A 223871-nucleotide genomic window follows, 5' to 3' on the forward strand; every position below is an offset into this window, starting at 1 on the left:
GACCCTCCTGCGCACTTCCGCACTGCTGCTGGCGCTGGCTGCGGCCCTCGCCGCCTGCTCCCAGGCCCCGCTAACCGTCCCCCTGGATGACTTCAGCATCCAGGTGGACGCGGTCGGGAACACCGCCGGCCAGGTCGTCTACCCCAAGGACGCCGCGCAGTTCTCCAGACCGGTGGTCAACGTGAAGACCATCCAGCTGAAAGGCCAGGTCACCGCGAGCTACACCGCGGTGCAGGCGCCGCTGACCATGACCTTCTACGCGCGCACCAGCGATCCCAATAACGCCGGCTGTACCGACGCGGGGCTTGCCTGGATCTGCGACGCCTCCGGCGAAACCGCGATCAGCGCGAGCTACACCTTCGCCGACGGCGAGACCCAGAGCATTACCTTGGGCGACCCCAACCCCGACGTGCTCGCCGACGGCATCAACCAGGGTCATATCTGGATCGGAGCCGAGGTGACTTCGGGTGCGGCTACGGGGGTCACCTTCGACTTCACCCAGATGGTCGCCCAGGTCACCGTCTTCTGACCCTTCCGCCAACGAAGAACACCCCCGCCGGATTCCCGGCGGGGGTGTTCGTACACGGGCCGTGCAGCTCAGTTGCCGGCCAGCGCCTCGTCGAGGATCTTCTTCCACTCGTCGTAGGGGCGGAAGCCCTCGATGAACTTGCCGTTGACGAAGAAGGAGGGGGTCCCCCCGAGACCGAGCTTGCGGGTCAGCTCCTGGTCGGCGAGCACCAGCGGCCGCTTCTCGTGGCTGCTCAGGCAGGCGTCGAAGCGTGCGGTGTCCAGGCCCAGCTGGCGGGCGTAGTCGGAGAAGTACGCCGGCAGCTCGCTCGTGGGCACCCGTCCCCACTGCCCGGTGGCGCGGAAAAGGAGCTGGTGGTAGTCGAAGTAACGGTCCTGGTCGGCGGCGCAGGCGGCCGCCTCGCCGGCGAGGATGACGTTGTCCTGGCCCGCGAAGGGAAAGTCGCGGAAGATGTAGCGCACCTTGCCGGTCTCCACGTAGTCCGCGAAGATGAGGGGCAGGCTCTTTTCGGAGTGGTCCTTGCAGTGGGGGCAGAGGTAGTTGGAGAACTCCACGACGGTGACCGGGGCGTCGGGGCTGCCGTAAACGAAGTGGGCTCCGGCGGCGGGGTCGGCGTCGGCGCTCGCCTGCTTCGGCGCGCTGCTCAGGTACCATAGGCCGCCGCCGAGCAGCACGGCGATACCCAGGACCATAAGAAAGATGGCTCGTTGCATGTGAGCAGTATACGCATCCCAGATGAAAAAAGGACGCAAAGCCGCGGCCCCCTCCCGCCCGGGTGGATTAGGGTGAGGACATGAACGTCCTGGTACTCAACGCCGGATCGTCGAGCCTGAAGTTCTCGCTGACGGACACCCGCGCCCAGCGCCACCGGCTGCGGGGTCTGGTCGAACGCATCGGGCTTGAGCAGGCGCGGCTGACCCTCGAAGGCCGCACCGAGGCGGTGGCCGCCGCCGACCACGCCGCGGCCCTGCAGGCGGTGCTGCGCCGCCTCGACCTCGACCTGGTCGAGGCCGTCGGCCACCGGGTCGTGCACGGGGGCGACTTCACCGCCTCGAGCCGGATCACCGCCGAGGTGCTCGAGCGCCTCGAGGCCTTCGTCCCGCTGGCGCCCCTGCACAACCCCGCCAACCTGGCCGGCATCCGCGCCGCTTTGACGGCGCTGCCGCATCTTCCCCAGGTGGCCGTCTTCGACACCGCCTTCCACCAGACCCTGCCCGAGCGGGCCTGGCGCTACGCGCTCCCGCGCCGGCTGGCCGACGAGCGGCGGTACCGCCGCTACGGATTTCACGGCACCTCGCACCGCTACGTCTCCGGCAAGCTGGCCCGGGCGCTGGGGCGGCCGCTCGAGGAGCTGCGCCTCGTCGTGCTGCACCTGGGCAACGGGGCCTCGGCCACCGCGGTGCGCTACGGGCGCAGCGTCGATACCAGCATGGGCTTCACCCCGATGGAGGGGCTGGTCATGGGCAGCCGCAGCGGCGACCTCGACCCCGGCCTGGTGCTCGAGCTCGTGCGCCGCCACGGGGTCGAGGCCACGGACCGCCTGCTCAACAAGGAAAGCGGCATGCTGGGGCTGGCGGGGCATTCCGACCTGCGCGACGTCCACCGCCGGATCGCCGAAGGGGACGCCCAGGCGGCCATGGCGCTGCAGGTCTACACCTACCGGATCAAGAAGTACCTGGGCGCGTACGCCGCCGCGATGGGCGGCCTCGACGCGGTGGCCTTCACCGCGGGCGTGGGCGAGAACGACCCGGTGGTGCGGGCGCAGGCGCTCGAGGGGCTGGAGTTCCTGGGCCTCGAGCTGGACCCCGAGGCCAACGCCCGCGGCGGCCCCCGCATCACCCGCGAAGGCAGTCGGGTCTCGGCCTGGGTGATCCCCACCGACGAGGAGCTCGCGATCGCTCTGGATACCGAACGCGTGCTCGCGGGTCAGCCGCCCAGCAGCACCTGAAACGCCACCATGGCGATGCTCGCGAGCACGATGGCGCTGGCCACCGCACCGGCGTCGGCGTCCTCGAGGGCGTCGGGGATCAGCTCGGAGAACGCCATCCAGATCATCGCGCCGGCGGCGAAGCCCAGACCCGCCGGCAGCACCGGCTTGAACCACTCCACGAAGAGGAAGGCCGGGACGGCCATGAGCGGCTGGGGCAGCGAGGAAAAGACGCTCCAGAGCGCCGCCTTCCACCAGGGCACCCCGCGCGGCACCAGGACGAGGCTGATGGCCAGACCCTCGGGGATGTTGTGCACGGCGATGGCGATCGTCACGAAGAGGCCGAAGGCGAGGCCGCCCCCGAAGGAGACGCCGACGCCCACCCCTTCGGCGAAGGAGTGGAGGGTCATGACCCCGACGATCAGAAGCGCCTTGCGGGCGTCCAGGCCGTTCAGGTGGCCGATGCCGACGTCCTCGTACCGCTCCAGGAAGCGGTGGCTCCAGACGATGAAGACGAGGCCCACCAGCGCGCCGATCAAGGTACGCGCCAGGCTGTAGCCGACGCCCTCGTAGATCAGCCCGAAGCTGGCCGCGAGCATGAGGCCCGCGGCGATGGCGTTGCCGATGCCGAGCCACGTACGCGGAAAACTACGTGCGAAGGCAAAGGGGAGCGCCCCCAACCCGGTCGCGATCGCGGTGATGAGGGCGTAGTTGAAGACGGCAAAGGCCTGGCTCTCCATAGGCGCGTTTCTTACTGCAAGTAGTTACTACTTGCAACCTACGGAGGCTAACCGATCTTCTTCGCCAGTTTGTACAGGGTGTCGAGCAGCTCCTTGCCCAGCGGGGTCAGGGTGTACTCGACGCGCGGGGGCACCTCCGGGTACGCCTTGCGCTCAATCAGGCCAAGTTCGGCCAGTTCCTTGAGTCGCTCGGAAAGGGTGCGGGGGCTCACTTTGGTGGCGCGCTCCAAATTGGTGAAGCGAGTGGGGCCCTGCGAAACCGCGTTGATGATGTCCCATCCCGCCTCGTGCGCGATCGCCTTCAGCACTAGTTTGAATTTTCTATAGTCTTCCATACTTCCTGCAGTTTAGCACATTCGTGTCCGTATTAAAACCCTGTAAAAGTACAATACCACTATGGACCCCAAAGAAATCAAGCCCGACTGGAAAGATTTCCTAGCCCTGGTAATCGCAACGTACCAGCTCGTACTTGTTCCCGTCTTGGTCATCGTCGCCCTGGCGGCGCTCGCGATCTGGGGCCTGGGGCTGGTGCTGCGGTAAGCTGAACGCAAATGGCCGAGAACGACCACGCCACCGAAGGCCTCTACGAACGGCTGCCCGAGGATTACCGCGAACGGCTGGGGCGGCCCGGGGCCTACCCCTTCACCCGCGGGGTCTACCCGCGGATGTACCTCGACCGGCTCTGGACGATGCGCCAGTACGCCGGCTTCGGATCGGCCGAGGAGACGAACGCCCGCTTCCGCTACCTGCTCGAGCGCGGTCAGACCGGCCTCTCGGTCGCCTTCGACCTGCCCACCCAGCTGGGCCTCGACCCCGACCACCCGCTGGCCATGGGCGAGGTGGGCCGGGTCGGCGTCTCCATCGCCACGATCGACGACATGCGCCGCCTCTTCGCAGGCATCCCCCTGGACCGGGTCACCACCAGCATGACGATCAACGCCCCAGCGATGATGCTGCTCGCGCTCTACCTGCTCGTCGCCGAGGAACAGGGGGTGAGCTGGGACCGGGTCGGCGGAACGATCCAGAACGACATCCTCAAGGAGTACATCGCCCGCGGTACCTACATCTACCCGCCCCAGCCCTCGATGCGGCTGGTCACCGACGTCTTCGAGTTCGCGAGCCGCGAAGTGCCGCGCTGGAACACGATCTCGATCTCCGGCTACCACATCCGCGAGGCAGGTTCGACGGCGGCGCAGGAGATCGCCTTCACCCTCGCCAACGGCAAGGCCTACGTGCGTGCGGCGCTGGAGCGGGGGCTCGAGCTCGACCGCTTCGCCCCCAGGCTGAGCTTCTTCTTCGCGTCCCACAACGACGTCTTCGAGGAGGCGGCCAAGTTCCGGGCGGCGCGCCGGCTGTGGGCGCGGATCATGAAGGAGGAGTTCGGCGCGGAGAACCCCAAGTCGTGGATGCTGCGCTTCCACACCCAGACCGGAGGGTCCACCCTCACCGCCCAGCAGCCCCTCAACAACGTGGTGCGCGTCGCCTACCAGGCGCTGGCGGCGGTTCTGGGCGGTACCCAGAGCCTGCACACCAACGCCTACGACGAGGCCCTGGGGCTGCCCACCGAAGAGAGCGCCCTGCTGGCCCTGCGCACCCAGCAGATCCTCGCCTACGAGTCGGGCGTCACCCACGCCATCGACCCGGCGGGGGGCTCGTTCTACCTCGAGCACCTGACCGACCGGCTCGAAGCGGAGGCCCAAAGCCTCATCGGCCAGGTCGAGGAACTGGGCGGCAGCGTGCGCGCCATCGAAGCCGGCTTCATCCAGCGCGAGATCGAGGAGTCGGCCTGGCGCTACCAGCGCGAGATCGAAAACGAAGAACGCATCGTCGTGGGGCTGAACCGCTTCACCCTCGAGGAGGAGCCGCCGGTGCCGGTGATGAAGATCGACCCCGAGACCGACCGCCGCCGCGCCGCCGAGGTACGCGCCTTCCGCGAGCGGCGCGACGCCGCGGCGGTGCAAGGCGCCCTGGAGGCGCTCGAGCGGGCCGCCCGCGGACGCGAGAACCTCTTCCCCTTCGTCCTCGAAGCCTTCCGCCGGCGGGCCACGCTGGGCGAGGTGGCGGGGGCGCTGAAGAACGTCTGGGGCGAGTACCAGCCCGCCGGCTAGGCTAGCGCCGCCGCGCCAGCGCCCGCCCCAGCAGCGCCAGCAAGGACAACGCGATCAGCCCCCACTTCAGCGGGGTGGCCACCAGCGCCACCGCCGCCAGCCAGGCGGGCTCGGCCGGGTAGGCGTAGAGGAGCAGCGCGTGCGCCAGGTTCTCCAGGTAGTCGGCGGCGGCCGCCCAGAGCGGCAGCGACCAGAGACGCCCTCCGGGCTCGAGCCGCCACAGCCACGCCCCCAGGAAGAGCGCGTAGACCACGGGGTAGAAGGTATCGGCGACGAGGAAGAGGCCGTAGAGCCGGCGCACCTCGGCCCCGCCCGCGCGCAGCCAGGCGAAGAAGTCGGCCGGCGTCTGCAGCAGCACCACGTCCGGCGGCGGAGCCCCCGAAGCCAGCTCGATCGCCGGCACCAGAACCGCGGCGAAGACCGCCAGGAAAACGACCGTGACGGCGCCGAGCACGAAGAAGACGCCCGGCCGCGCCGCCGCCTGGATCCAGGGTAAGAAGACCCGCATGCCTCAGCTTACAAACTAGAATGGGGACGGAGGACCTCATGGAAAACGCAGCCGACGCGGTATGGAAGACCCTGCACCGCCACCTGGCGGCGATCTACGCGGGCGACTGGGCCACCTACCTGGAGACGACCGCCGAGGACGTCGCCGTCTACGAGTGGTTCGTCACCCCCCACCGCATCGACGGGCTCAGCTTTCACGAGTTCATGATGGAGCACGACTGGATGGGCGTCGGGGCCGACTGGCGCTACGACCTGCTCGACCCGCGGCTGCAGCTCTACGGCACCACCGCGGTGGCGAGCTACACCCTGCTGCTGTCGATCCACCGGGAGGGCGGGATCGAACACAAGACGATCAACGAATCGCGCGTTCTCATCGAGTTTCCGGGCGGCTGGAAGGTCGTCCACGTCCACAAGAGCCCGGCCGGCTGAAGCCGGCGCAGCGACCGGCAGTTGAAATTAATACTCATTTACTTGATGACCTGTTCATATATGTGTCATGAATTACTTTTCATGAGTCATTTGGCCCCTTGGACGCCCCAAAGCGGCTCGTTAAATTGGTCGGTGAAAGGAGACGCCGATGAAAAAGCGTTTGTACGTTTTGGCTCTCGCACTGGCCGGTCTCATCCTCATCGTCTTCGCCGCTGAGAAAACCATGGACATCTACAACGGGTCGCTGGAAGACCGGGTCAACGCCCTGGCCAAGATCCAGCCAGGCTTAGGCACGGTCATGATCGAGTACGGCGACCGCTTCGCCAACACCTACTACGCCGCCAAGGGCGGCAACTGGGGCCTGGCGCAGTACCAGCTCAAGGAAGCCATCGAGATCCAGGAGGTCGGCGAGATCACCCGACCGAAGAACGCGCCGCTACTGGCCTCGTTCGAGCACGCCTACCTGGACCCGCTCGAGAAGGACATCAGCAGCAAGGACTGGACCTCCTTCGAAAAGGACTACCAGGCGGCCGTCGAGGGCTGCAACGGCTGCCACAAGGCGACGGGCCACGGGTATGTCGAGTACAAGCTGCCGGCCCAGCCGGTCGAGGCCTACATCAACTTCAACCTCAAGACCGATCCGGTGGGCAACGTCGAAGCCGGCGAGGAACACGAGGAAAACAAGTAGCCTAACCCTCCTTTCCGCGCGAACGCCGGGGTCCTGCCACCCCGGCGTTCATTCCGTTGCGCCGCCCGTCCCGCGCAACCGCCGGGCGATCTCCCCCACCGCGGCGCGGGCGTGCTCGCGGCCGTTTTCGATGAAGACGCTGCGGGTCTCCTCGCCGTAGCCGGCGCTGCCCAGAGCGAAGAGGCCGGGCACGCTGGTTTCGAAACGGTCCGTAAGCACCGGCTTTCCGCCGGCGTAGCGGGCGCCCGCGGCGCGCAGCAGCGCGTCGTCGGCGCGGTAGCCGATGAGCACCACCGCCCGGTCCACCTCCAGCGCCGCTTCCCCATCGGGCCCCTTCACCACCGCCCGGCCCGGCTCGAAGCGCAGCACCCGGGTGGAAAAGAGGGCGCGGATCGCCCCCTCGCGCACGCGGTTCTCGAAGTCGGGCCGCAGCCAGTACTTCACCCCCGGCCCCACGTCGGAGCCGCGGTGGACGAGGGTGACCCGGGCTCCGGCGCGCCACAGGTCCAGCGCGGCCTCCACCGCGCTGTTCGAGCCGCCGACGACGAGGACGCGCTCGCCCCAGTGCTCGAGCGCGTCCCGATAGCCGTGACGGACCCAGGGAAGCTCCTCCCCCGGCACCCCCAGCCGCCGTGGGTTGAAGAAGTAGCCCGTGGCCACCGCCACCGCCCGGCTCCAGACCTCGCCGGGGCCGCGCGGCCCCTCGAAGAGGGCGCGGAAGGCCCCCAGCTCGCCCTCGAGCCCCGTCACCCGGGTGCGGTGGACGAGGGTCAGCCGCAGGCGCTCGGCGATGCGGCGGTAGTAGACCAGCGCCTCCTCCCGCAGCGGCTTCGCCCCCAGCACCGCCACGGGATGCCCGCCGATCTCGATCTTGCGCCCCTCGGAAAAGAAGGGCATGCGGGCGGGGAACCCCTCGATGCTCGCGGCCGGCCGCCGCGCCTCGAAGACCACGCCGCTCAAACCGAGCCGCTCCGCCTCCAGCGCGGCGGCCAGACCCACCGGCCCCGCACCGACGATGACCAGGTCCACGAACGACATGCCCGCATCCTAGCGCCTAGGACGCCTGTCCAACAAACGGGGCGTAGAATCTGGACTGGAGGTCGACGATGGAATACAGGATCGAGAAGGACTCGATGGGCGAGCTGAAGGTTCCCGCCGACGCCTACTACGGCGCCCAGACGGCCCGCGCGGTGGAGAACTTCCCCATCTCCGGCTTGCGTTTCCCCCGCACCTTCATCCAGGCCATGGGGGCGATCAAGCACGCCGCGGCTTCGGTGAACCTAGAGCTGGGCCTGCTCGACGAGGAGCGCGCCCGCGCCATTCTGCAGGCCGCCGAAGAGGTCATCGAAGGCAAGCTCGACGACCAGTTCGTGGTCGATATCTTCCAGACCGGCTCCGGCACCTCGACCAACATGAACACCAACGAGGTGATCGCCGGCCGCGCCAACGAGATCCTGACCGGCCGGCGCGGCGGCAAGGACCCGGTGCACCCCAACGACCACGTCAACTATGGTCAGTCGTCCAACGACACCATCCCCACGGCGATCCACGTCGCGCTCGCCGTCGAGGTGAACGAGAAGCTGCTCCCCGCGCTCAGGCACCTGCACGCGGCGCTCGTGGATAAGGCGGAGCTCTGGGACGACGTGGTCAAGATCGGGCGCACCCACCTGATGGACGCCACCCCCATCCGCATGGGGCAGGAGGCCAGCGGCTGGGCCCGCCAGGTCGAGCTCGCCATCGAGCGCATCGAAAGCACCCTGCCGCGCATCTACGAGCTGGCCCAGGGGGGCACGGCGGTGGGCACCGGGATCAACACCCACCCCGAGTTCGGTCGCCGCGTGGCCGAGAAGCTGGCCGCGCGCTTCGGGCTGCCCTTCCGGGAGGCGGCGAACCACTTCGAAGCTCAGCACTCCAAGGACGCCGCGGTGGAGCTCGCGGGGCAGCTGGCGACGGTGGCCACCAGCCTGATCAAGGTGGCCAACGACATCCGCTGGCTCTCCAGCGGCCCCCGCTGCGGCATCGCCGAGATCAAGCTGCCGGCGGTGCAGCCGGGCTCGTCGATCATGCCGGGGAAGGTCAACCCGGTGATGGCCGAGGCGCTGATGATGGTCTGCACCCAGGTCATCGGCAACGCCACCACCGTGCAGGTGGCCAACACCCACGGCAACCTCGACCTGAACGTGATGATGCCGGTGATCGCGCGCAACCTGCTCGAGTCCATCACCTTCCTGGCCAACGCGGTGCGCGTCTTCACCGACAAGGCCGTGGCGGGCATGGAGGCCGACCGCGAAAAGGCCGCCAGCTACGTGGAGTGGAGCCTGGCCATGGTGACCAGCCTGGCCCCGGTGATCGGCTACGACCGCGCCGCTCAGATCGCCAAGAAGGCGGTGGCCGAGGGCAAGACCGTGCGCGAGGTCTGCCTCGAGGAGCAGGTCCTCCCCGAGGACGAGCTGAACGCCATTCTCGACCCCTGGAAGATGACCGAGCCCGGCATCCCGGGTCGCTAGGGGTTCTTCGGCTGCGCCCGGGACGGCACGCCGTCCCGGGCGTTTGACAATTCCGAGTAAACCGGTGCAGTATGCTAAGGATGCGCCCCCCGCGGGCGGGAAAGAAGGAGGTTGGAATGCCCTACCCGTTTGAACTGCCCGACCTTGGTTACGCGTACGACGCCCTGGAGCCCCACATCGACGCGCGCACGATGGAGATCCACCACACCAAGCACCACGGCGGCTACGTGAACAACCTGAACAAGGCCCTGGAAGGCCACGCCTTCCTGCACGGCGCGAGCGTGGAAGAACTGCTCACCCACCTCTCCGCGCTGCCCGCCGAGATCCAGACCGCGGTGCGCAACAACGGCGGCGGCCACCTCAACCACAGCCTCTTCTGGGAGGTCATCGCCCCCGGAGGCGCCCACGCGCCCAGCGGCGAGCTGGCCCGGGCCATCGAAGCCGCCTTCGGCTCCTTCGACGCCTTCAAGGACGCCTTCGCCAAGGCCGCGGCCACCCGCTTCGGCTCCGGCTGGGCCTGGCTGGCCCTCGACCCCTGGAACCGGCTGCACGTCCTCTCGACCCCCAACCAGGACAACCCGGTGATGCAGGGGCTGACCCCCATCCTCGGCCTCGACGTCTGGGAACACGCCTACTACCTCAAGTACCAGAACCGCCGTCCCGACTACATCGCGGCCTTCTGGAACGTGGTGAACTTCGACGTGGTGGGCGAAAAGTTCGCCGCCGCCCGCCGCTAGCGCGCCGGCGCGCTCCGGGGCCCCCTCGGGGGCCCCTTTTCCTTGCCCGCCCGCGCGGTTCCGCGCGCCTGGACGCGCGTTCTCGTCTTGACGCCTCCGGCGTTTCGGGCTAGAGTGGTGCTTGGCCTTGGGCCGTTAGCTCAATTGGTAGAGCCACCGACTCTTAATCGGTTGGTTGTAGGTTCGAGTCCTACACGGCCCACCAGCCACCGCCCTTCGGGGCGGTTTTTTCTTGGCGCTAGAATAGGGCCATGACGCCCGAGCCGCCGCGCCTGATCCCGCTGCCCGAAGGGCTGACGGGGCCCGATCCGGTCCGCGCCCTGCTCGCCGAGCCCCTTCCCCACGGCGACCCCTGGGGTTGGCTGCTGGCGCGGGCGCTCTTCGGCGCCGAAGCGCTGGCGCGGCGCTTCCTCGACGGCACCCCCGCCGGGCTGCTGCGCCTCGTCGACGAGGACCTGGAGCGCCTGCGCGCGCTGCGCTCCTGGCTGCAGGCGAGCCACGCGCTTTCGGACCTGGGCTGCCGGGAGGCGCTGGCGGCCGAGTGGGCGGCGCTCGAGGTGCTCGACCAGGGCGGCGCGGAACAGCTGGTGGAGCTCTTCCGCACCCACGGCCACGCACCCTTCGCGCTCTACAGCGCCTTCGTCTGGACCGGCGCGCTCGAGCCCGTTCCCCACCCGGACCCGGCCGACGAAGACCGGTTCGTCGGCTACGAACCCCAGCTCGCGCGCCTGCGCGCCAACGTCGAGCGCTTCCTGAGCGGCAAGCCCGCGCTTCCGGTACTGCTCTACGGGGCGCGCGGCACCGGCAAGTCCACCGCGGTGAAGGCGCTGCGCAGCCGCTACGCCGAACGGGGGCTGCGGCTGGTGGAGGTGCTGCCCGAAGGGCTGGAGCGCCTGCCGCAGCTGCTCGAGCGGGTGCGCGGCCTGCCCCAGCGCTTCGTGCTCTACATCGACGACCTGGCCTACGACGCCGCCGACCCCGGCTGGCGCAAGCTGAAGCTGCTCCTCGACGGCGCGGTCTGGGCCGCTCCGGACAACGTCCTCTTCGTCGCCACCTCGAACCGCAAGAACCTGATCCGCGAGCGCTGGAGCGACCGGCCCGACCCCGACGCCGAACCCGCGGCCTGGGACGGCGTCCAGGAGAAGCTGGCCCTGGCCGACCGCTTCGGTCTGCAGCTCACCTTTCCCCCCTTCGACCAGAAGCTCTACCTGCGCGCGGTGGCCCGGCACCTGGGCCGGGAAGAGCTGGACGAGGCCACCCGCAGCGAGGCGCTGCGCTTCGCCCTGGAGGGGCGAGGGTTCTCGGGTCGTACGGCGCGGCAGTTCGCCGACCTGACCGTCTGAGCGCTCAGGCCTCGGGGGCGTCCGCCGCCTCGCCCGCGGCCAGCACCCGGTGCGCCCGTTTGTGCTCCAGAGCGGCGGCGACGAAGGCCGCAAAGGGCGGGCTGGGGCGCATGGGGCGGCTCTTGAACTCGGGGTGCGACTGCAGGGCCAGGAAGAAGGGGTGGCCTGCGAGCTCGATGGCCTCGACCAGGCCGGTACCGCGGCCCTGCATCCCCGGGGTCACGCCGCTGACCACCAGCCCCGCCTGGGTGAGCAGCTCGACGTAGGCGGGGTTGACCTCGTAGCGGTGGCGGTGGCGTTCGTTCACCGTGCGCGCTCCGCCGTAGACGCGCTCGAGCAGCGTACCGGGGCGGATCTGCATCGGCCAGTCGCCCAGGCGCATCGTCCCGCCCATGCCCTCGACCTCGAGCTGCTCGGGCATCAGGTCGATGACCGGGTGAGGGGTGTAGGGGTCGAACTCGGTGGAGTTGGCCGCCTCCAGGCCGGCGACGTGGCGGGCGAACTCGATGGTGGCCACCTGCAGCCCCAGGCAGATGCCCAGGTAGGGAATCTTCTGCTCGCGCGCGTACTGGACCGCCCGGATCTTGCCCTCGATGCCGCGGATGCCGAAGCCGCCGGGGACCAGGATGGCGTCCACCCCCTGGAAGGCCTCGCCCAGGTCACCCTCGATCAGGCCCTCGGCGTCGATCCACTTGACCTCGACGCGCACGCGGTTCTTGATGCCCCCGTGCTTCAGCGCCTCGAGCAGCGACAGGTAGGCGTCGGGCATCTTCACGTACTTGCCCGCCACCCCCACGGTGACGACGTCCTCGGGTTCGCGCAACACCCGCACGGCCTCGGTCCAGATGCCCAGGTTGGGGAAGACGGGCTCGAGGCCCAGCTTCTTCTCCACCAGCTTGCCCAGCCCCTGCTCCTCCAGCACCAGGGGCACCTCGTAGATGTCCTTCACGTCGTAGCTGGAAAACACCGCCTCCGGCCGCACGTTGGTGAACAGCGCCACCTTGCGGCGCACCTCCTCGGGCGGCTCCTTCTCGGAGCGCAGCACGATGGCGTCGGGCTGGATACCGACCCCCCGCAGCGTGGCCACCGAGTGCTGGGTGGGCTTGGTCTTGAACTCCTCCGAAGTCCGCAGGTAGGGGACCAGGGTGAGGTGGATGTAGAGGGTGTTCTCGGCCGGCTCGTCGAACTGGAACTGCCGGATCGCCTCCAGGAAGGGAAGGCTCTCGATGTCGCCCACGGTGCCGCCGATCTCGACGATGGCGATCTCCGCCTCCTGCTCTTCGGCCACCTCGCGGATGCGGCGCTTGATCTCGTCGGTGACGTGAGGAATGACCTGCACGGTCTGGGAGAGGTACTCGCCCTTGCGCTCGCGCTCGATCACGGCCTTGTAGACCTGGCCGGTGGTGATGTTGTTCTTGCGGGATAGGTCGAGGTCCAAGAAGCGCTCGTAGTGGCCGATGTCCAGGTCGGTCTCGGCCCCGTCCGCGGTCACGAAGACCTCGCCGTGTTCGTACGGCCGCATGGTGCCCGCGTCGAGGTTGATGTAGGGGTCGACCTTGATCGCGGTCACGCGGTAGCCGCGGCCCCGAAGGATGGCCCCCAGCGACGAGGTCACGATGCCTTTACCCAGAGAACTCACGACCCCGCCGGTAACGAAAATGTACTTCATCTTCACACCCTCCGGGATTTCAGCCTACCACAGGCCAGAGACCGCGCCGGTTCGGCTGGTAGCGTTTCCATACGCGCCGCGGCGTGCTACAATCTTCCCCAGCAGGAGGGCCCATGAACGTTCTTGGACGCATCACCGAACTTCCCGAGCTGCCCGAGCCGCTGGCCCCCCTCAAGGAGATGGCCTACAACGTCTGGCTCTGGTGGAGCTGGACCCCGGCGGCTCAGGAGCTCTACCGGCGGATCAACCCGGTGCTCTGGGAGGCCTGCCGCCACAACCCGGTCAAGCTCCTGCTCGAGGCCCGGCCCGAACGCCTGGCCGACCTGGCCGCCGACCCCGAGTACACCGCCAGCGTCGAGGCGGTCTACCAGAGCTTCAAGGCCCACCTGGCCTCGCGGCCGAAGCCCACCACCGGGACGGTCGCCTACTTCTCGGCCGAGTTCGGCTTTCACGAGTCGCTGCCCATCTACGCCGGCGGGCTCGGCATCCTGGCCGGCGACCACGTCAAGGCCGCCTCCAACCTGGGGGTCAACCTGGTGGGGGTGGGCCTCTTCTACCACCGCGGCTACTTCCACCAGCACCTCTCCCCCGAGGGCGTCCAGACCGAGTACCACGAGACCCTCCACCCGGAGGAGCTGCCGCTCTTGCCGGTGCGCGACGCCGAGGGGCAGCCCGTCAAGGTGAGCGTCGAGCTCGAAGGACGCAAGGTCTGGATCACCGCCTACCAGGTGCAGGTGGCCACGGTGCCCGTCTACCTGATGAGCACCGACCTGCCCGAGAACGACCCCGCCGACCGCGAGATCACCGCCGAGCTCTACAACGCCGAGCCGGGGATGCGGCTGCGCCAGGAGATCGTCCTCGGCATCGGGGGGGTGCGGCTGCTCCGCGCCCTGGGGCTCGAGCCCGAGGTCTGGCACATGAACGAGGGGCACTCGGCCTTCATCGGCCTCGAGCGCATCCGCGAGCTGACCGAGCAGGGGCTCGACTTCGACGCCGCCCTCGAGTCCGTGGCCGCGAGCGCCCTCTTCACCACCCACACGCCGGTGCCCGCGGGGCACGACGTCTTCGGCTTCGAACAGGTCGCCCACTACCTCCAGGGCTGGTGGGAACGGCTGGGCATCACCCGCGAGCGCTTCTTGAACCTCGCGCGCGAGGAGCGCGAGGACGGCGCGGTCTACTCGATGTCGGTGCTGGCGCTGCGCACGAGCCGGTTCGCGGGCGGCGTCTCCCGGCTGCACGGCGAGGTCTCGCGCAAGATGTTCCACGACCTCTGGCCGGGGCTGGAGCCCGAAGAGGTGCCCATCGGCCACGTCACCAACGGCGTGCACACCTGGACCTGGCTGGCTCCGGTGCTGCGCGACCTCTACGAGCGCTACTTCCCGGAAGGCTGGATGCACGCCCTCAGCCGTCCCGAGCACTGGGCCACCGACGCCCTGCCGGCGGGCGAGCTGTGGGCGGCGCGGCGGGCGCTGCGGGAGCAGCTGATCCGCGACGTGCGCGAACGCCTGGGCGAGCAACGGCTGCGCGCCGGCGAACCGCCGGCGCGGCTGCGGGCGGCGGAGCGCGCCCTCGACCCCGGCACCCTCACCGTCGTCTTCGCGCGCCGCTTCGCCACCTACAAGCGCGCCGACCTGCTCTTCCACGACCCCGAGCGCCTCAAGGCGATCGTGAACGGCCCCTACCCCATCCAGATCGTCTTCGCGGGCAAGGCCCACCCCAAAGACGAACCCGGCAAGGCGATGATCCAGAAGATCGTGCGCCTGGTGCGGGAACTCGAGCTGGAAGACCGCATCCTGGTGCTGGAGGACTACGACATCGCCCTCGCCCGCACCCTCGTCTTCGGCGCCGACCTCTGGCTCAACACCCCACGGCGGCCCATGGAAGCCTCGGGCACCTCGGGGATGAAGTCGGCGCTCAACGGCGGGGTCAACTTCAGCGTCCTCGACGGCTGGTGGGCCGAGGCCTACGACGGCCAGAACGGCTGGGCCATCGGTACCGAGCGCGCCTACGACTCGCTGGCGGCGCAGGACGCCGCCGACGCGGCCAGCCTCTACGACACCCTGGAGCACGAGATCCTGCCGCTCTTCTACGCGCGCGACGCCGAGGGCATCCCCACCGGCTGGCTGGGCCGGGTACGCCGCAGCATCCGCACCGCCGGCGCCGCGTTCTCGGCTGAGCGGATGGTGAACGAGTACCTGAACGCCTACTACAAGCCCGCCGAAGCCCACGGTCAGGTCCTCCGCGAAGGCGGGCACGCGCGGGCGCGCGAGCTGGCCGCCTGGAAGAAGCGCATGGCCGAGCGCTGGCGTCAGGTGCGCCTCGAGGCGCGCGCGCCGGGCGACCTTCGCCTCAACGGCAAGCCGCTCGAGGTGGCCGCGAGCGTGGACCCCGCAGGGATCGATCCCCGCTACCTGCGGCTCGAGCTGCTGTTGCGCCGCGGCGCGACCGGCCCCCTGCAGCGCGTCGCCTTCCCGGAACCCGAGGCGCACGACGGCCGGCTCCACTACCACATCCGTTACCGCCCCGACCTTCCGGGCAGCTACGTCTACGGGGTGCGCCTCGCCGCCCAGCACCCGGACTTCGCCCAGCCCTTCGAGGTGGCCTTCGTCCGCTGGGCCTGAGCCCGTGCTAACCTGAAACCGGCAAGGGACCCGGGATCCCCCCGGCCTTCCCTGGAGGAACCGTGAACGATCTTCGCGTCAAACTCATCACCTACGGCTGCCAGATGAACGAGTACGACACCCATCTGGTGGCCAGCGAACTCGCCTCGATCGGGGCGGGCTTCGTCGATACCGTGGAGGAGGCCAACTTCGTCCTGGTCAACACCTGCGCGGTGCGCGGCAAGCCGGTCGAGAAGGTCAAGAGTCTGCTGGGGCAGCTGCGCAAGGAGAAGGAGCGGCGCAAAGAGCCCTTCCTCATCGGGATGATGGGCTGCCTCGCCAGCCTCGAGGAGGGGCAGGCGATCGCGCGCAGGTTCGGCGTCGACGTGCTGCTGGGCGCGGGGGCCATCCACAAGATCGCCGAGGCGCTGGCGCAGACGGGCGCCTTCTGGGACGTGGGCTTCTACCGCGAAATCGACGAGGTCGTCCCGCCGCCGCCCCGGGGAACGCTCAGCGCCTTCGTGACCCTGATCCGCGGCTGCGACCACCGCTGCACCTACTGCGTGGTCCCGCGCACCCGCGGCCCCGAGGTGAGCCGGCACCCCGACCTGATTCTGCGCGAGGTCGAGCAGCTGCTGGACGCGGGCATCGTCGAGGTCACGCTGCTGGGGCAGAACGTCAACTCCTACGGCAAGGACGACCCCGCCTACCCCGACTTCGCCGACCTGATCCGCCGGGTGGCGGCGCTGGGGGTGCGGCGCCTGCGCTTCGTGACCAGCCACCCCATGAACTTCTCCGACCGCATCATCGAGGCCATCGCCGAGACGCCCGCGGTGGGCCAGTACGTCCACCTGCCGGTGCAGGCGGGTTCGGATCGGGTGCTGCGGCGGATGGCGCGTGAGTACCGCCGCGCCTACTACCTGGAGCGGGTGGCGCGGCTGCGCGAGGCGCTGCCCGAGCTGGTGCTCTCCACCGACATCATCGTCGGCTTCCCGGGCGAGACCGAGGAGGACTTCCAGCAGACGCTCGAACTCTACGACGAGGTCGGCTTCGATGCCGCCTACATGTTCATCTACTCGGCGCGCCCCGGCACGCCCAGCTACGAGCGCTTCGAGGACCTGCCGCGCGAGGTCAAGGTGGAGCGCCTGCAGCGGCTGATCGAGAAGCAGAAGGACTGGAGCCTGCGGCGCAACCAGGCCTGGGTGGGACGCGAGGTCGAGGTGCTGGTACGCGGCCCCGCCAAGGAGGCCCACTGGGTCGAGGGCCACGACCAGAGCAACCACCCCGTGCTGCTGCCCGCCGAGGAGGCGCCGGTCGCGGGGCTCTACCGGGCGACGATCGAACAGGCGACGCCGCACCTGCTCTTCGGCAAGGTAAGGGAGCGCCTGCTCGCGGCCCCCGAACCGCTGGAGGCGGCCTCGTGAGCCCGCTGCTGCTGTGGCTGCTGGTCGTGTCCGGGCTGCCGGTCAGCTACGCCCTGAGCGCGCCCCGCCGCGTCTTCGACCCCATCCAGATCGTCCTCGTCGTTACCGCCTACGTCTTCGGCCTTTCGCTGGCCTGGTTCGCCTCGGGCTCCGGCGCCGTCGCCTGGACGGCCGGGGTGCTGCTGGGGGCGCTGATCGGTCGCTGGAACCGCCGGCTGGTGATCGGCGGCATCGGGCTGGGGGCCGCGGAGCAGCTGGCCTTCAAGCTCGCCTGGCGGCACGGGGGCGCGGTCGAACCCGCCGACCTGATCGCCGCCGGCGTAGACCCCGACACCGCCCGCGCCACCCTGGAGAACCTCGAAGCCCGCGGGCTATGCCGGCGGGACGGCGAGCAGTACCGCTTCGAACGGTAGGCGGCCGTGGAAGCCCTGGTCGTCGGCGCCGGCATCGTGGGGCTGAACGTCGCCCTGGCCCTGCGGGAAGCCGGCTGGGGGGTGACCCTCGTCGACCCGCAGAACCGGCGCGGCCTCGCCGTGGCGATGGTGAACCCGGTCCGCGGACGCCGCGGCAGCGTCGTCGCCGAAGCCGGGGAGGCCCTGCCCCTCGCCGCCGCGGTCTACGGCCGCTTCCTGCCGCTGCACCGGGGCGTGTGGCGGCCGGTGGAACCCGAGCTTCGCGCCAAGTGGCGACGCAAGCTCGCTGCGAGCGCCGTCGCGCACGCCTGGCGCGAGGACGGCGTCTGGCTGCCGGAGGCCTTCTGGGTCGAGGCGCGCACGCTCAGGGCGCGCATGGCCGCCGGCCTGCCCCGGGTCCGCGACCGGGCGGTGGCCTGGGAGGCGACGCGGGTGCGGCTCGCCGGCGGACGCGTATTGCGCGCGGACCGGGTCGTCTGGGCGGCGGGCGCCGAAGGGGCCGCTTTGGCCGGCGTGGGCGGACGCTTCAGCGCCGGCAGCCAGCTCCTCGTCGCCGAGCGCTTTCCGGTGGCGCGCGCCCACGGCGTTTACGCCGCGGGCCACGCGATCGGCGGCTCCTACCTGCCGCACGCCGAGCGGTTTTCGCCCCACGTGACCCGGTACGAAGAGGTCGCCTGGATGCTGGCGCGGGCGCGGGAGTTGCTCGGCTTCACCCCCACGCCCACGGGGGTCTGGGCGGGGGTGCGCTGGCGTACGGAAGGCCGCTACCTCTACCAGCGGGGCGGCGGCTGGGTCATCGGCGGCTTCGGCTCCACCGCCTACCTGCTCGCGCCGCTCTACGCCCGGCGGCTGGCCGAGCGCCTGAGCGGCTAGATGACCTGCGCCTGGCCGTCGGCGCGCGGCTCGCTGGCGGCCCACCAGACGCCGCCCTCGCGCAGCAGGATCTGCCCCTTGCCAAACGGACCCCCCTCGGCGAAGACGCGCACCGCGTGGCCACGGTCGGCCAGCCCCTGGGCCACGTGCTGGGGGACGCCCTGCTCGAGCCAGACCTCGCCCCCCTCGGCCACCTGCCAGCGCGGCGCGTCGAGCGCGCTCTGGGGGTTGAGGTCGTAGAGGCCCAGGTTGAGGGCCAGCTGCAGGTGCCCCTGGGGCTGCATGAAACCGCCCATCAGCCCGAACGGCCCCCAGGGGCGGCCGTCCTTGGCGAAGAATCCGGGAATGATCGTGTGGAAGGGGCGCTTGGCCGGGGCGACGCGGCCCGGGTGTTCGGGGTCGGTGCTGAAGCCGGCGCCGCGGTTCTGCAGCGCCGCGCCGGTTCCGGGCACGGCCACGGCCGCGCCGAACCCCATGTAGTTCGACTGAATGAAGCTGACCGACTGCCCGCCGGCCGCCGCCGCCAGGTAGACCGTCCCTCCGCGGGGCAGCCCGCTGGGCGGCGGCGCCATGGCCTCGCGCCCCACGAGGCGCGCGCGCTGGCGCGCGTAATCCTCGTCGAGCAAGGCCTCGACCGGAAGGCGCATCTCGGCCGGATCGGTCACGTGGGCGGGCACGTCGGCGAAGGCCAGCTTCATGGCCTCGATCTGCAGGTGGTAGGCCTCCAGCGACTCGCGCGGGTGCCCTTCCAGGGGCAGGTGGCGCAGGATCTTGAGGGCGAGCAACGCGGCCACGCCCTGCCCGTTGGGGGGCAGCTCGAGGACTTCGAGCTCGCCCCAGCGGGCGGCGAGCGGCATCACCCACTCGGGCGCGTAGTCGGCGAGGTCGGCGGCGCGCAGGTAGCCCCCGGTCGCGCGGGCAAAGCGCTCGAGCGCCTCGGCGAAACCGCCCCGGTAGAACCAGCCGGACCCCTCCTCGGCGATGCGACGCAGGCTCGCGGCCAGGTCGGGGTTGCGCCAGACCTCCCCGGGGGCGGGGGCGTATCCACCCGGGAAGAAGGTCTCGAGGAAGTAGCCGTGGACCTCGCCCTCGAGGCCGCGGTAAGCGCGGGCGGCGCGCCGCCAGGCCCGCGCCGTCTCCGGCGAGACCGGGAACCCCTCCTCGGCGTAGCGGATGGCCGGAGCCAGCACCTCGCTCCAGGGCAGCCGCCCCCAGCGTTCGTGCAGCGCCTGCCACGCCGCCACCGCGCCGGGCACGGTAACGGACGGCCAGCCCCAGCGCGGCATGGCCGCCGCCCCCAGCCAGCGCTCGGACGGCAGCGCCCGGGGGCTGGGGCCCGAGGCGTTCAGCCCGAAGACCTCTTCCCCGTCGGCGACGATGGCGAAGGCGTCCGAGCCCAGGCCGTTGGAGGTGGGCTCGCAGACGACCAGCGCCGCGGCCATGGCCACGGCGGCGTCGACCGCGCTGCCGCCGCGCTCGAGCATCCCCAGCCCCGCCGAGGTGGCGAGCGGCTGGCTGGTGGCCACCGCGCCGCGGGCGCCGAAGAGGACGTGCTTGCGGGAGGGGTAGGGGTAGCGGATCGGATCCATGCCCCCATCCTAAAGCGACGGGGCCGCCGTCCGCGGACGGCGGCCCCGTCGCGGTCCGCTCAGCGCGCGATCTGCGCCAGCGAGGCCTCGAGGATGCGCGGGCTGATCTCGCCCACGTGCTTGGCGACGAGCCGGCCCCCTGCGTCGAAGAAGTAGGTGGTCGGCAGCCCGGTGGTGGCGAGCTTGCGCTGCAGAACGTTCTGGGGGTCGAGCAACACCCACTCCATGACCAGGCCGGAGTCGTCCAGGAACGAACGCACCAGCGGCGCCGAGCGGCCCTGGTCCTGGCTGGCGAAGACGAAGGCCACGTCGGAGCGGGCCGCGGCGGTGCGGGCCAGCAGCGGCATCTCCCGCCGGCAGGGCGGGCACCAGGTCGCCCAGAGGTTGAGCACGAGGGGACGGCCGAGGAACTGCCTGAGCTCCACCTCGCGCCCCCCCAGGGTGCTGAGGCGGATGTCGGGAACGTCGACGGCGGTCGGACGCTTCCCGGAGCTGCCCGGCGCGAGCAGGTACCAGCCGAGGAGCGCAGCGGCGAAGACCACGACGATCAGGGCGGTGAGGTTGACCTTCTTCATCGCCCCTCCTTAGCGAACGACCGGGTAGTTTCGCTGGAGCCAGGCGAGGATGCCGCCCTGTTCGTTGTAGATGTTGCGGAACCCCTTCTTCTTCAGGAACTCCGCGGCCTGCTGGCTGCGGTTGCCGCTGCGGCAGTACAGGTACACCGGCTTGTCCTTGGGAAGCTCCTTGTACCAGCTCTCGATGGTCTGCAGCGGCCGGTTGACCGCCCCGGCGATGTGGCCCTCGGCGTACTCGGCGGGGGTGCGGACGTCGACGATGAGCACGTCGGGGCGCCCCAGCTGGGCGTAGAGGTCGTCGGCGGTGACGTTCGTGTACGAGCCCTTGGGGGCGCAGGCCGCCAGGACGAGCAGCAGGATGCCCCACAAAACGGTCCACTTGCGCATACCACGTCCTCCTAACCGAAGCGGAGGGGGCCGGGCCCCCTCCGCGAATCTGCTACGCCGTCGCGGCGACGGCTTTCTTGACGGCTTCCAGGAAGGCGGAGACCGGCTGGGCGCCGAGCACCCGCTGCACCCCGCCGTTGATGATGGCGTCGGGGACGCCGCTGATGTTGTGCTTCTGCGAAAGCGCGGGGAACTCCTGGGCCTCCACCATCTCGCCCATGATCTTGGGCGAAGCGTAGGCGAAGCGGTGGGCGGTGCGCACCGCCTGCGGGCAGTAGGGGCAGGTGGGGGTGACGAAGACCTGCATGGTGACCTCCGAGGGGAGGTCGTTCAGCTCCTTGACCACGTCCTCGGGCAGGCCGTGGCCGTCGCGGCCGATCATCTCGATATCCTCGAGCAGGCTGGCGAACTCGTAGCCGGCGGGGATGCCGCGGTAACGTACGTTGACGGCGTCCGTGCCCTGCTCGCGCAGGATGATGGTGGGGGCGTCCTCGACCCGCATCTCCTCGGCCTTGGCCTTGCCCTCGGGGGTCGCGAGGTCGTACACCACCAGGTGCACCTTGTCCGAAAGCGGCGCGATCTCTTCGAGTAACTGCTGCGTCTCCTTGCAGTACATGCAGGGCTCCTTGCCCGGCGCGACGATCGTGGACGTGTCGGTGAAAAGGACGAGTTCCACGTCGCGGGTCAGGTTGCCCAGGCGGTCACGGACGATCTGCTGTTCTTGTTCTCCCAGTAGCGGCATGCTTCCTCCTCGGTCTGTGTCAGGGATATACCCCGGTAGGGGTATCAACACACGTATCAGAGTTTAGCATAAAAAGGCGGGTTTTGTGTGGCCTAGGCTACCCCATACCCGATCGGCGAAGGCGGCCGGGGGTAGGGTACCCTGGGGTATGGACGTTCACTTGGTCGCGGTGCAGGCGCGCGTCGAGCCCCAGGCCTACCGCAGCGCCGCGGCGTTCCGCGAGCGCACCCTCGAGCTCGCCCACCGCGCGGTGGCGGGGCTGCCGCCCCGCGAGGGCCGGGTGGTGGCCTTTCCCGAGGCCTACGCGCTGCCGCTCGTCTTCTGGCTCGACACCCCCGACGCGGTTGCCGCAGCACCCACGGCCCTCGCCGCCGGCCTGCGGCTTTTGGGCAGGGGTCTGCTCGAGGACCCGCGGGCGCTGCTGCGCCGCCCCGCGCCCGACCTGCTCTACCTGAAGCGCATGCCGGCGGTCTGGCCCGTCTACCGCGAGGTCTTTGGCGAGGCGGCGCGGGCGACGGGGAGCTACCTCGTCGCCGGCTCGCTGTTCGGCCCGCTGGTGGACCACGAGCCCGCCCGGGGTCTGCACCTCCAGGGTCCGGCCGCGTACAACTGGCTGGCGCTCTTCTCTCCCGAGGGCCGCGTCCTCGCGCGGATTCCCAAGCTCCGGCTCACCCCCGACGAACGCAAGGCCTTCCTGAGCCGCGGCGGCTTCGGACCGCACGTCGTCCACACCCGCCTGGGGCGGCTGGGCGTGCTCATCTGCCTCGACGCCTTTCACGAAGCACTGGTCGAGCGCGTGGACGCCGCCGGCGCCTGGCTCCTGGTGCAGCCCTCGGCGAACGCCGCGGCCTGGAACGGGCCCTGGAGCGCCGACCCCGCCCGCATCGAGGGCGAGGTCTGGCTGCAGGAGGGGCTCGCGAAACAGCTGCGCGGGCGCGAGAACCTGCGCTACGGACTCAATCCGATGCTGAACGGCGACCTCTACGACCTTCACTTCGAAGGACGCAGCAACGTCGCCGCCGCCGGACGCCACCTGGCCATCGCCGACGACCCGACCGGCGACGCGGTGGTCCGCGCCACGGTGGAACGACCTGCGGGGGCAGGGTAACCTGTGAGGGTATGCGAACGAGCGAAAACGAACGCCTTTTCCAAGCCGCACGGGCGCTGCTGCCGGGCGGGGTCTCCAGTCCGGTGCGCGCCTTCGGCTCGGTCGGCGGCACCCCGCGCTTCCTGGTCAGGGGCCGGGGCAGCCGGGTCTGGGACGCCGACGGCAACGAGTACGTGGACTACGTGGGCAGCTGGGGGCCGCTGATCCTGGGCCACGCCCACCCCGAAGTGGTGCGGGCGGTGCAGGAGACGGCCGCCGCGGGGCTGAGCTTCGGGGCGCCTCATCCGCTCGAGGTCGCCCTGGCCGAGGCGGCGCGCCGGGTCTACCCGGTGCTCGAGCGGCTGCGCTTCGTCAACTCGGGCACCGAGGCGACGATGAGCGCGCTGCGCGTAGCCCGCGGCTTCACCGGGCGCGACCACGTGCTCAAGTTCAGGGGCAACTACCACGGCCACGCCGACGGCCTCCTCGTCGAGGCCGGTTCGGGCGCGCTCACCTTCGGCCGGCCTTCGAGCGCGGGGGTGCCGGAGGCCTACGCCGGGCTCACCCTGGTGGGGAGCTACAACGACCCCGAAGCGCTGGAGGCGATCTTCGCGGAACACGGCGAGCGGATCGCGGCGGTCATCTTCGAGCCGGTCGTCGGCAACGCCGGCGTCATTCCCCCGCGGCCGGACTTCCTCGCCGCGCTCCGGCGGCTTACCCGCGAGTACGGCGCCCTGCTCGTCGCCGACGAGGTCATGACCGGTTTCCGGCTCGCCCCGGGCGGGGCCACCGAGCGCTACGGACTCGAGCCCGATCTGGTCACCCTGGGCAAGATCCTGGGCGGGGGGCTTCCGGCCGCCGCCTACGGCGGCCGCGCCGAGGTGATGGCCCAGGTGGCCCCCGAGGGGCCGGTCTACCAGGCGGGCACCCTCTCCGGCAACCCGCTGGCCATGGCCGCGGGGCTGGCCACCCTGCAGGCCCTGGAGCGCGAGCCGGAGATCTACGACCGTCTGGAGGCCTACGGGGCGCGGCTGCAGGAAGGGCTCGCCGCCGCCCTGACCGCGGCGGGCGTGCCCCACACGATCAACCGGGTGGGCTCGATGCTCACCGTCTTTTTCACCGAAGGCCCGGTCAGCGGCTTCGAAACGGCCTCGAAAACCGACACCGCGGCGTTCCGGCGCTTCTTCCACGCCCTGCTCGAAGGCGGGGTCTACTGGCCCCCCTCGGCCTACGAGGCCGCCTTCGTCTCGGCCGCCCACGGCGACGAAGACCTCGAGCGTACGCTCGCCGCCGCCCGCCGCGCCTTCGCCTAGGGCATGCTCCCCAGCCTGCACGACACCATCGCCGCCGTGGCCACCCCGCCGGGCCCCGGCGGGGTGGGGGTGCTGCGGGTGAGCGGGCCGCAGGCGCTGGAGACGGCCGCCCGCGTCTGGCGCGGGCGCGACCCCCGCACCAGCCCCGGAGGCCGTTTCTGGCACGGCTGGGTGGTGGACCCGGAAACCGGGGAAGCGGTGGACGAGGCCGTTCTGCTCGTCTTCCGAGCTCCGCGGTCCTACACCGGCGAGGACGTCGTCGAGATCCAGACCCACGGCTCGCCCGCCGTATTGGGGCGCGTGCTGCGCCTGCTCCTCGCCGCCGGCGCCCGTCCCGCCGCCCCCGGCGAGTTCACCCTGCGCGCCTACCTGCACGGCCGCATGGACCTGGCGCAGGCGGAGAGCGTACTCGCCCTGGTGGAGGCCGAGAGCGAGACCGCGCGCCGCCAGGCGCTGCGCGGGCTCACCCGCGAACTCTCGCAGAAGATCGACGCCCTCGCAGAGCGGCTGCTGGACCTGCTGGCCCACATCCAGGCGCTGCTCGACTACCCCGAGGAGGGGGTGGAACCGCACGAGGCCGAGCGGGTGATCGCCTCCGTGCTCGCGGAGGTCGAGGCCCTCCTGGCCACCGCGGGCGCGGGGCGCCGGGTGCGCGAGGGGGCCCGGCTGGCCCTGGTGGGGGCGCCGAACGCCGGAAAGTCGAGCCTGCTCAACGCGCTCCTGGGCTTCGAGCGGGCGCTGGTGCACGACCGTCCCGGCACCACCCGCGACTACCTGGAGGCGGCGCTCGAGATCGAAGGGGTTCCGCTCGTCGCCGTGGACACCGCCGGCCTGCGCGCCACCGACGACCCGGTCGAGGCCGCGGGCGTCGAGCGGGCGCTGGCAGTGGCGCGCGAAGCCGACCTCATCCTCTACCTGGCCGACCGCTCGCAGCCGCGGCCCGACCCTCCGAGCCTGCCCTGGGAGCGCACGATCCGGCTGGCGACCAAGGCCGACCTGCCGGCCGCCTGGCACGACCCCGACTTCCTCGAGGTCTCCGCCCACAGCGGACACGGCCTGGGCGCCCTGCGCGCCCGGATCCGCGCCCAGCTCCTGGGCCGGGCGTCCGAGAGCGAGGTCTGGATCACCTCGGAACGCCACCGCGAGGCGCTGGCCGAGGCGCGGGACCACCTGCTCGAGGCCCGCGGCGCTCCCGAGGACCTGATGGGCATGTCGCTCGAAGCGGCGGCGCGCGCTCTGGGCCGCATCACCGGCCGCGAGGCGGGCGAGGAAACGATCGCCCGCATCTTCCAGAACTTCTGCGTGGGCAAGTAGCGCTCAGAAACGCCACTCGACGCCGAGCCGCAGCTCGCCGGTGCGGAGCTTGAGGATCAGGTCGAGGTCGGGGCGGATCGCGTAGAGCATGGAGAAGCGCACCTGGGGCTCGAGCAGCTCGCCGCCGAGCTCGCTCTCCACCCGCAGGCGCAGCCCGTCGATGCGGTACTCGGCGCCGAGCACCTGGCGCCCGCCCAGGTCGAGGCTGTAGCTGACGAAGAGGTCGGGGCTCAGGTACTTACCGACGGTGAACTGGGTGGTGCTGACGTCGCCCCCGGCGAAGACGTCGGTCTGCACGGTGAAGACGTCCAGGCCCAGCGCCTTCGCCAGCTCGTACTCGAGCTGGGAGATGAGCAGGTTCTGGATCGCCAGCGAGGCCACGCCCTCGGCCACGGTCGACTCCCCGCCCAGCGCCAGCAGGCCGAGCAGTTCCTCCTGGGTGTAGGGCAGCAGCCGGCCCCCGGACTGGGCCCAGAGCCGGGGCTCGAGCACCAGCCGCGCGCGGCCGCCTTCGCGCACGAAGCGCCCCTCGCTCTCGAGGTAGAGGTCGATCTCTCCCTCGGCGCTGCGCAGCCGGGTGTGCGCCCGCAGGTAGATGTCGGGGTAGAGGCCGGCCACGGGGCTGAAGCGCGCCCACGCCTGGTCGACGGTGAAGCGGTGGCGCCCCAGCAGGAACTCGCCCCGCAGGCCCACCACCTCGCCGCTCAGGTAGGGGTCGGCGAGCTCGCCCCCGAGAAAGACCTCGCCCTCGGCCTCGCCCTGGGCCAGGGGTTCCTGGATGAGGAGGCCGCCCTTGCTGAAAAAGCGCACCCGGTCGAAACGCAGCGGGTAGCGGTAGCGCTTTTCCTTGAAGGCGACCTCGCGCTTGCCCTCGGGGCGGGAGAGGACGGCCCGCACCACCTCGGTCTCGCCGCTCAGGGTGAAGCCGCCGTCCGCGTAGGTGAGCAGGAGATCGGGGCGGACGGTTCCCGACTGCAGGTAGTACTCGGGGTAGGTCACCGGCAGCTCGCCGGTGAGCCGCAGCACCAGCGGCCGCAGGCGCCCTTCGAGCCGCGCGCTCGGGGTGCGCAGGTCCAGCTCGGTCCCGGGCAGCTTCAGGGTGCCGCGCACCCCTTCGACCTTGCCGATCAGGGGGAGCTCGGCCGAACCTTCGATCTGCAGCGAAAGCGCGTCGGCCCTGCCCTGCCCCGAAACGGTCCAGCGGCCGCTGTAAGGCCGGGCCAACGTGCCCGCTCCCCCCACGCGCAGCCGCTCGCCCTCGCGCTCGATGCGCAGCCAGTCGAAGCGGCCGTCGACCGCGGCGACCCCGACGTCGAAGTCCTCGGCCTCCAGCCAGGCCGACGCCCCCAGCGCCCGCAGCTTGAGGCTGCCGGCCGCCCGGGGACGGTAGGGACGCCACTGCGGCACCACGCCGAGGATTGGGGTCAGCACGGTGTCCTTGACCTCGACGGTCAGGTCCGCGTCGTCGGGGCCCCAATAGCCCCCCCCGTGGATGCGGCCGTCCCCGCTCAGGTCGAGGGCGTCGATGTAGAGCGTGCGGTGCTCGTAGCGCAGCGCCGCCTCCCCGCGCAGGCGCTTGCCCTCCCCCGCGAAGTCGAGCCGTTCCCCCACGAGCACGCCGTAGCCGGAACGGGGGTCGTCGAGGGGGACGCTGGCTTTGACCGCGCCGGTCCAGTAGGCCGTCCCCGGCGGGGGGCCCGCCCAGGCGCCGGTGAGGAAGTGCAGCGGCAGCCGCACGAGCTCGCCGCGCAGGTCCAGCCGCTCCCCCTCGAGGCGGGTCTCGATCCGGCTCTGCCCCAGGGTCAGCTCCAGCGTCTTGAGCCGGTCGCTCCAGTAAAGCGCCGTCTCCATGGGGTAGGTCTCCCCGGCCACGGTGAGCCCCTCGCTCACCAGGCGACCGGCCCAGAGGCCGCGGGTGTAGCTGAGCGTCGCGTCCACCCGCCCCGAGGCGTAGGGCAGCCGGTTCAGCACCTTGGGCAGGCGTTCGATCCGCATGCCCTGGATCACGAAGGCGGCGCTCTCCACCTGCGGCCGCCAGCGCTCCGCGTCGGCCCGCAGGTTGAACGACATCCGCCCCGCGTCGCCCGCGAGCTCGCCCACCAAAGCGGCCCCGCCCGCGGCCCCGGTCCAGTCGAGGTCCAGACCCGCGTCCAGCGGGGGCACCGGCCACTGCGCCAGGTGCAGCCTCCCCCGCCAGCCGTCGCGGTAGCGGACGGTGCCGCCGCCCCAGGGGGTGTCCAGTTCCAGCTTCGCGCTTCGCAGGTCGCCCGTGGCGTCCAGGCGGGCCTCGCCGCCGCGGTAGCGCGCCGTCCAGGCGCCGTCGAGCCCCACGCGCGCCTCCAGGCGGCCCGGTCCCCACGGCAGCCAGTCGCTGGGCGGGTGCAGCCAGCTGAGCTCGAGGGCCCGATTGCGGCCGCGAACGATCACCTCGCCCGGGAGCGACCGGTTCAGGATCAGGGTGCCGGTGAGCCCGACCGCGCCGGGCCGGTAGCCCAGCCAGCCCTCGCCGATCCCCTCCGGACGCAGCCGGGCCCGCCCGTCCGCGAGGTTCACCTCGGCCGCGAGCGCGCCGCCGCCGAGTGGGTAGCGCAGCCTCAGGCTTCCGCCGTCGCCCGTCAGCGTCCAGCCGTCCAGGTGCACCACGCCCGCGGCGGTGCGCCGGGCCAGGTCGAGCTCTAGCCCGCCCAGCCGCAGCTCCGGGTAGGCGAGCCGCACCGCCTCGCCCCGCCACACCCCCTCGAGCCGGGGCCAGGCGCCCGCGCCGTCGGCGGTCAGCTCGCCGTCCGGAACGCGAAGCCGCCCGGACCAGCGCCCCTCCGTCCGCGCGACCCGCCCCTGGGCCCACCCCGCCACGTCGAGCCGCGCCTCGGCGCCCAACCTGCCGCTGAGGCGCAGTCCCAGGGCGCGCAGGTCCAGCTCGGGCGCGCGCCAACCGCCGCGCACCTGCCCGCTCCAGCTTACGCCGGCGAGGCGGAAACCCTCCAGGTCGATTTCGGGGCCCGCGGCCTTCAGGAGGGCGCGCAAACCTTCCGTTCGCAACGCCAGCGCGCCCGCGCGACCCTCGAGTTCGAAGGCGTGCCCCAACACCCGCCACTGCCCCAGCGCCCAGGCGTCGCCGGGCCAGCGCCCCGCGGCGTCCAGGTTGCCCAGGGGTTCGGGCAGGGGCCCCGAATAGGCCCACGACAGCGACCAGGGACGCAGTGAAAGCCGGCCGGCCAGCGGCCCCAGCGGCCCCGTGCCCTTAAGGCGGAACCGCGACCCCTCACCGATCGCCAGCACCCCGCCCCAGCGGGCGCTCTCGAGCCGCAGCCGCCCCACCCAGCCCTCCCCCACCTGCAACAGGTCGGACGACAGCGCCACGCCGCCGCCTTCGAGGCGACCCTCGAGGCGGCCGGGGTTCCAGCCGAGCTCGAGCTTCCCCGCGTACGCGCCGTACCCCTCCAGCCGCGCTGCGGCCTCGGCGGCGTCGAGCCGCCCCCGAACCCCGCCGTCCGCGAGCGCCAGGTCCAGGTCGAACCCCCCGGTCCAGCGCCCCTCGCGGTAGCGCACCTCGCCGGCGACGCGCGGCCGCGGCAGGTCGAGGGCGACGACCGCCCCCTCGCGCCCCCAACCGGCGTCGAGGGTGCCCTCGAGCAGGCGGCCGGAGAGCCGCGCCTCCCCGGTGTGGGGCGTCCACGATCCGCTCAGGTCGAGCCAGGGCCCCACGAAGCGCAGGGGCAAGACCAGCGCCCCCGGCGCCCCCGAGGCGGCGGCGTAGGCGCGTACGGGGAGGCCCAGGAAAGGGTTCAGGTCCAGACCCTCGACGGCCACCTGTGCCCGCTCGGAGGTGAGGTCGACGCACAGGTCGGGACCGCGCGCCGAAAAGCTCCAGCCTCCGTCGTAGTCGAACCTCGAGACGATGCGCGCCCCGCCGTCGCCCGCGACCACCAGGTCGGCCCGCAGCCGCGGCGCGAGGACCCCGCCGCCGGCCGCGGCGGACAGCTCCCAGGACGCCCGGCCCAAACGCCCCGAACCCGTCGCGCTCAGGTCGAGCCGGCCGGCGGCGGTGACGGCGCCGCCGGCGCGGACGCCGAACCCCGCACCGTCGAGGAGGAGCCGGTCGCCCTCACCGGTCAGGCTCAGGTAGGCCCCGGGGTAGGTCCAGTCGGCCGAACCCGAGAACGCGCCTTCTTGGTAGCGCAGGCGCGCGTGCAGCCGGCCGGCGCTCTGGCGCAGGTCGCCCAGCCCGGCCGCGCCCTCCAAACGCCACGACGCCAGGCGCCCGCCGGAACCGGCCAGCTCGAGCTGCAGCGGCGCCGCCCAGAAGACGCGCCAGTCCAGCCCCTCGCCCTCGGCCGAGAGCGGGCCCGCCTGGGGTACGCCACGGTAGACCACGGCGTACCCCGAACCGTTCCACTTCGTCCCCTGACCGGAAAACGCCAGCAGGGCGTCGGCCGTCACGGTCGCGTACCGCAGGCGGCCACGGTAGCGCCCGTTGCGGGTGTCGAGCCGCAGCGCGCCGCTCAACGGCCCGCCGAGCTGCAGCTGGGCGACGCCGGCGTTCCAGTCTCCTTCGAGGGTCCAGCCCCCGGCGCCGGCGCGCAGATGCACCCCCGCGGCGTCGGCGGTCACGCCGAGCTGCACCCCGGCGGCGGTGTAGTCGAGCACGCCCCTTGCCGCGGGTCGCAGCGCCAACCGCCCCTGCACCAGCCCCAGCCCCGCCAGGGCGGCGTCGGGACCCGTGGTCAGGCGCAGCCCGGCGCGGCGTTCCGGGTCATAGAGCGAGAAGGCCCAGTTCGCACCCGCGGGCCGCAGCAGCAACCCCAGACGAACGCCGGCCGCGTTGAGCGTCCCCGCCAGGCTGCCGCCGCGCCCCTCCAGATCCAGGGTTCCGGCCAGCCGGCCTGCGAGGTCCACGCCCAGCGCCCGCCCCAGCGGCGCCAGCTCCCATCCCTCGACGCGGAGGCGTCCCTGCTCGAGCCGGGCCGCGCCCCGCGGGGCGCGCAGCTGTGCGCTCCAGCCGCCGTCGTGCTGCAGCGCCGCCTGGACCCGGTAGTCCTGCACCTCCAGGGCGAAGCTCCCGTCGAACCGCGCCCCCTCGCCCTGGAAGCGCCCCTCCAGCCGGAGAGGGCGGCCCGCCAGGCGCTCGCGCCAGTCCACCGCTCCGCGGTAGCGCAGCCCTTCGCCCTGGAGGCGTACGGGCCCGGCCAAACTCCAGACCCGCCGCGCCAGCGAGGCGCTGAACGTCCAGGCCTGCTCGGGCAGCCCCGGCCAGCGCCACACCCCCTCCCCCACGGCCTCCAAGCCGGACCATGGCCCCTCGACCACCAGTTCGCCGGCCAGGTAGGGGGCGTCGAGCACCGTCCGCGCGAAAAGTTTGGACGCGTTCAGGTAGCCCGAGCTCCGGTACCCCGGACCCGAGCCCTCGAGCTGCAGGGTTCCGAAACCGTGCGCCCGCCAGCGGCCCAAGGGCCCCTGGAAGGTCAGGTCCCCCGACCAGCCCTGGTCGTAGGCCAGGCGGCCGTCCCACACCCCCGAAAGCCCCAAGGCGTCGCTGGTGAAGCTTCGGGCCTCGAGCCGGCCCGCAAGCCCCGACCCCGCGAAACGGAGCCGGCCCTGCTGGAGGGCGCCCTCCCAGCGCAGCTCGCGCCCCCGCCCCTGCAACGCCACGAACCCGTCCAGCTGCGTGAGCCCGGCCCGGACGTCGTAGCTCAGCGCCGGCAGGTCGGCCCGCCCGCCCAGCTCGAGCGCCCCCAGCCGCGGAAGCTCTAGCCGCCCCGCCAGCACCAGCGCCGACCAGGGGCCGCGGGCGCTCGCCTGCCCCCACGGGGTCGCGAGGGTGAGCGAACCCGAGCGCAGGTCGCCCTTGGCGTACAGGCTCCCCTGGTAGCCGTAACCCGTCCAGGGGAGCGCCAGGCTGAAGGGCAGCGCTCCCGCCAGCTCGACGCGCCCGGCGCTGACGCGCAGCCGCGTACCGCGCAGCTCCACGGGCAGGGCCTCGAAGCGGACGTCGCCCAGCGCAGGCAGCCGCAGCACGCCGTCGAGCCGGGGCTCCGGCCAGAGCGAACCCTCGGCCTGCAGGTAGCCGCGCCAGACCGAGTCGAGGGCCTCCCCCCGCCCCCGTAGCCGCACCTCCTCCCTGGGCGAGGTGACGCGGGCCTCGCCGCTCCAGCGCCCCGCTTCGAGGGCCAGCGCGCCCTCGTAGCGCAGGAGCTCCCCCAGCCGCAGCCGGCCGTCGAGCCGGTAGACACCCGGGGCGATCCGGAAGCGGGCCTCGTCCAGGGTTCCGCGCACGCCGGCGGCGTCGGCCGTGCCGGCGATGGGCACCTCGCCGATCGGCGTATCGGCTAGGCCATGAAAGCGCAGCGACGGCCCCTCGAGCTCGGAGGACAGGGAAAGGTAGCGGCCTTGCAGCGACGAGGTGCCACGCCACCCCGCCTCGGGCGACCAGACCACTGCGCCGCTCAGCTTGAGCCCACCCAGGACGTCGATGGGCAGATCGTCGATTTGGGCCTGGAACCGGCCGTCGGCCCAAAGCCCGGCGCCGTAACCGCCGGCGGTAACCCGCCAGCGCGCCCCCTCCTGCACCACCTCGAGCGGCAGCTCCAGGTAGGGCGAGCGGTAGGCCAGCTCGGCGCTGAAAGCTCCGCGCCAGCGACCGCGCCCCTCCAGTCGGCCCACGACCACGGGGACCGGATCGAGTGTCAGGCTCAGATCGTCCCAGCGCCCCGCCAGGGCGAGCGGCCCCAGCCGACCCAACACCTCCATGCCGTCCCCCTCGAGCCCGCCCGATAGGTCGAGGGGGGCTTTGGCCAGCGGCAGCCGCACCCCCGGGCTCTCGGCCCGCAGCCGCCAGCGCGTGGCCTCGCCCGAAAACACCACCTGCGCCGCGCCGTCGAGCGGCCGCGGCCAGACCAGCCGGCCCTGACCCCGGTAGCGCAGCCCCTCCCCGCTCAGCTCGATGCGGCTGCCCTTGTCGTCGGTCACCTCGGCGGCGTAGCCGCCGTCCTGCCAGTCGAAGACGCTGCGCCAGTCGCGCTCGAGGAAGCGGCCCGCGGTCTCGGCGTGCAGGGTAAAGCCGTCCGCGTAGCTGAAGCGCCCGTCGTAGGTGACGGGGCGGTCGAGGAAACGCCCTTCGCCCTGGAAACGGCCCTCAAGGTGAAGCTTTTCCCAACCGCTGCCTTCGATGACGAGCGGACCTTCTCCGGTAGCCGGCAGGTTGACCTTCCACAGCTGCAACAGCGCCTCCAGCCGCGGACGGCCCTCGGCCTTGAACCGGTAGTTGCGGGCGGGGACGTCCACGACGCCGGTGGCGCGGACGGGTCCGTCCAGGCTCCGGCCCTGCAGCTCGGAGGAGATCACGTGGTCCCGGTAGCGCAGCCGCCCCGACACCTCGCGCACCGGGAAGCCGGCGAGCGTCACCCCGGCGTCGCGGACCGCGGCCTCTCCTACCCAGTGCCCCTTCTCGTAGGCGAAGCGTCCCTCGATCCGGCCGTACTGTCCGCCCCGCCACCAGAAGCGACTCAGCCCCAGGTCGCCCGCGAAGCTCGTCGACCATTCGCCGTTCGGGCGCAGCGTCAGCTCGCCCGCCAGCGCGCCGTCGGCCGTCTCCACCTGCCAGGCGAACCGGGGCAGCGCACCCGACAGCTCGGCGCGGTACGACGGCAGCGCGAAGCGCGGCCAGGCGGCGCTCTCGAGCCGTACGTCCTCGAGGACGAGCCGGGTGAGCACCGGCTGCAAGCCGCCGGTGCCCCCTGTGCCCCCCAGCGCGGGAAGCGCGCCCGGATTCAGGCGCACGGTCCCGTCCTTGAGTTCGACCGCGAGCGGGAACTGACCGCTCAGCGCCGCGAAGAGGTTGTAGCCGAGGCGCAACTCGCCCACGCGCGCGTCCAGGCCCGGGGCCTTGATCCGCACCTTCTCGAAGCGCAGGCCGGTGAGCGCGTACCCGCTGACCCGGCCCCACTCCGCCTGAAAGGGCTGGTCCCGGAGCGCCTGCTCGAGCCCCCACTGGATCAGGGGCGGAAAACCCGGCAGCGCCGCGAGCACCGCCAGGAGCAAAAAGAGCCAGCGCTTCCTGAACCGCACGTTCCTATCGTATCCGGCGGTGGCTGGGATAGATGAAGGTTTTCACGTAATCTAGGGCCATGAAGCGCCGCATCGTCGCCCTCGTTTCCGGCCGGGTGCAGGGCGTGGGCTACCGCGCCTTCGCCCGCAAGCACGCCGTGGAGCTGGGCCTGGCCGGCTACGCCGAGAACCTGCCCGACGGACGGGTGGAGGTCGTGGCCGAAGGCCCGGAGGACGCCCTCGAGCACTTCCTGCACTTCCTGCGCCAGGGGCCGCGGCTTTCGCGCGTCGAGAGCGTGGAGGTCCAGTGGAGCGATCCGGTGGGGCTCGAGGGGTTTCACGTGTATTGAACCGGTACGCGGTTCGTAGCGTGCAGGTAACGTGAACGGCCAACTACACCGCCAACGACCAAGAGCGCCCTCCCTTGGGGGAGGGTTGGGGTGGGGGTTGTGGGCGCAGGCAGCATGAATTGCTCGTCCCATCCCACACCGTGCCCTACCCATCTTCCACTGCCTCCGTCATCCCCGACGAGGCGTACAGCGCTGAGATCGGGGATCTTAGCGTTGTTGCGGGTTACGCGTGCACCGACGCACCGCCGTCTCCGTGCTTCGGGCCGCCGACTCCATAACTGCGCGCATTGAGATTGCGGGCCTTTCCCGGCCTTGATCCGGGATCTCGCGGGCCGGTGGCTAACCCTCCAGGGTGTCGGGGAAAGGGGGCGCGTGGTAAATGTTCGAAGGCTCGTTGAGCAGTACGCCGTGTTCGCATCGTCGTCCCAATACGAACGCACGCGACCTAGCGCTTACGTTTCTTGGAATGCCCAAGGCTACTCCCGCATGAACCCGCACATTCTCCTCCTGCATCCCACCAGCAAGAACCCGCCCCTTGCGGGGCGGGCGGGCACATGGAAGAACGTCGGCGTTACTTGATGGGGTAGCCCTCGGCCTCGAGCACCGCGCCGGCGATCCGACGCTCGAGCGCCACCTGGTTCACCGGCTCGTGCTTGGTCAGCCGGCGGGCGGCGGCCATGAGGACGCGCAGGTCGTCGCCCTCCTCCAGGTAGGGCAGCACCGCCTGGGCCAGCTGGGCCGCCTTGTCCTGGGCGCGGGCCAGGTAGTAGCGGGTCATGGCCGCCTCGAGCTCGCCCCCGCGCTTCTGCGTGCGCAACAGCGCGCTCTCGGCGGTGTAGGCGTCGATGAGAACGTCGGCCGTCGCCATGAGCACTTCCTGCTCCTTGACGATCTTCTCGCCGAACTTCTGGCTGGCGATGCCGGCGATCATCAGCGCCAGCTTCTTGAGCCCGGTCACGTAGGCCCACTCGCGGTCCCACTCGTTTTCGTACTCCTCGCCGAACGAGGGCTCGAGCAGCTCCTCCTGCAGCTTCATGGCCGCCTCGACGAGCGGCAGCTCGCCCTTGAGGGCGCGGCGCAGCAGCATGCCGGGGATGAGCAGGCGGTTGATCTCGTTGGTGCCCTCGAAGATGCGGTTGATGCGGCTGTCGCGGTAGGCCCGCTCGACCATGTACTCCTCGATGTAGCCGTAGCCGCCGTGGATCTGCACCCCCTCGTCCACCGCGTAGTCGAGTACTTCGCTGCCCAGCACCTTGATGATCGAGGCCTCGATGGCGTACTCCTCGATGGCGTCCACGATCTGATCCTTGCCGCGGGCCTCGATCTCGTCGTCGATCAGGCCCACGGTGCGGTAGGTGGCCGCCTCGGCGGCGTAGATGAGCGCCGCCATCCGCGCCAGTTTCTGCTTGATGGCCCCGAACTTGGCGATGGGCAGGTTGAACTGCTGGCGCTGCAGGGCGTACCTGGCCGACTCCTTCAGTACCTCCTTGGCCGCACCCACCGCCGCCGCGCCCAGCTTGTAGCGGCCGATGTTGAGCACGTTGAAGGCGATCTTGTGGCCCTTGCCGATCTCGCCCAGCACGTTCTCCACCGGCACCTTGACGTCCTCGAGAATCACCTGGCGGGTGCTCGAGGAGCGGATGCCCATCTTGTGCTCCTCGGGGCCCAGGCTGAGGCCGGGGGTGCCCTTCTCGACGATGAAGCCGGTGAACTTCTCGCCGTCGATCTTGGCGAAGACGATGAAGACGTCGGCGAAGCCGGCGTTGGTGATGAACTGCTTGGTGCCGTTCAGAATGTAGTGCTGGCCGTCTTCGCTCAGGGTCGCGGTGGTCTTGGCCGCCAGCGCGTCGGATCCCGAGCCGGGCTCGGTGAGGCAGTAGGCGCTGATCCACTCGCCGCTGGCCAGCTTAGGCAGGTACTTGGCCTTCTGCTCGGGGGTGCCGAAGTAGACGATCGGCAGGGTACCGATGCCGGTGTGGGCGCTGAAGGTGACCGAAAAGCCGCCGGTGAGGGCGATGTTCTCGGCCACCACGCTGGTGACCACCTTGGGCAGGTCGAGCCCGCCGTACTCCTCGGGCACGTCGGGGCCCAAGAGGCCCTGTTCGCCCGCCTTGCGCATGAGCCGCACCGAGTGCTCGTACATCTTTTCCTTGTCGTGCTCCATCTCGTCGAGCACCGGCAGCACCTCGCGCTCGGCGAAGGTGCGGGTGGTCTCGGCGATCATGCGCACGGTCTCGTCGAAGTCCTCGGGGCTGAGCGCCTGCTCGGGCTTCTCGAGCAACCAGCCGCCGCCCTTCTTCCACAGGGGTTTGTCCGCCATCGTTACGACCTCCTCGTTAAGCTCCGTACACCTCAAAGAGTCCGGCCGCGCCCATGCCGCCGCCGATGCACATCGTCACCAGGCCCTTGCCGCCGCCGCGCCGGCGCAGCTCGTGGATCAGCTGGGTGGTCAGCTTCGCGCCGGTGGCCCCCAGCGGGTGGCCCAGGGCGATGGCGCCGCCGTTGACGTTGACCTTTTCCTCGGGCATCCCCAGCTCGCGGATCACCGCCAGCACCTGCGCCGCGAAGGCCTCGTTGAACTCGATCAGGTCGAGGTCGTCCATCGTCCAGCCGGCCTTCTCGAGCGCCTTCGGCACCGCCTTGGCCGGACCCACGCCCATCACGTCGGGCTCCACGCCGGCCACCTGGAAGGTCACGAACCGGGCCAGAACGGGCAGACCCAGCGCCTCGGCCACGGAGCGCTCCATCACCAGCACGCCGGCGGCGCCGTCGGAGTAGGGGCTGGCGTTGCCCGCGGTCACGGTGCCGCCTTCCTTGAAGGCCGGGCGCAGCTTCGCCAGCGCCTCCAGGCTGGTGTCGGGGCGGATCAGCTCTTCGTAGTCGAAGACCGCCTCCTCGACCTTCTTCTTGCGCCCCTGCCAGCTCACCTTCTGCACCGGCACGGGGATGGTCTCTTCCTTGAACCGACCCTCGGTCTGGGCGGCGTGGGCCCGCTGGTGGCTGCGCAGCGCCCACTTGTCCTGGTCTTCGCGGCTGACGCCCCAGCGCTCGGCCACCCGCTCGGCGGTGAAGCCCATGCCGATGTAGCTCGAGTAGGTCTCGGGGCTCCACGCACTTGGGGTCAGGCTTTCTTCGAGGCGGTAGTGGAAGCCCGACATCGGCACCTGGCTCATCATCTCGACGCCGCCGGCCAGGACCACCTCGTTGATGCCGCTAAGGATGGCCTGGGCGGCCAGGGCCACGGTCTGCAAGCCGCTCGAGCAGAAGCGGTTGATCGTCGCCCCCGGGACGTCCACCGGGAACCCGGCCTTGAGCAAGGCCAGCCGGGCGATGTTCAGCCCCTGGGAGGCCTCGGGCATGGCGCAGCCCCAGAGCACGTCGTCGAGCCTCGCGGGGTCGAGGCCGGCGCGGCCCACGGTCTCCTTCATCACCAGGGCGCTCAGCTCCACTGGGTGGACGCTGGCGAGCGCCCCGTTCTTCTTGCCCTTCGCCACCGGCGTGCGGGCGGCGCTTACGATTACGGCTTCGCGCATCGTCGTCTCCTCCTTTAGTTGCGCAGCGTCTTGCCCGTCTTGAGGGTGTGGGCGATCCGCTCCTGGGTCTTGCGGGTACCGAGCAGCTTGAGGAAGGCCTCACGCTCGAGGTCGAGGATGTCCCACTCGCTCACCTCGCGACGCGGACCGTCGCCGCCCGAGAGCACGTAGGCGAGTTCGCTGGCGATCCTGACCTCGTGGTCGGTGATCTGGCCCGCCTCGCGGAAGCTCCAGACGGCGTACTTGAGGTTGCCGAGCGCCTCCTTGCCCAGCGCGGTGATCTTGCCGCGCGCCGGGCTGACGTAGTCGGGCGCCAGGTCGAGCACCCGCTGCTTGGCGTCGGCGAGGAGGCGGTCCTTGTTCATCGAGATGCGGTCACCCTTCTGCAGGTAGCCGATCTCGAAGGCCTCGAGCGCGCTCGTCGAGGTCTTGGCCATGGCGATGACCTCGAAGGCCCGCTTGACCGCGGCGAAGGGGTCGGCTTCCGCCCCCATGGCGCCGGTGTAGGGGGCCAGGTCCTCGGTGAAGCGGAAGAGCAGCTCCTTGGTGCCGCCGCCCGCGGGGATGAGGCCCACGCCCACCTCGACCAGGCCGATGTAGCTCTCGGCCGCCGCCTGCACCCGGTCGGCGTGCAGCGTCATCTCGCAGCCGCCGCCCAGGGTGAGGCCGAAGGGCGCCACCACCACCGGGAAGGGGGCCTCGCGCAGCCGCATGGTGCTCTTCTGGAAGAGCTTCACGGCCATCTCCAGCTCGTCCCACTCGCCCTCCTGGGCCAGCATCAGGATGAGCGCCAGGTTGGCGCCGGCGGAGAAGGCGCGCTCGTCCTCGCGGCCGATCACCAGGCCGGCGAGGTCGTTTTGCTCGATGTACTTCATGCCGTAGTCGAGCATCTTGAAGATGCCCTCGCCCAGCGCGCCCATCTTGGTGCGGAACTCGAGCAGCAGCACCCCGTCGCCGAGGTCGTAGAGCCCCGCGTCCTTGGACTCCTTGACCACCTTGCCGGCGTCCTTCAGCCCCTGGATCTCGATCACGCCGGGAAGCTCGGGCACCGGCACGTAGCCGCCCTCGAGGGCCAGCATCCGGCGCGCGGCGCCTTCCTTCTTGTAGAAGGTGCCCTCGGCCTTCTCCAGCAGCTCGGGCTTTTCCAGACCGGCGGCGGCGATCAGCTCGGCGGTCTTGTCGAGCCCCACCGCGTCCATCTGCTCGAAGGGGCCCATCCGCCAGCCGAAGCCCCACTTGAGGGCGCGGTCCACGCTGACGAGGTCGTAGGCGATCTCCGGCGTCTTGGCCAGGGTGTAGTGGCTGCCGATGGCGAAGAGGTCGCGCAGGAAGGCGCCGTACTTGCCGGGCAGGTCGAGCACGGCGGCGATGCGCTTCGGCAGCGACAGCTGCCTGGCCTCGTCCACGCCGGGAATCTTGGGCTTCTCGCGCGGCTTGTACTCGAGCGTCTTCCAGTCGAGGGTGTAGATTTCCTTGCCCTCTTTCTTGTAGAAGCCGCACTTGGTCTTGTCGCCCAGGCAGCCGCCCTCGATGATCTTTTCCACCCACGCCGGCAGGGCGAAGTCCTCGCCGGTGGTGCGGGCCAACTCCTCGGCCACCATCTTGAGCACGTCGAGGCCGGTGAGGTCGGCGGTGCGGAAGATGGCGCTCTTGGGACGGCCGATCAGCGGGCCGGTGAGCGCGTCCACCTCGTCGATGGTGAGGTCGTGCTTCTCCATCAGCGCCACGGCCTGGAGCATGCCGTAGACGCCCAGGCGGTTGGCGATGAAGCCGGGCACGTCCTTGGCGCGCACCAGCCCCTTGCCGAGGATGCGGTCGCCGAAGTTCTCGATCGTCTCCAGCACCGCCGGGTCGGTGTGCGGGGTGGGGATGATCTCGAGCAGGTGCAGGTAGCGCGGCGGGTTGAAGAAGTGGGTGCCCAGAAAGCGCTTCTTGAAGGCCTCGCTGCGCCCCTCGAGCAGAGCCTTCATGGGGATGCCCGAGGTGTTGGAGCTCACGATCGCGTGCTCGGGGAGGACCTCTTCCAGGCGCGCGTAGAGCTCCTGCTTGGGCTCGAGCTTCTCGATGATGGCCTCGATGACCCAGTCGGCGTCCGCGAGCAGCTTCAGGTCGTCGCGGGTGTTGCCGATCGTGATCAGCGCGGCGCGGTCTTTCCGCATGAAGGCCGCGGGCCTCGCCTTCTTCGCCCGCTCGAGCCCTCGCTTCACGAACTCGAGCGGGTCGTCCTTGCCGGGTATGTCCAAAAGCACCACCGGCACGCCGGCCGAGGCCAGCAGGGCGGCGATGCCGCTGCCCATGGTCCCTGCGCCGACTACGCCAACTTTCTTGATTCGCATAGCCTCCTCCTTATACCGAGTATAAACTTATACCGACACCACACCCCTTGTCCAGTGCCGCCGCCACGTTTCGCGTCGGGACCATTCTACCCTCTGGGGGCTCCGCCCGCGGCGCCGGGTCTTACGCCCTAGCCGCGGCTGCGGCCAAGCCGTTATATTGACCTCGATGCAATCTTGTACCGGGTCTACCGGCCCACCGCGGAGGCGCGCATGAACGAATCCCTTTGGCGAGAGCACTACGACGACGGCGTCCCCTTCCAGCTCCCCCCGCTCGAACCGCTGCCGACCACGCTCCGGCGCGTCGCCGAACGCCAGCCCCGCAGCATCGCGATCGAGTTCCTGGGTTCGCGGATCCGCTACCGCCGGTTGTGGAACGAGGCGCTGCGCTTCGCGGGCGCGCTCGCCGCCTCCGGGGTGGAACCCGGCGACCGCGTGGCCCTCATGCTGCCCAACAGCCCCCAGTTCGTCGTCGCGTTTTACGGGGCCCTGCTGGCCGGCGCGACGGTGGTCAACGTCAACCCCATGTACACCGCCCGCGAGCTGGCCCACCAGCTCGGCGACTCGGGCGCCCGCGCACTGGTGCTGCTCGACCTGCTCTGGCCCCGCTTCGAGGAGATCCAGGACGAGTTCGCCCTCAAGACCGTGGTGCGAACCGGCCTGCAGGACTACCTGCCCTTTCCCAAGAACCGGCTCTTCCCCCTCAAGGCCCGGCGCGAGGGCAACTGGCCCCAGCGCCTGGGCGGCACCCCCTGGAAGGCCTTCCTGCGCCGCGGCCGCGAAGCCGCGGCCCCGACGCGGGAGCCGCAGCTCGACGACCTGGCGCTGCTGCAGTACACCGGAGGCACGACGGGCACCCCCAAGGGCGCGATGCTGACGCACCGCAACCTGGCCGGCAACGCCCAACAGGTCAAGGCCTGGATCCCCGACTTTCGCGACGGCGGCGAGGTCATCCTCGGGGTCATCCCCTTCTTCCACGTCTACGGCATGACCGTGGCCATGAACCTGGCCGTCGTCGGCGGCGCCCGGCTGGTGCTGCTGCCGCGCTGGGACACCAAGCTGACGCTCGAGACCATCCAGCGCACCCGCCCCACCCTCTTCCCCGGGGTGCCCACGATGTACGTGGCCATCAACACCTCGCCGCTCACGCCGCGCTACCGGCTCGACTCGATCCGGGCGTGCATCTCCGGCTCCGCGCCGCTGCCCGTGGAGGTGGCCCAGACCTTCGAGAAGATCACCGGCGCCAAGCTGGTCGAGGGGTACGGCCTCACCGAGTCTTCTCCCGTCACCCACGCCAACCCCATCTACGGCCGCAGAAAGAAGGGCTCCATCGGCCTGCCGCTGCCGGACGTCGAAGCGAGGATCGCCGACCCCGAAGGCCGTCCCCTCCCCCCGGGCGAGGTGGGCGAGCTGGTGGTCAAGGGGCCCAACGTGATGAAGGGGTACTGGAACCGCCCCGAGGAGACGGCGCAGACCTTGAAGGACGGCTGGCTCTTCACCGGCGACGTGGCGCGGATGGACGCGGAGTGGTACTTCTACATCGTCGACCGCAAGAAGGACATGATCATCGCCGGCGGGTACAACATCTACCCGCGCGAGGTGGAAGAGGTGCTGTACCAGCACCCGGCGGTCAAGGAGGCCGCGGTGGTGGGGGTGCCCGACGCCTACCGGGGTGAGACGGTGAAGGCCTTCGTGGTGCTCAAGGAAGGTTACGCGGACGAGGTGAGCGAGGAGGACCTGCGCGCCTTCGCCAGGGAACGGCTGGCCGCCTACAAGGTGCCCAAGCTGTGGGAGTTCCGCGACGACCTGCCGAAGACGGCGGTGGGGAAGATATTGCGGAGGATGCTGAAGTAACCAGCGGCGCGATCGACCTTTGCGCGCCCGGCCGGTATACTGAAGGCTAAGAAAACTGGAGGCGCAACATGGAACGACCCTGGTACGCCCATTACGACGAAGGGGTGCCGCGCGAAGTGGACTACCCCGAGGTTCCCCTCTACGAGCTGATGCGCAGGACCGCGGAGGCGAACCCCGAGAAGCAAGCCCTCGACTTCATGGGCCGACGAATGAGCTACGGCCGGCTATGGGAGGAAACGCGCCGTTTCGCGCGGGCCCTCCAGGACCTGGGGGTGCAGCCGGGCGACCGCGTGGCCATCATGCTGCCCAACGCCCCCCAGTTCATCATCGCCTTCTACGGCGCGTTGCTGGCCGGCGCCGTGGCCGTGAACACCAACCCGCTCTACACCCCGCGCGAGCTCTCGCACCAGCTGCGCGACTCGGGCGCGGAAACGCTGGTGATCCTCGACCTGCTCTGGCCCCGCTACGCGGAGGTGGCCGACGAGGTCCCGGTGAAGCGCGTGATTACCACCGGCCTGCAGGACTACCTGCCCTTCCCCAAGAACTGGCTCTTCCCGCTCAAGGCCAAGAAGGAAGGCCGCTGGGTCAACCTGCCGCGCGACCCCAAGCGCCACGACTGGAAGCGGCTGCTCCAGGCGCCGCCCAGCCCCAAGGAACACCCGATCCAGACCGACGACCTGGCGCTCCTCCAGTACACCGGCGGCACCACCGGCGTCTCCAAGGGTGCGATGCTGACGCACCGCAACCTGATCAGCAACGTCTACCAGGTCGACGCCTGGGAGCCCGGCCAGGTCTGGAAGAACGGCGTCATGCTCAGCGTGATCCCCTTCTTCCACGTCTACGGCATGACGGTCAGCATGAACTACTCGGTGATGCGCGGGATGAAGATGGTGCTGCTGCCGCGCTTCGAAATCGCCGAGGTGGTGGCGGCGATCGAGAAACACCGGGTGACCCACTTCCCCGGTGTGCCCACGATGTACGTGGCCTTCAACACCTTCCCCGGCATCGAGAACCGCAACATCCGCACCATCAAGGTCTGCCTCTCGGGCGCCGCGCCGCTGCCCGTGGAGGTGGCCACCAAGTTCGAGGAGCTGACCGGAGCCAAACTGGTCGAGGGTTACGGCCTCACCGAGGCCGCGCCGGTGACCCACTGCAACCCGCTCTACGGCGAACGCAAGGTGGGCTCGATCGGGCTGCCCTTCCCCTCGGTGGACGCCTTCTGCGCCGATCCCGAGGGCAAGCCCCTCCCCCCGGGCGAGGTGGGCGAGCTGGTGGTCAAGGGGCCCAACGTGATGAAGGGGTACTGGAACCGCCCCGAGGAGACGGCGCAGACGCTGAAGGACGGCTGGCTCTTCACCGGCGACGTGGCGCGGATGGACGAGGAGGGGTACTTCTACATCGTCGACCGCAAGAAGGACATGATCATCGCCGGCGGGTACAACATCTACCCGCGCGAAGTGGAAGAGGTGCTGTACCAGCACCCGGCGGTCAAGGAGGCCGCGGTGGTGGGGGTGCCCGACGCCTACCGGGGTGAGACGGTGAAGGCCTTCGTGGTGCTCAAGGAAGGTTACGCGGACGAGGTGAGCGAGGAGGACCTGCGCGCCTTCGCCAAGGAGCGGCTGGCCGCCTACAAGGTGCCCAAGCTGTGGGAGTTCCGCGACGACCTGCCGAAGACGGCGGTGGGGAAGATTTTACGGAGGATGCTCAGGAAGGAAGAGGAGGAAAAGCAACGATAGCTGCTATTTCTATTTGATATCATTGCATATGGTTATCGAAGAGCTGAGGATAAAGAATTTTCGTTGTTTCGGCCCTGACGGTGTAAATATACACCTGGGAGACAACCTCACGGCATTCGTCGGAGACAACGGTTCCGGGAAGACCGCAGCATTTCTAGCGCTCTCCCGACTTTTTGGTATCACACCTTCCGATCGAGCGGTTCGAAAGCAGGACTTTCATGTGGGCAAAGATATAAGCGAATTAGAAACAGGCGAACCGTTGTCAATTGAAGTAGTCTTCGGATTCCCCGAACTAAGCGACTCTGACGATATTGAAGCTATCAATGCCGTCCCAGAGTTCTTTTCTCAAATGGCCGCATCTGCACCGGGTGCCCCACTCAAAGCAAGGATGCGTTTAGAGGCAACATGGACTGACGACGGCACACCCGATGGCAGCATAGAAGAGGACCTCCGATGGGTAACAACACTCGACGAAGAATACGACTGGGACAGCTGTACACGCGTACATGCTGTTGAACGCAGCTCGATACAGCTTATCTACATTCCCGCGTCTCGAAACGCCGCTAAGCAGGCAACAGCTTTGTTAAATGGGCGTCTTTGGCGAGCGGCAAGGTGGTCTGATAGCTTCCGAGATAAGATCAAGTCAATCTCGGAAGATGTTCAGCAAGAGTTCAAGCTAGAGACAGCTGTTGACTTCGTTTTGGAACGACTTACCAAGCGCTGGCGACAAGTCCATGCCCAAGATACGTATTCTGAACCAAACCTACGCCTGATAGAAAGTAGATTTGAAGAGCTGGTACGCAAAGTGGAAATCACACTCTCACCCGATGAGGCTGGGTATGAACGTACAATTACAGACCTCAGCGATGGGCAGCATTCGCTTTTTCACATCGCGCTCACTGCTGCAACCCTCGAAATTGAAAGGGACGCCTTAACTAAAGACGCAGATGAAAGCGCATTTGATCATGATAAGCTCCGGCGAGCGAATCTCACCTTCCTTGCGGTTGAAGAGCCGGAGAACAACCTTTCGCCGTTTTATCTTTCGCGTGTAATCAAGCTTGCACGCGAAATTGGCGCACACGAATCGGCGCAGGTTGCTATATCAAGTCATTCACCGGCAATTCTTAGCCGAATTGAGCCGGAAGAAGTGCGCTACTTTCGGCTAGATCAAGAATCTCGGTCAGCAATTGTTCAGGAGATTTCGATGCCAGAAAACGACGAAGAGGCAAGCCGGTACGTACGACTCGCCGTCAGGGCCTACCCTGAACTTTACTTCGCACGCTTTGTCATCCTAGGCGAAGGCGATTCCGAACGCTTAGTGATTCCGCGCGTCGCTGACGCCATGGGCATTCAGCTCGATCCCTCGTTCGTCCCAGTCGTACCGCTTGGTGGTCGGCATGTCTATCACTTCTGGAAACTACTCGATGATCTCGAAATCCCTCATGCAACCCTACTGGACCTCGATCTTGGCCGCAAGCATGGCGGCGCAAACCTTATTAAGTATGTCGTTGAAAAACTTATGGAATTTGGTAATGACATGAGTAATAATCCGCTGGTAGAGTCCGGCACCATTGATCCCACCAATGTAGGTAGCATTGAGGATAAAGATTTGATGGATAGAGGTCTTGACCACCCCTGGCTGCAAGCCTTGAGGGAGGAAAGGATATTCTTTTCATATCCGCTGGACGTCGATTTCGCCATGTTAAAGGCTTTTCCATCCGCTTATCAACACACGAGGCCTGGTGGTACCGGCCCACGCAGCGATAGCGATGAAGAAACGAAGAATAAGAAGAAGTTAACAACGCTTAAGACCGGCGGCATTCCTGAATTGTACGACGAAAGCTACGACGACGAATTTATGTGGTACCCCTACCTTTTCCTTAATAGGAGCAAACCAGAAACCCATATCGCTGCACTTGCACGGATTGACATAGGCGAACTCGCTGCAAACGCACCCACGGAGCTTGATGCACTTATCCAACTCGTGAAGGAGACGCTTGGGCTTGAGGGTGATCGCGAATGAGTGTTGTGCGCCCGGAGGAATGGCAGCCGCAAGGAGTTGGATTCCTCGAGCCGAACGCGCTTAGAGCGCTGCGAGAAACGGAGAGGAGTGTACTTGTGGCAGCCAGCCCCGGTGCAGGGAAGACCGAGTTTCTTGCGCAAAAAGCCGCGTATCTACTCCAAACCGGCCTTTGCCCTGCCCCTAAGCGCATTCTTGCAATTAGTTTTAAGCGTGACGCGGCGAAAAATCTTGCGGATCGTGTAGCGAGACGCTGTTCACCTGAGCAGGCACGGCGTTTCGATTCCTATACGTTTGACGGCTTCGCGAAGAATTTGCTGGATCGTTTTCGCGCTGCTGTTCCAGAACCCTACCGCCCCCCTGCGGATTACCATATTGAATTACCTGATATAAATCATTATCGATACTATCTTAATATACATAATTTACGCACTATAAATGCGGAGCAATTCGCCCGAAAATTAGCTGAAGCACGTCTTCCCCTGAATGATGGCGGCTCGAAGATTATAAAAGCTATCCAAGCCTATTGGAACTCTCAGTATAACGATCATGACCATGTGTTGCTAACGTTTTCAATGATTAACCGACTTGTCGAATTGCTAATTCGGGAGAACCCCTATATACGAAGAGCGCTACACCTCACCTATCCCGTCGTATTCTTAGATGAATATCAAGACACGACCTTCGCTCAATTTGAACTACTGCAAACGATGTTTACTGGCAGCAATACCATCTTCACTGCGGTCGGCGACGACAAGCAGCGAATCATGCTTTGGGCTGGAGCGATGCCCAATGCTTTCGACAAGTTCGAAAATTACTTCGTTGCACGGCGTATATCATTAAACATGAACTGGCGCTCTCACAAAGACCTAGTACAGATTCAGCACTTCATCGCGCGCCGATTGGATCCAGATAGCGTATCACCAGAAGCTCGGGCCGACCGAATGTCGGACGGCGATATAGCCGCGATCTGGGAATTTGCAACCATTGAGGAAGAAAGCGACTACCTTGCGCGATGGATCGCACGCGAGGTGCGAGAAGAAAGTGTCGAACCTCACGATATAGCTATTCTCGTGCGGATGCGCGCAAACAGGGTTGAGGATCGGCTCGCTGCAGCTTTTTCTTCTCACGATCTGGATTTACGCAATGTCGCGCGCAACGTAGGAAATATCTCTATCCAAGATCTTCTAGGAGAGGAGCTAACGAAGATTCTTCTTCGGCTTCTTCGCCTTGGTGCTACTCCCCGTAGCCCTGAAAACTGGAACGCTAGTCTGTCGGATTTACAGCATCTTGAAGCTGTAGATCCTGCAGATGAAGTTGCTCAGCGGCTTCTTCATGAGCGTCTCCAGCTATTTGTGCGCGAATTAAGGCAAACCCTTGATGGCCTTAAACCCAGCCGGAAAAACGCAAAGCAAGTAGCTATTAAAGCACTCGATTTCATAGGCACAAGCGTACTTCAACGGACCTTTCCTAGCTATCACAGGCAGGCAGACTTCAATCGTGTTTGGGAAGGATTTGTACTGCTCCTAGAAAAATCTCTACTGAATACAGATAGCTGGGCAGCAGCCCTAGACAAGTTTGAGGGTATTGGGCAAGTTCCCCTTATGACTATTCATAAGAGTAAAGGGCTTGAGTTCCATACGGTCATATTTTATGGACTAGATAATAAAAGTTGGTGGAGCCTAAGACCCGAACGCCCTGAAGAGCTACACTCTTTCTTTGTGGCTTTTACACGCGCCAAGCAAAGGGCATTCTTTACGTTATGCAATGATAGTGGAGAATCCATACCATGGATTGAGGAACTGCTCACATCCGCAGGCGCTAAAAAGTATAAGCCTTCTCTATAACAACATTGGATTTTCCGCATGAAATGCGGGATATCTAGCTCGCCGCCAGCGCCGCCTGCGCCGCGGCCAGCCGCGCCGTGAGCACCCGGAAGGGCGAGGCCGAGACGTAGTCGAGCCCCACCCGGTGGGCGAAGTGCACCGAGCGGGCCTCGCCGCCGTGTTCGCCGCAGATACCCAGCTTGAGGTCGGGCCGGGCCGCGCGCCCCTCGCGGACGGCGATCTCCAGCAAACGGCCCACGGCCGCTTCGTCCAGGCGCTCGGTGGGGTCGTGGGCGAAGGTGCGGGCGTCCAGGTATCGGGGCAGGAAGTGCCCGGCGTCGTCACGGCTGATGCCGATGGTGAGCTGGGTCAGGTCGTTGGTACCGAAGCTGAAGAAGTCGACCAGGGGCGCTATGGACCCGGCCACCAATGCCGCGCGCGGGGTCTCGATCATCGTGCCCACGGGCAGCTCGAGGTCGAACTCGGCGAAGGCCTCGCGCACCACCGCGAGCGCCTGCTCCACCTCCTCGGGTGTGGACACGAGGGGGATCATCAGCTCCGGGCGGGGGTCCCTCCCCTGCTCCCTCAGCGCCCGAGTGGCGCTGAGCAGCGCGGCCACCTGCATGCGCAGGATCTCGGGCCGCACCAGCAACAGCCGCACCCCGCGGAAGCCGAGCATGGGGTTGACCTCGTGCAGCTGGCGCACCTGGGCCAGCACCTTGGCCTCCCCCGGCGCCAGCTCGCCGGCCGCCTCCTTGCGCTCGAGCTCGACGAGCGGCGGCAGGAACTCGTGCAATGGCGGGTCGAGCAGGCGCACGGTCACCGGCAGGCCGTCCATGGCCTCCAACAGCCCCATGAAGTCGGCCCGCTGGAAGGCGAAGAGCCTCTCCAGCGCCTCGCGCTCCTCCTTCTCGGTCTCGGCTAGGATGAGCGCCCGCACCCAGGGAATGCGTTCGGGGTCGAAGAACATGTGCTCGGTGCGCACCAGCCCGATGCCCTCCGCCCCCAGCTCGCGGGCGCGGCGGGCGTCGGCGGGGGTGTCGGCGTTGGCGCGCACGCCCAGCCGGCGGTGCGGCTCGGCCCATTCCAGCAACCGGTGCAGGTACTCGCCGCTACCCCCTTCGCTGAGGGCCACCTCGCCGGCGAAGACCTTGCCGGTGGTGCCGTCCAGGCTGATCACGTCCCCTTCCTTGAAGCTGCGTTCCCCCAGGCGGAAGCTGCGCTCTTCGAGGTTCAAGGAGAGCGCCGCCACCCCCACGACCGCGGGCACGCCCATCCCCCGGGCCACCACCGCGGCGTGGCTGGTCATACCGCCGCGGGCGGTGAGGATGCCGCGGGCGATGTACATGCCCGAGATGTCCTCGGGGGTGGTCTCGGGACGCACGAGGATCACCGGCAGACCGCGTCCGGCCCAGCTCTCGGCGGTCTCGGCGTCGAGGACCGCGTGCCCCACCGCCGCGCCCGGAGAGGCGGGCAGCCCCTCGGCCGCCGCCTCGGGGGCGCGCTCGGGGTCGATGCGCGCCCGCAGCAGGCTGGGCAGGGTGTTGGCGTCCACGCGTAAAAGCGCCTCCTCGCGCGCGATGGCGCCTTCCTCGGCCATCTCCACCGCGATCCGCACCGCCGCCTCGGGGGTGCGCTTGCCGGCGCGCGTCTGCAGCAGGTACAGGCGGCCGCGCTCGACGGTGAACTCGAAGTCCTGCATGTCGCGGAAGTGGGCCTCGAGCCGCGCCGCCACGTCGGCGATCTCGTCGTAGAGCCCGGGGTCGCTTTCGCGCAGCCGCTCGAGCGGCTGGGGCGTGCGCACGCCCGCGACCACGTCCTCGCCCTGGGCGTTCTTCAGGTACTCGCCGTAGAGGCCCTTCTCCCCGGTGGCGGGGTTGCGCGAAAAGCCCACGCCGGTGCCCGAGTCGTCCCCCAGGTTGCCGAAGACCATGGCCTGGACGTTGACCGCCGTGCCCACGTCGTCGGGGATCTCGTAGAGCCGGCGGTAGGTGCGCGCCCGCGGGTTGTTCCAGCTCTCGAAGACGGCGCGCACCGCCCCCTCGAGCTGCTGCCAGGGGTCGTCGGGGAAGCGGCGGCCCGCCGCCTCGATGAGACGCCGGTACTCCCCCACCAGCCGCTCCAGGTCGGACGCGCTCAGGTCGACGTCGCGCTCCGCTCCGGCCAGCACCTTGGCGCGGTCGAGCAGCCGTTCGAAGCCCTCGGCCTCGATCCCTAACACCACCTCGCCGTACATCTGCACCAGGCGGCGGTAGCTGTCCCAGGCGAACCGCGGCTGGCCCGTGGCCTCGGCCAGCGCCTGCACGCCGTCTGGGGTGAGGCCCAGGTTGAGGATCGTGTCCATCATCCCCGGCATGCTCACCGGCGCCCCCGAGCGCACCGAGACCAGCAGGGGCAGCCCCTCGCCGCCCCCGCCGAACCGCTTCCCGGTCGCCGCCTCCAGCCGCTCGACCTGGGCGCGCACCTCGTCCCACAACCCCTCGGGAAACGCGCCGCGCTCCAGGTAGGCGCGGCAGGCCTCGGTGGTCAGCGTGAAGCCGGGCGGCACCGGAAAGCCCAAGCGCGTCATCTCGGCCAGCGCGAAGCCCTTGCCGCCCAGCAGCTCCTTGCCCAAACCCTCGGTTTCGCTGAACGCGTAGACCCAGCCCATCGTCCCCTCCCGTACCAATGCTCGCCCCTGCCGTGCCTCACGCGCGGGCGTGGTTTCATCTTAACCGCAACGGAGCCGCCGCCCCGCACCGGGGCGGCGGCAATGCGGCCGGAAGGGGCGCTACGAAGCGGTGGCGTGCATCTTGCGCTTGGCTTCGATCAGGCGGCGTTCGTCGATGAGGTGCTGCAGGTTGGTGCCGCCCAGCACCTCGCGGATGGCCAGGTCCACGCGGCGCCAGAGCAGCTCGGTGGAGCACTGCCCCTCGTGCTCGCAGCTGCCCGGGTCCTCGATGCAGCCTACGGGCGAGAGCGAGCCCTCCATCGTCTCGACGACCTCGAGGGCGTTGATCTCTTCCGGGGGCCGCGCCAGCCGGTAACCCCCGCGCGCCCCGCGGACGCTGCGAATGAAGCCGGCGCGCCTGAGCGCCGCCGCGATCTGCTCGAGGTAGTGCTGGCTGATCCCCTGCGCCTCGGCCACCTCTTTGAGCGGCACCGGGTCGGGGCCGCGCAGGCCGATCTCCACCAGCGCGCGCAGCCCGTACTGCGCCTTCGTCGATACCCACATAGGTACAGTTTAATGTCTTGTATTCCTACTGTAAATAGCGGGTTTACGAAGCCCTGCGGAAGAGCAGCGCCGCGGCGGTGAAGACGAAGGCCTGCAGCAGCACCACCGTGGCGCCGCTGGGCAGGTCGTAGCCGTACGAAAGCAGCAGTCCAGCGAAGACGCTGAAGACGCCCACGAAGACCGCCCCCACGACCATCCCCAGAAAGGTGCGGGCCCACTGCCGCGCCGCCGCCGCGGGAATGACCAGGAAGGCCGCGACGAGCAGGAGCCCCACGAGCTTCATGGCCACGACTACGACGAGCGCGACCAGGAAGGCGAGCAGGTAGTCGTCGAGGGCGACGGGCACCCGGTCGGCCGCGGCCAGCTCGCGGTCGAAGGTGGCGTAGGCCCAGCGCCCCCACAGCGGCAGCGTCAGGGCGGTGAGGGCGAGCAGCGCCAGGCTGGCCCAGAGGTCGGCCGGGGCGACCGCGAGGATGGAGCCGAAGAGGTAGGTGAAGGCCTCGGCGGTGTACTCGCGCTTGAGCGAGAGGAAGACGATGCCCAGGGCCATGGAGAAGGCGAAGAAGATGCCCACGGCGGTGTCGCCGCGGATGTGGGTGCGCTCGCGCACCCAGGTGATGCCTAGGGCCACCGCCGCGGTGAAGGGCACGGCCACCCAAAGCGGCTCGAGCCCCAGCAAAAGCCCCAGCGCCACGCCGCCGAAGGCGGCGTGGGCCAGACCCGATCCCAGGAAGCTGAGCCCCCGTTGCACCACGAAGGGCCCGTAGTAACCGGCGAGCAGGGCCATGACCAGACCCGCGAGCAGCGCCCGCTGCATGAAGGGCAGGCTCCACACCTCAAGCACGGCGTTCCCCTCCCAGCGCCAGCGAGAACCCGTGGGCATGCCCCACGTGCCCGAAGGCCTCGCGCAGGCAGCGCTCCGAGAGCGCGCGCTCGGGCGGACCGAAGCCGATCAGCCGGCGATTGAGTACGATCACGTGGGTGGCGTGGTGGTAGGCCGCCTCCCAGTCGTGGGTGATCATCAGCAGGGTGGCCCCGGTTTCCTTCTGGTAATCCTCGAGCAGGCGGTACATGTCGGCCTCGCCCAGCACGTCGATGCCGGTCGCGGGCTCGTCAAGCATCACCAGCTGGGGGCGGCGCACGAAGGCCCGCGCCAGGTAGACGCGCTGCAGCTCGCCGCCGCTGAAGCGGCTCACGGGGCGGCCGATCAGCTGCCCCGCCCCCACCCGCTCCAGCGCGGCGCGCACCCGCGCGCGCTCCCCGGAGGTGAGCCGGCCGGGCCAGGCGCGCCGCAGGCCGCTGGCCACCAGCTCTTCCGCGAGCGCCGGAAAGGTGCGGTCCAGGGTCTTGAACTGGGGTACGTAGCCGATCCGGCGCGGGTCGACCTTGTCGGAGGGGCTGCCCAGAACCCGGACTCGGCCGTGGCTCGGAGGAACGAGCCCCAGGAGCACCTTGAGCAGGGTGGACTTCCCCGCGCCGTTGGGACCGACGATGGCCACGAAGGCCCCCGCGGGAACCGCCAGGGTAACGTCCTCCAGGGCGAGGTGGTCGCCGAAACGCACCGTCAGGTGCTCGACTTCCACGGCCGGTGAGCCATTTTGGGGCGTAGCGTTCATGACGACTCCTGACATTCGGGGCAGAGCCCGTAGACGATCAGCGTGTGGCCGCGGACGCGGAAACGGCTGCGCCGGGCCAGCTCGGCTTCGTAGGCGTGCAGCCCGCACTCCCGCAGCGGCTCGACGCGGCCGCAGCGCTCGCAGACGAGCAGGTGGGCGTGGTCCAGCACCGCGGCGAAGCGCACCTCCCCGTGGGGGGCGGCGAAACGGACGATCAGACCCGCTTCCTCGAGGGCGCGCACCGCGCGGTAGACGGTCGCCTGGCCGATCCCGGACCGCTGCAGACGCGCCGCGGCCTCGCGGATCGTGCTGCCGGGGTGGTCGGCGAAGTCGCTCCACACCGCGACGCGCTGGGGCGTGCGCCGCAGGCCGCGCTCACGAAACCGCCGCTCGAGACCGGGCACCTCCATACCCGATAAATCTTATCACTTCATGGCGCGCGGGTAAAGGCCGCGGCTCACCCTGCGGCGCGCCGCGGGGCTACTTCCCCTTCTTGAGCTGCTCGACCACGCTGCGGTCCTCGAGCGTGGAGATATCGCCCGAGATCTCCTCCTGCCCCGCGGCGATCTGGCGCAGCAGGCGGCGCATGATCTTGCCCGAGCGGGTCTTGGGCAGGGCCGCGGCGAAGCGGATCTCCTCCGGGCGGGCGATGGCGCCGATCACCTTGACCACGTGCGCCTTCAGCTCCTCGGCCAGCGCCTCGCTGGGCTCGGCGTCGCCCACCGGGGTCACGAAGGCGACGATCGCCTCGCCCTTGATGGGGTCGGGCCGGGCCACCACCGCCGCCTCGGCTACGGCCGGGTGGCTGACCAGGGCGCTTTCGACCTCCATCGTCCCCAGGCGGTGGCCGCTGATGTTGATCACGTCGTCCACCCGCCCCAGGATCAGGTAGTAGCCGTCGGCGTCGCGGCGCGCGCCGTCGCCGGTGAAGTACTTGCCCGGGTACTGGCTCCAGTACTGGTGGACGAAGCGCTCCGGGTCGCCCCAGACGGTGCGCAGCATGCTGGGCCAGGGCTTGGTGATCACCAGGTAGCCGCCCTGGTCGGGCTCGGTGATGGGGTTCCCCTCGCCGTCCACGATCTCGGGGGCGACGCCGAAGAAGGGCTTACCCGCGAAGCCGGGCTTCATCCGGTGGGCGCCGGGCAGCGTGGTGATCATGATCCCGCCGGTCTCGGTCTGCCACCAGGTGTCCACGATGGGGCAGCATTCCTTGCCGATGACCCGGTAGTACCACAGCCAGGCCTCGGGGTTGATGGGCTCGCCCACCGTACCCAAGAGCCGCAGCGAGTCGAGGCGGTGCTTCATCGGCCACTGCTCGCCCCACTTCATGAAGGCGCGGATGGCCGTGGGCGCGGTGTAGAGGACGGTGACCCCGTGCTTGTCGACGATCTCCCAGAAGCGGTCGGGCTCGGGGTGGTTGGGCGCGCCCTCGTACATCACCACCGTGGCGCCGTTCAGCAGCGGGCCGTAGACGATGTAGGAGTGGCCGGTGATCCAGCCCACGTCGGCGGTGCACCAGTAGGTGTCGTCGTCCCCCAGGTCGAAGACGGTGCGGGCGGTGTGGAAGGTGTAGGTCATGTAGCCGCCGGTGGTGTGGAGCACCCCCTTGGGCTTGCCGGTGGAGCCGGAGGTGTAGAGGATGAAGAGCGGGTCCTCGCTGTCCATCGGCTCGGGGGCGGCTTCGTCCTCCACCCCCTCGACCAGCTCGTGGTACCAGTGGTCGCGGCCCGGCTCCATGGGCACGTCCTGACCGGTGCGCCGCACCACGACGACGTGCTTGACGATGCCGGTCTCGCGCACGGCCTCGTCGGCGGCCTCCTTGAGCGGCACGATCTGCCCGCGCCGCCAGCCTCCGTCGGCGGTGATGAGCACCTCGCTGCCGGCGTCCTTGATGCGCTCGGCCAGGGCGCTGGCCGAGAAGCCGCCGAAGACGACCGAGTGCACCGCGCCGATGCGGGCCGCGGCCAGCATGGCGATGGCCGCCTCGGGAATCATCGGCATGTAAAGGGTGACGCGGTCGCCCTTCTTCACCCCCAGCCGCCTGAGCACGTTGGCGAAGCGGCTCACCTCGCGGTGCAGCTCGTGGTAGGTGAGCGTGCGGGTGTCGCCCGGCTCGCCCTCCCAGACGATGGCGGCCTTGTTGCGCCGCCAGGTCGTCAGGTGGCGGTCGAGGGCGTTGTAGCTGACGTTGGTCCGGCCGCCCACGAACCACTTGGCGTGGGGCGGGTTCCACTCCAGCACCTTCTGCCAGGGCTCGAACCACTCGAGCTCGCCGGCGATCTCGGCCCAGTAGCCTTCGGGGTCCTCGATCGAGCGCCGATACTCGGCCTCGTACTCCTCTTCGCTCTTCACCCGGGCGGTCAGGCGAAACGCCTCGGGCGGCTCGAAGCTGCGCGTTTCCTTGAGTACGGCTTCAATGCGATCCTTGTCCACCGCTGGCCCCCTTCCCAAACTTGGGTTTTGAGCCAGCATACGGCCGGCCGCGGACCCGCGTCAAGGAAGGCCGAAGCGGCGTTCGAACCAGAAGGCCGCCCCCTCCCGCGCCGCCGCGCCGGCGCGGGGCAGGTAGGCGACGTCGCCCGGCTCGCGCCGCAGCCAGGTGTACTGGCGCTTGATCAGCCGCCAGACCGCGCGGCGGTCGGCCTCGAGCGCCTCCTCGTAACTCCACTCACCCTGCAGGTAGCGCACGACCTCCTTGTAGCCGATGGACTGCAGCGCAGTGGGCATCCGCGGGTAGCGCGCGAGCAGCGCCCGCACCTCGTCGATCAGGCCGTGCTCGAACTGCCAGCGCGCCCGCGCCCAGACCTTGCCTTTGAGCGCCGCCCGCTCGGGCCAGAGCACCAGCTTGCGGCAGCGCAGCCGCGGCGCGCGCGGCGGGAAGTCGGCGGGGGGCCGGCCGGTGCGCCTGAGCACCTCCAGCGCCCGCACCAGCCGCCGCGGGTTCCCGGCCACCCGCGCCGCGTCGGCCGGACTCGCGGCCGCCAGCTCGGCCAGCAGCGCGTCCGCGCCCCCGCCTTCCAGCTCGGCCCGGATCGCCCGCTGCACCTCCGCGTCGGGCGGCGGGGTGGTGGGCCGCCCCTCGCAGAGGCCCCGCAGGTAGTAGACCGTCCCCCCCACCACCAGCGGAATCCGCCCGCGGGCGAACACCTCGGCGATGGCGCGCTCGGCGGCCTCCACCCAGCGCACCACGTCGTAGGCCTCGTCGGGCTCCACCACGTCGACGAGGTGGTGGGGCACCCGGGCCCGCTCGGCCGCGCTCGGCTTGTCCGTCCCCACGTCCAGGCCGCGGTAGACCATGGTGGCGTCGGCGCTCACGATCTCGAGCGGCCAGCGGTCGGCGAGCCACAGCGCCAGCGACGACTTGCCGCTCGCGCTGGGCCCGGTGAGCACGGGTACGGCGCGGTTCACGCCCCCATCCTAACGGCGCTAGACTGGGGAAAGGAGGCGGCCATGGAACTGGAACGAAGCGACCGCTGGGCGGCCATCGAAAAACTGATCGAACTCAAGCGGCGTATCGAAGCGCTGGAGTCGCGCTTCGGGGCGGACGCCCTCGCCGACTGGGCTCCGCCCGTGGACGTCCTCGACGAGGGCGAGGCCTACCGAATCCTGGTGGACGTGCCCGGCGTCAAGCCCGAGGACCTCGAGCTGCAGGAAGAAGGGCGCACGATCACGATCGCAGGCGCGCGCCACGAACCCGAGGCGCGCTACGTCACCCGCACCCGTCCCCACGGCTACTTCCGCCGCGCCTTTACGCTGCCCGAGCCGATCGTCGAGGGCGCGGCCGAGGCCAGCCTGAAGCAGGGCGTGTTGGAGATCCGCATTCCCAAGGCGCGGGGGCGCGCCGTCCCCATCGAACCCAGTTAGTCGCGCAGCACGTGGCAGCCGCGGCAGCGCGGCTCGTAGGCCTCCTTAGCCCCGACGAGGATGACCGGGTCCTCGTAACGCGCCGGCTCCCCGTCGATCAGACGCTGGGTGCGCGTCGCCGAGCGCCCGCAGCGCACGCAGACGGCGCTCAGCTTTTCCACGAACTCGGCCCGCGCCAGCAGCTGGGGCATGGGCCCGAAGGGCTCGCCCCGAAAGTCGAGGTCGAGCCCGGCCACGATCACGCGGACGCCGCGGTCCGCCAGCCGCTCGAGCACCTCCGGGAGCTCGTCGTCGAAGAACTGGGCCTCGTCCACGGCCACGACCTGCAACGGACCGTTCGCCTCCACCTGCGCGAGCAGCTCGGCGGCATCGGCCACCGGCTCCGCCTCGACCCGCTGGCCGTCGTGGCTCACCACGTCGCGCTTGTGGTAGCGGTCGTCGAGCCGCGGTTTGAAAACGCGCACCTTCTGTCCGGCGATCATCACCCGCTTGACGCGGCGGATGAGCTCCTCCGACTTTCCCGAAAACATCGGCCCCGCGATCACTTCGATCCAACCGGTTTGATAGGGCAAGAACGGCACGGCCACCTCCAAAATCCGCCCTCCAGCTTACCCCAGGCTCATCCGGGCTTCGGGTATAACGGAGCATGGCGATTCAGAAGGTGCGCGCGGCGCTCGGCGGCGTCCTCTTCGGCCAGGAAGACGTGGTGGACACGCTGCTCGCCGCCGCGACCAGCGGCGGCCACGTCCTCCTCGAAGGGCTGCCGGGGCTCGGCAAGACGCTGCTCGCCCGCGGCTTCGCCGCGGCCAGCGGCCTCAGCTACCGGCGCATCCAGTTCACCCCCGACCTGCTGCCCGCCGACGTGACCGGCACCGAGGTGTGGCAGGACGGGCGCTTCGCGTTCCGCCCCGGCCCCCTCTTTGCCCAGGTGGTGCTCGCCGACGAGATCAACCGCGCCACCCCCAAGACGCAGTCGGCCCTGCTCGAGGCCATGGAGGAGGGCGCGGTCACCGCCTACGGGGTGCGCCACGAACTGCCCCAGCCCTTCCTGGTGCTGGCCACCCAGAACCCCATCGAGCTCGAGGGCACCTACCCCCTCCCCGAGGCCCAGGTGGACCGCTTCATGGCCAAGATCGAGATCGTCGCGCCGAAGCGCGCCGTCTGGACGCGCATCCTCAGCGAGACGCCGCAGATGCCCGAGGCCGCGGCCGGCCCCGAGGACTTCCTGGAACTGCGCCGCCGCGCGGACGCGGTGCGGGTCGCCTCGACGGGGATGGAGGCCGTGGTCAACCTGGCCCAGCTGGCGTCCGAGGAGCCGCGTCTGCGCTTCGGCATCAGCCCCCGCGGGGCCAAGGCCTGGCTCGCGCTGGCGCGGGGCTTCGCGGTGCTCGCGGGCCGCGCCCACGTGGAGTGGGACGACCTTCGCGCCGCCGCCCGGCCGGCGCTCGTCCACCGCCTCTTCCTGACCGAGGAGGCGCGCTTCGAAGGGGTCGGCGAACTCCAGGTCCTCGAAGACCTGCTCGCCAAGGCCCTGCCCAGGTAGCCGTGTTCCGCTACCGCATCCGCACGACCCTGCGCAGGCCCCTTCCCGGAGGCCGCAAGAGCCGCCGCGCCGGCGAGAGCCTCGACTTCATGGAGCTGCGCGGCTACACCCCGGGGGACGACCCCCGCTTCGTCGACTGGAAGGCCTACGCCCGCACCGGCCGCCTCTACACCCGGGTCTGGGAGGGCGAGGAGCGCGCCCGCTTCACCCTTTGGCTCGACGGTTCGCCCAGCATGGAGCTCCACGGCAAGCGCGCCTACGCCCGCGAGGTGGCGCGGGTGCTGCTGGCCGCGGCGCTCCCCGACGAGACCCACGCACTGACCCCTGGCGGTCTGCGCCGGCTGCGCAGCCCCGGCGAACACGACCGCCTGGAAGCCGATCCCCGCGGACCCATGGCGGCGCTCGGCGAGCTGGTGCGCGCCCGCGGCCAGCTCGTCCTCGTCACCGACGCCCTCGACGAGGGCGACTGGTCCGCCTTCCTGCGCCGTCTCGCCCCCCGACGGCCGCTGCTCGTCCAGGTGCTGGCCCCCGAGGAGCTGGACCCGCCGCGGCGCGAGGCCGAGTGGCGGGACGTCGAAACGGGGCGGCGGCAGCGCGTGGACGCCGCGGGCCTCGCCGCCTGGCGCGCGGCGCTGGAGGCGCACCTGCGCGCCCTGCACCGCCTGGCCGCGGCGCAGGGCGGTTACGCCCACCTGCGGGTGGGCGAGGCGGTCGTGCCCGCGCTCAGGCGGCAGGGGGTGCTGGAGTGGCGCTAGCCTCCCCGGGCGAACCCCAGACCACGTCGTAGACGCTGCGCAGCACGGCGGCCACGATGGGCAGGCCGACGACGGTCGTCAGGAAGCCGCGCAACGCTCCGGCCACGAGCAGACCATAGAACTGCGCCGCCAGCGGCCGGTCCAGGTCCAGCTGCAGGCCCAGCCCGCCCAGCCGGGGAGCCAGCACCAGCCACAGCAGCAGCGGCACCACAGCCGCCCAGAACCCGGGGCGGGTCAGGAGGCGGGCGTAGCCCGGGCTTCCGAGGGCCTCCGCCAACCGCATCAAAGCGCTGCGGAACCCTCCTGCCCGCGCAGCGGCGAACACCATAGCCGGCAGCAGCAGGGCCAGCACCGCCAGCGAGGCGGCTTCCAAGGCCGGGTAAGCGCTGGCCACGCTACGGTGCGGAAGCAGCAGGAGGATCAGGGCCAGCACCATGTTGGCGACCCAGAGCGGCAGGCCGGCCCCCAGCGCGGCGCCCACGGCGGCCACGAAAGCCGGGCGGCGGCCCTCCAACGTCTGCTGCAGCCAGCCCACCACCAGGTAGGCCATCCACGCGGCCGCAACCCAGCCAATGAGCGCACCGGCCCAGTTGAGCGGTGAAGACAGCGGTGCGACCGCCCCTTCCGAAGATACCCACACCCAGGCCGTCGAAGCCGCCAAGGTACGGGCGGCCGCGACGAGCAACCCCGCCAGCAGCAGCCCGAGCGCCACGTGCGCTACGAACGCGAAGGCATAGCGCACCGTCCGTTCGAGAACCTCGCCAACTTGTTTCATGGTTTGATTTTACTACAGGAGGTGGTCCAGAATATGAGTTTCTTCGGTGCCGTTCCAGACGGCGCTTCCGCAGGGACCGCCCCCCGCGCCATGTCGGCCGGGTAGACGAAGAGGCGAACCCCGGTCGCAGGCCGGCGCGAACGCCGCCGCGCCTGCAGGACCGCCACGGGCGCGTGCCGACCTTGGGAAAGCCTTCCGCTACGGGTGGTGTTCCACCAATGCCGGCCGCGAACGCAGCCGGGCGGCCTCAACCGGCCCACTGGTTCTTGTACATCTCCACCACCTCCCGGGTGGTGGTCGCCTCTTCGGGGCTCTTGTCGTCGCGGTAGCGCACGAAGCGGGGAAAGCGCAGCGCCAGGCCGCGGCCCTCCTGAACGGCGCCGAAGGCGCAGGTGTGGTTGGGGCTGAGGGTGATCTCCTGGGCCTCGACCTCGATGACCTGGACGGGCTCGAACCAGACGTCGGGCTCGAGCAGCGACCAGACGCGCGGGTGCCGCTCCTCGCGCCGGTAAGGGTCGAGCCGCCGGGGCAGCACCTCGTTGAGGTCCTCGTCGCTGAACCCCGAGCCCACCTTGGTGAGGGTCACGAAGCGGTCCTCGTCGGGATCGTAGGCCGCGGCCAGCAACGAGCCGTAGGTGCCGGCGCGCCGTCCCCTACCCAGCCAGGCGCCGACGATGACCAGGTCGAGGGTGTCGGAGAGCTTGCCGGCGATGCCGCGCTTGTACTTGACCCACTTGAAGCCGCGCTTGCCGGCCTCGTAGTCGCCGTCGGGCTTCTTGCAGACCAGCCCCTCGCAGCCGGCCTCGATGGACGCGTCGAAGAACCGCACCAGCTCCTCGGTGGTCTTCACGAACCGCTTGGTGGAGAGCTCGAGCCGCTCGTGGGGGCTGAACCAGCGCTCGAGCCGCTCGCGCCGCTCGCGGTAGGGGCGCTCGATCAGGACCTCGCCGTCGGCGTAGAGCAGCTCGAAGACGAACCCCTTGATCGGGTACTTCTCCAACAGCTCGGGGGTCAGGTGCTTGACCTTGCGGTTGAGAACGTTCTGGAAGGGGCGCATCTCGCCGGTCAGCGGGTCGGTGACCACGGCCTCGGCCTCGAGGATGAAGGGCCGCTGCTGCACCTCCCTGAGCGCTTCCAGCAGGTCGGGGTACTGGTGGGTGATGTTCTCGAGCCGACGCGAGTAGACCCAGAAGCGATCGCCGTCGAAGTGCACCTGCACCCGCTCGCCGTCGTACTTGTGCTCGGCGAAGTGGGGGCCCAGCTTCTCCATGATCTGCTCGGGGCCGGGCAGCCGCTCGGCGAGCATCATCCGCACCGGCTTGCCCACCTCCAGCTTCACTGCCCGCAGCGCCGCCTCGCCCTCGAGCACCAACCGCGCCACGTAGGCCAGGTCGGAGGTGAGGTTGTAAGCCCGCTCCAGCAGGGGCTTCTTGCCGCGGTCGCCAAGGTAGGCCAGCGCCAGCGCCTCCAGTACCGTAGCGTCGCCCACGCCCAGGCGCAGCCGGCCGGTGACCGTGCGCAGGATCACCGCCGCCTCCTCGGGGCTGGCCCCGGCGACGAGGCGCGCCAGGCGTTCCCGCTTGCGCGCCTGGGAACCGGGCCCCGCGTCCTCGGCGATGGCGCGCAGTTCGTCGTAGACGTGCCGCAGCGTCAGCCCCCCGGCGCTTCGGGGCAGCGCTTCGAGCGCGTAGGCGCCAATGTCGCCCTTCTCCTTCACGGCCTGAACGATCTCCGCCTCGTCCCGCCCCAGCGCCAGGGCCAGCGCCTTGGCCGCCTCCTTCTCGGCCACGCCGAACTCGAGCCCCTCGAACTCGGGGGCCACCCGGCCCTGGAGGAGCAGCACCGCCAGCGGCACCTCCTCGGGCGGCAGCTCGCGGAAGGCCTCGGCCAGCATCTTCACCATGGCGATCCGCGAGCTCGCCCGTTCCACCTCGAGCAGCGTCGCCACGAACCTCTGGAAGGTCATCTTGCGCCTCCTTACCCTCAGTCTAGCGCGGGGGTACTAAACTGAAGTCCTGTGAACGTCCTGGCCATCGACACCGCCACCCCCTACCTGGTCCTCGGCACCCTCGACGCCGAACGCACGCTGCGGCGGGGGCGCCGCCACGCCGAGACGCTGATCGCCGACCTGGAGGCGTTCCTCGCCGGGGTCGGGCTCGAGCCGGGGCGGCTCGAGCTGATCGTGGTCGGCGAGGGGCCGGGTTCCTACACCGGCATCCGCGTCGCCGTCGCGACGGCGATGGGCCTGGCCCGCGGCCTGGGCGTGCCGGTCGTGGGGGCGTCCTCCCTCGCCGCGGCCGCGGCGCGGGCGCGCGGCCGGGTGCGCGCAGCCTTCGAGGCCCGCAACCGCCAGGTCTACACCGCCCTCTACCGCGTCGACGGCCTCCCCGAGGAACAGGACCCGCCCGCCCGGCTCGCGGCCGGGGCGCTGCCCCGTGAGGACGCCTGCCTGCTGTGGAACGCCCCTCCTTCGGGGCGTGCGCTCGCCCGCCTGGGGCTCGAGCGCTGGAACCGCGGGGACGCCCGCCTCGTGCCCGTCTACTTCTGAGACGAAACCTGGACTGCGGAACCTTTTCTAATCCAGGGAGCTGGTAACCTAGGGCCATGCTGTATAAGAAACCCTACCTTTTCCTATTGGCGCTCGTCTTCGCCCTGCTGCCCGCCACCGCGCAGAGCCTGCCGGCGCTCACGCCCCCCGGCGCGACGGCCGGCTTCTATACCCGCAACCTCGCGATCAAGAAGGCGTTCTTCATCGACTTCCAGACCGAATGGAACCGGCTTGGCTTCTTCGACTCGATCAAGGAGCTGGCCGCCCAGGACGGCGAGGTCAACGCCGACGACCTGCAGCTCGCGAGCGAGATCCTCAACGTCGACCTGGTGGGCCGCGAAGGAATCCTCGTCGTCTACCCCAGCGGCGACTTCTTCGCGCTGGCGCGCCCCTCGGCCAACCGGGTGGACACCCTGATCGCGCTGCTCAACAAGTCGATGAAGAACCCCGAGACCCGTAAGGGCTGGAAGCTGGACCGCAGCGACGAAGGGGGCACCACGGTCTACGCCGGCCACAACGGCGAGCTGATCCTGATCGGATCCGAAGGTGCGGTGGAGCGTTTCCTCGCCGGCGAGCGCGGGCTCAAGCCCCCGGTGGAGGGCGACCTCGCCTTCTGGTTCGACGCCGAGCCGCTCTGGCCGCTGCTCGAAACCCCCGACCTGGGCCTGCCCCCGCAGGTGGTGCGCACCCTCAAGACCTTCGGCGGCTTCTCCTGGGCCCTGGACATCCAGGACGGCGGGATCTTCACCCGTTCGCGGCTTCCCCTCAACCCCGACCAGGACGCCGATCTGGCCGGCCTGCTGCTGCCCGGCGACCCGGCCTGGCCGCTCGACGAGCTGCCGCGCGGGGTCGGGGCCAGCAGCTTCGTGGTCGACCTGGCGGCCCTGGGCGACTACCTCACCGGCTACGCCCAGCAGTTCGGCCAGGACCTGCAGCTCGACCTCTCCGCCTTCGGCAACCACGTCGCCATGGTCGACGCCGGCAGCAGCGACCCCCAGGAGATGCTGCAGAACCCGATGGGGAACCTGCTGATCGTCCTCGAAACCCGGGACACCCTCACCGCCGAGGTGACGCTGCTTAGCTGGATCCAGATGCTCGCGGGCTTCTCGACCCCCGAGGGCAGCGGCGGCTTAACCGTGGAGGCGCTGGAGATCGCGGGGATGCCGGCCAAGAAGATCGGCGTGGGCATGCTGGGCACGCTCTACCTGGTTACCGGTGAGGACCGCCTCTACCTGGCCACCTCCGAGCGCGCCGCGCGCCTGCTCGAAAACCAGGATCGGGTCGGCGACGACGGCACCTACCGCCAGCTCGCCGACACCTACCTGCCCGACCGCTTCCACGGCGTGAGCTACACCAACAACCGCCGCTCGCTCGAGCAGCTGGCGCAGATGCTGCCGATGATGATGATGCAGACGATCGACGACCCCGACGCCCAGGCGCTGGTCTTCGAGCTCACGGACAAGTACGCGCAGTTCCTGAACTTCCTGGCGCAGCGGATCGGCTCGAGCATCGGCTACCAGCAGGTGCAGGGCAACGACGTGGTCGGCTTCGGCTTCACGGAGGTGGCTTGGTAGGCTTCGGCCACCCTTACCTGCTGATCCTCCTGCCCCCGGTCCTGGGCTGGATCTACTGGACCTACGCCCGCCGCCGGCCCCTCGTGGTCCCGGCGGCGGGCGTCTGGCTGCTCGAGCGCTCGCGGGGACGGGGGCGGGCGCGGCGGCGGCTCGACCTGCGGCTGGCGCTGCTGCTCTTGGCGGGGGCGGCGGCGGTGCTGGCGCTGGCCGCGCCGACGTGGCGCGGCGCGAAGCCGGTGCGGCTCGTCGTCGTCCTCGACGCCAGCGCCTCGATGACCGCCACCGGCGCGGACGGTCGTTCCCGGTTCGACCGCGCCCGCGAGCGCGCCGCCGCCTGGCTCGAAGACGCCACCAGGGCGGTGCTGGTGCGCGCCGGGCTGCAGCCCCGGGGCTTCGGCCCCGTGCGCGGGGCCGCTCTGCTGGCGACGCTGGAGTCGCTGCGCGCGGGCGACGCCGGAGCCGACCTGGAACGGGCGGTGGCGCTGGGGCGACGCCTCCTCCCCGACGCCGCGGTGCTGGTGATCGGCGACGCGCCGCCCCCCGCGGAGCTGCGGGTCGCCTTCCTGGACGTCGCCGCGAACGAAGCCAACGCGGGGCTGACCGCGCTGGGGCCGCGTTTCGCCGCGGTCTACAACGCCGGCCCCGGCAGCTGGAACGGCCGCCTCACCAGCTCCGGCCGCAGCTGGGAGCTGCGCCTGCCGCCGGGGCGGTTCGCGGCCCTCGACCTCGAAGAAACCCAGCCGCGCCGCAGCGCCGCGTTGCGCCCCGACGACGCGATGGCGCTGGACCAGGAGGCCTACCTGCTCGAGCGCCCTCCGCGGGTCCGGCTGCAGGTCGGCGCCCCCAGCGTGGCGCGGGCGCTGGCCGCCCTGGGCGCCCGGCGGGCGGGGCCTTCCGGCGCCCAGGCCGAGGTGCGGCCGGGCCCGCCCCCGGAACGCCCCGCACCACGGCCCACCCTCTACCTGGCCGCCGCCGACGCGGCCGCGCCCGAGGTGGTTTACGACGTCGACCCCACCCACCCCTTCACCCGCGGGGTCGAGCTGGTGGGCTACCGGCTGCCCGCGCCCCCGCCGCCGCCGGGGAGCGGCTGGCGCGCCCTGGCCACCCGCGCCGACGGACTGGGGGTGATCTACGCGCGCGGCGACGAGCTCTACCTCCCCCGCCCCGAAGCGCTGCGCGACCTGCCCGCCTTCGTCGTGCTGCTCTACAACTGGCTCGAGCCCGTGGGCGCCTCCTACCGCCCCCTGGGGTGGAACGGCGTCCTGGAGCCGGGAATCCGGGACGGCTTCGCCGTCAACCTCCTCGACTACGCGGAAACCCGGCTGCCGCGCCCTGCGGGGGACCGGCTGGCCCCGCTCAGCCAGCCGCGCCCCTTCGGCGCCTGGCTGGCCCTGCTGGCCGCGCTGCTGCTGGTCCTGCAGGCGCCGCGGCGGCGGCCGGGAGCGGTAGGCTAGGAGCATGCACTTTCGCTTCCTCGAAGAACCCGACTTCGCCGAGCTGCAGGCGCTTGAGCGCCGGGTCTTTCCCGACCGCCCCGACGCCTTCTACCGCACCGCCCCCGCCGCGCTGCGCTTCTACGCCCGCAGCGGACACAGCTTCGTCGCCTCGGGAGGGGACCGGATCCTGGGCTTCGTCCTCGCGCAGGCCGTCTGGCAGGGCGACCGCGCCACCGTGCTGGCCACCCGCATCGCCGCCGAGAGCACCGAGGTCTACGCGGGCCTGCTGCGGGCGCTGGTGAAGTCGGCCTACGACGCGAACGCCTACGAGGTGGCCCTCCTGGCCGAACCCGGCGAACGCCCCGAGCTCGACCGCGCGCTCGCCGAAGTCCAGCTCGCCGACCGCGGCCGCCGCCTCCACACCCGGGTGCTGGGCGGGCGCGGAGCGCGGGGCGAGACCGGGGGCGTCCTGGAGTAGACCTCGCGTAGAATGAACCTATGATGAACCGGATCATGCTGGGCATTCAAGGGGTGCAGAGCGACGACCAGATGAAGAAGGTGGTGGCCGCGCTGGCGCGCCAGAAAGGCGTGCTCAAGACCGAGGTGCAGCAGCTGGGCCAGGTCACGGTCGAGTACGACCCCCACCGCCTCACCGTCATGGACCTGATCCGCGCCGTGCGCGAAGAGGGCTTTCTGGCCGGCATGCTATAGTAAGGGTTGCTGAGCGGGGCGCACCCGGTTCGGTACAACACCACCCCACAAACGAACCACCCAGAGACCGCGTCTTGCACGCGGGAAAGGAGCGCACATGGCGTACAAGGACCTGTTCGGAACGAAAAAGACGCTGGAGACCGCAGCGGGCAAGGTGCAGTACTTCGACTTCACCGAGCTGGAGAAGCAGGGGCTGGGAGCGATCAGCAAGCTGCCCTTCTCGATCAAGATCCTGCTCGAAAGCGTACTGCGCAACGCCGGAACCTACGGCGTAAGCGAAGAAGACGTAAAGAACCTGGCCGCCTGGAAACCGGAGCCGGGCGAGATCACCGTCCCCCTCAAACTGGCGCGCGTCGTCCTGCAGGACTTCACCGGCGTGCCCGCGGTGGTCGACCTGGCCGCGATGCGCAGCGCCATGGAGCGCTTCGGCAAGGATCCGGGCAAGATCAACCCCCAGGTCCGCTCCGATCTGATCATCGACCACTCGGTGCAGATCGACTTCTTCGGCACCTCCTACGCGCTTGCGGCCAACGTGGACAAGGAGTACGAGCGCAACACCGAGCGCTACACCCTGCTCAAGTGGGGGCAGACCTCGCTCGACGGCTTCCACGTCGTGCCCCCGGGGCAGGGCATCATCCACCAGGTCAACCTCGAGTACCTGGGCCAGGTGGTCATGCGCCAGCAGGCGAACGGCGAGACCTACGCCTTCCCCGACAGCCTGGTGGGCACCGACAGCCACACGGTGATGATCAACGGCCTCGGCGTGCTCGGCTGGGGCGTCGGCGGCATCGAGGCCGAGGCGGTGATGTTGGGCCAGCCCTACTACATGCTCGCCCCCAAGGTGGTGGGCTTCAAGCTGACCGGCGAGCTGCCCGAGGGCGCCACGGCCACCGACCTGGTCCTCACGATCACCGAAAAGCTACGCAAGCACGGCGTGGTGGGCAAGTTCGTCGAGTTCTACGGCCCGGGCGTGGGCAAGCTCAGCCTCGCCGACCGCGCCACCATCGCCAACATGGCGCCCGAGTACGGCGCCACCATGGGCTTCTTCCCGGTGGACGAGGAGACCCTGACCTACCTGCGCCTCACCGGCCGCCCCGCGGAGCTGGTGGACTTGGTCGAGCGCTACACCCGTGCGGTGGGCCTCTTCCGCGACGGCGAGGTGGAGCCCGAGTTCTCCGAGTACGTGGAGCTCGACATGGGCACGGTCGAGCCCAGCCTGGCCGGCCCCAAGCGGCCCCAGGACCGCATCCCCCTGGGCCGCATGAAGGAGCAGTTCGCCGAGGACCTGACCAAGCCGGCCACCGAGCGCGGCTTCGGCCTCGCGGCGAGCGAGCTCGACCGCGCGGTGGAGGTAAAGCGCGAGGACGAGGAGTTCGAGGTCAAGCACGGCTCGGTCGTCATCGCCTCGATCACCAGCTGCACCAACACCTCCAACCCCTCGGTGCTCATCGGCGCCGGGCTGCTCGCCAAGAAGGCGGTCGAAGCCGGCCTCTCGGTCGAGCCCTGGGTCAAGACCAGCCTGGCTCCCGGCAGCCGGGTGGTGACCGACTACCTCGCGGCCTCGGGGCTGATGCCCTTCCTGGAAGCGCTGCGCTTCCACGTGGTGGGGTACGGCTGCACCACCTGCATCGGCAACTCGGGCCCGCTGCCGCCCGACATCGCCGAGGCGATCGAGAAGGGCGACCTGGTGGCGGCGAGCGTCCTCTCGGGCAACCGCAACTTCGAGGGCCGCGTCAACCCCCACGTCAAGGCCAACTACCTGGCGAGCCCGATGCTGGTCGTCGCCTTTGCGCTCGCGGGTCGGGTCGACGTCGACCTGAACGAGGAGCCCCTGGGCCACGACCCCAACGGCCGCCCGGTCTACCTGCGCGACATCTGGCCCAGCCAGCAGGAGATTCAGGAAACCATCCGCAAGACCCTGGACCCCGAGATGTTCACCCGCGAGTACGCCGGCGTCTTCGAAGGCGACGAGCGCTGGCAGGGCCTGCCGGCGCCGACCGGGAAGATCTACGCCTGGGATCCCGACTCGACCTACATCCAGGAGCCGCCCTTCTTCCAGGACATGCCGCTCGAGCCCGAACCGCCGCGCGACATCAAGGGCGCCCGGGTGCTGCTCAAGCTGGGCGACAGCGTGACCACCGACCACATCTCCCCCGCCGGCGCCATCCCGGTGGACTCCCCCGCCGGCCGCTACCTGATCGAGCACGGGGTCGAACCCAAGGACTTCAACTCCTACGGCTCCCGCCGCGGCAACCACGAGGTGATGATGCGCGGCACCTTCGCCAACATCCGCATCAAGAACCTGATGCTCGACGGCGTCGAGGGCGGCTACACCGTCAAGCTGCCCGAGGGCGAGCGGATGTTCGTCTTCGATGCGGCCATGAAGTACAAGGAGGAAGGCACCCCGCTGATCGTGATCGGCGGCAAGGAGTACGGCACCGGCTCGAGCCGCGACTGGGCGGCCAAGGGGCCGGCGCTCTTGGGTGTGAAGGCCGTCATCGCCGAAAGCTTCGAGCGCATCCACCGCTCCAACCTGGTGGGCATGGGGGTGCTGCCGCTCGAGTTCACAGGCGGCGAAAACGCCGCCAGCCTGGGCCTGACCGGCTACGAGACCTACGACATCCTCGGCCTCGAGGAGGGGCTCGCGCCCCACAAGGTCCTGACCGTCCGCGCCACCAAAGAAGGCGGCCAGGTGGTCGAGTTCCAGGCCAAGGCCCGCCTCGACAGCGAAGTGGACGTGGACTACTACACCAACGGCGGCATCCTGCAGACGGTGCTGCGCAAGCTGGTGCGCGAGGGCTGAACGTCCGCGCCCACGGGCCCGGCGGCGCCTGCCGCCGGGCTTCTTTTGTAAGCTGGGGAACGTGATCCTGCGCGCGAGTCTGCTGCACGCGGTCGGCGAAGGCCCGCTCGAGGCCCGCCTGGAGGGCTGGAGCGACGGCGGTCTCTTCATCGAAAGCGGCCGCATCGCCGACGTCGGCCCCTTCGCCGAGGTGCGCGCGCGCCACCCCGAGGCCCCGCTGCGGCGGCTCGAGGGCGGCCTGCTCCTGCCCGGCTTCGTGGACGCCCACGTCCACTTCCCCCAGACCGGGGTGATCGGGGCGCTGGGCCTCGACCTGCTCGACTGGCTCGAGCGGGTGACCCTGCCCGCCGAGGCCCGCTTCGCAGACGAAGCCTACGCCCGCCGCGAGGCGCAGACCTTCCTGCGGGCGCTCGTTCGTAGCGGCACCACCCGCGCCCTCGTCTTCGGCAGCCACTTCGCCCCCGCCCAGGCCGCGCTCTTCGAGGAGGCGGCGGCGCTGGGCTTCCCGCTCACCAGCGGCCTCGCCACCGGCGACCGCAACCTGCGCCCCGAGCTGCACACCACGCCCGAGCGCGCCTATGCGGAAAACCGGGCGCTGATCGAGCGCTACCACGGCCAAGGCGGCCTGCGCTACGCGGTGACCCCGCGCTTCGCCCTCGCCGCCAGCGAGGCGCTTTTGGAGGTGAGCGGGGCGCTGCTGCGGGAGCACCCCGACCTGCACCTGCAGACCCACCTCAACGAAAACCCGCGCGAGATCGAAGCGGTGGCCCGCCTCTTCCCCGCAGCGCACGACTACCTCGACGTTTACGACCGCTTCGGGCTGCTGGGGCCGCGTGCGGTCTTCGCCCACGACGTGCACCCGAACCCGCGCGAGCTCGAGCGCCTGGCCGCCAGCGCCGCCTGGGTGGCCCACTGCCCCAGCTCCAACGCCTTCCTGGGCTCGGGCCTCTTCCCCATGCGCGCCCACCTGGAAGCCGGCGTGCGCTTCGCGCTGGGCAGCGACGTGGGCGCGGGCACCCGCTTTTCGCTGTTGGGCGAGGCCATGGACGCCTACAAGACCCAGCGGCTGCGCGCCGATGGGGTGAACCTGCCGGCGGCGGCGCTCTTGTGGCTGGCCACCCGCGCGGGCGCGGCGGCGCTGGGGCAGCCGGGCGAGGCCGGCGGGCTGGAGCCGGACAGGAGCGCCGACCTGGTCTGGCTGCGGCCGCCGCCGGGCTCGACGCTCGAGGCCGTGCTCGCCCAAGCAGATGGGCCGGACCGCGCGCTGGGGGCCGCCTTCGCCCTCGCCCGCGAGGACGCCGTAGCCGCGGTCTGGATCCGCGGCCGGCTGGTCTACCAGCGCGGTATGCTGCAGGCGGAATGAAGACCTACGTCGGCGTCTTCACCGCGCGGCTGGAAACCCCCTGGGTGGGAAGCCTCAAGGAGAAACGCGCGGTCATCCGCCCGGTGATGGAGCGCATCAAGGCGCGGTTTCCGGTCTCGGCGGCGCGCGTCGCCGGTCTGAACGAGCACGCCTGGGAGCAGGTGGGCTTCAGCGTCGTGGGCGGGGACGCGGAGTGGGTGAACGGGGTGCTCGACGCCGTCGAGCGGTTTCTCTACGCCGCCGGCGAGTACCGCGTGGTCGTGCTGGCGCGCGAGGTCTTGGTGTTCGACGGCACGTTGCCCGCCGCCAGCGAACGGTAAGCTTGGAAACATGGCGAAGCTGGATCCTGAACTGCGTAAACGCGTGCTGCGCAAGGTCCTCAACGGCGTCTTCGTGATGACCACGCGCCAGGAAGAGCGCTACAGCGCCGCGCTGGTGACCTTCGTGACCCAGGTCTCGATCGAACCCCCGCTCTACGCGGTGGGTGTGCGCAAGGACTCGGGCCTTTACGAGATCCTGCAGCAGAGCCGGCGCGCCGTGCTGCACCCGCTGGCCAAGAGCCAGCAGCAGCTGGCCCCGGCGTTCTTCAAGGCCACCCGGGTGGAGGACGGCCGGCTGAACGGCCTGCCCTTCCGGCTGGAAGACGGCCTGCCGGTGCTCGCACCGTTGCCCTGGTACTTCGCGCTCGAAACCGAGGGCTGGCACCCGGGCGGCGACCACGCCGTCTGGATCGCGCGGGTTACGGGCGTGGGGGTCAACGACGTGCCCGAAAGGGACGAGGACCCCCTCTGCATGCGCGACACCCCCTGGAGCTACGGCGGCTGAACGCAGGCGCGGGCCCCGAAGGGCCCGCGCCTTTTCACCAACCCAAACTAGACCAGCTCAACGGCCACCGCGGTGGCCCCGCCGGTACCGTGGCAGAGGGCCGCAAGACCGCGCCGCCCGCCCCGGGCCTTGAGGGCGGTGATCAGGGTGCCGACGATGCGCGCGCCGCTGGCGCCGATGGGATGGCCCAGGGCGATGGCGCCGCCCAGCACGTTCATCTTTTCGTAAGGAATACCGAGCATGCGGTGGAAGAGGACGCTGTTGACCGCGAAGGCCTCGTTGTTCTCGATCAGGTCGAAGTCGTCCAGGGTCATGCCCAGCTTGTCGAGCAGCCTCTTCACCGCAGGCACCGGCGCTTCGGGGAAGCGCCAGGTGGGGCCGGCCGCCCAGCTGCCGCCGAGGAGGCGGGCCACCGGCTCGAGGCCGTACTTCTCGACCGCCTCGGCGCTGGCGACGAGCAGGGCCGCGGCGCCGTCGGAAATCTGGCTGGAGTTGCCGGCGGTGAGGACCCCGTCCTTTTGGAAGGCGGGGCGCAGTGCCGCCAGCGAGTCGAGGGTGGTCTCGGGGCGGATGCCCTCGTCGGCCTCGAGGGTGAGCGTGCCCTTGCGGGTCTTGAGCTCATAGGGGGCGATCTCCCGCTTGAAGACGCCCGCCTCGGTGGCCTCGGCGGCGCGCTTGTGCGACTGGTAGGCCACCTCGTCGAGCTCGCCGCGGGTGATGCCGTGCTCGGCGATCAGGCGCTCGGTTTCCTCGCCCATGGCCTCGCCGGTCACCGGGTCGGTGAGGCCGTCGTAGAGAAGCAGGTCCTTGACCTCCTCCGGGCTTCCCAGCAGGAACTTGTACCCCCAGCGGGCCCGCGCCGAGAGCGCGAAGGCGGCCTGCGACATCGACTCCATGCCGCCCGCGAGCACCAGGTCGGCCTCGCCGGCGCGGATCGTCATGGCCGCGTTCATGACGGCCATCATGCCGCTCGAGCAGACCATGTCCACCGCGTAACCGTCGACCTGCTCGGGGATGCCCGCGGCCAGCGCCGCCTGGCGCGGCAATAGCTGCCCGTGCCCGGCGCGCAGGACGTTGCCGAAGACGTAGAGGTCGAGGTCGGCCCCCGAAACCCCGGCGCGCTCGAGCGCCGCTTTCATGGCGTGGGCCCCCAGCTGCGTGGGGGGCGTGTCCTTGAACGCGCCGCCGAAGCGGCCGATGGGGGTCCGCGCCCAGGCTGCGATGTACACGTCTTGACTCATGTGCACCTCCGAACCCCATCCTAAACCCGGCCACCCGACCCCCGGCACCCCTGTGGTAGCCTGTGGCCTAGGTCATGGAGCTTCCCCCTGATTTGCATCCGTTCCATTCCATGGTGGCCGCGCTGCATGATGCGGAGGAGGCCTTCGTCGTCCTCAGGCTTCGCGACGACGACTTCGAGCTCGTTCACGCGAACCGCGCCTTCGCCCGACGGACCGGCTTCGATCCCCGCTTCGACCAGCCGCTGCCGGGGGCGCGGGTCTACGCCGATCCCGACCACCGCAGCGCCATCGTGGCGCGGCTGCGCACCGGGAAGCGCTGCCAGCTGCGGCTGCCCCTGACCCTCGAGGGGAGGCCGCGCACCGTCCACAGCGTCTTCTTTCCCCTGAAGCCGCCCTACTACGCGGGCTTGCTGCGCGAACTGGCCCCGGAGCAGCAGATGGTGCAGGTCTTCCGCTCGCTCGAGCGGGTCAAGGAGGCGCTGGACCGCGCTCCCGCCGAGTTTTACGCCGCGGTGCTGACCTCGGCCCTCGAGTCCGTGCCCGGAGCCGACGCCGGCAGCCTCTGGATCCTCCAGGGCGACCGCTTCGTCTGCACCGCCCAGGTGGGGCACACCCCCGAGCTGATCAACTTCTCGGTCTCCTTCGAAACCGAGCTGCGCTGGTACGGCCAGGGCGAGGCCGCGATGCGCCAGGGCACGCCGCGGATCATCACCCGGCGCACGATCGAGGCGATCAACAGCGAGACCGAGATCGCCTCGCTGAACAGCGAGCGCCCCCTCCAGGCCAACCTGCTCATCCCCATCGTGCGCAAGGGCGAGGTCTACGGCACCTTCAACCTCGACAGCGTCCGCAACGAGAACGCGTTCACCATCGAGTCGATCGAGGCGGGCCGGCTCTTCGCCGAAGAGATCCTGGGCTTTCTGGAGACCGAGCGCCGCGAGCAACGGCTGCGCGGGCGGCTGGGCCTGCTCGAGCGCATCGTCGAAATCAACCGCATTGCCCGCCGCGCCCGCAGCCAGGGGCAGCTCTACCTGGAGACCCTTACCGCCCTGCGCCGCTACATCGGCTCCAGCCACGTCACCGTCTTCCTGCTCGAGGAGGACGGCCAGGTGCTGCGCGTCGTCGCCTCCACCACGCCCGACCTCACCGCCGGCATGCGCATCCCCCGCGACCGGGGGGCGAGCTGGATCGCCATCGAGGAGCGGCGCGCGGTGCACATTCACGACATCTACAAGGACCCGCGCGTCTTTCACTTCGGCGAACGCCGCCGGGGTCCGGTGGCCCTGCTTGCCGCCCCCCTGATCGACGGCTCCGGCGAGGTGGTGGGGGTGATCAGCGCCAACAGCCGCCCCCACCAGGGGTTCGGCGAGGGCGAGCTCGCCTTCTTCGAAGCCTCCGCCGAGGCCATCGGCATGGCGACGGAGCGCCTCAAGGCCCTGGGCGAGGCGACCCGCCGCGCCGAGGCCTACCGCAAGCTGATCGTGCTCTCCACCGAGATCGAGGTCCTCGAGAACCCCGACGAGATCGCCGAGCGCGCCCTGCGCACCATCCTCGAACTCACCCCCTTCGAGGCCGGGGTCTTCTACACCCTCAAAGGCGGGAAGCGGCTCGAGCCCGACGTGCTGGTCGGCGACTACCCCTCCCGCTTCCCGCGCATCTACGAGGATCATCCCGTCCACCTGGGCGAGGGGCTGGTGGGCAGCACGATCGCCGGCCGCAAGGGCGGCGCCGTCCACGACTACCGCGACTACCCCGGCGCGCTCGAACCCTTCGTCAAGATCGGAACCCGCAGCGTCCTGGTCGAGCCCCTTTGGGTCAAGGGGGTGCCCTACGGCGGGCTTGCGCTGCTCACCTTCGGCCAGCCCGCCGCGCCGCCGGCGGAGGCGCGCTACCTGGTGCAGCTCACCGCCCGGCGCATCGAGCGCGCCTTCGAACGCATCGGTCACCTGACCACGCTCAAGGAAGCGCGCGAGGCGATGTTTCGCGCCTTCGGCGTAGCGCTGGAGCGGCGCGACTACGAGACCCGGGGCCACACCGAGCGGGTGGCGCAGCTCTCGACCCGGCTCGCCCGGGCGCTGGGCCTCCGCGGCGGTGAGCTCGAGGCCGTCCGCTGGGGCGCCTACCTGCATGACATCGGCAAGCTGGCCATCCCCGACCGCATCCTGCTCAAGGAAGGGCCGCTGGACGAAGACGAGTGGGCGCTGATGCGCGAACACACCGAGATCGGCTTCCAGATGCTCGAGCCGATTCCCTTCCTCCCCAGGTCCACGCGCAACATCGTCCGCTTCCACCACGAGCGCTGGGACGGCAGCGGCTACCCGCGGGGCCTCGCCGGCACCGAGATTCCCCTGGAGGCGCGCCTCTTCGCCGTCGTCGACGTCTTCGACGCGCTGGCCAACGAGCGCCCCTACAAGAAGAGCTGGGCCCCCCGCGAGGTCGCACGCGAGCTGCGCGAGCTCTCGGGCCGCCACCTGGATCCGGTCATCGTCGACCGCTTCCTGCAGCTGAAGCGCCCGCTCCGCCGCGGCTGACCCCTTGGCCTCACCCCCGAGCACGGATATAATTAAATTGACAAGAAACGACGCAGGATTGTTAAAGGGGGGATGAAAATGTCGGCCACGGCACGGAAGTTCACCCGCAAGGTCCTGGCGCTGGCCCGCCTGGAGGGCCAGCACGACTACCTCGAGCGCACGGTCAAGCTGATCCCCGACCTCGACGTGGACGCCCTCGTCCTCGTCGGCGACCTCGCCGGCGGCGGAGCCAAGGCGGAGGCCTACCGCAAGGCCTTCAAGATCCTGGGGCAGGCCCCGGTGCCCAGCTTCTACGTACCCGGACCGCGCGACGCCCCCGTGGAGGAGTACCTGCGCGAGGCCTACAACATCGAGATCGTCTTCCCCTACCTGCACGGGGTCCACGGCAGCTTCGCCTTCGCCCCGGGCCACGTGGTGGTCGCGGGGATGGGGGGTGAGATCGTCGACCGTGACCAGGGACGCGAGGAGGTGACCCGGCTCGCCTACCCCGCCTGGGAGGTCGAGTACCGCCTCAAGGTCCTGCGCGAGCTCAAGGACTACCAGAAGGTCTTCCTCTTCGCGCGCATGCCCGCCCACAAGGGGCTGCACGAGGCCGGCAGCGAGGAGCTGGCCGAGCTGATCAAGACGCACAACCCGCGGCTGGTCGTCGCCTACGACCCCGGCTTCGACGGCAGCGTGCTCAAGCACGAGTGGCTGGGCAAGAGCCTGGTCGTCGCCCCGGGTTCGCTGGCCGAGGGCGACTTCACCGTCGTCGACCTGCACGAAGCCAAGATCGAGACGGGCAACGTCCGCTAGGCCGAGCGCTCTTCGCGTTCGGGCTCGAGCTCGATCCAGAGGTCGGCGTAGGGCCGCTTCTGCACCAGGCGCACCCGACCGCGGCGCACGCCCTCCAGCAACGCGGCGAAGGCCACGGTGCGTTCACTCCAGGCGGCAAGCCCCAGGCGCGAGAACCAGGCGCGCCCCGCCTTGGCCAGCCGCCGCTGCAGCCAGGCCCAGGCCTCGGCGACCCCGAAGCGCTCGACGGCCGGCAGCAGCGCCGCCGGCCGCACGAAGCGGCGGGCGTAGCGGTAGAGCGAGGCCACCGCGATGGGGGCGACGCGGCGGTCGCGTGGCAGCGTGGCCGCGGGAACCGGCCAGACGTAGCTGCGCGCCTGGGCCCGCTCCATCAGGAACCGCACGGCCTCGTCCAGCTCCACCAGCAGGCCGACGAGCGCCTCCCCGTCGCCCTCCGCCTCCTCATCTTCGGCTTCCGCCTCCACCCGCAGCAACGCGCGCAGCTTGCGCTCCAGCAGCTCGGCCAGGAGCGGCAGCAGCGCGCCGCGCTCGGGCAGCTCCAGCGCCGCCACCTGGGCGAGGGCCTGCTCGATCAGGTCCAAGAGCGGCAGCGCGCGCGGCGCCACCCGCCCCGAGCGCAACGCCCGCTGCAGCTCCTCCGGCGTGCCGGCGAAGCCCTCGAAGCTCAGGTGGATGGCCATGACTAGTAGGGTTTGTACAGGCCGATCTTGACGCGCACCTCGTGCATCGTCTCCTGCGCGAGGGCCCGCGCTCGCCCAGCGCCGTCTTCGAGGGCAGCCTCCACCGCTTCAGGGTGCCTGCGCAGCTCGGCGGCGCGTTCCTGGATGGGCCCGAGCACCTCCATCATGCGGTCGAAGAGCATCTTCTTGCAATCCACGCAGCCGATGCCCGCGGTGCGGCAGCCCCCGGCCACGGCCTCTTGCACCTCGGGCGGCGAGAAGTAGGTGTGGTACTTGAAGATCAGGCAGCGGTCCGGGTCGCCCGGATCGTTGCGGCGCACCCGCGCCGGATCGGTGGGGGCGGTGCGCAGCTTTTCCCAGATGGACGCGGGCTCCTCGAGCAGCTCGATGGTGTTGCCCACCGACTTGCTCATCTTGGCCGCGCCGTCGATGCCCGGCACCCGCGGCGCCTTGGGGTTGAGCAGCGCCTTGGGTTCAGGAAAGGTGTCGCCAAAGGTGTGGTTGAAGCGCCGGGCGATCTCGCGGGTGAGCTCCAGGTGCTGCAGCTGGTCCTCGCCCACCGGCACGGTGTCGGCCTTGTAGATCAAAATGTCCGCCGCCTGCAGCACCGGGTACATGAGCAACCCCGCGGGCACCGACTTGAGCTTGGCCGACTTGTCCTTGTACTGGGTCATCCGCGTCAGGTCGCCCACCGGGGTCTGGGTGGTGAAGATCCAGGAGAGTTCGGTGTGCTCGGGTACGTGCGACTGCACGAAGAGGGTGATCTTCTCGGGGTCGAGGCCGGCGGCGATGTTGGCCAGCGCCGCCTCGAAGGTGCGCTGGGGCAGCCGTTTGGGGTCGTAGGCGTCGGGGTTGGTGAGGGCGTGGTAGTCGACGATGCAAAAGAGGGCGTCCTTGCCCAGCTGCTCGCCGATCTCGACCCACTGCTTGATCGCGCCCAAGTAGTTGCCGATGTGGATGGCGCCGGTAGGTTGAATGCCCGAGAGCACGCGCTTCATGGCCCGCATTCTAACCCGCCGCCGCGGCGCGCCCCAACGAAAACGGCCCCGCCTTAGCGGGGCCCTTCTGGTGCCGGGAGGGGGACTTGAACCCCCACGCCCTCGCGGGCACATGACCCTGAATCATGCGCGTCTACCAATTCCGCCATCCCGGCCTACGCGCAAGGAACATGGTATCGAGCCCGCTCGGGGCTGTCAAGCGATTTCCGGGGCGGGCGCGGCGGGGTTCCGCCGCGGGCGGCAGCCGCCCTTTTCCTCACCCCGCCCGCTGTGGTAGACTGCCAAGGCCCCTGCTGGGGGATCGGTCGTGAAACGAGAAGAGGAGGGCACCCATGAAGCGCACCTGGCAACCCAACCGTCGCAAACGCGCCAAGACCCACGGGTTCCGCGCCCGCATGGCGACGCCGGGCGGCCGCAAGGTCCTGGCTCGCCGGCGCCGCAAAGGCCGCAAACGGCTCACCGTATAACTTCGCTCAAGACCGACGCGGCCTTTCGCCGTCTGCGCAAAGGCCGCACGGGAAGGGCGCGCACGCTGAGCGTGCGCTGGCTGCCTACCCGGCGGGGAGAAGTCCGGGTAGGCATCGTCGTTTCCAAAAAGGTCGGCAACGCCGTGGTGCGCAACCGGGTGCGCAGGCGCCTGCGCGAAATCCTCAGGCGCATGCACCTGCCCTCGGCCGATCTGATGGTCGTCGCCCGCCCCGAGGCGGCCGCGGCCGACTTCCACGAGCTGGCGCGGGACCTGATGCGCGCCCTCGACAAGAGCGGGCTGCTCCGCCACCACCCCGCGAAGGGACGCGCGCCGCGGCGTAGCATGTAGAATCAAGCGTGATGTCACGGCTCCTCATCGGTCTCATTCGTATTTACCAACGCTGGATCTCCCCGTTCAAGCCCAGAACCTGCCGCTTCTACCCCACCTGCTCGCACTACGCCGCCGAAGCGCTCGAGACGCACGGCGTCCTCTACGGCGGCTACCTGGCCACCCGGAGGATCCTGCGCTGTCACCCGCTGCACCCCGGGGGGTACGACCCGGTGCCGCCCAAGAAGCCCCGCCTGCGCCTGGACGTCGAGCTGTCCGCGCCCGTAACGGAGGAATCATGAAACGCCTGCTCCTGCTCTTCGTCGTCCTGCTTTCCCCCGCCTTCGCCCTGACCGCCGAGTGGCAGTCCCTCGACGTCAACGGCGACGGACAGCCCGAACACCTGGCCATCACCAACCTCGCCGACATCGCCTTCAACGACCGGGGCCAGATCGTGGGCTGGTACGTCAAGCAGATCAAGGGCCAGAACTTCAAGGGCAACTACGCCAAGGCCCCGAACCTGGTCAAGCCGGGCCTGCCGCTGCCGGGCACCCTCGTCGGTTACGCCGCCCCCGCGGAGGGCGCGGCCGCGGGCTCCGGCTTCAACGGCGACAACGCCCGCTTCTTCGAGGACGCCGGCGAGCTGGTGGCCGAGTACCGGGCGCCGGGCGCGGTGATGCGCTACCGGATCAACCCCCGCCTGTACTCCCTGAAGCTCGAGGTGGAGCTGGACCGGCCCACGACGCTGATCTGGACGGGGATCAACCGCAGCGACAACCCCATCACCAAGCTGCTGCTCGCCGGCAGCGACCAGCCGGTGCCCTCGGGCTCCGGGGCCGCGCTCTACGCCGCGGTGCAGACCAAGGCGAACAAGGGCTACGCCTTCGTGCTGCGCGGCAAGGACCCGCTGGAAACGCAGCTGGAGCTGGGCGGGGGCGCCGCCACCGTCCGGGTCGCGCTTCCCGCGGGTACCACGGAGCTGAGCGTCTACGGCGGCCTCAACGAGCTGGTGCGCCTCTACGTCGAGGGGTTCTACGAGCTGCCGGGGCTGTTCAAGCCCAACATCTGGGGGCAGCTCTCGCTGGGGCTCCTCTACGTGATGGAGTTGGCCTACAAGTACACCACCAACTGGGGGCTGGCCATCCTGCTGCTCACCGTCTTCGTGCGGCTGCTGCTGTGGCCGCTGATGCACCAGCAGTTCAAGTCCATGGCGGAGATGAACAAGATCAAGCCGCTGATGGACGAGATCAACAAGAAGTTCAAGGACGATCCCGAGAAGAAGAACGAGGCGCTGATGAACCTCTACCGGGAGCACAAGATCAACCCGGCCGCGGGCTGCCTGCCCATGTTCATCCAGATGCCGATCCTCTTCATGATGTGGCGCGTCATCGCCAACTACGAGTTCGACCAGGGCTTCCTCTGGATTCCCGACCTCTCGCTGCCCGACCCCTTCTACATCCTGCCCGCGCTCTACGTGCTGGTCATGCTGGCCCAGACCATGCTGATGTCGCACGGGAACAAGGACGCGATGCGCCAGGGCATCATGATGAACCTGATCTTCATCTTCCTGGTGCTCAAGTTCCCCGCCGGGGTGACGCTGTACTGGGTCTTCTCCACCCTGATCGGGCTCGTGCAACAATGGATGATCAACAAGCAGCTGGGGATCGCAACGGCTGCCAGGAGCTGAGCCATGGAAGAGAAAAAGAATCTGGACGACCTGCTCAACGGGCTGGGGATCCACGAGGAAGAAGCCCCGCCCGCGCCGGTGCTCGAGGAAAAGGGCGCCGAAGAGACGACGGCGAGCGCCCCCCAGAGCCCCAGCGAGGTGGTGGAGCACTTTCTGGTGGGCCTCCTCCTCTACCTCGACCCGAGCTACTCCCTCGACCTGCGGCAGGAGGGGGAGCGCATCCACGTGGAGATCCTCGGGGGCGACGGCGGGCGCATCATCGGCCGCGAAGGGCGCACCCTCAAGGCCCTGGAGACGATCACCAACGCGGTGGTCGCCAAGCACTTCGGCTCCAGCTACCGGGTCAACCTCGACGCCGCCGGCTACCGCAAGCGCCAGGAGGACCGGGCGCGCAAACGCGCCCTCGAGGCCGCCGACGTAGTGGCCGCGACCGGGGAGCCGCTGGAGCTGCCGCCGATGCGGCCGGCGGAACGCCGCATCATCCACATGACGCTCAAGGACCACCCTCACGTCACCACCCACTCGGTGGGGCAGGGGGAGGAGCGCCACGTCGTGGTGCTGCCGCGCACCGACGAGGTGGCCGCCGAGGAGCCGGCCGCGGACGAAGGGGAGCACCCCACCGAGGCATGACCCGGGCCCAGGCCCTGCGCTACGCCCGCACCCGCCTCGAGAAGGCGGGTTTTCCCTCGCGGCAGGCGGAGGCCGAGGCGCGGCAGCTGCTCGAGCACCTGACCGGAGAGCACGGCGCGCGTTTCTGGCGGGGCGCTCCGCTCGAGCTCGAACCCGGGCAGCAGCGGCGCCTGGAGGCAGCCCTCGCGCGGCGGACGGCGGGGGAACCGCTGCAGCTGATCCTCGGCACGGCCGTCTTCTACGGGCTCGAGCTGGAAGTACGGCCCGGGGTGCTGGTGCCCCGGCCCGAGACCGAGCGCCTGGTCGAGCTGGCGCTCGCGGAGCTTCCCGAAGACCGTCCGGCCCGGGTGCTCGACGTCGGCACCGGCAGCGGCGCGATCGCCCTGGCGCTGAAGCGGGCCCGGCCGGCGCTGGAGGTCTACGCCAGCGAGGTCAGCGGCCGCGCCCTGGAGCTGGCGCGCGCCAACGCCCGGCGGCTGGGGCTTGAGGTGACCTTCCTGCACGCCCCGCTCACCGCGGGGCTGGCGCGGCTGGACCTGATCGTGAGCAACCCCCCCTACCTGCCCGAGGCCTACTGCGACGAAGCGCCCCCCGAGCTGGCCTGGGAGGCCGAGGAGGCGCTCTACGCCGGCGCCGACGGCCTGGCGGTGGCGCGCCCGCTGCTGGCGGAGGCCGACGCGGCGCTCGCCGGGGGCGGCGGACTGCTGCTCGAACTGGACCCCGCGAACGTGCACGCGCTCGCCCGCGAGGCGCGGCGGGCGGGCTTTACGGAGGTGGCCGTGCTGCCCGACCTTGCCCAGCGGCCGCGCTTCCTGCGCGCGCGGCGTTAAGGTAGGCGTATGGACGACCTGCTCGCTAGCGCCATCGCCGCCGCCCGCCTGGCCCGCGGCATCCACCTCTACTACCAGGAAAAGGGCTTCGCCGTGGACACCAAGACCGGGCCCACCGACCTGGTCACCCAGGCCGACCGCGAGGCCGAGGCGGCCGTCAAGGCCTTCCTGCTCGAGCGCTACCCCGACCACGCCTTCCTGGGCGAGGAGGGGGGGCAGGACCACGAGGCCGAGTACCGCTGGATCGTGGACCCGCTCGACGGCACGGTCAACTTCGCTCACCGCTTCCCCTTCTTCGCCGTCTCCATCGGGCTGGAGGTGCGGGGTCGGCTCGAGCTGGGGGTGGTGCTCGACAGCACCCGCGACGAGCTCTTCTGGGCGGTGCGCGGCCGCGGGGCCTTCCTCAACGGCCGCCCCCTGCGCGTCAGCGCCACCGACCGGCTCATCGGCAGCCTGCTCGCCACCGGCTTCCCCTACGACGTGAACCGGGACCGCGAGAACCTGGTCTACTTCGAACGGGCGCTCGAGCACGGCCTCACGGTGCGCCGGCCGGGCGCGGCGGCGCTGGACCTCTGCTACGTGGCCGCGGGCCGGCTCGACGGCTTCTGGGAGGTCAAGCTCAAGCCCTGGGACGTGGCGGCGGCGGTCGTGATCGTGGAAGAGGCCGGGGGGCGCGTCACCGGGCTCGCCGGCGAACCCTACGCCCTGGGTAACCGCTACATCGTCGCCAGCAACGGCCGCATCCACGCGGAGATGATCGCCGCGTTGTTCGAGGGCGCGTCAGGGTAGGGGCTCGATCTCGCGCAGCATCTGGTTGAGCACCCGCGCCAGGATCAGGTGGCCGCGCTTGCCCAGGTGGTAGGCCTGGTCCCCGATGAGGAGCACCGGGGGGTTCCAGGTGATGGGCCCGGGGGCCCAGGGCTCGTTGCGCGCCAGCGCCTGGATGAGCCGCTCGACGCCCGCGGTCTTGAGGACCACCCCCTCGGCGCCGCCCAGGCGGTAGCGCCGCGGCTCCCAGCGCCACTCGACGAAGAGGATCCCGGCACGGGTCTCCAGCGGCGCGTACAGGCGCCAGATCTGGAGCTCCTCGTCGTTGTGGGGCCGTTCCAGGTTCAAGCCTTCCTCCCTAAAACGAAGTATAACCGGCTTTAAGGAAGCACCTTGCCCGGGTTGAAGCGCCCCTCCGGGTCGAAGGCGCGCTTCAGGCGGCGCAGCGCCGCGAGGGTCGCCGGGTCCAGGGCCTCGGCGAGGAAGGCCCGCTTGGTGAGGCCGATCCCGTGCTCGCCGGAGAGCACCCCGCCGTGCTCGAGCGCCACCTTGGCGATCGCGTGGGCCAGCTCGTGCACCCGCTCCTCCGGCGTCGTCTTGGGGTCGAAGAGGATGTTGGGGTGGAGGTTGCCGTCGCCGATGTGCCCGAACTGCGCCAGCGGCAGCCCGTAGGCCTCGCCCAGCTCGCGGATGCGCCGCACCACCTCGGGCAGCCGGCTGCGCGGCACCACGATGTCCTCGTTCATGCGGTGGGGGTGGATGCGCCCCAGCGCCGGGCTGACCGCCCGCCGCGCCTGCCACAGGCGTTCGGCCTCGGCGGCGTCCGCGGCGCGGTGCACCGCGCCGCCGGCGGCGCGGCAGGCCTCGGCCACCCGCTCGAGCTCCTCCTCGACCACCTCGAGGTCGTCGCCGTCGGTGTCGACGAGCAGCAGCGCCGCCGCCTCCGTGGGCAGCCCCAGCTGGAAGGCGTCCTCCACCGCGCGGATGCAGGCCGCGTCCATGAACTCGAGCTTCGCGGCCACCACGCCGTCGGCGATGGCGCGGCTGACCGCCTCGGCCGCGGCGCCCACCTCGGGGAAGTGGGCCATCAGGGTGCGGGTGTGGCGGGGCCGGGGCTCGAGGCGCAGCCAGGCGCGGGTGATCATCGCCAGGGTGCCCTCGGAGCCGACGAGCGCTCCTACGACGTCGTAGGCCTCGCGCCCGGAACGGTGGACCTCGCCCTCGGCGTCCACCCACTCCAGCCCGCTTACGTAGTCGCCGGTCACCCCCTTCTTGAAGCACTGGGGGCCGCCGGCGTTCTCGGCGAGGTTGCCGCCGATCGTGCTCTGCTTGTAGCTGGCGGGGTCGGGCGGGTAGTAGAGGCCGTGGGGCCGGGCGGCGGCGCTGATCTCGTGGGTGACCACGCCCGGCTCGACCTCGGCGAGGCGGCGGGCGGGGTCGATGCGCAGCCGCCGCATCCGCGTGAAGGCCACCACCACCCCGGGCTCCGTCGGCACCGCACCCCCGGAAAGACCGCTGGCGGCCCCGCGGGGAAAGAGCGGCACCCCCTGCTCGCGCGCCCAGCGCACCACCCGGGCCACGTCCTCGGTCGTCTGCGGCAGCACCACCGCGAGGGGGACCTCGCCCTCGGCGATGGCGTCGTAACGGTAGAGCACCCGGTCGGGCCGGTCGAGCAGGACCTTGTCGGGACCCAGGTCGGAGACGAGTCGCCCTAGCTGCGGCATACCGTCAGTCTACCGCGGCCGGTATACTCGGGCCATGCGCTACTGGCTGATGAAATCCGAGCCCGAGGCCTATTCGATCGACGACCTTGAGCGCGACGGGCGCGAGATCTGGGACGGCGTGCGCAACTACCAGGCGCGCAACTACCTGCGGGAAATGCGACCCGGCGACCTGGCCTTCTTCTACCACTCCAACGCCAAGCCCCCGGGCGTCGCGGGTTTGATGCGCATCGTGAAGAGCGGCGTCGTCGACCCCACCCAGTTCGACCCCGAAAGCTGCTACTTCGACCCCAAGAGTACCCCCGAGAACCCCCGCTGGCAGACGGTCGAGGTGGAGTTCGTGGAGAAATTCCCGCGGCTGGTCCCCCTCGCCGAGCTGCGCGAGCGCTTCAACGAGACCGAGCTGCCGCTGCTGAAGCGCGGCTTCCGCCTGAGCGTGATGCCGGTGGATGCGGAGGTGGCGGAGAAGCTGCTCGAGCTCGCGAAAAACCGTACGTGAAGCCATCCCTTCGGTTTGTTATAATGAATAGGTGAGCGAAGGCCTGATTCCGAGCGGCTGCGCCACGGGGTGCAGCCCTCTTCTTGAAACCCACCCGTAAGGAGGAGCATGTCGCAGGTACTGCCCGTAGAAATCACCGAAGAAGTCAAGCAGAGCTTCATCAACTACGCCATGTCGGTCATCGTGAACCGGGCGCTGCCCGACGTTCGCGACGGCCTCAAACCGGTGCAGCGGCGCATCCTCTTCGCCATGTACCAGGAGGGGCTGCTGCCCGGACGCAAGCACTCCAAGAGCGCCGGGGTCGTGGGCGAGGTCATCAAGAAGTACCACCCCCACGGCGACCAGGCGGTCTACGACGCCATGGTGCGGCTGGCGCAGGAGTGGAACCTGCGCTACCCGCTCATCGACGGCCAGGGCAACTTCGGCTCGGTCGACGGCGACCCCGCGGCCGCCTACCGCTACACCGAGGCGCGGCTTTCCCCGATCGCGCTCGAGCTATTGCGCGACATCGACAAGGACACCGTCGACTTCGTCGAGAACTTCGACGGCACCGCCGAGGAGCCCACGGTTCTGCCCGCCGGCTTCCCCAACCTGCTCGCCAACGGCTCGACGGGGATCGCCGTGGGCATGGCCACCAGCATTCCGCCCCACAACCTGGGCGAGCTGATCAACGCCCTGGCGGCGATGATCGACGACCCCGAGATCACCCTCGACGGCGTGATGCAGCACCTGCCCGGCCCCGACTTCCCCACCGGCGGCCGCCTCAACCGCGTGGGCCTCAAGCGGGCCTACGAGACCGGCAAGGGCTCGCTGCGGCTGCGCGCGCGGGTGCGCACCGAAGAACGCGGCGGGCGCAGGATGCTCGTCGTCACCGAGATCCCCTACCAGGTCAACAAGGCCAGCCTGATCAGCCAGATCGCCAGCCTGGTGCGCGCCAAGAAGCTGGAGGACATCTCCGGCCTGCGCGACGAGTCGGACCGCCAGGGCATGCGCATCGTCATCGAGCTCAAGCGCGGCGCCAACCCCGACGTGGTGCTCAACCAGCTCTTCAAGCAGACCAACCTGCAGACCAGCTTCACGATCAACATGCTCGCGATCGTGAACGGCGAGCCGCGGGTGCTGCCGCTGCTGGCGATGATGCGCGCCTACCTCGACCACCGGCGCGAGGTGGTGGTGCGCCGCACCCGCTTCGACCTCAAGAAGGCCGAGGACCGCGCCCACGTGCTGGAGGGCCTGCTCATCGCCCTCGACCACCTCGACGAGGTCATCGCCCTGATCCGCGCCTCGCGCGACGGTGCCGAGGCCAAGGCGGGGCTGATGGAGCGGTTCGCGCTCAGCGAAGTGCAGGCCCAGGCCATCCTCGACATGCGGCTGCAGCGCCTCACCGGGCTCGAGCGCGAGAAGCTGCAGGCCGAGTACCGCGAGCTGCAGGAGACGATCGCCTACCTGCGGGCCATCCTGGCCGACGAGACCCGGTTGTGGGGCGTCGTCAAGGACGAGCTTCTCGCGATCCGGGAAAAGTTCGCCGACGAGCGGCGCACCCTGATCACCGAGTTCGCCGAGGGCTTCAACCCCGAGGACCTGATCGAGGACGAACCGATGGTCATCACCATGACGGCCGCGGGCTTCCTCAAGCGCACCCCGCTCGAGGACTACCGCGCCCAGGGCCGCGGCGGCATGGGGGCCAAGGCGGGCCGCACCAAGGACGAGGACGAGGCCACCCGCGTCTTCGTGGCGCAGATGCACGACGACCTGCTCTTCTTCACCAACCGCGGCCGCGTCTACCGCGAAAAGGTCTTCGAGCTGCCCGAGGCCCAGCGCACCGCCCGCGGCACTCACGTAAAGAGCTTCCTGCCGCTCGAGGAGGGCGAGGAGATCAAGGCGCTGCTTTCGCTGCGCAGCCTCACCGACCCCGGCTACTTCGTCTTCGCCACCCGCAAGGGGGTGGTCAAGAAGACGGCGATCCGCGACTACCAGAACCTCAACGCCTCGGGCCTCATCGCCATCAACCTGATCGAGGGCGACGATCTGGTGGACGTCCGTATCGCCGGCAGCGGCGCGGAGGTGGTGATGGCCACCCGCGGCGGCAAGGCCATCCGCTTCCCCCTCGACGAGGTGCGCGCCACCGGCCGCGCCAGCCAGGGGGTGCGCGGCATCCGGCTCAAAGAGGGCGACGAGGTGGTCTCGCTGATCGTCGTCCCCAAGGACTGGGAGGGCGACCTGCTGGCCATCAGCAGCCACGGCTACGGCAAGCGCACGCCGCTCGAGGAGTACCCGCTCCAGGGCCGCGGCGGCCAGGGGGTGATCACCTTCAAGCTCAACGAGAAGGTGGGGCACCTCGCCGCGCTGCTGGCCGTGGACGGCGACGAGGATCTGCTGGTGCTCTCGCGCGGGGGGCTGGCCATCCGCACCCGGGTGCGCACGATCTCGCAGTACTCGCGCCCCACCAGCGGTGTCAAGGTGATGAACCTGGCCTCCGGCGACGAGATCGCCTCGGCCTTCGTCATCAAACCTCACGACTGAACCCGGCCCTGTCTTTAGCGCGCCCGCCCGTCCGGCGGGCGCGCTAGACTGTGGCCATGGTGCGTCTGGTCCTGATCACGGTGCCCGACGAGGCCACGGCGCGGAAACTCGCGCGCAGCCTGGTCGAGGAGCGTCTGGCCGCCTGCGTGAACGTCGTCGGCGGCCTGACCTCGGTCTACCGCTGGGAGGGCGAGGTTCACGAGGACGCGGAGCTGCTCCTCCTCGTCAAGACGACGACCGCCGCGCTGCCCGAGCTGGAGGCGCGCGTGCGGGAGCTGCACCCCTACAGCGTGCCGGAGCTGCTCGCCTTCGCGGTAGAAAGTGGCCTGGATCGCTATTTGTCCTGGGTGAAAGAAAACGTTAAATAAATTAATATCTTTATTTACTTAGTCGAGCCCGCGTGCTACCCTGAAGGGGGAGGGAAATGTGACGCAAGGCAGCATCATCGACACGCTGGCGTTCCGCGCCGGGGAGATCATCCTCTATCCCGGCAGCCCCGGCCCGCGGGACCGCATCTACCGCGTCGAGTCCGGCCTGGTCCGCATCCAGAGCGTCGACGACGACGGCAACGCCCTGACCCTGCGCTTCGTGCGTCCCGGCGAGTACTTCGGCGAGGAGGCGCTCTCGGGCGGCGAACGGCGCTACCACGCGGAGGCGGCGGCGGACACCCGCATTGCCCAGATCCATCCCGAGCGCATGGATCCCCAGGAGACCCTGAACCTGGCGGTCCGGCTCGCCCTGGCGCTGGGGCAGACCTACGACGCCATCCAGCGGCTGGTTTCCCAGCGGCTGAAGAACCGGATCGCAGCGGCGCTGCTCGAGTTCATGGACACGCCGCTGGCCGTCCACGACAACAAGGGGCGGGTGATGATCCACGTCACCCACGACGAGATCGCCTCGGCCGTGGGCTCGGTGCGCGAGACCGTCACCAAGGTGGTCGGCGAGCTGGTGCGCGAGGGCCTCATCAAGTCCGGTTACGGCCGGGTGATGCTGCTCGACATCGAGGCGCTCGGCGAGCTGGCGCGCCAGAACGGCTGAAGCGCGGGAGGTGCGGTGCCCAAGACCGACGTCATCATCATCGGAGCGGGACCGAGCGGGCTGTTCGCGGCCTTCTATGTGGGGATGCGCGACCTCACCACCCGCATCATCGATCCGATGGCCGAGGTCGGCGGGCAGCTCTCGGCGCTCTACCCCGACAAGTTCATCTACGACATCGCCGGCTTCCCCAAGATCCGCGCCAAGGAGCTGGTGCGCAACCTCGTCGAACAGGTCAGGCCCTTCGACCCCATCTACACCCTGGAGGAACGCGCCGAACGGCTCGAGCCGTTGGACGAGGGTGGGTTCGCGGTGACCACCTCGAGCGGCCGCACCTACCTGAGCCGCGCGGTGATCATCACCGCGGGGGTGGGGGCGTTCGAGCCGCGGCGCATCGAGGCCGAAGGGGTGGCGCGGCTCGAGCACAAGGGGCTCGAGTACGCGGTCCGCGACGCCCGCGCCTACGAAGGCCAGCGGCTGCTCATCATCGGCGGGGGCGACTCCGCCGTGGACTGGGCGCTGACGCTTAAGGACCTGGCGGCGCAGGTCACCCTGATCCACCGGCGCGAGACCTTCCGCGCCCACGGCGCCACGGTCAACCGCCTGATCGCCGCGGCCGAGGCGGGCGAGCTCACGATCCTGACCCCCTACGAGCTGAAGGCGGTGCTGGGCGAGGAGCGGGTGCGCGAGGCGGTCATCGTCGACAAGAAGACCGGCGCGACGCGCAACCTCGACGTGGACGCGGTCCTCGTCCTCACGGGCTACGTTTCCAAGCTGGGCCCGATCGCGAACTGGGGACTCGAGCTCGAGAAGAACCGCATCAAGGTCGACACCCGCATGGAGACGAACATCCCCGGGGTCTTCGCCGCCGGGGACATCACCACCTACCCGGGCAAGATCCGGCTGATCGCCGTCGGCTTCGGGGAAGCGGCCACCGCCGCCAACCACGCCGCCGCCTTCGCCCACCCGCGCCTGCGCGTCGATCCCGGGCACTCCTCCGACCACCCGCCCGAAGGCCGCCCCTCGGTGGCGCGCTCGAGCCTCGACGACTGATCCGCCACCCTGGCGTGTCGCGGGCGGTTTGAGGATAGAATCAACGGTGGAGGTGATGCTATGAAGCTGTTGCGCAAAGGAATACTGTTGCTCGCGGCGCTGGCCATGGGTCTGGCTTTCGCCGCGAAACCCGATTTCACGCTCTTCCACTCGAACGACGTCTACGAGATCCAGCCCGTCAAACGGGGCAAGTTAGGCGGCGCCGCCCGGGTGGCCACCCTGATCAAGCAGCTGGACGACGGCAGCCTGATCGTCACGTTCGGGGGCGACGCCTTCAGCCCCTCGATCATGTCGAGCCTGCTCAAGGGCAAGCAGATGGTCGACGTCTTCAACAAGCTGGGCTTCGACTTCGCCGTCTACGGCAACCACGAGTTCGACTTCGGGCCCGCGGTCGCCGAGCAGCGCGTGAAGGAGTCCAACTTCCCCTGGCTCAGCTCGAACCTGCTCGACAAGCGCACGGGTGAGCCGCTGGCCGGCGGCGTCCGCTTCGCGATCACCGAGGTGAACGGCGTCAAGGTCGGCTTCATCGGCCTGATCGACGACTGGCTCGAGCTCACCAGCCCCGGCGACAACGCCCAGTACCTCGACTTCGTCACCGTCGGGCGCGACCTCGCCCGCAAGCTCAAGGCCGAAGGCGCCGACGTCGTCGTCGCCCTCACCCACATGGACATGGTCCACGACGAAGAGCTGGCGGCCAAGGTGCCCGAGATCGACCTCATCCTCGGCGGTCACGACCACGGCGGCATGTTCAAGGTCGTGAACGGCACCCTGATCTTCAAGGCCAAGTCCGACTGGCGCGACGTCGGCTACCTCAAGGTCTACAACATCCCCGGCCTCAAGCCCGTCGTCTTCCTCGAGGTCATCCCGGTCACGAACAAGATCCCCGAGGATCCCGCGATGGCCAAGGTCGTGGACGCCTACGTGAAGGTTCTCGACGAGAAGCTCAACGTCACCATCGGCGAAACCAAGGTGCCGCTCGACGCCCGCCGCAAGACCGTGCGCACCATGGAGTCGAACATCGGCAACCTGATCGCCGACGCCATGCGCGACTACGCCCAGGCCGACGCGGCCATCGCCAACGGCGGCGGCATCCGCACCGACAGCATCTACGGCCCCGGTCCGCTGACCCGCAAGGACATCCTCGCCATCCTGCCCTTCGGCAACGTGGTGATCAGCGTCAAGGTCAGCGGCGCCGACCTCAAGGCGGCGCTCGAGAACGGCGTCAGCCAGGTCGAACGCGTCAAGGGCCGCTTCCCGCAGGTTTCCGGCATCACCTTCACCTACGACCCCGGCGCCGAACCCGGCCAGCGGGTCAAGGAAGTCTTCGTGAACGGCCAGCCGCTCGACCCGAACAAGACCTACGTGGTCGCCATCAACGACTACATGGGCCGCGGCGGCGACGGCTACAGCATGTTCAAGGACGCCCCGCGCGTCGTCGACGAGCGCTCCGGCCTGCTGCTCGCCAACGTCGTCATGAACTACATCCAGGCCCACTCGCCCGTCGCTCCCAAGGTGGAAGGCCGCATCAAGACGGTCAAGTAACCCCGGCGAAGCACCCTGCGAGGGCGGCCTTTGGGCCGCCCTCGTTCCTGCATACCAGGGTTTATTTTTATTCATTATATATGCCATCTTCATATTTCATGCTGTACCGTCTTTTCTTGCCTCTGCGCAGCATTTGCGAATACAACATGCGTCTTTTCCCGTTGCATCCTTGCAATCTACCCTGTATAGCCGGACAATTGTAAGGTTCGCACCTCTTCCCCATCCGTGCTTCTTGTGTTTATAATGTTGCCGTATGGGACGGACGAAGAAGGATATCCTCCAAGCGATGGCCGAACACGACGTTCGGTTCCTGCGGCTCCAGTTCACCGACATTCTGGGCAAGAACAAGAACGTCGAGGTGCCGGCGTCGCAGTTTGAAAAGGCCCTGGACGGCGAGATGATGTTCGACGGTTCCTCGATCGAGGGGTTCACCCGCATCGAGGAGTCGGACATGCTCCTCAAGCCCGACTACAACACCTTCGTCATCTTTCCGGACGAGATCGAGGACGCCAGCCGCGGCCGCGTCGCCCGGCTGATCTGCGACGTCACCTACCCCGACGGCACCCCGTTCGAGGGCGATCCCCGCGGTGTCCTCAAGCGCCAGATCGAGCGGCTCAAACAGCTGGGCTTCGACAGCATGTCGGCCGGCCCCGAGCCCGAGTTCTTCCTCTTCCTGCGCGACGAGGAAGGGCTGCCCACGATCGAGACCCACGACCAGGCAGGCTACTTCGACCTCGCCCCGATCGACAAGGGCGAAGAGGCGCGGCGCGACATGGTCAACGTCCTGGTGGACATGGGATTCGAGATCGAAGCCGCCCACCACGAGGTCGCCCCGGGCCAGCACGAGATCGACTTCAAGTACGCCGACGCGCTCGAAACGGCCGACAACATCGCCACCTTCAAGTTCGTGGTCAAGCGGGTCGCGCTCCTGCACGGACTGCACGCCACCTTCATGCCCAAGCCGATCGCCGGCATCAACGGCTCGGGGATGCACACCCACCTCTCGATCTTCAAGAACGGCGAGAACGCCTTCTACGACCCCAAGGCCGAGTACCAGCTCTCGCGCACCGCGCTGAACTTCATCGCCGGCCTGCTGGCGCACGCCCCGGGGATGGTGGCCATCACCAACCCGCTGGTCAACTCCTACAAGCGGCTCACGCCCGGCTACGAGGCACCCACCAACATCGCCTGGTCCGCCTCGAACCGCAGCGCCATGATCCGCATCCCCGCGCGGCGCGGCGTAGGCACGCGGGCCGAGCTGCGCATGCCCGACCCCAGCACCAACCCCTACCTGGCGCTCGCCGTAATGCTCGCGGCCGGTCTCGACGGCATCGAGAAGGACCTGCTGCCGCCACCCTCGATCCAGCGCAACATCTTCTCGATGACGGTACGCGAACGCCGCCGCCACAAGATCAAGGAGCTGCCCGGGACCCTTCGCGAGGCCATCGTGGCCCTGGAAAAGGACGAGGTGATCAAGGAGGCGCTCGGCGAGCACATCTACCACCACTTCATCCAGGCCAAGCGGCTGGAGTGGGAGGACTACCGCATCACGGTCCACGACTGGGAGCTGGACCGCTACCTGAGCGAGTACTGAACCGCAGATCCGCCCTTGAAAATCCCCCGCAGGGTTAACCCTGCGGGGGATTGGCCGTTAACGCGCCCTGCGTGCGCGTTTTTCGCTACGCACCGCCACGATTGCTTGAACATTCAGCGGTTTCGCCGGTCAACTTCCCGTTAAAACTTTCCCGGTCGCTGCGTCCGCTCGCGGTTTTTTCTGCACGCGGCAAGTTGACACCCGCGCGCGATTTGCATATAAAATACGGGTGCGAGTATAAAACACCAACGCTCGCGCAAGACGATTGGACACGCAGGAAAGGGAGGACGTATATGAGGAAAAGCCTTTTAGTAGCCGCGTTACTGCTTATCGCCGGCAGCCTCGGCCTGGCCCAGGTCAAGATCGGGATCAACCTCGAGCTCTCGGGCCGCTTCGCCGCCATCGGCAACCAGACCCTGAACGGGATCAAGGTGGCCAACCTGCAGACCCCCGAGGTGCTGGGGCAGAAGGTCGAGCTCGTCATCTGCGACAACGAGACCACCCGTGAGGGCTCGATCGCCTGTGCGCAGCGCTTCGTCAACGAAGGCGTGATCGGCGTCCTGGGCGCGATCTCCAGCTCGATGTCGATCCCCGCCGCGGAGGTTCTGCAGGACGCGGGCATCATCATGATCTCCACCTCCTCCACCAACCCGCAGACCACCCAGATCGGTGACTTCATCTTCCGCATGGCCTACACCGACGACTTCCAGGGCAAGCTCGCCGCCGCCTACGTGGTCAAGGACCTCGGCGCCAAGAAGGTCGCGGTCTTCCGTCAGATCGACGACGACCACTCCTACGGTCTGGCCGGCTTCTTCGACGAGACTGCCAAGAAGCTGGGCGCCAAGACCCTGGTGCAGGACTTCGTGGCCAACACCGTCGACTTCACCGCCCAGCTCAACAACATCCGCAGCTTCAAGCCCGACGCCATCTACTACTCGGGCTTCTGCGCCGAGGGCGCGCCCTTCATGAAGCAGCTCCGCGAGCAGGGCTTCACCCAGCAGGTCATCGGCGCCGACGCCTCCGACGACCCGCAGTGCCCCGAAGGCGCCGGCGCGGCGTTCGACGGCTACATCTTCACCGGCTTCGCCACGCCCAACCTGATCGCCGACCCCGCCGCCAAGAAGCGCGCCGAAGCCTTCAAGCAGAAGTACTTCGAGGTCATCAAGAACGCCAAGCCCGGTGACTTCAACGGCTTCGTGCTCGCCGGTGCGGACAGCTACAACGTCCTCGTCGCCGCCATCAAGGCCGCCGGCACCACCGACGTCAAGGCCGTGCGCGACGCCCTCGCCAACATGGAGCACTACCCCGGCGTCTCCGGCGACATCACCTACAAGGGCACCGACGGCACCCCGAAGGACCGCACCATCGGCTTCTACAAGTACGAGGTGAAGAGCGCCAGCGACTGGAAGAAGATCGAGCTCTTCGGTAAGTCGACCGCCGAAGTGCAGTAGTCGCTCGTCGCATTCCGGACCTGGGGCGGGCCTGCGCGGCTCGCCCCAGTTAACGCCGGAACTTCGGAGGAACCCTGTGACCGCATCCAAACTCGCCTCGCGTTCAACGTTGTTCACCCTGCTGGCAGGCCTGCTGCTCGTCGTCCTCATCGGATGGCGCATCGCCATGCTGGGCGATTACACCTTTGCGCGCATCGTGCAGGACTTCCTCAACGCGCTTACGCTGGGAAGCCTGTACGCGCTCATCGCCCTGGGCTACACCATGGTCTACGGCATCATCCGCCTGATCAACTTTGCCCACGGCGAGATCTTCATGCTGGGGTCGTACTTCGCCTTCTACGCGATGACCCTGACCCCCATGCACTGGGGCCTGGCCCTGCTCATCACCGTCCTGCTTGGCGGCACCGTTTTGCTCGTCTTGCGCAGCCTTTTTAATCTCGAAGAACCTAAACGAACGGCGGCCCTGGCGCTGCTGATCTTTGCCGGAACCTTCTTCCTGCTGGCCTTCAGGAACATGGGCTGGATCGAGGCGCTGCTCCTGAGCATGCTCGCCACCGGCGTGGCCGGGGTGCTGCTCGAAGCGGTGGCCTACCGCCCGCTCCGCGGCGCCCCCCGCGAGAGCATGCTGATCACCGCGATCGCAGCCAGCTTCTTCCTGCAGAACATGGGCCAGCTGCTCTTCGGCCCGCGCGTGCAGGGGTTCAACGCCGAAACCATCCTCAACCGCCCGCTCAACTTCACCATCGGCGAGGAGACCGTCTACTACACGGGCATCCTCATCGTCGTCCCCACCGTCACCGCGGTGCTGCTCTTCGTGCTGAACCTCTTCGTCTCCCGCACCAAGCTGGGCAAGGCCATGCGCGCCACCGCCCAGGACGCCGAGGTGGCCCAGATGATGGGGGTCAACGTCAACCAGGTCATCGCCCTGACCTTCTTCATCGGCTCGATCCTGGCGGCGGCCGCGGGCGTCATGTACGCCATCCGCTTCGGGCAGATCCACCCGCTGATGGGCCTGATCCCGGGCATCAAGGCCTTCACCGCCGCGGTCATCGGCGGCATCGGGAGCCTTCCCGGCGCCGTGCTCGGCGGTCTGCTGCTCGGCTTTATTGAAATCTATGTGGTGAGCCTGTTCCCCACGCTTTCGGCCTATAAGGACGTCTTCGCCTTCGTGCTCCTCATCCTGATCCTCCTCTTCCGCCCCTCCGGGCTGGTCGGGGAAGACCTCACGGAGAAGGTATGATGCGCAACACTCTGCTCACCCTTGCCACCGTCGGGCTGGCGATCCTGGGCCTCTTCCTGCTGACCCAGGCCGAAGGCAGCAGCGGCCTCCTCTCCGCCCTCACCCTCATCTTCATCTGGGGCATCGCCGCCGTCAGCCTCAACCTGATCAACGGGCAGCTCGGCATCCTCTCCCTCGGTCACCACGGCTTCATGCTCATCGGGGGGTACGTCACCGCCCTGCTGATGCTTCCCGAGAAAGAGCGCGCGCCGTTCCGCACCCGCCTGCTCTCCGACTGGGCCCGCAACCACCTGGACCTCGACAAGTGGCTGCGCGGCGCCGGCCTCGACTTCATCGCCAACTCGATCGACCTCAAGTACGTCGTCGCCCTCTTCATCGCGGGGCTCGCCGCGGCGGTGGTGGGCGTCATCGTCGGTGCGCCCTCGCTCAGGCTCAAGGGCGACTACCTGGCTATCGTCACCTTCGGCTTCGGCGAGATCATCCGCCTGCTGCCCAACGCCCCCGAGGTCGCCGCTCTCACCAACGGCCCCCTCGGCATCAAGGGCATCCCCGGCGACGCCGGCACGGTCTGGTGGACCTTCTTCGCCTTCCTCTTCGTGCTCTGGTTCCTCAGCCGGCTGAAGTTCTCCTCGTACGGACGTGCCTTCGAGGGCATCCGCGAGGACGAGATCGCCGCCGAGGCCATGGGCGTCAACCTGGCCTACCACAAGGTGCTGGCCTTCACCATCAGCGCTTTCTTCGCGGGGGTGGCCGGCGGGCTCTACGCCAGCTACCTGCAGTCGGTGGACACTCAGACCTTCAACTTCTTCGTCACCTTCTTCCTGCTCGTCGCCATCAGCCTGGGCGGTCTGGGATCGATCACCGGCGCGGTGCTGGGAACGGCCATCGTGGTGCTCGTGCGCATCTACGGCGGCTTCCTGGAAAAACCCTACCCTGCCTACATCGGCTACCTGGGCGGCGCAGTGGTGATGCTGAGCGCCTTCGCCTTCTCGGCGTACATCCGCAAGGCGCGCCGCCTGCGGCCTGTCGTCGAAACCAAGCATCTGATCTTCGGCGCCTTGGGGGTGGCCCTGCTGCTCGTCACCGTATTCTTCCGCAACGAATCCTGGATGACGCAGACCGTGCAGTTCTTCGGGCTGCGCAAAATCCTGCTGGCGGTCATTCTGATCCTGATCATGATCTACCGCCGCGAGGGCATCATGGGCCGCGCCGAGTTCTCCTGGAAGCTCATTTTCGGCCCCCGCGAGGACGTCCCCACAGAAGAGCAACGCAAGCAGGACGCCTGGCTCTCCAACCCCGACCTGAACCCCGACGCCGCCAAGAAGGAGGACGACGATGCCTCTGCTTGAGCTGCGCAACCTCTACAAGGCCTTCGGCGGCCTCCAGGCCATCAGCAACGTCAGCCTGACCGTCAACGAGGGCGAGATCGTCAGCATCATCGGGCCCAACGGCGCGGGCAAATCCACCCTCTTCAACCTGATCACCGGGGTGTACAAACCCGACCGCGGCGACATCATCTTCGAAGGGGAGCGGATCAACGGGCTGACCCCGGACAAGGTGACGCGCAAGGGCATCGCCCGCACCTTCCAGAACCTGCGGCTGTTCACCCACCTGACCGTGCTGGAAAACGTGCTGATCCCGCAGCACCACCGCCTCAAGTCGGGCTGGCTGGCCGCCGTCCTGCGCACCCCCGCCTACCTGAAGGAAGAGGAGGAGATGCGCAAGACGGCGCTCGAGAAGCTCTCGTTCTTCGGGCCCCGCCTGATGAGCTTCCGCCTGCACCAGCCGGTCTACGTCCTCTCCTACGCCAACCGCCGCCGCACCGAGATGGCGCGCGCCATGGCGACGGGCGCGAAGCTGCTCCTCCTCGACGAGCCCAGCGCCGGTATGAACCCCAAGGAGACCAAGGAGATCACCCAGATCATCCGCCGCTTCCGTGACGAGGGGGGCTACACCATCGTGCTGGTGGAACACAAGATGAACCTGGTGGGCGAGATCTCCGACCGGGTCGTGGTGCTCGACTACGGCGAAAAGATCGCGGAGGGCGACTACAAGGACGTGGTGAACGACCCCAAGGTGATTGAGGCCTACCTGGGCCGGAGGGAGGAGTGATGCCGGAACCTCTTCTCGAACTCAAGAACGTCAGCGCCTACTACGGCCCCATCCGCGCCTTGAACCAGGTCAACATGGTCCTCTACCCCGGGGAGATGGTCTGCCTGCTCGGCGGCAACGCCTCGGGCAAGAGCACGACCCTCAAGACCATCCTCGGGCTGGTGCAGGTGGGCGAGGGCGAGGTCTACTTCCGCGGCGAGCGCATCGATCCCAGGCCCACCTCGTACCGCATCGAGAAAGGGATGGCCGTGGTGCCCGAAAACCGCCGCGTCTTCCCCAAGATGACGGTCCGCGAAAACCTGGAGATGGGAGCGTACCTGCGCAACGACGCCAAGGGGATCAAGGAGGACCTGGAATACGTCTTTTCGCTCTTCCCGCGGCTGGAGGAACGCCTCGGCCAGATGGCGGGCACGATGTCAGGCGGGGAACAGCAGATGCTGGCGATGGGCCGCGCCCTCATGAGCCGCCCCAAGCTCATCCTGATGGACGAGCCGTCGATGGGCCTCGCGCCCAAGCTGGTGGAGACGATCTTCAAGATCATCAAGACCGTCAACGAACGCGGCATCACCGTCTTCGTCGTCGAGCAGAACGCCAACATCGCCCTCTCGATCGCCGACCGCGGCTACGTGCTGCAGACCGGCGAGGTGGTGCTGGAAGGCCCCGCGCAGGAGCTCCTGCACAACGAGGCCATGCGCCGCGCCTACCTGGGCGAGGTCTGAACCGGCCGCACCCACGACCGCCGCCTTTCGGGGCGGCGGTCCTTTATACGGCCTTCCGGCCCTGGCGCAGCCGGCGCGCTTTATCCGGGTGAGAAAGTTGAGTATACTTGCACTGTAGCGAATTTACAGCCGCGCACGCCGCGGACGAAAGGAGCAGCATATGAAGCGATGGATCATAGGACTCTTGGCCCTTAGCCTTGCGTTCGGTGTGGCTTCGGCGCAGACCCTGATTTACGGCCAGAGCGACCTGCCCAAGACCCTGGATTCCTCCGACGCGCAGGACGGGAACTCGCTCCGGGTGGCCTACCAGATCACCGAGACGCTGGTGGCCTTCAAACCCGGCACCGTCGACCCGATCCCCGGTCTGGCGCTTTCCTGGGAAGCCAGCAACAACGCCAAGGAGTGGACCTTCAAACTGCGCCAGGGCGTCAAGTTCCACGACGGCACCCCCTTCAACGCGGAGGCCGTGAAGTTCAACATCGACCGCTGGAACGACCCGAACAACAAGTACCGCGGGAACAAGCAGTTCGTCCCCTTCACCTGGGTCTTCGGCGGCTTCAAGGGCGACGGCTCGATCATCGACCGCGTGGAGGTCGTGGACGAGTACACCGTCAAGTTCTACCTGACCGACTCGGTGGGCTTCTTCCCCAACATGCTCGGTGCCAGCTACTTCGGCATCGACTCGCCCAAGGCCGTGATGGCCAACCCCGAGAAGTACGGGACCCCTGAAGTGGGCGCCGTCGGCACCGGCCCCTTCAAGTTCGACAAGTGGGTGATCGGCGACAAGGTCGTGCTGAAGCGCAACGACGCCTACTGGGGCGAGAAGGCCAGGGTGGACACCCTCGTCTTCCGCGGCATCCCCGAACCGGCCTCGCGCCTCGCCGAGCTGAAGGCGGGCGCCATCCACATCGCCAACAACCTCTCGCCCGAGGACAAGGTCACCATCGACGCCGACCCCAACCTCGAGGCCGTGGTCCAGAAGGGCCTGAACATCGGTTACCTGGCCTTCCACCAGAAGAACAAGCCGCTCGACGATATCCGGGTACGCAAGGCCATCGCCGCCGCGGTGGACTGGGACGCGATCGTCGACGCCTTCTACGCCGGTCTGGGCGAACGGGCGACCGAGTTCGTGCCGCCGGCGATGTGGGGTCGCGACGGCAACATCCCCGCCTACACCTACAACCCCGATCTGGCCAAGAAGCTGCTGGCCGAAGCGGGCTACCCGAACGGCTTCGAGACCGAGATCTGGTACATGCCGGTGAGCCGCCCCTACTTCCCCGCCCCGCAGCCGATCGCCGAGACGATCGCCACCTACCTGGCCGACGTGGGCATCAAGGCCACCCTCAAGACCGAGGACTGGGGCACCTACCTGTCGGACTACGACCAGGGCAAGTTCCCCATGTACATGCTGGGCTGGAGCCCCGACTACCCCGACCCCGACAACTACCTGTTCACCTTCTTCGGCCCCACCTCGATCAAGACCAACCTCGGCTGTGAGAGCGCCGCCTGCGAAGAGATCGGGCAGATGCTCGTCGAGGCGCGCACCGCGCCCGACATGGCGACCCGCAAGGAGCTCTACGCCAAGGTGCAGCGGATGGTGCACGAGCTGACGCTCTCCATCCCCGTGGCCCACAACAACCCGCTGCACGCGGTGCGTAAGGGCGTGTCGGGCTGGGTGCCGAGCCCCCTGGGCAGCTCCGAGAACCTCAACCTGGTCACCGTCAAGTAACGCAACCTCACCGGGGCGCGGCCGCGGCCGCGCCCCCTTCCCTTTGGAGGCTCCGTGACCGCCTACGCCATCCGCCGTTTTTTGAGCCTTATCCCCGTTCTCTTCGGCGTCAGCCTGCTCGTCTTCACCTTCATCCACATGATCCCCGGCGATCCCGCGGTCGTCATGCTGGGGGAGCGCGCAACGCCCGAATCGCTCGAAAAACTCAGAAGACAACTCAACCTCGACAAACCCCTCTTTTTCAACTTCGAAGCGGCCGTGGAGAAGAAATCTCCCGCCGCGCTTTTTGAAAGCCAGTACTTTACCTTCATCACGCGCATCCTGCACGGCGACCTGGGCGAGTCGATCTTCACCAAGGTGGACGTGGCCACCGAGCTGCGGGCCCGCTTCCCGGCGACCTTCGAGCTTTCGGTGGGGGCGATGCTGATCGCCCTGTTGCTGGCGATTCCAGCCGGCATCATGGCCGCGGTGCGCAAGAACAGCTGGCTCGACCTGAGCGTGATGACCGCGGCGCTGGTGGGCATCTCGATGCCGATCTTCTGGCTGGGTCTGCTGCTGATCTACCTCTTCGCCGTGAACCTGCACTGGCTGCCGCCCTCGGGACGGCTCGACGTGGGGATGCACCTCAACCCCGTCACCGGCTTCTACGTCATCGACGGCCTGATCACCGGCAACCTGGCCGCAACCGGCAACGCCCTCAAGCACCTCGTCCTGCCGGCGCTGGCGCTCGGCAGCATCCCCACCGCGGTCATCGCCCGCATGATGCGCGGGGCGATGCTGGAGGTGATGAACCAGGACTACATCCGCACCGCCCGATCGAAGGGGCTGGCCGAGCGGGTCGTGATCTGGAAGCACGCCCTGCGCAACGCCATGCTGCCGGTCATCACGGTGATCGGGTTGATGTTCGGTACGCTGCTCACGGGCGCGATCCTGACCGAGACGATCTTCAACTGGCCCGGTATCGGCAAGTGGCTCTACGACGGGATCGGGGCGCGCGATTACCCGATCGTGCAGGGCGGCACGCTCTTCATCGCCACCGTCTACGTCATCATCAACGCCCTCGTCGACCTTTCCTACGGGTTCTTCGACCCGCGGATCCAGTACCGCTAGGAGACGCCATGGCAACCTCCGAAGCCTACATGCGCACGCCGACCCAGCAGGCCTGGCGGCGCTTCATGCGCTCGAGCTCCGGCAAGGCCGGTCTCTTGATCGTGGGGTTCTTCGTCCTGCTGGCGCTGCTCGCCCCGCTGATCATGCCCTACGACGCCACCAAGGACCGCAACCTGCGCGAACGCCTCAAGCCGCCCTCGGCCGAGCACATCATGGGCACCGACGAGCTGGGGCGCGACATCTTCACCCGCGTCGTCCACGGCTCCCGCATCTCCCTCCGGGTGGGGGTCTTCGCCGTGGGCATCGCCGTCGTCGCCGGCACCTTTCTGGGGCTGCTCGCCGGCTACTTCGGCGGCCGCACCGACATGCTGATCAGCTGGCTCGTCGACATCATGCTCTCGTTCCCGTCGATCCTGCTCGCGATCGCCATCGTGGCCGTCATCGGTCCCGGAATATCCAACGCGATGATCGCGGTGGGGATCGTCCAGATCCCCATCTACGCGCGCCTCACCCGCAGCGTGGTGCTCTCGCTCAAGGAGCAGGACTTCGTCGCCGCCGCCGAGGGGCTGGGCGCCGGGCGGGCACGCATCATCTTCCGCCACATCCTCCCCAACGGGCTCTCGCCTCTGATCGTCCAGGCCACCCTCTCGATCGCGACGGCGATCCTGGACGCGGCGGGCCTGGGCTTCCTGGGGCTGGGCGCACAGCCGCCGCAGCCCGAATGGGGGCTGATGATCTCCAAGGGCTTCCTCTACTTCACCCGGGCGCCCTGGATCAGCCTCTTCCCCGGCGTGGCCATCATGATCGCGGTGCTGGGGTTCAACCTCCTGGGCGACGGCCTGCGCGACGCCCTCGACCCGCGGACCTCGCGTTAAGGCGGCGTTCATCCGACCTAATGCGGGAATAAGAAAGGTACTTTAGACTGTGCGTATGAAGCTCTGGAAACTGTCGCTGGGACTGCTCGCCCTGGGGCTGAGCGCCTGCGTGCCGGTGCTGGTGGAAACCGGCCCGCGCTACAGCGTGACCGAGATCGAATGGCTCACCCCCGAGGCGTCCGAACGCTGGACCTACTTCTTCGGCGATCCGCAGACGGTCTACCTCGACGGGAGGCCGATCACGCTCGAGCCCGCCCCCGCCCGCGAGCACATCTGGGCGGTCCCCGGCGCCCTGTGGGTGGACGGCCAGCCCAACCTGCGCGAGGTCCTTCCGCCGCTGCGCCTTCCGGCCCAGACCGTGGAGGCCCTGCCCGGATTCGACTACGTCGTCGAATCGCGGGTGGACCTGGAGGGGGTCTGGCTCTACGACGGCACCTGGTTCCGCCTCGCCGGGAAGCTCAAGGCCGGCGAACGCCTCCGCAGTGACGGCGTACCGTCCTATCCCGTACTCAAGGGGCTCGAGCGCGAGGAGGCCAAGGTGCTCCTGGACGAGGCCCTGGCCCGTTCGGGCAACCGTCCGCTCGTCGTCTACCAGCTCAGCGACGCCGTCTACCCCGACTACCGCTTCGATCCCAAGCCCCGGAGCTACCGCAAGGTCAGCCTCGCCGTGCAATACGGCGTTCCAAAGGAGTTCGTCTTGGGTCCCGTCACCCCGCCTGCCCCCGCCTGGGAGGTCCTGGACAAGGGCCCCTTCAGCGCCTACGCGGACACCCAGCCCTACGCGGTCCTGGCCGTGACCGAGAAAACCTTCCGGCAAAAGGTCTGGCCGCTGGCCGCGGGCCGCCGGGTTCCCCAGCCGGCGCCCCCTGCGATCGACTTCCGGCGCGACAGCGTGGTCGCCTTCTTCTGGGGCACCAAGCCGACCGGCGGCTACGCCATCAAGGTGCTCCGCGTCAGCTTGAAGGACGACGTGCTCGTGGTGCAGCTGAAGCTGATCCAACCCAAGCCGGGCAGCCTGGTCACCCAGGCGATCACCAGCCCCTACCTGCTGCTGCGGATCCAGGGGAAACCGGCCAAGGTGCGGTTCCTCGACGAAAAGGGGAACCTACTCAAGGAGGCCCGAGCCGAGTAGGCGGCCGACCAGGTAGAGCGAGCCCGTGACCACCACGGGCTCGCCCGGGCCTGCCGTCTCCGCCGCGCGCGCCAGGGCGGCGAGGGGGTCGGGTTCGTAGGGGTGGCCTCCCCGGGCCGCGGGCAGCGGCCAAGTGAGCACGACGCCGTCCGCCCGCGCCGCCAGAAGCTCGAGCATCGCATCCGCCGCCTTGTGCGGCTGGGCGCCGAAGACGAGGCGGTAGCGCCCGGGCAGCTCGGCGGCCAGCGCCCGCGCCGCGGGCGGGTTGTGGGCGCCGTCGAGCAGGACGGGCCTACCGCGGAAAATCCGGCGGTCGAACCGCCCCGGCAGCCGGGCGCGCTCCAGCGCCGATTGCACCGCCCCCTCCTCGAATCCCAGAAGCCGCAGCGCCGCCGCGGCCAGCGCCGCGTTCACGCGCTGGAAGGCGCCGCCGAGGGCCGGCGGGACCGGGAGGGCGAAGAGCGGATTCCCGGGATCGTAGACGAAAAGCGGCGCACCACGGTCGCGGGCGACCTCGCGCAGGATCGCCCGCGCCCGGCCGCGGGCCGCGGTGACGACGGGCAGGCCCGGAAGCACCGCCCCCGCCTTGTCCCGCGCCAGCGCCTCGAGCGAGCCGAAGCTCGCCAGGTGGTCTTCGCCCACGTTGGTGAGCACGGTCAGGGCCACGCCCTCCGCGGCAAAGGCCGTGGCGTCGCTCGCGCCCCCCACCCCGGCCTCCAGCGCCGCCCAGGCCACCCCCTCCGCCGCGAAGCGCTCGAGGGCGAAGGCGAGCATCCACTCGAAGAAGGCCGGGGGGTCTTCGAGGTCGAGCGCGCGGGCGCGCGCCACGAAGCGCACGAGCACCTTGGGGCTCACCGGGGCGCCGTCCACCCTTACCCGCTCGCGCGGATCGACGAGGTGGGGGCTGGTGAACGCCCCGGTGCGCACGCCGGCGGCGAGGAAGCCCTGCTCCAGGTAGGCGGCCACGCTGCCCTTGCCGTTCGTCCCCACGACGTGCACGAAGCGGGTCCCGGGGAGTGCGCCGCCCATGCGCGCCCACGCGGCGGCGAGGCGACCCGCGCCGCGTTCGCGGCCGGCGCGCCGCTGCGAGGAAAGCCAGCGAACCGCCTCCGCGTACACCGCCTACCCCAGCACGAGCGGCAAGGAAGCGCCCTCGGGTTCGGGCAGCGTGAGCGGGTCGTGCCAGCCCACCTCGGCGAGGGCGCGCTTCCACCCGGCGAAGGACTCGCCGTCCTCGAGGCGCAAGGCCGCCAGGCCCACCTCGGGGCCGCCGCGGGCGATCACCGCCTCGATCCAGGCCCACTTGGCGCTGGTGGAGCGCACCTCGACGCGCGGGCGCAGCCTGCGCAGTTCCTTTTGGATGCGCTTGAGCCGGGCTTCGATCGTCTTGATGCCGGCGAAGCGGTCGCCCCAGTGGGGGGTGTGGCGCTTGGGGACGAAGGGCGAGATGCCCAGCGCCACCGGGGTGATCTCGGCGATTCGGCGGGTGAACGCGATCATCTCGGAAATGTCGTCGTCGGTCTCGGTAGGGAGGCCGATCATCTGGTAGAGCTTGTACCCCTTGAAGCCCAGATCGCGGGCGATCTCGGCGGCGCGCAGCAGGTGGTCCTCGCTGATCTGCTTCTTGAGGAGGTCGCGCAGCCGCTGGCTGGGACCGTCGGAGGCGATGGTGAAGGTGCGCAGGCCGCCCTCCCTCAGGATGCTGGCGAGCTCGGGGTCCACCCGGTCGGCGCGGATGCTCGAGACCGACAGCTTGATGCCGCGCTCCAGCAGCGTCCGCCCCACCCGCTTGATGTGGGGGTAGTCGGAGAGCGCCGCCCCCACCAGCCCCACCTTGACCACCCCCTCGGGCACAACCTCGAGCACCCGTTCGGCGGGGACGTTGCGGGTGGGTCCGTACATCGTCCGCGCCAGGCAGAAGGTGCAGGGCCGCGGGCAGCCGCGCTCGGCCTCGACCAGGAAGACGCCGGGGAACTCGGACTGTTCGGCGACGATCTGGGAGTAGACGGGAAGCACGTCGAGGGGGGCGGTGGCCCAGTGGGGCTCGCGTTCGTCGCGGTCCGGGAGGAAGACCCCGGGCATCCCCTCGATCAGGTCCAGGAACTCGGCCTTGCTCTCCGCCTGGCGGTAGGCCTCGGCCAGCCGGGGCACGGTCTCCTCGCCGTCGCCGATCAGGATCGCGTCGGCGAAGGGGGCGAGCGGCCAAGGGTTGGAGCTGGTCAGCGGCCCCCCGACGAGGACGAGGGGGTCGCGGTCGTGGCGTTCCTCGCGCAGCGGCTCGAGCCCCGCGGCCCTCAGCAGCCGCACCACGTTGACCAGGTCGAGCTCGAAGGCCACGGAGATGCCGAAGACGTGGGCGTCGCCGGCGTAGCGCCCCGACTCGTAGGTGACGAGCCGCCCCGGCGGGGCCAGCTCGGCATCTTCGAGGAAGGCACGCTCGGCGGCGAAGTCGGGCTCGGCGTTGAAAAGGCGGTAGACGGTCTGGAAGCCCAGCGAGGCCATGGCCACCGCGTAGGTGTTGGGGTAGGCCACGGTGACGCGGAAGGGGGCGTCCTTGAAGATCGTCCCCCGTTCGCCGGCGAGCCGGCGCTGGATGCGCTTGCGCAGTTCGTCGTTCATAGAAAAAGCCCGCCGCGCAGGCGCGGCCGCTGGGGCGGGAGCGTCGGGGCGTCGGTCACGCAGCGGTTTGGGGTTTGGAAAGGGCGCGCAGGATCAGGTAGAGCACCCCTGCGATGATGAGCGCGGGAATCAGGAACTTCAGCAGCGCGACGATCAGCGCGGCGACGGCCAGGAAGAGCTTGCCAAGGAAGACCATGACCCAGCCGGCGAGCCAGAGCGCCACCAGGACGCCCACGACGATCAGCAGCCCGATCACGATCCACTCGAGCAGGTCCTCCAGGGTGTAACGGTCCAAGGCATTCATCCACGTTTAGTCTAGCACACTCAGGGGCAGGGCTAGGCGAGCGGGCCCACCGCGGCCTCGACGACGCGCAGCAGCTCGCCGCTACGGATCAGCTCGCGCAGCCGAGCCAGCTCGGGCTTGAGGTAGCGGTCGCGGTCCAGGTGGGGCACCTCGGCGCGGATGCGCGCGTAGGCGGCGCGCACCCCCCGGCCGGGCTCGAGCGGCCGGTGGAAGTCGAGCGCCTGCGCCGCCGAGGCCAGCTCGATGGCCAGCACCCACAGCGCGTTCTCGTAGATCATGCGCGCCTGCCGGGCCGCCGTCGTACCCATGGAGACGTGGTCCTCCTGGTTGGCGCTCGTGGGGATCGAGTCGACCGAGGCCGGGTGCGCCAGCACCTTGTTCTCGCTCACCAGGCTGGCGGCGGTGTACTGGCTGATCATCAGGCCCGAGTGCAGCCCCCCGCGCTCGGCCAGGAAGGCCGGGAGCCCCGAGAGCGCGGGGTTGAGCATCTGCTCCACGCGCCGTTCGGCGACGTCGGCCAGCTCCGCCAGGGCCACGGCGACGGCGTCGGCGGGCAGCGCCAGCGGCTGGCCGTGAAAGTTGCCGGCGCTGATCACCTCGCCGGTCTCGGGCACGACGAGCGGGTTGTCGGTCACGCTCGCCACCTCCACCAAAAGCGCCCGTTCCAGGTAGGCCAGCGCGTCGCGGCTGGCCCCGTGCACCTGCGGCACCGCCCGCAGCGAGTAGGCGTCCTGCACCTTGTCGCAGTCGGCGTGCGAGGCGGCGATCTGCGAGTCTGCGAGCAGCCGCCGCAGGTTCGCGGCTACGGCCTCGGCCCCGGCGTGGGGCCGAAGCCGCGTGACCCAGGCGTCGAAGGGGCGGTGGCTGGCCTTCAGCGCCTCGACGCTCATCGCCGCGGCCACGTCGGCGGTGCGCGCCAGCACCCGGGCGTCGTGGAGGAGCAGCACGAGCACCGCGCTCATCGCCTGGGTGCCGTTGACGAGCGCCAGCCCCTCCTTGGCCTCGAGGACCAGCGGCTCGAGCCCCAAACGGGCCAGCGCCTCCGCCCCGGGGAGCACCTCGCCCGCGAGCTCGACCTCGCCCTCGCCGATCAGCGGCAGCGCCATGTGCGCCAGCGGCGCCAGGTCGCCCGAGGCGCCGACCGATCCCTGCGAGGGGACGACCGGATGCGCCCCCGCGGCCAGGAGCGCGAGCAGGCGCTGGACCACGAGCGGGCGCACTCCCGAGTAACCGCGGGCCAGCGAGGCGGCGCGCAGCAGCATCATCGCCCGCACCACCTCGGCGGGAAAGGGCTCGCCCACCCCGATCGCGTGCGAGAGCAGCAGGTTGCGCTGCAGCTCGCGCACCGCCGCGGGCTCGATGCGCACCCGCGCGAACTTGCCGAAGCCGGTCGTCACCCCGTAGACGACGGCCCCCGAGGCCAACGCCCGCTCCACCACGTCACGGCTCGCCTGCATGCGTGCGCGGGCGGCCGCGGAGAGGGTCCAGGCGAGGCCGGCGCGCGCCGTCGTCACGATCTGGTCGAGGGTGGGCGCGGCGTCCAGTTCGGGCACGCCTTAACCTAACATGGAGGGGTGGAGCGCTACCGCACCCACGAGGGCGTCATCGTCGGCCGCAGACCGCTGCCCGGCGGCGACGTGCTGCTGCGCTTCGTGGGTCCCGAGGGGGCGCTCGACGCGGTAGCGCGCAAGGCCCAGCGCCCCGGCGGGCGCAGCGGCCGGCTGATGCTCTTCCACCACGTGCGCTTTCAGGCCTACCACAAACCCGACCGCGAGCTGGCCATCCTCACCCAGGCCGAGCTGGTGGGGCGGCTCGAGCGCCTCTCCGAACCCGGACGCTACGCCGCGGCCGCCTACCTGGGGGAGCTCGCCTACCGGCTGGCCGCCCCCGAGGTGGCCCCCGCCCTCTGGCCGGTCTTCACCAGCGGCCTGCGGGGCGTCGCCCGCCACGACCAACCGGCGCTGCCGCTCGTCTGGGCCGGCTGGCGCATGCTCGCGGCGGGCGGCCTGGAGCCGGGCCTCGCCAGCCGCTGCGGCCACCCCCCGACCCGGCTGGAGCTGGAGGGCGCGCTCGCCTGCGCGGCCTGCGCCAAAAGCCCGGCGCTGCCGCTGGGCGAAGGGGGCGCGGAGCTCCTGACCGTGCTGCTGCGCCGCCCCGGGCGCGAGGCCATGGCCCGGCTGGAAGCCGCGGCCTGGCGGCCGCTGCTCGCCGCCCTGCTTGGCTACGTCGCCTATCAGCTCGAGCCCCTGCGCTCCGAGGCCGCGGTGCGCCAGGCCTTCCTGAACGGAACCTAGGGCCACAGACGGCCCCGGAACCCCAGCCCCCACCCTCCCCCGCGCAGGCCGTAGGCGAGGTCGAAGCCCCCCTGCACCGGCAGGAAGCCAAAGAGCTGGGCCTCCACGCCGGCGCCCACGCCCAGCCCCACGGCCGCGCCCGGGAAGCGGGCGGGGGCCGCCCCCGCGTCCACGAAGCCCCAGAAGCTGGGCTTGACCAGCGCGGTCTCCAGCACCGGCGAACCGTGCGGCGGCGTCCAGGCCAGCTCGAGGTTGAGCACGCCCACCGCCGGCGCGGTCCAGGCGTCGGAGGGGTAACCGCGCAGCAGGCTGCGCGCCCCCAGGCTGAAGAGGGCGTCCTGCGGCGCGCCCGCCCCCGTCGCGGCGAGGTAGACGCGCCCCCGCAGCTCCAGGCCCCGTCCCAGCGGCCGGCGGACGCGGGCGTCGAGGTCGACCGCGTCGAAGACCGGCGCCCATCCCCGCGTGTACCCGCCCGAGAGCGCGTAGGCGCCGCGCCGGCGCCACGCCGCCTCCAGCCGCAGCCGGCTGCGGATCGGGTCCAGGCGCAGGCCGACCTCGGCCCCGGGCAGGCCGTCGTAGCGGAGCGAGGGCTCCACCGACCAGCGCCCCCCGACGTCACGCGCCAGCGCGACCCCGAGCAACCAGTCGGGCCGCGGGTTCCAGGCGGCCGAAACCCCCACCGCGCCCCCGGCCCCCTCGAGGTTGGTGGCGTACCACGCCTCGAGGTGGCCGCGCTGCAGCGGCCCGCCGCCGGCGCGCGCCCCCAGCTTGAAGAGGCTGAGCGACGGAGTAGCGTCGGGGTGGCGGCCGCTCAGGTACGAAGAGGGAGCGAGGCCCACCACCGGCAGCACGCTGAAGCGCGGCGGCATACGCTCCACCGCGGCCCGGGCCCGTTCGAGGCGCTCGCGCCAGCCGCGGTTGATGGCGCGGCCTTGGTTGGGGTCGCCGGGCGGCCGTAGCGGGATGCCGTGCGCTTCGAGGACGCGGTAGATCTCGGGCAGGCGGGCCCGCGTCGCCGCGTAGCCCTTGCCGATGAAGGCGCGCGCCTTGTCGAAGGACATGTAGGACTCGAGCGCCAGCCCCGGGTCCACGATGGCGTCGGCCGCAGCCAGGTCCGCCTCGCTGTTGCGGCGGATGATGTCGATGACCAGCTGGGTGACGTTGTCGATCAGGCTCTCGGGCTGGAAGGGCACCTCGCGGGTCACGTTGACGACGATCACCACCTCCGCGCCCAGCTCCCGCGCCATGCGCACGGGCACCGGCGCTTTGTAGGCGCCGTCGTAGTACCATTCGCCGTCCACCTCCACCGGCTCCATCAGCACCGGCATGGCCATGGAAGCGTGCACCGCGCGCGCCAGCGAACCCGAGGTAAAGAGGTGGGCTTCGCCGGTGCGCAGGTTGGAGGCGACCAGGTAGTAGGGCACGGGGGTCGCCCCCACCTGCGCCCCCTCCGTGAGCACCTCCAGCGCCGTCTCCAGGGGCGAGGCGTCGAGCAGCCCCCCGTCGATGGGGAAGTGAAAGCCCACGACCATGCCGGGGTCGATCTGCACGGCCAGCTCCTCGAGCACCTCGGTCGAGTAGCCGGCGGCGTACATGGCGCCGATCACCGAGCCCATCGAGGTGCCGACGATCAGGTCGACGGGCACGCCGGCCTCGTTCAGGGCCCGCAGCACCCCGATGTGGGCCATGCCGCGCGCCGCCCCCCCACCGAGAATCAGGGCCACCTTGGGCTGGGCCAGCACGGCCGACCAGAGCCCGAAAGCAATGACGATGGCGAGTCGCAGCGTCCGCATTTCCACGATGCTATCACCCGAGCCGCGGGTCTCACGTTTTTTCGCCGGTCGCGTATTGAACCGTTATAATACGGCCCAAGGAGGCTCCGATGCGCCCTAAGCACGCATGGATGCGCGAAACCTACGAAAAGAGCACGGAACGCGTGCCCGAGCGTCCGGTCGCGCACCGCACGCTCTCGAACATCGCCCCCGACCCCATCTACACCCCCGAAGACGTCCAGGGCTTCGACTACGACAAGAAACTCGGCTACCCCGGCGAGTACCCCTACACCCGCGGCGTCTACGGCTCGATGTACCGCTCCAAGCTGTGGACGATGCGCATGTTCGCCGGCTTCGGCACCGCCGAGCAGACCAACGAGCGCTTCAAGAAGCTGCTGGCCGCCGGTCAGATGGGCCTCTCCACCGCTTTCGACCTGCCCACGCTGATGGGCTACGACTCCGACCATCCGCTCTCGGCCGGCGAGGTAGGCAAGTGCGGGGTGGCCGTCTCCAGCCTCGCCGACATGGAGATCCTCTTCGACGGCATCAACCTGGAAGAGGTCACCACCTCGATGACGATCAACTCCCCCGCCAACGCCATCTGGGCCATGTACCTGGCGCTGGCCAAGAAGAAGGGCTTCGACTGGAACAAGCTCGGGGGCACGATCCAGAATGACATCCTCAAGGAGTTCATCGCTCAAAAGGAGTTCATCTTCCCGCCCGAGCCCAGCGTCAAGCTGGTGATCGACACCTTCGAGTGGGGCCCTGAGAACGTGCCCCGCTGGAACTTCATCTCGGTCTCGGGCTACCACATCCGCGAAGCCGGGGCGACCGCCGTCCAGGAGCTGGCCTTCACCCTGGCCGACGGCTTCGAGTACGTGGAAAAGGCGCTCGAGCGCGGCATGGACATCGACGCCTTCGCCCCCCGCATCAGCTTCTTCTTCGACGTTCACAACGACTTCTTCGAGGAGATCGCCAAGTTCCGCGCCGCCCGGCGCATCTGGGCCACCCAGATGCGCGAACGCTACGGCGCCAAGGACCCGCGCAGCTGGATGCTGCGCACCCACGCCCAGACGGCCGGGGTCAGCCTCACCGCCCAGCAGCCGCTCAACAACCTCACCCGGGTGGCCATCCAGGCGCTAGCGGCGGTCCTCGGCGGCACCAACAGCCTCCACACCGACGCCTACGACGAGGCGCTGGCCCTACCCACCGAGGAGGCGGCCACCCTGGCGCTCCGGCAACAGCAGATCATCGCCTACGAGTCGGGGGTGACCCACACCATCGACCCGCTCGCCGGCAGCTACTACGTGGAATGGTTGACCGACAAGATCGAGGCCGAGGCCATGCGCTACATCGAGGAGATCCGGCGCATGGGCGGGGTGATCCGCGGCATCGAGCAGGGCTACTTCCTGCGCGAGATCGGCGACGCCTCCTACCGCTTCCAGCAGGAGGTCGAGTCGGGCGAGCGCCTCATCGTGGGGGTCAACGCCTTCCAGGACGAAAAGGAGATCGAGGTGCCGATCCAGGAGATCGACCCCGAGATCGAACGCATCCAGGCCGAGCGGCTGGCGCGGGTGCGCCGCGAGCGCGACCCCGAGCGCGTCCAGGCGGCGCTCGAGGGGCTGCGCCAGGCCGCCGTGACCGGTCGGAACACCATGCCCCACTTCGTCGAGGCCGCCCTCGCCTACGCCACCCTGGGCGAGATGATGGACGTGCTGCGCGAGGTCTACGGGGTGTACGAGGAACCTGTGATGGTCTGACCGGTTCGTGGTAAACGGTACGTGGTGCGTGGTAGGTAGTTCATGGTAAAGATGCGCGGCCGGCTGCAAGCAGCCGGCCGCGACCACGCACCACCTACTACGCACTACGAACCGATCTTGTTCCCCTTCTCGTCGTACTTGTAGAACCCCTGACCGCTCTTGCGGCCCAGCAGGCCGGCCTGGACCATCTTCTTGAGCAGCGGCGAGGGGCGGTACTTGCTGTCGCCGAAGCCCTCGTACAGCACCTCCATGATGGCCAGCACGGTGTCGAGGCCGATGAAGTCGGCCAGCGTCAGCGGGCCCATGGGGTGGTTCATGCCCAGCTTCATTACGGTGTCGATGGCCTCGGGGGTGGCCACCCCCTCCATCACCGCCTGGATGGCCTCGTTGAGCATGGGAATGAGGACGCGGTTGGAGACGAAGCCGGGGTAGTCGTTGACCTCGACGGGCACCTTGCCCATCTTCTCGGCCGTCGCCATCACCAACCGGGTGACCTCGTCCGTGGTCTTGTAGCCGCGGATCACCTCGACGAGCTTCATGAGCGGCACCGGGTTCATGAAGTGCATGCCGATGAAGCGCTCGGGGCGGGTGGTGTAGCTGGCCAGTTTGGTGATGGGGATCGAGGAGGTGTTGGAGGCGAAGACGGCCTCGGGCTTGACCACCTTGTCGAGCGTCTGGAAGAGCTTGCCCTTGACCGACTCGTTTTCCACGATGGCTTCGACGACCAGGTCGCAGTCCGCGAAGTCCGCGGGGTTGAGCGTCGTTTTGATGCGGGCCAGGGTCGCGTCGGCCTCTTCCTGGGTGATCTTCTCTTTGCGCAGGAAGCGGTCGAGCGACCTTCGGATGGCCTCGAGCCCCTTCTTGAGGCTCAGCTCCTCGACGTCCATGAGCACGACCTCGTACCCCGACTGGGCCGCCACCTGAGCGATGCCCGAACCCATCTGCCCCGCGCCGATGACTCCGATCTTCTGGATCTCCATCACGTCCTCCTCCTACTTGAACAAGGGCGGTTCGATGCCCTCGGCCTCGGCCTTGGTGTAGAGCCCGTACTCGATGCCGTCGAAGAGCGCCTGCCAGGTGGCCTGGATCAGGTCGCGGCTGATGCCGATCGTGCTCCAGTTGCGCTCGCCGTCGGTGAAGGTTACGGTGACCCGCGCCCGCAGCTCCTGCTTGCCGCGCGGGTAGAAGGTGCGCACCCGCACCGCGGCCAGCCGGATGCCGCAGACGTAGTCTTCGAGCGGCCCCAGCTCGCTGCGCACCTCGCGCAGGGCGCCCAGCAGCACCTCGAAGAGGGTGGTCACCGGCCCGGTGCCCTCGGCGGCCACGTACTCGTCGTGGGAGCCCAGCTGGATGCGCAGGCTGGCTTCGACGACCGGCTGGTGCTTGCCGCGGATCACCTCGAAGAGCCGCAGCCGCTCGACCGTCATCGCCGGGTGGAAGCGGCCCGTCAGCTTGCCCAGCACCAGCTCGAGGCTGGCCTCCGCGTCCTCGTAGGTGTAGCCGGCCTCCTCGAGCCGCAGCAGCTCCTCGCGGATGCGCTGGTTGGCGGCCGAGTCGCCCGAGAGGTCCACGCCCAGCCGCTGGGCCAGGGACTCGAGGTAGCTGGCCCGGGCGATGCCCGGGAGCAGCAGCCGGCGCTCGTTGCCCACCGCCTCGGGCGGGATCGGCTCGTAGGTCTCCGGATCGCTGAGCACCGCGGCGATGTGCGAGTGGGTGCGGTGGGCGAAGACCTTGTAGCCCACGAAGGGGTGGTAGTCGAGGTCGCCCACCCCGATCTTGTTGACGATCGCCCGCGTGACCGGCGTCAGGTTCGCGAGCGCCTCGTCCGAGACGACGTCGATTCCCATCTTGAGCTTGAGGATGGGTATCAGCGTCGAAAGGTCGGTCATCCCGGTGCGCGCCCCGTAGCCGCCGATCGTGCCCTGCACGTGCTCGGCGCCCGCCTCCACCGCGGCGATGGCGTTGGCGACGGCGAGGCCCATGTCGTTGTGCCCGTGGAAACCGACGGTGACGTCCGGGTGCGCTTCCTTCACCGAGCGGATGCCCTTGGCCACCTCATGCATCAGCGAGGCCCCCACGGAATCGCCCAGCACCAGGATGTCGGCGCCCCCCTCCACGGCCGCCGCGGCCACCTCGAGCGAGTAGCCGCGGTCGTGGCGGCAGCCGTCGTAGAAGTGCTCCGCCGTGAAGATGACCTCCTTACCCAGCTCCTTGAGGTAGGCCACGGTCTCGCGCACCATCGCAAGGTTCTCCTCCAGCGTGGTGCGCAACACCTTCTCCACGTGCAGGCTCCAGGCCTTGCCGTAGATGTGCACGGTCCCGGTGTCGGCCTTGAGCAGCGCCCGCAGGTTCGGGTCACGGTCGGGGTCGGTCTCGGGCCGGCGGGTGGAGCCGAAGGCCACGAGCCGCCCCTTCAAGTCCAGATCGCGGGCGCGCTCGAAGACCTCCAGGTCCTCGGGCCACTGGTAGGGCCAGCCGGCCTCCAGATAGGGGATCTCGAGCCGATCGAGGAGCTGCAGGATCTCGATCTTGTCCTCGGGGGTGAAGCTCACCCCTTCGGAGAGGGCTCCGTCGCGGAGCAGGGTGTCCAGAATCGTGACCCGTCCCATGCCCTCAGCTTATACCGCGCGAAGCGGGCGCACGTCCTGCGTACTGCGTCACCAGCACCCCCACGATGGCCACCGCGCCGCCGACCACGGCCAGGAGGCTGGGCCACTCGCCCAGCCAGACCCAGGCGATGACGATGGCCAGCGCCGGCGAAAGGTAAAGGAAGCTGGTCACCCGCGAGGCCGGCGCCCGGCTGAGCGCGAAGGTCCAGGCGACGTAGGCCAGCATCCCCGGGCCCACCCCCAGGTAGACGACGCTCCAGGTCGCCGCGGGGGGCGCCGCAGCCAGCTCGGCGGGCAAACCGGGGAGCAACGGCAACATCCAGAGGGTGCCCGCCCAAAGGGTGTAGGCGGTGACCTCGAGCGGAGTGTAGCGTCCGTGCAGGGGCATTTGGAAGACGAAGTAGAGGCTCGTGGAGAACGCAGCAAGGACGATCCAGAACGCGCCCGGACTGAAGCGCAGCCCTCCCCCCTCCCCCAGGGCAATCAGCGCCACCCCCGCGAACCCGAGCCCGATGCCCGCCCACCCCAGGGGGGTGAGCCGCTCGCCGAGGAAGGAGACGGCGAGCAGCGCGGTGAAGATCGGGCCCGAGGCGATGAGCAGGCTCGCCGCGCCCGCGCTGACGGTGAGCTCGCCGTAGTTGAGCGCGACGTGGTAGACGGTGATCCCCAGAAACCCCAAAAGGGCGATCCGGCCCAGGTCGACGCGCCGGGGCGGGCGGACGCGCGCCAGCGCCGCGTAGACGACCAGGGTGGACGAGGCGACCAGGAAGCGGAGCAACGCCAGGTGCGCGGGACCGTACCCCTCCAGCCCCGCGCGGATGCCCGCGAAGGCCGAGGCCCACAGCACCAGGGTGAACGCGAGGGCGGAGAGGGTGGTGAGGTCCATCTCCGCCCAGTTTAGGCCTCCGCGTCGGACCGCGCTAGAAGCGGTAGGAGAGGCTGACCGAGAAGGGGCTGAAGACCGAGAAGTCGCTGCGGTCGGTCACGACCGGCGCCACCAGGAAGACGCTGCCCTCGAAACCCAGGGTCAGGCGGTCGCTGAACGCCGTCAGCGGCACGTTGATGCCCAGGGTGCCCCCGGGGAGCAGGCCGTAGCGGTCGCAGACGAAGGGGCCGCCGTTCGTCTTGGTGCAGGCGTAGTACAGCCGCGCGCGCGGCCCCGCGTAGGCGGAACCGAGCTCGGTGGGAACGGCGAGGTAGTAGGCGCCGTCGAGGGCCGCGCCCATCGTGTTCGTGGTCACCTCCACGTCGGTGTCGGGGACGCCGTCGTTGTTGGTGTCCACGTAGTCCCAGGTGGTGTAGCCGTTGTAGGCCATGTCCAGCGAGACCCCGAACGGACCCTGCGACCAGGAGACCCGGCCCGCGGCCCCGGTGTAGCCGCCGTAGAGGACGCCGCGCCAGGGGCCCTGCGCCACCTCGAGCCCCAGCCCCACGGGGCCGGCGCTGATGTAGAAGCCGTCCTCGTCGAAGTGGCCGGCGCGCGTCGAGGGCGGGTAAGGCCCGGTGGCCATGCCGCCGCTGTCGTAGATCGGCGCCGGGGTGATGGCGCCGGGGGCGCAGCCGAAGAACAGGAAGGTCAGCGACAGCCCCAATGCGGGAAACCAACGGTGTAGCTTCACGGTCGAGCTCCTTTCCGTAGCGGCTCCGCGGTGCCTCTCAGGAGCGGAATCCGATGGGTATATTCTATCTTATCTTTCTGGGGCGTTCCCACCCAGACGACCTCCCAGCTCAGGGGCACCTCGACCACCGCGTCGCCCTGCGCGCGGCGGAAGAGCCGCGGCTCTGGGCCGTAGGCCAGCCAGTGCTCGCCCGGCGGCAGACCCAGCTGCAGCCTTACGCTCGCCACCGTCCGCTCCGTGTAGCGGGCGGTCCACTCGATGCGGGGGTGGCGGCAGGCGGTCGCGGGAAGGGTGAAGGCGCAGGCCAGCAGGTAGCGCCCGCCGTTCCAGAGGCCGAGGCTGACCTGGCTTTGCGGGTCCAGGTCGAGCTCGCCGCTCCAGCGGGGCGGCTGCAACGCCGTGACGAAGGCATCGTTCACGAACAGCCCCACGGTCGCCCTGGCGGTGCCCTGGTAGCTGAGCCGCCCCTCGCGCTTCTGCGAAGGGGTCTGCCAGACCCAGAGGCGAAAGGGACGGGCGACGAAGTTCTGCACCACAGCGATACGGTCCCCCCGCTGCACCAGGGCCAGCCCCAGGTGGGTGAACTCGGGCTTGAGCAGGTTCCGGCGGTGGGGCGGGCTGCGGAGCCAGTCGTCCACGACCACGCCCGCGGCGTACTCCGGGGTGTAGCCCTCGTAGAAGGCGAGGTTCTCCCCCACGGTGACCTCGAGCACCCCCGCGGCCCACATGCGGTCCGCGGGGCCGAGGCCGTCGGGGTTGACGTGGTCGAAGAAGCCGCGCTCGAGCATGTCGAGCGCGTGCGCGCGGGCCGCGCGGTAGGCGGCGTCGTCCCAGGCGAGGGCGGCCAGGCCGTGCGCCTTGCGGGCCTCGTTGGTGAGCCGGAAGGCCTCGAGCTCGAGCGGCGTCTGCGCCAGCGCCGCCCCCAGCAGCACCAGGAGCACCAGCCACCTAGCCATGGTCCGCGGGCACCAGCCAGTACTCGAGGGCGCGGCTGAAGGGCCGGGCCTCCAGGAGCTCGCCCAGGTGGTAGGGCTCGAGGTGCATCACCCAGCGCCGCACCGTGTCCAGCGCCTCGTAACGCCCGGTGTAGCTGTACCCGAGCCCGAGGTAGAAGAGCCGGCTCAGCGAGGTTTCCCCGGCAAAGACGAGCGAGGTGGCCGTCTTGAGCTTGGCGCGCTCCAGCTCCTCGCTGTCGACCCCGCCCTTCTCGAGGCGCACGAGCTCCTCGCGGATCCGTTCCGAGACCTCCTCTTCGTGGGCGGGGTCCCCCTGCACGTAGACGAGGTAGACGCCGAGCTCCTCGAACTCGTGGTGGTAGGCCATCGCCGTCTCGGCCAGCCCCGGGTCGACGAGACGCCAGAAGAGCCGGCCGTTGTCGGGGTCGCCCAGCACGTCGGCCAGCACCCGCGCCGCGTAGCGCTCTTCGGCGGCGGCCGCGTGCCCCGGCGCCATGACGACGGCGTAGGCCTGGCTGGCCTTGTCGTAGGGCGTCCGCAGGCGGCGCGGTTCGGGGGTGAAGCCCGGGTGGTTGCGCGGCGCGGGCCCCTGGGACCAGCCGCGGGTCATCCGCTCGGCGAGCGCCAGCATCTCGTCCCAGTCCAGGTTGCCCGCGAAGGCGAGGGTCATGTTGTTGGGCACGTAGCGCCGCGCGTGGTAAGCCGCCATCTGCGTACGGGTCATCGCCTCGATGCTCTCGGTCGTGCCCAGCACCGGCTTGGCCAGGGGGTGGCGCCGGAAGTAGGCCTCCTGGGCGCGCTCGTAGAGCACGAAGTGCGGCCGGTCGCGGTAGAGCGCGATCTCCTCGAGGATCACCTTGCGTTCGGTCTCGAACTCGTCCTCGCGCAGCGCCGGGCGCATCAGGTCGCTGAGCAGGTCGAGCAGCCGGGGGGCGAACTCGGGCAGCACCGCGCCGTAAAAGACGGTGAGCTCCTCGTTGGTGAAGGCGTTGTACTTCGCGCCCATCTCGTCGAACTCGCGGTTGACGTCCCAGGCGCTGCGGCGCTCGGTCCCCTTGAAGACCATGTGCTCGAGGAAGTGGCTCACGCCCTCTTCGCCCGCCAGCTCGTCGCGGCTCCCCGTGCGCACGAAGTAGCCGAGGGCCGTGCTCTTGGCCTCGGGGTTGATCTCGGCGATCACGCGCAGGCCGTTGGGCAGCGTGGCCTCCCGGAACGTAAGCCCGCTCATGCCCCCACCTCCACGGTGCCCAGGCTGCCGATCCAGGGGTCGCGGTAGGGCCGCCCCGCAAGGAAGGCGTTGATGCGTTCGAGGGTCACGTCCATCACCTCGGCCTCCACCTCCTCCAGGCTGCGCGCCCGCTCGAGGATGAAGAGGTCGCGCGCCAGCGCGCCGGCACGGGCGCGGCTCGACTCGCCCGAGAGCACCAGGTCGGCGCGCACGCCTACCTTGGCGCGGTCCAGCTCCTCCCGGCTCACCCCCTGGGCCAGCCGCTCGATCTCCTCCTCCATGACCTCCAGCGTGGCCTGCGCGCGCTCCGGCATGGTTCCGGCGTAAGCGGTCAGGTAGCCGAAGCCCTTGACCGAGCCGGGGCTGGCGCTCACCGCGTAGACGAGGCCGCGCTTCTCGCGCACCTCGGTGAAGAGGCGGCTGCTCATGCCCCCCGAGAGCACGGCGACGGCGAGGCGCGAGGCGTAGTAGTCGTAGTGCCCCGGCGGCACGTCCTTGTAGAAGAGGCCGATCTGCACCTGTTCGGTCTCCTGCTGGATGTGGAACCGGTGCGGCACGGTCAGGCGCACGGCCGGGGGGGGCGGGGCCTCGCCGCTCCAGGCGCCGAGGTGTTTTTCGGCGATCCGAAAGACCTCGTCCGGGTCGACGCCGCCCGAGACCGCAAGGATGGAGCCCCCGGCTCCGTAGCGGCGGCGGTACTCCTCGCGCAGCGCGTCCGGGGTCATCCGCTCGAGCGCCTCCCGCTCGCCCTCGACGGGCTGCCCGTGGGGGCTCGCAAAGGCCCCGCGCCGCAGCCGGCCCAGCAGCTTGCGCGGGGGTTGGTCTTCGAGCGCCGCCAACTCCTGCAACGCCAGGGCGCGCACCGAGTCGAAGGCGTCGTCCGGCAGGTGCGGGCGCATCAGCAGGTCGGCGTAGAGCTCGAGCGCGGCCGGAAAGCCCTCGGGCAGCAACGAGGCGGAGAAGGTGGTGTACTCCACCCCCGCCCCCGACTGCCGCCGCACGCCCAGCGCGTCGAGCGCGTCGGCGAAGGCGCGGGCGCCGCGGGGCCCCGCCCCCTTCCAGAGCCAGGTCTCCAGCATGCTCGCCGCGCCCAGCCGTTCCTCGGGGTCGCTCGTCGCGCCTACGGGCACCAGGATGGTAAAGCTGAGTCCCGGGTTCCAGGGTTGCGGTTCCACCGCCACCCGGAGCCCGTTGTCCAGGGTATGCACAACAGGGGCCGCCACCCGAAGATTATACTTTCCGGTCTTGCCCGATCGGGTTCAGCCGCCGCGCGGCGGGTAGAATGGCCGCGTGACGCGGCGGGAACTCATCCAGCGGCTGGTGCGGCCGCTCGAGCGCGAGCTGGCCACCGGCTGCCGGGACCGGGTCGTGGCCGGCGGCCTGGAAAAGCTGGTGCACAACCTGGCCAAGCCCTTTCCCGAGGTGATCGAGCTGCTCGAAGGCTACGCCGCGCTCGCGCCCGAGGCCCGCTGCGCCCGCCTGCGCGAGGCGCTGGCGCGGCTGGGCGTAGCGGACGCGCCCGCAGGGGCGCCGCCAAAACCCCGCCCCGCCCCGAGCGAGCCTGCGGCCACCGAGCTGGACGCCCCGGTGGATGCGATCCCCCTAGGCCCCGGCGGCCCGCAGAAGATGCGCTCGCTGGGGGTGCGCACCCTGCGCGACCTGCTCTTCTACTACCCCCGGCGGCACGAAGACCGCCGCACCCTCCCCGGCTTCGCCGCCCTCGCCCCGGGAGCCAAGGCCACGGTGGTGGCCACGGTGCTCTCCAAGAGCCAGGTCAAGACGCCGCGCAAGAAGATGCTCATCACCCAGGCGCGCCTCGCCGACGAGCACGGCCACAAGCTGACCGCCGTCTGGTTCAACCAACCCTGGGTGCTGGGCCAGCTCAAGGAGGGCGAGAAGATCGTGGTCACCGGGCGCTACAGCGTCCGCGGCCGGGTGCGCAACCTGGCCGTCGAGTACTTCGAGGCCGAGGGGGGCGAGCAGCTCTCCACCGGCCGCATCGTACCCGTCTACAGCCTGGGCGAGCGGATGAGCCAGGCCTGGCTGCGCCGCAGCGTCGGGCGGGCGCTCGAGGCCGTGAAGGAAATCCCGGACCCGCTCCCGGAGGCCCTGCGCGACGAGCTGAACCTCGCGGACCTCGACTTCGCGCTCCGCCAGATCCACTTTCCCGAAAGCGAGGAGCACCTGGCCCGGGCGCTCGGACGGCTGAAGTTCGACGAGTTCCTCTTCCTCGAGCTGCGGGTCCTGCTCACCTCCGGCGCCTCGGCGCTGGTGGGCCAGATCTTCGAGGTGCGCGAGGAGGACCTGCGTACCTTCCTCGGCTCGCTGCCCTTCGCGCTCACCGCCGCCCAGAAACGGGTGCTGGACGAGATCCTGGCCGACATGCAGAGCGAACGCCAGATGGCGCGGCTCTTGCAGGGCGACGTGGGCTCCGGCAAGACCGCGGTGGCCGCCGCCGCCCTCTACGTCGCCGCCAGAAACCGAAAGCAGGGGGCGCTCATGGCCCCCACCGAGATCCTCGTCAAGCAGCACTTCGAAAACCTGACCCGCTACCTCTGGCCGCTGGGCGTGCGGGTGGAGCTGCTGACGGGCAGCATGAAGGCCGGCGAGAAGAAACAGGTCTACCGGCGCATCGAGAACGGCGAGGTGGACGTGGTCGTGGGCACCCACGCATTGATCCAGAAAGAGGTCCGCTTCCGCGAGCTGGGCCTGGCGGTGATCGACGAGGAACACCGCTTCGGCGTTATGCAGCGCCGCGCCCTGCTGCAGGGCCGGCCCGACGTGCTGGTGATGACGGCCACCCCCATCCCCCGCTCGCTGGCGCTCACCCTCTACGGCGACCTGGAGGTGAGCGTAATCGACGAGATGCCCCCCGGCCGCAAGCCGGTGAAGACGCGGCTGCTCACCCAGAAGAGCCGCAAGGACGCCTACGCCTTCGCCCGCAGACTGATCGGCGAGGGCCACCAGGTCTTCGTCGTCGCCCCGCTGATCGAAGAGTCCGACGCCGAGGTAATGGCCGAGGTGCGCGCGGCCACCGAGCTGGCCGCCGAGGTGGCCGGCCTATTGCCCGAGGCGCGGGTGGAGGTGCTGCACGGACGCATGAAGGCCGAGGAGAAGGACGCGCTGATGGAGCGCTTCCGCAACCGCGACTTCGACGTGCTCGTGAGCACCACGGTCATCGAGGTGGGGGTGGACATCCCCGGGGCCAACCTGATGATCATCGAGAACGCCGAGCGCTTCGGCCTCGCCCAGCTGCACCAGCTGCGCGGCCGCGTGGGCCGCGGCGGCGAGCAGGCCTACTGCATCCTCGTCGCCGGCGACGCCAGCCGCAAGACGATGCAGCGCCTGCGGGTGATCGAAAAGTCCACCGACGGCTTCTACGTGGCCGAGCAGGACCTGAAGCTGCGCGGCCCCGGCGAGCTGCGCGGCACCCGCCAGTCGGGTCTGCCCGACCTGCAGCTGGGCGACCTGACCAGCGACGTCGAGATCATCGAGCAGGCGCGCGCCACGGCCAAGCGCCTCCTGGAGGCCGACCCTTACCTGACCGCGCCCGAGCACCAGGCCCTAAGGCGCGAGCTCCAGCTCCGCGGCGAGGCCGTGGGGTTGCGGGAGATAATTTAAACTATCCCCATGGAGGCCAAACGAGCGGCGCGGCTGCTCGCGGCGCACCTCGAACAGCCCCTGGAGGTCTGGCCGGAGTTCAACCCGCGGCGCGTACCCTTTGCCGTCTACGACGAGCGCATAGAGGGGCTTAGGGCCGCTACCTGCTACGCCCGGCTCGCCTTTCAAACTCCCGCCTACCAACTGCGCATTACCTGCCATGGACTTCGTACTGCGCATCGCCGCCTTCCGTCATTCCGGACGAGCGGGCCGACGGCCCGCGAGAGCCGGAATCTTAAAACGCGCGGAGGGGGAGCCGGCGGTTCGAAGCATGCGCGGTGACGATGGCGCGTCGATGGACTTTCTCAGCAACGGAAAACTTCGGCTAGCGGTTGCCGCGCTCCACTGGCCCGGGCAACGAAGGCTGGGAGGAGGCAGCAGCAGCAGCAGCAAGATCCCCGATCTCGGCACTCCGCGCCTCGTCGGGGATGACGGGGGGGTAAGGGACCAGGCTGCAGGTGGCGAAGCAAACGAAGGGGACGCCTAAGCACCGGGCCTGCACGGTTTTGCATTAAGAATAAGGGGCTGGCATAGCTGACACCCAAAGGAGGTTAAGCTATTGCCGGTGTACACAAGAAAGAGTCGCCTCAGCAAGGCCAAGCGTTTGCGTTTGCTCGAACACTTCGTTGCGGGCACTACCGCACGGGCAGCGGCTGAGCTTGTAGACGTGAACCGCAACACGGTAAACCGCTTTTACTTTGCCCTGCGCACGATCATTGCCGAGGAGATGGAGAAGGCCGCCCCGCTACACGGGGAGGTGGAAGTGGACGAGAGCTATTTCGGCGGCAGGCGCAAGGGTAAACGAGGTAGAGGAGCCGCTGGTAAGGTGCCGGTGTTCGGCTTGCTAAAGCGCGGTGGGCGGGTCTACACGCTCCCTATACCGAACGCGAAGGCAAAGACGCTCATGCCCATCATTGAGTCCCGAGTGGTACCTGATAGCATTGTTTACACCGATAGCTTCGCGGGCTACAACATACTGGACGTTTCCAGCTTTCACCACCGTCGCATAGACCACGGCAAGGCCTTTGCCGAGGGGGAAGAGAATAAACGCCATATCAACGGCATCGAAAACTTTTTGGAATCAAGCAAAACGGCATCTACGCAGATACAACGGCATCCCGCGCAAGCGCTTCTACCACTTCCTCAAAGAATGCGAATGGCGCTTCAACGGAGGAAACCACAAAGAGCTTTACCGCCAGCTGTTAGGGTGGGCCAGGAGGGAGGGGTTGCTTAAGTAGGCCAGCCCCAAGAATAAAGCTGTCAGGCTTACGTCCGCTACCCGATACGCCTGCCCGCCTTTCAAACTCCCGCCTGCCTACTCCGCTCACCACCTTTCACGCACTACGTACTACGCACCGCCCCTCCCCGTCATTCCGGACGAGCGGGCCGACGGCCCGCGAGAGCCGGAATCTTGATAGGCATGGCTTAATGGAGCTGTCGCGCAAAGGCAGGCGGCGGCAACGGTACATCGGTTCTCTCGTTACCCGCGGCAACAAGATCCCCGATCACGGTGCTTCGCACCTCGTCGGGGATGACGAACAAGGGGAACGGACAAACCCGTAAGACGCCGGATCTCCGCGGCTACGCCGCTCAACCCGGGGTGAGGAGGCGGGAAGAAGAACCCCACGGTAACTGCGGGATCCCGGACCGCGCCGTCGCCCACCCGTGCGGGCGGCGAAAAACCAGCTGCGGCACCGGCGCGCCCCGGCCCCAGGGGCGCTTCCTTTGGCGCGGCGACGAGCGGGCAAGCGCCGCCGGCGCGTCGGCGCGGGCCCCTGCGCCCGCCATCACGGGTCCCGCGCGCCCTGTTCTAGAATGGAGCCGTGCTCCGGATCCGCCCCGCCACCCCGGAAGACGCCGCGCTTTTGGCGCGGTTCCGGGTGCTGCTCTTCCGGGAGATGGGGCGGCTCGAGGGAGACGAGGCCGAGTTCGCCCACGCCTCGGAAAACTACTTCGCCTGGGCGCTCTCCACCGAGCGCGAGGTCGCCTGGATCGCCGAGGAGATGGGCGAGGCGGTGGCGGTGCTGGCGATGACGCTCGAGCCCATGCCACCCAAACCCGGCCGCCCGCGGCTCGTCGAAGCCTTCATGCACAACGTCTACGTCCTTCCCGACCGCCGCATGCGCGGCCTGGCGGGCCGCCTGACCCGCACGGCGCTGGACTACGCGAAGGCCGAGGGCATCCGCCGGGTGCGGCTCTTCACCTCCGACGACGCCCGCTGGATGTACGAACGCCTGGGCTTCCAACCCCACGGCCGCTACCTGGAAATCAAGCTCTGAACGTGTTGAAGCGCCTGCCCCACCCCCACGTGCCCGCCGAGCACTCCCCCGGCGGGCGACGCCGCGCAGTGGAGCTGCAGCGCTTCCTGGCGCGGCTCCACGACGCGCTCGAACCGGTGCGTCCGGTGCCGCCGGTCACCCTCTTCGTTCTCGACGAGCACGACTGGCGGCGCTTCACCCGCCTTCCCTACGGCTACCCCTTCCAGCGCAGCAAGCCCGGCGAGGGCTACGGCGTCTTCGCGCCGCTGCGCTACCCGGAGCGGCTGCTCGAGCGCCTGACCCACGTCTTCGCCGAGGCCGCCCGGCGCGGCGGCCGCCTGCCCGGACCGCTGGCGGTCTTTTTGGATCTGATGATCGCCCACGAATACGCCCACGCGGTGGCCGTGGCCTGGGGGTTGAGGGCGCGGGTGCGCTGGGTGGACGAGTTTCTGGCCAACTACCTCTACATGCTGGCCCTCCACCGCACGGACCGCGAACTCTACGCCCAGGCGCGCGCCTGGGCCGAGCTGGCGAGCCGGCTCGAGCCCCAGCGCCGCAGCCTGGGGGGCTTCGAGCGCTACCCCCGCCGCCCTCTGGGGGAACAGCTTTGGTTCCAGGGCGTCTTCACGCTCGAGGCGGCGCGCATGATCGAAGAAAACGGAGACCGTTTCGTAAGGCGCCTGCTCGAGGCCGCCCCGCTCACGCGCCGCGACCTGCACCGGAAGCTGCTCGCTGCCGAGCCGGGCCTCAAGGCGTTCTTTCGCGTCTTCGGGGAAAAGGTAACCTGAGGGCATGGAGCGCGTCTTCGTCACCCGCAACCTCCCGGGCCCCGCCCTTGGCGAGCTGCGCCGGGCCGGCTACCAGGTGGACGTCTGGCCCGAGTTCACCGCCCCACCGCGCGAAGCGTTGCTCGAGCGGGTTCGCGGGGCCGCCGGCCTGATCACGATGCTCGAGGACCGCGCCGACGCCGAGCTGATGGACGCCGCCGGCCCCCAACTGAAGGTGATCGCCCAGTACTCCGTGGGGCTTGACAACGTCGACCTGGAGGCCGCCCGGAAGCGGGGCATCGTGGTGACCCACACCCCGGGGGTGCTCACCGACGCCACCGCCGACCTGGCCTTCGCGCTGCTGGCCGCCGCCGCCCGCCGGGTGGTGGAGGGCCACGACTACGTCCGGCGGGGCGAGTGGAAGACCTGGCACCCCGAGCTGCTGCTGGGGCCCGAATTGCACTGCGCCACCGTGGGCGTCGTCGGCTTCGGCCGCATCGGCCAGGCCTTCGCCCGTCGCGCGCGCGGCTTCGAGATGAAGGTGCTCTACGCCAGCCGCCACCCCAAACCCGAAGCCGAAGCCGCGCTGGACGCCGAGCGCGTGGAGCTCGACGAGTTGCTCGCGCGCGCCGACTTCGTCAGCCTGCACACCCCGCTCACCCCCGAGACGCACCGCCTCATGAACGCCGAGCGGCTGGCGCGCATGAAGGAGGGCGCGGTCCTGGTCAACACCGCCCGCGGCAAGGTGGTGGATACCGGAGCGCTGCTGGACGCGCTCGAGCACGGACCCCTCTTCGCCGCCGGGCTCGACGTGACCGACCCCGAGCCGCTTCCGGCGGACCACCCGCTGCTGCGTCATCCCCGGGTGGTCGTCACCCCTCACATCGGCTCGGCCGGGATGCGCACCCGGCGGCGCATGGCCGAGATGGTGACCCACGACCTCCGGGCGGTGCTCGAAGGCCGCGCCCCGAAGCACGCCGCTGTGCTCCCCTAAGCTGCTTCGCACTCGCTGGAACCGCTTAGGGTAAGATGTCTACAGGTGCAGGTTCAAAAACCGGTACGCACCTGGGGAACGGGAGCGCGGCATGGTCCTTTGGTACGTCCTTATTGGATTTTTCATCGGATGGGTGGTCGAGTGGTTGATCGACGTGGTCTACTGGCGGCCGCGGCTGCGGGCGGCACGGGCCGAGCTCGAAACCTGCCGGCAGCAGCTGGCCGACGAGCAAGAACGCGCCATGCTGTTCCAGGCCAAGATCGAAGCCCTGGAGGAGGAAGGCAAGGGGCTGCGCGCGCGGGTGCAACGGCTCGAGGGTGAGCGCGACCGCTACCGCCATGAACGAGACGCCGCGCTGGCGGAGCTGCGCAGCTACGCCGCGGCGGCCGTCGAGCCCGAGGCCTCCCCCGCGGCCGGCGACGACCTGAAGCGGATCGAGGGCATCGGTCCCAAGATCGAGCGGCTGCTGCAGCAGGCCGGGGTGCGAACCTTCGAGAAGCTGGCGGCAACGCCGGCCGCACGCCTGAAGGAGCTGCTTGCGGCCGGCGGGTCCCGGTTCCGGCTGGCGGACCCCGGCAGCTGGCCGCAGCAGGCGCGGCTTGCCGCGGAGGGCCGCTGGGACGAGCTCGAGGCCTACCAGAAGATGCTCAAAGGCGGGCGGAGGCGCTGACGCCGTGCCGGGCCACCGTCACCCCGTCGGTCTGGACGTCTTCAAGGCGCTGGTCGCGCTGCTGCTGCTTGCCCTGCTGATCGGCGGCCGCCCCCAGGCCGCGGCGCCCACCGTGAACGCCGCGGTGGATCCTAGCGGGACCGTGACCCTCAGCGGCACGGCCCCGCCGGGGCGGCCGGTGCACGTCACGGTTACCGCCGCCGGGGGCGCGGTGATGGAGCCGGAAGCCCGGTCCGACGACGCCGGGCGCTGGCTGACCGCGCTCACGCTGGCGCCCGGCCCTTACACGGTGCGCGCGGCCATCGGCCCCGTGGCGTCCGCGCCGCTGCGCTTCGTCGTGCCCGAACCGGCGCGGCTCGCGCCGCTGTCGATCGACCCCCCGCCCTCCCCGGCCGCCGGTTCCCTCACCCTCAGCGGCCGCGCCGAGGCGGGCCGTGAGCTCCGGGTCTTCCTCGACGGCCGGCCCCTTGAACTGCGGCCTCCCCTGGTCAGCGGAGACGACGGGCGCTGGAGCCTGACGCTCGAACTTGGCGCCGGCGGGCACACGGTCTATCTGGCCTACGTGGAAGCGCCGCAGCGGGTCAGCGACCCGCTGCTGCTGGAGGTCCGCGAGGCCGCGCCCGCCACGCCCTTCCGGCCCGCGGTGAGCGGGGGGCACGCCTACGTGGTGCAGGAGGGCGACTGGCTGAGCAAACTGGCCGAAACCTTCCTGGGCGACCCGGAGCGCTACCCCGAGATCCGCGCGGCCACCAACGCCAAGGCGGCCGTCGACGACGCCTTCACCCCCATAGCGAACGACGGTCTGATCCGCCCCGGGGAGCGAATCTGGATCCCCGCGCCCTGAGCGTCAGCCTTCCGCGCCGCCGTCGGGCTCGATGCGGTAACGGCAGCAGGTGTCGCCTGCGGTCATGGAGCACTCGCGCACCAGCGACACCCCCAGCAGCTCGCTGAAGAAGTCCATCTCCACCTGGCAAAGCGCCTGGTAGTCCCGGGCCAGCGCCAGCTTGGGGCAGCGGCGCTGCTCGAGCACCAATCCCGAGGCCTCCCGGCGGCTTTCGGCCTGATAGCCGCGCTCGGTCAGCCACTCGGCCAGGCGGCGGGCGCGCTCCTCGAGCGTCAGGCCCTGAAAGCCCTGGCGCCAGGTTTCCAGCTCCTTCTTGTAACGGGCGCGCAGCACCCGAACACCCGCGCCGGGGCCGTAGAGCTCCTCGATCTGCTCGAGCATCTCGCGGCACATCCGGGCGTAGGCGGTGGGCTCGTCGATCGCCTCGAACAGCCGCAGCGGCCGGCCCCGCCCCTGGACGGGCCGGGTACTCACGCGCACCAGCCCGTCGCGCTTGAGGTCTTCGAGGTGGCGGTAGATGGCCACCTTCGACAGCCCCAGCTCGCCGGCCAGCTCGGCGGCGGAGGCCTTGCGAAGGCGCAGATGTTCGAGGATGCGCTGCTTTGTGGAACCGAGCCTCACGTACCCTACCTCCCCTTGCAGCATGGCACGTCCGCGCTCAGCGGCGGTAGGTGCCCATCCATTCCGCCTCCGCCAGCACGGCGCCGTCCATCGCCCGGACCACCTCCGCGGCGGTGGCCCCCGGAGGAAGATCGAGCGACGGGCGGTCCAGCGCGTAGAGCCGGAAGAAGTACCGGTGCGCCGGACCCGGCGGCGGGCAGGGCCCTCCGTAGCCGAGGGCGCCGTAGTCGTTGGTGCCCTCGGTCAGCTCCGGGCTGCCGCTCGCGCCTTCGGGCAGGCCCTCGAGCGCGGGCGGAAGGTCGTAGACCAGCCAGTGGACGAAGGTGCCCGAAGGGGCGTCGGGGTCCGACATCACCAGCGCAAAGCTGGCGGTGCCCGCCGGAGCGCCGGACCAGCTCAGGGGCGGGCTGAGGTTCTGCGCCCCTTCGCCGCAGTAGGCGAAGCGGGCGGGCAGGGGTTCGCCGTATCCGAACGCAGGGCTGACCAGTTTCATGGTGGCCTCCTTCCCGAACCAGAGGGATACCGCAGCCGCAACCAGTACGGCACCGAGAAGCAACGCGAACCCGAAGACGCGTCGGTTGAGCACCTTGACCTCATTGTACCCCCGACAGGACATTCTTCCTAGTGATTCCTTGGGAGAATGTGGTAAGCGATCCGTTGCTGGAACCAACTTGGTGCATGCTTCGCGCGATGACGTCGGCCACAGCCACGAGCTGCGAAAGGAGGAAGTATGCCACGCTGGATGAAGCTAGGGTTATGGATGGGGCTGTTGCTGGGCCTGGGCGGCCTGGCCATGGCCAAGCAGTCGGACTCGGCCTGCGTGCAGTGCCACACCGACGTGACGCCGGGCGTGGTGCACCAGTTCCACGAGGGGCGGATGGGCACGAACGCCTACCTGCCGCTGGACTGCAGCACCTGCCACGGCAGCGCCCACACCACCGCCGAGGACTTCGCCAAGGCCACCTTCCCCACGCCCGACACCTGCATGGGCTGCCACGCCGACAAAGTGGAGCAGTTCAGGGCCGGCAAGCACGAGCTGGCGTGGTACGCCATGAAGACGCAGAGCGCCCTCCACGCGCAGCCCAGCGCCATCGTGGGCGAGGGGTACCGCGGCTGCTCCGGCTGCCACAAGATCGGGCGCAAGGGCTACATCGGGGCCGAGGCCGGCAACACCGGCCCGCTGAAATGGGACGGCGGCGAGGAGGCCTCGCAGTACCGCTACGGCAACGCCCAGTGCGACGCCTGCCACACCCGGCACAGCTTCAAGAAGACCGAGGCCCAGGACCCGCGGGCCTGCTCGAACTGCCACATGGGCTTCGACCATCCCCAGTGGGAGATGTACATGTCGTCGAAGCACGGCATCACCTGGGACATCGACGGCAACCGCGGCTGGGACCAGGGCGGCCGGGCACCCACCTGCCAGACCTGCCACATGCCGGGCGGCAACCACAACGTCGAGACCGCCTGGGGGTTCCTGGCGCTGCGCCTCCCCACCAAGGAGAACGTGGAAAAGCTGGCCGCGAGCGTGAACGACACCGGCCTTAAGGCCAACCTGCAGAAGCTGGCCAAGCTGCTGCCCAGCGGCCACTACGTCGACCTCGACGACGACGTGCAGTGGACGCTCGACCGGGCGCTGATCCTCCAGGTCAACGAGATCCTGGACCCGAACTTCCAGCCCACCGAGCGCTTCTTCGAGATCGTGGCCCAGGCGCGCGCGGCCCGCGGACCCGAGGAGTTCAACCGCCTGCGCCTGCAGATGAAGGCCACCTGCCAGCAATGCCACAGCAAGGAGTACGTGGACGACTTCTTCCTCAACGCCGACAAGATCGTCAAGCTGGCCGACCACGAGTTCGCCAAGGCCATCCAGGCCGTGCAGGGGCTCTACCGCGACGGCATCCTCAAGAAACCGGAGGGCTGGAAGTGGGCCCCCTCGGTGGCGCAGTACTACGAGAACCGGACGCCCATCGAGCTGGACCTCTACCTGATCTACATGGAGTACCGCCAGCGCACCTTCCAGGGCGCCTTCCACATCAGCAACGACTACATGCACTGGTACGGCTGGGCGCCGCTCAAGGAGCACGTCAACCGCATCCTGGCCGAAGCCGAGCGCATGCGCGCCGAACAGAAGAAGTAGCCGCCGCTGCTCCCGGCCCCCCGCAGGCGCGGGGGGCTTTGTTTACAATGCGGCCAGGAGGACGAAGATGGCCGTAATGGAATCGCAGATGGTCCCGCTGGGCAGCCCGGCGCCCGGGTTCGACCTGCCCGACGTGGTGAGCGGCCGCAACGTGAGCCTGCACGACTTCACCGGCCGGCCGCTCCTGGTGGTCTTTATGAGCAACCACTGCCCCTACGCCCGCCACATCGAGCGCAAGCTGGCCGAGGTGGCGAACGCCTACGCCGGGCGCGGCGTGGCCACGGTCTGGATCTCGAGCAACGACGTGGAGAACTACCCGGCCGACGCCCCCGAAAAGCTGGCCGAGCAGGCGCGGCGCGTGGGCGCGCGCTTCCCCTACCTGTACGACGCCAGCCAGGAGGTCGCCAAAGCCTACAAGGCCGTGTGCACCCCCGACCTCTTCCTCTACGACGCCGAGCACAAACTCTTCTACCGCGGCCGCTTCGACGCCACCCGGCCCGAGAAGGGCACGCCCGGCGGCGAGGACCTGATCCTGGCCCTCGACGCGCTGCTGGCCGGTCAGGACCCGCCCGAACCGCAGCACCCCAGCATGGGCTGCAACATCAAGTGGAAGCCGGGAAACGAGCCCGACTACTTCGGCTAAACCGGCCGGCTAACCCAGCGGCAGCGTGCGCCGCTGCCGCTGGGCTTCCTTGTCGACCAGCTCGTTTTCGCGGTGGCCGGCGTGGCCGCGGGTCCAGTGCCAGTACACCTCGTGGCGCCGGGTCTCTTCAAGCAAGGCTCGCCATAGGTCCTGGTTCTTCACCGGCTGCCGGCTCGCCGTCTTCCAGCCGTTCTTCTGCCACTTCTCCAGCCAGCCGTCGGTGAAGGCCTTCTTGAGGTACTGCGAGTCGGTGTAGAGGTGCACCACGCAGGGCTTCTTGAGCGCCCGGAGGGCCATCACCGCGGCGGTCAGCTCCATGCGGTTGTTGGTGGTGTTCGGCTCGGCGCCGCTGATGAGCTTTTCGCGGCCGTTGCAGCGCAACAGCGCCGCCCAGCCGCCGCGCCGCTTGTCGTCGGCGGAGCCGTCGGTGTAGACCCCAGCCATACAAACACGGTGTATCCATGTCAAAAATGAGGGTAGATTATGCCACCATTCCATGAATAGATGGGTTGCCCAAGGGCGAAAGGAGGGGATCATGAGCCGAGAAGCGACGGATATTCGGAAGCTGAGTCAGAGTGTTGAAGGCCAAGGTGTAAACCCCAGGGGTGTCCGTGACCTCCTGAGCTTGCCGGTTGATAATCCACTTGAGCTTGACCGCGTGACCCAGGCTTTGGGTCTTCCGGCTTTCCTCGTCAACCTGCACCTGGCAACGAAGGTCAAGGTCTTCGGTAAAGACGCCCTTCATATTCCAGTGCAGATCTCCCCTTCGGAGCGGGGCCGTCCCTCCTTTACTACAAAAGGAGCAGCCAACCCTGGCTGGATACTTCATCTTCTCCGAGGGCTTGGAGGTATGGCAGCGTACAGTTACCCAGAAAACCGGGGATGGCAAGGCCAAGACGGGCGACCTCTACGAGGTCAAGCTTCTCAAAATGGATGGCACGCTTGCGGCGCACTTGACCACGCGGTTGCGTGTCATCGATCCGACAAAGGGGTATGGAGAACTCGTCCCCGACCAGGTGCTGGCGGGAAGCTTGCAACCAGAAAGAGAGGTATGGATAGCCTGGAGTTTCATCTACATAAGGGACTTATACGATGAAAGCTTGGCTCTTTGTTCTGCCTTGGGTCTTAGTAGGCCTCGCCTTCATCACCACGGCCGCCAACCTTCTACGCGAGGTCAACGTGCGTGAGGCGTTGGTATTGCCCCTGCTCCTGCTAGGTCTGGCTGCCTTGAGCTGGGCCATGAAGCTTGCGCTCGGTGTATAGCCTAAGACGCCTCTTAGCACTAATCCGAGGGCACGACGATGACCGCGAATAGGTATTCACCCACTCTCTTCTCTCTGCCCTGAATGGCGTCTTGCTTTGGCTGGCGAAGCTCTGCCTCCAGCTCTTTGAGCAGATCCAAGGCGCGAGAAGAAAACGCCGCTTCCCCAAGCAGCGCCGTGACCGGGGACGGCATCCTCGCATCGGCCGCTCCCAAAACTAGGAAGTCTTCATCCGGCCGCTCCGCCATCAAGCTGTACCGCACCGCGCGCTCCAGCAAGCCTTTGACGAAGTCTTCTGCGTAGCGGCTAACCGCCTCGCCGGGGGCGGCGAAAGGCATCAGTGTGAAGGGGATCTTTACCCGCGCTGCCCGGCGTTCGTAATAAATGCGCCGGCCCCGGCGGCGAACCTCTTGCAATAACCCGACTCCTGCCAGCTTACGCACGTGGTAGCCGACCCGGTTTCGGGGGAGTTCCAGTCTCCGGGCCGCATCGGCCGCGGTCTTGGGTTCGTCGAATGCAGCAAGGATCTGGAGGGTCAAGGGGCTCGCCAAGGCGCGCGCCTCTTCCTGGCTTTGTACGACGCAGGTTTCCTCCATATGGTCCTGCCTATATTCTAGCGAACACCCAACAAACCGCGATGCACCGCTACGCGCAGTGCGAGCAGCAAGGAGATTGCACCTGCGAGTACCCATAGCGTGGCCGCAAACCAGATCCCCGGTTCATTCAAGGCCGATCCCCGAACCAACGCCACCAACTGGAGGTAGGGAAAAACCGAAACCGACTTTCCAGCAGCGATAGGGATGACCGCACCGCCCAACACGGCCAAGGAGAGCAGGTTCACGAGGGCCCCGGTACGTTTGAAAAGCAGGGTGGCACTTGCCAAGAAGAGACCCGGACCCAGGCCAATCCACCATGCCAAAGGCGCCCAGCGCCAAAAGGCAAGGAGCTCCTCGAATTCAAGCCGAAGGGGCAGTGCGAGCAACAAGAACACCAAGCTCAATTGGCCCATCATCCAAATCCCCCGCGCCAGCGCTTCCCCCGAAAGGAGACCAATGAGGGGCCACCTGGCTAAAAGGATTTCCTCTTGGGAAGCCGATGGATCCTCTAAAGCCCTGGCCGGAGCCTGCAAGGACAGCATGACCATAAACCCCAGCAAGAGGGCGGCCAAGGACCGATCTTGCCCCAGCGCCTTACCCGTCACCGCGAGAAGACCCAAGAATAGGGCCGACGACAGCAAATTGAAGGCAAAGGCCACCGGGTGGCGTAACTCCTGAATAGCTTGCAGCTTTAGGAGCGTCAAAAACCACCTGGCCGCACGTTTCATTGTTCTTCCGAGACACCCCTTTCCAAAGGAGATTCCCGCTCAATATCCAAAAGCCCGGCCTGCCTGGCGGCTACCAGCTCGAGTACGGAAGCTAAAGAACCTGCCTCCATAGGACCCAAGAGTCCACCCATTTCATCCTTCTCCCAGCCCTGCGGCAGGCTTCCGTTCAAACGCTCGGGATGGGCCAGAACCAGGCGCAATCGGAGGTTCTGCCCCATGGTCTCGGCAATGGCTTCAAGTGAACCCTCAGCAAGTACCCGACCTGCTCGCAAAACGGTAAAAGTATCCGCTATTCTTTCCAAGAAATTTAATGACTGCGAGGTGATGAGCAAGGCCCGTCCTGCCCGGCGCTCCTCTTCCAGAATCTGCATCAGGACTCGTTGTCCTACGACGTCCAATCCCAGGGTTGGTTCATCGAGGAGCAAGAGTTCCGGGCGAGGCAAGAAGGCGATCACGAGCCTGAGCCGCTGTCGCATGCCCCGGGAGTAGCGGTTGACCACATGATGTTCAGGCAATCCAAACCGCTCAAGCAGGTGAAACCCCCAATTCCGGTATTCCCGTGGAGAAAGTCCCAGGCGGGCGGCGTGGTATTCGATGTTCTCCCAACCGGTCCAACGGGGTTCCAGCCGCCTCCTGCCGTCAAGCACCATCCCAACTCGGCCAGCAAAACGACTAGTGGACAAAAGGGGGTTCTGCCCAAACAAGATCACCCGACCCGACCACGGAGCAAGCATGCCCAGGGCCAAGCGCAAAAGCGTGGTCTTTCCCACGCCGTTCGCCCCTACCAGAGCACGCACTTTTCCGGGGACAACTCGAAGGGAGACCTCCCTCAGCACCGGGGCTCCCCGCCTATAACCGGCGCTCACCCGCATCAGCTCAAGCACATGGCCAGCAAAGCCTCAGGCGATGGCAAACGGAACCAGGTCACTTGTCATCCCCACTCGATCGTCCACAAGAACTTCTGGAAAGGTGTAAGCCGCACCCAATCTCGGCGATGCGCTGCAAGATCTCTCAGGAGATCCCTTTCGGAAAGTCATGGGAACCCTGTCCCCAAGTGCCTTTTGCGTGGGCGTGCCGACGCGGGCGTAGACGTAGCCTTCGCCGGTACGAAAACGCTCTGCCCCTCCTCCAAGGTCGTAAACCCGCAGGCCCCTGGGACGTAGACGGTGATTCCCTGGAAGCCCAGCCCAGACCGCGGGCGTCGCGTATTCCATGGGCCGATTCTAAGGGTCTTTGAGTGCGTTCCGGCGGCGGTTCGCCTCGCGGTCCACGAGTTCGTTCTCACGGTGCCCGGCGTGACCGCGGGTCCAATGCCAGTGCACCTCGTGGCGCCGGGTCTCCTCGAGCAGAACGCGCCAGAGGTCCTGGTTCTTCACCGGCTGCCGGCTCGCCGTCTTCCAGCCGTTCCTTTGCCACTTCTCGAGCCAGCCGTCGGTGAAGGCCTTCTTGAGGTACTGCGAGTCGGTGTAGAGGTGCACCACACAGGGCTTCTTGAGCGCCCGGAGCGCCATCACCGCGGCGGTCAGCTCCATGCGGTTGTTGGTGGTGTTCGGCTCGGCGCCGCTGATGAGCTTTTCGCGGCCGCCACTGCGCAACAGCGCCGCCCAGCCGCCGCGCCGCTTGTCGTCGGCGGAGCCGTCGGTGAAGACTTCGACGGTGCAGTCCATCACTCCCACTCGATCGTCCCCGGGGGCTTGCTGGTGAGATCGTAGACGACGCGGCCAATCTCGGGGATGCGCTGCGGGATCTTGCGCGCCACCTCGTCGAGGAAGTCGTGGGGTAGGCGCGCCCAGTCGGCGGTCATGCCGTCCACGCTGGTCACCGCGCGCAGCGCCAGCACGTAGCCGTAGCGGCGCTCGTCGCCGGTCACGCCCACGCTCTTCACCGGGGTGAGCACCGCCAGCGCCTGCCAAACCTCGTCGTAGAGGCCGTGGTCCTTGAGGGCGCTGATGAACAGGTCGTCGGCGCGGCGCAGCAGGTCGAGCTTTTCCTCGTCCACCGGCCCCAGAATACGAATGGCCAGGCCCGGCCCCGGGAAGGGGTGGCGCAGACGGACGGCGTCGGGCAGGCCCAGCAGCAGGCCCAGCTCGCGCACCTCGTCCTTGAAGAGGTAGCGGAAGGGTTCGAGCAGCTCGAAACCCAGCTCGGCCGGCAGGCCACCAACGTTGTGGTGGCTCTTGATGTTGGCCGCCCCGGTGCCGCCGGCGCTCTCGATGACGTCGGGGTAGAGGGTGCCCTGGGCCAGGAACCGGAACGGGCCCAGGCGGGCCGCCTGCTCCTTGAAGACCTCGATGAACTCGCGGCCGATGATCTTGCGCTTGGCCTCGGGGTCGCTCACGCCGGCGAGTGCGGCCAGGAAGCGTTCGCGGGCGTCCACGGTGACCAGGTTGACCCCCGCGGACGAAAGGGCGCGCTCCACCTCTTCACGCTCGCCCAGGCGCAGGAGGCCGTGGTCGACGAAGACGGCGGCGTGGTCCACCCCGGCGCGGGCGAGCAGCAGCGCCAGGGTGCTCGAGTCCACCCCGCCGCTGACCGCGAGCAGCACCCGCTCGCCAGCCGCCCGGGAGCGCACCTCCTCCAGCGCGGCGTCGAGGGCGTGGTCGGGCGTCCAGTCGCGCCGCACGCCGGCGACGCGTAGGAAGTTCTCGAGGATCGTCATCCCCTTGGGGGTGTGGGCCACCTCGGGGTGGAACTGCACGCCGAAGAAGCGGCCGGTGCCGTCCTGGATGGCCGCGACCGGGTTCTCCTCGGTGGCCGCGACCGCGCGCCAACCCGGGGGCAGCTCGGTGACGGCGTCGGCGTGGCTCATCCACACCTGCACCTCACCCGACATCCCCTCGAAGAGCGGGCCCTCGAAGCGGGTCAGCCAGGCCTTGCCGTACTCGGCGCGGCCGCCGCGCTCGACCCGGCCGCCGAAGCGCTGGGCCAGGTACTGCATGCCGTAGCAGATGCCCAGCACCGGCACGCCCAGCTCGAAGACGCCCTCGTCGGGACGCATCGCCGCGGGGTCGAAGACCGAGCTGGGTCCGCCCGAGAGCACGACCGCCCCGGGCGCGTGCGCCCGCACCTGCTCGAGCAGCGCGGGGCCGGGCAGCACCACCGAGTAGGCGTGCAGCTCGCGGATGCGGCGCGCGATCAGGTGGGTGTACTGGGAACCGAAGTCGAGGATGACGACACTCATGGCCCCAGTCTACCCAGCTCAGGGGCCCAGGCGGACCGTCACGGACCCCGTGCTGGGTGGAACGTTGAGCAGCTTTTCCTGGGGCAGATAGCCCTCGGCGCGGATCTGGATGCGGTAAACCCCGGGCACGTCGAAGTAGACCTTTCCGGGGATGATGGCCAGCACCCGGCCCCGCACCAGCTGCGAGGCCTCGGGGGCGTCGAGCAGCACCAGTTCGGCGCGGCCCTCGGGCGGCTCGACGCGGAACTCGACCGCGTAGCCCTCGGCCGCGCCCGGCGCCGGCGTGCGGCCCTTCCACCAGACGACCGCCAGCGCCAGCAGCACGACGAGCACCAGCGCACCCCCGCGCAGCAGCCAGCGCCGGTCGCTCCCGCTGGCGGCGCCCCGCGGCTCGATGACCTCGAAGGCGGGCTCGCTGACCTCGTCGATGCGCACGACCCGGCTGGGGTCGGTGGGCCTGGGCTCCACGTGGACCGGCCCTTCGGCCTCGGCTTCCGCGGACGCAGCGGCTTCGGGCTCGGGCGGCGGGGCGCGGTCGGGCTCGGGCGGGAACAGCGGCGCCTTCTGCGGAGGGGGCTCCGGAACCTCGGGCTCGGGCGGCGGGGCGGGCTCGGACAGCGGGGCCTCTTCCGCGGGCGCGGGCGGGTTCTCGGGGCGGCCGAGGACGCGCACCGTGCCCGTCGCCGGCGGTTCGGGAGGAGGGACGGCGGCCGGTCCGTCGGCGTCTTCGGCAAGGGCCTCGAGCTCGGAGAGGGACCGCGGGTCGGCCAGGTACTCGGCGGCCTCGCGCAGGTCCACGGCCCCTTCGGCCAGCCGTTCCATGACGCGGTGGAAGGGCCAGCCCGGCCAGGTGTCGCCCGCCGCCTCGCGCAACGCCTCGACCAGGGCCGCCTCGTCGGCGGCGCGCGCCGGGACCGGCAGGCCCACCCCCTCGATCCAGACCTCGTCCCCCTTGACCCAGAGCCGTTCGGTGTCGAGACGGCCGTGCTCGAGCCCCAGCGCCTTCATCTCCAGCAGCGCCCCCAGCAGACGCCGGGTCCAGGCCGTGAGTTCGTGGGGGCTGACCTCGCCGCGCAGCTGCGCCAGCGGCACCGCGCCGAACGGCAGCTCGGCGATCCAGGCGTCGTCCTCCCGCCCCTGCCAGTTGAGGGTGCCCTGGATGCGAAAGCTCGGGGCCGCCCCTTCGAGCGGCCGGTAAACGAGCACCGGGGTGCCCGTCACGGTGTCCTGCCCCTCCCAAATTTCGATGGCGCCTTCGCGAGCGCGGATGCGGTTCAGCAAATACGGACCAATGTGGTTCACGTTTCGATTATACGGAGGGGGCGGTTAGGAACCTGTAAAGGTTTATTTCATTTCGTTGACACTGCATTTTTCCACAGCCTATAATCGAGTAGATGAAACAGGCTTCGCCCCAAGACCTCCTCCGCCCGATACCGATGGGCGGATTTTTGGTATGCGAAAGGAGCCGGGATGCAGTATAAGGTCACGCTATCCACCGAGGAAATCGTCCGTGGATTGAAGCACTACCGCCGCATCGCCAAGCAGGACGTACTGCGCGCCCCCGAGACCCCGAACCCCGAAGTTTTCCGCACGCATGCCGAAGCCCGCCGCGAGGTGTACACCCAGCTGGCCGAGCTGGCCGAGAGCAAGGGCCCCGACGCGGTGGTCGAGTACGCGCTCGAGCTCTACCAGTCCCTGCCCTTCGTCACCGGCACCGCCGAGGACGCCTACCCCGAGATCAAGGGCAAGGAGAACGCCCTCGAGAACTTCTTCCTGATGATCGGCCTCGACCCCAAGGTCCGCCGCGAGGCCCGCAAGCAGCGCCGGCCGATGGAGTAACGCCCGCGATGAGCCTGGAAGAGCTCGCCGCTCAGGCCGCCCACTGCACCGCCTGCCGGCTGCACGAAGGGCGCACCCACGTGGTCTTCGGAGAGGGCGACCCCGACGCCAAGCTGATGATCGTGGGCGAGGGCCCGGGCGCCGACGAGGACGCCCAGGGCCGGCCCTTCGTGGGCCGCGCCGGCCAGCTGCTCGACCGCATCCTCGAAGCGGCCGGCATCCCCCGCTCGAGCGTCTACATCACCAACATCGTCAAGTGCCGTCCGCCGGGCAACCGCAACCCCCTGCCCGACGAGTCCAAGATCTGCAGCTCGCTGTGGCTGCTCAAGCAGATCGAGCTGATCCGGCCGCAGATCATCGTGCCGCTCGGCTCGGTGGCCACCCAGTTCTTCCTGGGCGAGAAGCTGCCCATCACCAAGGTGCGGGGGCAGTGGTTCGAGTGGAACGGCATCCAGGTCTTCCCGATGTTCCACCCCGCCTACCTGCTGCGCAACCCCTCGCGCGCCCCCGGAAGCCCCAAGGCGCTGACCTGGAAGGACATCCAGACGGTCAAGCAGACGCTCGACCGGCTCGGCCCCAAGCCCCAACGCGAGATCAAGGCCTCCGCCCAGGACCCCCTCTTCTGAGATGAGCGCGCCGGCACGCCTGGGCCTCCTCGTGGTCGCCAACGCGCTGGTGGCCTGGGCCCTCTACGACAACTGGGTCAGCCGCGCCTACCACTGGCTGCCCAACACCCTCGCGGCCCTGGCCGTGGCCGCGGTGGCCGTCGTCTACTGGGGCCGCCGCCGCTAGTGGCGGAAGACCCGCTGCCCGGTGAAGACCATGGCCATGCCGGCCGCGTCGGCGGCGGCGATCGAGTCGGCGTCGCGCTTGGAACCGCCCGGCTGGATGACCGCGCGCACGCCGTATTCGGCGGCGAGACGCACCACGTCGTCGAAGGGGAAGAAGGCGTCGGAGGCCATCACCGCGCCGCGGGCGGCCTCGCCGGCCTGCTCGAGCGCGTGCCGGGCGGCGTCGATGCGGCTGGTCTGCCCCATGCCCAGACCCACGGTCGCCCCGCCCCGCGCCAGCGCGATGGCGTTGGAGCGCAGCGCCCGCACCACCTTCCAGGCAAAGCGCAGGTCGGCCCACTCGTCCTCGGTGGGAGCGCTCTGGGTGACCACCCGCAGGGCGGAGGCCTCGAGCGGCGCCACGTCGGCGTCCTGCACCAGCAGGCCGCCGCGCAGCCGCCTGAAGTCCAGGTATTCGCCGCGCGCGGGCTCGGGCACCCGCAGAAGCCGCAGGTTCTTCTTGTGCGCGAGCGCCTCGCGCGCCGCGCCGGAAAACCCCGGCGCCAGCACCACTTCGAGGAAGATCGGCGCCAGCTTCGCGGCGGTCTCCGCGTCCACGGGGCGGTTGAGAGCGACGATGCCCCCGAAGATGCTCACCGGGTCAGCGTCGTGGGCCTTCTGGAAGGCTTCGGCCAGCGTCGGCGCCACGGCCGCGCCGCAGGGGTTCTGGTGCTTGACGGCCACCGCCGCCGGCTCCGTGAAGGCGCTCACCAGGTTCCAGGCGGCCTCGGCGTCGCCGTAGTTGTTGAAACTCATCGCCTTGCCCTGGAGCTGCTCGGCCTCGAGCAGCGGCCCCGTCTCGCCCCGCACCCGGTAGAGCGCCGCCGCCTGGTGCGGGTTCTCGCCGTAGCGCAGGTCCCCCGCCTTGTCGAGGACGAGCAGCCTGCGCTCCGGAAAGCGCCCCTCCAACCGATCGGCGAACCACCCGGCGATCGCGGCGTCGTAGGCGGCGGTGTGGGCGAAGGCACGCGCGGCCAGCCGCTCGCGCAGCTGCGCGGCGACCCGGTCGTCGCCTGTGGCGAGGGCCGCGAGCACCGCGGGGTAATCCTCGGGCCGCACCACGGCCCAGACCCGGGGATGGTTCTTGGCCGCCGCCCGCAGCAGCGTGGGGCCGCCGATGTCGATCTGCTCCAGCGCCTCCGCCGCCTCTGCCCCCGCGGCCACGGTGCGCTCGAAGGGGTAGAGGTTGACGGCGACCAGGTCGAAGGGCGCGATGCCGAGTTCTTCGAGCTCGTCCAGCTGGTCGGCGCGCGCCAGCACCCCGGCGTGCACGCGGGGGTGCAGCGTCTTCACCCGACCGCCCAGCACCTCGGGGAAGCCCGTCACCCGCTCGACCGGCGTGACCGCGAGCCCGGCGTCGGCGAGGACGCGGGCCGTCCCCCCGGTGGAGACCAGCTCGAACCCCAGCGCCGCGAGCCCGCGGGCGAACTCCAGCAGACCCGTCTTGTCCGATACCGATAGCAAGGCGCGCATGGGGGCATTCTACCGCCGGACGGGGCCCGGCCTGACGGTTCAGAAGGGGCCGCGCCGCGGCGCCCGCCCGAGGAGGGCAAGTCCCAGGGCGAGCAGCAAGACCGGCGCCTCACCGAAGCGCACGTAGGGGGTGCGGCCGTCCAGCCGCGCATAGGCGGCAGCGAGCACCCCCGGCCGGCCGCGCTCGAGCCGGGCGGTCACGCGGCCGTAGGGGTCGACCACCGCGGTGATGCCGTCGTTGCCCGCGCGCAGGAGCCAGCGGCCCGTCTCCACCGCTCGCAGGCGGCCCATGGCGAAGTGCTGCGCCGCGCCGAAGCTGGGGCCGAACCAGGCGTCGTTGCTGACGTTCACCAGCACCCGCGCCCCCTCGCGCGCCAGCCTGCGGGCGATGCCGGGAAAGACCGACTCGTAACAGACGTAGGCGCCGTAAGGCCCCAGGGGTTCGATGCGCGTCCCGGCGACGGTGTCCGCGAGCGGTCCCAGGCCGAAGGCGTCGAAGAAGTAGCCGTAGACCCAGCCCAGAAGCGGCCGCCAGGGAAAGAACTCGCCGAAGGGCACCAGGCGGTGCTTGTCGTAGACCGCGCGCACCCCGCCGTCCTGCCACCAGACGACGCGGTTGCGGTAGCCCTCCTGGTAGGCGGCGACGCCCGCGACGAGCGCGCGGGGGCCCAGCCAGGACTCGAGGCCGTCCGGCAGCCGCGGCACCGCGGTCTCGGGCCAGACCACCACCCCCACCCCCGGGTTCGCCGCCAAACCGCTGCGGGTCAGCTCCAGGTAGCGCCGCTCGGAGTCCACCCCCCGCACCTTGGCCAGCGGGTCGATCGCGCCCTGCACCAGCAGCGCCCGTTCCCCACCCGCGGCCTGCGGCAGCGGCCACAACCACAACAACGCCCAGGGCACGAGCGCCAGGTAGCGCCCCCGCGCCAGCGCGTAGGCCGTGAGCAACACCGCCAGCGTCAGCAGGTGCACGCCCCCCAAAGCCGCCAGCATGCGGCCGGGGGCGTCGGTAAGGGCGTAGCCGAGGTCGCCCCAGGGGAAGGCCAGCACACCCAGGTTGGCGCGCAGGTAGTCGAGGAGCAGCCACCCCCCCAGTAGCGCGAGACCGCGCCGCCCCAGAAGGTAGACGACCAGGGCCCAGAACCCCGCCTCGGCCGCGATCATGGGTACGAAGGGCAGGGCCCCGAGCCCGCCGAACATCGCGGTGAAGCTCTGGGGCAGCCAGATCAGGTGCACGCCCCAGAACCCGAGGCCCGCCAGAAAGGCCGCCCGCGTCCGGCGGGGGCCGCTCCAGATCCGCAGCAGCAGGGCGAGCGGCAGCGGCGCCAGCCAGCCCCAGGTGAAGGGAGGCAGCGTAAGCGCCAGCGCCGCGCCCAACAAGAAGGCCACCATGGACCCAAACTACCGCCCCCGGGTGAGAATTGCCCGACGCCGGCTCCCGCATCCCGTAAACTAGAGCCATGCGCCTCGGCCTGTTTTCGGACGTCCACGCCAACTTTCCGGCCCTGGAGGCCACGTTGGGGACGCTGGACGAGGAGGGGGTGGACTTCCTCCTCTGCCTCGGCGACGTGGTGGGCTACGGCCCGCACCCGCGCGAGGTGGTTCAGCTGCTGCGCCGGCGCAACATCGTCTGCACCCTCGGCTCCTCCGACGCCAACCTGGCCTTCCCCTTCGCCAAGACCGAGCGCGAGGGGGTGGCCGACGAAATCCTCGACTGGACCCGCGAACAGCTGACCGACGAGGAACTGCACTGGCTGCGCTACCTCCCCGTCACCTACCGCCTCCACACCCCCTTCGGGCGGCTGCGCGGCTTTCACGGCCTGCCCTACCAGCCGGAAAAACGCTTTCCGCTCTCCAAGCCCTCGGCCGAGCTGATCCCCGTCTTCGAGCGGTTGTCGAGCCGCATCGTCGTCACCGGCGGCAGCCACGTACCCTTCCACCGCCAGGTGGGCGACTACTGGCTGATCGATCCCGGCTCGGTGGGCATGACGCTGGGCGGCGAGCCCGGCGCCGACGCCATGATCCTCACGATCGCGGAGGACGCCGTCGAGGTGGAAACGCTCAAGATCGACTACGACATCGGCCAGACCGTCTTCGACGTGCAGGCCTGGGGGCTCCCGGACGTGGTGGCCCAGGCGATCCGCAACGGCGGCCTAGCCGAAGAGCTCTAGCGCCCGGTTCACGTAGCCGCGCGCGGCCTCCCCCAGCGAGCCGCGCGCGCCCGCGGCCTCCGCGCCCCTGCCGGTGCGCGCGGCGGCGGCGGCTGCGGTGGCCCGGACCCGCTCGCTTGGATCGGCCAGCGCCGCGGGCAAGAGTCTCGCCAGCGCCTCGGGGTCGCGGTTGGCGAGGACGATCAGGGCGTTGCGCGCCAGCGCCGCGCGGCCGCTGCGAAGGAAGGCGCTGCCCGCGTAGCGCCGTGCGAAGGCCCGGTTGGAAAGCCTGAAGAAACCCTCCAGGTCGGGCCAGGCCAGCTCCGGATCGGGGAGCGGGTCCGCGGCGCGCGGCCTGCGGTTCCAGGGGCAGACGGTCTGGCAGTCGTCGCAGCCGAAGAGCCGGTCGCCGATGCCGTCCCAGAGTTCCAGGGGGACGAGGCCGCGGTGCTCGATCGTCCAGTAGCTGACGCAGCGGCGGGCGTCGACGACGCCGTCGGCGACGATCGCCCCGGTGGGGCAGGCCTGCACGCAGGCGGCGCAGCGGCCGCAGCGATTCGGATGGGGCGCGGCGGGGGGCGCGGGCCAGGAGGTCAGCAACACCGCGAGGTGCCGGTAGCTGCCGCCCTGCTGGGTGAGCCACAGGCCGTTGCGGCCGATCCAACCGCCGCCCGCGGCCGCGGCGTAGGCCTGTTCCAGCACCGGGCCGTGGTCGACGTAGCCGCGGCAGCGCCCCCCGAGACGCCCACAGAGGTCTTCGAGGTCGCGCAGCCGGGGATCGATCCGCAGGTGGTAGTCACGCACCCAGGCGTAGCGGGCCACCCGGCCCAGCCGCACGCCCCCCGCCGGCCGGGGCGGCTCGGGGTAGGCGTAGGAAAGGCTGAGCACCAGCGCGCCGCGGAACCAGGGGAAGCGGCGTGCGGGATCGATGCGCGCGTGGGGGTCGCGCGCCAGGTAGGCCATGCCGGCGTGCCGCCCCGCCGCGAGCCAGTCCAGGTAGGCGCGGCCGTAGGCCTCGGGCAGGCGCGCCGGCGCGAAATGCACGTCGAACCCACGCCGACGGGCGGCGTGGGCGAGTTCCTCGAGCGGGTTCATGGGGTCACTGCACGCGGTCGGGGTAGACCTCCGCGTCGGCGTGCGCCACCAGGTTCTTGACGAAGCGTTCGATGGCCCGGCTTTCGATCCGGGCGCGGATCTGACCCCGCACCTCCTCGTAGGGGCGCACGCGCGCGGGAAGCCGCTCGTTCATGCGGATCACGTGCCAGCCGAACTGGGTCTGGACCGGCTTGGAGACCTGGCCGGGCTGGAGCGCCAGGGCGGCCCGCTCGAACTCGGGCACGAAGCGGCCCAGGGCGACGCAGCCAAGGTCGCCCCCGCGCGGGGCGGAGCCCGGGTCCTTGGACACCTGCCGGGCCAGCTCAGCGAAGTCGGCGCCGTCCTTGAGGCGGGCGATCACGTCCTCGGCCTCCTCGCGGCTGGGAACCAGGATGTGCGCGGTGCAGATCTGCTCGGGCTCGGCGTAGGCGCTTTGGTCGAGCAGGTAGAGCATGCGCGTGGCGGCCTCCGACACCCTCAGGCGCTCGCGGATCCAGCCGATCATGGCCTTGTAGGCCATGGCGTCGTAGGCCATGCGCCGGTAGGTGGCCACGTCGGGGATGCCGTACTGCTTGAGCGCGGCGAGGAAGGCGTCCTCGCCGGAAAGCCGCTGCTTGGCCTGTTCGACGCGGCGGTCGATCGTGGCCTCGTCGGGCGCGAGGCCGAGGCGCTCGGCCGCCTGGACGACGACGGCGTCCTGCACCATCCGCTGGAGGTACTGCTTCTTCAGCGGCGCCAGCTGGGCGCGCTGCTCGTCGCTGAGCGCCGCGCCGCCGGTGCTTTGGCGGAGGAAGAGGTCGAACTGCAGGTCCAGGTCGGCCTGGGTGATGACGCGGTCGCCCACCCGGGCCACCACGGTCGCGGCGCTCGCCAGCGCCGGCGCGGCGAGCAGGGCGAGGATCAGCAGGAACGCAAAGGGTCGTTTGTGCATGCGCCCATGCTACCCCATCGGGCGCACGTCGTACTGCGCCCAGGGCTGGGCGGGCAGGCCCGAACCGATCAGGACCCGCACGATCCGGCTCGCCAGCTCCTCGAGGCCACGTCCCTCGAGCGCCGAGACCGCGACCCCGCCCAGCTGCTCCTCGAGCCGCATGCGGTCGAAGGGGTCGGCGCGGTCGATCTTGTTGACGACGACGAGCCGCGGCGCCTCCAGCCCCATCTCCCCGAGCCGCTCCTCGACCACGCGGTGGTGTTCGAGCGCTCCGTCCGCGGTGGCGTCCACCACGTGGAGCACCAGGTCGGCCTCGTAGAGCTCCTCGAGGGTGGCGCGGAAGGCCGTCACCAGCGCCGGGGGCATGTCGCGGATGAAGCCCACGGTGTCGGTAAAGAGGACCTCGCCGTAGCCCGGCAGGTAGCCGCGGCGGGTGAGCGGGCGCAGCGTCGCGAAGAGTTTGTTCTCGCCCGCGTCGCCCTTGCGGGTCAGGGCCCGCAGCAGCGTCGTCTTGCCGGCGTTGGTGTAGCCGACGATGGCCACGACGGGCACGCGGTTGCGCTTGCGCGACTTGCGCGCCTCGCGGCGCTGCTTGGCGATGCGCTCGATCTCGCGGGTCAGCCGGTGGATGCGCTCGCCGATCCGCCGGCGGTCGACCTCCAGTTTGGTCTCGCCCGGCCCGCGGGTGCCGATGCCGCCGCCCAGACGGCTGAGCTGCTTGCCCTTGCCGACCAGGCGCGGCAGCAGGTAGCGCAGCTGCGCCAGCTCCACCTGGGCCTCGGCCTGGGGGGTGCGGGCGTGCCGCGCGAAGATGTCGAGGATCAGCTGGGTGCGGTCGAGCACCTTGAGCTGGGTCGCCTGCTCGATCGCCCCCGCCTGCGCCGGGGTGAGGTCGACGCCGAAGATCAGGGTGCCGGCGTTTTCGTGGTAGGCCACGCTGGTGAGCTCGTCGAGCTTGCCCCGGCCCACCGCGTAGCGCGGGTCCAGGGTGCGGCGGTAGACCAGCTCCCGGTGCACCACCACGCCCCCCGCGGTGCGCGCCAGCTCGGCCAGCTCCTCGAGGCGCAGCTCGGCCTCGGGGCCCTGGCCCTCGTCGATGCCGACGAGGATGACGCGCTCGCCCGAGCCGTCCTCGAGCTCACGCAGGTCGGCCTGCCGCGCCAGTTCCTCTTCCAGCGCGGCCAGCGCCGCGCCGTAATCCCACTGCAGGTAGGCGTCCCAGGGGCGCGCGGGGTAGATGCGCCAGTCTTCCTCCTCGGCCTCGGGGGGCACGAGGTGGGCCAGGTGGGCCCGGGTGGGCCGCCCCTCCTCGACGTCGAGGGCGACAATCGAGTCGTAGCGGTGCAGGAAGAGGGTGGAGAGGTCGGGGGCGCTCAGGCCGCCGCCGCCCAGATGGGTGTGCACGATGCGGTAACCCGAAAGCCGCGACTCCAGGTAGGCGTGCTCGGGCACCGGCAGCGCTGCGGCGTCGCCCACGGCGACCGCGCGCATCTGGCCGTTGCGGGCCAGCAGCAGGCTGACCGGCCGCCCGACCTCGGCGGAGAGCTGGGCCAGGGTGCGCGCCAGCTCCGCGGTGTAGAGCCGGTTCGCGGGGACCCGCCGGCGGTACAGGTTCCCGAGCTTCTTTTTCAGGGAAGGTTTGAGTCCTTGGACGTTTCCGTAAAGTTTGTTCATGTACGTTTGGCTGCGTCTCTTGCGCAGTTACATTCTACCACGAACTGGACATTCTCCGGCCGCGTGGGTAACGTGGGGCCGTGCGGAGATGGCGCGTAGGCCTCGCCGGACTGGCGCTCTTGGGAGCGCTGGTCGCGGCCCGCGTGCCCGAGGCCGCGGCCGAGCCCCGGCAGGCGCTGGTGCTGGGCGCGGCCCAGTACGACGGCGTCCCCTCGCCCGTCTTCCGCGCCCGCCTGGACGCCGCCCTGGAACTGTACCGCAGCGGCCGCACGGCACGCATCGTGGTCAGCGGCGGCCGCGCCCCCGGCGACCGCTTCAGCGAGGGGGCGTCGGGCTGCCGCTACCTGGAGGACCGCGGGGTGCCCGCCGCGGCGCTGGCCTGCGAGACCGAGAGCCACAGCACCTGGGAAAACCTGCTACGGGCCCGGCCGTTGCTCGAGCCCGGTCCCGTCTGGATCGTTACCGACGAACCCCACCTGCCGCGGGCGCTGCTGCTGGCGCGCCGGCTCGGCCTCGAGGCGCGCGGCTGGCCGGTGCGGGGGCATTTTTCCAGCAGCTACCGGCTGCGCGAGCGGCTGCTCTACGCGCTCGCGCGGCTGGGGTTCACCCACTGAGGCTTCAGTCGCCGCCGTTTTCGAGGGATTTGAGGTAGCCCTCGAGCAAGGCCCGGAACTGCTCCTTGAAGAGGTCACGTTCGCGGCGCAGCACGTCCAGGTCGCGCTGGACCCGCTTCACGTGCTCCACCGCCTCGCGCAGGGTCTGCTCCTTGAGGCTCTGGGCCTCCTTGACGATCAGCTCGGCCTCGCGCTGCGCCTGCTGCTTGACGTCGCGGGCGATGCGCTCGGCCGCCACCACGGCACGCTTGAGCTCCTCCTCGTTCTGGCGGTGCTGCTGGAGGCTCTCTTCCAGCTCGGCCACCTGCTGCTCGAGCCGCTGCTTTTCCTCGACCAGCTCAGCGACGAAGTCGGCCAGCTGCGCCAGGTAGGCGCGCACCTCCTCGACCGCGTAACCGCGCAGGCCGCGCTTGAACTCCTGATAACGGATGTCGAGCGAGTTGAACTCCATCGCTGACCAGTCTACCCCTCGAAGAGCGCTCGTCCCACACGCACCAGGGTGGCCCCCTCCTCGACGGCCACCTCGTAGTCGCCGGACATTCCCATGGACAGCTCGGGGAGGCCGTGCTCGCGCGCCATCGCAGCCAGCTCCCGGAAGACCCAGCGCACCTCTTCGGGGTCGTCCGCCAGCGGGGCCATCGTCATCAGACCCCGCAGCTCCAGGGGTTCCAGACCCCGCAGCGCGCGCACCGCCGCGTCCAGCGCGGACGGATCGAGGCCGTGCTTCTGCGGCTCCTGCGCCACGTTGACCTCCAGCAGGATCCGCGGCCGGTAGCCCTCGCGCTCGGCGCGCGCCGCCAGCGCCTCGGCGAGCCGCAGCGAGTCCACCGAGTGGACCAGCCGGAAGGGGCGCAGGTAGCGCACCTTGTTGCGCTGCAGGGGGCCGATGAAGTGCCACTCGCGCTCGGGCCAGGCGGCGATCTTGGGGCGCGCCTCCTGGATGCGGTTCTCGCCCAGGGGGAAGTCGCCGTAGCGCAGCACCTTGCGCTCGATCTCGTCCAGGCCGTGGCCCTTGGTCACGGCCACCAGACGCACGTCCGCGGGGTCGCGCCCGGCGCGCCGGGCCGCGGCCTCGATGCGGGCGAGCACCTCGGGAAGGGCCATCGCTAGGGCAGCTCGGCGACGATGCCGGCCACGAGCCTGCGGAAGACCGGGCTGCGCTCCTGGGCCACCCGGATCACCTCCTGCTCGTCGGCGTGGTGGGTGCTGTCGGCCAGCGCCATGTCGGTGATCGTGGAAAGCCCCAGCACCCGCGCACCTAGGTGGCGCAGCGCGATCACTTCGGGCACGGTGGACATCCCGATGGCGTCGGCGTACATGCCGTAGCGGTAGATCCGGAGCTCGCTGCGGCTGGCGTAGCTGGGCCCGCTGATGGCCAGGTAGACCCCTTCGCGCAGGCGCACGTCCTGGGCCCGGGCCACCCGCCGCGCCACCTCCAGGTACTCGGGGTCGTAGGCGTCGAAGGTCACGGGGAAACGGGGGCCGAGCCGGGGGTCGTTGGGCCCGCGCAGCGGGTTTTCGCCCATGGCGTTGATGAAGTCCAGGTGGAGCATGAAGTCGCCCGCCCGGAAGGCCGGGTTGAGCCCGCCGGCCGCCGAGGTGACGACGAAGCGCGCGGCGCCCAGGAAGTAGCCGACCCGCACCGGGAAGACCACCCGTTCCATCGGGTAGCCCTCGTAAAAGTGCACCCGGCCCTTGTAGGCCACCACGGACCGCCCCGCGAGCCGCCCCAGGATCAGCTTGCCCTCGTGGCCCGGCGCCGTGGACACCGGGAAACCCGGAATCTCGCCGTAGGGGATCTCGGCCACGGTGTCGATCTCGTCCGCGAGCGGGCCCAGGCCCGACCCCAGAACGAGGCCCAGTTCCGGTGAAAAATCGGTGCGCGCGCGCACCGCCTCCACCGCGTTCATGATCGCCTCGTAGCTCACGATATTACGTTACCACACGGGTCTCACGCCTACTTCACCCGTGGCGGTAGCATCAGGGTATGCGACGTTACCTGGTCCTGGTCCTCCTGCTCTTCGGCTTCGCCCTGGCCGCCCCCCTCGCCGAGATCCGCATCGAGGGGGCCGACCCGGTGCTCACCGCGCTGGCGCGCGTGGCCCTGCCCGTGGAACCCGGGCAGGACACGGCCTCGATCGACCTCGAGGCCGTGCGCGCCGCGCTCATGGACAGCGGCTACTTCCGCAAGGTCGAGGTCGCCCTCGAGGGCGACGTGCTGCGCGTCCGGCTCGAGCCCAACCCCCCCATCGCGGGGGTGGAGGTGAAGGCCGAGGCCTTCCCCCCCGAAGAGCTGGCCCGGCTCCTCGGGGACGAGCTCGCGCTGGGGCCCGGCGCCACCTACAACCCGGTGCGGGCGCGCGAGGGCGCCGACCGGCTGGCCTCGCTTTACCGCGAGCGCGGCTTCCCCTTCGCGCCCGAGGTGGCCCTCGAGACCCGCGAAGGCCAGGACGGGGTGCAGCTGGTCTACACGGTCAAGGAGACGCCGCCGCTCAAGAAGCTGGAGCTCAAAGGGGCGACCGTCTTCCCCGAGTCGGAGCTGCGCGCGGCGTTCAAGCCGCTGCTCGACCACGGAAGCTTCGCCTGGGACCTGTACCGCGCGGCCGTGGAGCAGGTGAACCGGCGCTACTTCGACGCCGGTTACCGTTTCTCGGGCGTCGACACCCGGCGTTCGCGGCTGGAGGACGGGGTGCTCACCGTCTTCGTGCGCGAGCTCAAGGTCGTGGAGGTGGACGCTTCGGCGCTGGACGGGGTCCAGCCCCAGGTGCCGCTCGGTGAGGTGCTCAACTACGACCGGCTGCTCGACGAGATCGCCCGGCTTTCGCGGCAGCTCGAGCGTGAGATCAAGCTGCAGCTCGAGCCCGTCGGCAGCGACGGGGTGCGCGTCGTCCTCACCCCGGGAGCGGTGCGCTACGGCAAGATCCGCGAGGTCCGCATCGAGGGCGCGACCGCGCTGGACCCCGGGACCCTGAAGCCGCTGCTGCGGCTGCAGCCGGGCGACCTGTTCTCGCCCGAGCTGGCCCAGGAGGACTTCCTGCGGATCCAGAAGGCCTACCGGGAGGCGGGCTACGAGATCCGCGCCCAACCCGACTTCGCCTTCAAGGACGGCGTCTACCTGCAGAAGGTGCACGAGCTGCGCATCGAGGGCTACCGCCTCGAGTGGCAGGGGGCGCACAGCACCAAGGACTTCGTCATCCTTCGCGAACTCCCCCGCCCCGGCGAGCTCTTCTCGGTTCCCGCCATCCGCAAGGGAATCAGCAACCTGCTGCGCTCGGGGCTGCTTGCGGAACCGCCCGCGGTCTCCACCGCCCCCGGCGCGGCCCCCGACCGCGTGGTGCTGGTGCTCGGCCTCAAGGAGGCCAAGTCCACCGTCCTGGCGCCCGCCGTGGCCTGGTCCAGCATCGAGGGCTGGAGCGGCCAGGCCACGCTCGAGAGCAAGAACCTCTGGGGCCGCGCCCACCAGGCCAGCCTCAACCTGGTCTTCGGCGAGAACGACGCCGGGGACAACCTGACCCTGCGCGCCAGCTACAACATCCCCTGGCTCTGGCTCGACGCGCTCGACTTCCAGCAGGTGCCCACCAGCCTGAGCCTCAGCGTCTACACCTACCCCCAGGGCAACCTGCCGCTCGAGGACGCGAACGGCAACGACACCGGCTGGGAGTACACCGAACGCCGCAGCGGCGGCAAGTTCTCCATAGGCCGCCCCTGGTCGGGCGAGCTCGAGAACCTGAAGGTCTTCGCCAACCTGGACGCGGAGTGGGTCTACCCCAAGCTGGAGATCTACGACCCCAACAAGCCCAGCACCCCCGACGAGGCCACCGCCCGCAGCCTGCTGCCCATCCCCTACCAGAGCTACTCGATCGGGGCCTCGGCCACCTACAGCACGGTCGAGAACCCCCAGTTCCCCAGCCAGGGCTTCACCCTCACCGGATCGCTCGCCTACGGCCTCAACCTGCCCTACGGCGGCAGCCTCAGCCAGTTCGTTCCCGGCTGGGTCAACTTCAAGACCTACACGGTCGTCGAAGGCGACCCGCGCCAGGTCTTCGCGCTGCGGGCCTCGGCGGGCGCGGTGCTGGGGGATCCGCCGGCAAGCCGCGTCTTCTTCCTCGGTGGCAACCAGACCGAGATCACCACGCTGCGCGGCTACAACCCCATGGAACTCTCCGGCCGCTACCTGCTGGGCAGCTCGCTGGAGTACCGCTACGACTTCAACCTGCAGACCACGATCAGCCAGACCGTGATCGGCATCCTCTTCGTGGACGTGGGCTCGGTGTGGAACCCCGGCGAGGCGCTGGACCTCAAGACCGGCTTCGGGGCCGGGGTGCAGCTGAACCTGGGCTACGGCTCGGTGCTGCTGCCAGCGCTGCGCTTCGACTACGGCTTCAGCGCCGCCCACCCCAGCGGGGTCTTCCACTTCCGCATCGGCCCGGTCTTCTAGCCCTCGCCGCGCCGTACCCCCTTGACTGGGGGTACGCTTTTCGGGGAGGACCAATTTAAACTGGTCTCATGGCCTACGAAGAAGGGCCCGAGGCCTTCGCGGAACGGTTTGCGGAGTACGCGGTGGCGGTGGAGCTCTTGCCCCAGCCTTTCGGCTACCCGCTGCTGGAGGCGGTGACCCCGGTGGGCGTGCTCTACCCCTTCGACCGCGGGGCGCCGCCGTCGCCCAGCGGCCCGGTGGAGCTCGTGCTCCACGCCGTGGTCGCCTCGTTCCGCTACCGCAAGCAGCCCCCGGGCGTCCAGGCCCTCGCGGGCGGCCGCCACCGCCTTTGCGGACGCGTCCAGCGCGAGATCGCGCCGGGCTTCTACCTGCTCGACTGCGGCCTGCCGCTGGTGCTGGCCTCGGACGAGCCGCTGGAGGCGGGGATGGCGATCGAGGTGACCGCCGAGCCGCCGCTGATGGCGTTCCGCAGCGAGGGGGGGCGCGTCTAGGTGCGCTGTTCCCGCTGCGGCGCGCGCAACCCCGAGGGCTTCCGTTTCTGCGGGCACTGCGGCCATCCGCTCAGCCCCGCCCCGCTGCCCCAGCGCCGCTGGGCGACGGCGCTCTTCTTCGACCTCACCAACTTCAGCCGCTACACCAGCGCCCACGACCTCGAGGAAACCCACCGCACCGTCCACCGCCTGCTCGAGCGCGCCCGCGACTGCGTGACCGCGCAGGGGGGGTACGTCGACAAGTTCTTCGGCGACGGCATGCTCGCGGTCTTCGGGCTGCAGAAGAGCCGGGAGAACGAACCCATGCGGGCGCTGCAGGCCGCCGCCTGCATGGTGGAGGCCACCCAGGAGGACGCGCCGGAGCTGCGCGGCCGCGTGGGGCTGGCCACCGGGCTGGTGCTCCTCGGCCCTCTGGGTAGCGAGCAGGGGCAGCACCAGACCGTGATCGGCAACCCCGTCAACCTCGCCCAGCGCCTGGCGGCGTCGGCGCCCGGCGGCGTCGTCTGGCTCGACCAGGTCACCGCGCAGCTGGTTCCCGAGGCCAACCTCGAGCGCCTCAAGCCGCGCCTCTTCAAGGGGTTCCGCGAGCCGCAACCGGTCTGGGTCTTCCACGGCTGGGGCGCGCGCAACCACCCCCTCTTCGGCCGCGAGCGCGAGCTCGCGCAGGTGACGGCCTGGCTGCTGGAAGCCGAGCGGGGCGGCGGCCGGGTCGCCGTCATCTCGGGACCGATCGGCGCCGGGAAGACCTTTCTCGTCGATGAGGCCCTGCGGCGCCGCTCGGGACGGCTGCGCACCCTCCACGTCCCCGACCTCGAGCTGGGGGTCCCCCTGCGCGACACCCTCCAGCAGGTGCTCACGCGCGGGCTGGGGCTGCCACCCGAGGCGATCCTGGACCGCCTCCCCCTCGCGGACCTCGACCGCAGGGTGCTCGCCTACGCACTGGGCCTGGAGCCGGAACGGCCCGCGCCGCCGGAAGACCTCGAAAACACCCTGGTCCGCAGCTTCCGCCGCATCCTGCAGCACCTCGCCGACGAACGGCCGACGGTCGTGGTGGTGCGCAGCGGGCCGCGCGACCACGCGCTGCTCGAGCGCATGCTCGCAGGGCTGCGGCGGGAGCCGCTGCGCGGCCTGACCGTGCTGGTGCTGCGGCGCTCGCCGGCCGCCGGCGCGGACCTGGTGCTCGGCCCCCTCAAGCCCAAGGACGCCGACGCCTACCTGCGCCACCTCAACCCCGAGCTCTCGCCCGAAGAGCGCGCGGCGATCTACCGCGAAAGCGGCGGCCTGCCGCTGGCGCTGCGCTTCCTGGCGCTTTCGGGCGACCCCGGCACCTCGGTGATGGCGGCCTACCAGTCGCGCCTGGACACGCTGCAGCCGCTCCACCGCAAGGTCCTGCTCTACGCCGCGCTGGGCCAGCCCGGAAGCTGGACCGGCCTGATCCAGGAACTCCTCGGGGAGGGCGCGCGCGACGCCGTGGCCGACCTGGTCGCCGACGGCTACCTGCTCGCGGAGACGGCCGCGCGCGAGGACGAGACGATCCTGCGGGTGGCCGACCCGCTGCTGCAACGCGCGGCCCGCCTCTTCCTCTCGCGCGAGGAGCGCCAGCGCCTGCACGAGGCGTACTGGCGCTGGCTCGAGCAGCGGTCCGAAGGCCGGCTGGCCGCCCTGGCGGCCGAGCACGCCCTGCTCGCGGGTCGGGAGCGCGAAGCCGCCCGCGCCTACCTGCGGGCCGGCGACGCGCAGAAGCGCGAGGGCATCTTCCGCGGGGCCGAGCAGCACTACCTGACGGCGCTGCCGCTCCTGCCCGAGGCCGAGCGGTCCGAGGCGCGGCTGCGGCTGGCGGCGCTGCACCTTGAAGGCGGCTCGCCCGAGACCGCCCTGCGGTGGCTCGAGCAGGAAACCTCGGCGGAGGCCGTGCGCCTGACGGGCCTGGCCCAGGCGCGCCTGGGAAGGGTGCAGGAGGCCCGCGTCAACCTGAGCCGCTACCTCAAGCTGCGCCGCGGCGACCCGGAGGTTACGCTGGCGCTGCTGGCGCTGGAGCCGCCCGCAAAGCGGCTGCCGCGGCTGCGCGCCATGACCGCCGACGGCCCCTCCGGGCAGCAGGCCGCCTACGAGCGGCTGCTCGCCGAGACGCTGGCGCAGCTGGGCCGACTGGAAGAGGCCGCCGCGGCGATGCGCACGGCCTACCGTCTCTACCTGCAAAGCCACAACGAAAGCCGTGCGGCCGAGGCCGCGCTCGCGATCAGCGGCTTTGAGTGGATGGCGGAACGGCTCGGCGTCGCCGCCGAGTGGGCCGACCGCGCGGTCGAACACGCGCGCAAGGCGCACCCGGGGCTGGCCACCACCGCCTGGAGCGTGCGCGCGGGCCTGTGGCTCGACCAGGGCCGCGCCGGGGCCGCGCGGGCGGCGCTGGACCAGGCGGAGCAGCACCTGGACCACGCCCGCACCCCCGACGAGCGCGCCCGCATCCACGCCATCCGCATGCGCTTCCTCATCGAGACCGGCCGGCTGGCCGAGGCCGTCGCCCTGGGCGAGGAAGTCTACCGCGCCGAACCCCACCCCTGGCTGGCCGCCAACCTGGCCCTGGCCTACGCCCTGCGCGGAGGACGGCGCGGCGAGCGGCGTTTCCGCGAGCTGCAGCGCCGCCACGCCGCCGAGGCCACGCCCCCGGGCCGGCTCCTCTTCGCGCTCTCCGAGGCGCTGCGCACCTGGCGCAACGGCGGCGACCCGGTGCCGATCCTCAAGGCCGCGCGCAAGGAAGCCCGCGCCAGCGGGCCCTACCTGCACTACCTGACCCTGATCCTCTGGGGCCTCTACCTGATGCAGCACCACCCCCAAAGGGCGCTGGCCCTCGCCCGCCACCTGCAACGGCGCGCCAGCGCCGGAGGCTTCGTCGTCGTCGGCGAGACCGCGCGGTTGCTGCGCGCGGAGGTGGCGCTGGCCCGCGGCGAGCCCATCGAGCACCTGCTGCGCTTCGAAGCCTCGCTGGCGGCGCAGGAGACCTGGCGGCGCTCCCTCCTGCTGCAGCTGGAATCGCCCGCCCCCGGACCCGCCCGCGGACTGGGCGGCTACGGTATCCTGGGGGCGTGGGCCCGCCTGCGCTGGCGCGAGGCCCGAACCCGCGGAACCCATGGATCCTCGCGAAGAAATCCGTAGCCGCCTCGACTTCAAGGCCGTCGTCGAGCGCTACGTGCCCTTGAAGCCGGCGGGCAAGGGCCGCTGGAAGGGGCTCTGCCCGTTCCACAACGAAAAGACCCCCTCCTTTTACGTCGACGAGCAGAAGGGGATGTTCTACTGCTTCGGCTGCAAGGCCGGCGGCGACGCCTTCAAGTTCGTGCAGATGATCGAGGGCGTGGGCTTCCGCGAAGCCCTGGAGAAGCTGGCGCAGGAGACGGGGGTGGAGCTGCCCGAGCGCGGGCCGGCGCACCGGGCCAGCAAGGACCTGATCGAGGTCAACCGGCTGGCGCTCAGCTACTTCCGCAACCACCTCGAGGGTCCGCCCCTGGCGTACCTGAAGCGGCGCGGCCTCGACGACGCGACGATCGAGCGCTACGCGCTGGGCTTCGCGCCGAAGCGCTGGGACGGCCTGGTGAACTTCCTGAAGCGGCACGACGTTCCCCTCAAACTCGGCCTGGAGGCGGGCGTGCTCGCCGAAAAGGACGGGCGCGTCTACGACCGCCTGCGCGCGCGGGTGGTCTTTCCCATCCGCGACCCCATGGGCCGCGTCGTCGCCTTCACCGGGCGGGCGCTCGCGGACGAGGACACCCCCAAGTACCTGAACACCCCCGAGAGCGACGTTTTCAAGAAGAACCGCCTGCTCTACGGCTACCCGGAAGCGCGCAAGAGCATCCGCGAGCGCAAGCGCGCCATCGTGGTCGAGGGGTTGTTCGATGTCCTCGCGCTGGCCCAGATGGGCTGGACCGAGACGGTGGCCGTGCTCGGTTCCGCGCTCTCGCCCGAGCAGGCCCAGCTCCTGGAACGCGCGGAGGCCGAGCGCCTCTACCTGGCCTTCGACGCCGACGAGGCCGGGCGGCGGGCGACCCTCGCGGGGCTCGACGTCGGGGTGGCCCGGCGCTTCCTCACCTTCGCGGTGCTGCTGCCCGAAGGCCGCGACCCAGGCGATCTGCTCACCGAGGCGGGGGGGAAGGCGGCCTTCGCCCGGGCGCTCGACGACGCCCTGCCGGAGGTGGAGTTCCGCTTCGCCGCGGCCGCCGAGGGCGTCGACCTGAACACCGCCGAAGGCAAGCGGCGGGTGCTCGAGCAGCTGCTGCCGCGCCTGACCGACGCCGAGCCCTTCGACCCGGTGGCCGAGGCCCTCAAGGCGGTGATCGTGGACCGCCTGGGGCTCGACCCACGCGCGCTCGAAGACCTGGTCCAAAGCCAGCGGCGGCGCCGGCGCCCGGTCGTGGAGCGGGCCCAGGTGGAGGCGGCGACGCAGGACCCGGGCGACCGCCTGCTCCTCCTCGAGCTGGACGTGATCGCCCAGCTGCTCGCGGTCGATCCGGACCAGTTGGCGGACTGGGTGCGCTACGTGGAAGACCACACCTGGCCGTCGGACGACGCCTTTCTGGCCGAGTTCATCCGCGTGGCCGAAGAAGAGGGGTACAAGCCCCGGCGCATCCTCGACCGCTTCGCCGGCCGTGGAGAGGGGGGTCGGCTCTTCGAACGGCTGATGCTCTCGGGCAGCGAACACCCCGCCGAGCACAAGGAACACCTCGACAAGAGCCTCGCGCGGCTGCGCGAGGGTTACCTGCGACGCAAGCGCGCGCGGCTCACCGCGGCCTTGAAGGAAGACCCCGAGCACGCGCTCGAGATCCTCAAGGAGATCCAGGAACTCGACCACGCCATCGAGGCCGAGCGCCGCCTCTACCGGGCGAACAACGGCGGCGGCTGAACCCGGGATCACCCCTTTTCGACGACCCCGACCCCTGCTTTTCCGTCCACCCGAACGGGGTCGCCGTATCCGGCCGCGATCCGGGCCGCGCAGCCAGCCGGGGTTCTGTGGGCCGCCGGCCGTCCTGCCTGATCCCGCACCGCGCACGCCGTACCGCTTACCACACACCACGCACTACGTACTACGTACCACGTACTATGAACCACGAACCAGCCTCACACGATCAGCATCGCGTCGCCCAGGCTGAAGAAGCGGTATTCGCGGGTCAACGCCTCGCGGTAGGCGGCCATCGTGAGCTCGTAGCCCGCGAAGGCGGCCACCAGCATCAGCAGGGTGCTGCGCGGCAGGTGAAAGTTGGTCACCAGCCCGCCGACGACCCGGAAGCGGTAGGGCGGCCTGATGAAGAGCCGCGTCTCCCCCGCCCCCGCGCGCACCCCCTCGCCGGGCGCGAAGGCCGACTCGAGCGTGCGCACCACCGTGGTCCCCACGGCGACGACCCGCCGCCCCTCAGCCAGCGCGCGGTTCACCTGCGCCGCCGCCTCTGGGGGCACCTCGTAGCGCTCCGCGTGCATCCGGTGTTCCTCGATCGACCCCTTCACCGGCTGAAAGGTGCCCGGCCCCACGTGCAGCACCACCCGCGCCTGCTCGACGCCCATGGCCGCGAGATCCTCCAGCAGCCGCGGGGTGAAGTGGAGGCCTGCGGTGGGCGCGGCCACCGAACCCTCCCGCCGGGCGTAGACGGTCTGGTAGCGCGCCGGGTCCACCGGGCGGTGCAGGTAGGGCGGCAGGGGCGTCGCGCCCAGGCGCTCCAGGCGCGGCCGCACCGCCCCCGAAAAGACCAGCAGCCGCAGCCCTTCGTCGTCCACCGCCGCCACCTCGGCGGCGAGCTCCCCGAAACGCACCCGCGCCCCGGGGCGCAGCCGGCGCCCGGGGCGAACCATCGCCCACCAGCGATCGGGGGCCTCCTCCCGCACCAGCAGCGCCTCGACGCGCGCGCCCCCCTCCTTCACGCCCGCGAGCCGGGCGGGAATGACCTTCGTCTCGTTGAAGACGAGCAGGTCCCCGGCGCGCAAGAAGCGCGGCAGCTCGAAGAAGCGGGCGTGCGCCCGCACGCCGCGGCCCCGCTCGACCACCATCAGGCGGCTGCGGTCGCGCGGCTCGACTCCTTCCTGGGCGATGCGCTCCTGGGGCAGGGGGTAGTCGTAGTCTTCGACGCGCCGTCCGGGCTCGTTCACTTGGTGCCGGGGTAGTTCTTCTCGCGCTGGGGCATGAAGGGCTCGTCGATCTCGGGCAGATGGGTGAACTGGTCCACCGCGTCGATGAGCTTCTGCGCCGTGGTCTCCTTGAAGGCGATCACCTCGACGCGGATGCCCTTTTCCATGAGCACCTCGAGGATGTCCACGAAGTCGCCGTCGCCGGAACCCAGCACCACCACGTCGAGCGAATCCATGAGCCGCACCATGTCCGCGGCGATGCCCATGTCCCAGTTGCCCTCGTAGATGGGCTTGCCCTCGTCGGTGGTGTGGTGCACGCTCAGGTTCATGCGCCGCACCCGGTAGCCCATGGTGGAGAGCTTGTAGATGAAGGGCCAGGCGGAGGTGTCGTTCTCGCGCTCGACCACGTAGGCGGTGGCGCGGACCAGCTGCCGCCCCTGCACCGCACGCTTCAGCAGGCTTTCGAAGTTGACGGTGCGTTCGTAGTAGTCGCGCGCGGAGTGGTAGAGGTTCTGCGTGTCCACGAACAGGCCCACGCGCTGCATGGCGTTCCAGCCCATCGGGTGCTTCACGTTAGCGTCCTCCGTTTCAGGGGATGGTGCAGGGTGTCCTCGCTGCCGTCGTAGTACTTGTGGCGCACCGTGATGGCCTCGTCCGTCAGGTCGATGACGGCGTAGCTGGGCCGGCCCTTGCCGCGCAGACGGTTGGTGGTGGCCGTGCCGGCGTTGACGATCAGCATCTCCTCGAAGCGCCAGACCCAGGGCACGTGCTTGTGGCCGTTGAGCACGAGCTCCACCCCGTGGTCGACGAGGACCTTCAGCAGGTCGCCGGCGTCCTGCAGGATGTTGCGCTCGCGGCCGGCGCCGGGCACCGGAAGCAGGTGGTGGTGGGTGACGAAGACCTTGAGGTCCCCCGGTGCGGCCGAGCTCAGGGCTTCGTGCAACCAGGGGTAGAGGCTGCGACCGATCCGCCCTTCGTCGAGGTCGGGCTCGCTGGAGTCGGCGGCCACGATGTGCACGCCCGGCAGGCGCACGACGCGGTAGCGCGAGCCGTAGAGCTCCTCGAAGTGCACGTAGCCGACGTTGCGCGAATCGTGGTTCCCCGGTGTGACCAGCATGGGGACCTCGAAGCGTGCGGTCCAGCGCGCGGCTTCCTCGTACTCGTACGCCAGCCCGCGATCCGTGAGGTCTCCCGAGATCACCAGCAGGTCGGGGCGCTCGCGGTTGACCTCGTCCACGAGCTGCTCCATCAGCTGCGGCTGGAAGTACTTGGAGGCCACGTGGATGTCGGAGATGTGGTAAAGGCGCGTCATGGCTACGGGACCATTCTACCCGGCCGCCCTAACCGGTATTGCGCATCCCCGCGGCGATGCCCAGGATGGTCGAGAGCAGCGCCCGCGTCGTCGATTCGCGGTCGGGGCTCTCGGGCGGGAGGCGGCGGTAGCGGTAGAGCAGCTCGATCTGCAGATGGTTGATCGGATCGAGGTAGGGGTTGCGCAGCTCCAGGCTGCGGGCGAGCGCCGGAGCGCCGGCGAGCAGGGGGCGGCCGCGCGCCTTCTCGAGCATGGCAAGGGCGGCGTCGTGGGCCCGTTCGATCGCCGGGAAGAAGCGTCCGGCCAGCGGCGGCTCGACGAGGCGGAGGTAGCCGCGGGTCACCTCCAGGTCGGTCTTAGCCAGCGAGAGCTCGGCGCCCTCGAGGACGCTGCAGAAGAAGGGCCAGCCGTCGTGCATCTCGCCGAGGAGCGCCGGGTCAATGGCCGCGAGCCCCTCGCCCAGGCCGTACCACCCGGGAAGGTTGGCGCGCACCTGGGTCCAGGCCATGACCCAGGGGATCGCCCGCAGGTCGCGGATTTCCTGGATGCGGCCGTGGCGGTAGACCGGGCGCGAGGCGATCTTGAGCGCGGCGATCTCGCGGATGGGGGTGAGCTGCTCGAAGAAGGCGAGGAAGCCGTCCGCGGCCAGCAACTCGCGGTAGACCTGCGCCGAGCGGGCGGCGGCGGCCTCGATGGCCGCGACCCAGGCCGGCTCGGGCGCGAAGGCGGCCTCGGGGCCGTAGCCGGCGTCGCGGGCCGCGGCAAGCCAGAGGTGCGCGATCGTCTCCTCCAGGCTGCGCAGGGCCAGGTCGGGGTGGGCGTACTTGTCGGCCAGCGCCTCCCCCTGCTCGGTGATGCGGATCTCGCGACCCACCGTGCCCACCGGCAGCGCCGCGATGGCACGCCCCGCCGGGCCGCCGCCGCGCGCGGTCGAGGTGCCGCGGCCGTGGAAGAAGCGGACGCCGACGCCGGCGGCGCGCGCGGCCGCGGCGATGCGCTCCTGGGCGGTGTAGAGCGCCCAGTTGGCCGCCAGGTAACCAGCGTCCTTGTTGGAGTCGGAGTAGCCGATCATGACCTCCAGCGCCCCCCGGGCCTCGACCTGGCGGCGGAAGACCGGGTTGGCCAGCAGCCGCTCGACGGTGCGGCCCGCGGCGTCGAGGTCGGCCAGGGTCTCGAAGAGGGGCACCACGTCGAAGGGTGCGCCGCGGTCGGGATGGTAGCGGCCGGCCTCCCGCGCCAGCAGCAGCACCTCGAGCAGGTCGGCGGGGCTCTTGGTCATGCTCACCACGTAGGCGCCGCGACCGTCCCAGACCGCGAGCGTCCCCAGCGCCCGCTGCAGCGCCCGGCCTCGGGGGCGGTACCCCACGGGGGCGAGGGGGCGCGCCGAAGCGAGCTCCCCGGTGAGCCAGGCCTCGCGGCGGCCTGCGTCCCAGTCGCCGTAGTCGTTCCCCAGGCCGGCCGCGGCGACGAGCTCGGCCACCGCCTGGCGGTGCTCGCCCGACTCCTCGCGCAGGTCCAGGTCCGCGAAGCTGAGTCCGAAGGTGCGCGCCGCCTCCTCGAGCGGCCGCACGCCGCGCGCGGCGAAGGCGGTGAACCCCATCGCCTCGAGCGTCCGCCGCAGCCGCTCGAGGTCGCCGGCGAGCTCGCCGGCGTCGCCGTAGGCCCCGGGCCCCGAGCCCAGGGTGTGCTCGAGCCGGTAGTAGACGCCCATCAGGTAGCGCCGCAGCGGCTCGCCCTCGAAGCGGGGCGCGCGCTCGATCAGCGCCAGCGCCCGCTCGGCCGCCTCGCGCAGCTCGCGCGGCACCGGCAACCGGCGCTCGGAGACCGAGAGGTCGCGGACCAGCTCGTCGAGCTCGCGGCAGAAGTGCTCCACGTAGAGGCGGCGGGCGTGATCCTGCGCCCAGGCGGTGACCTCGGGGGTGACGGCCGGGTTGCCGTCCCGGTCGCCGCCAATCCAGCTGCGGGTGCGCACCGGGCTCGCCGCCTGGAAGCGGCGGCCGAAGGCCCGCTCGAGCGCGTCCTCGATCCGTTCCACCAGGCGCGCCTGCGCCGACCAGAGGCTTTGGGGAAGGTAGTAGAGCGCGCCCTTGACCTCGTCCTCCACGGTGGGCTGGGTGCGGCGCAGCTCCTCGGTGGCCCAAAGCAGCTTGACCCGCTCGCGCACCGCCTCCCCGTCGCCGCGCGCGAGCGCGTCGCGCAGGCGCTCGAGATGGTGGCGCACCGTGCGCCGCCGCGCCTCGGTGGGGTGGGCGGTGAAGGTCAGCCACAGCCGCATCGAGCGCGCCAGGCGCGCGGCCTCCTCGGGCGGCACCCCCCAGGACGCCAGGGTGCCGGCCGCGCGGGCGAACTCGCCGCCCGCGTCGGCGGCCGCGTGCACCCGGTGGTAGGACTCGGCCAGGTTGGCCAGGTAGAAGAAGCTGGTGAACGCCCGCGTCAACCCCTCGGCGCGGTGCAGGTCGAGACCACCGACCAGGGCGACCAGCGCTTCGCGTTCGGCGTCGTCGGGCTGCTGCCGCAGCCGCTTGGTGCGCGCGCGCACCTCCTCGACCAGCCGGTAGAGGCGCTCACCGCTGACCTCGCGGATCGCTTCGCCGAGCGCCCGGCCCAAACGGTCCACGTCGCGCCGGAGCGCCTCCGGCAGCGTCACGGCTCCTCCCAGCGGTAGGGGCTGATCGCCTGCACCCGGGGACCGTCGAAGACGAGCTCGGTGGCCACGAAGAGCGCCGGACCCTCGGCGCTGCGGAAGGGCTGCGGCCGGGCGGTGAGGAAGCGGTCGAGGAAGGTCTTCACCTCGCCGCCGATGATCGAGCGGTAGGTTCCGGTCATGCCCACGTCGGCCTGAAAGGCGGTGCCCCCGGGCAGGAAGCCGGCGTCGAGGGTGGGCACGTGGGTGTGGGTGCCCAGCACCGCGGCCACCCGGCCGTCGAGGTAGAACCCCAGCGCGTACTTCTCACTCGTCGCCTCGGCGTGGATCTCCACGATTGCGGCGTCGTGCGGCACCTCTTCGAGGACGCGGTCGACGGTGCGAAAAGGGTCGTCGAGGGCGTCCATGAAGACGCGGCCCATCACCTGGACCACCAGCAGCCGGAAACCGCCGCGCTCGAGCACCCACCACCCCCGCCCGGGCGTCCCCGGGGGGTAGTTGGCCGCGCGCACGATCGGCTCGCGCTCGATCAGGTCGTAGACGTCCTTCTTGTCCCAGGCGTGGTTGCCCAGGGTGATCAGGTCGGCCCCGGCCTCGCGCAGGATGCGGTAGCTCTTCTTGTCCAGCCCCTTGCCGCCGGCGGCGTTCTCGCCGTTGACGATGACCCAGTCGTAGCGGTCGCGCACGTCGGGCAGGTGCATGGCCACGGCCCGCAGCCCGGGCCGCGCCACCACGTCACCGACGAAGAGCACGCGCATCTAACGCTCAAACCGCCGCTTCCAGACCGGCCATCAGCAGACCGATCTGTTCTTCGGTGACCTCGTCCGGACGCACCTCGCCGACGATCCGGCCCTCGTACATCACCAGGATGCGGTCGGAGAGGCTCATCACCTCGTTGAGGTCGGCCGAGACGAGGAGGACCGCCATGCCCTGGTCGCGGGCCTCGATGATGTTCTGGTGGATGAACTCGATGGCGCCGATGTCGACGCCGCGCGTCGGCTGCGCCGCCACCAGCAGCTTGGGGTTGCGCGCCAGCTCGCGCCCCACGATGATCTTCTGGGCGTTGCCGCCCGAGTAGCGGCGGCCGATCAGGTGGATGCTGCGCGGCCGCACGTCGAAGCGCTCGACGACCTGCTCGGCGTAGGCGTTGATCACCCCGTCGTTGAAGAAGCCCAGGAAGCCGGCGTAGGGCTCGCGGTAGTGGTCGCCGAGGATGATGTTGTAGCGGGTGGGGAACTCGAGGATCAGGCCGCGGTCGTTGCGCTCCTCGGGGATGTGGCTCACGCCCCACTCGCGCACCTTGCGGGCGCTGGGGTGCACGGCCTCGCCGTTGTAGCGTAGCGTGCCCTTGAAGGGGCGCAGGCCGGTGATCACCTCGACCAGCTCGGTCTGGCCGTTGCCCTCCACGCCGGCGATCCCTACCACCTCGCCAGCGTGCACCTGGAAGGAGACCCCGTCCAGGCGCGGGCGGTGGCCCGCCCCCTCGACCCGCAGGTCTTCGGCCTCGAGCACCACCTCCCCGGGCTCGGCGGGTTTCTTCTGCACGGTGAGGATGACCTCGCGACCCACCATCATGCGCGCCAGCTCGGCCACGCTGGTCTCGGGGGTGTTCACCGTACCCACCACCTTGCCGTCGCGGATCACGGTCACCCGGTCGGAGACCTGCATCACCTCGTCGAGCTTGTGGGTGATGAGGATGATCGCATGGCCCTTCTCGGCGAACTCGCGCAGGAACTTGAACAGCTCCTCCACCTCCTGCGGGGTCAGCACCGCGGTGGGCTCGTCGAGGATGAGGATCTTGGCGTCGCGGTAGAGGGTCTTGAGGATCTCGACGCGCTGCTGCGCGCCCACCGGCAGGTCTTCGATGATCGCGTCGGGGTCGAGGTCGAAGCCGAGCTCCTCGATCAGCTCCACCACGCGCTTGCGGGCGGCGGTGTAGTCGATGGCGGGGCCGGACTTGGGCTCCATGCCCAGGATGACGTTGTCGAGCACGGAGAGGGTGTCCACGAGCATGAAGTGCTGGTGCACCATGCCGATCCCCAGGGCGATGGCGTCCGAAGGGTCGTGGATCTCGACGCGCTTCCCGTCGACGAAGATCTCGCCCTCGTCGGGGCGGACCAGCCCGTAGACGATCTTCATCAGCGTGGACTTGCCCGCGCCGTTCTCGCCCACGAGCGCCAGCACCTCGCCCCACTTGACCCCGAGGCTGATGTGGTCGTTGGCCAGCACCAGCGGGTAGCGCTTGGTGATGTGGTTCAGCTCCAACGCGAATTCGCTCACGCACGCAGTATACCAACCGAAGGGGCCGCCCCCGAGGGAGCGGCCCGCGTGGCTTCGCTAAGACTTTAGCGCGAGGAAGGAACCTTGATCTCGCCGCTGAGGATCTTGCGCTTGATGATCTCGAGACGGGTCACCACCGCCTGCGGGATCAGGGCCTTGTTGTACTCGTCGAGGGCGTAGCCCACGCCGTTGTTCTCGAGCCCGAACTCGTGGATGCCGCCGCTGAAGGTGCCGTCCACGACGCTCTTGATGGTGTCGTAGGTGGCCACGTCCACGCGCTTCATCATCGAGGTGAGGACGAAGTTGAGGGTGGCGGGGTTGTTGTCGGTGTCGCCCAGGTAGTTCTGGTTGGCGTCGACGCCGATGAGGAAGATCGGGCGCTGGTCCGCACCGCAGGGATTGCCGGGCACGTTGCGGAAGGGGTCACGGATGAACTTCTTGCCGCTGATGCACTGGGTCTGCTTGATGTAGTCGAGCACGCCCAGGCCCGAGCCGCCGGCCGCCGCGTAGATGATGTCGGCGCCCTGCGAGACCTGCGCCTGCGCGATCTCCTTGGCCTTGGCCGGGTCGTTCCAGGCGGTGGGGGTGTTGCCCACGTAGTTGATGATGACGTTGCAGTCGACGCCGTCCTCGGCGCAGGCGTACTCCACGCCGGCCTTGTAGCCCTGCTCGAACTTGTGGATCAGCGGGATGTCCATGCCGCCCACGAAACCGACGGTGCCGGTCTGGGTGAGCTTACCGGCGATGTAGCCGACCAGGAACGAACCCTCGTGCTCACGGAAGACCAGGCTGGCCACGTTGGGAAGGTCGACCACCGAGTCGATGATCGCGAAGTTGATGTCGGGGAACTCCTTGGCCACCGCCTCGATCGCGCCCTGGTTGGCGAAACCGACGGCGATGATCAGGTCGAAGTCCTCCTCCGCGAAGTTGCGGATGCCCTGGATCACCTGGCTGGGATCGGAGGGCTCGAAGTCGAACAGCTCGATGCCCAGGTCCTTGGCGGCCTTCTGCGCGCCTTCCCAGGCCGACTGGTTGAAGCTGCGGTCGTTCTTACCGCCCGCGTCGAACGCGATACCCACACGAACCTGCGCCATCGCCAGGCCCATGAAGGCCGCCAATACCATGCCCAACACTGCCCATCGTTTCATACTCGACCTCCTTCAAGGTTTGCGTTCCTATGGCTCATCGCCAGCGCCATTATATGCCAGGCAGGCGTGAAGGTCATGTAGGCGGACGGCGCGGCGGCCTCATCCGGGTCCCAAGCGGCTTCCTATACTGGAAACCGTGACGAGGGAAGAAGCCGCACGGCGCGTGGCCGAGCTGACCTGGGCCATCCGGCGCCACAACCACCTCTACTACGTCCTCGACCGGCCGGAGATCTCCGACGCCGAGTACGACGCGCTGGTGCGCGAGCTGGCCCAGCTGGAGGCCGCCTTTCCGGAGCTGCGCTCGCCCGCCTCCCCCACGAACCAGGTGGGGGCGGGGGTGCTGGGCGCCAGCTTCGAGCCGGTCACCCACCCGACCCCGCTCTACTCGCTGGACAACGCCTTCGGCCCCGAGGAGATCGCCGCCTTCGAGGAGCGCGCCGCCCGGGCGCTGGGCAGCGAGCCGCCGCTGGAGTACGCGCTCGAGTACAAGATCGACGGGCTTTCAATCAACCTCCTCTACGAGGACGGCCGCCTCGTCTGGGGCGCCACCCGCGGCAACGGCCGGGTGGGCGAGGAGGTGACCCAGAACCTGCTCACCGTCCAGAGCATCCCCTCGCGGCTCGCAGGCGCGCCGCCGCGGCTGGAGGTGCGCGGCGAGGTTTACATGCCCCGGGAGGTCTTCCTGGAGCTCAACCGCGCGCGCGAGGAGGCCGGGGAACTGCCCTTCAAGAACCCCCGCAACGCCGCCGCCGGCGCGGTGCGGCAGAAGGACCCCCGCATCGCCGCGGAGCGGCGGCTCGCAGCCTACTTCTACGGCGTGGGCGAGGGGGCCGCCGAGCTGGGCGCGCGCACCCAGCTCGAGCTGCTGGACCGCCTGGAGGCGCTGGGCCTGCCGGTGGAGCCCCACCGCGGCCGCGCGCTGGGCGCCGCCGGGGTCGAGGAGCGCTACCACGAGATGCTCGCCCGCCGGGCCGAGCTGCCCTTCGAAGCCGACGGGGTCACGGTCAAGCTGAACGACCTGGAGGGACAGCGCCGCCTGGGCCACACGGCCAAGTCGCCGCGCTGGGCGATCGCCTACAAGTTCCCCGCCGAGGAGAAGGAAACCCGCATCGAGAGCGTGGACTTCCAGGTGGGGCGCACCGGCCGCATCACCCCGGTGGCCAACCTGACGCCGGTCCAGCTCGACGGCACCACCGTCAGTCGCGTCACCCTGCACAACAAGGCCTTCATCGAAGAGCTGGACGCCCGCGTGGGCGACGTGGTGCGGTTGCACAAGTCGGGCGGCATCATCCCGGAAATCCTGAGGGTCGTGAAGGAAAAGCGGACCGGCGAGGAAGCGCCGATCGTCTTTCCCGACCGTTGTCCCGAGTGCAAGGCCGAGCTGGTGGAGGACGGCAAGATCCACCGCTGCCCCAACCCCCTCTGCCCCGCCAAGGCCTTCCAGCAACTGCGCCACTGGGCAAGCCGCCGCGCCATGGACGTTCAAGGCCTGGGCGACAAGCTGATCGAGCAGCTGCTGGAGAAGGGCCTGGTGCAGGACGCCGCCGACCTCTACCGGCTGGGCAAGGAGGACCTGGCCGGGCTGGAGCGGATGGGCGAGAAGAGCGCCGAGAACCTGCTGGCCCAGCTCGAGGCGAGCAAGGGCCGGGGGCTGGAACGCGCCCTCTACGGCCTCGGCATCCCCCAGGTGGGCGAGGCGCTGGCGCGCACCCTGGCCCGCCGCTTCGGAACGATCGAGAAGCTGATGGAAGCCGGCGAGGAAGAGCTGGAGGCGGTGCCCGACGTGGGCCCGATCACCGCGGCCGAGATCCGCCGGGCGCTCGCGGACGAGCGGATGCGCGACCTGATCCGGCGGCTGCAGGCGGCCGGGGTCAGCTTCGAAGCCAGGCAGGCCCAGGCGGCCGAGCAGCCGCTTGTGGGGCTGACCTTCGTCCTCACCGGCGAGCTGAGCCGCCCGCGGGCCGAGGTGAAGGAGGAGCTCGAGGCGCTCGGGGCCAAGGTGGCCGGCTCGGTGAGCCGCAAGACCAGCTACGTCGTCGCCGGCCACGGCGCCGGCAGCAAGCTCGCGAAGGCCCGGCAGCTGGGCGTGCCGGTGCTCGACGAAGCGGGCCTGGCCGCCCTGCTCGCCGAACGGGGCGCGGACGGGTAGACTGGGGCGCGATGCAGCGGAACCTGATTCTCGTCCTTCTGCTCCTCGCCGCCCTGGGCACCGCCTGGGCGCTCTGGCCGCGCACGGCGCCGCTCCAGCTCTCGGGTACCGTCCTCAAGAACCCCAGACCCGCCCCCGAGTTCCGCCTCGAGAGCGCCTCGGGGCCCGTGAGCCTCGCCGACTACCGCGGCAAGGTGGTGCTCGTCTTCTTCGGCTACGCCAACTGCCCCGACGTCTGCCCCCTGACGCTCAACCACCTGGCCCACATCTACCGCAAGCTGGGGGAACCCGAGCAGCTGCAGGTGCTGGCCATCAGCATCGACCCGGCGCGCGACACCCCCGTGGCGATGGACCGTTACGCCAAGATGTTCCACCCCAGCTTCGTCGGCCTTTCGGGGCCGCCCAAGGTCATCGCCAAGGTCGCCGCGGGGTTCTTCATCTACGTCCGCAGCGACGCCTCCGGGTACATCGACCACACCTCGACGGTGACGCTGATCGACCCCGAGGGGCGCATCCGCGTCCTCTACGGTCAGCAGCTCGTCGAGGACGAGACCGCGATGCTGCGCGACCTGCGCGCCATCCTGGAGCGGAAGGGCCGGTTCTAGTGCGCCGGGCGGGGGGGCTGCTGCTGGTGCTGCTGGCCGCCCTGGCCGCGGCCCACGCCGGCGACTTCTCGGTGGAGAAGCTGCGGATCGTGCGGACGCCGGAGGGCGTCTTCCTGGAGGGCCGGATCGTCTACCCGGCCGGAGACGACCCGCTCGAGCTCGAGGTGGTGGCGACCGACCGCGGCGAGGGGGTGCTCGAGCTGCGCCGGGGCGACGCCTGGCAGGTGGTCCGCACCGTGCCCATCCCCTACGGGGTCACCAACTTCGGCGCCGCCACCCCGATGCGCATCCGCCTGACCGGCGGCCCCTACCGCCCCGGGGAGGTGGTGCCCGTCACCTTCCTCTTCCCCGCCGGGGCGCTGATGACCGCGCGCGCGGTCGTCGAGGGGTCGCCCAGCCGCGCCCCCTGGATCTCGGCCCTGGCGCTGGGGCTGGCGCTCCTCGCCTACCTGCGCGTCAAAACCCGAAGGCGCGCAAGATCCGGCTGACCTGGTCGCTTTCGATCAGGAAGCCGTCGTGCCCGTGGGCGCTGGTGATCTCGGCGTACTCGGAACGCGCCGCGGCGGCGGTGCGCCGCACCTCGGCGGCGGGGTAGAGCAGGTCGCTGTCGATGCCCACGAAGACCGCCGGAGCGCTCAGGCGGGCGAGGGCCGCCCCCAGCCCGCCTCGCCCCCGCCCTACGTCGTGGGCGTCCATCGCCCGGGTGAGCAGCGCGTAGCTGGCGGCCGAGAACCTGCGGGTGAACTTGGCCCCCTGGTGGTCGAGGTAGCGTTCGGCCTGCACGGGGTCGTCCGCCCAGCGCTGGTCGAAACCGGCGGGGTGGCGGTAGCTGAGCATCGAGAGCGCCCGGCCCAGCGCCAGGTCGCCGCGGCGCGCCGCCTCGCGTTGCAGGTGCTGCCAGGCGCGCGCCCAGGGCCCCTGCCGCGCGGGGGCGGCGAAGACGGCCAGCGCCTGGGTGCGCTTTGGAAACTCGAGCGCGAACTCGAGCGCCAGCATGCCGCCCATGCTGCCGCCGACCACGCGCGCCGTGGGCACGCCCAGGTGGTCGAGCAGCCGCGCCTGGGCGCGCACCATGTCGCGCAGTGAGAGCTGGGGAAAGCCGGGGTCCTGGTGGGGTCCGCTCGAGCCGTAGCAGCTCCCCGGGACGTTGGCGCTGATCACGAAGTAGCGGCCGGTGTCGAGCGCCCGCCCCGGCCCCACCACCTCGTTCCACCAGCCCCGCGCCCCGAACGCCCGTTCGTAGGGCGAGAGGGAGGCCAGGGTCTCGGCTTCGTAGACGCCGGCGGCGTGGGCCGAACCGGTGAGCGCGTGGAAGACCACCACCGCGTTGTCGCGGGCGGGGCTGAGGGTGCCGTAGGTCTCGTAGCGCAGCTCCAGCGCGGGCAGCGACCCGCCGCCTTCGAGAGCGAACCGGCCCAGGCGCGCGCGCCTGGGCCGCGGGCGGAGCTCGCCCGCGGCCGGCTCTGGCAGCAGCGCCAGCGCCTCGTGCTCCCCGATCTCCTCGTAGACGAGCGTGGCCACCCTACCCCTCCAGCGCCGCCGCCAGGTCGGCCTTGAGGTCGTCCGGGTCTTCGAGGCCGACGCTGAGGCGCAGCATCTCCGGCGCCACCCCGGCGGCCTCCAGCGCCTCGGGCGCGAGCTGGGCGTGGGTGGTGGAGGCGGGGTGGATGATCAGGGTGCGGGTGTCCCCCACGTTGGCCAGGTGGCTGACGAGCTCGAGCCGGCCCAGCAGGCGCACCGCCGCGTCGTAACCGCCGCGGAGGCCGAAGGTGAGCACCGCCCCCGGGCGGCCGCCGAAGTAGCGCTGGGCGCGCGCGTGGCTGGGGTGGTCCTCGAGGCCCGGGTAGTTGACCCAGGCCACCTCGGGCCGCGCCCGCAGCCAGTGCGCCAGCTCGAGGGTGTTCTGCACGTGCCGCTCGGCGCGCAGCGCCAGGGTCTCCACCCCCAGCAGGAGCAGGTAGGCGTCGTGGGGGCTGAGCGCCGGGCCCACGTCGCGCAACCCCCCCACCCGCGCCGCGGTGGCCAGCACCGCCGGCGCGAAGGCCTCGGTGGGCACCAAGCCGTGGTAGCTGGACTGGGGGCTGGATAGGAGCGGGTAGCGCCCGTTCGCCCAGTCGAAGCGGCCGCCGTCGACGAGCGCCCCGGCGATCGCCGCCCCGTGCCCGCCGATCCACTTGGTGACCGAGTGCAGCACCGCCGCCGCGCCGTGCTCCAGCGGCCGGAAGAGGTAGCCGCCCATCCCGAAGGTGTTGTCCACGAAGACGGCCACCCCCGCCTCCGCGGCGGCCTCGGCGACGGCGTCGAAGTCGGGGATGGAAAGCGCGGGGTTGGAAAGGCTTTCCAGGTACCAGACCCGCGTCTTGTCGTCGGTCAGCGCCAGGAACTCCTCGGGCCGCGCCTCGGGGCTGGTGAAGCGGGTCTCGATGCCCAGGCGGGCGAGGGTGACCTTGAACTGGTTGACCGTGCCCCCGTAGAGGCCGGGCAGGCTCACCAGGTTGTCGCCCGCCTGCAGCACGGCGGTGAGCGCCAGGAACTGCGCGGCGTGCCCCGAGGCCACGGCCAGCCCCGCCGCGCCTCCCTCGAGGGCGGCAAGCCGGTCCTCCAGTACGGCCACCGTGGGGTTGCCGATGCGGGTGTAGATGGGTCCCGCCTCCTCGAGCGCGAACAGCCGGGCGGCGTGTTCGGCGCTTTCGAAGACGAAGCTGGTGGACTGGGCCACCGGAACCTGCCGGGGGCCTCCGGGCTCGGGGGTGTAGCCTGCGTGCAGCGCTAGGGTTGCGTACCGGTACTCGGGCATACCTGCTCCTTTCCGGGGAAAGAAAACTCCCCTTTCCGTTCGCTCTCTTGAAGACTTCAGGAAAGGGGTTGCCCTTTCCCTTATCTTTCCCGCTCGCGCGGGCCGGAATTGGCACCAAGGCGTGGGTTTCCCCACCGGTTGCCGCGGTTTCACAGGGCCGGTCCCTCCACCGCTCTGGATAAGAGAACGCACCGGATTTTGGCCGCGCTCGGCGCGGTTAGGGCGAAGTTTAGCGGCTGCGGCCGCCGCTGTCAAGCACGCCCGTCGCGGCCCCATCCGGCTCACGGGAACGGCTGGTATAAAGGGGGACGGCATGGAACGATTCGTCATCGGCATCGCGGGCGGCACCGGCAGCGGCAAGACGACGGTCACCCGCCGGGTGATCGAGGTGGTGGGCAAGGACCGGGTGGCCCTGCTGCAAATGGACAACTACTACAAGAACCAGGACCACCTGACCTTCGAGGAACGCACCCGGATCAACTACGACCACCCCGACGCCTTCGACATGCCCCTGCTGATCGACCACCTGAGCCGGCTGGTGCGCGGCGAGCCCGTCGAGAGCCCGCTCTACTCGTTCGTCGAGCACACCCGCGCCCGCGAGACCCGGCCCGTGGGCCCGGCGCCCGTCGTGGTGCTCGAGGGCATCCTCGCCCTCTACGACGCCGAGCTGCGCCGCCGCATGCACCTCAAGGTCTTCGTCGACGCCGACCCCGACGTGCGCTTCATCCGCCGTCTGCGCCGCGACGTGGACGAGCGCGGGCGCAGCCCCGAATCGGTGATCGAGCAGTACCTCAACTTCGTCCGCCCCATGCACATCGCCTTCGTGGAACCCAGCAAGCGCTTTGCGGACGTGATCATCCCCCACGGCGGGCACAACGAGCCGGCGCTCGAGATGCTGACGAGCCGGATCCATCGCATCCTGGGGGCCGCGTGAAGAAGCTCCTGCACCTGCTGTTGCTGCTCGCCCTGCTGCCCTCGCTGGCGGCGCTTTACGCCCGCTGGCAGGTGGAGCGGCCGGGGCCGGTGGTGCTCACCCTCGACGGCCAGGCGGTGCGCGAGGAGGCACGGCTGCGCGGCCTCGACCTGGACGCCCTGCTCGACCGCTACCGCGACCTGGGGGTACGCGGCCTGGGCGTCTATGAGCTGCGCACCCAGGACTGGGTCGAGCGCGGCAAGGCGCTCTACGCCGACGGCAACCTGCTCAGGCTCATCCACCCGGGCGGCGGCTTCGAGCCCGGGTGGTTCTACCTCTCGCCGCGGGACCCGGAGGAGCTCGAGCGCATCGCGAAGGCCTGGACGCTGCCGCAGCACCGCGTCGCCTGGCTCGACCGGGTCTGGATCGGTTTCCCCAAGGACGTGCTCACGATGCCCCTGGGGCCGGACCGCGGCTTCATCCTCGAGCGCTACCGCAAGGGCAACTACATCGTCTACCGCCCCTACAACGACCGCCTGCGCAGCTGGCCGCCGCCGCTGCCCGAACCGGTGCAGGCCGTCGTCTTCGCCGGCGAGGAGGTGCTCGGCTACCCCGACCGCCTGAGCCAGACGGCGGAGCTGGTCACCGCCCCGGTGGGCTTCGTCGAAGGCGCGCAGCAGAAAGGGCTGCTGCAGATCGCGCGCGACCATCCGACGCTGCGCGTCTTCAGCCTGCCCGCCGACTGGCAGCTCAAGCTCAGCCCCGAGGCCGCCGCCGAAAAGTACCTGCTGGCGGCGCGCGAACGCGGGCACCAGATCCTCTACTTCCGCCCCTGGCCCGACCCCGAAAAGACCGAGCGCTTCATCGAGCGCGTCGAGCAAGGGCTGGCGGCGAGCGGAATCGCGCTGGGCGAGCCGCTGCCGCGCACCCTGGAACCCCCGGCCTACGCCCGGCTCGCCTGGGTGGGCGTGTTGGCGGGGCTGGGGCTGCTGGCCCTCGCCTTCCCCCAGCCGCTCGGGGTGCTGCTGGCGCTGGGCCTGCTGCTGGGCGGCTTCGTCTACGCCGGGGCGGCGGCGGGACCGCTGCTCGCGGCGCTCGTCTTCGCCTCGCTGGGCTTCGTACGCTACCGCCGGGGCCTGACGGCCTGGCTGGCGGCGCTGGGCTACGCCCTCGTCGGGGCGGTCTATCTGGCGGCGCTGGGCTCGAACACCCAGACGATTACCGGCCTGGTGCCCTTCAAGGGGGTGCTGCTCACGCTGGCGGTGCCGCCGCTGCTGGTGGCCCTGGCGGGTTGGCCCAAAGACCGCGACCTGCGCCGGCTGATCGCCGAGGCCTGGGAGCACCGGGTGCGGCTCGGCGAGGTGGCGCTGGCGCTGGCGGCGGTCGTGGCCCTCGCCGTGGTGCTGCTCCGCCGCGGCAACACCGAGTGGGTGCCGGGGCTCGAACTGCAGCTGCGGGCGCTGCTGCAGGACTGGATGGTGCGCCCCCGGTTCAAGGAAATCTTCGGCCACGCCGTCGCGGTGCTGGCGCTGACCCAGCCCTGGCCCCGCTGGGTGCACGCGGGCCTGCTCGCCTTCGCGGCGCTGGCCGAGGCCTCGATCCTCAACACCTTCAGCCACTACCACTCGCCGCTCTTCGTCTCGCTGGCGCGGACGCTGAACGGCGCGGTGGTGGGGCTGGTCCTCGGGCTCGCGCTGGCCGCGGGCGTCTGGGCGGTGCGCCGATGGTGGTCGCGCTAAGCGGCTACTACGGCTTCGCCAACGCCGGCGACGAGGCGATCCTGCTGGCGCTGGTGCGCGAGGCGCGCCGCCGGGGGGTGGAGCCCGTGGTGCTCTCGGCTGACCCGAAGGGCACCGAAGCCCTGCACGGGGTGGAGGCGGTGCCGCGGTCGAAGCCCGCGGCGCTGGCGGCGCTGGCCCGCGCCGAGGGTCTGCTCTCGGGCGGGGGCGGGCTGCTGCAGAACACGACTTCGAACCGCAGCCTCGCCTACTACCTGGGCCTCGTCTACCTGGCCCAGACCCTGGGCAAGCCCACCTGGATCTTCGGGCAGTCGCTGGGGCCGCTAAGCCCCGCGGGGCGGCGCTTCACGGCGCCGGCGCTGCGCAGGAGCCGAGCGGTCGTGGTGCGCGACCGCGCCTCGCTGGAGCTGGCCCGCGGCCTGGGCGTCGCCGCCGGGCGGCTGCGCCTGGGCGCCGACGCGGCGCTGCTGCTCGAGCCACCACGGGTGAACCGCGAGGAGGGGCTGGTCGTCGTCGTCCCCCGCGCCCGGGTGCCGCAGCAGGCCAACCTGCGCCTGCGCGAGGTGGCCGAGCGGCTGCGGGCGCACGGCTTCGAGGTGCTGGTGCTGGGCTTCCAGCCGGGCTTCGACGAGCCGGCGCTCGAGCTCTTCGACGGCTTTACCCGCGAGCTCAGCGGCGACCCGCGGCGGGTGCTCTACTGGATCGCCCAGGCGGGCTACGTCCTCTCGCTCAGGCTCCACGGCCTCATCCTCGCCGCGGCCGCCGGCACCCCCTACGCCGGCGGCAGCTACGACCCCAAGGTCAGGGCCTTCTGCGAGGAAAGCGGCGCCCCCTACTGGGAGCTGCCCGGCGACCCGGAGGCGATGGTGCGGGTGGCGCTGCACCGCAGCGGCCCCGACAAGAGCGCCCTGCGCGACCTGCGGGTGCGCGCCGCCGAAGGGTTCAACCACGTCTGGGGCCGGCCGGAACCGGGAACGGCGTAAAGGAGGGCGCGCGCCCTCCTTTACGGATCGCTGCGGAGGCGTCAGTCGCCGGCGACGCGGGCCCGCAGCGAGAGCGCGTACTCGGCCAGGTGGGCCAGATTGTCGGCCACCGGCTCGCGCAGCAGGTACTCGCCCGCGCCGCTTTTTTTCAGCAGCAGGAAGGGCGGCCCGGCCAGGGCCTCGAGCACGTTCCAGACCGTCTCGCGGTCCCAGCTGCCCTCGCCCAGGTTGGCGAGCACGTCCTCGGGAAAGAAGACCTGCTGGCGGGTGTACTCGGCGAGCGCCAGCAGCACCGCCGAGAAGGCGGCCCGCTCCCCCACCCAGCGGCGCACCTCGTCCGCCAGGCGGGTGACCGCGTCCGCGTCCACGCGCCCCTCGCGGAGGAGCCGCTCGAGCTCGACCGGACCCACCGGGAAGAGCTTCTTGAGCGCCACCAGCTGCGAAAGCGCCTCGGGCGAGACGAGCGCCATCCGCACGCCGCCCAGCGCTTCGACGGCGGCGGCAAGGCGCGCCTCCGGCACCACCAGCCCCACGAAGTCGGCCCGGCCGGTACGCCGCAGGGCCAGCAGATCGGCGGGCTCGCTCTCGCCGAAACGGCCCAGCGCCAGGGTGTACTCGCGGCGGCCCAGGTAGGCGCGGAAGAGGTCGTACCCCTCGGCTGCGCTGTGCTTGAGCTCCAGCGCCTCCAGCGCCTGCACAAAGGCAGGCTTGGCGGCCCGCTTCTTCTCGCCCACGTGCGGGGTGACGCGCACCCGCTTGGGCGGCTCCGGCGCCGGGTCCGGGCTCTTCGGGGTGCGGGCCTCGACGGGGACGGCGACCTTCTTTTCCGCGGGCGGTCCCGCTTCGGCGGGTCGCGCCGCCGGGCGCGGGCGCACCTTGCGGGCGGCGGCGGCCTCCAGGGCCAGCACCTCGCCGTCTAAGGTGAGCCAGATCACGTCGTTCACCTGCAGCCGGCGCTTCTCGAAGTAGGGCTCGAGGCCGTCGAGCACCCCGCGCACCCAGTCCACGGTGCAGTCGAGCCGCTCGCCGTCCTCGTCCTGGCAGGTCACCCGCTCGCGCCCCGAGAGCATCTGACGCAGCGAAAGCGTGAGGCGGATCGTCCCCGATTGAATGCACGTACTGGTCACCACGTACCTGGCCCGCATCTATACCTCCAGCACCCGCCGCGGCTCGCCGGCGGTGAGGATGTAGTACATCTCCCGCGCCACCGTCCAGGTCGCCTCGACGTCCCCGAGCGCGCGGTGCCGCGCCCCGGTTTCAATGGAAACTTCAAACGCCCTGATCAAATGGTCCAACCCTCTTCGCCTCATTCGCGGCAGTGCGCGCCTGGCCCACTGCACGGTATCGATGACTTCGTTATGTATCTTAACACCCAGGCGGCGGGCGCGCGGGCGCAAAAAGCCCAGGTCGAAGGGGGCGTTCTGGATGACGAGGACCGCGCCCTCCAGGTACACGAGCGCCTCCTCGAGCGCCGTGTAGACGTCGGGCGCGTCGGCCACGTCGGCGCTGGAGATCCCCGTGAGCCGGGTGATGAACGGCGGGATCGGCGACCCGGGGTTGACCAGCCGCACGAAGCGCTCGACGCGGCCGGGTTCGACGCGCATCAGGGCGATCTCGATGATCTCGTTCTCGCTCGGGGAGAGGCCCGTCGTCTCCAGGTCCAGCACCACCAGCACCTCGCCCTCCTGGGGAAAGGGGTAGCGCCACTCCCAGAGCCCCAGGGCGCCTTCCTCGCGGAAGAAGCGGCCGTCGAGCACCGGCTCGATGACGCGTTCCAGCTGGGTCGGAGCCACCGAGGGCATGGCCAGGGCGCGGTAGGCGAGCTCGCGCGCGGGCCGGGGTTCGCCGGCCTCGCGCAGCGCGCGCGCCACCCGGGCGGCCATGCGGTACTCGAGAGGCACCATGATCAGTCGAGCGGCGCCGTCTGCTGATAGGCGCCTTCGGTCAGCCGCTCGAAGAGCGCGGCGAGGTCGAAGAGGCGGTCCTCGGCGAGCGCGGGAGCGATGAGCTGCACCCCCAGCGGCAGCCCTTCCTCGAAGCCCGCGGGGAGGGAGAGGGCAGGCAGCCCCGCGAGGTTGACCGCGACGGTATCCACATCGGAGAGGTACATCTCCAGCGGGTCGTCCAGCTTGGCCCCGAGCCGGAAGGCCGGGGTCGGGGTCGTGGGGGTGACGAGCAGGTCCACCTCCCAGAAGGCCTGCGCGAACTCGGCGGCGATGCGGCGGCGGGCCTTGAGGGCGCGGCCGTAGTAGGCGTCGTAGTAACCCGAGGAAAGCGCGAAGGTGCCCATCAGGATGCGGCGCTTGACCTCGGCCCCGAAGCCGCGTTCGCGCGTCCGCTGCATCAGCGCCCGCACCTCCCCGGCCGCGACGCGGGCGCCGTAGTGGACCCCGTCGTAGCGGGCCAGGTTGCTGCTCGCCTCGGCGGTGGCCACCAGGTAGTAGGCGGCGAGGGCGTGGCGCAGGCTGGGCAGCTCGACCTCCACGAAGCGCACCCCCGCGGACTCGAGCACCGTCCGGAAGCGCGCGAGCGCGTCCAGCACCCCGGGGCTGTTCCCCTCTTCCAGGGTCTCGCGAACGACGCCGAGGGTGTAGCCGCGGCCGCGCCGGGGATCGGGCTCGAGCCGTGCCGGCGGGGCCTCCAGGCTGGTGGCGTCGCGGGGGTCGTGGCCCATGAGCACCCGGCTGACGAGCGCGAGGTCCGCGACGCTGCGGCCGAAGGTGCCCACCTGGTCGAGGCTGGAAGCGAAGGCGACGAGGCCGTAGCGCGAGATGCGGCCGTAGGTGGGCTTGAAGCCCAGGGTTCCGGTAAAGGCCGCGGGCTGGCGCACCGAGCCCCCGGTGTCGGAGCCGACGGCCACGGGCACGTAGGCCGCGGCGACGGCCGCCGCCGAACCCCCCGAGGACCCTCCGGGAACGCGCTCCAGGTCCCAGGGGTTTCGGGTAGGGCCGAAGTGCGAGTGCTCGGTGGACGAGCCCATGGCGAACTCGTCGAGGTTGGTCTTGCCCACGAGGACCGCGCCGGCGGCGCGCAGGCGCTCCACCGCCGCCGCGTCGTAGGGCGGCACGAAGCCCTCGAGGACGCCGGAGGCACAGGTCGTCGCCAGGCCCCGGGTCGTCAGGTTGTCCTTCACCGCCACGGGCACGCCCGCGAGCGGCAGCTCCTCGCCGGCCTCGACGCGGCGGCGGACCGCCTCGGCCTCGGCCTCGGCCTCGGGGTTGAGGGTCAGGAAGGCGTGCACCCGGGCGTCGAAGCGCTCGATGCGCGCAAGCGTCTCGCGCAGGACGTCCCCGGGGTCGAGTTCCCCGGCGCGAACGCGGCGGGCGATGGTAACGGCGTCCATACCGCGCCCATCTTAACCCAGGAAACGCCCGACGGCGCGCAGCGCGCGCCGTCCTGGAGTCCCTGCGGGGGCTAGCCCGCCGAGAGGGTGTTGATGATCTGGAAGAGCGGGAGGAACATGCCGGCCACGATGGTGCCGACGATGGCGCCCAGGAAGATGATCATGATCGGCTCGATCGCGGCGGTCAGGCTGGCCACGGCCTCGTCGACCTCGCGTTCGTAGAAGTCGGCGATCTTCTGCAGCATGGTGTCGAGGGCGCCCGTCTCCTCGCCGATGGCGATCATCGAGGCCACCATCGGCGGGAAGACCTGCGGGTAGCGCAGCAGCGTCGAGTGGATGGGCTCGCCCACCTGGATGGCTTCCTTGGTCTCCTCGAGGATGTCCTCGATGACGGCGTTGCCGGCGGTGCCGCGGGTGATGTCCATGGCCTCGATCACGTTGACGCCGCTGGAGACAAGCAGGCCGAAGGTGCGGCTGAAGCGCGCCAGCGCGCTCTTCTTGTTGAGGTTGCCGAAGACCGGCATCCGCAGCTTGATGCGGTCGATGACGCGCCGCCCGCGCTCGGTGCGGTAGTAGGCGCGGTAGGCGAAGCCCACGATCACCGCGACGACGATCAGGTAGAGGGTGCCGCTGCGGAGGAGATCGGAGACGGCGATGAGGAAGCGGGTGAGCAGCGGCAGTTCCGAACCCAGGTCGGTGAGGATCTGGGCGAACTGGGGCACGATGCCGGTAAGCAGGAAGTAGGTGACGAGCAGCGCGAAAACGAGGACGATCACCGGATAGGTCATCGCCGACTTGATCTTGCCCCGCAGCTCCAGGTCCTTTTCCAGGAAGGTGGCCAGGCGGTCGAGCACCCCGTCCAGGGTGCCCGAGGTCTCGCCGGCGCGCACCAGGTTGACGTAGAGGCGGCTGAAGACCTTGTGCTTGGTCAGCGCGTCGCTGAAGCTCGAGCCCCCCTCCACGTCGGTGCGAATCTCCTTGAGGAGCTTCTGGAAGGCCTTGTTCTCGGTCTGCCGCTCGAGGATGGCGATGGCCTGCACGATCGGCAGACCCGCCGAGAGCATGGTGGCCAGCTGGCGGCTGAAAATGGCCACGTCCTTGAGCCCCGGACCGCGTTCGAGACCGGGGATCTTGATCTCGGCCTGGAGGCCTTTGCCGGGCTCCTTCAGCTCCGAGATGAAGTAGCCCTTTTCGCGCAGGATCTTGGCCGCAGTGCGGATGTCGTCGGCTTCGATCGTCGCGGCGATGGAGCGCCCTTGGCGGTCCTTGGCACGGTAGTGATACAGAGGCATCTTAACCGTTAGTATACCTTAGGTAACGACGATGCCGTCCGAGTTTGACCTCAGCCTCCACACCCTCCAAAGCGGCGGCCTGCTCGCCTGGCCGACCGACACCACCTGGGGCCTGTTGGCGCGGGCCGACCGCCCCGAGGCGCTCGAGCGCATCTACCGGGTCAAGGGGCGCGACCCCGCGAAGCCGCTGCAGTTGCTGGTCGCGGACCTACCGGCGGCGCGGCGGTTGCTGGACCCCGGCTGGGACGCCGCGCCGTTCGAACGCCTCGCCCGGGCGCTGTGGCCCGGGGGGCTCACCCTGGTCGTGCCCGCCGGACCCGCGGCTCCCGCCGCCTGCGTGCACGAGGGCAAGCTGGGGCTGCGGCTGCCCGCCGACCCCGAGCTGCGGCGGCTGCTCGCGCGCGCGGGAGACTACGCCGCCGCCACCAGCCTGAATCCCAGCGGCCGCCCGCCGGTCCTGCGCTACCGGGACGCCCTGCGGTACGCTGACTGGGTGGACCGGATTCACCCCGGCGAGGCGGGGGGCACCGCAGCGTCGACCGTGGTCGACCTGACCGTACCGCGCATCCTGCGCGAGGGGGCGGTGCCGGCGGCGGTGGTGCGCCGGCTGCTGGAGGAAGCATGAACGCGGCCCTGGCCGAACTGCTGGCCGTCTTCTTCGCCGCGGGACGGCCGCTTTCCGACCGCGAGCTGGCCCGGGGGCTGGAGCGCGGCGAGGAGGAGGTCCGCCGGCTCGTCGGCGAACTGGGCCGGCAGCTGGAAGACGGCGGCTACGGGGTGGCGCTCGAAGAGGTGGCGGGGGGCTGGCGGCTCATCGTCCACCCCCGCTTCGTCGACCGGGTGCAGCGGGTGCTGCGCCCCCGCCCCCCGCGGCTGAGCCCGGCGGCGCTCGAGGTGCTGGCCATCGTGGCCTACCACCAGCCGATCACCCGCCCCGAGATCGAGGCGATGCGGGGGAAGAGCTCGGACGGGGTGCTCGAGGGCCTGCTCGAGCGCGGCCTCGTCGAGGTGGTGGGGGAAAAACCGGTGGTGGGCCGCCCGCGGCTCTACGCCACCACCCAGCGCTTCCTCGAACTCTTCGGCCTCGCCAGCCTCGACGAGCTGCCCCCGCTGGAAGAGGGGCCGGCCCTGCTGCTCCGCGACTGAGGCCCTCGGTTACAATCGCTAACGACATGCGCCTGCGCGTCGACCTGACCCCCAACCCCCCCTACGGCGACGAACCGATCGTGGTCGTGGACGTCCTGCGCGCCACCACCTCGATCGGCCTCCTCCTCGAACGCGGGGCCCGCGAGGTCTGGGTGGCCCGCCACGCGCGCGCGGTCCGCGAGGCCGCGCAACCGGACGACCTGCTCCTGGGCGAGAAGGAGGGGCTGCCGCCCGAGGGGTTCCACCACGGCACCTCGCCCGCGGCGCTGGCGCGGCTGGACGTCGCGGACCGGCGGATCTACTACACCAGCGACCACCTGCCCGCCGCCCTGGAACGCATCGACCGCGGCGAGAACGTCTGGCTGGGTTCGCTGCGCAACGCGCCGGCGCTGGTGGAGAGGCTGCGCGCCCTCGACGCGGAGCAGATCACCTTCGTCTGCGCCGGTTTTCGCGGCGCCGAAGCCCTCGACGACGCGCTGGCGGCGGGGCTGATGGTGCGGGCGCTTTCCGCCGGCCGCGAGGCCTGCGAACTCGGCGACGCGGCACGGCTGAGCACCGCCCTGCTGGGTGCTGCCCCCGACCTGCTCGAGGCGTTGGTCGGCTCGGCCTCGGGCCGCTTCCTGCAGGGGATGGGGTTCGCCGACGACCTCGTCGTCGCCAGCTGGGTGGGGGCCGACCGCAGCCTGCCGGTGCTCCAGGGCACCGCGCGGAGCCGTTTCGGCCGGCTCTACCGCTTCGTATCGGAACGATGAACGCCCCCCGCGTCGAACTGCTCGGCCTGCCCCTGGACCCGGTGACGATGCCCCAGGCTCTGGCCTGGGTGCGCGCGCGCCTCACAGACCCCCGGCCGGCGCAGGTGGTGACCCTCAACCCCGAGATCGCCGTTCGCAGCCGCCGCGACCCCGAGCTGCAGCGGGCGCTGCGGGAGGCGGAGCTCGTGACCCCGGACGGCGTGGGCGTCCTCTGGGCCGCACGGCGGTTGCTGGGGCTGCACCTCGCCGAGCGGGTGACCGGCGTCGACCTTACGTTGCGGCTCTTCGAAGAGCTGGGGCCGGAGCTCCGCGTCTTCCTGCTCGGCGGCCGCCCCGGCGTGGCCGAACGCGCCGCCGCCGCCGCGGAGGGGCTGGGGGTGCGCGTCGCGGGGACCCACCACGGCTACTTTGACGACGAAGCGCCGGTGATCGCAGCGGTGGCGCAGAGCGGCGCCAACCTGCTGCTCGCGGGGATGGGCGAGCGCCAGGAAACCTTTCTGTGGCGCAACAAACTCCGGCTCGGGGTGCCGGTAATGATCGGCGTGGGCGGCACCCTCGACGTCCTCGCCGGTGAGGCCCGCCGCACCCCGGCCTGGTCGCGGCGGCTTGGGGTGGAGTGGCTGCTGCGCGTCGGGCTCGACCCCAAGCGCTGGCCGCGGGCGCTGCGCCTGCTTCGTTTCGTGATCGAAGTCGAGCGGGCGCGACGTTTGCCCCCTGCGCAAAGGTAAGCGGCTTCCTAAAATGAACGTGACGTGGCTCACGGATGCCGGATCCTGCTGATCGGCCCGCCCGAGCTGTGGTGCGGCGCGGAGCGGGTTCGCCTGCCCACAGCGCGGGCGACGGCCCTGGTCGCCTTTCTGGCGCTCCAGGAGGAGGCCGTGCCCCGCAGCCGCCTGGCCGCGCTGCTCTGGGACGCCCCCGAGGCCACGGCCCGGCACCGGCTGCGTCAGGAGCTCTACCGGCTCCAGCGCGGACCGCTGGGGCCCTACCTGCACAGCGACCGCAAGGCCGTGAAGCTGACGGAGGTCGAGAGCGACGCCGCCCGCTTCCGCGACGCCCTCGAACGCGGCGCCTGGCCCGAAGCGCTGCGGCTGTGGCGGGGCCCCTTCATGGAGGACTTCGCCCTGAGCGGCGCCGAGGCCTTCGAGGACTGGCTGGCGCTCGAGCGCGAGGCCTGGTTGGACCGCTACGTCCTGGCGCTCTCGCGGAGGGCGCTCGAGCTGGAAACGGAGGGGCGGCTCGAACCGGCGGCGCAGCTGTGGCGAACCGTCGTCGAAACGGACCCCTTTCACGAAGAGGCTCACCGCCGGCTGCTCTGGCTGCTGGCGCGCTCGGGCCGCTGGCCCGAGGCCGACCGCCTCTACCGCCAGTACCGCGAGCGCCTCGAGCGCGAGCTGGGGCTCGAGCCCGACCCCGAGACCGAGCGGCTCTACCGCGAGCTCGCCGAGCGCAAGACCCCCGCGCGGCCGGCCGCGGCGCCGGTGCCGGAAACCCTCGCCGACCCGCCGCTGGTAGGACGCGAAGAGCTGCTGTGGGAGCTGGAGCGGCTGCACCCACGGCCGGTGCTGCTGCTCGGCGAGGCGGGCAGCGGCAAAACGCGCCTGGCCAGCGAGCACCTCGCGCGGCTGGGCGGGCGCCTGCTCATCGAGCACCCCGCCTCCAGCCGCGCCCTCCCCTTCGCGGGGGTCGCCCGGGCGCTCGACCGGGCGCTGGAGCTCCAGGGACTTCCCGAACTCGACCCCGTCTGGCTGCGCGAGGCCGGCCGTCTCCTCCCCCACCGCCTCCCCGCCCCCAGCCGGCCGCTGCAGGGCGCCGCCGACCGCACCCGCTTCCTCGAGGGCCTGAGCCGCCTGCTCCTAGCCCTCGCTGGTCCCGTGCTCGTCTGGGACGACCTGCAGTGGACCGATCCGGCAGCCCTGGAGCTGCTGGCCTACCTGCTGCCGGCGGCGTCCCGCGCCGGCGTGCAGGCGGTTTTGACCGTTCGCCGGCCGATTCCCCCGGGCGCGGTCGCCGATTGGCTGGAGCCGCTGGAGGACGACCTGGCGCGGCTGGAGGTACCCCCACTCGACGAAGCCGCGGTGCACCAGCTGATCCAAAGGCTCGCCCACCAGCGCTACGGCGCCCGTCTCTTCGCCCGCAGGCTGCACTCGGCCACCGGGGGCAACCCCTTCTTCATCCTCGAGACGCTGCGCCACCTCTTCGCCCGCGGGGAGCTGCGGCTGCGCGCGGGGGGCTGGTCCACGCTTTACGACCGCACGACCGAGGACTACCGCGAACTGCCCATTCCCCGCAGCATCCGCGAGACCCTCTGGGCCCGGCTCCACGCCCTCGACGGCCCCCTGAAGCGGACGCTCGAGCTGACCTGCGTCGCCCGCAACCCCGTCACCCCGGAAACGCTGGCGCGGGTGCTGGGGGTGCCCGAACTGGAAGCGGCGCGGCACCTCGAAGAGCTGCGCGAGCGCCAGCTCACCGCCGACCGCGCCCACGGCTACACGCCCGCCCACGAGCACCTGCGCGCGCTCGTCCTGGAAACGCTGAACCCCCCGCTGGCCCGCACCTACCACCGCGCCTGGGCCCGCACCCTCGAGGCCCAGGGGCAGCACGCCCAGGCCGCCGAGCACTGGCAGGAGGCCGGGAACGCGGAGCGCGCGGCCCGGGGTTTCCTCGCAGCGGCCCGCAACACGCCGCACGACCCGCTGTCGGCCCGCGCCTACTACCTGCGGGCGCTGCACCTCGGCGAGGGGCTGGAGCTCCGCGAGCGGCAGGAGCTCGAACTCGACCTGCTGGAGCTGGACCTGCGGCTGGGCCGGCTGGGCGAGGCGGGGCGGGAGCGGCTCGAGCAGCTCGCAGAAACCACCGGCGCCCGCAGCCGCCTGCTGATCGCCGAGGCCCTGCTCCAGCGCGGCGACTACCCGCGGGCCCTGGCCGCGGCCCGTGCGGGGCTGGCGCGGGCGCTGCGCGAGGGCGACCGCGCCAACCAGGCGCGGGCGCACTTTCTGCTCGCCTGGATCTACTACCGCCACGGCGATCCGGGGGCCCAGCTGGCGGAGCTGGAGCAGGCGCTGGACGCCTACCTGCAGATCGGGGACCACCAGGGCGCCGCGCGCACCCTGCGCAACCTGGCCGCCCTCTACTTCCGCCTGGGAGAAAAGGAGACGGGCGACGCCCTTCAGGCCCGCGCCCTCGAGGAGGCCCAGGCGGTGGGCGACGGCGTGCTCACCCTGCGGATCCGCGCCGACCGCGCCACCGGCCGCTGGCTGCGCGGCGACTTCCCCTGGGTCCTCCGCGAAGCGCGGGCGCTGCGGCGGGCGGCGCGGCGGCTGGGCGACTACGGCGGCGAGCTCGACGCGCTCGAGCTCGAGGGCCTGGCGGCGCTGAAGCTCGGCGACCACGCCGGCGCCCACCGCGCCTTCGACGCCGCGGTCCGACGCGCCGACGAGCTGCACCTGGAAAAGGACGCCGCCCTCGCCCGCTCCGAACGGGCCTGGGCCTCCATCGAGCTGGGGGCCTTCAGCGAGGCGGAATCCGACCTGAGGGCGGCCCTCGCGGTCCAGCACCGCATCGGCGATCAGGCCAAGCTGGGTCACACCTACCACACCTGGGGCTACCTGCACCTGCGACGCGGGGCCCACGAGGAGGCGTTGCGCTGGTTCCGGCGCGCCGCCCGGCACTGGCGCGCCCGCGGCGAACGCGGGCACCTGGCCCGCAGCCTCGCCTACGCGGCGCTGGCGGCCGCGGCGTCGGGGCGCGGGCGGCTGGCGCAGCGACTCAGCGGTGAGGCGCTGCGGGCCAGCCACGACTGGCCCGTCGGGGTGCCCGACCGGCCCCTGGTGTGGGCCGTTTACGCGCGCTTTCACGCCCGCGGCGGGCGCTGGTTGCGGCAGGCCCGTGAAGAGCTGCGAAGCCTGGGCGCCCGGCTCCGCCCGGCGGCGCGCCGGCGGCTGGCGTCCACCTTCGTCTACCGCGCGGTCTGCGACGAGCCGGGCTTGTGACGCAGTTGTGACGCAGCCCGCCTAAGCTGGGGCCATGAAGCGGCCGGACCCTCGTTCCCAAGACTGGCGGTTCGAGATCGAAGTCCACAAGGCGCCCGCGGAGCCGATCCGCATCCGCCTGCGCGAAGAAGACCGGGGGGAGCTGCAGTTTGACTCGTGGGAGGCCCTCTACCGCTACCTGTCCGAGCGCTTTCCGGAGTGGCTGGGCTACCTACGCTAGCCCGGCCTGCACCAGCGCGTAAGCGTAACCGTCGCCCAGCGCCTTGAGCGAGGCCTCGATCACGTTGGCGCTGGCGCCGACGGTGCTCCAGCGCTTCCCGGCGCCCTCCATCTCCACGAGCACCCGCACCACGCTGGCCGTGCCGGCCTCCTGCCCTTCCAGCACGCGCACCTTGTAGTCGGCCAGCCCCACCGCCTCGAGCTCGGGGAAGAAGTTGAGCAGCGCTTTGCGCAGGGCGTTGTCGAGGGCGCCCACGGGGCCCTGGCCCGTCGCGGCGGTGTGGACCGAACGCCCGGCCACGGTGAGCTGTACGGTGGCCTCCGCCTGCCAGCGGCCGTGGGCGTCCCCGCCGGTCCAGCTGCGGAAGGCGTCGACGCGGAAGGGCTCGGGGGCGCCGCGCAGCCGCCGGGCCAGCAGGAAGAACGAGGCGTCCGCGCCCTCGAAGGCGTAGCCGTCGCGCTCGAGCGCCTTCACCTCCTCCAGCAGCGGCCCCGCCTCCTCCTTGGCGAGCTCGAGTCCCGCCTCGGCCAGCTTGGCCAGCAGGTTCGAACGCCCCGAAAGGTCGGAAACCAGGAATCGCCGCCGGTTGCCCACCCGTTCGGGCTCGACGTGCTCGTAGGTGCGCGGGTTCTTGAGCACCGCCGAAACGTGCACGCCCCCCTTGTGGGCGAAGGCCGCGTCGCCCACGTAGGGGGCGCGGCGGTTCGGCGTCTGGTTGGCGCGCTCGTCGACGAAGTGGGCCAGCTCGCGCAACCCCGCCAGCTTCGCCGCCGCCTTCAGCTCGGCCCCGTACTTGAGCACCAGGGTGGGAATGAGGCTCGTCAGGTTGGCGTTACCGGCGCGCTCGCCGTAGCCGCCCACGGTGCCTTGGAGGTGGCGTGCGCCGGCCCGCAGCGCCGCCAGGCTGTTGGCCACGGCCAGCTCGGCGTCGTTGTGGGTGTGCACCCCGACCGTGCGGTCGGGGAACCGCCGCACCACCTCGGCGGTGGCCGCGAACACCTCCTCGGGCAGCCGCCCGCCGTTGGTGTCGGCGAGGACCAGCGTGTCCGCGCCGCCCGCGGCCGCCGCCTCCAGGGTGGCCAGGGCGTAGCCGGGGTCCTCGGCGTAGCCGTCGAAGAAGTGCTCGGCGTCGTAGACCACACGCCTACCCGCCGCGCGCAGGAAGGCGACCGACTCGCGAATCATCGCCAGGTTGGCCTCGAGGCTCACCCCCAGCGCCTCCAGCGCGTGCAGGGTCCACGATTTACCAAAGAGCGTCACCACCGGAGTCTCGGCCGCCAGCAGCGCGGCCAGCGAGGGGTCGTCCTCGGCAGCGAGGTCGCGGCGACGGGTGGCGCCGAAGGCGGTCAGCCGGGCACCGCGGGGCAGCGCCCGGCCCTTCATGGCCTCGAAGAAGTCGGCGTCGCGCGGGTTCGACCCCGGCCAGCCGCCCTCGATCAGGTCGACGCCGAAGGCGGCCAGCGCCTCGGCCACGGCGATCTTGTCGCGCACCGAGAGGGTCACGCCCTCCGCCTGGGTGCCGTCGCGCAGCGTGGTGTCGAGGAGCTCGATCCGCGCTCCCGCCAGCGGTTTCGTTTCATTCACAGCCGCTGCGCCCCTCCTTCTGCAAGATCAGCTCCTGCACCAGCATCAGCGCCGCCGCGCGCGAGAGCGCGGCGTCGCGGGGGTCGTCGAGGTCGCGGGCGAAACAGCGCAGGACCCGGTGGTAGGCGGCGAAGATGCGCTGGGCGTCGGGCTCGACGGTAGCACCCAGGCGCGCCTCGGTCTTGAGCACCCAGTCCTCGATCTCGCTCAGACGTGGCGGCATAACGGTGCTACGGAGCCTCGATCGCTTCGCGCGCGCCCACGCCCGAGACCAGCTTGTTGAGCGCGTCCAGGTAGGCCCGCGCCGAGGACTCGACGATGTCGGGGGCGATGCCGCGGCCGGTCACGACGACCGACCCCTGACGCAGCCGCACCATCACCTCGCCCAGCGCCTCGGTGCCGCCGGTGGTGGCCTCGATGCGGTAGCGCTCGAGCGTCGGGGAGAGCCCCACCGCACGGCTGATCGCCTTGTAGACCGCGTCCACCGGTCCGTCACCGGTGGCTGCCTCGGTCACCTCGTCGTCGGGGGTCTTGACCTTGACCGTCGCTACCGGGGTCAGGGCCAGCCCCGAGTGCACCTGCAGGTCGAGCAGCTTGAACATCTCAGGCGCGCGGGTGCGCTCGTCCTCGACCAGGGCGATCAGGTCCTCGGTAGTGACCTGCTTCTTGCGGTCGGCGATCTCCTTGAAGCGCGCGAACAGCGGTTTTAGCTCCTCGTCGTTCACCTCGTACCCCAGCTCCGCAAGCGCCTTCTTGAAGGCGTGGCGGCCCGAGTGCTTGCCCAGCACCATCACCGCCGCCTCACGGCCCACGATCTCGGCGTTCATGATCTCGTAGGTCTCGCGCGCCTTGAGGACGCCGTCCTGGTGGATGCCCGACTCGTGGGCGAAGGCGTTGCGGCCAACGATGGCCTTGTTGGGCGGCACCACCATCCCCGTCAGCCGGCTCACCAGCTGGCTGGCGCGGTAGAGCTCACGGGTGTTCACGCCCGTCTCGGCTTCGAAGAAGTCGCGGCGGGTGTAGAGCGCCATCACCACCTCTTCCAGGCTGGCGTTGCCCGCGCGCTCGCCGATGCCGTTGATCGTGCACTCCACCTGGGTGGCCCCGGCGCGCACCGCCGCCAGGCTGTTGACCACGGCCATGCCCAGGTCGTCGTGGGTGTGGACCGACCAGTCCACCCCGTCCGCGCCCGGGGTGTTCTCGATGACGTAGCCCACCAGCTCCGCGAACTTCCAGGGCACCTGGTAGCCCACGGTGTCGGGGATGTTGATCGTCGTCGCCCCCGCGGCGATGGCCTCGCCGAAGATGCGCACCAGGAAGTCAGGGTCGCTGCGGCCGGCGTCCTCGGCCGAGAACTCTACGTCGTCCACGAAGCCACGGGCGAACTCCACCGCCCAGACGGCCTTCTCGACCACCTCGTCGGGGGCCATGCGCAGCTTCTTCTCCATGTGCACGGGGCTGGTGGCGATGAAGGTGTGGATCCGCCGCTTGGCCGCGGGCTCGATCGCCTCGGCGGCGCGCTCGATGTCGGCCTTGGCCGTGCGCGCCAGGGCGGCGATCGTGGGGCCCTCCACCTCCTCGGCGATGCGCCGCACCGCCGCGAAGTCGCCGGGGCTGGCGATGGGGAAACCGGCCTCGATCACGTCCACCCCAAGCCGCGCCAGCTGCTTGGCGATGGCCACCTTCTCGTCGGGGCTCAGGGCTACGCCCGGCGACTGCTCGCCGTCGCGCAGCGTGGTGTCGAAGATCTTAATCCGTCGCATCGCCTACGTCCTCCTCGCTTACGTGGGCCTTGAGGAAGGGCATCATCGCCCGCAGCTTGGGGCCCACCTGCTCGATCGGATGCTGGGCCCACTTGTGGCGCTTGGCCTCGAGCACCGCCTGTCCGGCCTGGTTCTCCAGCACCCACTCGCGGGCGAACTCACCCTCCTGGATCTGCCGCAGCACCTCCTTCATGCGCTGCTTGACCTCGGGGCCGATCACGACCGGGCCGCGGGTGTAGTCGCCGTACTCGGCGGTGTTGGAGATCGAGTAGCGCATCCCCGCGAGGCCCGACTCGTACATCAGGTCGACGATCAGCTTGAGTTCGTGGAGCACCTCGAAGTAGGCGATCTCGGGCTTGTAGCCGGCTTCGATCAAGGTCTCGAAGCCGTAGGCCACCAGCTGGCTGGCGCCCCCGCAGAGCACCGCCTGCTCGCCGAAGAGGTCGGTCTCGGTCTCCTCGGCGAAGGTGGTGGGGATCACCCCGGCGCGCGTCGCCCCGATGCCCTTGGCGTAGGCCAGCGCCGTGGGCAGCGCCGAGCCCGAGGCGTCCTGGTGCACGGCCACCAGGGCCGGCACCCCGCGCCCCGCCTGGTACTCGCTGCGCACCAGGTGGCCGGGGCCCTTGGGGGCCACCATCCAGACGTCCAGGTCGGCCCGCGGCCGGATCTGGCCGAAGTGCACGTTGAAGCCGTGGGCGAAGACGAGCGCCGCCCCCTCTTTCAGGTTGGGCTCGACGGCCTCGCGGTAGACCCGCGCCTGCACCTCGTCGGGCAGCAGGACCATGACCACGTCCGCCTGGGCCACGGCCTCGGCTACCGGGGCCACCGCGAGCCCCGCCTCCTCCGCCTGCTTCCAGCGCCGCGAGCCCGGACGCAGACCGACGACGACCGGCACCCCCGACTCGTGCAGGTTGAGCGCGTGGGCGTGGCCCTGGGACCCGTACCCCAGAACGGCCACCTTCTTGTCGCGAATGAAACCTAGGTCTGCGTCGTGGTCGTAGTAAACGTTCATACCGCCTCCTTTTTCAATCTGGGCTTCAGTATAGCCTCGCCCCTGCTCATGGCGATCGCGCCGGTGCGCATCACCTCGAGCACGCCGTAGGGTTCCAGCCCGGCGATGAACCCCTCGATCTTGCCGGGATCGCCGGTCACCTCGTAGATCGAACTCGAGCGCCCCACGTCCACCGGGCGGGCGCGGAAGGCCTCGACGATCTCCTTGATCTGCAACCGCTCCTCCACGCCCTCGGTCCGCACCTTGACCAGCGCCATCTCGCGCTCGACGTGGGGTTCGGTGTGGTCGGTCACCTTGATGACCTCGACCAGCTTGTTGAGCTGCTTCTCCACCTGCTCGATCGTGCGGTCGTCCCCGAGCACCACGATCGAGATGCGGGAAAGCCCGGGCAGATGGGTCTTCCCCACCGCCAGCGACTCGATGTTGAAGCCGCGCCGGGCAAACAGCGAGGTGATCCGGGTCAGCACCCGCGGGTGGTCCTCGACGAGTACGCTCACGATGTGCCTCATGACTGCACCTCCCGGGGGTTTTCGATGATCATGTCCTCGGCGCTCCCGCCCGCGGGAATCATCGGGAAGACGCCTTCCTCGTGGAAGACGCGGAACTCGGCGAGCACCGGGCCGTCGTGGGCCAGCGTCGCCTCCACGGCGTCCTTCAGGTCTTCGCGGCGCTCGACCGTAAAGCCCTTGACGCCGAAGGCTTCGGCCAGCTTGGCGAAGTCGGGGTTGGAGTCCTCCAGGTGCACCTCGGCGTAGCGTTTGTCGTTGAACAGGTCCTGCCACTGGCGCACCATGCCCAGGTAGCCGTTGTTGAGCAGCACGGTCTTGACGGGCAGCCCGTACTTGACAAGGGTGGCCAGCTCCTGGAGCGTCATCTGGAAGGAGCCGTCCCCGTCGAAGTTGAGCACCGTGGCCTCGGGATGGGCCACCTGCACCCCCACGGCCGCGGGCAGGCCGAACCCCATGGTGCCCAGCCCTCCGGAGGTCACGAAGCTGCGCGGCCGCTTCGGCTGCCAGAACTGCGCGGCGAACATCTGGTGCTGGCCCACCCCCGTGGTCACGTAGGCGTCGCCGCCGGTGGCTTCCCAGAAGGCGCGGATGACCTCCTGCGAGGAGAGGCGCTCGCGGCGCGGCATGGGCAGCGGATGCCTCTGCTGCCACTCGCGGATCTGCTCCCACCAGGGCTCGACCGCCAGCGCCTCCGCGGCCTGCGCCAGCTTTTCCGCCACCCAGCGGGCGTCGCCCACGATGGGTACGTGCGTCTCGACCACCTTGCCGATCTCGGCCGGGTCGATGTCCACGTGGATCAAGGTCCTGACCTTGGGGGCGAACTTGGCGATGTTGCCGGTGATGCGGTCGTCGAAGCGCAGCCCGATGGCCAGGATCAGATCGGCGTGCTGGATCGCGCGGTTGGCGGCCACGGTGCCGTGCATGCCCGGCATGCCCAGGACCTGGGGGTGGTCGCCGGGCAGCACGCCCAGGCCCTTGAGCGTAGTGATCACCGGAATCCCCGACTTCTCGGCGAACCGCCGCAGCGCCTCCGCCGCGTCGTGCCCGCCGCCGCCGACCATCATCACCGGGCGCTTTGCGCCGCGCAGCGCGGACAGCGCTTTTTCCAACTGGCGCGGGTGCCCTTTGGTCGTGGGCCGGTAGCCGGCCAGCCGGGGATGCACGTCGAAGCTGCCCGTGAACTCCTCGAGCTGAACGTCTTTGGGCACGTCGATCAGCACCGGCCCCGGCCGCCCCGTGGAAGCGATGAGGAAGGCCTCCTTGACGATGCGGGGAATCTCGTTCACGTCCTGCACCAGGTAGTTGTGCTTGGTGATGGGCATGGTCACGCCGGTGACGTCGGCCTCCTGGAAGGCGTCGGTACCCACGGCCGCCCGCGCCACCTGGCCGGTGATGGCCACGATCGGCACCGAGTCCATGAGCGCGTCGGCCAGCCCGGTGACCAGGTTGAGCGCCCCCGGACCGCTGGTCGCGAAAACGACGCCGGTCCGCCCCGAGCTGCTCGCGTAGCCTTCGGCCGCATGGATCGAACCCTGCTCGTGGCGGCCCAGGACGTGCTTGAACTCGGGGCGGTCGTACATGGCGTCGTAGATCGGCATGTTGGCCCCGCCCGGCACCCCGAAGATCACCTCCACGCCTTCACGCGCCAGGGCTTCGAGTATCGCTTCCGCTCCGTTCATTGCTCTTCCCCCTCCTGCCAAACGAACACCCCGCCATGGGCGGCGGGGTGCGGTTTGCTAGAAAACGAAAAGACGCTACGTCAGCAAGCCACCCCCGCCCCGACCTAGTACTAGGCCGAGCGCGGGGCGAAGAATAATGCTCGCGAACGAACGCATCTTGCCGCGATTGTATGCCCGCCCGCGCAGGCTGTCAAGCGGAGTAGCGTACGGGATGCGGCGGAAGTGGACCGCGTACCTCCGGGAGGTGTTTGGTGCATGGTGCGTGGTGCGTAGTTCGTGGTAGCGGGACTGCACGTCCTGTGGCGTGCGGCTTGTGGCTCGTGGTGAGCCGGTCAGCGGTAACGAAATCACGGCTTCGCCCACGGCATGGACCCCCGGATCATGATCCGGGGGTCCATGCCGCGCTCAGAATCCACGGTTCGGTTGCCGCAAAATAACGCCCCCTCCCCTAGGGGAGGGTCGGGGTGGAGTTGTTGGCGCAACGCACGCCAAGCGTCGATCGCCGACGCATAACCAGCCCACCGCCTACCTCCCACAACCCACATTCCGACTCCTCCCTGTTGACGCCGCCCGGGGCCGAACGTATACTCATGCGCAAGATGACGTACGCGCGCACCCTTACGCTAATTCCGCCTCCACGGGGGTAGGTTGGCGTTTGGACTGCGCTCACCGCCCCCGCCGGGCGGTTTTTCGTTGTCGGAACAAGGAGGTAACGTGGCCGGGAAAACGCTCTACCAAAAGGTCTGGGAAGCCCACGAGGTGCGCCAGCTGGCGAGCGGGCAGAGCCAGCTCTTCATCGACCTGCACCTCATCCACGAGGTCACCAGCCCGCAGGCCTTCGGGATGCTGCGCGAGCTGGGGCTCGGGGTCGCCATGCCCCACCGCACCTTCGCCACGGTGGACCACATCGTACCCACCGACGCCCGCAGCGAGCCCTTCGCCGATCCGCTGGCCCAGGCGATGATCGAGGAGCTGCGCAAGAACACCCGCGAACACGGCATCGAGCTCTTCGACGTGGGCAGCGGCCGGCAGGGCATCGTCCACGTGGTGGGGCCGGAGCAGGGGCTGACCCAGCCGGGCTTTACCATCGTCTGCGGCGACAGCCACACCTCCACCCACGGCGCCTTCGGGGCCATCGCCTTCGGCATCGGCACCACCCAGGTGCGCGACGTGCTGGCCACCCAGACGGTGGCCATGCCCAAGCTCAAGGTGCGGCGGATCAACGTGAACGGGGAACTGCGGCCTGGCGTGGGCGCGAAGGACGTGATCCTGCACATCATCCGCACCCTGGGGGTCAAGGGCGGTCAGGGCTACGCCTACGAATACGGCGGGTCGGTGATCGAGCGGATGAGCATGGAAGAGCGCATGACCGTCTGCAACATGTCCATCGAAGGCGGGGCCCGCATCGGCTACGTCAACCCCGACGCGACGACCTTCGCCTTCCTGCGGGGCCGCCCCTACGCCCCCGCGGAAGACGAGTGGGAAGCGGCCGTCGCCCACTGGCGGGGCCTGGCCTCCGACCCGGACGCCGAATACGACGACGTGGTGGAGATCGACGGCTCGCAGATCGCCCCCTACGTCACCTGGGGGATCAACCCCGGCCAGGCGATCACGGTGGAAGAAAACGTACCCGACCCGGCCCGCGTCTCCCCCGAGGAGGCGGCCTTGGTGAACGAGGCGCTGGAATACATGAAGCTCGCACCGGGCCGCCCCATCAAGGGGCAGAAGATCGACGTCGCCTTCGTGGGCAGCTGCACCAACGGCCGCCTGGGCGACCTGCGCGAGGCCGCGCGCGTGGTGCGCGCCGCGGGCGGCCGGGTGCCGCCGGGGGTGCGGGCCATCGTCGTACCCGGCAGCGAGCAGGTGGCCCGTCAGGCCGAGGACGAGGGGCTCGACCGGATCTTCCGCGAGGCGGGTTTCGAGTGGCGCTACGCCGGCTGCAGCATGTGCCTGGCGATGAACCCCGACAAACTGGTGGGCGACGAAATCTCGATCAGCAGCTCCAACCGCAACTTCAAGGGGCGGCAGGGCTCGCCCCAGGGGCGGACGCTGCTGGCCAGCCCGGCGATGGTCGCCGCGGCGGCCCTGGCGGGCGAGGTCGTGGACGTGCGCGAGGTTCTGGGGGTGAAGGCCTGATGGAAGCCATCAAGCAAGTGCGCGGGCGCGCCGTGGCGGTTCCCGGCGACGAGATCGACACCGACCGCATCATCCCCGCCCGCTACCTGAAGGCGATCACCTTCGACGGGCTGGGCGAGGCGCTCTTCTACGACGAACGCTACGACGAGGCCGGAAACCCCAAGGACCACCCCCTCAACCGTCCCGAGCGCCAGGGGGCGCGCATCATGGTGGTGGGCGCGGGCTTCGGCTCGGGCTCCAGCCGCGAGCACGCCCCCCAGGCCATCAAGCGCGCCGGCTTCGCGGCGATCGTGGGCGAAAGCTTCGCCGAGATCTTCTTCGGCAACGCCACCCAGATCGGCCTGGTCTGCGTGACCCTCGACCCCGAGGACCTGGGGGTGCTCACCGAGTGGGTGGAGGCCCATCCCGAGGGCGAGGTGGAGGTGGACCTGGAGGCGCGCGAGGTCCGCTTTGGCGGACGCGTGGCCCCGCTGGCCATCCGCGAGGCCGCCCGCGAGGCCCTCGTCAGCGGCCGCTGGGACCCGCTGGCCGAGCTGCTGGAAGCGATGGACGAGGTCAGGAAACTCGACGCCACCCGCCCCGGCCCCGGCAAGCGCGGGGGCTACCGCGGCCGGGCCTGATACGGCGAGAGCACCCGCGCGAGGAGAAAGGAAAACGTCATGCCCAAGATTGCGGTTCTTCCCGGTGACGGCATCGGCCCCGAGGTCACCGAGGCGGCCGTCCGGGTACTCCGGCGGGCCGCCGAGGTCTTCGGCCCGGAGCTCGACTTCGAAACCTTCGACTTCGGCGGCGCGGCCATCGACGCCGCCGGCGAACCCTACCCCGAGGCCACCCGCCGCGGCGTGGCCGCGGCCGACGCGGTGCTCCTGGGCGCCATCGGCGGTCCCCGGTGGGACGGCGTGCCCCGCGAAATCCGCCCCGAGACCGGCCTGCTGGCGCTGCGCAAGGACCAGGGACTTTTCGCCAACCTGCGGCCGGCGCGGGTGCTGGAGGGTCTGGAAGGCCTCTCGCCGCTGAAGCCGGAGCTCGCCCGCGGCGTGGACGTGCTGATCGTGCGCGAACTCACCGGCGGCCTCTACTTCGGCGAGCCGCGGGGAATGAGCGAGGCCGAGGCCTGGAACACCATGCGCTATTCGAAGCCCGAAGTGGAACGGGTGGCGCGGGTGGCCTTCGACGCCGCCGCCAAGCGGCGGAAGAAGCTAACCAGCGTCGAGAAGGCCAACGTGCTCGAAGTGGGCGAGTTCTGGCGCCGCACCGTGGAGGAGGTGGCGGCGGACTGGCCCCAGGTGGTGCTCGAGCACCAGTACGTGGACGCCATGGCCATGCACCTGATCACCCATCCCGCCGACTACGACGTGATCGTCACCGGCAACATCTTCGGCGACATCCTCTCGGACCTGGCCTCGGTGCTTCCCGGCTCGCTGGGGCTCTTGCCCTCGGCCTCGCTGGGCGAGGGCACGCCGCTCTTCGAGCCGGTGCACGGCTCGGCCCCCGACATCGCCGGCCGCGGCGTGGCCAACCCCACCGCGGCCATCCTCTCGGCGGGCATGCTGGCCACCTACGCCCTGGGGCGGCCGGAGATCGGCGAGGCCGTCGAGCGGGCGGTGGCCGCGGTGCTGGGGCGGACCCGCACCCCCGACCTGGGCGGGAACGCCTCCACCACGAGCTTCACCGAGGCGGTGCTCGCGAACCTGAACGGGTAAACTGGAGTATGCCGAGCCTACGAGGAAGAACCCTGATCCTGACCGGAGCCTCGCGCGGCATCGGCCGGGCCCTGGCGCTGGGGCTGGCCGAGCACGGAGCCAACCTGGTGCTCACCGCCCGCGGCGAGGAAGCCCTCGCGGAAACCGCACGGGAAGCCGAGGCCAGGGGCGCGCGGGTGCGCCACCACGCGGGCGACGTGGCCGCGGCGGAGACCGCCCGCAGGCTGGTGGAGCTGGCGCGCGAGCTGGGCCGCTTCTACGGCTTCGTCCACAACGCCGGGGTGCTGCACGCGGGGCCGCTGCTGTGGGAGCTGCCCGAGCGCCACTGGAACGAGGTGCTGGGGGCGAGCCTCACCGGCGCCTACCAGCTCACCCGCTTCGCCCTGCCCGAGCTGATCGCCAGCGGCGACGGGGTGGCCGTCTACGTCGGTTCGGGCGCGGCCGAGTACAACCTCCCCGGCATCGGGGCCTACGCCATCGCCAAGGCGGCCGAGGAGCACCTGGCGCGCCAGGTCGCCGCCGAGGCCCCGATGGTGGCCAGCTTCGCCTACCGCCCCGGGGTGGTGGACACCGGCATGCAGGAACAGGCCCGCAGCGCGACCGGCAGCGCCGCCGAGCAGCTGCACGAAATCTTTGGCGGTTACAAGGAGAAGGGGGTGCTGATCAGCCCCGAGCAGGCGGCGGGCTACCTGGTTCGCGTCCTCGAGGCCGACCCCCACCGCTACACGGGAACGATCTATGACTGGCGAAAAGAATAAACGTCTTCGCAGCGACGTCATCAAGAAGGGGCTGGAACGCGCCCCTCACCGCTCGCTTCTGCGCGCCACCGGCGTGATCGAGCGCGAGTCCGACTTCGACAAGCCCTTCATCGCGGTGGTCAACAGCTACGTGGACATCGTCCCGGGCCACGCCCACCTGCAGGAGTTCGCACGCAGCATCAAGCAGTACATCCGCGAGGCCGGCGGGGTGCCCTTCGAGTTCAACACCATCGGCGTGGACGACGGCATCGCCATGGGCCACGAGGGCATGAAGTGGAGCCTGCCCAGCCGCGAGCTGATCGCCGACAGCGTGGAGACGATGCTGCGCGCCCACGCCTTCGACGGGGCGATCTTCATCCCCAACTGCGACAAGATCGTGCCCGGGATGCTGATGGCCGCGGTGCGCGTCAACCTGCCCAGCGTCTTCGTCTCCGGCGGGCCGATGAAGGCGGGCTACCTCGACGGCGAGGCGCTCGACCTGATCAGCGTCTTCGAGGGCGTGGGGGCGGTCAAGGAGGGCGCGATGAGCCCGGAACGGCTCGAGCAGATCGAGCAGCTCGCCTGCCCCAGCTGCGGCAGCTGCTCGGGCATGTTCACGGCCAACTCGATGAACTGCCTGCTCGAGGCCCTGGGCCTGGCCGTCCCCGGAAACGGCTCGATCCTGGCCACCGATCCCCGCCGCGAGGAGCTGAAGAAGACCGCGGTGAGCTGGCTGATGCGGATGGTGGAGGAGAACGTGAAGCCGCTCGACTTCGTCAGCGAGGAAAGCTTCGAAAACGCCTTCCGCCTCGACGTGGCCATGGGCGGCTCCACCAACACCGTGCTCCACACCCTGGCCGTGGCCGAGGAGGCGGGGATCCCCTTCGCGCTGGAAAAGCTCGACGCCATCGGCCGCAGCACCCCCACCCTCTGCAAGATCGCCCCCTCGAGCGCCTACCACATGGAAGACCTCGACCGCGCCGGCGGCGTCTTCGCCATCCTGGGCGAACTCGCCCGCGGCGGCTACCTGAACCTGCAGGCGCGCACCGCCAGCGGCCGCACCCTGGGCGAGCAGCTCGCGGAGGGCCACGCCATTCGCGACGAGCGCGTGATCCGCCGCCTGGAAAACCCCTACGACGCGCAGGGGGGGCTGCGCGTCCTCTTCGGCAGCCTCGCCCCCGAGGGGGCGGTGGTCAAGACCGCCGGGGTGGTACCCGAGATGATGCGCCACGAAGGCCCGGCCCGCGTCTTCGACAGCGAGGAGGAGGCCCAGGCGGCCATCGACGCCGGCCGGATCCGGCCCGGCGACGTCGTCGTCGTCCGCTACGAAGGCCCCAAGGGCGGCCCCGGCATGCGCGAGATGCTGGCCCCCACCAGCGCCATCGTGGGCCGGGGTTTGGGCGAGAGCGTCGCCCTGGTTACCGACGGCCGATTCTCCGGCGGAACCCGGGGCGCGGCGGTGGGCCACGTCAGCCCCGAAGCCGCCGAGGGCGGGCCGATCGGGCTGGTGCAGGAAGGCGACGTCATCGCCCTCGACCTGGTCGAGGGGCGGATCGAGCTGCGGGTGGATGAGGCCGAGCTCGAGCGCCGGCGCGCCCGCTTCCGGCCCAAGGTCAAACCGGTGAACGGCTCCTGGCTGAAGCGCTACCGGGCGCTCGTCACCAACGCCGCCCACGGCGCGGTGCTGCGCGAACCCGAGTAGCGGCATGCCGAGCCCGAACCGCAGGGGTTGCGTCCCTGCGGTTCATATTTTTTATCCCCTGGTGCTGGAAAATTGGTGCGTTGGAGGTGAACGATGCGGAGACTCGCAGGCTTCTTGTTGGCGTTGGCCGTAGCGTTCGCTCAAGGGCAGACCACCTACAAGGGACTCGTGCTCTCCACCCCCTACCCCGCGCTCACCGTCAAGGCGGGCGAGGTGGTCAACCTTCCCCTGACGCTTAGAAACTACGGCCTTCCACCCCAGCTCACGCGCTTGCGCGTCGAGGGCGCGCCCGCGGACTGGACCGTCGCCTTCCTGGGCAGCGGCCGCGTGGTCGAGGCCGCCTTTCTGGCGCCCGACGCCACGCAGAACCTCACCCTCCGCGTCGAGGTGCCCAAGGGGGTCGGGGAGGGCCGCTACAGCATGACCGTGCTCGCCGAGGGAACCGGCGCCCGCGCCCGTCTCCCCCTCACCCTCACCGTGGGCAAGGTGCTGCCGCCTTCGCTGCGGCTCGAAGTGGAGCTGCCGGTGCTCAAGGGCACCCCCAAAACCACCTTCCGCTACCGGGCCACCCTCAAGAACGAGTCGGATCAAGACCTCCTCGTCGGCCTCGAAGCCGACGCCCCCCAGGGCTTCGAGGTCGTGTTCAAACCGCAGTTCTCGGGGCAGGAAGTCACCACCCTGCCCATCAAGGCGGGCGAGACCAAGAACATCGATATCGAGGTAAGCCCGCCCCCGCGGGTGCAGGCGGGCGAGTACAGGATCGACGTGGCCGCGAGGAGCGGGGCCGCCAAAGCGGGGTTGGAGCTGACCGCCGTGATCACCGGCAGGCCCGAGCTGAGCCTCACCACCCCCGACGGGCGCCTTTCGGGCCGTGCCTACGCCGGACGCACCTCGCCCATGAAGATCGTCGTCAAGAACCGGGGCAGCGCCGAGGCCAAGCAGGTGGAGTTCTCTTCCTACGAACCCTCCGGCTGGGAGCTGAGCTTTGAACCCAAGCGCATCGACAGCATCCCCGCCGGGGAACAGGCCGAGGTCACGGTCAAGATCAAGCCCTCGTCCAAGGCCATTGCCGGCGACTACATGGTCACCCTCACCGCGCGCCCGAAGAACGGCACCCCCGAAAACGCCGACTTCCGCATCACGGTGCTGACCTCGACGGTCTGGGGCGTCGTGGGCGTCGGCCTGATCGCGGTGGCCCTGGGGGTCCTGGCGCTGGCGGTGGCGCGCTTCGGAAGGCGATGATGACGGCCATCGAAACCCAAGCCCTCAGCAAGCGCTACGGCGACCTGGTCGCGGTCGACGGGCTTGACCTGAGCGTCGAAGAGGGCGAGGTCTTCGGGCTGCTGGGGCCCAACGGGTCGGGAAAGACGACGACGATCCTGATGCTCCTGGGCCTCACCGAGCCGACGTCGGGCCGGGTGCGGGTGCTGGGCTACGACCCCGTGCGCGAACCGCTCTCGGTCAAGCGGCGGGTCGGCTACCTGCCCGACACCGTGGGGTTCTACGACGAGCTGTCGGGGCGGGAGAACCTGCGCTACACCGCGGCGCTGTGCGGGTTGCGCGGCCGCAGCGTGGAAACGCGCATCGAGGAGGCGCTCGCGTCGATGGGCCTGACCGACGCCGCCGACCGCCCGGTGCGCACCTACTCCCGGGGAATGAAGCAGCGGCTCGGCCTCGCCGACGTACTGCTGAAGGAACCCCAGCTGGTCATCCTCGACGAACCCACCCTGGGCCTCGACCCCCAGGCCGCGCACGAGTTCCTCGGCCTGATCCGGTCGCTGGGGGACCGGGGATTGACGGTGCTGCTCTCCTCGCACCTGCTCCATCAGGTGCAGGCGGTTACCGACCGCGTCGGCCTCTTCCGCAAGGGCCGCATGGCGCTCGTCGGCAGCGTTCCGGAGCTGGCCCGCCAGGTGCTGGGCGGCGCCTACCGCGTTCACCTGGAGGCCGAGGGCGAGGACCTCGAGTCCGCACTCGCCGGCCTGCCCGGGGTGCGGCGGGTGCGGCGCGACGGCGCGCGCTACCTGCTGGAGGCCGAACGCGACCTGCGCGACGACGCCGCCCGCACCGTGGTGCAGCGGGGCGGCCGGCTGCTGCGGCTGGATCTGGAAGAGCCCGATCTCGACGAAGTCTACCGCGCCTACTTCGAGGAGGTGCCCCATGGCGACGCGGCGTGAGGGTTCGGCCTTCGCCGGTCTGGGCCCGGTTTTTTTAAAGGAGTTCGCGGACCAGCTTTCGGGGGCCCGCATGCGGCTGCTCGAGCTCCTGATCGTGCTGACCGCGGCCGGGACGATCTACGCCGCCATCCAGACGATCAAGTCCACCGTCGGCGAGGACGTCTTCCTCTTCCTGCGCCTCTTCACCACGGCCAAGGATCCCCTCCCCTCGTTCGTGGCCTTCGCCGGCTTTCTGGTGCCGCTCCTGGCCATCGCGCTGGGCTTCGACGCGGTCAACGGCGAGCACCAGCGCCGCACCCTGGGGCGGGTGCTGGCCCAGCCGATCTACCGCGACGCCCTCCTCTTCGGCAAGTACCTGGCGGGGCTCGCGACGCTGGCGTTGGTGCTGCTGGCGACCTGGCTGCTGATCACGGGGCTGGGCATCCTGCTGACCGGCCTCGCCCCCTCGGGCGAGGAGGTGGCCCGCAGCCTCCTCTACCTGGCGGCGACCCTGGCCTACGGCGGCGTCTGGCTCGCGGTGGCCCTCTTCTTCTCGACGGTCTTCAAGAGCCCCACCACCAGCGCCCTGGCCGCGATCGGCCTCTGGCTCTTCTTCACCGTCTTCTGGGGGATGGTTGCGGGCTTGCTCGCGCCGCTGCTGAGCCCGGTGCACTACGGCTTCCCGGAGGAGCTCTACCGCCGGGCGCAGACCGAGCTGATGCTCGCCCGCGTCGCGCCCAACACCCTCTACGCCGAGGCCACCCTGGCGCTGCTGCGGCCGGAGGTGCGCTCGCTCGGCCCCGTGCTCCCGGCGCAGCTCGAAGGCATGGTCCTCGGCACGCCGCTTCCGCTGGGCCAGTCGCTGCTCCTCGTCTGGCCGCAGTTCGCCGGGCTCGTGGCGGCGAGCGTCCTCTTCTTCACCCTCGCCTACGTCTTCTTCCAGCGGACCGAGATTCGGGCCTAGGGGGCACGTCCCCCTAGGCCAGCCACTCGGTCTCGTATTCCTTGGTCTTGGGAATCACGCAGAGGAACTCGACGGCCGCGTCCGAGCGGTTCTCGTACCAGTGGGCCACCCCCGCGGGAATGAAGACGGCGTCGCCGGCGACGACCTCGCGCTCCTCGCCGTCCAGCCCGATCGTCATCCGGCCCCTGAGCACGAACTGCTCGTGCTCGATCGTCGGGTGACGGTGCGCGGGGATGCGGCCGCCGGGCTCGAGCGTGAAACGCCGCAGGATGAAGTTGGGCGCGCCGTCTTCGGGGCCGACGAGCACCTGCAGGAAGGCCCCCTTCCCCTTGGCCACCGGTTTCTTTGGCGCCCCTTCGGCGGGGCGCACGAGCGCCTGGATCTCCATGGCGCTATTCTACCGCCCAGGCGGAGAGCAGCCGCACCACGTCTTCGTCGCTCACCTGGGGAAAGCGCCGGTAGTAGGCCCCCACGGCGACGAAGTCGGGCGGGGTGCTGAGCGCCACCACCTCGGCGCGGCGGCGCAGACGCTCCACCGCCTCCGGCGGGCCCACGGGCACGGCCACCACCACGCGCGCGGGCTCCTCGGCCAGCACCGCGGTGAGGGCGGCCTCCATGGTGCTGCCGGTGGCGATGCCGTCGTCGGTGAGCACCACGTCGCGGCCCGAAAGCGGCTCCTTGGGGCGCACGGCCCGGTAGCGCCGGCGGCGCTCACGGATCACCTGCATCTGGCGGCCGATCTCGGCCTTGAGGTAGCCCTCGTCGGCGATGCGCGCGGCGTAGGGCTGCAGGAAGACCTGGCCGTCCTCCCCCACGGCCCCGAGCGCGTATTCGGGGTTGCCCGGCGCCCCGATCTTGCGGGCCAGGACCACGTCCATCGTGCCCCCCAGCTCCCGCGCCAGCACGTCGGCCAGCACCACCCCGCCGCGGGGAATGCCCAGCACCACGGGCGTCTGCAGCTGCAGCGGGCGCAGCGCCTCGGCCAGCAGTCCCGCGGCTTCCGTCCGGTCCTCGAAGAACAATACCGACATGGCTCACGTTTATTGTACTCCCAACGCTTAGGCTGAAGGTACGAAGGAGGCCGTATGTCGTGGTTCATCCCCCGGGCCGGGTTCCTCGAACGGCTCAGCGAAGAGGAGAAGATGCGGCTGGGCCAGATCTGCCCGCCCCGCAGCTACCGCAAGGACGAGGCCGTCTTCATGAGCGGCGACGCCTGCGACGAACTGACCGTCGTACTCGACGGCATGCTCAAGATCGTCCGCCACGGGCCCTCAGGTCGGGAGCGCATCCTCCACCTCGCCGGCCCCGGAGACATTCTGGGCGCCGAGTTCCTGGAAGACGGCGCCGTCTACAAGGCCGACGCCGTCTGCACCTCCGACGGGGTGGTCACCTGCCCCATCAACCGCGAACAGTTCGTCCAGGTGGCGCGGGAGCTGCCCCGCGTGACCCTCAGCCTCGCGGGCAGCCTGGCGGCGCACCTCTCGCACCTGGAGGACCAGATCGAATCGGCCACCGCGCCGGTGATCGTCCGCCTCGGCCGCGTGCTCACCTGGACCGCGCGCCGCTTCGGCAAGGAGGAGCCCGAGGGTTGGGTGCGCATCGAGAGCGAGCTGCGGCAGGAAGACCTCGCCGCCATGTCGGGAAGCACCCGGGTGACGATCACCCACACCCTGGGGCAGCTGCGCGACCTGGGGCTGGTGGAGGGCACCCGCGGGCGCTACCGCGTCCGCCTCGAGCCCCTGGAACGCATGATCGAAGACCTGCTCTGGGAAAGCTAGGGGGCGGTGCGCCGGGCCTGCCAGCGGTTGAGCCCCCGCAGGCCCACCATCGTCGCCAGCCCCAGGGCGAACCAGGCCCAGATCGGCCAGGCCAGCCACGCGTGCACCCGCGGGTCGTGGGAGATGAGCTGCGCTCCGGCCCAGACGATGACGAGGGAGCCCAGGAGGCTCAGCCAGGGCCAGCGGTTGAGCAGCTGCGCGATCGCGGCGGAGCCCAGCATCAGGATGGGGATCGAGAGCATCAAGCCGAAGACCAGCAGCCCCAGGTGCCCCCCCGCCGCACCGGCCACCGCCAGCACGTTGTCGAGGCTCAGGGTGAAGTCGGCGACGATGATCAACGTCACCGCCTGCCAGAACGAGGCCGCGCTGCCCACCCGCGCCTCCTCGTCCTCGCCGCCCAGCAGCTTGGCCGCGATCCAGAACAGCACCACCCCGCCCAGAGCGCGCAGGAAGGGCACGGAGAGCAGCAGCGCCGCCAGGATGGTGAAGGTGACGCGCAGGCCGATGGCGCCGAGCGTGCCCATCAGGATGGCCCGGCGCCGCAGGCGGCCCGGCAGGTCGCGCACGGCCATGCCGATCACCACCGCGTTGTCGCCCGACAGCACCAGGTCGATCAGGACGATGCTGAACAGGCCCAGGAGGGTGGCTTCGGGGGTCATTCCTCGAGCACGAAACGGTCTTCGCGGTCGTGCAGGCGAACCCGTTGGATGATGCGGTGGTCGTGGTCGTTGTTGGTGTCGGAGGTGGCCACCACGGTGACGTAGTCGCGGATCGGGCTCCGAAGCACCTTCTTGGTCAGGGTCTCCTCTACCTGGAAGATGCCGGCGGCGTTGTTCATGCGCACCCGGATCTCGATGGGGATCGCGTCGCCGCGCATGATGATCACCTCGTCCACCGCGAGCGCCGAGATCGAGTGGATGTCGATCGAGCCCAGGCTGAAGGCCTTGCGCCCCCGCCCCTTGGTGATGTCGGTGCCGTCGGCCACCGCGGTAACGCCCGCCTCGATGGTCAGCGGCTCGGGGTGCAGGTCGTGGCTGTAGATCGAGTGCAGCATCAGCGCCCGCAGCTCGATGCGCTGCTCGGGCTTGGGGTAGAGCTCGCCGAGGATACGGTTCAGGATCGGCAGCGCCAGGGTGACGCCGAAGGCCTCGTGGTGCTCCCGGTGCACCTGGTTGCCGATGTCGTGCAGCATCGTGGAGAGGATGACGACGACGAAGGCGTCCTCGAGATCGCCGACGCCCGACTCGACGGTGTCGGGGCGCACCCCGGCGTCGACGAGCAGTTGCAGGATGGCCACCGAGGCGGCCCCGGTGAGCAGCGCGTGCACGCGGCCGTGGTCGTTGTACCCCAGCTTGTGCATGGTGATGTAGTTGGCCATGTCCCAGTGGCCGCGCGCCTCCGGGTCCTTGGAAAGCATCTCGTAGGCGGCGAGCGCCCTGGGGTAGGGCTCGAGCCCCTTGCGGATCGACTGATCCGCCTCGACGTAGAGCCGCGACTTGGGGCTCGCGATGTGGATGATGCGTTCCCTCTGGTCAGACAATGGCGACCTCCGTGGGGACCGGCCCCAGAAAGCTCATTGTACTGCTTTTTCTCCGCGGGCGCGTACTACTCGCCCTTGAACTCGGGCGCCCGTTTTTCCAGGAAGGCCGCGGTGCCCTCGCGCATGTCGTGGGTGGTGACGGTCATGCCGAAGAGGTCGGCCTCGATCTCCAGCGCCTCGGGCAGGGGCACGTCGGCGCCGCGCGCCACCGCCTCCTTGGCCAGCGCCAGCGCCACCGGGCTGTTCTTCATGATCGCCTGGGCCAGCTCCCGCGCCGCGGCCACCGCGTCGTCGGCCACGCGGTTCACCAGACCGAGAGCAAGCGCCTCCTCCGCAGGGACGTGGCGGCCGGTGAGGATGAGGTCGAAGGCGCGCCCCACGCCCACCAGGCGGGGCAGCCGCTGGGTGCCGCCAAAACCCGGGATCAGGCCCAGGCCCACCTCGGGCAGGCCCAGCTTGGCCTTCGTCGCCGCCACGCGCAGGTCGCAGGCCAGCGCGAGCTCGAGCCCTCCCCCGAGCGCGTAGCCGTTGATCGCGGCGATCGTGGGCACCGGCAGCGCGGCGATGTGGTTCATGACCTCCTGGCCCGCCAGGGCGAACTCACGGCCGATGAAGACGTCCTTGAGGGCGTTGATCTCGCTGATGTCGGCCCCGGCCACGAAGGCCTTGCCCTCGCCGGTGAAGACGGCCACCTTGACCTCGGGGTCCTCGGCGATGACCTCGGTCACCTCGGCGATCTCGCGCAGCACGTCGGCCGCCAGGGCGTTGAGCGCCTTGGGCCGGGTGAAGGTCACCCAGGCGATCCCCTCGGCGACCTCGTAGCGCAGGAACTCGAACTCGGGCACTTCGAGCGCGAAGGCGGGAACCTCTTCGTGCGAATGGTCGTGTTCGTGTGCCATGCCTACACCTCTCCTTCCAGGAGGACGAGCCCCTCCAGGGCCGTCGCGATCATGCGGTGCACGCCCTGCTGCAGCAGGCTTTCCTCGACGAACTCGGTGTCGCCGATCTGGTTCGAGACCGTCAGCAGCGCGCCGGCGTGGACGCCGCGCATCTTGGCGACGAGGAAGAGCGCCGCGGCCTCCATCTCGAAGGCCATGACGCCGAAGCGGTGCCAGGCGCGCGCGTTCTCGGGGTTGGTGGCGTAGAAGGCGTCCTCGGTGGCGATCAGCCCCACGTGGTAGGGCTCGCCCGAGGCGGCCGCCGCCCGCTCCAGCGCCTTCAGCACCGGCCAACTGGGAATCGGCGCGTAGGGGCGGTTTTCCAGGTACTGGCGGGTGGTGCCGTCGAGCGGCACCGCGCCCTGGACCACCAGCAGGTCGGCCGCCGACAGCGCGGGGTCGACCGCGCCGCTGGTGCCGACGCGCACCAGCACGCGGGCGCCGAGCTGCACCAGCTCCTCGGCCACGATCGAGGCCGAAGGGCATCCCATCCCGGTGGTCTGCACGCTGACCGGCAGCCCCTTGTAACGGCCGGTGAAGCCGAGCAGGGACCGGTAGGTGTTGTAGGTGGTGACGTCTTCGAGAAAGGTCTCGGCGATGTACTCGGCCCGGCCGGGGTCCCCGGGCAGGAGGACGAAGGGGGCGACCTCGCCGGTCTTGGCGCGAACGTGCAGTGGGCTCATACGCCCTTAGGATACACGGGCCGGAAACGCAGCGCCGCGCCCTCGCGGGCGGCGAGCTCGGGCAACACCGCGAGCGCGTCGGTCCGGGCGCAAACCTCTACGTCGGCGGCGAGGCCGACCTGCGCCAGCGCCGCCGCGGCGGCGCTGGACTGGAGTAAGGGGCGCGGGTCGGGGTGGGCCAGGAAGAGCGCCTGCGCCAGCCGGGCCCCGTCGTCGAGCCGGGCGTCGGGCTCGAGCCCACGGAACCTCGCCACCAGCGCCCCCAGGGCGTAGGCGTCGTCGAGCGCCGCCCGCCCCTCGCGCCCCGCCGCCACCAGCACCACGTCGCCGCCGCGGGCGGCGGCCCAGCGCACCGCCGCCCCGACGTTGACCAGCGCCGCCAGCCCCACCCGCTCCGCTGCCACGGCCGCACGCACCGCCGCCCGGGTGCCGTTCGTCGTCGTCATCACCACCGTGCGCCCCCGCACCCGGCCGGGGTGGACCTCGCGCGGGCTGTTGCCGAGGTCGAAGCCCTCCGGGGGCAGGCCGCCACGTTCGCCGGCGAGGAGCGCGCCGCGCTGGCGGGCCTCGGCCCGCGCCTGCGCGACCTCCGCGGTAAGCACGAGCTCGCGCGCCCCCCCGTCCAGCAGGAAGGCCGCGGTCGTGGTGGCCCGGATCACGTCCACCACCAGGGCCGTCACCGCCGACGGCAGCGCCTCGGCCGGCGAAAGGACGGCGCTAAGCCTGCGCGGCATCGCGGAGCGCGCGCAGGTTCTCGGCCACCGCGCCGCCGCCGAAGACGGCCGAGCCCGCGACCAGCACGTCGGCCCCGCGCCGCACCAGCTCGGCGGCGTTGGCGGGCCCGACGCCGCCGTCCACCTCGATCCGCACCTCGGGGTTGAGGCGCTCGCGCAGGGCGGACAGACGCTCGAGCCGCTCGAGGCTGCGGGGGATGAAGCGCTGCCCCCCGAACCCGGGGTTGACGCTCATCAAAAGCGCCAGGTCGAGCTCGCCCAGCACGTCCTCGAACCAGTCGAGCGGGGTGGCGGGGTTCACGGCCAGCCCCGCCTTAGCGCCCGCGGAGCGGATCAGCTGCAGCGTGCGGTGAACGTGCGGGGTCGCCTCGACGTGGACGGTCACCAGGTCGGCGCCGGCGGCGACGAAGCGTTCGACGTAGCGCTCGGGCTCGACGATCATCAGGTGGACGTCGAGGGGCAGGCGGGTCACCGGCCGCAGGGCCTCGACGACGACGAAGCCCATCGTGATGTTGGGCACGAAGCACCCGTCCATCACGTCGACGTGGATCCAGTCGGCGCCGGCCGCCTCGGCCGCGCGGACCTGGTCCGCCAGACGCGCGAAGTCGGCGGAGAGGATGGAAGGTGCGATAAGGGGCATTTGCTACAAATCGTACAGCACGTTCTCGAGGCCTGCCGGATCCCGCACCTCGATGAGGCGCGATCCGAAGGCGACGAGGCCGAGCTCCTGGAATTGCCCGAGGACGCGGGTGGCCGTCTCGCGGCTGGTGCCCGCCAGGTCGGCGAGCTCGCGGTGGGTGAGCGGCATGCTGCGCCCGTGCGCGGTCTCTTCGCCGTATCGGTGGCGGAAGAGCTTGAGCAGGGCGTAGGCCACCTTGCCGCGCGCCTCCTCGAAGGTGAGCACCTCGACCTCGTGGTTCATCTCGCGCAGGCGGCGGGCGATGATGCGCGCCAGGTTGTGGGCCACCTGCGGGAACCGCCGCACCAGCCCCCAGTACTCCTCCAGGTAGAGGGCGTGGATGACCGTGTCCTCGACGGCCGTGGCCGTGGCCGAACGGGGCTCGTCGTCCACCAGGCTCATCTCGCCGAAGATCTCGCCGGGGTTCAGGTAGGCGAGCACCTTCTCGCGGCCGTCCAGGTTGCGGTGCGAGATCTTGACCTTGCCGGAACGGATCAGGTAGAGCGCGTGCCCGGGGTCCCCGGCCTCGAAGACGGTCTGCCGGGGGCGCAGCGAGATGGTGCGGAAGGCCTGCTCGGCGATCTCGTAGCCTTCGGGCGGCACGCCCTCGAACAAGGGGGAGCGGCTGATGATGTCGGACACGTCGAGCTTCATTACCCCATAATCTATACGAAATCAGGCCGCCGGGCCTACCCCGGTTTGTGGGTAGGATGGAGGACGTGTGGGCGCTCAAGGCCGAGGGGCTGACCTTTCGCTACGGCGAGCTCGAGCTTTTCCGGGACCTCGACCTGGAACTGGAGCCGGGCGCGGTGCGGGCGGTGCTGGGACCCAGCGGCTCCGGCAAGACGACGCTGGTGCACCTGCTCGCGGGCATCCTGCCCCTGCCGTCGGGGCGGCTGTGGTGGGGCGAGGTCGAGGTCGGGCGGCGCAGCGAGGAGGAGCTGGCGCGGCTGCGGCGGGAGCGGGTGGGCCTGGTCTTCCAGCACCACTACCTGCTCGACGAGCTCACCGCGCTGGAAAACGTCCTGGTGCCGGGCATGATCGCCGGCCGGCCCGACCCCGGGTGGGCCCGGCGCCTGATCGAACGGGTCGGGCTGGCGGCGCACGCCCACCAGCGGCCCGACACCCTCTCGGGCGGGGAGCGGCAGCGGGTGGCCGTGGCCCGGGCCCTCTACCCGCGGCCGCGCGTCGTCCTGGCCGACGAGCCCACCGGAGCCCTCGACCGCGCCAACGCCCGCAGGGTCAAGGATCTGCTGCTCGAGCTGGCCGGGGAAAACGGGGCCGCCGTGCTGCTGGCGACCCACGACGAAGCCCTGGTGCAGGGGCTGCCGGCCTGGCGGATCGAAGACGGCCGCCTGGTGGGCGGCTAGAGCAGGGGCAGCTCGCCGGCGGTGAGGATGCCTTCGGCGCCGTTGCCCTGATGGAAGCCAGCCATGCGCGCGGCCACCTTGCCCCCGGCGCGGTGCACCACGCGCTCGAGCGCACGCATCGTCCCCCCCGAAGCCACCACGTCCATGACCAGGACGACGTTCTTGTTGAGGATGCGCTCGGTGTAGCGGCGGTCGAGCCAGAGGACCTCGCCGGCCCCCAGGGTGAGCGACTCGACCTCCTGGATGATGGGGTCGATCATGTAGGGGCGGCGGCGCTTGCGCACCACGATGTAGTTGAGGTCGCGCGCCGCGGCCAGCTCGTGGGCCAGCGGGATCGAAGAGGTCTCGACGGTGACGATCAGGTCGGCGTCGTCCGGCATCTTGGGCACGAGCTCCCCCATCACCGCGCGGACGAACTCGATGTCGCCCAGGAAGTCGACGAGCGGAATGCGTACGCCCGGAAAGGGCTCGTGCAGCGGAACGTGCCGGGTCACGCCGCCGATCTGGATGGGGTAGGTGTCCATGGTCACCATGCTCCTCAGGCCTCCTCGGGGCTGAACAGAGGCAGATGGCCTAAGGCGATGACGTCGTCGCGGGGGGTGCCCTCGGTGAAGACGGCCATCACCGCGGCCACCTCGCCGCCGACGCTCTCGATCAGTTCGCGCAGCCCCTTGAGGGTGCTGCCGGTCGAGACCACGTCGTCCACGATGGCCACCTTCTTGCCCTTGATCTTGGCGATGTCCGCGCCGTCGAGCACCAGCAGCTGCGGCTTGCCGGTGGTGATGGAGAGCACCTCGCGGGTGACCGGGTGGATCATGTAGGGTTTGGCGGTCTTGCGCGCGACGATGTACGGCAGGCCGGTCCGGCGGGACAGCGCGTGGGCCAGGGGAACCGCCTTGACCTCGGGGGTGACGAGCACCTCGACCTGCTGCGGCAGCCGTTTCGCCATCTCCTCGGCCACCGCCTCGGTCAGCTCGGTGTCCCCTAGCAGGTTGAGCAGGGCGACGGCCACGCCGTCGCCTACCTGCACCACGGGCAGTTCGCGCTTCACCCCGCCGATCTCGATGGGATAGCTCTTCATGGCTTTAGTGTACACCCAGAGAGCTATAATAAGGCCATGGTTAAGGCAAAACTAGAAAACCTGGGGGTCGAGGCCCAGAGCGGAAACGTGGTCGCGCTGCTGCGCGCCGAGACGGGCGAGCTCCTCCCCATCTGGATCGGACCGCTCGAGGCCCAGAACATCGCGGTCGCCCTGGCCGGCGAAAAACCCCCCAGACCGCTGACGCCGGACCTGCTGCTGTCGGTGCTCGAGATGCTGGGCGGCCAACTCAAGCGCGTCGAGATCACCGAGCTGAAGGACGGCACCTACTTCGCCCGTCTGGTCGTCGACCACCGCGGCATCGAGTACGAGATCGACGCCCGCCCTTCCGACGCCATGGCGCTGGCCGTGCGCACCGGCGCCGAGATTCTCGTGGACGAGAAGGTGCTGGCGGAGGGGAAGATCGACGAGGCCAACTTCGAGCCCCACGGCCCCACGCCGGAAGCCTGATCCCGACGAACTAGACCGCGTTGCTCATCACGTGCACGTGCACGTGGAAGACCTCCTGCCCGCCGCGCTCGCCCACGTGGGCCTGGATCTTGTAGTGCTCGAGCCCCAGCGCCCGGGTGGCCACGCGGTTGACGGTGCGGAAGAGCGCGCCCAGCTTGCGCTCGCCCTCCTCGTCGTCGGGGTAGTCGGAAAGCTTGGGTACGTGCTCGCGCGGCACCACCAGCACGTGCACCTTGGCCTTGGGGCGGATATCGCGGAAGGCCACGAACTGCTCGTCTTCGTAGACGATGTCGGCGGGCAGCTCCCCGGCGATGATGCGGCAGAAGACGCAGTCGCTCATACCTTCAAGTCTACCGGCCGCGCCGTGCGGGCCCGCAGCGTGTAGCCCTCGACGCCCTCCACCACGACCTCGGCCTCCCGACCCGCGACGAGCCCCTCGCCGGTGAGCTCGACCTCGTAGTAGTCGGGGGTGTGACCGTACCCCACACCCGAGCGCACCCGTTCGACGAGCACCGTGGTGCGCCGGCCCAAAAGCGGCCGCACCCGCGCCTCGGCGAGCTGGGCGGCCAGGGCGATCAGCTCATGGGCGCGGCGCTTGCGCTCGGCGTGGGGCACCTGGGGCAGGCGGGCGGCGCGGGTGCCCGGCCTGGGGGTGTAGGTGAAGACGTGCACCCGGCTCGGGTGCACCTCGCGCAGGAAGGCGAGGGTGGCGCGGTGCTCGTCCTCGGTCTCGGTGGGCAGGCCGGCGATCACGTCGGTGGTGAGGGCGAAGCCGGGGATGCGCGCCCGGGCACGGGCGACCAGGTCGCGGTAGTCGGCGGCGGCGTAGCGCCGGCCCATCAGCGCGAGCAGCCGATCGGCCCCCGTCTGCAGGCTCAGGTGCAGGTGGGGGCGGACGAAGGGGGCGTGCAGGCCGATCACCTCGAGCAGCTCGGGGCCGGTGTCCTCCGGCTCGATCGAGCTGAGCCGCAGCGGCACGCCCACCCCAACCAGCTCCTCGAGCAGCCCCGCCACCCCGCGTGGGTGCCCGGCGTACGAACCCAGCCGCACCCCGGTGAGCACGAGCTCGCGGTAGCCGGCCGCCGCCAGAGCCTCGGCCTCCTCGACCACGCTGCGCCAGTCGCGGTGGCGCTCGCGGCCGCGGGTGCGCGGGATGATGCAGTAGGCACAGCCGGCGTTGCAGCCGTCCTGGATCTTGAGGAAGGCCCGCACCCGGTCGGTGAAAAGCCCCCGCTCGCCCGCGCCCCAGAACTCGCTGGGCGGGGTGGTGACGGGGTCGGCGGGCAGCCCGAAACGCTCGAGGATGACCCGGGGCAGCTCGGCCTTGCTGCGGTTGGGCACCACCGCGTCGGCCCCCAGCTCGGCGATCTGCTCGGGCGCGAGTTCGGCGTAGCAGCCGGTCACGACCACGAAGGCGTCGGGGTTGGCGCGGCGGGCCCGGCGAATCTCCTTGCGGGCGGTGGACTCGGCCGTCGTGGTCACGCTGCAGGTGTTGATCACCACCAGGTCGGCGCCCTGCTCGAGCTCGACCACCTCGGGCTCGAGCGCCGCCAGCATCCCCACCAGCGCGTCCGACTCCACCTGGTTGACCTTGCACCCCAGGGTGCGCACCGCGATCCGCATCCGTACCATTCTGTCCGTCGCACCAACCCCCGTCAAGGCGCCCGGTTGCATAGCGGGACGGTTGCCTGCATATCCAGGGATTAAGCTGGAGTCATGACCGACCTCGACATCGCCCAGAAGGCGACCCTGCACCCGATCCGCGAGATCGCCGGCGCCATCGGCATTCCCGAGGACAAGCTCTTCCACTACGGCCCCTACATGGCCAAGGTCGAAGGCGAGCCGCCCCCCAAGCGAGGGCGGCTCATCCTCGTCACCGCCCTCACCCCCACCCCCGCAGGCGAGGGCAAGACCACCGTCTCCATCGGCCTCACCCAGGGCCTCGGCCGGCTCGGCAAGAAGGCCGCGGTGGCGCTGCGCGAGCCCAGCCTGGGGCCGGTCTTCGGCGTCAAGGGCGGCGCCACCGGCGGCGGCTACAGCCAGGTGCTCCCCATGGAGGAGATCAACCTCCACTTCACCGGCGACTTCCACGCCGTCACCAGCGCGGTCAACCTGCTGGCGGCGATGGTCGACAACCACATCCACCAAGGCAACGCCCTGGGCATCGAACCGCGCCGCGTCGAGTACAAACGCGTCCTCGACATGAACGACCGCGCCCTGCGTCACGTGGTCACCGGGCTGGGTGGGCCCATAAACGGCGTGCCCGCCGAGTCGGGGTTCGAGATCACCGTGGCCTCCGAGGTCATGGCCGTCATGGCCCTGGCCCGCACCGTGCCCGAGCTCAAGGAGCGCCTGGGCAGGATCCGCGTCGGCTACACCTTCGACCGCAAGCCCGTCTACGCCCGCCAGCTCAAGGCCCACGGCGCGATGACCGCCCTGCTGGTCCAGGCGCTCAAGCCCAACCTGGTACAGACGCTCGAAGGCCAGCCCGCCTTCGTGCACATGGGCCCCTTCGCCAACATCGCCCACGGCACCAACTCGGTGCGGGCCACCGAGATGGCCCTGGGCTACGCCGACTACGTGGTCACCGAGGCCGGCTTCGGCTCCGACCTCGGCGCCGAGAAGTTCTTCAACGTGGTCAGCCGCGCCGCCGGCTTCGCGCCCGAGGCGGTGGTCCTCGTCGCCACCATCCGGGCGCTGCGCTACCACGGCGGCGCCGACGACTACCACACGCCCAACCCCGAGGCCGTCCGGCAGGGGCTTGCCAACCTTGCCCAGCACGCGGGCAACATCCGCCAGCACGGCTTCGACCCGGTGATCGCCCTCAACCACTTCGAAAGCGACACCGAGGAGGAAATCGAGCTGGTGCGCGCCTTCGCTCGCGAATACCGCCTGCGTTTCGCCGTGGCCGAGGTCTGGGCCAAGGGGGGCGAGGGCGGCCGGGCGCTGGCCGAGGAGGTGCTGGCCGCGCTGGAGACGCCCGGCCAGCTGCAGCCGCTCTACGACCCCGACGAAGACCTGGGGGAGAAGATCCGCCGCATCGCCACCGAGGTCTACGGCGCCGCCGGCGTCAGCTACACCAAGAAGGCCCGCAACGCCCTGCGCCGCATCCAGCGCGACGGCTGCGACCGGTTGCCCGTCGTCATGGCCAAGACGCCCGCAAGCCTCTCCGACGACCCCAAGCTGCGCGGCCGCCCCGGCGACTTCACCGTCACCGTGACCGACCTCAAGGCCCGCTGCGGTGCGGGCTTCGTGGTGGTCTACATGGGCGACGTGATGACGATGCCCGGCCTGCCCAAGACGCCCGCCGCCGAGCGGGTGGACGTGACCGAGGACGGCCGGATCGTCGGGCTGTTCTAACGCGAAACCCCCAGGAGGCGCGGGGACCCGTACCCCCGCGCCTCCGCTACTTCGAACCCAGCTTCACCACCAGGGCGCGCAGCCTCCCCACGCCGGTGTTCTCGAGCGCGTGCGGCACGCCGGCGGCGCAAGGGATCAACAGGTCGGGTCGCACCCGGGCCGACGCCTCGCCAACCTGCACCACGCCCTCGCCCTCCAGCAGGTAGATGAAGATGTCCACCGGGGCGGTGTGGCGCCGCAGCGCTTCGCCCGGCTCCAGCTCCACCAGGAGCGCCTGCCCCTGCGGATGGTCGTACAGTTTGCGCGCCTGCGCGCCGGCAACTTCGTTCGCGTCTATGATTTCCATCTGCCCCTCCCCCACCAGTATCCCTTACCCGTCACGCGCATAAGCCGCGGCACCGCCGATGCGGAGGCAGAAGTGGGAGAGGGGACGGGGGAAGTAGAAGGCGGAAAGGTTGCGTTTCATGTAGGGCCGCCATCGAGATGGCCCGCGGAAATTTCAAGGCCACCCCACCTCCTACCTCCTGCTTTTCCCGTATCCCCGGGCGGGGCGGCGTTTGCCACCGCGGAACGGGGTCTTCGCTGGGCAAGCGGACGAAATTCTGTCGCCGTGGATAGGCACACCACGGGCTACAGGCCACGAGCCGCAAACTTCCCTGCCGCCGCTTTCCGCGAATCGTAGGGGCGGACCCGCGGGTCCGCCCCTACGTTGCACCGCCCACCGCGCGCAGCGTAGCCCGCACAGGGCACCCGCACCCTAAACCCCGAACGGATCCGTCCGCTGCTTCTCCACCGGCACCCCCACCTCGCCGTGGAAGGCGTCCACCTCGTCGAGGAAGCGCTTGAACAGGTAACGCGAGTCGTGGGGGCCGGGGCTGGCCTCGGGGTGGTACTGCACCGAGAAGACGGGGTAGCGCTCGTGGGCCATGCCCTCGAGCGTGCCGTCGTTGAGGTTGACGTGGGTGGGCTTGAACTCCCGCAGGCTGTCCAGGTCCACGGCGTAACCGTGGTTCTGGCTGGTGATCTCGATGCTGCCGTCGAGCAGATTCTTGACCGGGTGGTTGGCCCCGCGGTGGCCGAACTTCATCTTGAAGGTGCGCCCGCCGGCGGCCAGGGCCAAAAGCTGGTGCCCCAGGCAGATCCCGAAGGTGGGCAGCAGGCCCATCAGCTTCCACAGGGACTCGTGGGCGTAGGTGGGCATCTCGGGGTCGCCCGGGCCGTTGGAAACGAGCAGGCCGTGGGGCTGCAGGGCCATGATCTGGGCCGGCGAGCTCTTCCCCGGAACCACGATCACCTCGGCCCCGTGCGCCGCCAGCTGCTCGACGATGGCGTGTTTGATGCCGAAGTCCATGACCACGATCCGCTTGCCGCTCTTGAGCGTCGGGTAGGCGTAGGGAATGGGCGTGGTCACCTCGGGGGTCATGTCGCGGCCGTCGATGTCGATCCAGGCCCCCGCCTCGAAGGCCAGCCGTTCGATCTCCTCGCGGGTGAAGCGGTGGTCGGGCCCCGAGAACTGGCTGCCGTGGGCGATGACGCCCTTGATCACCCCGCCCTCGCGGATCTTGCGCACCAGCGCCCGGGTGTCCACGCCGTGGATCCCCACCACCCCGTAGTCCTTCATGAACTCGTCGAGGGTCTGGTGAGCCCGGTGGTTCGAGGCGACGCGGCTGAACTCGCGGGCGACGAATCCGCGCACCCAGGGCCGGTTCGACTGCATATCGTAGACGTTGACCCCGTAGTTGCCGATCTGGGGGTAGGTCATGACCACGATCTGGCCGTGGTAGCTGGGGTCGGTGAGGATCTCCTGGTAACCTGTCATCGAGGTGTTGAAGACCACCTCGCCGGGCATCTTGCCAGGGTGGCCGAAGGCGTACCCTTCGTAGAAGGTGCCGTCTTCGAGAACCAGGATGGCGCGTTCGTGCATTGGCTACACGCTACCTTTTCCGTTCACTCCGGACAAGTGCTTGATCAGGGGGATTTCGTGGCAGTTGTCCTGGAAGGGGCAGTCGGCGCACTCCACCCAGACCTTGGGGGGCAGGTCCTCGCGGGGGATGTCCTGGTAACCCAGCTTGCGGAAGAAGCCGTCCTGCAGGGTGAACGTGAAAACCTTGGGCACGTGCAGGTCGCGCGCCTCGCGCTCGCTGGCGAGCACCAGCCAGCGCCCCAGCCCCTGGCCCTGACGGGCGGGGTGCACCGCCAGACTGCGGATCTCGGCCAGATCGGCCCAGAGCACGTGCAAAGCCACGGTGCCGACGATGTGGCCGTCGGCGTCTTCGACCACGTAGAAGTCACGGATGTTCTCGTAGAGCTGGCTGCGGCTGCGCACCAGCATGAACCCCTGTTCGGCCCAGTACTTGATGAGCTCGAAGATCTGGTCCACGTCGCTGAGCCGCGCCTTACGCAGGTTGGTTTCGAGCATCGGGTCCACCTCGGGCAGCTCGGCGGACTTGAGCTCCAGCTTCATCATGACCCGTCCTCCTCCAACTCCTTCTTGGCTTCGGCGATCCGCGCCCTAACCTGCTCGGGCGCGGTGCCGCCGAAGACGTCGCGGCTGCTCACCGACCCCTCGACCGAAAGCAGCGTGAGCGCGTCCTCGTCGAAGCGGTCGCTGAAGGAACGCAGCTCCTCCAGGCTAAGGTCGTCCAGGTCGCGACCCTCTTCCTGCAGCTTGCGGACGATCCGGCCCACGACCGCGTGCGCCTGACGGAAGGGCAGGCCTTTGCGGGTCAGGTAGTCGGCCAGGTCGGTGGCCAGGGCGAAGCCGCCCGCCGCCGCCCGTTTCGTAACCTCCGGGTGCCACACGAGCCCCGGGAGCAGCGCCGCCATCAGCTTGAGGGAGGATGTATAAGTATCCAGCGCATCGAAGACCGGTTCCTTGTCCTCCTGCAGGTCCTTGTTGTAGGCCAGCGGCAGGCCCTTGACCACCGTGAGCAGCGTCACCAGATCGCCGATCGTTCGCCCCGCCTTGGCGCGAATCAATTCGGGGATGTCGGGGTTCTTCTTCTGCGGCATGATCGAGCTGCCGGTCGCGAAGGCGTCGGGCAGGGTGACGAAGCCGAACTCGAAGCTCGAGTAGAGCACCAGCTCCTCGGCTAGGCGCGAGAGCGTAAGCTGGCCGATGGCCACCGCCGAGAGCGCCTCCAGCACGAAGTCGCGGCTGGCCACGGCGTCGAGGCTGTTGCGCATCGGCCCCGAGAAACCCAGCTGCTCGGCGGTGAAATGGCGGTCGATGGGAAAACTCGTCCCCGCCAGCGCCGCCGCCCCCAGGGGCGACGCGTCCATGCGGAAGAGCGCGTCGAGCACCCGGGTGGTGTCGCGCGCGAGCATCTCGTAGTAGGCCATGAACCAGTGCGAAAGCAGCAGCGGCTGGGCGCGTTGCAGGTGGGTGTAGCCCGGCAAAATGACGGGCGGCTCCAGATGACGCTCGGCCTCGGCGACCAGCACCCGCGCCAGCTGCTGCTGCGCGTCCACGGCCTCCCCCAGGGCGCGGCGCAGCCAGAGGCGCAGGTCGGTGGCCACCTGATCGTTGCGGCTGCGGGCGGTGTGCAGCTTGCCCCCCACCTCGCCCACCAGCTCGGTCAGCCGCGCCTCGATGTTCATGTGAACGTCTTCGTATTCGTCGCGCCAGGGGAAGGTGCCGGCCTCGATTTCTTCCTGTATCCGGTCGAGCCCCTCGAGAATCGTCCGCGCTTCTTCTTCGCTCAGGATGCCCTGCTTCGCCAGCATCCGGGCGTGGGCGCGGCTGCCGTCCAGGTCCTCGCGCCAGAGCCGCCGGTCGAAGCCGAGCGAGTTGTTGAACGCCTCGGCCAGCTTGTCGGTCTCGACGGCGAAACGGCCGCCCCAGAGCTTCTTCGAACCTTCCCCAGCCATCGCTAGCCTTTCTGCGCCCGGGCCCGGGCCATAAGCCGCAGGGCGTTCAGCTTGATGAAGCCCTCGGCGTCGTGCTGGTCGTAGCCGCCCTCTTCGTCGAAGCTGACCAGCTTCTGGTCGTAGAGGCTCACCGGCGACTTGCGGCCGGCGACGGTCACGCCCCCCTTGTAGAGCTTGAGGCGGGCGGTGCCGCTGACCGCCCGGGCCACCTCGTCGAAGAGCGCCTGCAGCGCTTCCCGCTCGGGCGAGAACCAGAAGCCGTTGTAAACGATCTCGGCGTACTTCGGCGAGAGCTGATCGCGCAGGTGCAGCGCCTCGCGGTCGAGCGTCAGGCTCTCCACCGCCCGGCGACCGTGGTAGAGCAGGGTGCCGCCCGGGGTCTCGTAGACGCCGCGCGACTTCATGCCCACGAAGCGGTTCTCCACCAGGTCCACCCGCCCCACGCCGTGGCGTCCGGCGATCTCGTTGAGCCGGGCGAGCAGCGCCGCCGGCGACAGCCGCTCACCGTTCACGGCCACCGCGTCGCCCCGCTCGAACTCGATCTCCACGTACTCGGGCTCGTCGGGCGCCTCCTCGGGGTTCTTGGTTAGCAAGAACATTTCGGCGGGAGGCTCGGCCCAGGGATCTTCGAGGATGCCGCCCTCGTAGGAGACGTGGAGCATGTTGGCGTCCATCGAGTAGGGCTTGGCGTGGGTCTGGACCACGGGGATGCCGTGCTTCTCGGCGAAGTCGATCATCTCGCTGCGGCCGGTGAACGACCACTCGCGCCAGGGCGCGATGACCTTGATGTCGGGCTTGAGGGCGTAAGCCGTCACCTCGAAGCGCACCTGGTCGTTGCCCTTGCCGGTGGCGCCGTGGCTGATGGCCTCGGCGCCCTCCTGCTCGGCAATCTGCACCAGGTACTTGGCGATCAGGGGGCGGGCGATCGAGGTGCCGAGCAGGTAGTAGCCCTCATAGAGCGGGGCGGCGCGGAACATGGGAAAGACGAAGTCGCGCACGAACTCCTCGCGCAGGTCCAGGGCGATGGCCTTGCTGGCGCCGGTGGCCAGCGCCTTCTCGCGCGCCTCCTCCACCTCGTCGCCCTGGCCGATGTCGGCCGTGAAGGCAACGACCTCGGCACCGCGTTCTTCGATCAACCACTTGAGGATGATGCTGGTGTCCAGACCGCCGGAGTAGGCCAAAACGACTTTCATTCACGTCACCTCGATTCACACCGCGTCCGCAGAAGAAAGGTGGGGCCAAGCCCCACCCAAAGGCGCTTGTCCCCTTCCGTGCTAGTGCAGTCGTCGAGCGCGGCGCTTCATCTCGTGCATAAGTATACGGGCGCGTCCGCGGCGCGTCAACCGCCGCACCGTAGCCGCGCGCTCAGTCGTTGAAGCGTTGGTAGAGCAGGTTAATCATCGTCGCGGCCTTGAGGTCGCGCTCCGTGACTCCTCCGACGTCGTGGGTGGTGTAGGCCACCCCCACCTTCTTCCAGAGCACGCAGACCGCGTCGGGATGGTGGTTCTGTTTTTCGGAAAGCAGAAAGATGCGGGTGGCGAAGGCCACGCCGTCGGCGTAGGTGGCGAACTCGAAGACGCGCTCGATCCGCCCGTCGTCGTAGCGCCATCCTTCCAGCCCCTCGAGGGCGTGGCGAATCTGTTCTTCCGACCAGCGCTTCTCCATGGGCACCATTGTACGCCCCCCGCGCCTGTGCTATACTGCTCGCTGGCATCCTGCAAGGGGGCCCCGCCCCGATCCCCCCTGTGCAGCGAATTCCGCAAGAGCCAATCTGGAGGAGAGGCGTGCACAAGACGTACGTACCCAAAGAAATCGAACCCAAGTGGGTTCTGGTCGATGCCCAGGGGAAAACGCTGGGGCGACTGGCCAGTGAGATCGCCAAGATTCTGCGCGGCAAGCACCGGCCGGAGTACACGCCCAACATGCTCAGCGGCGACTTCGTGGTCGTGATCAACGCCGAGAAGGTGCACCTCACCGGCAACAAGCTGCAGCAGAAGACCTACACCCGCTACTCGGGCTACCCCAGCGGCCTCAAACGCATCCCGGTGGCGGAGATGCTCAAGCGCCACCCCGAACGCGTGCTTCAGCACGCCGTCAAGGGCATGCTGCCCAAGGGCCCGCTGGGCCGCCGCATGCTCAAGCGGCTCAAGGTCTACGCCGGCGCGCAGCACCCGCACGCGGCGCAGAAGCCCGAGCCCATCGAGTTGGAGGTTAAGTAATGGCGATCGAACAGTTCTACGGCACCGGTCGTCGCAAGACCGCCGTGGCCCGCGTCTTCCTGCGCCCGGGCAAGGGGCAGGTCACCGTCAACGGTCAGCCCTTCGAAGACTACTTCAGCGGGCTGATCAAGGCCGCTTCCGCCCTCGACCCGCTGCGCCACGTGAACAAGGAAGGGCAGTTCGACCTGCTCATCACCGTCAAGGGCAGCGGCAAGTCGGCCCAGGTCGACGCCATCAAGATGGGCATCGCCCGCGCCCTCGTGCAGTACGACGACGAGCTGCGCGTGAGCCTCAAGAAGGCCGGCTTCCTCACCCGCGACGCCCGCGAGGTCGAACGGAAGAAGTACGGCAAGCACAAGGCCCGCAAGGCGCCGCAGTACTCCAAGCGCTAGCCCGCTTGTGCATCCGAAGGGCCGCCCACCGGGCGGCCTTCTTCTTTGGGCCGCCGCACCGCTGCGCTCCTGATAGACTGCGTGGGTATGGATCTTTTTCGTGCCATCGTCCTGGGCGTCGTGCAAGGGCTCACCGAGTTCTTACCGGTCTCGAGCTCGGGCCACCTGGTGCTCGCGGACTACTACCTCTTCGGCGGCCAGGCCCTACCCCTCTGGGTGGACATCGCCTCGAACACCGGAACCTTCCTGGCGGCGCTCTTGCTGATGCGCCGCGAGATCGCCCAGGCACTCACCGGCTTTTTCGCGGGGCTGGCGCGGCGCGAAGCCCGGGAGAGCGAGGGGTGGAAGCTGGCGCTCCTCATCCTGGTGGCCAGCCTGCCGGCGCTGGTCGTGGGGCTGGCGCTCAAGGACATCTTCGAGCGCATCAACAACCCCGTCTTCGTCAGCTTCGGGTTGCTGCTCACCGGCGTCATCCTCTGGACGACGCCCGCCGGCGGTCGTAAGGATACCGCCGATCGCATCGCGTACAAGGACGCCTTCCTGGGCGGGCTGGCCCAGAGCCTCGCCATCCTGCCCGGCGTCTCCCGCAGCGGCAGCACGATTGCGGCCTTCCTGCACCTGGGCCTCTCGCCGGTGATGGCCGCCAAGCTGAGCTTCCTGATGTACAGCGTGGCGAGCTTCGGGGTGATGCTGCTGGGCCTGAAGGACGGCCTGCCCGACGGCGTGGACGCGGCGCCGGTGCTGGCCATGATCGCTGCCGCCTTCGTAAGCGGCTACCTGGCCATGCTCTGGCTCTTCGGCATCCTCCGGCGCGGCCAGTTCCGCTGGTTCGCCCCCTACGTCTGGGCGCTGGCCGCCTGGACGCTCTTCACCCTGCGTTAGCCGAACGGGCCGCTGCTCGCGGCCCGTTCGTCCGGCGGCGCGCGACTAGCCGCGCGCCTTCAGCTTCTGCTCCATCTCGACGACGCGGCTCATCGTGCGCAGCACGGCGTCGGGGTTGAGGCTGATGCTGTCGATCCCCTTCTCCACCAGGAAGGCGGCGAACTCGGGGTAGTCGCTGGGCGCCTGCCCGCAGATGCCCACCTTGCGGCGCGGCGCGTGGGCGTGGGCGCGCTCGATCAGGTGCGCGACCGAGCGCTTGACCGCCTCGTTGCGCTCGTCGAAGAGGGCGGCGATGCGGTCGGAGTCGCGGTCCACCCCGAGGGTGAGCTGGGTCAGGTCGTTGGAGCCGATCGAGAAGCCGTCGAAGACGTCGGCGTAGGCGTCGGCCAGCCAGATGTTCGAGGGGATCTCGGCCATGACGTAGACCTCGAGCCCGTTCTTCCCCGGTTCGAGCCCGCCTTCGCGCATCACCTTGAGCACCTGCCGCCCCTCCTCGGGGGTGCGGCAGAAGGGCACCATCACCTTGAGGTTGTCGAGGCCCATGTCCTCGCGCACCCGCTTGACCGCCGCCAGCTCGAGCAGGAACCCTTCCTTGTAGTCGGGGTGGTAGTAGCGGCTGGCCCCGCGCCAGCCCAGCATCGGGTTCTCCTCACGGGGCTCGAAGAGCTCGCCGCCGAGCAGGTGGGCGTACTCGTTGGTCTTGAAGTCGGAGAAGCGCAGGATGACCTCGCGGGGGTAGAAGGCCGCGGCGATGACCGCGATCCCCTGGGCCAGCTTGTCGATGAAGTACTCCTCTTTGGTGGGGTACCCCTGCGTCAGCTCGTCCACCTGCCGCTTGACGCGGATGGGCAGCTGATCGTAGCGGGTCAGCGCCAGCGGGTGCACCCGGATCCAGGAAGCGAAGATGAACTCCATGCGCGCGAGCCCGACGCCGTCCACCGGATACTGGGCGAGCTTGAAGGCCAGCTCGGGGTTGCCGACGTTGAGCAGGATCCGGGTTCGCTCGGGCTTGGGCAGCGTCTCGGGGTCGACCTCGTGCACCTCGAAGGCGAGCCGGCCCTCGTAGACCCGGCCGTCCTCGCCCTCGGCGCAGGAGACCGTGACCTCCTGCCCGGTCCTGAGGACCCGGGTGGCGTTTTCGGATCCGACGACCGCGGGAATCCCCAGCTCCCGGGCGACGATGGCGGCGTGCGAGGTGCGGCCGCCGCGGTCGGTGACGATCGCCGCGGCCTCCTTCATGATGGGTTCCCAGTCGGGGTCGGTGATCGTGGTGACCAGCACCTCACCCGGCTGAAACTCGTCCATCTTGTTGGGATCGGTGATGACGCGCACCTTGCCGCTGGCGATCTTTTCGCCCACGGCCAGGCCGCGAACGAGCACCTTGCCCTTCTCCTTCAGCTCGTAGACGGTGAACTTGAGGCCCTTGCGCTGGCTGTGCACCGTCTCGGGGCGCGCCTGCACGATGAAGAGCTCGCCGGAAAGGCCGTCCTTGGCCCACTCGATGTCCATCGGTGTGGGTTCGCCGTGGACCTTGGAGTAATGATCCTCGATGGCTACGGCCCAGCGGGCGAGCTGCAGCACCTCGTCCGGCTCGAGCGAGAAGCGCTCGCGTTCGTCCCTGGGGGTGGGCTGGTTGCTGAGGCGCTGCTTCTGCTCGTCGTAGACGAGCTTGAACTCCTTGGCGCCCAGCTTCTTCCAGACGAGCGAGGGGAAGCCCTTGCGCAGCGTCGGCTTGTGAACGTAGAACTCGTCGGGAACCACCCGCCCCTGGACGATGTTCTCGCCCAGGCCCCAGATCGAGGTGACGAGCACCACGTCGCGGAAGCCGGTCTCGGTGTCGAGGGTGAAGATCACGCCGCTCGAGGCCAGGTCGGAGCGCACCATCTTCTGCACGCCCACCGAGAGGGCCACCTTGAAGTGGTCGAAGCCCATGTCCTCGCGGTAACTGATGGCGCGGGCGGTGAAGAGGCTGGCGAAGGCGCGGCGCACCGAGAGCAGCAGTTCGGCCTCACCGTGCACCATCAGGTAGGTGTCCTGCTGGCCGGCAAAGCTGGCCGTGGGCAGGTCTTCGGCGGTCGCGCTGGAGCGCACCGCGACGTCCACCTCATCGGTGCCGTACTTGCGCGAGAGCTCCGCGTAGGCCTCGGCGATCTCCCGGCGCAGGTCTTCCGGACACTCGGCGCGCACGATCATGTTGCGGATGCGCCGGGCGCGCCGGATCAGGTCGGCGGGGTCGGAGCGGTCCCACCCGTCGAGCAGCGCCCGAATCTTGTCCTCGAGCCCGGCTGAGCGCAGGTAGTAACGGTACGCCTCCGCGGTGACGGCGAACCCGTCGGGGACGCGGACCCCCACCTCCCCCAGGGTGCGCAGCATCTCACCCAGCGAGGCGTTCTTGCCCCCCACGAGGGGCACGTCGTGGATGCCCACTTCGGAGAACCACTTGACCCATTTCATCTCGACCTCCACCCTGATTTTAGTAGAGGACAAGCAAGAATAATGTCCTAAGTCGACTAAAGATCGCCGGGCGCCACCGGAGCGTGCCGCTCCGCCGAGCGGTAGGCGGCCAGGACGACCCGCAGCGCCTCGTAGCCGTCGCGCCAGCTCACCGGGGGCGGCGTTCCGTTGCGCACGCTGTCCACGAAGGCCTCGAGCATGCCCTGGTTGGGGTCGGGATGGAAACCCAGCCACTCGTAGGCCCGCTCCTGCCCCCGGCGCCAGACGTGCAGGTGGCCCGCGAAGGCGTCGAGGACGAGCGTGCCCTTCTCCCCGACGATTTCCATCTTGAGGTGCCCCCAGCGCGGGTAGCTGGGCGGACGGCTCCAGCTCGCGTCGATGCTCGCCGGCACGCCGTTCTCCAGCTTGAGCAGCAGCAGTCCGGCGGTGTCCACGTCCACCTCGGGGTCGAAGGGGTTGGAGATCTCGGCCGTCACCTCGGCCACCTCGACGCCGAAGATCCAGCGGTAAAGGTCGGCCAGGTGCACGGTGTGGTCGATCGTCGCGCCGCCCCCCGCGAGCGCCTTCTCGGCGAACCAGGCGCGGTGGCGCTTGGGGCTCTCGCTGTGGTTGACGCCCACCACGGCCAGCACCCGGCCCAGCGCCCCCTCGGCCACCATCGCGCGCGCGGCCTCGACGGCCGGCGAGAAGCGCATGGGAAAAGCGGTCATGAACGACACCCCGGCCGCCTCCACGGCCGCCTTCATCGCCAGGGCGTCCTCCGTGCGGGTGGCGATGGGCTTCTCGCAGAGCACGTGCGCCCCCGAGCGGACGGCGAGCTCCACGAGCTCGCGGTGGCGCGCGTTTTCCGAGGTTACGATCACCGCGTCGGGGTGCTCGGCGAGCAGGTCCTCGTGGGTCCAGAACCAGCGCAGGCCGTAGGCCTGGCTGAAGCGGCGGCCGCGTTCGGGGTCGGTGTCGGAGAAGCCGATCACCTCGACCCCCGAGATGCGCCGCAGGTTCTGCACGTACCCTTCGGCGTGCAGGTGCGCGAAACTCAGGATGCCGATCCGCATCAGGCCACCTCCACCACGCGCCCGGTGCGCGCGCTGTGGCGCACCGCGAGCGCCAGCTCGAGCGCCGCCAGGGCATCTTCCGGGGTGACCTCGAAGGGCTTGCCGCGCTCGAGGGCTTCGAGCGCGTGCCGCAGTTCGAGCTCGTAGGGATCTTCCTCGAGCCCCGCCATCGGCAGGCCCACCTCGGGCGCCGGCTCGTCCTTGGGGAAGAGGGTGCCCAGGGGCGGCGGCTGGTCCGAGCTCCACTCCGCCAGACCGCGGTCCCCGGCCAGGTCGAGGGCGGTGCGGAAGTACCCCGAGGGGTAGGCCCAGCCCCCCTCCACGAAGGCCATGCGGCCGTCCGCGTACCCCAGCACGGCCTGGACGTGCTCGAGCACCTCCCCCTCCACCGGCGGGCTGCGGCGGGCGAAGACGCGCGCCGGATCGCCGAGCAGCCAG

205 protein-coding genes, 2 tRNA genes, 1 pseudogene and 1 riboswitch (2 of these 209 cut by a window edge) are annotated in these 223871 nt (G+C 69.9%); of the genes and pseudogenes, 107 read left to right on the plus strand and 101 right to left on the minus strand.

What is annotated here, in order from left to right; translation table 11 throughout:
- Window positions 1-529, plus strand: the 3' portion of a protein-coding gene (locus HNQ05_RS04465; RefSeq protein ID WP_147147666.1) for a hypothetical protein. The gene continues 5 nt to the left of window position 1, outside the view; only the last 529 of its 534 coding nucleotides appear in the window; the start codon falls outside the window, past its left edge; it ends in the stop codon at window positions 527-529.
- A gap of 68 nt (window positions 530-597) precedes the next feature.
- Here the strand turns inward: HNQ05_RS04465 and HNQ05_RS04470 are convergent, their stop codons facing one another.
- A complete protein-coding gene (locus HNQ05_RS04470; protein WP_183677619.1) occupies window positions 598-1242 on the minus strand; it encodes a DsbA family protein in 645 nt (214 codons plus the stop codon).
- A gap of 80 nt (window positions 1243-1322) precedes the next feature.
- Between HNQ05_RS04470 and HNQ05_RS04475 the strand changes: the two genes are divergently transcribed.
- Window positions 1323-2477 carry an acetate/propionate family kinase gene (locus tag HNQ05_RS04475; RefSeq protein WP_147147668.1) on the plus strand — a complete coding sequence of 385 codons (1155 nt, stop codon included), beginning with the start codon at window positions 1323-1325 and terminating at the stop codon, window positions 2475-2477.
- Here HNQ05_RS04475 and HNQ05_RS04480 read toward each other — a convergent pair.
- Window positions 2456-3196 carry a ZIP family metal transporter gene (locus HNQ05_RS04480; protein ID WP_147147670.1) on the minus strand — a complete coding sequence of 247 codons (741 nt, stop codon included), beginning with the start codon at window positions 3194-3196 and terminating at the stop codon, window positions 2456-2458. The two genes, HNQ05_RS04475 and HNQ05_RS04480, sit on opposite strands and share 22 nt — an antisense overlap.
- Before the next feature lie 47 nt (window positions 3197-3243).
- A complete protein-coding gene (locus HNQ05_RS04485) occupies window positions 3244-3531 on the minus strand; it encodes a winged helix-turn-helix transcriptional regulator (protein ID WP_013457586.1) in 288 nt (95 codons plus the stop codon).
- Between the two features lie 61 nt (window positions 3532-3592).
- On the opposite strand from HNQ05_RS04485, the gene HNQ05_RS04490 reads away from it, so the two are divergent.
- Both HNQ05_RS04490 and HNQ05_RS04495 read left to right on the plus strand, forming a co-directional pair.
- On the plus strand, window positions 3593-3736 hold the full coding sequence (locus HNQ05_RS04490; protein ID WP_183677621.1) for a hypothetical protein: 144 nt from the start codon (window positions 3593-3595) through the stop codon (window positions 3734-3736).
- Window positions 3737-3747: 11 nt separating this feature from the next.
- The gene (locus HNQ05_RS04495) at window positions 3748-5304 is read left to right on the plus strand and encodes an acyl-CoA mutase large subunit family protein (RefSeq protein WP_147147672.1); all 1557 of its coding nucleotides are present in this window, start codon (window positions 3748-3750) and stop codon (window positions 5302-5304) included.
- A 1-nt stretch (window position 5305) separates the two neighbouring features.
- Here HNQ05_RS04495 and HNQ05_RS04500 read toward each other — a convergent pair whose 3' ends face one another.
- Window positions 5306-5812 carry a hypothetical protein gene (locus HNQ05_RS04500; RefSeq protein WP_147147674.1) on the minus strand — a complete coding sequence of 169 codons (507 nt, stop codon included), beginning with the start codon at window positions 5810-5812 and terminating at the stop codon, window positions 5306-5308.
- Window positions 5813-5850: 38 nt separating this feature from the next.
- On the opposite strand from HNQ05_RS04500, the gene HNQ05_RS04505 reads away from it, so the two are divergent.
- Entirely contained in the window at window positions 5851-6240 is a 390-nt protein-coding gene (locus HNQ05_RS04505; RefSeq protein WP_147147676.1) for a nuclear transport factor 2 family protein, read from the plus strand.
- 148 nt (window positions 6241-6388) lie between these two features.
- Entirely contained in the window at window positions 6389-6928 is a 540-nt protein-coding gene (locus tag HNQ05_RS04510; protein WP_147147678.1) for a hypothetical protein, read from the plus strand.
- 48 nt (window positions 6929-6976) lie between these two features.
- Here HNQ05_RS04510 and HNQ05_RS04515 read toward each other — a convergent pair whose 3' ends face one another.
- Window positions 6977-7966: an NAD(P)-binding domain-containing protein gene (locus HNQ05_RS04515; RefSeq protein ID WP_147147680.1), complete on the minus strand. Its 990-nt coding sequence runs from the start codon at window positions 7964-7966 to the stop codon at window positions 6977-6979.
- A gap of 68 nt (window positions 7967-8034) precedes the next feature.
- On the opposite strand from HNQ05_RS04515, the gene HNQ05_RS04520 reads away from it, so the two are divergent.
- The 4 genes from HNQ05_RS04520 (at window position 8035) to HNQ05_RS04535 (ending at window position 11515) form a co-directional block, all read left to right on the plus strand.
- The gene (locus HNQ05_RS04520; RefSeq protein WP_147147682.1) at window positions 8035-9435 is read left to right on the plus strand and encodes a class II fumarate hydratase; all 1401 of its coding nucleotides are present in this window, start codon (window positions 8035-8037) and stop codon (window positions 9433-9435) included.
- A 116-nt stretch (window positions 9436-9551) separates the two neighbouring features.
- Window positions 9552-10172: a superoxide dismutase gene (locus tag HNQ05_RS04525; protein ID WP_147147684.1), complete on the plus strand. Its 621-nt coding sequence runs from the start codon at window positions 9552-9554 to the stop codon at window positions 10170-10172.
- Window positions 10173-10301: 129 nt separating this feature from the next.
- Window positions 10302-10377, plus strand: a tRNA-Lys gene (locus HNQ05_RS04530).
- Between the two features lie 46 nt (window positions 10378-10423).
- On the plus strand, window positions 10424-11515 hold the full coding sequence (locus HNQ05_RS04535) for an ATP-binding protein (RefSeq protein WP_147147686.1): 1092 nt from the start codon (window positions 10424-10426) through the stop codon (window positions 11513-11515).
- A 4-nt stretch (window positions 11516-11519) separates the two neighbouring features.
- On the opposite strand, the gene pyrG is transcribed toward HNQ05_RS04535, so the two are convergent.
- Complete coding sequence (gene pyrG, locus HNQ05_RS04540) at window positions 11520-13184, minus strand: CTP synthase (protein ID WP_147147688.1); 1665 nt, start codon at window positions 13182-13184, stop codon at window positions 11520-11522.
- A gap of 113 nt (window positions 13185-13297) precedes the next feature.
- On the opposite strand from pyrG, the gene glgP reads away from it, so the two are divergent.
- The 4 genes from glgP to HNQ05_RS04560 all read left to right on the plus strand — a co-directional run bounded on the left by glgP (window position 13298) and on the right by HNQ05_RS04560 (window position 18494).
- On the plus strand, window positions 13298-15805 hold the full coding sequence (glgP, locus tag HNQ05_RS04545) for an alpha-glucan family phosphorylase (protein ID WP_147147690.1): 2508 nt from the start codon (window positions 13298-13300) through the stop codon (window positions 15803-15805).
- A gap of 104 nt (window positions 15806-15909) precedes the next feature.
- Window positions 15910-17208, plus strand: a complete 1299-nt coding sequence (gene miaB / locus HNQ05_RS04550; RefSeq protein WP_221266790.1) for a tRNA (N6-isopentenyl adenosine(37)-C2)-methylthiotransferase MiaB — start codon at window positions 15910-15912, stop codon at window positions 17206-17208.
- A complete protein-coding gene (locus HNQ05_RS04555; protein WP_147147695.1) occupies window positions 17205-17621 on the plus strand; it encodes a hypothetical protein in 417 nt (138 codons plus the stop codon). Before miaB ends, HNQ05_RS04555 begins: the two co-directional genes overlap by 4 nt.
- 6 nt (window positions 17622-17627) lie before the next feature.
- Entirely contained in the window at window positions 17628-18494 is an 867-nt protein-coding gene (locus tag HNQ05_RS04560; RefSeq protein ID WP_147147697.1) for an FAD-dependent oxidoreductase, read from the plus strand.
- Here the strand turns inward: HNQ05_RS04560 and HNQ05_RS04565 are convergent.
- The 4 genes from HNQ05_RS04565 to pdo are packed head-to-tail and all read right to left on the minus strand — an operon-like array spanning window position 18491 to window position 21787.
- Window positions 18491-20083: a gamma-glutamyltransferase family protein gene (locus HNQ05_RS04565; RefSeq protein ID WP_147147699.1), complete on the minus strand. Its 1593-nt coding sequence runs from the start codon at window positions 20081-20083 to the stop codon at window positions 18491-18493. The genes HNQ05_RS04560 and HNQ05_RS04565 overlap by 4 nt on opposite strands.
- 59 nt (window positions 20084-20142) lie before the next feature.
- Entirely contained in the window at window positions 20143-20658 is a 516-nt protein-coding gene (locus HNQ05_RS04570) for a TlpA family protein disulfide reductase (RefSeq protein WP_147147701.1), read from the minus strand.
- A 9-nt stretch (window positions 20659-20667) separates the two neighbouring features.
- Window positions 20668-21045 (minus strand): rhodanese-like domain-containing protein, encoded by a 378-nt coding sequence (locus HNQ05_RS04575; RefSeq protein WP_147147702.1) that lies wholly within the window; start codon window positions 21043-21045, stop codon window positions 20668-20670.
- Between the two features lie 52 nt (window positions 21046-21097).
- A complete protein-coding gene (gene pdo / locus HNQ05_RS04580; RefSeq protein ID WP_147147704.1) occupies window positions 21098-21787 on the minus strand; it encodes a protein disulfide oxidoreductase in 690 nt (229 codons plus the stop codon).
- 148 nt (window positions 21788-21935) lie between these two features.
- On the opposite strand from pdo, the gene HNQ05_RS04585 reads away from it, so the two are divergent.
- From HNQ05_RS04585 to mnmE, 3 genes are read left to right on the plus strand one after another with little or no spacing between them, the layout of a single operon-like run.
- Window positions 21936-22895 (plus strand): nitrilase-related carbon-nitrogen hydrolase, encoded by a 960-nt coding sequence (locus HNQ05_RS04585; RefSeq protein WP_147147706.1) that lies wholly within the window; start codon window positions 21936-21938, stop codon window positions 22893-22895.
- 11 nt (window positions 22896-22906) lie between these two features.
- Window positions 22907-24187 (plus strand): glutamate-1-semialdehyde 2,1-aminomutase, encoded by a 1281-nt coding sequence (hemL, locus tag HNQ05_RS04590; RefSeq protein WP_147147708.1) that lies wholly within the window; start codon window positions 22907-22909, stop codon window positions 24185-24187.
- A gap of 3 nt (window positions 24188-24190) precedes the next feature.
- Window positions 24191-25501 (plus strand): tRNA uridine-5-carboxymethylaminomethyl(34) synthesis GTPase MnmE, encoded by a 1311-nt coding sequence (mnmE, locus tag HNQ05_RS04595; protein ID WP_147147710.1) that lies wholly within the window; start codon window positions 24191-24193, stop codon window positions 25499-25501.
- 3 nt (window positions 25502-25504) lie between these two features.
- Here mnmE and HNQ05_RS04600 read toward each other — a convergent pair whose 3' ends face one another.
- Window positions 25505-33565 carry a translocation/assembly module TamB domain-containing protein gene (locus HNQ05_RS04600; RefSeq protein ID WP_147147712.1) on the minus strand — a complete coding sequence of 2687 codons (8061 nt, stop codon included), beginning with the start codon at window positions 33563-33565 and terminating at the stop codon, window positions 25505-25507.
- Window positions 33566-33624: 59 nt separating this feature from the next.
- Between HNQ05_RS04600 and HNQ05_RS04605 the strand changes: the two genes are divergently transcribed.
- Window positions 33625-33894, plus strand: a complete 270-nt coding sequence (locus HNQ05_RS04605) for an acylphosphatase (protein WP_147147714.1) — start codon at window positions 33625-33627, stop codon at window positions 33892-33894.
- A 571-nt stretch (window positions 33895-34465) separates the two neighbouring features.
- Here HNQ05_RS04605 and HNQ05_RS04610 read toward each other — a convergent pair.
- Genes HNQ05_RS04610 through HNQ05_RS04620 form a run of 3 tightly spaced genes read right to left on the minus strand, consistent with a single transcriptional unit; the run spans window position 34466 to window position 39763 of the window.
- Entirely contained in the window at window positions 34466-36214 is a 1749-nt protein-coding gene (locus HNQ05_RS04610) for an acyl-CoA dehydrogenase FadE (protein ID WP_147147716.1), read from the minus strand.
- A 16-nt stretch (window positions 36215-36230) separates the two neighbouring features.
- Window positions 36231-37427 carry a thiolase family protein gene (locus HNQ05_RS04615; RefSeq protein ID WP_147147718.1) on the minus strand — a complete coding sequence of 399 codons (1197 nt, stop codon included), beginning with the start codon at window positions 37425-37427 and terminating at the stop codon, window positions 36231-36233.
- A gap of 14 nt (window positions 37428-37441) precedes the next feature.
- On the minus strand, window positions 37442-39763 hold the full coding sequence (locus tag HNQ05_RS04620; RefSeq protein WP_147147720.1) for a 3-hydroxyacyl-CoA dehydrogenase/enoyl-CoA hydratase family protein: 2322 nt from the start codon (window positions 39761-39763) through the stop codon (window positions 37442-37444).
- 210 nt (window positions 39764-39973) lie between these two features.
- Here HNQ05_RS04620 and HNQ05_RS04625 point away from each other — a divergent pair, with 210 nt between their 5' ends.
- The 4 genes from HNQ05_RS04625 (at window position 39974) to HNQ05_RS04640 (ending at window position 47217) form a co-directional block, all read left to right on the plus strand.
- The gene (locus tag HNQ05_RS04625) at window positions 39974-41614 is read left to right on the plus strand and encodes a long-chain-fatty-acid--CoA ligase (protein ID WP_147147722.1); all 1641 of its coding nucleotides are present in this window, start codon (window positions 39974-39976) and stop codon (window positions 41612-41614) included.
- A gap of 68 nt (window positions 41615-41682) precedes the next feature.
- Window positions 41683-43350, plus strand: a complete 1668-nt coding sequence (locus HNQ05_RS04630; protein ID WP_147147724.1) for a long-chain-fatty-acid--CoA ligase — start codon at window positions 41683-41685, stop codon at window positions 43348-43350.
- A gap of 28 nt (window positions 43351-43378) precedes the next feature.
- On the plus strand, window positions 43379-45373 hold the full coding sequence (locus tag HNQ05_RS04635) for an ATP-dependent nuclease (RefSeq protein WP_147147726.1): 1995 nt from the start codon (window positions 43379-43381) through the stop codon (window positions 45371-45373).
- Complete coding sequence (locus HNQ05_RS04640; protein WP_147147728.1) at window positions 45370-47217, plus strand: UvrD-helicase domain-containing protein; 1848 nt, start codon at window positions 45370-45372, stop codon at window positions 47215-47217. The genes HNQ05_RS04635 and HNQ05_RS04640 overlap by 4 nt, the downstream gene beginning before the upstream one ends.
- Before the next feature lie 34 nt (window positions 47218-47251).
- On the opposite strand, the gene ppdK is transcribed toward HNQ05_RS04640, so the two are convergent.
- The 7 genes from ppdK to miaA form a co-directional block, all read right to left on the minus strand.
- Window positions 47252-49846 (minus strand): pyruvate, phosphate dikinase, encoded by a 2595-nt coding sequence (gene ppdK, locus HNQ05_RS04645; RefSeq protein ID WP_147147730.1) that lies wholly within the window; start codon window positions 49844-49846, stop codon window positions 47252-47254.
- A 120-nt stretch (window positions 49847-49966) separates the two neighbouring features.
- Window positions 49967-50410, minus strand: a complete 444-nt coding sequence (locus tag HNQ05_RS04650; RefSeq protein WP_147147731.1) for an RrF2 family transcriptional regulator — start codon at window positions 50408-50410, stop codon at window positions 49967-49969.
- Between the two features lie 43 nt (window positions 50411-50453).
- A complete protein-coding gene (locus HNQ05_RS04655; RefSeq protein ID WP_147147733.1) occupies window positions 50454-51254 on the minus strand; it encodes a metal ABC transporter permease in 801 nt (266 codons plus the stop codon).
- Complete coding sequence (locus tag HNQ05_RS04660) at window positions 51247-52026, minus strand: metal ABC transporter ATP-binding protein (RefSeq protein WP_147147735.1); 780 nt, start codon at window positions 52024-52026, stop codon at window positions 51247-51249. The genes HNQ05_RS04655 and HNQ05_RS04660 overlap by 8 nt, the downstream gene beginning before the upstream one ends.
- Window positions 52023-52436, minus strand: a complete 414-nt coding sequence (locus HNQ05_RS04665; protein WP_147147737.1) for a Fur family transcriptional regulator — start codon at window positions 52434-52436, stop codon at window positions 52023-52025. Before HNQ05_RS04665 ends, HNQ05_RS04660 begins: the two co-directional genes overlap by 4 nt.
- A 70-nt stretch (window positions 52437-52506) precedes the next feature.
- On the minus strand, window positions 52507-54459 hold the full coding sequence (gene acs, locus HNQ05_RS04670) for an acetate--CoA ligase (protein WP_246104119.1): 1953 nt from the start codon (window positions 54457-54459) through the stop codon (window positions 52507-52509).
- Window positions 54460-54519: 60 nt separating this feature from the next.
- The gene (miaA, locus tag HNQ05_RS04675) at window positions 54520-55434 is read right to left on the minus strand and encodes a tRNA (adenosine(37)-N6)-dimethylallyltransferase MiaA (protein ID WP_147147741.1); all 915 of its coding nucleotides are present in this window, start codon (window positions 55432-55434) and stop codon (window positions 54520-54522) included.
- Window positions 55435-55476: 42 nt separating this feature from the next.
- Here miaA and HNQ05_RS04680 point away from each other — a divergent pair, with 42 nt between their 5' ends.
- Window positions 55477-55890: an Hsp20/alpha crystallin family protein gene (locus tag HNQ05_RS04680; RefSeq protein ID WP_147147743.1), complete on the plus strand. Its 414-nt coding sequence runs from the start codon at window positions 55477-55479 to the stop codon at window positions 55888-55890.
- Here HNQ05_RS04680 and HNQ05_RS04685 read toward each other — a convergent pair.
- Complete coding sequence (locus HNQ05_RS04685; RefSeq protein ID WP_147147745.1) at window positions 55887-56471, minus strand: thymidine kinase; 585 nt, start codon at window positions 56469-56471, stop codon at window positions 55887-55889. The genes HNQ05_RS04680 and HNQ05_RS04685 overlap by 4 nt on opposite strands.
- A gap of 65 nt (window positions 56472-56536) precedes the next feature.
- Between HNQ05_RS04685 and HNQ05_RS04690 the strand changes: the two genes are divergently transcribed.
- Complete coding sequence (locus tag HNQ05_RS04690) at window positions 56537-57433, plus strand: AAA family ATPase (protein WP_147147747.1); 897 nt, start codon at window positions 56537-56539, stop codon at window positions 57431-57433.
- A 2-nt stretch (window positions 57434-57435) separates the two neighbouring features.
- Window positions 57436-58188, plus strand: a complete 753-nt coding sequence (locus HNQ05_RS04695; RefSeq protein WP_147147749.1) for a DUF58 domain-containing protein — start codon at window positions 57436-57438, stop codon at window positions 58186-58188.
- Here HNQ05_RS04695 and HNQ05_RS04700 read toward each other — a convergent pair.
- On the minus strand, window positions 58157-58963 hold the full coding sequence (locus HNQ05_RS04700; protein WP_183677624.1) for a hypothetical protein: 807 nt from the start codon (window positions 58961-58963) through the stop codon (window positions 58157-58159). The genes HNQ05_RS04695 and HNQ05_RS04700 overlap by 32 nt on opposite strands.
- 247 nt (window positions 58964-59210) lie before the next feature.
- Window positions 59211-60929 (minus strand): ATP-dependent DNA ligase, encoded by a 1719-nt coding sequence (locus HNQ05_RS04705; protein WP_147147751.1) that lies wholly within the window; start codon window positions 60927-60929, stop codon window positions 59211-59213.
- A gap of 51 nt (window positions 60930-60980) precedes the next feature.
- Here HNQ05_RS04705 and tsaB point away from each other — a divergent pair, with 51 nt between their 5' ends.
- The 9 genes from tsaB (at window position 60981) to HNQ05_RS04750 (ending at window position 70223) form a co-directional block, all read left to right on the plus strand.
- The gene (gene tsaB / locus HNQ05_RS04710) at window positions 60981-61511 is read left to right on the plus strand and encodes a tRNA (adenosine(37)-N6)-threonylcarbamoyltransferase complex dimerization subunit type 1 TsaB (protein WP_147147753.1); all 531 of its coding nucleotides are present in this window, start codon (window positions 60981-60983) and stop codon (window positions 61509-61511) included.
- 56 nt (window positions 61512-61567) lie between these two features.
- Window positions 61568-63085: a hypothetical protein gene (locus HNQ05_RS04715; RefSeq protein WP_147147755.1), complete on the plus strand. Its 1518-nt coding sequence runs from the start codon at window positions 61568-61570 to the stop codon at window positions 63083-63085.
- A complete protein-coding gene (locus tag HNQ05_RS04720) occupies window positions 63079-64539 on the plus strand; it encodes a vWA domain-containing protein (RefSeq protein ID WP_183677626.1) in 1461 nt (486 codons plus the stop codon). Before HNQ05_RS04715 ends, HNQ05_RS04720 begins: the two co-directional genes overlap by 7 nt.
- A 4-nt stretch (window positions 64540-64543) precedes the next feature.
- Window positions 64544-64999: a DUF1999 family protein gene (locus tag HNQ05_RS04725; protein WP_147146789.1), complete on the plus strand. Its 456-nt coding sequence runs from the start codon at window positions 64544-64546 to the stop codon at window positions 64997-64999.
- A gap of 20 nt (window positions 65000-65019) precedes the next feature.
- Window positions 65020-65232 (plus strand): heavy-metal-associated domain-containing protein, encoded by a 213-nt coding sequence (locus HNQ05_RS04730; RefSeq protein ID WP_147146787.1) that lies wholly within the window; start codon window positions 65020-65022, stop codon window positions 65230-65232.
- Window positions 65233-65329: 97 nt separating this feature from the next.
- Window positions 65330-68035: an aconitate hydratase AcnA gene (gene acnA, locus HNQ05_RS04735; protein ID WP_147146786.1), complete on the plus strand. Its 2706-nt coding sequence runs from the start codon at window positions 65330-65332 to the stop codon at window positions 68033-68035.
- Window positions 68036-68096: 61 nt separating this feature from the next.
- Complete coding sequence (gene guaD / locus HNQ05_RS04740) at window positions 68097-69398, plus strand: guanine deaminase (RefSeq protein ID WP_246104105.1); 1302 nt, start codon at window positions 68097-68099, stop codon at window positions 69396-69398.
- A complete protein-coding gene (locus HNQ05_RS04745; RefSeq protein WP_147146785.1) occupies window positions 69395-69718 on the plus strand; it encodes a DUF503 domain-containing protein in 324 nt (107 codons plus the stop codon). The genes guaD and HNQ05_RS04745 overlap by 4 nt, the downstream gene beginning before the upstream one ends.
- A 10-nt stretch (window positions 69719-69728) precedes the next feature.
- Window positions 69729-70223, plus strand: coding sequence for a flavin reductase family protein (locus HNQ05_RS04750; RefSeq protein WP_147146783.1), 495 nt, complete (start codon window positions 69729-69731; stop codon window positions 70221-70223).
- 47 nt (window positions 70224-70270) lie between these two features.
- On the opposite strand, the gene HNQ05_RS04755 is transcribed toward HNQ05_RS04750, so the two are convergent.
- Window positions 70271-71464, minus strand: a complete 1194-nt coding sequence (locus HNQ05_RS04755; protein ID WP_147146781.1) for a thiolase family protein — start codon at window positions 71462-71464, stop codon at window positions 70271-70273.
- Window positions 71465-71577: 113 nt separating this feature from the next.
- Between HNQ05_RS04755 and HNQ05_RS04760 the strand changes: the two genes are divergently transcribed.
- Together HNQ05_RS04760 and HNQ05_RS04765 are read left to right on the plus strand one after the other, a co-directional pair.
- Window positions 71578-73995, plus strand: a complete 2418-nt coding sequence (locus tag HNQ05_RS04760) for a GAF domain-containing protein (protein WP_183677628.1) — start codon at window positions 71578-71580, stop codon at window positions 73993-73995.
- 78 nt (window positions 73996-74073) lie between these two features.
- Window positions 74074-74790: a metallophosphoesterase gene (locus HNQ05_RS04765; RefSeq protein WP_147146777.1), complete on the plus strand. Its 717-nt coding sequence runs from the start codon at window positions 74074-74076 to the stop codon at window positions 74788-74790.
- On the opposite strand, the gene HNQ05_RS04770 is transcribed toward HNQ05_RS04765, so the two are convergent.
- From HNQ05_RS04770 to HNQ05_RS04780, 3 genes are all read right to left on the minus strand, one after another.
- The gene (locus HNQ05_RS04770) at window positions 74787-75470 is read right to left on the minus strand and encodes a chromosome segregation protein ScpA (RefSeq protein WP_147146775.1); all 684 of its coding nucleotides are present in this window, start codon (window positions 75468-75470) and stop codon (window positions 74787-74789) included. The genes HNQ05_RS04765 and HNQ05_RS04770 overlap by 4 nt on opposite strands.
- A gap of 2 nt (window positions 75471-75472) precedes the next feature.
- On the minus strand, window positions 75473-76468 hold the full coding sequence (trpS, locus tag HNQ05_RS04775) for a tryptophan--tRNA ligase (protein ID WP_147146773.1): 996 nt from the start codon (window positions 76466-76468) through the stop codon (window positions 75473-75475).
- Window positions 76469-76536: 68 nt separating this feature from the next.
- Window positions 76537-76623 (minus strand) — tRNA-Leu (locus tag HNQ05_RS04780).
- Between the two features lie 177 nt (window positions 76624-76800).
- Here HNQ05_RS04780 and rpmH point away from each other — a divergent pair.
- From rpmH to HNQ05_RS04815, 7 genes are read left to right on the plus strand one after another with little or no spacing between them, the layout of a single operon-like run.
- On the plus strand, window positions 76801-76935 hold the full coding sequence (gene rpmH, locus HNQ05_RS04785; RefSeq protein WP_013457527.1) for a 50S ribosomal protein L34: 135 nt from the start codon (window positions 76801-76803) through the stop codon (window positions 76933-76935).
- Window positions 76932-77285 (plus strand): ribonuclease P protein component, encoded by a 354-nt coding sequence (rnpA, locus tag HNQ05_RS04790; protein ID WP_147146802.1) that lies wholly within the window; start codon window positions 76932-76934, stop codon window positions 77283-77285. Before rpmH ends, rnpA begins: the two co-directional genes overlap by 4 nt.
- 11 nt (window positions 77286-77296) lie before the next feature.
- Complete coding sequence (yidD, locus tag HNQ05_RS04795; RefSeq protein ID WP_147146771.1) at window positions 77297-77566, plus strand: membrane protein insertion efficiency factor YidD; 270 nt, start codon at window positions 77297-77299, stop codon at window positions 77564-77566.
- Window positions 77563-78951 carry a YidC/Oxa1 family membrane protein insertase gene (locus HNQ05_RS04800; RefSeq protein ID WP_147146769.1) on the plus strand — a complete coding sequence of 463 codons (1389 nt, stop codon included), beginning with the start codon at window positions 77563-77565 and terminating at the stop codon, window positions 78949-78951. The genes yidD and HNQ05_RS04800 overlap by 4 nt, the downstream gene beginning before the upstream one ends.
- A gap of 3 nt (window positions 78952-78954) precedes the next feature.
- A complete protein-coding gene (locus HNQ05_RS04805) occupies window positions 78955-79581 on the plus strand; it encodes a Jag family protein (RefSeq protein WP_147146767.1) in 627 nt (208 codons plus the stop codon).
- Window positions 79578-80411 carry a peptide chain release factor N(5)-glutamine methyltransferase gene (gene prmC / locus HNQ05_RS04810; protein WP_147146765.1) on the plus strand — a complete coding sequence of 278 codons (834 nt, stop codon included), beginning with the start codon at window positions 79578-79580 and terminating at the stop codon, window positions 80409-80411. Before HNQ05_RS04805 ends, prmC begins: the two co-directional genes overlap by 4 nt.
- Window positions 80412-80420: 9 nt before the next feature.
- Window positions 80421-81200, plus strand: coding sequence for an inositol monophosphatase family protein (locus tag HNQ05_RS04815; RefSeq protein ID WP_147146763.1), 780 nt, complete (start codon window positions 80421-80423; stop codon window positions 81198-81200).
- Here the strand turns inward: HNQ05_RS04815 and HNQ05_RS04820 are convergent.
- On the minus strand, window positions 81192-81527 hold the full coding sequence (locus HNQ05_RS04820; RefSeq protein WP_147146761.1) for a hypothetical protein: 336 nt from the start codon (window positions 81525-81527) through the stop codon (window positions 81192-81194). The two genes, HNQ05_RS04815 and HNQ05_RS04820, sit on opposite strands and share 9 nt — an antisense overlap.
- A 32-nt stretch (window positions 81528-81559) precedes the next feature.
- Window positions 81560-82903 carry an FAD-binding oxidoreductase gene (locus HNQ05_RS04825; RefSeq protein ID WP_147146759.1) on the minus strand — a complete coding sequence of 448 codons (1344 nt, stop codon included), beginning with the start codon at window positions 82901-82903 and terminating at the stop codon, window positions 81560-81562.
- A gap of 34 nt (window positions 82904-82937) precedes the next feature.
- Between HNQ05_RS04825 and HNQ05_RS04830 the strand changes: the two genes are divergently transcribed.
- The 16 genes from HNQ05_RS04830 (at window position 82938) to HNQ05_RS04905 (ending at window position 101514) form a co-directional block, all read left to right on the plus strand.
- The gene (locus tag HNQ05_RS04830; RefSeq protein ID WP_147146757.1) at window positions 82938-83399 is read left to right on the plus strand and encodes an EVE domain-containing protein; all 462 of its coding nucleotides are present in this window, start codon (window positions 82938-82940) and stop codon (window positions 83397-83399) included.
- Between the two features lie 108 nt (window positions 83400-83507).
- On the plus strand, window positions 83508-85922 hold the full coding sequence (gene gyrA / locus HNQ05_RS04835; RefSeq protein WP_147146755.1) for a DNA gyrase subunit A: 2415 nt from the start codon (window positions 83508-83510) through the stop codon (window positions 85920-85922).
- A 56-nt stretch (window positions 85923-85978) separates the two neighbouring features.
- Window positions 85979-86290, plus strand: a complete 312-nt coding sequence (gene cutA, locus HNQ05_RS04840) for a divalent-cation tolerance protein CutA (protein ID WP_147146753.1) — start codon at window positions 85979-85981, stop codon at window positions 86288-86290.
- Between the two features lie 58 nt (window positions 86291-86348).
- Window positions 86349-86960: a helix-turn-helix domain-containing protein gene (locus HNQ05_RS04845; protein ID WP_147146751.1), complete on the plus strand. Its 612-nt coding sequence runs from the start codon at window positions 86349-86351 to the stop codon at window positions 86958-86960.
- A 15-nt stretch (window positions 86961-86975) separates the two neighbouring features.
- Entirely contained in the window at window positions 86976-88010 is a 1035-nt protein-coding gene (locus HNQ05_RS04850; RefSeq protein ID WP_147146749.1) for an NAD(P)/FAD-dependent oxidoreductase, read from the plus strand.
- Between the two features lie 60 nt (window positions 88011-88070).
- Window positions 88071-89552, plus strand: coding sequence for a bifunctional metallophosphatase/5'-nucleotidase (locus tag HNQ05_RS04855; protein ID WP_147146747.1), 1482 nt, complete (start codon window positions 88071-88073; stop codon window positions 89550-89552).
- Between the two features lie 253 nt (window positions 89553-89805).
- On the plus strand, window positions 89806-91146 hold the full coding sequence (glnA, locus tag HNQ05_RS04860) for a type I glutamate--ammonia ligase (protein ID WP_147146745.1): 1341 nt from the start codon (window positions 89806-89808) through the stop codon (window positions 91144-91146).
- Window positions 91147-91439: 293 nt separating this feature from the next.
- Window positions 91440-92597, plus strand: coding sequence for an ABC transporter substrate-binding protein (locus tag HNQ05_RS04865; protein ID WP_147146743.1), 1158 nt, complete (start codon window positions 91440-91442; stop codon window positions 92595-92597).
- A gap of 76 nt (window positions 92598-92673) precedes the next feature.
- Window positions 92674-93837, plus strand: a complete 1164-nt coding sequence (locus HNQ05_RS04870; protein WP_013457510.1) for a branched-chain amino acid ABC transporter permease — start codon at window positions 92674-92676, stop codon at window positions 93835-93837.
- Complete coding sequence (locus HNQ05_RS04875) at window positions 93837-95186, plus strand: branched-chain amino acid ABC transporter permease (protein WP_147146741.1); 1350 nt, start codon at window positions 93837-93839, stop codon at window positions 95184-95186. The genes HNQ05_RS04870 and HNQ05_RS04875 overlap by 1 nt, the downstream gene beginning before the upstream one ends.
- Window positions 95173-95949: an ABC transporter ATP-binding protein gene (locus HNQ05_RS04880; RefSeq protein ID WP_147146739.1), complete on the plus strand. Its 777-nt coding sequence runs from the start codon at window positions 95173-95175 to the stop codon at window positions 95947-95949. Before HNQ05_RS04875 ends, HNQ05_RS04880 begins: the two co-directional genes overlap by 14 nt.
- Window positions 95949-96668, plus strand: a complete 720-nt coding sequence (locus tag HNQ05_RS04885; RefSeq protein ID WP_147146736.1) for an ABC transporter ATP-binding protein — start codon at window positions 95949-95951, stop codon at window positions 96666-96668. The genes HNQ05_RS04880 and HNQ05_RS04885 overlap by 1 nt, the downstream gene beginning before the upstream one ends.
- A gap of 160 nt (window positions 96669-96828) precedes the next feature.
- Complete coding sequence (locus HNQ05_RS04890) at window positions 96829-98397, plus strand: ABC transporter substrate-binding protein (protein ID WP_147146735.1); 1569 nt, start codon at window positions 96829-96831, stop codon at window positions 98395-98397.
- Between the two features lie 54 nt (window positions 98398-98451).
- Complete coding sequence (locus HNQ05_RS04895) at window positions 98452-99507, plus strand: ABC transporter permease (protein ID WP_147146733.1); 1056 nt, start codon at window positions 98452-98454, stop codon at window positions 99505-99507.
- A gap of 29 nt (window positions 99508-99536) precedes the next feature.
- Window positions 99537-100382 carry an ABC transporter permease gene (locus HNQ05_RS04900; protein ID WP_041554591.1) on the plus strand — a complete coding sequence of 282 codons (846 nt, stop codon included), beginning with the start codon at window positions 99537-99539 and terminating at the stop codon, window positions 100380-100382.
- Between the two features lie 55 nt (window positions 100383-100437).
- On the plus strand, window positions 100438-101514 hold the full coding sequence (locus HNQ05_RS04905) for a protease complex subunit PrcB family protein (protein WP_147146731.1): 1077 nt from the start codon (window positions 100438-100440) through the stop codon (window positions 101512-101514).
- Here HNQ05_RS04905 and HNQ05_RS04910 read toward each other — a convergent pair.
- From HNQ05_RS04910 to hutH, 4 genes are read right to left on the minus strand one after another with little or no spacing between them, the layout of a single operon-like run.
- Window positions 101488-102633 carry a bifunctional folylpolyglutamate synthase/dihydrofolate synthase gene (locus HNQ05_RS04910; RefSeq protein WP_246104104.1) on the minus strand — a complete coding sequence of 382 codons (1146 nt, stop codon included), beginning with the start codon at window positions 102631-102633 and terminating at the stop codon, window positions 101488-101490. The genes HNQ05_RS04905 and HNQ05_RS04910 overlap by 27 nt on opposite strands.
- A gap of 3 nt (window positions 102634-102636) precedes the next feature.
- Entirely contained in the window at window positions 102637-104133 is a 1497-nt protein-coding gene (locus tag HNQ05_RS04915; RefSeq protein WP_147146730.1) for a B12-binding domain-containing radical SAM protein, read from the minus strand.
- 55 nt (window positions 104134-104188) lie between these two features.
- Complete coding sequence (locus HNQ05_RS04920) at window positions 104189-104437, minus strand: DUF502 domain-containing protein (RefSeq protein ID WP_183677630.1); 249 nt, start codon at window positions 104435-104437, stop codon at window positions 104189-104191.
- A gap of 32 nt (window positions 104438-104469) precedes the next feature.
- Window positions 104470-105990, minus strand: coding sequence for a histidine ammonia-lyase (gene hutH / locus HNQ05_RS04925; RefSeq protein WP_147146728.1), 1521 nt, complete (start codon window positions 105988-105990; stop codon window positions 104470-104472).
- A gap of 21 nt (window positions 105991-106011) precedes the next feature.
- Between hutH and recO the strand changes: the two genes are divergently transcribed.
- A complete protein-coding gene (gene recO / locus HNQ05_RS04930) occupies window positions 106012-106731 on the plus strand; it encodes a DNA repair protein RecO (RefSeq protein ID WP_147146726.1) in 720 nt (239 codons plus the stop codon).
- Here the strand turns inward: recO and HNQ05_RS04935 are convergent.
- On the minus strand, window positions 106728-108524 hold the full coding sequence (locus tag HNQ05_RS04935; RefSeq protein WP_147146724.1) for a patatin-like phospholipase family protein: 1797 nt from the start codon (window positions 108522-108524) through the stop codon (window positions 106728-106730). The genes recO and HNQ05_RS04935 overlap by 4 nt on opposite strands.
- Before the next feature lie 89 nt (window positions 108525-108613).
- Between HNQ05_RS04935 and HNQ05_RS04940 the strand changes: the two genes are divergently transcribed.
- Complete coding sequence (locus tag HNQ05_RS04940; protein ID WP_147146723.1) at window positions 108614-110263, plus strand: acyl-CoA mutase large subunit family protein; 1650 nt, start codon at window positions 108614-108616, stop codon at window positions 110261-110263.
- 104 nt (window positions 110264-110367) lie between these two features.
- On the opposite strand, the gene HNQ05_RS04945 is transcribed toward HNQ05_RS04940, so the two are convergent.
- From HNQ05_RS04945 to HNQ05_RS04975, 7 genes are read right to left on the minus strand one after another with little or no spacing between them, the layout of a single operon-like run.
- Window positions 110368-111243 carry a 3-hydroxyacyl-CoA dehydrogenase family protein gene (locus tag HNQ05_RS04945; RefSeq protein ID WP_147146721.1) on the minus strand — a complete coding sequence of 292 codons (876 nt, stop codon included), beginning with the start codon at window positions 111241-111243 and terminating at the stop codon, window positions 110368-110370.
- 12 nt (window positions 111244-111255) lie between these two features.
- Window positions 111256-112872 carry a citramalate synthase gene (gene cimA, locus HNQ05_RS04950; protein ID WP_147146719.1) on the minus strand — a complete coding sequence of 539 codons (1617 nt, stop codon included), beginning with the start codon at window positions 112870-112872 and terminating at the stop codon, window positions 111256-111258.
- A gap of 4 nt (window positions 112873-112876) precedes the next feature.
- On the minus strand, window positions 112877-113758 hold the full coding sequence (locus tag HNQ05_RS04955) for a DMT family transporter (protein WP_147146717.1): 882 nt from the start codon (window positions 113756-113758) through the stop codon (window positions 112877-112879).
- Window positions 113759-113792: 34 nt separating this feature from the next.
- Window positions 113793-114491, minus strand: a complete 699-nt coding sequence (locus HNQ05_RS04960) for a hypothetical protein (RefSeq protein WP_147146715.1) — start codon at window positions 114489-114491, stop codon at window positions 113793-113795.
- The gene (locus tag HNQ05_RS04965) at window positions 114488-115447 is read right to left on the minus strand and encodes a CAP domain-containing protein (protein WP_147146713.1); all 960 of its coding nucleotides are present in this window, start codon (window positions 115445-115447) and stop codon (window positions 114488-114490) included. Before HNQ05_RS04965 ends, HNQ05_RS04960 begins: the two co-directional genes overlap by 4 nt.
- Window positions 115440-116675, minus strand: coding sequence for a M16 family metallopeptidase (locus tag HNQ05_RS04970; RefSeq protein ID WP_147146711.1), 1236 nt, complete (start codon window positions 116673-116675; stop codon window positions 115440-115442). Before HNQ05_RS04970 ends, HNQ05_RS04965 begins: the two co-directional genes overlap by 8 nt.
- Window positions 116672-117898, minus strand: a complete 1227-nt coding sequence (locus tag HNQ05_RS04975) for a M16 family metallopeptidase (RefSeq protein ID WP_246104103.1) — start codon at window positions 117896-117898, stop codon at window positions 116672-116674. The genes HNQ05_RS04970 and HNQ05_RS04975 overlap by 4 nt, the downstream gene beginning before the upstream one ends.
- A gap of 67 nt (window positions 117899-117965) precedes the next feature.
- Here HNQ05_RS04975 and recG point away from each other — a divergent pair, with 67 nt between their 5' ends.
- The 8 genes and pseudogenes from recG (at window position 117966) to HNQ05_RS05015 (ending at window position 125868) form a co-directional block, all read left to right on the plus strand.
- Window positions 117966-120296: an ATP-dependent DNA helicase RecG gene (gene recG, locus HNQ05_RS04980; RefSeq protein ID WP_147146709.1), complete on the plus strand. Its 2331-nt coding sequence runs from the start codon at window positions 117966-117968 to the stop codon at window positions 120294-120296.
- 9 nt (window positions 120297-120305) lie between these two features.
- Window positions 120306-120617, plus strand: coding sequence for a hypothetical protein (locus HNQ05_RS04985; protein ID WP_147146707.1), 312 nt, complete (start codon window positions 120306-120308; stop codon window positions 120615-120617).
- Window positions 120618-120900: 283 nt separating this feature from the next.
- Window positions 120901-121573 (plus strand): annotated as a pseudogene (locus tag HNQ05_RS04990) (IS1595 family transposase).
- A gap of 585 nt (window positions 121574-122158) precedes the next feature.
- The gene (locus HNQ05_RS04995; protein WP_147146705.1) at window positions 122159-122614 is read left to right on the plus strand and encodes a GNAT family N-acetyltransferase; all 456 of its coding nucleotides are present in this window, start codon (window positions 122159-122161) and stop codon (window positions 122612-122614) included.
- A gap of 2 nt (window positions 122615-122616) precedes the next feature.
- Window positions 122617-123381 carry a hypothetical protein gene (locus HNQ05_RS05000; protein WP_147146703.1) on the plus strand — a complete coding sequence of 255 codons (765 nt, stop codon included), beginning with the start codon at window positions 122617-122619 and terminating at the stop codon, window positions 123379-123381.
- Window positions 123382-123385: 4 nt separating this feature from the next.
- Window positions 123386-124354, plus strand: coding sequence for a 2-hydroxyacid dehydrogenase (locus tag HNQ05_RS05005; protein WP_147146700.1), 969 nt, complete (start codon window positions 123386-123388; stop codon window positions 124352-124354).
- A gap of 91 nt (window positions 124355-124445) precedes the next feature.
- Complete coding sequence (locus tag HNQ05_RS05010) at window positions 124446-125024, plus strand: helix-hairpin-helix domain-containing protein (RefSeq protein WP_147146698.1); 579 nt, start codon at window positions 124446-124448, stop codon at window positions 125022-125024.
- A 4-nt stretch (window positions 125025-125028) separates the two neighbouring features.
- Window positions 125029-125868: a hypothetical protein gene (locus HNQ05_RS05015; protein ID WP_147146696.1), complete on the plus strand. Its 840-nt coding sequence runs from the start codon at window positions 125029-125031 to the stop codon at window positions 125866-125868.
- A gap of 3 nt (window positions 125869-125871) precedes the next feature.
- Here the strand turns inward: HNQ05_RS05015 and HNQ05_RS05020 are convergent, their stop codons facing one another.
- Window positions 125872-126489 (minus strand): helix-turn-helix transcriptional regulator, encoded by a 618-nt coding sequence (locus tag HNQ05_RS05020; protein WP_147146694.1) that lies wholly within the window; start codon window positions 126487-126489, stop codon window positions 125872-125874.
- Between the two features lie 37 nt (window positions 126490-126526).
- Window positions 126527-126982 carry a YbhB/YbcL family Raf kinase inhibitor-like protein gene (locus HNQ05_RS05025; protein WP_147146692.1) on the minus strand — a complete coding sequence of 152 codons (456 nt, stop codon included), beginning with the start codon at window positions 126980-126982 and terminating at the stop codon, window positions 126527-126529.
- Between the two features lie 249 nt (window positions 126983-127231).
- Between HNQ05_RS05025 and HNQ05_RS05030 the strand changes: the two genes are divergently transcribed.
- The gene (locus tag HNQ05_RS05030; RefSeq protein ID WP_246104102.1) at window positions 127232-128623 is read left to right on the plus strand and encodes a multiheme c-type cytochrome; all 1392 of its coding nucleotides are present in this window, start codon (window positions 127232-127234) and stop codon (window positions 128621-128623) included.
- 67 nt (window positions 128624-128690) lie between these two features.
- A complete protein-coding gene (locus tag HNQ05_RS05035; RefSeq protein ID WP_147146688.1) occupies window positions 128691-129266 on the plus strand; it encodes a thioredoxin family protein in 576 nt (191 codons plus the stop codon).
- A gap of 9 nt (window positions 129267-129275) precedes the next feature.
- Here HNQ05_RS05035 and rnhA (HNQ05_RS05040) read toward each other — a convergent pair whose 3' ends face one another.
- From rnhA (HNQ05_RS05040) to HNQ05_RS05075, 8 genes are all read right to left on the minus strand, one after another.
- Entirely contained in the window at window positions 129276-129710 is a 435-nt protein-coding gene (gene rnhA, locus HNQ05_RS05040; protein ID WP_147146686.1) for a ribonuclease HI, read from the minus strand.
- Window positions 129711-129747: 37 nt separating this feature from the next.
- Entirely contained in the window at window positions 129748-130011 is a 264-nt protein-coding gene (locus HNQ05_RS05045) for a hypothetical protein (RefSeq protein ID WP_147146683.1), read from the minus strand.
- A gap of 537 nt (window positions 130012-130548) precedes the next feature.
- Window positions 130549-131124, minus strand: a complete 576-nt coding sequence (locus HNQ05_RS05050) for a winged helix-turn-helix domain-containing protein (protein ID WP_183677632.1) — start codon at window positions 131122-131124, stop codon at window positions 130549-130551.
- A gap of 17 nt (window positions 131125-131141) precedes the next feature.
- Window positions 131142-131852 carry a hypothetical protein gene (locus HNQ05_RS05055; RefSeq protein WP_147146679.1) on the minus strand — a complete coding sequence of 237 codons (711 nt, stop codon included), beginning with the start codon at window positions 131850-131852 and terminating at the stop codon, window positions 131142-131144.
- Window positions 131849-132724 (minus strand): ABC transporter ATP-binding protein, encoded by an 876-nt coding sequence (locus HNQ05_RS05060; RefSeq protein WP_246104108.1) that lies wholly within the window; start codon window positions 132722-132724, stop codon window positions 131849-131851. Before HNQ05_RS05060 ends, HNQ05_RS05055 begins: the two co-directional genes overlap by 4 nt.
- Before the next feature lie 351 nt (window positions 132725-133075).
- Window positions 133076-133519, minus strand: coding sequence for a ribonuclease HI (gene rnhA, locus HNQ05_RS05065; protein ID WP_147146676.1), 444 nt, complete (start codon window positions 133517-133519; stop codon window positions 133076-133078).
- Window positions 133519-135033: a glutamine-hydrolyzing GMP synthase gene (gene guaA / locus HNQ05_RS05070; RefSeq protein WP_147146674.1), complete on the minus strand. Its 1515-nt coding sequence runs from the start codon at window positions 135031-135033 to the stop codon at window positions 133519-133521. Before guaA ends, rnhA (HNQ05_RS05065) begins: the two co-directional genes overlap by 1 nt.
- Window positions 135034-135051: 18 nt before the next feature.
- Window positions 135052-136335, minus strand: a complete 1284-nt coding sequence (locus tag HNQ05_RS05075) for a peptidase associated/transthyretin-like domain-containing protein (protein WP_147146672.1) — start codon at window positions 136333-136335, stop codon at window positions 135052-135054.
- Window positions 136336-136503: 168 nt separating this feature from the next.
- Here HNQ05_RS05075 and HNQ05_RS05080 point away from each other — a divergent pair, with 168 nt between their 5' ends.
- Genes HNQ05_RS05080 through HNQ05_RS05090 form a run of 3 tightly spaced genes read left to right on the plus strand, consistent with a single transcriptional unit; the run spans window position 136504 to window position 137664 of the window.
- A complete protein-coding gene (locus HNQ05_RS05080; protein ID WP_013457475.1) occupies window positions 136504-136872 on the plus strand; it encodes a hypothetical protein in 369 nt (122 codons plus the stop codon).
- A gap of 8 nt (window positions 136873-136880) precedes the next feature.
- On the plus strand, window positions 136881-137498 hold the full coding sequence (locus HNQ05_RS05085; protein ID WP_147146670.1) for a uracil-DNA glycosylase: 618 nt from the start codon (window positions 136881-136883) through the stop codon (window positions 137496-137498).
- A gap of 1 nt (window position 137499) precedes the next feature.
- Window positions 137500-137664 carry a hypothetical protein gene (locus HNQ05_RS05090; RefSeq protein ID WP_183677636.1) on the plus strand — a complete coding sequence of 55 codons (165 nt, stop codon included), beginning with the start codon at window positions 137500-137502 and terminating at the stop codon, window positions 137662-137664.
- Here the strand turns inward: HNQ05_RS05090 and purH are convergent.
- Window positions 137661-139175 carry a bifunctional phosphoribosylaminoimidazolecarboxamide formyltransferase/IMP cyclohydrolase gene (purH, locus tag HNQ05_RS05095; RefSeq protein WP_147146669.1) on the minus strand — a complete coding sequence of 505 codons (1515 nt, stop codon included), beginning with the start codon at window positions 139173-139175 and terminating at the stop codon, window positions 137661-137663. The two genes, HNQ05_RS05090 and purH, sit on opposite strands and share 4 nt — an antisense overlap.
- Before the next feature lie 39 nt (window positions 139176-139214).
- Entirely contained in the window at window positions 139215-140564 is a 1350-nt protein-coding gene (gene lnt, locus HNQ05_RS05100) for an apolipoprotein N-acyltransferase (protein ID WP_147146666.1), read from the minus strand.
- Window positions 140565-140632: 68 nt separating this feature from the next.
- On the opposite strand from lnt, the gene HNQ05_RS05105 reads away from it, so the two are divergent.
- Window positions 140633-141343 (plus strand): metallophosphoesterase family protein, encoded by a 711-nt coding sequence (locus HNQ05_RS05105; protein WP_147146665.1) that lies wholly within the window; start codon window positions 140633-140635, stop codon window positions 141341-141343.
- Here HNQ05_RS05105 and queG read toward each other — a convergent pair.
- Genes queG through hflX form a run of 3 tightly spaced genes read right to left on the minus strand, consistent with a single transcriptional unit; the run spans window position 141326 to window position 145022 of the window.
- Window positions 141326-142417 carry a tRNA epoxyqueuosine(34) reductase QueG gene (gene queG, locus HNQ05_RS05110; protein ID WP_147146663.1) on the minus strand — a complete coding sequence of 364 codons (1092 nt, stop codon included), beginning with the start codon at window positions 142415-142417 and terminating at the stop codon, window positions 141326-141328. The genes HNQ05_RS05105 and queG overlap by 18 nt on opposite strands.
- Before the next feature lie 4 nt (window positions 142418-142421).
- Window positions 142422-143348, minus strand: coding sequence for a peptidylprolyl isomerase (locus HNQ05_RS05115; protein ID WP_147146655.1), 927 nt, complete (start codon window positions 143346-143348; stop codon window positions 142422-142424).
- Between the two features lie 9 nt (window positions 143349-143357).
- On the minus strand, window positions 143358-145022 hold the full coding sequence (gene hflX, locus HNQ05_RS05120; RefSeq protein ID WP_147146653.1) for a GTPase HflX: 1665 nt from the start codon (window positions 145020-145022) through the stop codon (window positions 143358-143360).
- Window positions 145023-145102: 80 nt separating this feature from the next.
- Between hflX and HNQ05_RS05125 the strand changes: the two genes are divergently transcribed.
- Window positions 145103-145636, plus strand: a complete 534-nt coding sequence (locus HNQ05_RS05125) for a YdcF family protein (RefSeq protein WP_147146651.1) — start codon at window positions 145103-145105, stop codon at window positions 145634-145636.
- Window positions 145637-145640: 4 nt separating this feature from the next.
- Here the strand turns inward: HNQ05_RS05125 and HNQ05_RS05130 are convergent, their stop codons facing one another.
- From HNQ05_RS05130 to HNQ05_RS05140, 3 genes are read right to left on the minus strand one after another with little or no spacing between them, the layout of a single operon-like run.
- A complete protein-coding gene (locus tag HNQ05_RS05130) occupies window positions 145641-146087 on the minus strand; it encodes a DivIVA domain-containing protein (RefSeq protein WP_013457465.1) in 447 nt (148 codons plus the stop codon).
- An 11-nt stretch (window positions 146088-146098) separates the two neighbouring features.
- On the minus strand, window positions 146099-146740 hold the full coding sequence (locus HNQ05_RS05135; protein WP_147146649.1) for a YggS family pyridoxal phosphate-dependent enzyme: 642 nt from the start codon (window positions 146738-146740) through the stop codon (window positions 146099-146101).
- Window positions 146741-146742: 2 nt separating this feature from the next.
- Entirely contained in the window at window positions 146743-147546 is an 804-nt protein-coding gene (locus HNQ05_RS05140) for a purine-nucleoside phosphorylase (RefSeq protein ID WP_147146794.1), read from the minus strand.
- A 77-nt stretch (window positions 147547-147623) separates the two neighbouring features.
- On the opposite strand from HNQ05_RS05140, the gene HNQ05_RS05145 reads away from it, so the two are divergent.
- The 4 genes from HNQ05_RS05145 to dnaG all read left to right on the plus strand — a co-directional run bounded on the left by HNQ05_RS05145 (window position 147624) and on the right by dnaG (window position 155456).
- Window positions 147624-150074: a BamA/OMP85 family outer membrane protein gene (locus HNQ05_RS05145; protein ID WP_147146647.1), complete on the plus strand. Its 2451-nt coding sequence runs from the start codon at window positions 147624-147626 to the stop codon at window positions 150072-150074.
- A gap of 68 nt (window positions 150075-150142) precedes the next feature.
- A complete protein-coding gene (locus tag HNQ05_RS05150) occupies window positions 150143-150565 on the plus strand; it encodes a hypothetical protein (RefSeq protein WP_147146645.1) in 423 nt (140 codons plus the stop codon).
- Entirely contained in the window at window positions 150566-153718 is a 3153-nt protein-coding gene (locus HNQ05_RS05155) for an adenylate/guanylate cyclase domain-containing protein (protein WP_147146643.1), read from the plus strand.
- Window positions 153693-155456 (plus strand): DNA primase, encoded by a 1764-nt coding sequence (dnaG, locus tag HNQ05_RS05160; RefSeq protein WP_147146641.1) that lies wholly within the window; start codon window positions 153693-153695, stop codon window positions 155454-155456. Before HNQ05_RS05155 ends, dnaG begins: the two co-directional genes overlap by 26 nt.
- A 215-nt stretch (window positions 155457-155671) precedes the next feature.
- On the opposite strand, the gene queA is transcribed toward dnaG, so the two are convergent.
- From queA to HNQ05_RS05195, 7 genes are all read right to left on the minus strand, one after another.
- Window positions 155672-156691, minus strand: a complete 1020-nt coding sequence (gene queA / locus HNQ05_RS05165; RefSeq protein WP_147146639.1) for a tRNA preQ1(34) S-adenosylmethionine ribosyltransferase-isomerase QueA — start codon at window positions 156689-156691, stop codon at window positions 155672-155674.
- Window positions 156688-157230 carry a LabA-like NYN domain-containing protein gene (locus HNQ05_RS05170; RefSeq protein WP_147146792.1) on the minus strand — a complete coding sequence of 181 codons (543 nt, stop codon included), beginning with the start codon at window positions 157228-157230 and terminating at the stop codon, window positions 156688-156690. The genes queA and HNQ05_RS05170 overlap by 4 nt, the downstream gene beginning before the upstream one ends.
- A gap of 8 nt (window positions 157231-157238) precedes the next feature.
- On the minus strand, window positions 157239-157982 hold the full coding sequence (locus HNQ05_RS05175) for a metallophosphoesterase family protein (protein ID WP_147146637.1): 744 nt from the start codon (window positions 157980-157982) through the stop codon (window positions 157239-157241).
- Between the two features lie 28 nt (window positions 157983-158010).
- A complete protein-coding gene (locus HNQ05_RS05180) occupies window positions 158011-160629 on the minus strand; it encodes a phosphoenolpyruvate carboxylase (protein ID WP_147146635.1) in 2619 nt (872 codons plus the stop codon).
- A complete protein-coding gene (locus tag HNQ05_RS05185) occupies window positions 160626-161384 on the minus strand; it encodes a TIGR00282 family metallophosphoesterase (protein ID WP_147146633.1) in 759 nt (252 codons plus the stop codon). The genes HNQ05_RS05180 and HNQ05_RS05185 overlap by 4 nt, the downstream gene beginning before the upstream one ends.
- 7 nt (window positions 161385-161391) lie before the next feature.
- Entirely contained in the window at window positions 161392-162906 is a 1515-nt protein-coding gene (locus tag HNQ05_RS05190) for an ABC transporter ATP-binding protein (RefSeq protein ID WP_147146630.1), read from the minus strand.
- A gap of 65 nt (window positions 162907-162971) precedes the next feature.
- Window positions 162972-164054: a BMP family lipoprotein gene (locus HNQ05_RS05195; protein WP_147146628.1), complete on the minus strand. Its 1083-nt coding sequence runs from the start codon at window positions 164052-164054 to the stop codon at window positions 162972-162974.
- Window positions 164055-164190: 136 nt separating this feature from the next.
- Here HNQ05_RS05195 and ligA point away from each other — a divergent pair, with 136 nt between their 5' ends.
- Genes ligA through HNQ05_RS05210 form a run of 3 tightly spaced genes read left to right on the plus strand, consistent with a single transcriptional unit; the run spans window position 164191 to window position 167296 of the window.
- Window positions 164191-166203 carry an NAD-dependent DNA ligase LigA gene (gene ligA / locus HNQ05_RS05200; RefSeq protein ID WP_147146626.1) on the plus strand — a complete coding sequence of 671 codons (2013 nt, stop codon included), beginning with the start codon at window positions 164191-164193 and terminating at the stop codon, window positions 166201-166203.
- Between the two features lie 11 nt (window positions 166204-166214).
- Window positions 166215-166808 carry an SCO family protein gene (locus HNQ05_RS05205; protein WP_147146624.1) on the plus strand — a complete coding sequence of 198 codons (594 nt, stop codon included), beginning with the start codon at window positions 166215-166217 and terminating at the stop codon, window positions 166806-166808.
- Window positions 166808-167296 carry a hypothetical protein gene (locus tag HNQ05_RS05210; protein WP_147146622.1) on the plus strand — a complete coding sequence of 163 codons (489 nt, stop codon included), beginning with the start codon at window positions 166808-166810 and terminating at the stop codon, window positions 167294-167296. Before HNQ05_RS05205 ends, HNQ05_RS05210 begins: the two co-directional genes overlap by 1 nt.
- Here the strand turns inward: HNQ05_RS05210 and HNQ05_RS05215 are convergent.
- Window positions 167265-168329 (minus strand): homoserine O-acetyltransferase family protein, encoded by a 1065-nt coding sequence (locus HNQ05_RS05215; RefSeq protein ID WP_147146620.1) that lies wholly within the window; start codon window positions 168327-168329, stop codon window positions 167265-167267. The genes HNQ05_RS05210 and HNQ05_RS05215 overlap by 32 nt on opposite strands.
- Before the next feature lies 1 nt (window position 168330).
- Window positions 168331-169605 (minus strand): O-acetylhomoserine aminocarboxypropyltransferase/cysteine synthase family protein, encoded by a 1275-nt coding sequence (locus HNQ05_RS05220; protein ID WP_147146618.1) that lies wholly within the window; start codon window positions 169603-169605, stop codon window positions 168331-168333.
- Between the two features lie 77 nt (window positions 169606-169682).
- Window positions 169683-169790: riboswitch (SAM riboswitch) on the minus strand.
- Between the two features lie 128 nt (window positions 169791-169918).
- Between HNQ05_RS05220 and udk the strand changes: the two genes are divergently transcribed.
- Genes udk through csaB form a run of 3 tightly spaced genes read left to right on the plus strand, consistent with a single transcriptional unit; the run spans window position 169919 to window position 173240 of the window.
- Complete coding sequence (udk, locus tag HNQ05_RS05225) at window positions 169919-170539, plus strand: uridine kinase (RefSeq protein ID WP_147146616.1); 621 nt, start codon at window positions 169919-169921, stop codon at window positions 170537-170539.
- On the plus strand, window positions 170536-172257 hold the full coding sequence (locus HNQ05_RS05230; protein ID WP_147146613.1) for a DUF5693 family protein: 1722 nt from the start codon (window positions 170536-170538) through the stop codon (window positions 172255-172257). The genes udk and HNQ05_RS05230 overlap by 4 nt, the downstream gene beginning before the upstream one ends.
- The gene (gene csaB, locus HNQ05_RS05235) at window positions 172242-173240 is read left to right on the plus strand and encodes a polysaccharide pyruvyl transferase CsaB (RefSeq protein WP_147146611.1); all 999 of its coding nucleotides are present in this window, start codon (window positions 172242-172244) and stop codon (window positions 173238-173240) included. Before HNQ05_RS05230 ends, csaB begins: the two co-directional genes overlap by 16 nt.
- Before the next feature lie 41 nt (window positions 173241-173281).
- Here the strand turns inward: csaB and HNQ05_RS05240 are convergent, their stop codons facing one another.
- The 4 genes from HNQ05_RS05240 to pilC all read right to left on the minus strand — a co-directional run bounded on the left by HNQ05_RS05240 (window position 173282) and on the right by pilC (window position 177875).
- On the minus strand, window positions 173282-174385 hold the full coding sequence (locus tag HNQ05_RS05240; protein WP_147146609.1) for a hypothetical protein: 1104 nt from the start codon (window positions 174383-174385) through the stop codon (window positions 173282-173284).
- On the minus strand, window positions 174386-175144 hold the full coding sequence (locus tag HNQ05_RS05245; protein WP_147146607.1) for a 3'-5' exonuclease: 759 nt from the start codon (window positions 175142-175144) through the stop codon (window positions 174386-174388).
- A gap of 2 nt (window positions 175145-175146) precedes the next feature.
- Complete coding sequence (gatA, locus tag HNQ05_RS05250; RefSeq protein ID WP_147146605.1) at window positions 175147-176583, minus strand: Asp-tRNA(Asn)/Glu-tRNA(Gln) amidotransferase subunit GatA; 1437 nt, start codon at window positions 176581-176583, stop codon at window positions 175147-175149.
- 71 nt (window positions 176584-176654) lie between these two features.
- A complete protein-coding gene (gene pilC / locus HNQ05_RS05255; protein WP_147146603.1) occupies window positions 176655-177875 on the minus strand; it encodes a type IV pilus assembly protein PilC in 1221 nt (406 codons plus the stop codon).
- Between the two features lie 31 nt (window positions 177876-177906).
- On the opposite strand from pilC, the gene HNQ05_RS05260 reads away from it, so the two are divergent.
- The 6 genes from HNQ05_RS05260 to HNQ05_RS05285 are packed head-to-tail and all read left to right on the plus strand — an operon-like array spanning window position 177907 to window position 183985.
- Window positions 177907-178500 (plus strand): L-threonylcarbamoyladenylate synthase, encoded by a 594-nt coding sequence (locus tag HNQ05_RS05260; RefSeq protein ID WP_147146600.1) that lies wholly within the window; start codon window positions 177907-177909, stop codon window positions 178498-178500.
- The gene (gene scpB / locus HNQ05_RS05265; RefSeq protein WP_147146598.1) at window positions 178497-179021 is read left to right on the plus strand and encodes an SMC-Scp complex subunit ScpB; all 525 of its coding nucleotides are present in this window, start codon (window positions 178497-178499) and stop codon (window positions 179019-179021) included. Before HNQ05_RS05260 ends, scpB begins: the two co-directional genes overlap by 4 nt.
- 26 nt (window positions 179022-179047) lie before the next feature.
- Window positions 179048-179773 carry a 2-phosphosulfolactate phosphatase gene (locus tag HNQ05_RS05270; RefSeq protein ID WP_147146596.1) on the plus strand — a complete coding sequence of 242 codons (726 nt, stop codon included), beginning with the start codon at window positions 179048-179050 and terminating at the stop codon, window positions 179771-179773.
- A complete protein-coding gene (locus HNQ05_RS05275) occupies window positions 179770-180501 on the plus strand; it encodes a WecB/TagA/CpsF family glycosyltransferase (protein ID WP_147146594.1) in 732 nt (243 codons plus the stop codon). Before HNQ05_RS05270 ends, HNQ05_RS05275 begins: the two co-directional genes overlap by 4 nt.
- A 24-nt stretch (window positions 180502-180525) precedes the next feature.
- The gene (locus HNQ05_RS05280; protein ID WP_147146592.1) at window positions 180526-183765 is read left to right on the plus strand and encodes an ATP-binding protein; all 3240 of its coding nucleotides are present in this window, start codon (window positions 180526-180528) and stop codon (window positions 183763-183765) included.
- A 34-nt stretch (window positions 183766-183799) separates the two neighbouring features.
- Entirely contained in the window at window positions 183800-183985 is a 186-nt protein-coding gene (locus HNQ05_RS05285) for a hypothetical protein (protein WP_147146590.1), read from the plus strand.
- On the opposite strand, the gene cimA (HNQ05_RS05290) is transcribed toward HNQ05_RS05285, so the two are convergent.
- From cimA (HNQ05_RS05290) to ilvB, 6 genes are read right to left on the minus strand one after another with little or no spacing between them, the layout of a single operon-like run.
- Window positions 183977-185569 carry a citramalate synthase gene (gene cimA / locus HNQ05_RS05290; RefSeq protein WP_147146588.1) on the minus strand — a complete coding sequence of 531 codons (1593 nt, stop codon included), beginning with the start codon at window positions 185567-185569 and terminating at the stop codon, window positions 183977-183979. The genes HNQ05_RS05285 and cimA (HNQ05_RS05290) overlap by 9 nt on opposite strands.
- On the minus strand, window positions 185562-185792 hold the full coding sequence (locus HNQ05_RS05295) for a hypothetical protein (protein ID WP_147146586.1): 231 nt from the start codon (window positions 185790-185792) through the stop codon (window positions 185562-185564). Before HNQ05_RS05295 ends, cimA (HNQ05_RS05290) begins: the two co-directional genes overlap by 8 nt.
- A 7-nt stretch (window positions 185793-185799) precedes the next feature.
- On the minus strand, window positions 185800-187332 hold the full coding sequence (locus tag HNQ05_RS05300) for a 2-isopropylmalate synthase (RefSeq protein WP_147146584.1): 1533 nt from the start codon (window positions 187330-187332) through the stop codon (window positions 185800-185802).
- The gene (gene ilvC / locus HNQ05_RS05305) at window positions 187319-188344 is read right to left on the minus strand and encodes a ketol-acid reductoisomerase (protein WP_147146582.1); all 1026 of its coding nucleotides are present in this window, start codon (window positions 188342-188344) and stop codon (window positions 187319-187321) included. Before ilvC ends, HNQ05_RS05300 begins: the two co-directional genes overlap by 14 nt.
- Window positions 188341-188853 (minus strand): acetolactate synthase small subunit, encoded by a 513-nt coding sequence (gene ilvN / locus HNQ05_RS05310; protein ID WP_013457429.1) that lies wholly within the window; start codon window positions 188851-188853, stop codon window positions 188341-188343. Before ilvN ends, ilvC begins: the two co-directional genes overlap by 4 nt.
- Window positions 188850-190532, minus strand: a complete 1683-nt coding sequence (ilvB, locus tag HNQ05_RS05315; RefSeq protein WP_147146580.1) for a biosynthetic-type acetolactate synthase large subunit — start codon at window positions 190530-190532, stop codon at window positions 188850-188852. The genes ilvN and ilvB overlap by 4 nt, the downstream gene beginning before the upstream one ends.
- 714 nt (window positions 190533-191246) lie before the next feature.
- On the opposite strand from ilvB, the gene leuC reads away from it, so the two are divergent.
- From leuC to HNQ05_RS05355, 8 genes are all read left to right on the plus strand, one after another.
- Entirely contained in the window at window positions 191247-192668 is a 1422-nt protein-coding gene (gene leuC, locus HNQ05_RS05320) for a 3-isopropylmalate dehydratase large subunit (protein WP_147146578.1), read from the plus strand.
- Window positions 192665-193288, plus strand: coding sequence for a 3-isopropylmalate dehydratase small subunit (gene leuD, locus HNQ05_RS05325; protein WP_371862329.1), 624 nt, complete (start codon window positions 192665-192667; stop codon window positions 193286-193288). The genes leuC and leuD overlap by 4 nt, the downstream gene beginning before the upstream one ends.
- Before the next feature lie 39 nt (window positions 193289-193327).
- The gene (leuB, locus tag HNQ05_RS05330; protein WP_147146574.1) at window positions 193328-194371 is read left to right on the plus strand and encodes a 3-isopropylmalate dehydrogenase; all 1044 of its coding nucleotides are present in this window, start codon (window positions 193328-193330) and stop codon (window positions 194369-194371) included.
- 8 nt (window positions 194372-194379) lie between these two features.
- Window positions 194380-195129, plus strand: coding sequence for an SDR family NAD(P)-dependent oxidoreductase (locus tag HNQ05_RS05335; RefSeq protein WP_147146572.1), 750 nt, complete (start codon window positions 194380-194382; stop codon window positions 195127-195129).
- On the plus strand, window positions 195110-196810 hold the full coding sequence (gene ilvD, locus HNQ05_RS05340; RefSeq protein ID WP_147146570.1) for a dihydroxy-acid dehydratase: 1701 nt from the start codon (window positions 195110-195112) through the stop codon (window positions 196808-196810). The genes HNQ05_RS05335 and ilvD overlap by 20 nt, the downstream gene beginning before the upstream one ends.
- Window positions 196811-196903: 93 nt before the next feature.
- Entirely contained in the window at window positions 196904-198052 is a 1149-nt protein-coding gene (locus HNQ05_RS05345; RefSeq protein ID WP_147146568.1) for a COG1470 family protein, read from the plus strand.
- Window positions 198052-198987, plus strand: a complete 936-nt coding sequence (locus tag HNQ05_RS05350) for an ABC transporter ATP-binding protein (protein ID WP_183677639.1) — start codon at window positions 198052-198054, stop codon at window positions 198985-198987. Before HNQ05_RS05345 ends, HNQ05_RS05350 begins: the two co-directional genes overlap by 1 nt.
- Complete coding sequence (locus HNQ05_RS05355; RefSeq protein WP_147146564.1) at window positions 198971-199930, plus strand: ABC transporter permease; 960 nt, start codon at window positions 198971-198973, stop codon at window positions 199928-199930. Before HNQ05_RS05350 ends, HNQ05_RS05355 begins: the two co-directional genes overlap by 17 nt.
- A 13-nt stretch (window positions 199931-199943) precedes the next feature.
- On the opposite strand, the gene HNQ05_RS05360 is transcribed toward HNQ05_RS05355, so the two are convergent.
- Window positions 199944-200318 carry a cupin domain-containing protein gene (locus HNQ05_RS05360; protein WP_147146562.1) on the minus strand — a complete coding sequence of 125 codons (375 nt, stop codon included), beginning with the start codon at window positions 200316-200318 and terminating at the stop codon, window positions 199944-199946.
- Between the two features lie 4 nt (window positions 200319-200322).
- Window positions 200323-200961, minus strand: coding sequence for a phosphoribosyltransferase (locus tag HNQ05_RS05365; protein ID WP_147146560.1), 639 nt, complete (start codon window positions 200959-200961; stop codon window positions 200323-200325).
- Window positions 200962-201015: 54 nt separating this feature from the next.
- Between HNQ05_RS05365 and HNQ05_RS05370 the strand changes: the two genes are divergently transcribed.
- Entirely contained in the window at window positions 201016-201708 is a 693-nt protein-coding gene (locus HNQ05_RS05370) for a Crp/Fnr family transcriptional regulator (protein ID WP_147146558.1), read from the plus strand.
- Here the strand turns inward: HNQ05_RS05370 and HNQ05_RS05375 are convergent.
- From HNQ05_RS05375 to HNQ05_RS05405, 7 genes are all read right to left on the minus strand, one after another.
- Window positions 201705-202367, minus strand: a complete 663-nt coding sequence (locus HNQ05_RS05375) for a TerC family protein (RefSeq protein WP_147146556.1) — start codon at window positions 202365-202367, stop codon at window positions 201705-201707. The two genes, HNQ05_RS05370 and HNQ05_RS05375, sit on opposite strands and share 4 nt — an antisense overlap.
- The gene (locus tag HNQ05_RS05380; RefSeq protein WP_147146554.1) at window positions 202364-203248 is read right to left on the minus strand and encodes a phosphohydrolase; all 885 of its coding nucleotides are present in this window, start codon (window positions 203246-203248) and stop codon (window positions 202364-202366) included. Before HNQ05_RS05380 ends, HNQ05_RS05375 begins: the two co-directional genes overlap by 4 nt.
- A 65-nt stretch (window positions 203249-203313) precedes the next feature.
- Complete coding sequence (locus tag HNQ05_RS05385; RefSeq protein ID WP_147146552.1) at window positions 203314-204147, minus strand: enoyl-CoA hydratase/isomerase family protein; 834 nt, start codon at window positions 204145-204147, stop codon at window positions 203314-203316.
- 2 nt (window positions 204148-204149) lie between these two features.
- Window positions 204150-204869 (minus strand): phosphorylase family protein, encoded by a 720-nt coding sequence (locus HNQ05_RS05390; RefSeq protein ID WP_147146550.1) that lies wholly within the window; start codon window positions 204867-204869, stop codon window positions 204150-204152.
- Window positions 204866-205603 carry a 2-phosphosulfolactate phosphatase gene (locus HNQ05_RS05395; RefSeq protein ID WP_147146548.1) on the minus strand — a complete coding sequence of 246 codons (738 nt, stop codon included), beginning with the start codon at window positions 205601-205603 and terminating at the stop codon, window positions 204866-204868. The genes HNQ05_RS05390 and HNQ05_RS05395 overlap by 4 nt, the downstream gene beginning before the upstream one ends.
- Window positions 205587-206243: a ribulose-phosphate 3-epimerase gene (gene rpe, locus HNQ05_RS05400; protein WP_147146546.1), complete on the minus strand. Its 657-nt coding sequence runs from the start codon at window positions 206241-206243 to the stop codon at window positions 205587-205589. The genes HNQ05_RS05395 and rpe overlap by 17 nt, the downstream gene beginning before the upstream one ends.
- Before the next feature lie 3 nt (window positions 206244-206246).
- The gene (locus HNQ05_RS05405) at window positions 206247-206936 is read right to left on the minus strand and encodes a Crp/Fnr family transcriptional regulator (RefSeq protein WP_147146544.1); all 690 of its coding nucleotides are present in this window, start codon (window positions 206934-206936) and stop codon (window positions 206247-206249) included.
- A gap of 56 nt (window positions 206937-206992) precedes the next feature.
- Here HNQ05_RS05405 and HNQ05_RS05410 point away from each other — a divergent pair, with 56 nt between their 5' ends.
- A complete protein-coding gene (locus HNQ05_RS05410; protein ID WP_147146542.1) occupies window positions 206993-207652 on the plus strand; it encodes an ABC transporter ATP-binding protein in 660 nt (219 codons plus the stop codon).
- Here the strand turns inward: HNQ05_RS05410 and HNQ05_RS05415 are convergent.
- Both HNQ05_RS05415 and HNQ05_RS05420 read right to left on the minus strand, forming a co-directional pair.
- Window positions 207649-208176: a phosphoribosyltransferase family protein gene (locus HNQ05_RS05415; protein WP_183677649.1), complete on the minus strand. Its 528-nt coding sequence runs from the start codon at window positions 208174-208176 to the stop codon at window positions 207649-207651. The two genes, HNQ05_RS05410 and HNQ05_RS05415, sit on opposite strands and share 4 nt — an antisense overlap.
- A gap of 14 nt (window positions 208177-208190) precedes the next feature.
- Window positions 208191-208733 (minus strand): phosphoribosyltransferase family protein, encoded by a 543-nt coding sequence (locus HNQ05_RS05420; protein WP_147146538.1) that lies wholly within the window; start codon window positions 208731-208733, stop codon window positions 208191-208193.
- A 36-nt stretch (window positions 208734-208769) separates the two neighbouring features.
- Here HNQ05_RS05420 and HNQ05_RS05425 point away from each other — a divergent pair, with 36 nt between their 5' ends.
- Entirely contained in the window at window positions 208770-209201 is a 432-nt protein-coding gene (locus tag HNQ05_RS05425; RefSeq protein ID WP_147146536.1) for a bifunctional nuclease family protein, read from the plus strand.
- Window positions 209202-209211: 10 nt separating this feature from the next.
- Here HNQ05_RS05425 and HNQ05_RS05430 read toward each other — a convergent pair whose 3' ends face one another.
- Window positions 209212-209541 (minus strand): HIT domain-containing protein, encoded by a 330-nt coding sequence (locus HNQ05_RS05430; RefSeq protein ID WP_147146534.1) that lies wholly within the window; start codon window positions 209539-209541, stop codon window positions 209212-209214.
- On the minus strand, window positions 209538-210824 hold the full coding sequence (locus HNQ05_RS05435) for a MiaB/RimO family radical SAM methylthiotransferase (RefSeq protein WP_147146532.1): 1287 nt from the start codon (window positions 210822-210824) through the stop codon (window positions 209538-209540). The genes HNQ05_RS05430 and HNQ05_RS05435 overlap by 4 nt, the downstream gene beginning before the upstream one ends.
- A 93-nt stretch (window positions 210825-210917) precedes the next feature.
- Here HNQ05_RS05435 and HNQ05_RS05440 point away from each other — a divergent pair, with 93 nt between their 5' ends.
- Entirely contained in the window at window positions 210918-212561 is a 1644-nt protein-coding gene (locus tag HNQ05_RS05440) for a formate--tetrahydrofolate ligase (RefSeq protein ID WP_147146529.1), read from the plus strand.
- Window positions 212562-212607: 46 nt separating this feature from the next.
- On the opposite strand, the gene HNQ05_RS05445 is transcribed toward HNQ05_RS05440, so the two are convergent.
- The 6 genes from HNQ05_RS05445 to HNQ05_RS05470 all read right to left on the minus strand — a co-directional run bounded on the left by HNQ05_RS05445 (window position 212608) and on the right by HNQ05_RS05470 (window position 218096).
- On the minus strand, window positions 212608-212907 hold the full coding sequence (locus HNQ05_RS05445; protein WP_147146527.1) for a cupin domain-containing protein: 300 nt from the start codon (window positions 212905-212907) through the stop codon (window positions 212608-212610).
- Window positions 212908-213318: 411 nt separating this feature from the next.
- Window positions 213319-214485, minus strand: a complete 1167-nt coding sequence (carA, locus tag HNQ05_RS05450; RefSeq protein ID WP_147146525.1) for a glutamine-hydrolyzing carbamoyl-phosphate synthase small subunit — start codon at window positions 214483-214485, stop codon at window positions 213319-213321.
- 3 nt (window positions 214486-214488) lie between these two features.
- Window positions 214489-215028, minus strand: coding sequence for an N-acetyltransferase (locus HNQ05_RS05455; RefSeq protein WP_147146523.1), 540 nt, complete (start codon window positions 215026-215028; stop codon window positions 214489-214491).
- Entirely contained in the window at window positions 215025-216431 is a 1407-nt protein-coding gene (gene argH, locus HNQ05_RS05460; RefSeq protein ID WP_183677641.1) for an argininosuccinate lyase, read from the minus strand. The genes HNQ05_RS05455 and argH overlap by 4 nt, the downstream gene beginning before the upstream one ends.
- Before the next feature lie 2 nt (window positions 216432-216433).
- Window positions 216434-217624, minus strand: coding sequence for an argininosuccinate synthase (locus HNQ05_RS05465; protein ID WP_147146511.1), 1191 nt, complete (start codon window positions 217622-217624; stop codon window positions 216434-216436).
- A gap of 172 nt (window positions 217625-217796) precedes the next feature.
- Entirely contained in the window at window positions 217797-218096 is a 300-nt protein-coding gene (locus tag HNQ05_RS05470; protein ID WP_246104097.1) for a 4a-hydroxytetrahydrobiopterin dehydratase, read from the minus strand.
- Window positions 218097-218215: 119 nt separating this feature from the next.
- On the opposite strand from HNQ05_RS05470, the gene rplM reads away from it, so the two are divergent.
- The 3 genes from rplM to HNQ05_RS05485 all read left to right on the plus strand — a co-directional run bounded on the left by rplM (window position 218216) and on the right by HNQ05_RS05485 (window position 219924).
- On the plus strand, window positions 218216-218650 hold the full coding sequence (rplM, locus tag HNQ05_RS05475; RefSeq protein ID WP_147146506.1) for a 50S ribosomal protein L13: 435 nt from the start codon (window positions 218216-218218) through the stop codon (window positions 218648-218650).
- Window positions 218651-218655: 5 nt separating this feature from the next.
- Complete coding sequence (rpsI, locus tag HNQ05_RS05480) at window positions 218656-219042, plus strand: 30S ribosomal protein S9 (RefSeq protein WP_443093796.1); 387 nt, start codon at window positions 218656-218658, stop codon at window positions 219040-219042.
- Window positions 219043-219129: 87 nt separating this feature from the next.
- The gene (locus tag HNQ05_RS05485) at window positions 219130-219924 is read left to right on the plus strand and encodes an undecaprenyl-diphosphate phosphatase (protein ID WP_147146502.1); all 795 of its coding nucleotides are present in this window, start codon (window positions 219130-219132) and stop codon (window positions 219922-219924) included.
- Between the two features lie 45 nt (window positions 219925-219969).
- Here the strand turns inward: HNQ05_RS05485 and ppsA are convergent, their stop codons facing one another.
- The 3 genes in view from ppsA to HNQ05_RS12325 are tightly spaced (at most 56 nt apart) and all read right to left on the minus strand, a layout consistent with a single transcriptional unit that may run on beyond the window.
- The gene (ppsA, locus tag HNQ05_RS05490) at window positions 219970-222378 is read right to left on the minus strand and encodes a phosphoenolpyruvate synthase (RefSeq protein ID WP_147146500.1); all 2409 of its coding nucleotides are present in this window, start codon (window positions 222376-222378) and stop codon (window positions 219970-219972) included.
- Window positions 222379-222434: 56 nt separating this feature from the next.
- Window positions 222435-223433, minus strand: coding sequence for a Gfo/Idh/MocA family protein (locus tag HNQ05_RS05495; RefSeq protein ID WP_147146498.1), 999 nt, complete (start codon window positions 223431-223433; stop codon window positions 222435-222437).
- Window positions 223433-223871, minus strand: the final stretch of a protein-coding gene (locus tag HNQ05_RS12325) for a Gfo/Idh/MocA family protein (protein ID WP_147146496.1). Its footprint extends 533 nt past the window's final position; only the last 439 of its 972 coding nucleotides appear in the window; the start codon falls outside the window, past its right edge; it ends in the stop codon at window positions 223433-223435. The genes HNQ05_RS05495 and HNQ05_RS12325 overlap by 1 nt, the downstream gene beginning before the upstream one ends.

Source organism: Oceanithermus desulfurans (genome assembly GCF_014201675.1).
In the GTDB taxonomy this organism is placed as follows: domain Bacteria; phylum Deinococcota; class Deinococci; order Deinococcales; family Marinithermaceae; genus Oceanithermus; species Oceanithermus desulfurans.

Excerpts from the sequence above, each read along its gene's own strand:
- HNQ05_RS04470 (WP_183677619.1), bottom strand. The coding sequence starts at position 1,242 with ATGCAACGAGCCATCTTTCTTATGGTCCTGGGTATCGCCGTGCTGCTC.
- HNQ05_RS04475 (WP_147147668.1), top strand. The coding sequence starts at position 1,323 with ATGAACGTCCTGGTACTCAACGCCGGATCGTCGAGCCTGAAGTTCTCG.
- HNQ05_RS04480 (WP_147147670.1), bottom strand. The coding sequence starts at position 3,196 with ATGGAGAGCCAGGCCTTTGCCGTCTTCAACTACGCCCTCATCACCGCG.
- HNQ05_RS04485 (WP_013457586.1), bottom strand. The coding sequence starts at position 3,531 with ATGGAAGACTATAGAAAATTCAAACTAGTGCTGAAGGCGATCGCGCAC.
- HNQ05_RS04490 (WP_183677621.1), top strand. The coding sequence starts at position 3,593 with ATGGACCCCAAAGAAATCAAGCCCGACTGGAAAGATTTCCTAGCCCTG.
- HNQ05_RS04495 (WP_147147672.1), top strand. The coding sequence starts at position 3,748 with ATGGCCGAGAACGACCACGCCACCGAAGGCCTCTACGAACGGCTGCCC.
- HNQ05_RS04500 (WP_147147674.1), bottom strand. The coding sequence starts at position 5,812 with ATGCGGGTCTTCTTACCCTGGATCCAGGCGGCGGCGCGGCCGGGCGTC.
- HNQ05_RS04505 (WP_147147676.1), top strand. The coding sequence starts at position 5,851 with ATGGAAAACGCAGCCGACGCGGTATGGAAGACCCTGCACCGCCACCTG.
- HNQ05_RS04510 (WP_147147678.1), top strand. The coding sequence starts at position 6,389 with ATGAAAAAGCGTTTGTACGTTTTGGCTCTCGCACTGGCCGGTCTCATC.
- HNQ05_RS04515 (WP_147147680.1), bottom strand. The coding sequence starts at position 7,966 with ATGTCGTTCGTGGACCTGGTCATCGTCGGTGCGGGGCCGGTGGGTCTG.
- HNQ05_RS04520 (WP_147147682.1), top strand. The coding sequence starts at position 8,035 with ATGGAATACAGGATCGAGAAGGACTCGATGGGCGAGCTGAAGGTTCCC.
- HNQ05_RS04525 (WP_147147684.1), top strand. The coding sequence starts at position 9,552 with ATGCCCTACCCGTTTGAACTGCCCGACCTTGGTTACGCGTACGACGCC.
- HNQ05_RS04535 (WP_147147686.1), top strand. The coding sequence starts at position 10,424 with ATGACGCCCGAGCCGCCGCGCCTGATCCCGCTGCCCGAAGGGCTGACG.
- pyrG (WP_147147688.1), bottom strand. The coding sequence starts at position 13,184 with ATGAAGTACATTTTCGTTACCGGCGGGGTCGTGAGTTCTCTGGGTAAA.
- glgP (WP_147147690.1), top strand. The coding sequence starts at position 13,298 with ATGAACGTTCTTGGACGCATCACCGAACTTCCCGAGCTGCCCGAGCCG.
- miaB (WP_221266790.1), top strand. The coding sequence starts at position 15,910 with ATGAACGAGTACGACACCCATCTGGTGGCCAGCGAACTCGCCTCGATC.
- HNQ05_RS04565 (WP_147147699.1), bottom strand. The coding sequence starts at position 20,083 with ATGGATCCGATCCGCTACCCCTACCCCTCCCGCAAGCACGTCCTCTTC.
- HNQ05_RS04570 (WP_147147701.1), bottom strand. The coding sequence starts at position 20,658 with ATGAAGAAGGTCAACCTCACCGCCCTGATCGTCGTGGTCTTCGCCGCT.
- HNQ05_RS04575 (WP_147147702.1), bottom strand. The coding sequence starts at position 21,045 with ATGCGCAAGTGGACCGTTTTGTGGGGCATCCTGCTGCTCGTCCTGGCG.
- pdo (WP_147147704.1), bottom strand. The coding sequence starts at position 21,787 with ATGCCGCTACTGGGAGAACAAGAACAGCAGATCGTCCGTGACCGCCTG.
- HNQ05_RS04585 (WP_147147706.1), top strand. The coding sequence starts at position 21,936 with ATGGACGTTCACTTGGTCGCGGTGCAGGCGCGCGTCGAGCCCCAGGCC.
- hemL (WP_147147708.1), top strand. The coding sequence starts at position 22,907 with ATGCGAACGAGCGAAAACGAACGCCTTTTCCAAGCCGCACGGGCGCTG.
- mnmE (WP_147147710.1), top strand. The coding sequence starts at position 24,191 with ATGCTCCCCAGCCTGCACGACACCATCGCCGCCGTGGCCACCCCGCCG.
- HNQ05_RS04605 (WP_147147714.1), top strand. The coding sequence starts at position 33,625 with ATGAAGCGCCGCATCGTCGCCCTCGTTTCCGGCCGGGTGCAGGGCGTG.
- HNQ05_RS04610 (WP_147147716.1), bottom strand. The coding sequence starts at position 36,214 with ATGGCGGACAAACCCCTGTGGAAGAAGGGCGGCGGCTGGTTGCTCGAG.
- HNQ05_RS04615 (WP_147147718.1), bottom strand. The coding sequence starts at position 37,427 with ATGCGCGAAGCCGTAATCGTAAGCGCCGCCCGCACGCCGGTGGCGAAG.
- HNQ05_RS04620 (WP_147147720.1), bottom strand. The coding sequence starts at position 39,763 with ATGCGAATCAAGAAAGTTGGCGTAGTCGGCGCAGGGACCATGGGCAGC.
- HNQ05_RS04625 (WP_147147722.1), top strand. The coding sequence starts at position 39,974 with ATGAACGAATCCCTTTGGCGAGAGCACTACGACGACGGCGTCCCCTTC.
- HNQ05_RS04630 (WP_147147724.1), top strand. The coding sequence starts at position 41,683 with ATGGAACGACCCTGGTACGCCCATTACGACGAAGGGGTGCCGCGCGAA.
- HNQ05_RS04635 (WP_147147726.1), top strand. The coding sequence starts at position 43,379 with ATGGTTATCGAAGAGCTGAGGATAAAGAATTTTCGTTGTTTCGGCCCT.
- HNQ05_RS04640 (WP_147147728.1), top strand. The coding sequence starts at position 45,370 with ATGAGTGTTGTGCGCCCGGAGGAATGGCAGCCGCAAGGAGTTGGATTC.
- ppdK (WP_147147730.1), bottom strand. The coding sequence starts at position 49,846 with ATGGGCTGGGTCTACGCGTTCAGCGAAACCGAGGGTTTGGGCAAGGAG.
- HNQ05_RS04650 (WP_147147731.1), bottom strand. The coding sequence starts at position 50,410 with ATGTGGGTATCGACGAAGGCGCAGTACGGGCTGCGCGCGCTGGTGGAG.
- HNQ05_RS04660 (WP_147147735.1), bottom strand. The coding sequence starts at position 52,026 with ATGAACGCTACGCCCCAAAATGGCTCACCGGCCGTGGAAGTCGAGCAC.
- HNQ05_RS04665 (WP_147147737.1), bottom strand. The coding sequence starts at position 52,436 with ATGGAGGTGCCCGGTCTCGAGCGGCGGTTTCGTGAGCGCGGCCTGCGG.
- HNQ05_RS04680 (WP_147147743.1), top strand. The coding sequence starts at position 55,477 with ATGGAACTGGAACGAAGCGACCGCTGGGCGGCCATCGAAAAACTGATC.
- HNQ05_RS04690 (WP_147147747.1), top strand. The coding sequence starts at position 56,537 with ATGGCGATTCAGAAGGTGCGCGCGGCGCTCGGCGGCGTCCTCTTCGGC.
- HNQ05_RS04700 (WP_183677624.1), bottom strand. The coding sequence starts at position 58,963 with ATGAAACAAGTTGGCGAGGTTCTCGAACGGACGGTGCGCTATGCCTTC.
- HNQ05_RS04705 (WP_147147751.1), bottom strand. The coding sequence starts at position 60,929 with ATGACCTTCCAGAGGTTCGTGGCGACGCTGCTCGAGGTGGAACGGGCG.
- HNQ05_RS04715 (WP_147147755.1), top strand. The coding sequence starts at position 61,568 with ATGCTGTATAAGAAACCCTACCTTTTCCTATTGGCGCTCGTCTTCGCC.
- HNQ05_RS04725 (WP_147146789.1), top strand. The coding sequence starts at position 64,544 with ATGCACTTTCGCTTCCTCGAAGAACCCGACTTCGCCGAGCTGCAGGCG.
- HNQ05_RS04730 (WP_147146787.1), top strand. The coding sequence starts at position 65,020 with ATGATGAACCGGATCATGCTGGGCATTCAAGGGGTGCAGAGCGACGAC.
- acnA (WP_147146786.1), top strand. The coding sequence starts at position 65,330 with ATGGCGTACAAGGACCTGTTCGGAACGAAAAAGACGCTGGAGACCGCA.
- HNQ05_RS04745 (WP_147146785.1), top strand. The coding sequence starts at position 69,395 with ATGAAGACCTACGTCGGCGTCTTCACCGCGCGGCTGGAAACCCCCTGG.
- HNQ05_RS04750 (WP_147146783.1), top strand. The coding sequence starts at position 69,729 with ATGGCGAAGCTGGATCCTGAACTGCGTAAACGCGTGCTGCGCAAGGTC.
- HNQ05_RS04755 (WP_147146781.1), bottom strand. The coding sequence starts at position 71,464 with ATGAGTCAAGACGTGTACATCGCAGCCTGGGCGCGGACCCCCATCGGC.
- HNQ05_RS04765 (WP_147146777.1), top strand. The coding sequence starts at position 74,074 with ATGTCGGCCACGGCACGGAAGTTCACCCGCAAGGTCCTGGCGCTGGCC.
- HNQ05_RS04770 (WP_147146775.1), bottom strand. The coding sequence starts at position 75,470 with ATGGCCATCCACCTGAGCTTCGAGGGCTTCGCCGGCACGCCGGAGGAG.
- trpS (WP_147146773.1), bottom strand. The coding sequence starts at position 76,468 with ATGAAGCGCGTGCTCTCGGGCATTCAACCTACCGGCGCCATCCACATC.
- rpmH (WP_013457527.1), top strand. The coding sequence starts at position 76,801 with ATGAAGCGCACCTGGCAACCCAACCGTCGCAAACGCGCCAAGACCCAC.
- yidD (WP_147146771.1), top strand. The coding sequence starts at position 77,297 with ATGTCACGGCTCCTCATCGGTCTCATTCGTATTTACCAACGCTGGATC.
- HNQ05_RS04800 (WP_147146769.1), top strand. The coding sequence starts at position 77,563 with ATGAAACGCCTGCTCCTGCTCTTCGTCGTCCTGCTTTCCCCCGCCTTC.
- HNQ05_RS04805 (WP_147146767.1), top strand. The coding sequence starts at position 78,955 with ATGGAAGAGAAAAAGAATCTGGACGACCTGCTCAACGGGCTGGGGATC.
- prmC (WP_147146765.1), top strand. The coding sequence starts at position 79,578 with ATGACCCGGGCCCAGGCCCTGCGCTACGCCCGCACCCGCCTCGAGAAG.
- HNQ05_RS04815 (WP_147146763.1), top strand. The coding sequence starts at position 80,421 with ATGGACGACCTGCTCGCTAGCGCCATCGCCGCCGCCCGCCTGGCCCGC.
- HNQ05_RS04825 (WP_147146759.1), bottom strand. The coding sequence starts at position 82,903 with ATGCCGCAGCTAGGGCGACTCGTCTCCGACCTGGGTCCCGACAAGGTC.
- HNQ05_RS04830 (WP_147146757.1), top strand. The coding sequence starts at position 82,938 with ATGCGCTACTGGCTGATGAAATCCGAGCCCGAGGCCTATTCGATCGAC.
- gyrA (WP_147146755.1), top strand. The coding sequence starts at position 83,508 with ATGTCGCAGGTACTGCCCGTAGAAATCACCGAAGAAGTCAAGCAGAGC.
- cutA (WP_147146753.1), top strand. The coding sequence starts at position 85,979 with ATGGTGCGTCTGGTCCTGATCACGGTGCCCGACGAGGCCACGGCGCGG.
- HNQ05_RS04855 (WP_147146747.1), top strand. The coding sequence starts at position 88,071 with ATGAAGCTGTTGCGCAAAGGAATACTGTTGCTCGCGGCGCTGGCCATG.
- glnA (WP_147146745.1), top strand. The coding sequence starts at position 89,806 with ATGGGACGGACGAAGAAGGATATCCTCCAAGCGATGGCCGAACACGAC.
- HNQ05_RS04865 (WP_147146743.1), top strand. The coding sequence starts at position 91,440 with ATGAGGAAAAGCCTTTTAGTAGCCGCGTTACTGCTTATCGCCGGCAGC.
- HNQ05_RS04875 (WP_147146741.1), top strand. The coding sequence starts at position 93,837 with ATGCGCAACACTCTGCTCACCCTTGCCACCGTCGGGCTGGCGATCCTG.
- HNQ05_RS04880 (WP_147146739.1), top strand. The coding sequence starts at position 95,173 with ATGCCTCTGCTTGAGCTGCGCAACCTCTACAAGGCCTTCGGCGGCCTC.
- HNQ05_RS04885 (WP_147146736.1), top strand. The coding sequence starts at position 95,949 with ATGCCGGAACCTCTTCTCGAACTCAAGAACGTCAGCGCCTACTACGGC.
- HNQ05_RS04890 (WP_147146735.1), top strand. The coding sequence starts at position 96,829 with ATGAAGCGATGGATCATAGGACTCTTGGCCCTTAGCCTTGCGTTCGGT.
- HNQ05_RS04900 (WP_041554591.1), top strand. The coding sequence starts at position 99,537 with ATGCGCACGCCGACCCAGCAGGCCTGGCGGCGCTTCATGCGCTCGAGC.
- HNQ05_RS04905 (WP_147146731.1), top strand. The coding sequence starts at position 100,438 with ATGAAGCTCTGGAAACTGTCGCTGGGACTGCTCGCCCTGGGGCTGAGC.
- HNQ05_RS04915 (WP_147146730.1), bottom strand. The coding sequence starts at position 104,133 with ATGAACGACGAACTGCGCAAGCGCATCCAGCGCCGGCTCGCCGGCGAA.
- HNQ05_RS04920 (WP_183677630.1), bottom strand. The coding sequence starts at position 104,437 with ATGAATGCCTTGGACCGTTACACCCTGGAGGACCTGCTCGAGTGGATC.
- HNQ05_RS04935 (WP_147146724.1), bottom strand. The coding sequence starts at position 108,524 with ATGCGGACGCTGCGACTCGCCATCGTCATTGCTTTCGGGCTCTGGTCG.
- HNQ05_RS04940 (WP_147146723.1), top strand. The coding sequence starts at position 108,614 with ATGCGCCCTAAGCACGCATGGATGCGCGAAACCTACGAAAAGAGCACG.
- HNQ05_RS04945 (WP_147146721.1), bottom strand. The coding sequence starts at position 111,243 with ATGGAGATCCAGAAGATCGGAGTCATCGGCGCGGGGCAGATGGGTTCG.
- cimA (WP_147146719.1), bottom strand. The coding sequence starts at position 112,872 with ATGGGACGGGTCACGATTCTGGACACCCTGCTCCGCGACGGAGCCCTC.
- HNQ05_RS04955 (WP_147146717.1), bottom strand. The coding sequence starts at position 113,758 with ATGGACCTCACCACCCTCTCCGCCCTCGCGTTCACCCTGGTGCTGTGG.
- HNQ05_RS04965 (WP_147146713.1), bottom strand. The coding sequence starts at position 115,447 with ATGGCTAGGTGGCTGGTGCTCCTGGTGCTGCTGGGGGCGGCGCTGGCG.
- HNQ05_RS04970 (WP_147146711.1), bottom strand. The coding sequence starts at position 116,675 with ATGAGCGGGCTTACGTTCCGGGAGGCCACGCTGCCCAACGGCCTGCGC.
- HNQ05_RS04985 (WP_147146707.1), top strand. The coding sequence starts at position 120,306 with ATGGAGGCCAAACGAGCGGCGCGGCTGCTCGCGGCGCACCTCGAACAG.
- HNQ05_RS05005 (WP_147146700.1), top strand. The coding sequence starts at position 123,386 with ATGGAGCGCGTCTTCGTCACCCGCAACCTCCCGGGCCCCGCCCTTGGC.
- HNQ05_RS05010 (WP_147146698.1), top strand. The coding sequence starts at position 124,446 with ATGGTCCTTTGGTACGTCCTTATTGGATTTTTCATCGGATGGGTGGTC.
- HNQ05_RS05025 (WP_147146692.1), bottom strand. The coding sequence starts at position 126,982 with ATGAAACTGGTCAGCCCTGCGTTCGGATACGGCGAACCCCTGCCCGCC.
- HNQ05_RS05030 (WP_246104102.1), top strand. The coding sequence starts at position 127,232 with ATGAAGCTAGGGTTATGGATGGGGCTGTTGCTGGGCCTGGGCGGCCTG.
- HNQ05_RS05035 (WP_147146688.1), top strand. The coding sequence starts at position 128,691 with ATGGCCGTAATGGAATCGCAGATGGTCCCGCTGGGCAGCCCGGCGCCC.
- rnhA (WP_147146686.1), bottom strand. The coding sequence starts at position 129,710 with ATGGCTGGGGTCTACACCGACGGCTCCGCCGACGACAAGCGGCGCGGC.
- HNQ05_RS05045 (WP_147146683.1), bottom strand. The coding sequence starts at position 130,011 with ATGAAGGGCGTCTTTACCGAAGACCTTGACCTTCGTTGCCAGGTGCAG.
- HNQ05_RS05050 (WP_183677632.1), bottom strand. The coding sequence starts at position 131,124 with ATGGAGGAAACCTGCGTCGTACAAAGCCAGGAAGAGGCGCGCGCCTTG.
- HNQ05_RS05055 (WP_147146679.1), bottom strand. The coding sequence starts at position 131,852 with ATGAAACGTGCGGCCAGGTGGTTTTTGACGCTCCTAAAGCTGCAAGCT.
- HNQ05_RS05060 (WP_246104108.1), bottom strand. The coding sequence starts at position 132,724 with ATGCGGGTGAGCGCCGGTTATAGGCGGGGAGCCCCGGTGCTGAGGGAG.
- rnhA (WP_147146676.1), bottom strand. The coding sequence starts at position 133,519 with ATGGACTGCACCGTCGAAGTCTTCACCGACGGCTCCGCCGACGACAAG.
- guaA (WP_147146674.1), bottom strand. The coding sequence starts at position 135,033 with ATGAGTGTCGTCATCCTCGACTTCGGTTCCCAGTACACCCACCTGATC.
- HNQ05_RS05080 (WP_013457475.1), top strand. The coding sequence starts at position 136,504 with ATGCAGTATAAGGTCACGCTATCCACCGAGGAAATCGTCCGTGGATTG.
- HNQ05_RS05085 (WP_147146670.1), top strand. The coding sequence starts at position 136,881 with ATGAGCCTGGAAGAGCTCGCCGCTCAGGCCGCCCACTGCACCGCCTGC.
- HNQ05_RS05090 (WP_183677636.1), top strand. The coding sequence starts at position 137,500 with ATGAGCGCGCCGGCACGCCTGGGCCTCCTCGTGGTCGCCAACGCGCTG.
- purH (WP_147146669.1), bottom strand. The coding sequence starts at position 139,175 with ATGCGCGCCTTGCTATCGGTATCGGACAAGACGGGTCTGCTGGAGTTC.
- lnt (WP_147146666.1), bottom strand. The coding sequence starts at position 140,564 with ATGGTGGCCTTCTTGTTGGGCGCGGCGCTGGCGCTTACGCTGCCTCCC.
- HNQ05_RS05105 (WP_147146665.1), top strand. The coding sequence starts at position 140,633 with ATGCGCCTCGGCCTGTTTTCGGACGTCCACGCCAACTTTCCGGCCCTG.
- queG (WP_147146663.1), bottom strand. The coding sequence starts at position 142,417 with ATGAACCCGCTCGAGGAACTCGCCCACGCCGCCCGTCGGCGTGGGTTC.
- HNQ05_RS05115 (WP_147146655.1), bottom strand. The coding sequence starts at position 143,348 with ATGCACAAACGACCCTTTGCGTTCCTGCTGATCCTCGCCCTGCTCGCC.
- hflX (WP_147146653.1), bottom strand. The coding sequence starts at position 145,022 with ATGAACAAACTTTACGGAAACGTCCAAGGACTCAAACCTTCCCTGAAA.
- HNQ05_RS05130 (WP_013457465.1), bottom strand. The coding sequence starts at position 146,087 with ATGGAGTTCAACTCGCTCGACATCCGTTATCAGGAGTTCAAGCGCGGC.
- HNQ05_RS05135 (WP_147146649.1), bottom strand. The coding sequence starts at position 146,740 with ATGGCCCTTCCCGAGGTGCTCGCCCGCATCGAGGCCGCGGCCCGGCGC.
- HNQ05_RS05140 (WP_147146794.1), bottom strand. The coding sequence starts at position 147,546 with ATGAACGCGGTGGAGGCGGTGCGCGCGCGCACCGATTTTTCACCGGAA.
- HNQ05_RS05145 (WP_147146647.1), top strand. The coding sequence starts at position 147,624 with ATGCGACGTTACCTGGTCCTGGTCCTCCTGCTCTTCGGCTTCGCCCTG.
- HNQ05_RS05150 (WP_147146645.1), top strand. The coding sequence starts at position 150,143 with ATGGCCTACGAAGAAGGGCCCGAGGCCTTCGCGGAACGGTTTGCGGAG.
- dnaG (WP_147146641.1), top strand. The coding sequence starts at position 153,693 with ATGGATCCTCGCGAAGAAATCCGTAGCCGCCTCGACTTCAAGGCCGTC.
- HNQ05_RS05170 (WP_147146792.1), bottom strand. The coding sequence starts at position 157,230 with ATGGGCTGGAACGCCATGCAGCGCGTGGGCCTGTTCGTGGACACGCAG.
- HNQ05_RS05175 (WP_147146637.1), bottom strand. The coding sequence starts at position 157,982 with ATGACGCGCCTTTACCACATCTCCGACATCCACGTGGCCTCCAAGTAC.
- HNQ05_RS05185 (WP_147146633.1), bottom strand. The coding sequence starts at position 161,384 with ATGCGCGTGCTCTTCGTCGGTGACGTGGTGGCGCGGCCCGGGCTGCGG.
- HNQ05_RS05195 (WP_147146628.1), bottom strand. The coding sequence starts at position 164,054 with ATGAAACGATGGGCAGTGTTGGGCATGGTATTGGCGGCCTTCATGGGC.
- HNQ05_RS05205 (WP_147146624.1), top strand. The coding sequence starts at position 166,215 with ATGCAGCGGAACCTGATTCTCGTCCTTCTGCTCCTCGCCGCCCTGGGC.
- HNQ05_RS05220 (WP_147146618.1), bottom strand. The coding sequence starts at position 169,605 with ATGCCCGAGTACCGGTACGCAACCCTAGCGCTGCACGCAGGCTACACC.
- udk (WP_147146616.1), top strand. The coding sequence starts at position 169,919 with ATGGAACGATTCGTCATCGGCATCGCGGGCGGCACCGGCAGCGGCAAG.
- csaB (WP_147146611.1), top strand. The coding sequence starts at position 172,242 with ATGGTGGTCGCGCTAAGCGGCTACTACGGCTTCGCCAACGCCGGCGAC.
- HNQ05_RS05240 (WP_147146609.1), bottom strand. The coding sequence starts at position 174,385 with ATGCGGGCCAGGTACGTGGTGACCAGTACGTGCATTCAATCGGGGACG.
- HNQ05_RS05245 (WP_147146607.1), bottom strand. The coding sequence starts at position 175,144 with ATGGTGCCTCTCGAGTACCGCATGGCCGCCCGGGTGGCGCGCGCGCTG.
- gatA (WP_147146605.1), bottom strand. The coding sequence starts at position 176,583 with ATGGACGCCGTTACCATCGCCCGCCGCGTTCGCGCCGGGGAACTCGAC.
- pilC (WP_147146603.1), bottom strand. The coding sequence starts at position 177,875 with ATGCCTCTGTATCACTACCGTGCCAAGGACCGCCAAGGGCGCTCCATC.
- HNQ05_RS05260 (WP_147146600.1), top strand. The coding sequence starts at position 177,907 with ATGCCGTCCGAGTTTGACCTCAGCCTCCACACCCTCCAAAGCGGCGGC.
- scpB (WP_147146598.1), top strand. The coding sequence starts at position 178,497 with ATGAACGCGGCCCTGGCCGAACTGCTGGCCGTCTTCTTCGCCGCGGGA.
- HNQ05_RS05270 (WP_147146596.1), top strand. The coding sequence starts at position 179,048 with ATGCGCCTGCGCGTCGACCTGACCCCCAACCCCCCCTACGGCGACGAA.
- HNQ05_RS05275 (WP_147146594.1), top strand. The coding sequence starts at position 179,770 with ATGAACGCCCCCCGCGTCGAACTGCTCGGCCTGCCCCTGGACCCGGTG.
- HNQ05_RS05285 (WP_147146590.1), top strand. The coding sequence starts at position 183,800 with ATGAAGCGGCCGGACCCTCGTTCCCAAGACTGGCGGTTCGAGATCGAA.
- HNQ05_RS05295 (WP_147146586.1), bottom strand. The coding sequence starts at position 185,792 with ATGCCGCCACGTCTGAGCGAGATCGAGGACTGGGTGCTCAAGACCGAG.
- HNQ05_RS05300 (WP_147146584.1), bottom strand. The coding sequence starts at position 187,332 with ATGCGACGGATTAAGATCTTCGACACCACGCTGCGCGACGGCGAGCAG.
- ilvC (WP_147146582.1), bottom strand. The coding sequence starts at position 188,344 with ATGAACGTTTACTACGACCACGACGCAGACCTAGGTTTCATTCGCGAC.
- ilvN (WP_013457429.1), bottom strand. The coding sequence starts at position 188,853 with ATGAGGCACATCGTGAGCGTACTCGTCGAGGACCACCCGCGGGTGCTG.
- ilvB (WP_147146580.1), bottom strand. The coding sequence starts at position 190,532 with ATGAACGGAGCGGAAGCGATACTCGAAGCCCTGGCGCGTGAAGGCGTG.
- leuB (WP_147146574.1), top strand. The coding sequence starts at position 193,328 with ATGCCCAAGATTGCGGTTCTTCCCGGTGACGGCATCGGCCCCGAGGTC.
- HNQ05_RS05335 (WP_147146572.1), top strand. The coding sequence starts at position 194,380 with ATGCCGAGCCTACGAGGAAGAACCCTGATCCTGACCGGAGCCTCGCGC.
- ilvD (WP_147146570.1), top strand. The coding sequence starts at position 195,110 with ATGACTGGCGAAAAGAATAAACGTCTTCGCAGCGACGTCATCAAGAAG.
- HNQ05_RS05345 (WP_147146568.1), top strand. The coding sequence starts at position 196,904 with ATGCGGAGACTCGCAGGCTTCTTGTTGGCGTTGGCCGTAGCGTTCGCT.
- HNQ05_RS05350 (WP_183677639.1), top strand. The coding sequence starts at position 198,052 with ATGACGGCCATCGAAACCCAAGCCCTCAGCAAGCGCTACGGCGACCTG.
- HNQ05_RS05355 (WP_147146564.1), top strand. The coding sequence starts at position 198,971 with ATGGCGACGCGGCGTGAGGGTTCGGCCTTCGCCGGTCTGGGCCCGGTT.
- HNQ05_RS05360 (WP_147146562.1), bottom strand. The coding sequence starts at position 200,318 with ATGGAGATCCAGGCGCTCGTGCGCCCCGCCGAAGGGGCGCCAAAGAAA.
- HNQ05_RS05365 (WP_147146560.1), bottom strand. The coding sequence starts at position 200,961 with ATGTCGGTATTGTTCTTCGAGGACCGGACGGAAGCCGCGGGACTGCTG.
- HNQ05_RS05370 (WP_147146558.1), top strand. The coding sequence starts at position 201,016 with ATGTCGTGGTTCATCCCCCGGGCCGGGTTCCTCGAACGGCTCAGCGAA.
- HNQ05_RS05375 (WP_147146556.1), bottom strand. The coding sequence starts at position 202,367 with ATGACCCCCGAAGCCACCCTCCTGGGCCTGTTCAGCATCGTCCTGATC.
- HNQ05_RS05385 (WP_147146552.1), bottom strand. The coding sequence starts at position 204,147 with ATGGCACACGAACACGACCATTCGCACGAAGAGGTTCCCGCCTTCGCG.
- HNQ05_RS05390 (WP_147146550.1), bottom strand. The coding sequence starts at position 204,869 with ATGAGCCCACTGCACGTTCGCGCCAAGACCGGCGAGGTCGCCCCCTTC.
- HNQ05_RS05395 (WP_147146548.1), bottom strand. The coding sequence starts at position 205,603 with ATGCCGCGCAGGCTTAGCGCCGTCCTTTCGCCGGCCGAGGCGCTGCCG.
- rpe (WP_147146546.1), bottom strand. The coding sequence starts at position 206,243 with ATGCCCCTTATCGCACCTTCCATCCTCTCCGCCGACTTCGCGCGTCTG.
- HNQ05_RS05405 (WP_147146544.1), bottom strand. The coding sequence starts at position 206,936 with ATGAAGCTCGACGTGTCCGACATCATCAGCCGCTCCCCCTTGTTCGAG.
- HNQ05_RS05410 (WP_147146542.1), top strand. The coding sequence starts at position 206,993 with ATGGAGGACGTGTGGGCGCTCAAGGCCGAGGGGCTGACCTTTCGCTAC.
- HNQ05_RS05415 (WP_183677649.1), bottom strand. The coding sequence starts at position 208,176 with ATGGACACCTACCCCATCCAGATCGGCGGCGTGACCCGGCACGTTCCG.
- HNQ05_RS05420 (WP_147146538.1), bottom strand. The coding sequence starts at position 208,733 with ATGAAGAGCTATCCCATCGAGATCGGCGGGGTGAAGCGCGAACTGCCC.
- HNQ05_RS05425 (WP_147146536.1), top strand. The coding sequence starts at position 208,770 with ATGGTTAAGGCAAAACTAGAAAACCTGGGGGTCGAGGCCCAGAGCGGA.
- HNQ05_RS05430 (WP_147146534.1), bottom strand. The coding sequence starts at position 209,541 with ATGAGCGACTGCGTCTTCTGCCGCATCATCGCCGGGGAGCTGCCCGCC.
- HNQ05_RS05435 (WP_147146532.1), bottom strand. The coding sequence starts at position 210,824 with ATGCGGATCGCGGTGCGCACCCTGGGGTGCAAGGTCAACCAGGTGGAG.
- HNQ05_RS05440 (WP_147146529.1), top strand. The coding sequence starts at position 210,918 with ATGACCGACCTCGACATCGCCCAGAAGGCGACCCTGCACCCGATCCGC.
- HNQ05_RS05445 (WP_147146527.1), bottom strand. The coding sequence starts at position 212,907 with ATGGAAATCATAGACGCGAACGAAGTTGCCGGCGCGCAGGCGCGCAAA.
- carA (WP_147146525.1), bottom strand. The coding sequence starts at position 214,485 with ATGCACGAACGCGCCATCCTGGTTCTCGAAGACGGCACCTTCTACGAA.
- HNQ05_RS05455 (WP_147146523.1), bottom strand. The coding sequence starts at position 215,028 with ATGATGAAGCTGGAGCTCAAGTCCGCCGAGCTGCCCGAGGTGGACCCG.
- argH (WP_183677641.1), bottom strand. The coding sequence starts at position 216,431 with ATGGCTGGGGAAGGTTCGAAGAAGCTCTGGGGCGGCCGTTTCGCCGTC.
- HNQ05_RS05465 (WP_147146511.1), bottom strand. The coding sequence starts at position 217,624 with ATGAAAGTCGTTTTGGCCTACTCCGGCGGTCTGGACACCAGCATCATC.
- HNQ05_RS05470 (WP_246104097.1), bottom strand. The coding sequence starts at position 218,096 with ATGGAGAAGCGCTGGTCGGAAGAACAGATTCGCCACGCCCTCGAGGGG.
- HNQ05_RS05485 (WP_147146502.1), top strand. The coding sequence starts at position 219,130 with ATGGATCTTTTTCGTGCCATCGTCCTGGGCGTCGTGCAAGGGCTCACC.
- ppsA (WP_147146500.1), bottom strand. The coding sequence starts at position 222,378 with ATGAAATGGGTCAAGTGGTTCTCCGAAGTGGGCATCCACGACGTGCCC.
- HNQ05_RS05495 (WP_147146498.1), bottom strand. The coding sequence starts at position 223,433 with ATGCGGATCGGCATCCTGAGTTTCGCGCACCTGCACGCCGAAGGGTAC.